The organism is Bacillus sp. FSL K6-1003, from assembly GCF_037964945.1.
Lineage (GTDB): Bacteria > Bacillota > Bacilli > Bacillales > Bacillaceae > Bacillus > Bacillus mojavensis.
On the sequence record NZ_CP150176.1, the window covers coordinates 926,797 to 1,157,482 of the forward strand.

Sequence of the window (230,686 nt, forward strand, 5' to 3'; positions counted from 1 at the left end):
TGATATTATTCAAGGAGGCGGCACGGCCAGTGACAAAACAACGTCATTGTTCACCATTATGGCGATCATGTTCGCCTTATTTTTAATTTTGCGCCCGCCAGTTGAATATTATCGCCAATATTTTGCCCAGTGGACAGCCAGTAAGGTACTCTATGATATAAGAGCCAAGCTGTTTGATCATATACAGAAGCTGAGTCTTCGTTTTTATGCGAATACTAGAACAGGGGAAGTCATTTCCCGAGTGATCAACGATGTGGAACAGACAAAGGACTTTGTGATCACAGGTCTGATGAATATATGGCTCGATATGCTGACGATTTTGATCGTGATCTCTATCATGCTGACACTGGACGTGAAATTAACGCTTATTTCTGTGGTTTTATTTCCATTATACGGAATATCAGTGAAGTATTTTTACGGCCGTTTAAGAAAGCTGACAAGAGAGCGGTCACAGGCACTTGCTCAGGTGCAGGGGCATTTGCATGAACGGATTCAAGGCATGCCGGTGATCAGAAGCTTTGCGATAGAAGACCATGAGCAGGCTAACTTTAACGAAAAAAACAGCCATTTCTTAGATAAAGCAATCAGTCATACGAATTGGAATGCCAAGACCTTTGCAGTTGTCAACACCATTACAGATCTGGCACCGCTCATCGTGATTGCATTTGCCGGATATTTTGTCATCAACGGACCGCTGACTGTCGGAACGATGGTTGCGTTTGTCGGATATATCGACAGAATGTATAACCCTGTCAGAAGGCTGATTAATTCATCTACAACCTTGACGCAGTCAATCGCTTCAATGGACAGGGTGTTTGAATTTATTGACGAGCCGTATGAGCTGACTGACAAACCAAATGCCATCAAAGCTGACCATATCCGCGGAGAAGTCGAATTTCAAAATGTATCGTTTCAATATGAAAAGGAAAAAGAAAACATCCTTCATGACGTGTCATTAAAAGTAATCAGAGGAGAAACTGTAGCTCTCGTTGGAATGAGCGGCGGAGGGAAATCCACGCTCGTCAGCCTGATTCCAAGGTTTTATGATGTATCAAGCGGCAGTCTATTGATTGACGGGACAGATATTCGGGATTATGAAGCAAGAAGTCTGCGCAATCAGGTTGGCATGGTGCTTCAGGATACCTTTTTATTCAGTGAAACGATTAGAGAAAATATCGCGATCGGAAAACCTAACGCCACGCTTGAAGACATTATGGAAGCCGCAAAAGCAGCTAATGCACATGATTTTATTATGAGTTTTCCGGAAGGGTATGAGACCCGTGTAGGAGAAAGAGGCGTTAAGCTCTCTGGGGGACAAAAACAGCGGATTTCCATTGCGCGTGTATTTCTGAAAAATCCGCCGCTGCTGATCTTGGATGAAGCCACTTCAGCTTTGGATCTTGAAAGTGAACACTACATTCAAGAAGCGATGGATAAACTGGCGAAGGACAGAACAACTTTTGTCGTGGCTCACCGCTTATCAACGATTACGCATGCGGATAAAATTGTCGTCATGGAAAACGGAACAATCATTGAAACCGGAACTCATGATGAACTGATGGATTATGACAGTCAATACAAGCACTTATTCACAATCCAAAACTTGAATTAAACTTCAATCTTATATCCTTTTATCAAGGATATAAGATTTTTTTGTATAAAAAAACCCGGCATATGAACCGGGCTACTCTTCTATTTCCATTTCGCAGTCTTTCGGATGGTACGTTTGAAAGCTTGTAATAAGTGTTTCTAAATGTTCAAGCTGCTCGCGGTATTCTACAGCGCTTGCCATAATATTAAGCATATTATAATCAAGAAGCTCATCATCTGAGTTGCGCTGGTTTTTAAGAAATGACTTTGTCAGCAGCTGTTTGTATTGGATGCCTTCTTCATCTGTATCATCATGCGGTTTAATTTTGCCGACAAACCTCATCAAAATCCGCTCGTGCCAATAAAGCAGGTAATCAAGTTCTTCAGTCAGTGTTTCCTGAAACTCTTCAGGCATATGATAAATCTCGTTTTCCAGGCGATGCAGCTTCTTCAGCGTGTCGAGCGCCCGGTTTGCGGTTATTATCGCCTGTCTGAACAGGACAAGTTTTCTTGATTTCACGTAAGTCGTTTTCTTAAAGTAGCTTCTTTCTTCTTTATATAGAAGATATGTCTGATCAAGCTTGAGCATTTTTTCTTTCAATTTTTCAATATCCTCTTTCAAAATCGAATGCTCTGTTGACTGGCGCATAATCAGCCTGATCCATTTCATGATTTCTTCAGTGTTTTCGACTGTGTTATGAATCAGCTTTGTCTCGTACTTAGGCGGCAGGAACACCAGGTTGACGATAAAGGAAGAAAGCACCCCTAAAATGACTGTGCTTGTTCTGATCAGCGCAAACATTAAAAAGTCGTCACCGGCAGATTCTAAAATCGCAATAACTGTAACAAGAGCAATGGAAATCGTATGTTCAATTTTAAGCTTCAGCATTATGGTAATAACAATCACTGCTGTCAATCCGATCATAATCGGACTGGGTCCGAAAATAAGACCGAATACTGTGGCAATAACAGCTCCGATAATATTTGCCTGAACCTGATCAATAATAATAAGAAAAGAGCGGTAAATTGATGGCTGGATCGCAAATATCGCTGCAATCCCAGCAAAAATCGGTGCGGGAAGTCCGATCCACGAAGCTAAATAAAGAGCCAGCGTAATCGCGATCCCTGTTTTGAAAATGCGGGCACCAAGTTTCATTGGTTTGTGCGTGCATTCCTTTCTATAATAAATTGTTTGACCTAGCAAATGGCTAATCATTAAAATTCCCTGTGAGTTTATTTGCTAAACAATTAAGTAATATACAGGGATCAATACAATTATTCAAGCTATTTCTCAAGAAAAAGACCAAAATCTTACACGCTTTTTAAAAGTACACAAAAACAGGAGCTTATAAGCTCCTGTCCGCCTGATGTGCAATATTACTTTTTAAGATGTTTAAAAGCATCCTCAACAGCAGCAAGCGTATCTTTAATGTCCTGCTCTGTATGTGCTGTTGTAATAAACCACGCTTCATATTTAGAAGGTGCGAGATTAATGCCGCGCTCCAGCATCAGCGTGAAAAACGTAGCGAATGTTTCACCGTCACTGCGTTCTGCCTGATCGTAATTTTCTACTTTCTCATCAGAGAAGTAAACCGTCAGTGCACCCTTTAAGCGATTGACTGTTATTGTGATGCCATGGGTTTCTGCGTGTGCCAAAATGCCTTCCTCAAGCATAGCGCCAAGACGGTCAAGCTTTTCATACACGCCTTCTTCTTTCAGCACTTCCAGGCAAGCAATGCCAGATAAAATAGAAGCGGGGTTTCCGGCCATTGTTCCTGCCTGATATGCAGGGCCGAGCGGTGCGACTTGCTCCATAATTTCTTGTTTCCCGCCATAGGCTCCAATTGGAAGTCCGCCGCCAATAATTTTTCCGAGTGCAGTTAAATCCGGTTTAACCTGTAAAAGATCCTGAGCACCACCATACATAAAGCGGAAAGCAGTAATGACTTCATCATAAATAACGAGGGCGCCCGCATTGTGTGTCAGTTCGTTTACTTGCTCTAAGAAACCTTCTTTCGGCTCAACGATACCGAAGTTGCCGACAATCGGTTCAACCAGAACCGCTGCGATTTCACTGCCCCATTTATCTAAGGCCGCTTTGTAGCTCTCAATATCATTAAATGGAACTGTAATGACCTCGTTTGCAATGCTTTTCGGTACACCGGCTGAGTCAGGTGTGCCCAGAGTAGACGGACCGGAGCCGGCCGCTACGAGCACAAGATCTGAATGGCCGTGATAACAGCCTGCAAATTTAATGATTTTGGTGCGGCCTGTGTAAGCACGAGCCACTCGGATGGTCGTCATCACAGCTTCTGTCCCTGAATTGACGAATCTTACTTTATCCATAGCAGGAATGGCTTCCTTCAGCATCTTTGCAAAAGTAACCTCATGTTTTGTCGGTGTTCCATATAATACACCGTTTTCTGCCGCTTTTTTAATCGCCTCTGTAATATGCGGGTGGGCATGTCCGGTAATGATCGGGCCGTAAGCCGCCAAATAATCAATGTATTTATTCCCGTCTACGTCCCAAAAATAAGCGCCATTTGCTTTCTCCATTGCAACAGGAGAACCCCCGCCAACTGCTTTATATGATCTTGAAGGGCTGTTTACACCGCCGACAATATGCTCTAATGCTTCACGGTGAAGTTCAACTGATTTTGTATACAAAAATAATAACCTCCTATATCTCCATGCGTCCCCTCTATTGTAGCATGCTTCGAGACAAGAACAACGGATTCAGGCTCAAGATTAGGGGCCATGGTTGTAATCTGGACAAGAATTGGATACGCTTAATACAAAAACATCCGGAGGTAATGAAATGACTATTGAAATCGGACAAAAAGCGCCTGATATAGAGTTGAAAGGTGATCATGGGGAAATAGTAAAATTATCGGATTATGAAGGGCAGTATATCGTCCTTTACTTTTATCCAAAAGACATGACACCGGGATGCACAACTGAAGCCTGCGATTTTCGTGACAGCCATGAAAACTTCGCTGAGCTGGATGCTGTGATTATCGGCGTTAGCCCGGACAGCGAGGAAAAACACGGGAAATTTAAAGAGAAGCACAATCTGCCGTTTTTGCTGCTTGTCGATGACGAACACAAGCTGGCGGAGGCATTTGATGTGTGGAAACTGAAGAAAAACTTCGGAAAAGAATATATGGGAATTGAACGCTCCACTTTTTTGATTGACAAAGATGGCCGGCTCGTTAAAGAATGGAGAAAGGTAAAAGTGAAAGACCATGTAGCCGAAGCGCTCCAGACGCTGAAAGATATGTCGGAAAAGTAAAATTGTCAGTCAGCTTTATAATAGATGCTGCAACTTTTACCCTAATATCAATTGACAAATTATCGTAAAAAGAGGTACACTAATTATAAACATTATAATGTAAGAATCTTTTTTAGAAGAGAGGTGCATGACGGATGGCTGCACATGAACTAAAAGAAGCCTTAGAAACGTTGAAGGAAACCGGAGTTCGCATTACTCCTCAACGTCATGCGATTCTGGAATATCTCGTTAACTCTATGGCTCATCCAACAGCGGACGATATATATAAAGCTCTGGAAGGGAAATTTCCTAACATGAGCGTAGCGACGGTATATAACAACTTGCGTGTGTTCCGGGAATCCGGCCTGGTAAAAGAGCTCACATATGGCGATGCTTCTAGCAGATTTGATTTTGTTACATCCGATCACTATCACGCCATTTGTGAAAGCTGCGGTAAAATTGTGGACTTCCACTATCCCGGCCTTGACGAAGTGGAGCAGCTCGCTGCACATGTGACCGGCTTTAAAGTAAGCCACCACCGTTTAGAAATTTACGGCGTCTGCCAAGAGTGTTCAAAAAAAGAAAACCATTAAAATAAGCTGACCGCAAAACGGTCAGCTTATTTATTTCGACATTTTCTTCTTATTATAAGACTCATCAAATTCTTTTCCTTCTAAGCTTTGATCTAAAGTCAGCGGCTCTCTGCAATGCATACACATATCTACTCTGCCTAAAACCTTGGTCTCTTTTTCACAGCCAGGGCAAATGACACGAACCGCTTTGGTCGAGAGCATGCCGATCCAAAAATAAACAACCGTACTGAGTCCGATGGATAAAAGCCCAAGTATCATAAACAAACTCGAAAGCAAAACGGACTCCTTAAAAAAAATCCCGATGTACATAATGATAAACCCAACGAAAACCAAACTTAACGCAAACGTTCTGATCTTATTAATTTTGCTGGAGTATTTCGCCATGTCCATCCCCCTCTGAATTAAATATAGCACAAACCCGATGGGATTTTCTTCATGTTTTCGTTTGAAATGGATTTTAAATATGGAGACTTGCTTTGAAATTGTTTATAATAGTTCAATGTGTTTAGAAAAAAGGAATTTCGATTTAACCATAGAATTGAATCAAATAGAGAATGAAAAAATTGAACAATTGCATTGGAGGAATAGTGATGGAAAATCTTCTCCGTCCAATTTATCAAGAAAGAGCAAGCCATCCTAATACATTGGCTGTTATTATGATTGAGAGAAGAAACAAAACATCTTCCCTGACAGATAACTTTGATGCCGCTTTACTTGTCATTGTAAAGCAGTCTGATAAACCTGTTTTTATAAAGCATTATGAATTTGATCACAAAACAGCCTCTTTACATGTGATAACTGATGCTCAGGTTCAAGAATGGATTTTGCTCGGCACAAATAGAAGAATAATAGATTGGATTGTAAACGGAAGAGTCATGTTTGACCGCAATGAGTATATTGCAGAGCTTATCGACAGGCTTAATACTTTTCCGTTTGCAGAACGCAAACTGAAGATCGGCCTTGAATACGGCAAGTTAATTAGAAGATACGTTGAAGGAAAAGCTTTCTTTGAAGCCAATCAATTTTTAGATGCCTACAATGCGGTAGTTCATGCCCTGCATCATCTCGCACGTATTGAAGTAATAGACAGAGGATTCCATCCCGAAACCACTGTGTGGAGTCAAGTGCGTCAAATAGAGCCTCAAGTGTACAAATTATATTCCGAGCTGATTGAAAGTCACGAAAGCTTGGAAAAAAGGCTTGAATTATTATTCTTAGCAAATGATTTTCTGATTCATTCTAAAGCTGAGATTGGTTCAGCACATCTTTTCGAAGTCATGAAAGAAAAGGACATATGGCAATTTAGCGAGCTTCTTCAGCATCCTGACTTAATCCATTTCACTCAAGACCTTGGCGTCATGCTTGATTACCTGACGGAAAAAGGTCTTATCAGCGTGTGCCGAATGGAAACCAAAGGACAGTCTGTCTTTCATCGAGGATATTCTTTTAAAAAAGATGTTGACTCTGATTCTTGAGCATGGTATATTATTAAACGTCGCTGATGCGCTTCTGAAAAAACAAGCTCACAGCGGCGGAGAAATAAAATAAAAAACATTTGACAAAACAAAGTCGAAATGTTATACTAATAAAGTCGCTTCTCCAAGAAGTGTTGATGATCTTTGAAAACTAAACAAGACAAAACGTACCTGTTAATTCAAGTTTTAAATAAATCGCACAGCGATGTGCGTAGTCAGTCAAACTACTTTATCGGAGAGTTTGATCCTGGCTCAGGACGAACGCTGGCGGCGTGCCTAATACATGCAAGTCGAGCGGACAGATGGGAGCTTGCTCCCTGATGTTAGCGGCGGACGGGTGAGTAACACGTGGGTAACCTGCCTGTAAGACTGGGATAACTCCGGGAAACCGGGGCTAATACCGGATGCTTGTTTGAACCGCATGGTTCAAACATAAAAGGTGGCTTCGGCTACCACTTACAGATGGACCCGCGGCGCATTAGCTAGTTGGTGAGGTAACGGCTCACCAAGGCAACGATGCGTAGCCGACCTGAGAGGGTGATCGGCCACACTGGGACTGAGACACGGCCCAGACTCCTACGGGAGGCAGCAGTAGGGAATCTTCCGCAATGGACGAAAGTCTGACGGAGCAACGCCGCGTGAGTGATGAAGGTTTTCGGATCGTAAAGCTCTGTTGTTAGGGAAGAACAAGTACCGTTCGAATAGGGCGGTACCTTGACGGTACCTAACCAGAAAGCCACGGCTAACTACGTGCCAGCAGCCGCGGTAATACGTAGGTGGCAAGCGTTGTCCGGAATTATTGGGCGTAAAGGGCTCGCAGGCGGTTCCTTAAGTCTGATGTGAAAGCCCCCGGCTCAACCGGGGAGGGTCATTGGAAACTGGGGAACTTGAGTGCAGAAGAGGAGAGTGGAATTCCACGTGTAGCGGTGAAATGCGTAGAGATGTGGAGGAACACCAGTGGCGAAGGCGACTCTCTGGTCTGTAACTGACGCTGAGGAGCGAAAGCGTGGGGAGCGAACAGGATTAGATACCCTGGTAGTCCACGCCGTAAACGATGAGTGCTAAGTGTTAGGGGGTTTCCGCCCCTTAGTGCTGCAGCTAACGCATTAAGCACTCCGCCTGGGGAGTACGGTCGCAAGACTGAAACTCAAAGGAATTGACGGGGGCCCGCACAAGCGGTGGAGCATGTGGTTTAATTCGAAGCAACGCGAAGAACCTTACCAGGTCTTGACATCCTCTGACAATCCTAGAGATAGGACGTCCCCTTCGGGGGCAGAGTGACAGGTGGTGCATGGTTGTCGTCAGCTCGTGTCGTGAGATGTTGGGTTAAGTCCCGCAACGAGCGCAACCCTTGATCTTAGTTGCCAGCATTCAGTTGGGCACTCTAAGGTGACTGCCGGTGACAAACCGGAGGAAGGTGGGGATGACGTCAAATCATCATGCCCCTTATGACCTGGGCTACACACGTGCTACAATGGACAGAACAAAGGGCAGCAAAACCGCGAGGTTAAGCCAATCCCACAAATCTGTTCTCAGTTCGGATCGCAGTCTGCAACTCGACTGCGTGAAGCTGGAATCGCTAGTAATCGCGGATCAGCATGCCGCGGTGAATACGTTCCCGGGCCTTGTACACACCGCCCGTCACACCACGAGAGTTTGTAACACCCGAAGTCGGTGAGGTAACCTTTATGGAGCCAGCCGCCGAAGGTGGGACAGATGATTGGGGTGAAGTCGTAACAAGGTAGCCGTATCGGAAGGTGCGGCTGGATCACCTCCTTTCTAAGGATATTTACGGAATATAAGACCTTGGGTCTTATAAACAGAACGTTCCCTGTCTTGTTTAGTTTTGAAGGATCATTCCTTCGAAACGTGTTCTTTGAAAACTAGATAACAGTAGACATCACATTCAATTAGTAACACAAGATATCACATAGTGATTCTTTTTAACGGTTAAGTTAGAAAGGGCGCACGGTGGATGCCTTGGCACTAGGAGCCGATGAAGGACGGGACGAACACCGATATGCTTCGGGGAGCTGTAAGCAAGCTTTGATCCGGAGATTTCCGAATGGGGAAACCCACCACTCGTAATGGAGTGGTATCCATATCTGAATTCATAGGATATGAGAAGGCAGACCCGGGGAACTGAAACATCTAAGTACCCGGAGGAAGAGAAAGCAAATGCGATTCCCTGAGTAGCGGCGAGCGAAACGGGATTAGCCCAAACCAAGAGGCTTGCCTCTTGGGGTTGTAGGACACTCTATACGGAGTTACAAAGGAACGAGGTAGATGAAGAGGTCTGGAAAGGCCCGCCATAGAAGGTAACAGCCCTGTAGTCAAAACTTCGTTCTCTCCAGAGTGGATCCTGAGTACGGCGGAACACGTGAAATTCCGTCGGAATCCGGGAGGACCATCTCCCAAGGCTAAATACTCCCTAGTGACCGATAGTGAACCAGTACCGTGAGGGAAAGGTGAAAAGCACCCCGGAAGGGGAGTGAAAGAGATCCTGAAACCGTGTGCCTACAAGTAGTCAGAGCCCGTTAACGGGTGATGGCGTGCCTTTTGTAGAATGAACCGGCGAGTTACGATCCCGTGCAAGGTTAAGCAGAAGATGCGGAGCCGCAGCGAAAGCGAGTCTGAATAGGGCGCATGAGTACGTGGTCGTAGACCCGAAACCAGGTGATCTACCCATGTCCAGGGTGAAGTTCAGGTAACACTGAATGGAGGCCCGAACCCACGCACGTTGAAAAGTGCGGGGATGAGGTGTGGGTAGGGGTGAAATGCCAATCGAACCTGGAGATAGCTGGTTCTCTCCGAAATAGCTTTAGGGCTAGCCTCAAGGTAAGAGTCTTGGAGGTAGAGCACTGATTGGACTAGGGGCCCCTACCGGGTTACCGAATTCAGTCAAACTCCGAATGCCAATGACTTATCCTTGGGAGTCAGACTGCGAGTGATAAGATCCGTAGTCGAAAGGGAAACAGCCCAGACCGCCAGCTAAGGTCCCAAAGTATACGTTAAGTGGAAAAGGATGTGGAGTTGCTTAGACAACCAGGATGTTGGCTTAGAAGCAGCCACCATTTAAAGAGTGCGTAATAGCTCACTGGTCGAGTGACTCTGCGCCGAAAATGTACCGGGGCTAAACGTATCACCGAAGCTGCGGACTGTTCTTCGAACAGTGGTAGGAGAGCGTTCTAAGGGCTGTGAAGCCAGACCGGAAGGACTGGTGGAGCGCTTAGAAGTGAGAATGCCGGTATGAGTAGCGAAAGAGGGGTGAGAATCCCCTCCACCGAATGCCTAAGGTTTCCTGAGGAAGGCTCGTCCGCTCAGGGTTAGTCGGGACCTAAGCCGAGGCCGAAAGGCGTAGGCGATGGACAACAGGTTGATATTCCTGTACCACCTCCTCACCATTTGAGCAATGGGGGGACGCAGGAGGATAGGGTAAGCGCGGTATTGGATATCCGCGTCCAAGCAGTTAGGCTGGGAAATAGGCAAATCCGTTTCCCATAAGGCTGAGCTGTGATGGCGAGCGAAATTTAGTAGCGAAGTTCCTGATTCCACACTGCCAAGAAAAGCCTCTAGCGAGGTGAGAGGTGCCCGTACCGCAAACCGACACAGGTAGGCGAGGAGAGAATCCTAAGGTGATCGAGAGAACTCTCGTTAAGGAACTCGGCAAAATGACCCCGTAACTTCGGGAGAAGGGGTGCTCTGTTAGGGTGCAAGCCCGAGAGAGCCGCAGTGAATAGGCCCAGGCGACTGTTTAGCAAAAACACAGGTCTCTGCGAAGCCGTAAGGCGAAGTATAGGGGCTGACGCCTGCCCGGTGCTGGAAGGTTAAGAGGAGCGCTTAGCGTAAGCGAAGGTGCGAATTGAAGCCCCAGTAAACGGCGGCCGTAACTATAACGGTCCTAAGGTAGCGAAATTCCTTGTCGGGTAAGTTCCGACCCGCACGAAAGGCGCAACGATCTGGGCACTGTCTCAACGAGAGACTCGGTGAAATTATAGTACCTGTGAAGATGCAGGTTACCCGCGACAGGACGGAAAGACCCCGTGGAGCTTTACTGCAGCCTGATATTGAATGTTGGTACAGCTTGTACAGGATAGGTAGGAGCCTTGGAAACCGGAGCGCCAGCTTCGGTGGAGGCATCGGTGGGATACTACCCTGGCTGTATTGACCTTCTAACCCGCCGCCCTTATCGGGCGGGGAGACAGTGTCAGGTGGGCAGTTTGACTGGGGCGGTCGCCTCCTAAAAGGTAACGGAGGCGCCCAAAGGTTCCCTCAGAATGGTTGGAAATCATTCGCAGAGTGTAAAGGCACAAGGGAGCTTGACTGCGAGACCTACAAGTCGAGCAGGGACGAAAGTCGGGCTTAGTGATCCGGTGGTTCCGCATGGAAGGGCCATCGCTCAACGGATAAAAGCTACCCCGGGGATAACAGGCTTATCTCCCCCAAGAGTCCACATCGACGGGGAGGTTTGGCACCTCGATGTCGGCTCATCGCATCCTGGGGCTGTAGTCGGTCCCAAGGGTTGGGCTGTTCGCCCATTAAAGCGGTACGCGAGCTGGGTTCAGAACGTCGTGAGACAGTTCGGTCCCTATCCGTCGCGGGCGCAGGAAATTTGAGAGGAGCTGTCCTTAGTACGAGAGGACCGGGATGGACGCACCGCTGGTGTACCAGTTGTTCTGCCAAGGGCATCGCTGGGTAGCTATGTGCGGACGGGATAAGTGCTGAAAGCATCTAAGCATGAAGCCCCCCTCAAGATGAGATTTCCCATTCCGCAAGGAAGTAAGATCCCTGAAAGATGATCAGGTTGATAGGTCTGAGGTGGAAGTGTGGCGACACATGGAGCTGACAGATACTAATCGATCGAGGACTTAACCTAATTTCTAATGATGTCACACCTGTTATCTAGTTTTGAGAGAACACTCTCAAAAAAACTCTTGACTTTTCAAGATATACATAGTATAATGTTAAATGTCACTGAAATTGTCTGGTGATGATGGCGAAGAGGTCACACCCGTTCCCATGCCGAACACGGAAGTTAAGCTCTTCAGCGCCGATGGTAGTCGGGGGTTTCCCCCTGTGAGAGTAGGACATCGCCAGGCAGACTTCATTCCGCAGTAGCTCAGTGGTAGAGCTATCGGCTGTTAACCGATCGGTCGTAGGTTCGAATCCTACCTGCGGAGCCATTATTGGAGAGCTGTCCGAGTGGTCGAAGGAGCACGATTGGAAATCGTGTAGGCGGTCAACTCCGTCTCAAGGGTTCGAATCCCTTGCTCTCCGCCACTGATATTTATACATAATCAAAATTGAAAGTCTGGGCCCGTTGGTCAAGCGGTTAAGACACCGCCCTTTCACGGCGGTAACACGGGTTCGAATCCCGTACGGGTCATTATATGATGGAGGATTAGCTCAGCTGGGAGAGCATCTGCCTTACAAGCAGAGGGTCGGCGGTTCGAGCCCGTCATCCTCCACCATTATCATCGCGGGGTGGAGCAGTTCGGTAGCTCGTCGGGCTCATAACCCGAAGGTCGCAGGTTCAAATCCTGCCCCCGCAACCAAAAAATATATCCTTTTAAATAAGGATCGCCCAAATGGTGCAAACAAATTTAATTGGTCCGGTAGTTCAGTTGGTTAGAATGCCTGCCTGTCACGCAGGAGGTCGCGGGTTCGAGTCCCGTCCGGACCGCCATTTAAATAATAAGGCTCGGTAGCTCAGTTGGTAGAGCAACGGACTGAAAATCCGTGTGTCGGCGGTTCGATTCCGTCCCGAGCCACCACCTATGCCGGTGTAGCTCAATTGGTAGAGCAACTGACTTGTAATCAGTAGGTTGGGGGTTCAAGTCCTCTTGCCGGCACTGTTTTTTCAAAACTTAATGTGGAGGGGTAGCGAAGTGGCTAAACGCGGCGGACTGTAAATCCGCTCCCTCAGGGTTCGGCAGTTCGAATCTGCCCCCCTCCACCATTTATAGGGGCATAGTTTAACGGTAGAACAGAGGTCTCCAAAACCTCCGGTGTGGGTTCGATTCCTACTGCCCCTGCCAAATTTATGACATCTTGAGATTATGGCGGTTGTGGCGAAGTGGTTAACGCACCAGATTGTGGCTCTGGCACTCGTGGGTTCGATTCCCATCAATCGCCCCATATTATCATTGGGCTATAGCCAAGCGGTAAGGCAACGGACTTTGACTCCGTCATGCGTTGGTTCGAATCCAGCTAGCCCAGTCTCACTTTTTATATTAATTGCATATAATGTATTAAGTCCCTTAAGATGCGGAAGTAGTTCAGTGGTAGAACACCACCTTGCCAAGGTGGGGGTCGCGGGTTCGAATCCCGTCTTCCGCTCCAATTACGGCGGCATAGCCAAGTGGTAAGGCAGAGGTCTGCAAAACCTTTATCCCCGGTTCGAATCCGGGTGTCGCCTTTCTTTTGCCGGGGTGGTGGAATTGGCAGACACACAGGACTTAAAATCCTGCGGTAGGTGACTACCGTGCCGGTTCAAGTCCGGCCCTCGGCACCAATTTTACTTACTTGATAAGTTAAATTGGTGTTTGTGCTTGAAAATATAATGAAGCTAATCATATCAATGATCTACTTGTGTAGATCATTTTTTTATTGTATGAATATGTCGATGTAAGCATTGGGCTGCATTTCATAGAAAATTGCTTTAGCTACTTATTATTATATTTCCAAAAAAACTTTTTTAAAATTCATTGACACTTTATCATATCCATGATATATTTATATTCGTCGGTTAGATACGACGTAAAACTTGCCGGTGTGGCGGAATTGGCAGACGCGCACGACTCAAAATCGTGTTCCTTCTGGAGTGTCGGTTCGACCCCGACCACCGGTATCCAATAGAACCCTGTTTCTTACATAAGTAAGAAACAGGGTTTTGTTTTTATTAAAAAAAGGAGCCTATGTTTATTATAGGCTCCTTTTTGTTATTTACTCAGCATATTGGTCGATGATCTCTTCTAATACCTCTTCAAGTTGTTCGATATCATCAAGCTCTGATTGTCTGAAACGGACACGTACGAGCTGCTCTCCGTCATTATACATCTCTTCCAGCCATCCTCGCAGGCCTCTTGCCCGGCGATCGACTTCGAAAATAATTTCTAAACCGTCTTCCTCTAAAAGAAAAATAAGCTCTAATTCATCAAGCATCTGACGGTAATAGCCTGATGTTGGAACAAACTCAAATTCTTGAACGAAAGGTAGGCGGCGCTGGAAATAAGATGCCTGTTCACAGTCTGCTTCGTTAAGACGGAAGCCAAGGTTTTCAATTGCTTCTAACACATTTTCAACCCAAGGATGTGCTTCTACGAAGATACGATCGTGATCTGATTTATCAATACCGCCTTGAATGTCAAGGTCTGTCACTACTGCGACTTCTACTTTTCCTACCGTAATCGGTGTATCAAGAGGCAGGATGAAGGAGAACGGAAATTGATGTTCTTCTCCAGGCTGAATGGTGAATGAACCAGTTACCCGAACAGAATGAATTGTTGCGTATTTCCGGTGCTCTTCATCGTCTTTTACAATGACATATTTTGTATTGAGCTGTAAGTCAATGTAACGGATGTCCTGGGCGATTTTTCCGCCTTTTACATGTACAGTTCCGCGGACTTCTTCTCCTGGACAATACGCATCTTTCTCCAAAATGGTATCGACTTTTGCTGCGCCGATGCCGGCACTTGCTGCAAGTTTCTTGAAAAATGACATGTTGATCTTCCCCTTTTTCTTTTTCTCAACAGTTATACGTGGGAAGAAGGAAAAAAGGTTCATTTATTTCAAAATAAATGAACCTTTTTTCCTATAATCGTTTATCTGAGGGACAGACTAAAATTGATGCTTGAGTAAAGGAGGAGACATGAATGAATAAAGAAACGATGGTCGCTGATGAATTACATAGAATGTTTTTAGCTGGTGAACTGCAAATCACAGTCGAGGAGGACATTAACAATCTTTCAGAAAGACTGAGAAGCGGCGAACTCAGATTAGACAGTTTGACCGGGGAAGATGCGTTTATAAAAGAAACAGTAAACGAAGCATTAAGAAGAGTGGAGCAATAAAATAAAAAGGCGGTTTCTCAAAATGAGAGACCGTCTTTTTTTATGGTTTCAGAAGCACTTTGATAGCTCCGTCTGTTTTCGTATCAAACACCTCATATCCGTGCTTTGCTTGATCTAACGGCAGAACATGTGTAATGATGTCGCCCGGATCTACTTTACCTGTAGCAATCAAATCATACAGGTACGGCATATAATGAATGACAGGGGCTTGCCCGGTTCTGATATTTACATTTCTTTGGAAGATGTCTCCGAATGGAAATGCATTGTATCTCATTCCATACACACCAGTCACTTGAATTGTGCCGCATTTTCTGACAGCCTGTGCCGCCGTTACTAATGCACCCATGGCTCCGCCGTGCATTTTAACACCGGTGGCGAGAAATTCAAGCGGGGACATTTTGCCGTCCATTCCCACGCAGTCGATGACGACATCTGCACCGCCCTGTGTGATTTCTTTCAAATATAATCCGGCGTTTTCTAAGTGTTCGAAATTAACGGTCTCTACATTGTTTGTTTTTTTGGCGTGCTGAAGGCGGTAGTCTACATAATCCACTGCAATGACTCTTTTGGCGCCTTTCATCCATGCGAATTTTTGCGCGAGCAGCCCGACTGGACCGCAGCCGAGAATAATGACGGTATCTCCCTCTTTTACTCCTGCGTTGTCAACGCTCCAATAGGCAGTCGACATAGCGTCTGAAAGCAATACTAATTTCTCATCTTCTATTTCACAGTCATCAGGCAGTTTAAAGGGAGTGAAGTTAGCATAGGGGACACGCATGTATTCAGCCTGGCCTCCGGGATAGCCGCCTGCTGATTCTGAATAGCCAAAATAAGCGCCGATTTCGCCGTTTGCGTTTGAATTGTCACATTGGCTTTCAAGCAGGTTTTTGCAAAAGAAACATTCGCCGCAGCTGACGTTAAACGGTATGATGACACGATCGCCTTTTTTGACCTTGTGAACGTCGGGGCCTGTTTCTTCCACAATGCCCATTGGTTCATGGCCGATGATATAATCTTCAGGGAAATTGGGAACCATGCCATGAATTAGGTGTAAGTCAGAGCCGCAGATTGCTGTGGTTGTCAGTTTGACGATGATATCATCAGGTTTTTTGATTTCTGGCGCTTTTACCTCTTTGACGCGGACGTCTTTAATGCCTTGATACGTAACAGCTTTCATTCATGATGTCTCCTTATTATTTAGTGATCGGGTGTTGCGAATGTTCCGAGACGGTTCGTGTTATCGGGGAATAGCTTTAGCGCAGCGATATCAACAGCTGTTTGTGCTGATTTCATATCGATTTGAAATTGTTTGTCCAAGTCAGAAGGGAAAAGCCAGCCTTTTTCCATCATGAGCTGTGATAGTTCGCCGTGCAGGTAAATAGCGGCGTCCAATTGATTGCGCAATGCTGTTCTGAGTTCTGGGCTTGCGGTTTCCGTAATGGCGACAGCATAATTTTTGATGCCGGTTTTTACGGAAATTAAGAAATCAAGGGCGAGTGCTGAATCAGCAAGGTCAGGCATGCCTTTTGCGTTTTTCGGGTCTAAGAAATCGTTCAATGATCGTCACCTCCTGTTATTGTCGGAGCCTTTTGATAGAGGCTCTGAAGTTCAGTTACGTCCCGTACAGACTGCTGTACATCCTTCTCCATAAGGGCTCTCAGTTCCTGATCGAACACCAGTCCCTGCATCATTTTTGATTTAAGTAAACATACGGTTTTGAAGTTGAGGATTTCGTGTAAATCAACTGTTTCGTGGTTTGCCAAACGGTCTTGTTCCATTTTTTCGGTCACCTCCTGGTTCAAAGGTATTTTTGCCTTGTCTCATGCTTTTATGCGAAAGTGCTATAATGGATAAAATATTTTTTGGGGGGAGTCGGATGATGAAACAGATTATTGCGATGGGCGGCGGGGGTTTTTCAATGGAACCAGATCATCTGATTCTTGATCAATTTATCATTAATCAGTCAAAGCAGCCCTCACCTCGCATTTGTTTTCTGCCAACGGCAAGCGGGGATGCTGAGAATTATGTCCAGCGGTTTTATCATGCTTTTCAACAGCTTGATTGTGACCCGTCTCATTTGTCTTTGTTTAAGCCGCCGACAACAGATTTAGCCTCCTTTATCTTGGAGAAAGATGTGATTTATGTCGGTGGAGGAAATACAAGAAATTTGCTTGTGCTGTGGAAGGAGTGGGGACTGGATCATATATTAAGAGAAGCCTGGGAGAACGGCACTATTTTGGCGGGACTAAGTGCCGGTGCGATCTGCTGGTTTGAAGAAGGAGTGACGGATTCTGCCGGACAGCTGACCGGCTTGAAAAGCTTAGGTTTTTTGCAAGGCAGTTTTTGTCCTCATTATAATGGGGAGAAGGATCGGAGACCTTCATATCATCGCCTGATATTAGAGAAAGCGTTGAGCAACGGTTATGCGGCGGATGATGGAGCAGCTCTTCACTTTATTGATGATCAGTTTTTTCAGGCTGTAAGTTCAAGATTTCATGCAAATGCGTATGAGGTGTTGCTTCATGAAAATGGTGTCTCTGAAACAGCATTGCCAATTACATATTTGTCTTGAATATGCTGAATATTTTATACATTCCTCTTTTTTTCAGTTTGTTTTTATGATAAGATGAGTGGGAAATTAATAGTTACTAGGGGTGCCCGCTGGCGGGCTGAGAGAGAAGATATGCTTCTTAACCCTTTGGACCTGATCTGGTTCGTACCAGCGTGGGGAAGTAGAGGAATTGTTTTTATTGTTGCCGTATACTGCAATAATATGTTTCTTTCTGACTGTAACCGGGTTCATTCAACTGAATCCGGTTTTTTGTGCTGGTTATGGGCTTGATTTTGTCCTTTCAAACAAAGAGAGGGGAAGGATAAGTAATGCAAAATCATTCAGTGCAGCAAGCCAACATTTCCATTATGTCGAGTTTTTCGGGGAGTAAAAAAGTATATGTAGAGGGTGCATCGCCGGATATTCAAGTGCCGATGAGAGAAATTGAACTTAGTCCGACGACAGGATCATTCGGCGAAGAGGAAAACGCACCAGTTCGTGTCTATGATACAAGCGGACCGTATACGGACCCCGATGTGAAGATTAATATTCAAGAAGGTTTAAAACCGCTCCGTCACAAGTGGATCACTGGGCGCGGCGATGTTGAGGAATACGATGGACGTGCTGTGAAGCCAGAAGACAACGGCTATAAAAAGGCTAACCCTAATGTAAGCTATCCCGGGTTAAAGCGGAAACCGCTGCGGGCGAAAGCGGGCCAAAATGTCACTCAAATGCATTATGCCAAAAAAGGAATTATTACACCTGAGATGGAGTTTATCGCAATTCGTGAGCATGTGTCTCCGGAATTTGTGAGAGATGAGGTAGCCAGCGGCCGGGCGATTATTCCAGCAAATATTAATCATCCAGAAAGTGAACCAATGATTATCGGCCGGAATTTTCATGTGAAAATTAACGCGAATATCGGAAATTCAGCGGTTACGTCTTCGATTGAAGAAGAAGTGGAAAAAATGACGTGGGCGATTCGCTGGGGAGCAGATACGATGATGGATCTTTCCACGGGGAAAGACATTCATACGACGCGTGAATGGATTATCAGAAATTGCCCGGTTCCGGTTGGCACCGTGCCGATCTATCAGGCGCTTGAAAAAGTAAACGGTGTAGCGGAGGATTTAACGTGGGAAATCTACCGTGACACGCTGATTGAGCAGGCTGAACAGGGTGTAGATTATTTCACGATTCATGCGGGTGTTTTGCTGCGATATGTACCGCTAACCGCCAAACGGACAACGGGAATTGTGTCACGCGGAGGAGCGATTATGGCACAGTGGTGTCTGGCTCATCATCAGGAAAGCTTTCTGTATACTCATTTTGAAGAAATCTGTGATATTATGAAAACGTATGATATTGCCTTTTCTCTTGGAGACGGGCTTCGCCCAGGGTCAATTGCCGATGCAAATGACGAAGCGCAGTTTGCTGAATTAGAGACGCTCGGAGAACTCACGCAAATTGCCTGGAAGCATGATGTTCAGGTGATGATTGAGGGGCCTGGTCATGTGCCGATGCATAAAATCAAGGAGAACGTCGATAAACAAATGGAAATCTGTAAAGAAGCGCCTTTTTACACGCTAGGGCCGCTGACGACGGATATTGCACCGGGCTATGACCATATTACATCAGCGATCGGAGCGGCGATGATCGGCTGGTATGGAACGGCCATGCTTTGTTATGTGACGCCGAAGGAGCATCTAGGGCTGCCAAACCGTGAAGATGTGCGTGAAGGGGTTATTACATACAAAATTGCGGCGCATGCGGCTGATCTTGCAAAAGGGCATCCGGGCGCGCAAATACGAGATGACGCTTTATCAAAAGCCCGCTTTGAATTCCGCTGGCGCGACCAATTTAACCTGTCGCTTGATCCGGAAAGAGCGCTTGAATATCATGATGAGACACTGCCTGCCGAAGGGGCGAAAACGGCTCATTTCTGTTCGATGTGCGGGCCGAAATTTTGCAGCATGAGAATTTCTCAGGATATCCGTGATTATGCCAAAGACAAAGAGCTCAATGAGTGGGATGCCATTCAAGAGGGTATGAAAGAAAAAGCTGAGGAATTTGTAAAACAAGGCAGCAAACTTTATAAGTAACAGTATACAAAAGCGATTGACAGGCCAAATTGAATACGTTTTAATATAGCTAATATACATTTCCAACATTTGCTGATCGGACCACCGAAGGCTCTTATCTCTTGAGATAAGGGCCTTTTTTATTTTTAAAGGAGGGAGAAATGATGGGAACCAAAAAAGAAAAAGGGAGAAGACACTTTAGAAAACGAAAAACATATGGCAATCAGATGCTGCCGCTGGCGCTTCTTATTGAACAGAACAAGCGGGAGATAATGAATAATGAAGAGTTAATGGAGAAAATTTATATGAAGATTGACGAGAAGCATACGGCAGTCCGTGAATCTATGTAAAAAACCCGCTGAATAAACAGCGGGTTTTTTCTATGCGATTAAACTTCTTTTTTAATCGGCAAACCTAAGCCTTCTGCCACACGTTTTCCGTATTCAGGATCAGCTTTATAAAAGTGCTCGATTTGGCGGAGTTTAATTTCTTCTTTTTCTACCGGTTTCATTGCATTTACGATATTTTCTACAAGGCGGGTGCGTTCCTCTTCGCTCATTAAACGGTAGAGATCGCCGGCTTGTGTGTAGTGATCATTGTGATCGTAGCTTACGCTGTCAGCCATTCCTTGTACTGGGTAAGCCGCTTGTTTATCCTCAGGTGACTCAGTCGGTCCGCCGAAGCTGTTTGGCTCGTAGTAGACGGATCCGCCGCCGTTATTGTCAAAGCGCATTTGTCCGTCACGCTGATAGTTTCTTACTTCGTTGCGTGCGCGATTGATCGGCAGGGCTTGGTGGTTTGCTCCGACACGGTAGCGATGCGCATCATGATACGCAAACAGACGCCCTTGAAGCATTTTATCCGGTGATACATCAATACCGGGGACCAGTGTTCCAGGTGAGAATGTTGCTTGTTCTACTTCGGCAAAGTAGTTTTCTGGATTTCTGTCAAGAACCATGCGGCCGACTTCAATGAGCGGATAGTCTTTTTGAGACCATACTTTTGTGACATCAAACGGATCGAAGCGATACGTATTTGCGTCTTCTAAAGGCATGATTTGCACATATAATTTCCATGCAGGGAAATCGCCGTTTTCGATTGCGTTGAACAGATCTTCTGTATGATAATCCGGGTTTTCACCGGCAATTTTTGCTGCTGTCTTCACATCAAGGTTCTTCACGCCTTGTTCTGTTTTAAAGTGGTACTTGATCCATACGCCTTCGCCTTCGGCATTTGTCCATTTGAATGTATGGCTTCCAAAACCATGCATGTGGCGAAGTGTAGCAGGAATTCCGCGGTCAGACATCAGGATCGTCACTTGGTGTAAAGATTCCGGTGAAAGTGACCAGAAATCCCATACAGCTGTAGGATTTTTCAAGTGTGTTTTTGGATCTCTTTTTTGTGTATGGATAAAATCAGGGAACTTAATCGCATCGCGGATGAAGAATACCGGCGTATTGTTACCTACGATGTCATAGTTTCCTTCTTCCGTATAAAACTTAACAGCAAATCCGCGCGGGTCGCGAACGGTGTCAGCAGAGCCAAGTTCACCGGCAACTGTTGAGAAACGGATGAACAAAGGTGTGCGTTTGCCGACTTCTGATAAGAAAGCAGCTTTTGTATATTTTGTTACATCGTTTGTCACTTCAAAATAACCGTGTGCACCTGCACCTTTAGCGTGAACGACACGCTCAGGAACACGCTCTCTGTTGAAATGGGCCAATTTTTCGAGTAAGTGTACATCTTGGATTAAAGTTGGTCCGCGAGAACCGGCAGTCATTGAATTTTGATTATCTCCAACTGGAGCGCCCCAGCTAGTTGTCAGTTTATTTGAACTCATGTCATCACCTCTTGGAATTGATAAGAACATAATATCATCTCTAAGTAAAAAGTCAATATTATTTTATAATCATTATAAAATAATCATTTATATAATGCGATAAAAACTATTAAATAAAGCAGAAAACCCTTGGCAGAACAGCTAAATAGATATGATATAGGCTTCAAAGAAAAAAGCGCTATTTGCGAATATGAAAAGTAAGTGATAAACATTAATACAAAAAATATTGGATAAAAAAGAGTTGACATATCGGAATAATTTGAATTAACATGATATTCAAACAAAAAACAATTGGGCAGCTGATCGGACCGCCGAAGGCTCTCATCTCTACAAAAAACAGAGATGGGGGCCTTTTTGTTTTTTTAGAAGGCGGGGTTGGCAGAAGGAGAGGGATAAAAGTGGCTGTGACCATCAGTATCAAGGAAAAAGCATTTGCTCAAGAAGGCCGCAAAACTGCGGTCTTGGAGAATATTCAATTATCAATTGCACCGGGTGAGTTTTTAACGATCATCGGACCGAGCGGATGCGGAAAAAGCACACTTTTAAAGATAATTGCAGGACTTGATTCTGATTTTAGCGGGAGTGTAGAAATTAACGGACGGCATGTGACTGCACCAGGTATTCAGCAAGGATTTATTTTTCAGGAACACCGTCTCTTTCCTTGGCTGACGGTTGAGCAGAATATTGCCGCCGATTTGAATTTGAAAGATCCAAAAGTCAAACAAAAGGTAGATGAACTGATCGAGATTGTCAGATTAAAAGGATCAGAGAAAGCATATCCGCGTGAGCTGTCGGGCGGTATGTCTCAAAGAGTGGCCATCGCACGAGCTCTTCTGCGGGAGCCGGAGGTGCTGCTTTTGGATGAACCGTTCGGTGCGTTAGACGCGTTTACTCGAAAACACCTTCAAGACGTGCTGCTGGATATATGGCGGAGGAAAAAGACAACGATGATACTCGTCACTCATGATATAGATGAAGCTGTTTATTTAGGGAATGAGATTGCGATCCTAAAAGCCAAACCGGGAAAAATTCATAAGCTGATGCCAATTCATCTGGCTTATCCCCGAAACAGGACGACGCCTGATTTCCAAGCGATCAGACAGAAGGTGCTGTCGGAATTCGAAAAAACAGAAGACGTTGAGTATGCAGAAGGATCAGGGATATAGAAGGGGCTGAAGCAGAGATGAAACAAGGAATCATTGTATTGGCATCTATTTTTTTTCTGCTGGCAGGATGCGGAGCAAATGGAGCCAGCGGTGACAAAAAACCATTGAAAGAAATTCGGATCGGAATACAGCAAAGCTTAAGCCCGCTTTTAATTGCCAAGGAAAAAGGCTGGTTTGAAGAGGCTTTTGAAAAAGAAGGCATCAAGGTGAAATGGGTGGAGTTTCAAAGCGGGCCGCCACAATTTGAAGGGCTTGCAGCAGATAAACTTGACTTTTCTCAAGTTGGCAATTCACCAGTAATCGCTGGGCAAGCGGCAGGCATTGATTTTAAAGAAATCGGCTTGTCTCAGGATGGATTAAAGGCGAACGGCATACTTGTGAATCCAGACAGCGGGATTAAGGAGGTCAAAGATTTAAAAGGAAAGAAAATTGCTGTAGCGAAAGGCAGCAGCGGCTTTGACTTTTTGTATAAAGCGCTTGATCAATCAGGTTTGTCAGCTGATGACGTGACGATTATTCAGCTGCAACCTGATGAAGCGGCTTCTGCGTTTGAAAACGGTTCGGTTGACGCTTGGTCCATCTGGGAGCCGTACCTATCCTTAGAAACAATCAAACACGGAGCAAAACTTCTTGTGAATGGTGAAAGCACCGATTTATATTCACCAGGGTTTACATTAGTGAGAACAACATTCTCTAAGGAACATCCAGACGAAGTGGTCCGTTTTCTGAAGGTTTTTCATCAGGCGGTTGTGTGGCAAAAGGAACATCCGGATGAAGCGGCTGACTTGTATGCAAAAATAAAAGATCTCGATAAAAAGGTCGTAGAAAATGTGCTGAAAAATACGGAGCCTCTGAATGAGGTTATTCGTGAAGACATTATAAAAGCGCAGCAGGAGACAGCGGATTTTCAATTTAAAACAAAAGCGATAGATAAGAAAATTGATGTGAGAGAAGTTGTTGATAATTCATTTATCAAAAAAGCGTTAAAGGAAAACGTCTCTGGAGGTGATCCATCATGAAAGCAGAGGCTGCAGGTTCACTGCCGAAAGCAAATGCTGAAGCGATACAAAGAAAGCCCCATAGAATCAAATACGGGTGGGCAAAGGGGCTTCTGCTGCCTGCTGTGCTCATAGCCATCTGGCAGGTGATCGGCAGTCTTGGCATCGTGTCGGCGACAGTGCTCCCTACTCCTGTTGCGATTTTGCTGACGTTTAAAGAGCTCATTTTGACAGGCGAGCTCTTTGGCCATCTGCAAATCAGTATATACCGCGCAGCGCTTGGTTTTGTACTTGGTGCGGGGCTTGGACTTTTGATCGGTATTTTGGCCGGATTCTCTAAACGGACGGAATTGTATCTTGACCCATCATTGCAAATGCTCAGAACCGTTCCGCATCTGGCTGTCACGCCGCTGTTTATTTTATGGTTCGGTTTTGATGAAATATCTAAAATTTTGCTGATTGCGCTCGGTGCTTTCTTCCCTGTGTATATCAATACATTTAACGGCATTCGCGGAGTTGACGCTAAGCTGTTCGAAGTTGCCCGGGTGCTTGAATTTAAATATCACCAGCAGATGACAAAAGTGATTGTGCCGGCATCCCTGCCCAATATATTGCTCGGCATTCGTTTATCGCTAGGTATTGCATGGCTTGGGCTTGTTGTAGCGGAGCTGATGGGTTCGAGTTCTGGGGTCGGTTACATGATCATGGATGCCAGACAATTCTCACAAACGAATAAAGTGTTTGCCGGGATTATCATTTTTGCGGTGGTTGGAAAGCTGACGGATTCTTTTGTCAGGCTGCTAGAACGAAAGCTATTAAAGTGGAGAAACAGTTATGAGGGAAAATAGACGAAAAGGAGAGAGTGATATGGACATTCTTTGGTTTATTCCGACGCATGGAGACGCAAGGTATTTAGGGTCGGAAAGCGATGGACGGACGGCAGATCATGAATACTTTAAACAAGTGGCGCAGGCCGCTGACAGGCTAGGGTATACAGGCGTCCTACTGCCGACGGGAAGATCGTGCGAGGACCCTTGGCTCACCGCCTCGGCGTTAGCGGGAGAAACAAAAGACTTAAAGTTTTTAGTCGCGGTACGGCCTGGGTTAATGCAGCCTTCTCTTGCAGCCAGAATGACCTCTACCTTAGATCACATTTCAGATGGACGGCTCTTGATTAATGTTGTGGCAGGGGGTGATCCGTACGAGCTAGCCGGGGACGGACTGTTTATCAGTCATGATGAGCGCTATGAAGCAACGGACGAATTTTTAACTGTTTGGCGGGGGCTTTTGCGCGGAGAAACGGTTACCTTTGAAGGAAAACATATAAAAGTGGAAAACAGCAATCTGCTATTCCCGCCGCGGCAAGCACCGCACCCGCCTATCTATTTCGGCGGATCCTCACAGGCTGGAATTGAAGTCGCGGCAAAGCATACAGATGTGTATTTAACGTGGGGCGAGCCTCCTGAGCAGGTAAAAGAAAAGATTGAGAGAGTCAAAAAACAAGCGGAAAAAGAGGGAAGAACTGTGCGGTTCGGCATCAGGCTGCATGTGATCGCACGTGAAAAAGAACATGAGGCGTGGGAAGCGGCGGAGCGTTTAATCAGCCATTTGGATGATGACACGATTGCCAAAGCACAGGACGCTTTGCGCCGTGCTGATTCTTCGGGTCAAAGGCGGATGGCGGAGCTTCATCGAGGCGATCGGACAAAGCTTGAAATCAGCCCGAATCTGTGGGCGGGTATCGGCCTGGTCAGAGGAGGGGCAGGCACGGCTCTTGTCGGAGATCCGCAGACCATTGCCGACCGTATTGCGGAGTACCAGGCCCTTGGCATTGAATCATTTATTTTTTCCGGCTACCCTCATTTAGAGGAAGCGTACTATTTTGCAGAGCTCGTCTTTCCGCTTTTGCCGTTCGAAAATGAGCGGACAAGGAAGCTACAGAAAAAAAGAGGAGAAGCCGTCGGAAACACTTATTTTGTCAAAGAGAATCAAGCTTCAGTTTAAGCGAAAACACAGCCTCCGAGCATGGTATGATAATCAAAAAAGGAGGCTGTTTTTATGAGAATACTTATTAGTGCCTTTTCTCTGATGGTTATGCTGTCTGCATGCGGAAATACGAAGCACATGGAAATCAAAGAGGCAGATGTTTCAGATATTGAAAAAAACAGAATGAAGATTGCGGCTCCACATTCATTCGCTGCGGAAGTGACTAATATCAACGAAAGCATTTCTGAGGCTGACATGTACATTGAACATTACCAAAACGGAAAACTTGTTGAAACGATAGGTCCGATAACTGTTGATTACACGGAAGAAAATCCCGATACATTACAATTTGTTTATTTTGAGAATGAGGAAGAGAAGAAAAAAATGAGTACCGTTCACTTTGGCATTGTTGATGAACAAGGGAGCAGCACGGCTGCTTCATCGTTTCAGCGTGACGTCAGCAGTATACAGGAAATGACTCAGAATATATCATCAGCGGAGCCGATTTCTTTCGGAAAACCTGTATTGATCGGCAGCAGTATAAAAGATTCTAACGGTACAATGAAAACCTCTGAAAACAAAAATGAACTGATCAAACATAAAGATGCTCTGCTTTATTATGTTGAATTGCATAAATAGAATGGACGGCTTAGACCGTCTGTTTTACCGAGCGATGTGCTTGCATTTTAGAATACAACATGATACATTTTAAATCGTAAACATTACGATTTAAAGGAGGTTTTTTCTTGGCTAAGAAATCAAAAGTGGCAAAAGAATTGAAACGCCAGAAGCTTGTTGAACAATATGCAGCTATTAGACAAGAGTTAAAGGCAAAAGGAGATTACGAAGCCCTCAGTCAGCTGCCGAGAGATTCAGCACCTGGAAGACTCCATAACCGCTGTATGGTAACGGGCCGCCCGAGAGGATATATGAGAAAATTTAAAATGTCCAGAATTGCTTTTAGGGAGCTGGCGCATAAAGGCCACATTCCCGGTGTGAAAAAAGCAAGCTGGTAAGAAAAAACTCCGGACGATTACATCGCGCCGGAGTTCTTTTCATTTTTCTTGAAGGTAATGACGTAGGATAGGTGCTGGATGATCATGATGATAAATACGACAATAATAGGGAAAAAGGGAATGTGTGATTGAAACAGCGGATAAAAAATGAGCAGGACAGCGGCAGCAGGCAGTGAAAAGTAGACGGCGATATATGACGCACGGCAGGCTTTTGCCGTCATCATCTGCTCTCTTTCATCCTGTTCCTCAAATTCATCTGGCAGCAGGAGATTTTTTGACGCAGGCCGGCTTTTCTTTTGTAAATACATATAAACCGCAGCTGCCGCAATAAAAAGAATAAACGGGGTGATGTTTATTTCAAACATCATCTGGCCGTTCTTTGTGCTGAAAAAGCCTCCAATGCCTTCCGAAGCTTCAAAGTATGCAACCAGTGTCCAGCATGCAAGGCCGAACAAAACGAGGTGAAATGCTGCTTTTGTTTTCATGCCCATATTAGTCTTCCTCCTCTAGCCAAAAGACATCCTCCATCTTCATGGAGAAGGCTTTGCAGATTTTTAATGCTAATAACAGTGAGGGAACATAGTCTCCTTTTTCAATTGCTGCTACCGTTTGTCTCGTAACGCCGACCGTTTCTCCGAGTTTTTCCTGAGAATAGCTGAAGCGCGCTCTGAGCTCTTTCACTTTATTTTTCATCATGACGTATGCCACCTTCATATTCTCACTTTCTTCCATTGTATAGTTTATTTAACATTATGTAAATGTAACTTAACAACATTGCAAAAATAAAAATTTTTTTCGACAAATTTTTTATATTCCCTTGACGAAAATTTAATAAACGTGTAACATAATAAAAGTCAAAGCGGTGCTGACACCGACAATCACAAATGCGGGTGTAGTTTAGTGGTAAAACCTCAGCCTTCCAAGCTGATGTCGTGAGTTCGATTCTCATCACCCGCTCCATACATACGTTATTAACGCAGTGTTTCGTTTCTCAGATAAACGAAGTATTGCGTTTTTTTATGTAAAAAAGAACACGAATCTCGTGTTCTTTTACGTAAGCCAATGTACTGTATGGCCGCCGCCGTGAATTTGTTCAAACATTTTCGTTAATGATGTTAAAAGGTTAACGGCGTTTTCTTTTTCAATCGATGGCGGGAAAAAGATGATTTGCAGCATGCTTTTTGTATCTGCTGTCACGGGTTTTTGATTGACGTTGTTTTTGAAATCGCCGAAAACACCGTTTTCATCAGAATAAATCAGTATGTTATCTTTTTCTCCTATTGAAATCCGGACTGGCTCCTGAAGCTTGCCGGCATCATAGATCATAATGGGAAGAGAATATTTTAACGCGAAAAAATGTATGGTATCATGGGCTGAATCCTCGCTTTCCATGAATTGTTCTTTGGATATCGGGATCAGCATTTGCTCCATCGGCGTTTTTTCTCCCTCGAATGAAGGGTCCAGCTGCTTAAAGATTGTCTGCCATTCTTTGACGAAAGGCTGGTCCGATATTCCGCCGTCCGCATAGTCAAAAAACAGAGACTCTTGAAATAAACGAAGTCTGCCTTTCAGCATTTGCGGAGAGGAGCCGACTTCAATATTTTCATATATCAAAGCGGCTGCATTTATTCCTGCCGCACGTTCAGTAATAACAGGATCAAGTTTGATATTCACATGTATTCACTCCAATTACGGGATATCAACCTATTATACAACGGCTTATTGTTTTATCACAAAGAAAGGAGGCTGTGCAAAACATGAACGTTTATCAGCTGAAAGAAGAATTAATTGAATACGCAAAAAGCATTGGCGTGGACAAGATTGGTTTTACGACCGCTGATACATTTGACAGTTTAAAAGACCGTTTGATTCTTCAGGAGTCACTCGGATATCTTTCCGGTTTTGAAGAGCCTGATATTGAAAAAAGAGTGACGCCAACGCTGCTTTTGCCGAAAGCGAAATCAATCGTGGCCATTGCGCTTGCTTATCCTTCGAGAATGAAGGATGCGCCAAGAAGCACGCGAACTGAGCGCAGAGGCATTTTTTGCAGAGCCTCCTGGGGAAAGGATTATCATGACGTCCTGCGGGAAAAGCTCGATCTTCTGGAGGATTTTCTGAGAAGCAAGCATGAGGATATCAGGACAAAATCAATGGTCGATACGGGTGAATTGTCTGATCGGGCAGTGGCGGAACGGGCCGGAATTGGGTTCAGCGCCAAAAACTGTATGATTACAACGCCGGAGTACGGGTCTTATGTGTATTTGGCGGAAATGATTACAAATATACCTTTCGAGCCGGATGTCCCGATTGAGGATATGTGCGGATCATGCACCAAATGTTTAGATGCTTGCCCGACGGGAGCGCTTGTGAACCCTGGGCAGCTTAACGCTCAGCGCTGTATATCTTTTCTGACCCAGACAAAAGGATTTTTGCCGGATGAATTCCGCACGAAAATCGGAAACCGCCTGTATGGATGCGATACGTGCCAAACGGTATGTCCAATCAATAAAGGGAAGGATTTTCATCTTCATCCTGAAATGGAACCGGATCCTGAGATTGCAAAACCGTTATTGAAGCCGCTTTTAACCATCAGCAACCGTGAATTTAAAGAGAAATTCGGACATGTTTCAGGCTCGTGGCGCGGAAAAAAACCGATTCAACGGAATGCGATTCTGGCGCTTGCCCACTTTAAAGACACCTCCGCACTGTCTGAACTGACGGAGCTTATGCATAAAGATCCGCGCCCGGTCATCAGGGGAACGGCTGCCTGGGCGATCGGGAAAATCGGAGACAACACATACGCGGAGGAGCTTGAAAAAGCACTGGAAAAAGAAAATGATGAAGAGGCAAAGCAGGAAATTGAAAAAGGAATTGAATTGCTAAAAGCCGGCATGACTAAATAAGTCTTGTCCTGACATACGTATAGAGCAGAAGGAAAAAACACTTGAGATGCAGCCAAGTGTTTTTTCTCTATAAAAAAGTATGTCGGGTGGGGTGAGCTTGAAGCACATATTAGAACAACTAGCGGAGGAGCGTCTTAGCTATCTGGTCAACGGGCATGATCTGAGACAGGAGCCTCAAGTCGGAGACCTGGAAGTCATGGAACGTAAGAAGAAGCTTCTGGAAAAACGTAAGATTGAGATGATAAAAGCGAAAGCGAAAGCTGTCATTGACAATGTGCAGGTTGAGGATGACGGAACCACCTGCATCAGGTATATCATACACTTCGAATATTTATACAAGGAGCAGGACGACACTCTGTATATGGAAGAGCATATAGAAGAAAGAGTCGCTTTTCTTTATGATCAAATTCTGATTAAGGATCAGGAAGTGAAAAAAAAACCGGCGGGATTTAGTGAAGGCCAAAGCATTATTGACTATTCCCAGGAAGAAAGGGAGGCGTTTGGCCGAGCTTTTCAATATGACCGGCTCGGAGCGGTACAATATGCCGAAAAATATTGGAACAAGCGTAATCCGGCTTATAAAAATTTCAGCGATAATTGCACGAATTTTATTTCTCAGTGTCTTCATGCAGGGGGAGCACCAATGCGAGGCCACCCGAACAGAGGATCTGGCTGGTGGATGAAACAAAGTTCTTGGAGCTATAGCTGGACGGTGGCTCACTCGATGAAAATGTATTTGACGAATTCAAAGGCTGGCCTTCGGGCGGTGCGTGTAAAATCAGCGGAAGAGCTGGTGCCGGGTGATGTGATTTGCTATGATTTTGAAGGAGACGGCCGGTTTAATCACACAACGATTGTGGTGGCGAAGGATAAAGGCAATATGCCGCTTGTCAACGCCCAGTCTTATGACAGCCGGATGAGGTATTGGTCTTACGAAGATTCAACAGCATACACACCGTCTATCCGATATGCCTTTTTTCATATCGTTGATGATACGACAAAAGAGTAATTAATGATATAATGATGAGCGGATAAGAAAAATTAGAGGTGAACACAGTGGCATTACATGTCGTTTTATATCAACCAGAAATTCCTGCTAATACAGGGAATATCGCACGTACTTGCGCAGCAACAGATACAACGCTCCACCTGATTCGTCCGCTCGGCTTTTCAACTGATGATAAAATGCTGAAGCGCGCCGGACTTGATTATTGGGAGTTTGTAAACGTAGTGTATCATGACTCGTTAGAAGAATTATTTGAGGCATATAAAAACGGGCAGTTTTTCCTCATCACGAAATTCGGCCAAAAGCCGCATACATCTTTTGACTACACGGATATTAACGAGGATTATTTCTTTGTGTTCGGAAGAGAAACAAGCGGTTTGCCAAAGGAATTAATTCAAAATAATATGGACCGATGCCTGCGTCTTCCGATGACAGAGCATGTCAGATCGCTAAATCTGTCCAATACCGCAGCGATTCTAGTGTATGAGGCGCTGCGTCAGCAAAATTACCGAGATTTAAAATAGTGAAAAACCCGCCCATGTGTATGGGCGGGTTTTTTTATAGAACTGTGTTTTGTTATTTTAGGCTTAACAACGTAACAGTGTTATGTTACAATGTATCCATCAAAGGAGCTGGACTTATGGAAGATCAATTAATCTCTAAAAAAGAATTGCTTGAAGAAACATCCATCTCATACGGTCAGCTGTATCGATGGAAACGGAAAAATTTAATCCCTGAGGAGTGGTTTATACGTAAATCCACATTTACAGGGCAAGAGACGTTTTTTCCTAGAGAGGATATTTTAAAGCGCATTTCAATCATTCAAAAGATGAAAGAAAATTTGTCTTTGGATGAGATGCGGGAGATGCTGTCACCGAAAATGAAGGATGTGAGCATGACGGCTGATGAATTGCTGACGAAAGGCTTGATATCAAAGCCGGCTCTCCATGTCTATTCAGAAGGCGGAGCAGACACGGTTTTTTCTTCTCGTAATCTGCTGTCGCTGTATGTGCTTGAAGGGCTTTTACAGTCCGGAAATGTCAGCCTGGAAGAAGCGAAAATGGCTGCTGACGTATTGAGGAAGCATGAAACAGCGGAGATCAAGAAACAGACGGAACTGATCATTTTGCGCAAGCTGGGTGTAACGACTTGTTTTATAGCGGCTGCCGCAGACAGCATCCTTTTTGAGTCGTCCGTTAAGATTGTGGAAAGAGTGGATTTAGCCAATGCTTCAGAGGAACTAAAGACAAAATATATGCAGGAGGGCCACCAATGGAAATAATGGATAATCTGGTGATAAACGGTACGGGGAGTTCGAAGGGCGGAAAATTTCAATCAGTTGAGATTAATGGCAGCGGAACTGTGGCCGGAGACGTGGAGTGTGACTCTTTTTCATTCAACGGCACCGGTAAAGCGGACGGGAGTGTCAAGGCAAAAACAGTAACCATCAGCGGCTCAGGCAAAATTCATGGGGATGTTGATGCAGAATCCATCCGCATGAATGGAACAGGTTTTATCCAAGGTGAGACCGCCGCTAAACAATTGAAGGTCGCGGGATCATCAACATTTGGCGGAGCAGTCAAGGCTGATGACATTGTGATCACCGGAAAGGCGGTCATGGAAGCCGATTGCGAAACGGAAACATTTCAGACTGAAGGGAAATGCAAAGTCAGCGGTCTCCTAAATGCTGATCAGGTGAATATCAAGCTTTCTTCCGGAGAGAGTTATGTGAGGGAGATCGGCTGCCGCCATCTTCAAGTGACAGGCAGAAAAGGGATGCTGACATTGCTGAAGCTGATGCCGCAGCCTGTGTTAACAGCTGAACTGATTGAGGGAGACGTGATTGAGCTGACACATACGAACGCCAAGATTGTGCGGGGAAACACAGTGAAAATCGGTCCGAACTGCCAGATTGAGACTGTGGAATACAGCGGCGATTACACTTGTGATCCGAACGCTTCGGTAGGCACATCCACAAGAATGTAAGGAGGATCATATGGAAACAGCAAAATTAGGACATTTAAAATTATATGGTGCCGGGCACGCTTCGGGAGGCGCCTATCACCATGTCAGCATCAAAGGTGAAGGTGTGATTGGAGGAGGGCTGTCCGCTGCAGGCTGCCGCATATACGGCACAGGCCGTTTTCTCGGGAACGCGGAGACTGAACGGCTGAAAGTACTCGGAGAAAGCGAGTTTGAAGGCGATTTGATTGCGGGCAAAATCAGCATATACGGGACAATGCAAATTAGTGGAGCTCTTCATGTTGGCCGATTGAAGCTGAAAGGTCTGACTGAGATCGACGGCAATATGGCAGGGGATTCGTGCGAAGCAAAAGGAAAGCTCAGCGTTAAAGGCGATTGTGAAATCGAATCGTTTCATATCACTGGCTGTGTGGACGTAACAGGTTTGCTGAATGCAGGCGAGATTGATATCGGATTGAGTCATGATGCCAGCCGGGTCCGTGAAATAGGCGGAACGTCAATTAAAGTAAAAAAACGTGCGCGCTTTTTTACGCGAAAAAAAGCGAGACTAACTGCGCAGCTGATTGAGGGAGATAAAATCTATTTGGAACATACCGAGGCGGCGGTGGTCAGAGGGAAAGAAGTTGTTATCGGGCCAGGCTGTAAAATCGGCACAATTGAATTTGAAAACAAATGCGAATGCGATCAGCATTCAAAAGTTATGAAAAGAATTAAGTTTTAAAACATTGTTCTGTTACACAGAGAAAGGGTGCTCTCAAGAGGGAGCACCCTTTTCTTTTTATTCTTTTCCCGGCTTACTATCGTATCCTGCGGTAAAAATTGATACTAAAAAAGTGACAATGACACCCATCATGATGATTGTTTTCACCGTCTCTCCCCCTCTTCAATTTTTCCTGCTGTCCGAGTCTGGATGATTCTGTATTTTCTTTATTATGAACGCACGCAGTCTGCCTTGTCAACGCTGCATAGGGTATCTTTATTTTTAAGAAACCAAAGCATGTATCACGGGCTGACGGCATAGATTGTATCAAAGTACCTTTTTTTGCACAGCGCATCAAACATGATAGAGGAGGTCCTTATGGATATATTAAAGAAAATTGAAAAGTACAGAGAGGAAGAGCAGCGTCTGAAATGGGAAGGAACATTCGCTGATTATTTGGAGATTATTAAAGAAAATCCAATGGTCGCGCAATCTGCTCATTCTCGTGTTTTTAATATGATAAAAGACAGCGGGATAGAGGAGATTGACGGACGGAAGAAGTACAGCTTTTTTGACCGCGAGCTGTTCGGGCTTGAAGAATCCCTCGAGCGCCTTGTGGAGGAATATTTTCATCCGGCCGCGAAAAGGCTTGATGTCAGAAAGCGGATTCTGCTTTTAATGGGCCCTGTGAGCGGCGGTAAATCAACGCTGGTCACAATGCTCAAAAAAGGTCTTGAAGCATACACGCTGACGGATAATGGTGCTGTATATGCGATTAAAGGCTGCCCGATGCACGAGGACCCCCTTCATTTAATCCCCCATCATTTGCGGGAGGATTTTTACAGAGAATACGGCATTAGAATAGAAGGAAGCCTTTCACCATTAAATGTGATGAGGTTGGAGGAAGAGTACGGAGGGCGAATTGAAGATGTGAGGGTGGAGCGGATCTTCTTTTCTGAGGATAAGCGTACGGGAATCGGCACCTTCAGTCCGTCTGATCCGAAATCTCAGGATATTGCCGATTTGACGGGAAGTATTGATTTCTCAACCATTGCTGAATACGGTTCTGAATCTGATCCGCGCGCCTACCGGTTTGACGGAGAGCTGAACAAGGCGAACCGAGGCATGATGGAGTTTCAGGAGATGCTGAAATGTGATGAGAAGTTCCTCTGGCATTTGCTCTCACTGACACAGGAAGGGAATTTTAAAGCCGGGCGATTTGCGTTAATTTCCGCTGATGAGCTGATCGTGGCTCACACGAATGAAACGGAGTATCGCTCATTTATTTCTAATAAGAAAAACGAAGCCCTGCACTCCAGAATCATTGTGATGCCTGTTCCTTATAACTTAAAAGTGTCTGAGGAAGAAAGAATTTATGAAAAAATGATCGCAGAAAGTGATGTATCGGATGTTCATATTGCTCCGCACACACTTAAGGTCGCCGCGATGTTTTCAATTCTTACGCGATTAAAAGAGCCGAAGCGGTCTGATATTGATCTGGTGAAGAAAATGAGACTATATGACGGAGAAAGTGTGGAAGGCTTTAATTCAGTGGACGTTGAGGACATGAAGAAAGAATATAATGATGAGGGCATGAGCGGAATTGACCCGCGCTACGTGATTAACCGCATTTCTTCTACTATTATCAGAAAAAATATGGAGTCGATCAATTCCCTTGATGTTCTCCGTTCTTTAAAAGAAGGACTTGATCAGCATCCGTCTATTTCAAACGAGGATCGGGAACGATACTTGAATCTTATTTCTGCAGCCCGTAAGGAATATGATGATATTGCGAAGAAGGAAGTCCAAAAAGCGTTTGTGTATTCATACGAAGAATCAGCCAAAACGCTGATGGATAATTACCTCGACAACGTAGAGGCTTATTGCAATAAAAATAAGCTGCGTGATCCTTTGACAGGAGAAGAAATGAATCCGGACGAAAAGCTGATGAGATCGATCGAAGAACAGATCGGCATTTCCGAAAACGCTAAAAAAGCGTTCCGCGAAGAAATTTTAATCCGCATCTCCGCGTATGCGAGAAAAGGAAAGCGGTTTGACTACAATTCCCACGAAAGACTGCGTGAAGCCATTCAGAAAAAATTGTTTGCTGACTTGAAGGATGTTGTTAAAATTACGACCTCAACGAAAACCCCTGATGAGCAGCAATTGAAGAAAGTAAATGAAGTCGTAGCCCGTTTAATTGATGAGCACGGCTACAACTCGACGAGTGCCAATGAGCTGCTGAAATACGTCGGCAGCCTGCTGAACCGATAAGCAAGTGACCCGTCCGGACAGGGCGGGTTGTTTTGTACCATTTTCTAAATAGTTTGTCAATTAACTGTACTTATGCGCATATGATGAATATAAATCTTTTCGAAAGACTTGTTTCATAATCTGGCACAAGCCGGAATAGGTATGTATCACGACCACAAATGGTTAAGGAGGGGAATTCATGTCCCAAAATGACAGCGGCCATTTTTTGATTTCTGAGGAAAACTGGTCCCTCCATCGCAAAGGCTTCGATGACCAGCAGCGCCACCAGAAAAAAGTACAGGAAGCCATCAAAAACAATCTGCCGGATCTCGTAACTGAGGAAAGCATTATTATGTCTAACGGCAAAGATGTAGTGAAAATTCCTATCCGCTCACTGGATGAGTATAAAATCCGCTATAACTACGATAAAAATAAACACGTAGGGCAAGGGGACGGCGACAGCCAGGTTGGAGATGTTGTAGCCCGGGACGGATCAGACAAAAAACAGGGGCCGGGTAAAGGTCAGGGAGCCGGAGATCAGGCGGGCGAGGACTATTATGAAGCAGAAGTTTCACTAATGGATTTAGAAGAAGCGCTCTTCAAAGAATTAGAGCTTCCGAATCTCCAGCAAAAAGAAAGAGATAATATCATTCACACGGATATCGAGTTTAACGATATCCGAAAAACAGGGTTAACCGGTAATATTGATAAGAAAAGAACAATGATGTCGGCTTTTAAACGCAACGCGATGACAGGGAAGCCGTCTTTCTATCCGATTTATCCGGAGGACTTAAAATATAAAACATGGAACGATGTCACGAAGCCTGAGTCAAAAGCTGTCGTGTTAGCAATGATGGATACGAGCGGCAGTATGGGCGTGTGGGAAAAGTATATGGCGAGAAGCTTCTTTTTCTGGATGACCCGCTTTTTACGGACGAAATATGAAACAGTTGAAATTGAATTTATTGCTCATCATACAGAAGCAAAAGTTGTGTCTGAGGAAGATTTCTTTTCAAAAGGAGAAAGCGGCGGAACAATCTGTTCTTCCGTATATCGAAAGTCACTTGAACTGATTGATGAAAAATACAGCCCCGCCCGTTATAATATTTACCCTTTTCACTTCTCTGACGGCGACAATCTGACATCTGATAATGCGCGTTGCGTGAAATTGGTGAATGATATTATGAAGAAAGCGAATTTGTTCTGCTATGGCGAGGTCAATCAATACAACAGACATTCGACGTTAATGTCGGCTTATAAAAATGTAAAAGACGAGAAATTCAAATACTATATTTTAAAACAAAAGTCAGATGTTTTTCAGGCGCTGAAGAACTTTTTTAGAAATGAAGAAGCTGGCATCAGCCATCAATTATCATAGTGAATAGCCCATTTCAGGGCTTTTTTTTATTTAAAAAAAGTAAGAAAGCGATTGCGAAAAAAATAAGAGGGAAAAAGAGATTTTTCCTTTGACAAATCTTCTTTCATTTATTAATATTTTATCTTGTGAACTATTATTGAGGAATGAGGTGAAAAGGAGTTGACTGAATCAGAACGTGCTTTGCTCACTTTTGAACAGCTCTTCGATACGTCTCGGGCTATCTATAAAAAACAGAAGAAGATATTGGAGATTGTGCTTGAGCCTTTTGATATTACAGTCCTTCAATATTTACTGATGTTTAAAATTCATCAAAGCGGAAGCACGCCGCTCAGCAAGCTGGCCATGTCTCTTGATCTTAAGCCTGCTTCTGTGACCCGGATGACCGATATCCTATATAACCGGCAATTGATGAATCGGTATGACAGTCCGGATGACCGCCGTATCGTAATGATTCAGTTAACCGAAGAGGGGGAAGAACTTTTACAAGAAGCCGCTGTGCAATACGCAAAAATGGGCGCGAGCCTGTATCAGAAGCTTGACACGTCTCAGCTTCAATATTTGCGTAAGCTTGCCGGAAGTTTATCAAAGCTTGCTGAAGGCTGTGCAGAAAAAAGCGGTAATTAAAAACATCCCACATATTTTCACCAGCTTTCCACAAAATGATAGAGGAAGAAACGAAAGGAGAAAAACAAAATGAACAGAGGACGTTTAATTCTGACCAACATTATCGGTTTGATTGTTGTTCTTGCAATTATAGGCGGAGGTGCTTACTACTATTATCAAAGCACAAACTACGTGAAAACAGATGAAGCAAAAGTAGCCGGCGATATGGCAGCTATTTCAGCTCCGGCAGCAGGTAAAGTATCCGACTGGGATCTTGAAGAAGGAAAAACAGTGAAAAAAGGCGACATAGTTGCAAAAATCAAAGGTGAACAAACTGTTGATGTAAAATCCATCATGGATGGAACAATTGTGAAAAACGAAGTGAAAAACGGACAAACCGTACAAGCTGGCACAACAATTGCGCAAACGATTGACATGGACAACCTTTATATCACAGCAAATATTAAAGAAACAGATATTGCAGATGTTGAAGTAGGAAATAGTGTAGACGTAGTAGTCGACGGAGATCCTGATACAACATTTGACGGTACTGTAGAAGAAATTGGCTATGCGACTAACTCAACTTTTGATATGCTTCCATCTACAAATTCAAGCGGAAACTACACAAAAGTAACTCAAAAAGTTCCAGTTAAAATTTCAATCAAAAACCCATCTGATAAGGTGCTTCCAGGTATGAATGCATCTGTTAAAATCTCTGAGTAAAACAGATCAGTCATCAAACCATGAAAGGAGGTTGTCTTAGATGGCTACAGGCAAAGAAAAAAATACAAAAAGCCCTATGACATTGCTGATTGTGCTAATGTCGGGTTTATTCTTGGCAATACTAAACCAAACATTGCTTAACGTCGCAATGCCGCACTTAATGACTGAATTTGGCGTAAGTGCAACGACGATTCAGTGGCTCACAACAGGTTACATGCTTGTTAACGGCGTATTAATTCCGTTATCTGCCTTCCTGATTACACGTTTTGGCCAACGGAGTCTCTTTCTCGTCGCCATGTTCTGTTTTACGCTCGGTACGTTAGTCTGCGGTATCGCACCTAACTTCTCTACAATGCTGATCGGCCGTTTGATCCAGGCCGTGGGCGGAGGTATCTTGCAGCCGCTTGTTATGACAACCATTCTGTTAATCTTCCCGCCTGAAAGCAGGGGGAAAGGAATGGGGATTTTCGGACTTGCGATGATGTTTGCTCCAGCGGTCGGCCCGACTCTTTCCGGGTGGATTATTGAGCATTACACATGGCGCATCATGTTTTACGGACTTGTGCCGGTCGGCGCAATTGTTATCATCGTGGCTTTCTTCATCTTTAAGAATTTGGTGGAGCCGCAAAAAATCAAACTCGACACTCTTGGAGCGATCCTCTCGATTGTCGGATTCGCATCCTTATTATACGGAGTCAGTGAAGCGGGTTCTGACGGCTGGACCGACCCGGTTGTACTGTCTACAGTTATAATCGGCGTCATTGCAATTATTGCTTTTGTTGTTCAGCAATTGCGTCATGATGATCCGATGCTTGATTTCAGAGTGTTTAAATACGACATTTTCTCACTCTCAAGTGTTATTAATATCATTATTACAGTGGCACTTTACACTGGTATGTTCCTGTTACCGATCTATCTGCAAAACCTGGTCGGATTTACGGCGCTTCAATCCGGTCTGCTTCTGCTTCCGGGTGCGATCGTGATGCTGATCATGTCACCGATCTCAGGTATTTTGTTTGATAAATTCGGCCCGAGACCGCTTGCGATTATCGGACTGGTCGTGACAGTGGTGACAACATTCCAATATACGCAATTAACTATTGATACACCGTATACACACATTATGCTTGTATACTCAATTCGCGCATTCGGTATGTCGCTCTTAATGATGCCTGTCATGACGGCTGGGATGAACCAGCTTCCTGCCCGTCTGAACAGTCACGGAACGGCGATGAGCAACACGCTCCGCCAAATCAGCGGATCGATTGGAACAAGTTTAATTACGACGATTTATACAAACCGTACGACATTCCATTATTCACAAATTGCAGATAAAACAAGCACGGCGGACCCGAACTTCCTCCATGCGTTCCAAAATGCAGTTTCGAATATAATGGTGAATATGAATGTACCCTATGAGACAGCGAAAACGTATGTTTACTCACATATTTACAAACACGCGTCACTCGATTCAAACGTCATGGGGATTAATGACGCCTTTATGTGGGCGACATTATTCTGTGTGGCAGGTGTGATTCTCAGTCTTTTCCTGCGTGATGTCAGAAAAGATAAATTGCGTGCGGAGAAAAAGAAAAAAGAGGAGCTTTCATTGCTTCCGGCTCCAAAAGAAGTGAAGGAATCTTAAACTGTACAGGGAGGTTTCCTAAATGAAAATTTATGTAGTGTATGACAGTGAAGGTGAACATACAAAGGTATTGGCAGAAGCGATTGCTGAAGGCGCTCGGGAAAACGACACGGCTGAAGTATTCATCGACCACGTAGATCAGGCGGATATCCGCAAGCTTAAAGACATGGACGCAATTATTTGGGGATGCCCAGGGCATTTCGGAACAATCAGTGCAGGTCTGAAAACTTGGATCGACAGACTCGGCTACTTGTGGGCTGAAGGCGAGCTGATCAACAAAGTCGGCGCAGTATTCTGCACAACGGCAACAACACACGGCGGTTTGGAAATGACAATGCACAACTTAATCACGCCAATGTTCCACCAAGGGATGATTGTTGTCGGTCTGCCTGGCAATGTGCCTGAAAACGCACTGTACGGTTCTTACTACGGAGCGGGCGTCACTTGTCCAGTAGACAGTGATGAGTTAATGTCTGAGGAAGGTATTCAGCTGGGCCGCGCATTAGGAAGACGTGTCAGCCAAGTCACAGGAAACTTAACAGCCGGACAGTAAGGAGAGGTTAAAATGGCCATTATAATAGCAATTATTGCTGCTGTCATTGTGATTGCGGGTCTTATCACGTATAATGTCCGCAACGCCTCTGCTGGACTCGAGAAGCGAGAAACAGCTGAAAAAATCGCCCCTCCAGAAGAGGAAAAAAACGAAGCAAAATACCCTGCTGAAGCACGGGCTGCTGAGCATGTCCCAGCCGTTGTAAAAACTGACTCTGGAAAAGAGAAAAGTGACTCAATTGGGGATGATTTCTACCGGCAGGCGCTTCAAAAGTTTAAGCATTCTGAGGAAGATCAGAAAGAAAAAGAGGTCACTAAAAAAAGTGACAAAATGCAGGACAGCAGTTATCGAGATGCGCTGCTCTCCATGAAAAACAAAAAGAAATAATATCAAAGGCAAATCCGTTTACTCATGGCGGGTTTGCTTTTTTTATGCTGTTTAAATGTATAAAACTTGGTTATTTATTAAATAAATCCATGGAATATGTTGTATTTTGGAAAGTCATAGTGTACTATTTGATTCATACACTTTATAAGTGTTTTTAGGGGGAAAAACAATGAAGCCGTTTTGGGGTTTAGTAAAAAAGGATCTGAGACTGTCAAAGATGCGGTTTTTTGCATGTCTCTGTGCAGTCATACTATTATCTGCCGGGAGCTTTTTATTCGAACGATTAGCTGAAGAACCTTTAGCTGTTTTTGGATGCTGGGTTGTGCTTGCCATTTTTCAAGTATTTATAGCTCCTTTGCTGGTCTACAATTGTCTTCGTGTAGAGGGGAAAAACCAGCTATGGTTATATAATCCGAACGGCGCAGCCACGCTTTTACTCTCGAAGCTGACTGCCGGTCTTGTCTATCAATTCATTTTTCAGTTTTTGATTTCAGTTTACGGAATCTCTCTTTATCAGTACCTTGACTCAAAAGCGCTCATTGCTGATCAAGTCCCGCTTGCAGGCACGATACTGGTCTTTAATCTTTATGGGCTGGTATTTACTGCTTATCTTTCCTGTGCGGTAATCCTGCTGTGGAATGTGTTTCATTCTTTAAAATCAAGTTCTTCCTTCATCAGACGGTTTCGCTGGTTCATTTGTATGTTACTGGGGGTAGGGTGGTTTTATGTAGAGGACCATTTGATCATACCTTGGCTGACACCGCTGGATAAACTGTATTATTTCACAACGTATGGAGATGTCGGTTTTACATACAAGGGATCCTTAGGGTGGCGTGTGGAATTAAACATCTTCCATCTTCCATATCCGTCCATTATTGTCATGCTGGTGTTGGCAGCTGTGTTTCTTTTTCTGGCTTCCAGGTTCCTGCAGCGAAAAGTTGAGGTGTAGAGAAAATGAAACAAGACTTTCAATCCTCTAAACCGATTTATATGCAGATTGCTGATCAAATTTTTTATAGGCTGGTCAGAAAGGAGCTTGTTCCCGGAGACAAGCTGCCGTCTGTCAGAGAAATGGCAATTCAAACAAAAGTAAATCCGAATACGATTCAAAGAACCTACAGTGAAATGGAAAGGCTGGGAATTGTGGAGACAAGAAGAGGGCAAGGGACATTTATCGCTGAAAAAGCTGAAATCGTGGATGAACTGAAAGAGAGGCTTACCCGTGAAGTGTTTGAAAGTTTTATTCATCAAATGGCAGAGCTGGGATTAACAAAAGAAGAAATGCTGGCAGGGATTAAAAAATACACGAAAGGAGGACAGGAATGAATATTGTATTTGACAATGTGTCTAAGAGATACGGCGGCCATACGGGGGTGAATAAAATATCCTTTACTTTATTCCCGGGAAAAATTTACGGGCTTTTAGGCTCGAATGGCAGCGGGAAATCGACGACCTTAAAATTAATCGCCGGACTGATGTTCCCTACTTCAGGTTCAGTGAAAGCAGGTGAACAGCCTGTAACAAGAGACATGATCAAGTACACGGCTTATCTAACAGAGCTAGACATGTTTTATCCCGGATTTACGGTGAAAGATATGCTCGATTTTTACGAATCACAGTTCCCTGACTTTCAAATGGAAAAAGCCTATCAGCTGCTTAAAGAAATGCAGCTGAAGCCTGAAAAAAAGATAAAGCAGCTTTCCAAGGGGAGTCGAGGCCGTCTTAAAATCGTGCTGGCACTATCAAGAAGAGCTTCCGTCATTCTGTTGGATGAGCCTTTTTCCGGTCTTGATCCGATGGTCAGGGATTCAATTGTCAACAGCCTCGTTTCTTATATTGATTTTGAGCAGCAAATCGTTGTCATAGCCACACACGAAATTGATGAAATTGAAACCCTGCTTGACGAGGTCATCGTACTCGCCGACGGAGAAAAAGTGGCACAGCGTAATGTGGAAGAGATTCGCGAGCAGGAAGGTATGTCCGTGCTGCAATGGTTTAAAACGAATATGGAAGTTTACTAGAAAGAGGAGGAATTTGATGAAAACAGTATTGGAATTAAAAAATGTGACAAAAAACATCAGAGGCCGGACGATCATTGATCAACTAAGTTTTACGATTCGCGAAGGCGAAGTATTTGGATTTCTGGGACCGAATGGAGCGGGGAAAACGACGACAATCAGAATGATGGTCGGTTTAATGAAGCTGTCACAAGGTGATGTGCTTATTTGCGGCCAATCAATCACGAAAGATTATGCCAAGGCAATCAAACATATCGGGGCTATTGTAGAGAATCCAGAGCTTTATAAATTTTTAAGCGGATATAAAAATCTCCAGCAATACGCAAGGATGGTAAAGGGTGTCACGAAGGAAAAAATTGATGAAGTGGTGGAACTAGTCGGCCTCAAAGATAGAATCCATGATAAAGTGAAAACCTACTCACTGGGGATGAGACAGCGTCTCGGCTTGGCACAATGCCTTCTGCACGATCCGAAAGTGCTGATTTTGGATGAACCGACAAACGGCCTTGATCCGGCGGGAATCAGAGAAATCAGAGACCATTTAAAGAAGCTGACGCGAGAAAGAGGAATGGCTGTCATCGTATCAAGTCATCTGCTGTCAGAAATGGAACTGATGTGTGACCGAATTGCGATTATCCAAAAAGGAAAGCTTATCGATATTCAGAATGTAAGAGATGAAATAACTGATGAAAAGGATACATATTTCTTCCAAGTGGAGCAGCCGAAGGAAACTGCTGCGATTCTAAGAGAATATGATTCGGTAATCAAGACAAACGGTTTGGAAATCAAACTGGCTAAAGAAGACGTCCCTGCAGTGATTGAATTGCTGGTCATGCAGCAAATCCGCATTTATGAAGTCAAAGTGATTACAAAATCATTAGAGGACCGTTTCTTAGAAATCACAGGCGAAGCAAAAGAGGAGGTTCAACATGCTTAATTTGATTTATAATGAGTGGATCAAAATTTTCAGCCGTGTCGGAACATGGGTGATGATCGGAATTCTTGCTTTGACAATGATCGGGTGGGCATTTTTAACAAACCACTTTTCAACCGATGAAGCAAATCCGAAGTGGAAAGAGACGCTTCAAGCACAAAATAGTGATTTGAAGAAGGCAATGAAAGAAGATCCTTCCCTCAAAGGACAATATGAAGAAACGATCACAATCAATAACTATCGCATTGAACATAATATCCCGAGTGACACTGGATATACCGTTTGGTCTTATGTAACGGATTCTGCCGGTTTTACAATCCTTACTGGACTGTTCACGATTATAATTGCAGCTGGCATCGTCGCAAACGAATTTAACTGGGGTACGGTTAAGCTGTTAATGATCCGGCCGCTCAGCCGTTTTCAAATTCTGCTTTCTAAATATATTACCGTTCTTTTATTTGGTCTCTTATTGCTGTTTATTTTATTTATAGGTTCAACTTTGCTGGGACTGGTCTTTTTCGGAACAGGCGGGGACACTGCCGCGAATGTTCATTTAATCTATAAGGATGGTCATGTATTGGAGCAAAATATGTTGGGATATTTGGCCAAAACGTATCTCTCAGAATCTGTTGCGGCACTAATGCTGGCTACGATGGCATTTATGCTGTCCGCAGTATTTAGAAACAGCTCTCTTGCTGTAGGGTTCTCCATCTTTTTATTGGTAACGGGCACGACAGCCACTGCGTTTATGGCGGTGAAGTTTGACTGGGCAAAGTATATTTTATTTGCGAATGTTAATCTGATGCAGTATGTAGAAGGAACACCGTTAGTGGAAGGGATGACAATGACATTCTCCATTGTGATGCTGGCGATTTATTTTGTTGTCTTCCTGTTGCTTGCTTTCGGAATCTTTATGAAACGGGATATTGCGAACTAATGAAAAAAAGCTGTTTTGCATAAGCAAAACAGCTTTTTCTTTAAAATAAGAACTGCAGGCTTGCACCTGCAGTTCTTATTATCAATTTATGCTTACGCTTCTTTAGTAACGTTAGCAGCTTGTGGTCCACGGTTTCCTTCAACGATTTCGAAAGAAACTGATTGGCCTTCTTCTAAAGTTTTGAAGCCTTCGCCTTGAATAGCAGAGAAATGAACGAATACATCGTCTTGACCTTCTACTTCGATGAATCCGAAACCTTTTTCAGAGTTGAACCATTTTACTTTACCTTCTAACATGAAATTTCCTCCTAAAGCGATCATAACGCTTAAATTCACTATTCTTGCTCTAAAACAAACTTCCAAGACGAAAACTCTTACAAAACTTTCTTCTTAAGATAGTTCGAACAAAAATAATTACCTTTACTCTACCAGTAATTTCGAGAAAAAACAACTGTTAAACGAAACTTTTTTCGGAAAATAACATATTATTTTTCATTTTGATATTTATTTGCCGAAATGTATCTGTTTTTTCGATACGTGATCATATGTTTGCAGGACTTTTTTTTTTGTTTCTCTTTACGGAAAGGTAGAGGTAATAGTAATTGACAACCCTATCTGATATGAGTAAGGTAAAGTTAACCAATGTTACAAATGACAACGTTTATCAACTAAGAGCGTCTGATTTTTATGTCTGATATTGCTTGCATGCTCTAATAAGATAGATAGGAGTATGGTGTCACAATGAAAAAGTGGCTTGTATGCAGTTTTGTTCTTGTTCTTATCGTTTCATTTACTGCATGCTCACGGTCAGCAGAACATGAAACGATAAAAATAGGAATTGCTGAGTCGGACGAAGCGATATGGAACTATATCGTAAAAAAGGCTGAAGCGGAAGGGCTTGATATTCAGCTGATTCTTTTCTCTGATTATGCAGAATCAGATATAGCGCTGGCAAACAAAGAGATTGATGCCAATGCTATTCAATCCATTTCATATTTTCAGTCGTTCTCAAAGAAATACAAACATAAACTGGCACCGCTTGGCACGACATACATAGCGCCTATGGGCATTTATTCAAAACGATATCGGCAAATCAAAGATATTCCGCGCGGTGCTGTTGTTGCTGTCCCGGATGAAGCGCTCGATTTTGGGCGGGCCCTTACACTCCTGCAGGAAGCGGGACTGCTTACTTTGAAGAACGGTTTTAATGGAACCGGTTCAATTGATGTGATAAAAGATAATCCGAAACACTTGAAATTGAAAACCGTACGCCAACAGGATACAATGAGCGGAGCTGATGTGTTTGTGATGAAAACAGCTGCCGCAAAAAAAGCGGGGCTGAACCCGCAGAAGCATACACTAAAGGGCGGCAGGCAAACCGTGAAGGAAGATATGAATGTAATTGTTGTCAGGGCTGAGGACAGAGATCGCGAAACATTGCAAACCATCCTTGAACTCTATCAATCAGATGATACAGCGGCATTTATTGAACAAGAGTATCAAGGGATGCTTGTTCCCGCTTTTTTGCCTTTACATCGTCTTTCAGATTGGAAGAATGAATTCAAATAATGAATTCATTCTTTTTTTATGGTAAACCATACTTTGTTTCGGCCGTTTTCTTTCGCTTTATACAGCATTTGATCAGCAAGAACAGGCAAGGTTTCCGGCTTATCTGTGTTTCGGGGGTAATGGGCTACTCCCAGTGAGGCCGTAACGGCAAGCTTTTCTCCGTTTGTTAATACAATCGGTGTATTACTGATCGAGTGCCTGATCCGTTCGGCGATTTGGACTGCTTTCTCGGGCGTGCAATTTGGCAAGAGGAGGGCAAATTCCTCGCCGCCGATCCGTGCGGCAGGATCAGTGTTGCGGATATTTTGTTTTAGTCGGGATCCCAGCTCTTTCAGAACCTGATCCCCCTCATGATGGCCGTATTGATCGTTAATGGTTTTAAAGTGATCGATATCCATATAAATAAGTGCAAATTGTAAAGATGGAGTGTGTGCAGCCTGTTGATACAGGTCTTGTGTGATTTCTTCAAACTTTCTGCGGTTATAAATACCTGTCAAAAAGTCATAGTGCGCCTGGAACTTATATTGTTTAAATAAAAGATGTGCATTGGTTTCATGCTCGATAATATATAGGCTGAGCATGCCGCCGATAATTGAAATCAGCCAAAAGTAAAAGTGCAGCTTAAGTGAATGGATATCAACAAATACATAGAAGAAAAAGGAGATGAACCCATTTGAAATGATTAAAAGTAATAGGACGTGTTTCAGCTGAACTTCTTCTCTCCTTGATGCAATAAGTGACAGCACAGCAGCGATACAAATTGTAATCATAGAATACAGCGCTGATTCATTCAAGCTGATCAGCATGCGGCCTGCTGCAATTATTATCAGGGCTGTCACCGTAGACACCCAGCCTCCATAAAGAGCGGCGATCATAATAGGGATATTTCTAAAATCTATGATTGAATGGTGATACGTCAAACCAAAATTCATAAGAATAACCCCGAGGAGACCGCAAGCAGCTCCTTTTACTAGCTGAAAGGAAAGGCGGTCTTTTTTATGTATTAACCTTTCTTTAAACAGGTGGGTGAACAGATAATTAAATGTGATTAAAATAGTCAAGTTTACGAACAGTTCTTTCAGCAATATTATCACCCTTTTATAAGTTACTAAAGAAAGGGGGGAATGAAAAGAACAAAAACGGTATTCATTGGTTTTTTTTATCCAAATATTGATGCTGGAATAATTCTTACTTGAACTATCGGAATTTGTGTAATATAGTATATAAGAAAAATTTTGAAGGGAGAGTTTGCCTCAATTGGAGACTTTGCTAGTCATTTTGCATGTATTTATTTTACTTTTACTCATTATTGGGCTCTTTGCCATGCAGAAGAAACATGTTTCTTTTTCAAAACGTGTGTTTACTGCGCTGGGGCTGGGAATCGTTTTTGGGTTTGCGCTTCAGCTGATATACGGTCCGACTTCAAACATTGTGGTTCAAACAGCCGACTGGTTTAATATTGCCGGGGGCGGATATGTCAAATTGCTTCAGATGATTGTCATGCCGCTTGTTTTTATTTCCATTCTAGGCGCTTTTACAAAGATGAAGCTGACAAAAAATCTCGGGAAAATCAGCGGTTTGATTATCGGGATTTTGGTTGCAACTACAGCTGTAGCCGCGGCGGTTGGTATTGTGTCCGCCCTTTCCTTTGATCTTCAGGCGATCCAGGTTGACCAAGGAAGTACAGAGCTTTCTCGGGGACAGGAGCTTGAACAGAAATCAGAGGAGATGACAGCGAAAACACTGCCGCAGCAAATGATTGAACTGCTTCCTGGAAATCCGTTTTTGGATTTTACAGGGGCTAGACCGACATCAACGATTGGAGTCGTTATTTTTGCCGCTTTTCTAGGCATTGCATTTCTAGGTGTGAGACGGAAACAGCCTGAACAGGCAGAAACGTTCAAAAAATTGATTGATGCTGTTTATGCCATTGTCATGCGGGTTGTTACTCTCATCTTGAGACTGACGCCTTACGGTGTGCTGGCCATTATGACAAAAACGATTGCGACAAGTGATATTGACAGCATTTTGAAACTTGGTATGTTTGTCATTGCTTCATATGCCGCGTTAATTGTAATGTTTATCATCCACTTGCTTCTGTTGACGATCAGCGGATTAAATCCGGTTGTTTATTTGAAAAAAGCACTACCTGTACTCGTGTTTGCATTTACGTCACGATCAAGCGCAGGCGCTTTGCCGCTGAACATTAAAACACAAAGGAGCTTGGGTGTGCCGGAAGGAATTGCGAACTTCGCCGGCTCGTTCGGGCTATCTATCGGCCAAAATGGCTGTGCCGGCATTTATCCGGCTATGCTGGCAATGATGATTGCTCCGACAATCGGCCAAAATCCGTTTGATCCAGCGTTTATCATCTCAGTTATCGCGGTTGTTGCCATCAGCTCGTTTGGTGTCGCCGGGGTTGGCGGCGGAGCTACATTTGCAGCGCTGCTCGTTTTATCAGCGTTAAATATGCCTGTCGCGCTCGCCGGTTTATTAATTTCTATCGAACCGTTGATTGACATGGGACGTACTGCGCTTAATGTCAGCGGAAGTATGACATCAGGCCTGATTACCAGCAAAGTCACGAAGGAAATAGATTCTGGTGTATTCCAAGATCGATCCAATGTGATCGAAGCGGAAGAAGCCTAGGCATAGTAAAACGTGTAATCCGTCAGAGGATTACACGTTTTTTTAACGGCCGGGTTCTAAGTCTTCCAGCATTTCCATTACAGTGTTGTCATCCATTACATTCATTGCGCTTTGATCGAAATGGATTGGCTCTGCATATTGCTGCTGTCTATTTCTGGTTGTTGTGTCCGTTTGACGATTTTGCTTAGACTGAGACTGATGCTGTTGAGGCTGGCTTTGCTGCTGGCCTGCATGCTGATGCTGACGGCCAGTTTGCTGACGATTTTGAGATTGATCTTGATTATTTCCGCCAAACGCCTGTTTCATCATATCTCCAACATTAGGAAGATCAAGCGACTTATGTTGAGCATTCCGGTTGTTCATTTGGCCTGTAATAAACCCGCTGATTTTTTGCCGGATCTGTGGTGATAAAGCAGCAACAAGCATAGTTGAACCGATAACTAAGGCTGTCGGACTGATTCCTTTTCGCTGTTTGAACAACGTGATCCCTCCTTTATAAGTGTATTGATATTTTCCCCGCTCATTAGACAAATTAACCGTTTTATTTCCCGGGAAAGCATTTCCGATATTTTTTCATGCATATTTAGAGCCAATTAGAAAAACCTATAAGTAAAGTGATAAAGGAGGAATTCACATGCTTGGAAAAAAACAAGTCCTTGCGTCCATGCTTCTTATCCCTTTGCTTATGACTGGCTGTGGTATGGCCAATCAGGGTGAGGGCAGACGTGATAATGCAGAGCCTGAAAATGTTAACTACCGCAATCCGGGAAATGATAACGGTACAAGAAATATCAACAATGCAAATGATACCCGTGACAACGTCGACAATAATATGACGAATAATGGTGATAACAATAACGGTAATGATAACCGTCAGTTGGAAGTTGCTGATGATGCTGCCGATAAAATTACCGAAATGAAAGAAGTGAAACACGCAAATGTAATTGTTGCCGGAAATCAAGCGTATGTTGCGGTTGTATTAACAAATGGAAAAGAAGAAGTTGGAAAAGATCTGAAAAAGAAGATCTCCGATAAAGTAAAAGATACTGATAAGAACATGGACAACGTGTATGTTTCTGCAAATCCAGACTTTGTTGATCGGATGCAGGGGTATGGCAAACGAATCCAAAATGGTGATCCGATTGCAGGATTCTTTGATGAATTTAGTCAAACAGTGCAACGTGTATTTCCGCAAGCTGAATAAAAGATAAAAAGCCGCATAACTTGTGCGGCTTTTTTCTTTGCAGAAATGACACGCTGTGAACTAAGGCTGCATAGAGTAAAAATAAAAAGGTACAAGACGGACCGGCTCAGGGAGGGAGACGTTTGCAGGGTGGCATAGGAAAGCGTGCGGCATCCGCTCTATTCCTGTGCGGAGTCCTTGTGATGCTGGCCATAAGCTCGGCCATCGTATCAAGCACGATGTATATTCTGTCTTTGCCAGGGCAGGCATCTGGGATAACGAAAGAACAAGTGACGAAGCACATGAAGAAAGAGTCATTTACACAGGCCGATGTTTATTACACTTCTAAGGAAAAATCCTTACTGCCATTAACGAAAGAAACGCTTGAATATGCGGTGAGTATTAATCAGGTCATGCTTGAATATTCGAATCACAAGCCTATTGATATCATTTTTTTTCCTAATGAAAAACAGATGGAGGCTTATTCCGGTTTAATGGATGTTGTCGGCTTTTATTCTGAGCGGGAGCAGCTGATCGGATTATTGCCTGAAGAGAAAAAGCAGCTTTTAGAAGGTGATGAGGTAGCGGTTTATCTGTATCAGAGATTATTGATTCATGAGTACACACACCATGCGTTTCATCAGAAATTACGGGAGCTCGAAGCAGATCCTGATGAGTTCCCTTTATGGTTCCATGAAGGATTAAGCGAGTGGATCGCGAACTATGAATTGCTCATAGATCCGATCACGTTTTCTGCAGTGCCGTTTGACCGTTTGCAGACAGATCAGGACTGGCAGGAAGCTCGATCGGAATATGAAACCGATGTTTATTTGCAAAGTTTTTATATGGTCAATGAGCTGACGGAAACATACGGGAAAGACATTATTTTGGAGATTATAAAGGAAACAGCGAAAAAAGGGGATTTTAAAAAAGGGTTTAAAGCAGCGACACAGGATAGTCTTGATCAATTTGAAGAAGATTTCACCAGATCGTTTGAAGAAAATGCGGCATTGGATAGAACCTATCCAATGCCTTTTTGAATTAATGAAGTCCTTGCTGGCCCATACCGCCTTGAGTTGCTTGAGTCGGAGGCATTTGTCCTTGTGCAGGGGCAAAGGAATTTCTCAGTTGTTCCATATCCTGCGCGTCAAGCTGCGGAACTTGGTAGTAACCATGTTTGTTTTGGTAAAGGAAAATCTCAAAAGCCATTTCGACATACTGCTGAATTTGCGCAGACAGTACACGTCTAACGGCCGGATTTGTCATTTCTAGAGAAGCCATCGTCAGCATAGATGCCTGTGCCTTAACAGCACAAAGCATTTGGCGGCTGATGATGCTGTCATCAATATCATTCATAGATTGAACTGGTTTCTTAGGCTGAGCCGGCTGCATGCCGTAAACAGTCTGGTTGTCTTCCTTCATCATATAAGTTGCCGTTTTTTGTGAAGGCTCGCTTCCTGTTTTGAAGCACTCTGCTGTTAAGTTATATTGAGATGTAATGAATTGATATTGGCGGTCAAGGATGTTTAATAATTCCTGATCCTTACAGAATTGTCTCAGCATCATAAACTGATCAAGCACAGTAAGCGTTCCGGAAAGCACCTCGTGCATATCAAATATTTCATGTCCGCCGTGATTCTGATGCGGTTTACCTGGTATCCCTTTGTTCTGTGATTGCTGCTGAAATTGCTGATCCAAACCGAATTCCTCCTTTTTTTTCAGATCAGCTGTATTTTGTGCCTGTCCGCTGTGTTTTATGCAGTGACTGACAGGAATTATATGCTGATTGTCGAAGTGATTAACAAATAAACGAATCATGCAAGATGTAAGGGAGGAAAACTGATGAGGCGTTTTTTGCATGTTGTTTTGATCATGCTTTTCATTTTCTTGAATGTCATGTCCGCTTATGAAGCTGTAAGGGCTGCTGAGCCGGCAGAAGTAATATCGGTTGAAAAAGCGATACAGCAAAAAGAGGGACAAGCTCTTGTCGAAGGATATACAATCGGCCAAGCCGTTTCATCTCAGCATTATAATCTGACGAGTCCTTTTTCAAATGATTATAACGTTGCTATAGCAGACAGCAAAAACGAGACATCACCCAATCACATTCTTCCCGTGCAAATACCCTCCGCGTTCAGAAGCCAATTCGGACTGCAAACGAACCCGCTGCTTCTTGGGAAAAAGATAGCTGTTCAAGGAGAGCTTGAACATTATTTTAATACGACAGGTCTTAAGAAGGTTCAGTCGATGGTCTTAAAGGATGACGCTGAATCTCCGCCGATAGAACAGCCTATTACAATACAGGAAGCGCGCGGCAGAATGAATCAGCATGTCACGATTAAAGGTGTTGTTACTGCCGATCAAAACGCAATCGGAGGCGGAAAGCTGTCGACCTTTATGCAGGATGACACAGGCGGCATCAACATTTATTCGGCAGCGCCAGAGAAGTTCCCTGAGTTAAAAGAAGGAATGGATATTACGGTAACAGGGAAAATAGCAACTTACCAAGGGCTTACTGAAATTGTTCCAAATACATCCGGCATCCGTATTACCCAATCCAATCGGCCTCTCCCTGTCCCTGAACCTTCAACGATCAATGAACTGGTCAATGGCAGCTTGGGTGATCAATATGAAGGGCGTCTTGTGACGGTCAAAGCTTATATTTCTTCCATTCCAAATTCTCAAGCGGGCGGCGGTTACAATGTAACAATGATTGATAACGATCACCACGCAATGACATTACGTGTTATGAATGAGACAGGTATCATTAATGGACTGACTGAGAATAAATGGTATGAAATCACAGGCGTGTTGAGCAGATATCAATCCCTTCAGCTTCTTCCGCGAAAATCAGCAGACATCAAGCCGCTTCAAGAGCAGCCTGCCCCGCCGTCTTCAGAAGGCGAATATGAAACTGTGGTTGATCGCGTTGTAGACGGTGACACCATTCATGTCAAAAAACCGATACTTGGTGCGACAAAAATTCGTTTTGTAAATGTAGACACGCCAGAAACGTACCACTCACCAAAAAATGAAGCAGATGAAAATCAATTAAGATTTGGAAAGAAAGCATCTGACTATTTAAAAACTGTTTTGTCTCCAGGAGATCACATTACTGTAAAAGTCGGCAGTGAAGCCAAGGACAGCTATGGCAGACTTCTTGGGCAGGTTGTGACTGAGACAGGGTCAAATGTAAATTTAGAACTCGTGAAAAATGGCTATGCTCCAACATATTTTATTTGGCCAGTTGAAAATGAAGAGGATTATCAGGAATTTCAGGCCGCAGTCGCCAATGCAAAAAAAGAGCAAAAAGGCATTTGGAATGAAGCGGATCCTCTTATGGAAATGCCGTTTGAATTTAGAGCCAGAGAGCAGGGAAAAGGGCTGACAAGGTATGTGGGAGACTCATCAAACAAGGCCTATGTTGCGCCAGCAGACTGGAAGCAGGTGGCTGTGGAAAACAGGATATTTTTTGCTTCAGAAGCTGAAGCAGAGAGTGCCGGTTACAAGAAAAAGCAAACCTCTCCCCAAGAAAATATACCACTTAGGATTTTAAGCATGAATGATTTGCATGGGAAAATCGATCAGCAATATCAGCTTGACCTTGATGGAGACGGCACTCGAGATGGCACATTCGGACGCATGGACTATGCAGCTGCTTATTTGAAAGAGAAAAAGGCAGAAAAGAAAAATACGCTCACTGTGCACGCCGGTGATATGATCGGAGGCAGTTCGCCTGTATCATCCCTTCTTCAAGACGAACCAACTGTCGAACTGATGGAGGATATCGGATTTGATGTTGGAACTGTGGGCAATCATGAGTTCGATGAAGGGACGGATGAACTCATGAGAATGTTAAAAGGGGGAGATCATCCGAAAGGCACTAGGGGCTATGACGGGCAAAATTTTCCCCTCGTGTGCGCCAATTGTAAAATGAAGTCTACCGGAGAACCCTTTTTGCCGGCTTATGACATCATAAATGTGGAGGGCATACCCGTTGCTTTTATTGGAGTTGTTACACAGTCGGCGGCCGGAATGGTAATGCCTGACGGAATAAAGGACATTGAGTTTACCGATGAAGTAAAAGCAGTAAATGCTGCTGCCGAAGAGCTGAAGAAAAAAGGCATCAGGGCAATTGCGGTGCTCGCACATATGTCTGCCGAACAAAACGGCAGCACAATAACAGGTGAGTCCGCTGACCTTGCAAACAAATCTGATTCTGAGATAGACATCATTTTTGCAGCGCATAATCATAAGGTCGTCAATGGTGAAGTGAACGGCAAGCTGATCGTTCAGGCGTTTGAATACGGAAAAGCGATAGGTGTCGTTGATCTTGAAATCAATAAACAGACAAGAGACATCGTCAAAAAGTCGGCTGAAATTGAATACGTCGATCAAAGCAAGAAAAAACCTGATGCCAGCGCCTCAGCTATTTTAAGTAAGTATCAGGCCCTTGCAGAACCGATTATCAGCGAAGTAGTCGGTGAAGCGGCTGTTGATATGGAAGGCGGTTATTCTAATGATGGCGACACGCCTCTTGGGAATTTGATTGCCGATGGCATGAGAGCGGCGATGAAAACTGATTTTGCGCTAATGAATGGCGGCGGGATACGGGAAGGACTGAAGAAAGGACCGATTACATGGGGGGATCTTTATAACATTCAGCCGTTCGGAAATGTGTTGACGAAGCTTGAGATTAAAGGAAAAGATTTACGGGAGATCATCAATGCGCAAATCTCACCGGTTTTCGGCCCTGACTACAGCATAAGCGGGTTTACGTATACGTGGGATAAAGATACAGGCAAAGCAGTTGAGATAAAGATGGCAGATGGAACCGAAATCCAGCCGGATGCCACATACACATTGACCGTTAATCATTTTATGGCGACGGCGACAGGAGCCAAATACCAGCCAATCGGATTGCTTGGGAAACATCCGGTTACAGGGCCTGAGGATTTAGAAGCGACTGTAGAGTATGTAAAAAGCTTTGAAAAGCCGATTTCATATACGAAAGAAGGCAGAATTAAACTGGCTGAAGACAGTCATGCTGAAGACCCAGTCACTAAAGACCCGGCAGACAGTCCGGGAACAGACGATCCAGGCAAGGTAAATCCGACACCTGGAGAAGAACAGCCTGATCTAAAAGAGACCCCGGGCATTGCTCCGATCCATCAACTCCCGCCTGCAGTCATTTCGACCTTTGAAGAATTTACAACAAAGACCAATCAGCCTGCTACTGCCGCCGGCCGTTTAAACACACTGCCTTTGCATAAAGAAGGTAAGGAAAGCGGCTCTGATCCTAAGCTCCCGGATACGTCAGCAGGATACTACAACTTTATTGTGATCGGTGCAGCGGTCTCACTGTCCGGAACGTATTTATATATCAGAAGGAAAAGGAGTGCCGCTACAACGTGAAAAAATATATTCCTCTTGTAATCATTGTGGTCGGTCTTGCGATCACTGGATACGGGGGCTTTAAATTGATTGATACTAGCATGAAAACTGAGCAAACATTAAAAGAAGCAAAAAAGGCGGCTGAACAGCCGCCGGCCATTGCAGGCACGAAGAAAAACGCTAATCAAGCCGAAAAAAAATCATCGTTTAAGCCGAAAACCGGTCAAGCGAGCGGCATACTGGAAATCCCAAAAATCAATGCGGAGCTTCCAATCGTGGAAGGAACCGATGCTGATGACTTAGAAAAAGGTGTGGGGCACTACAAGGACAGCTATTATCCAGATGAAAACGGACAAATTGTGCTGTCAGGACATCGTGATACTGTGTTTCGCCGGACGGGAGAGCTTGAAAAAGGTGACCGGCTCAACATCATCCTGTCATATGGTGATTTTACATATGAAATTGAAAAAACAAAAATTGTAGACAAGGATAATACGTCCATTATTACGCTGCAGCACGAAAAGGAAGAGCTCATACTGACCACCTGCTATCCTTTTTCATACGTCGGGAATGCCCCAAAACGTTATATTATTTACGGAAAACGTATTTCGTAAAAAAAGCCGCAGGTCAATCTCTGCGGCTTTTTTTCATGATAAATAAGTATGGCAAAGACTTTCAATATCAGCTGGAAGCGGTGCCTCGGCAACGACCAGTTCTCCGGTAATCGGATGAACAGCCTGTACCTTTTTGGCATGAAGCGCCTGCCTGTTAAGAAATTGGCTCCCGCCTCCGTAAAGTGTATCGCCCGTTAGCGGATGTCCGATGCTTGCCATATGCACACGGATTTGATGCGTTCTGCCCGTTTCTAGCTCTAATTCAGCAAGCGAGAGCTTTTCTCCCGCATTGACAGTAAGGGTACGGTAATGGGTGACGGCGGCTTGTCCGCCTGGTGAAACCCGCCGTCTTGTCGGGTGTGATCTGTCTCTTCCAATCGGCGAATCAATCTTGCCTTTTTTTGGCTTCAGCTTTCCTTCAACAATTGCGAGATATGTACGCTTCAGCGTCTTTTTCTCTAACTGCTGATCTAAGATGGCATGCGCCAAACGGTGCTTGGCGAATACGACAGCGCCCGATGTATCCTGATCAAGACGGTGGACATGGCGCACTTTGATTGTTTCGCCATTTACCTGAAAGTGGTATGCGATCAAATTGGCAAGCGTACCGGTCTGACCTTCTTCATTGGGATGAGTGGAAATACCGGCTGGTTTATTGACGATTAACATGTGGCGGTCTTCAAATAAAATATCAAGCTCTCCATACTCAGGTATGACAGAGGATTCTTCGTTTTCCTGAAGATCAATAAACAGGCGGTCATTCTTTTTTACGAGTATGTTGTTTTTGACAGCCTCATGATTGATTTTTATATTGTGATGAGTCATCCATTCTTGGATAACGGGTTTCGAAGCTTTGAGCTCTGTTTTCAGTACGGAAAATAGCCATTGTCCGTCCTGTTTTTCACTGATTATCAGCTCTAGCCCTTTGCCTTTTTCTTTCATGATCAAATGGCTCCTTTTTCGCGTGAAAGGCCGTTGATTCTCATAGGAAACACTTACCTTAACATTCGCGTTTTTTTCTGTGATATTCTTGAGAAAGACTTTGGATATTCGATGGCAAGAAAGGTGATAGACGTGAGAATTATGAACGCAGCAACTGAAGAACAGGAAAGCTTTATCAAGGAACTGTCAATGGAGCTTTTCCATCATGTATTTCCTCTTTATTTCTCCGAACTGGACATTCAGCGCTTTAAAAAGAAAGGCGTTCTGTCTTTAAATAACCAATATTACCAAGGAACATTAAAAGAAGCTTTTCAAATTATGGCTTGTCTGCAAATGATACATATTATCCTGACAAAGCCTTCACCGCACGATGACTTGAGTGATCAAGCCATTTTTAATAAAAACAGCAAGTTGCTGAATGATTGCGGAATATATTTCCCGTTTGCTTTATCTGATTTTCAAATGAAAACAAATAAAGCTTTATCCGGTCACAGAAGACTGATATAATCTCGCAGCAAGAGCTTTTCCGTTTCAAGAAAAGCTCTTTTTGCATCAGAGAAATCATACCACAAAACCTTTCCTGCAACTCCCTTTTTAATCATCCGGTGTCTGAACATACTAATGATTGAAAGGGGTGCTGACCAATGAGTTCAGTTAAACATTCAATGACAACGCAGGTAGCAACCGTTTCTCCGAATCAAACGATTCAGGAAGCGGCTTCTCTGATGAAACAGCATAACGTCGGGGCGATTCCCGTTGTAGAGCACGGTGTTTTAAAAGGAATGCTGACTGACCGTGACATTGCATTGAGAACCACAGCTCAGGGCCGAGATGGCCAGACACCCGTTTCAGAAGTGATGTCAACAGACCTCGTATCAGGAAACCCTAATATGAGTCTGGAAGACGCGTCGCAGCTGATGGCCCAGCACCAAATCCGCCGCCTTCCTATTGTAGATCAAAACAATCTAGTCGGGATCGTTGCGCTTGGAGACCTGGCTGTCAATCAGATGTCGAACGAGTCTGCTGGAGAAGCGCTGACAAACATTTCTCATCAAAACTTGCATTAATTAGAAAGAGCTTGCAGTGTGCAGGCTCTTTCTTCACATAGACCCTTACTTTTTGAAAGCAGAGACGTTTCGGGGTATAGTGTATACATACATATGTCTCAATTCGGGCCAAAGGAGTTGTACGCAGTGATAAAAGCGTTAATTTTTGATTTTGACGGGCTTATTCTTGATACAGAAACGCATGAATATGAAGTCCTTCAGGAAATTTTTGAGGAACATGGCTCAGTACTGCCACTATCCGTATGGGGAAAGGTTATCGGAACAGCGGCGGGATTTCGGCCATTTGAATACTTAGAAGAGCAGATAGGCAAAAAGCTGAACCATGAAGAGCTGACAAAACTGAGAAGAGACCGGTTTGCAAAACGCATGGAAACAGAAAAAGCGAGACCAGGTGTTGAAGCGTATCTGAATGCGGCAAAGGATTTAGGCTTAAAAGTAGGTCTGGCTTCCAGCTCAGATTATAAATGGGTATCCGGCCATTTGAAGCAACTGGGCCTGTTTGACGAATTCGAAGTGATTCAGACAGCTGATGATGTAGAAGAGGTCAAGCCCAATCCCGAGCTGTATTTGTTAGCGGCAAAGAATCTTGGAGTATCGCCGTCGGAATGTCTCGCATTCGAGGATTCCGTCAATGGTTCGATTGCTGCCAAGCGAGCGGGGATGAAGTGTGTTATCGTTCCGAATCAAGTAACTGGCACCCTGATGTTTGAAGAATATGATCACAGGCTCGAATCAATGGCGGAGATGGAACTCACCCTATTGCTTGATCATCTAAACGCACAAAAATAGAAAGGAGCGAGTAGATTGTCTGAGAAATTAGATTTGACCCGTTTTGAAAAGAAAATGGTCATACGTAATATCGAAGAGAAAGATATCGACAACATTATCGACCTTCAAAAGGACTGCTTTCCAGGCATGGAGCCGTGGAAGCGCGAGCATTTAATCAGCCATCTGGAGCATTTTCCCGAAGGGCAGTTTTGTGCAGAATTCGAAGGTGAAATCATCGGTTCGTGCTCAAGCCTCTTAATTAACTTTGATGAATATGATGACCGCCATACGTGGCAGGACATTACAGATGACGGATACATCACCAATCACAATCCGGATGGCTTAAACATGTACGGGATCGAGGTCATGGTGCATCCTGATTACAGACGGATGAAAATCGGCCATCGTTTGTATGAGGCAAGAAAGGATTTGGCAAGACGCTTAAATCTGAAAAGCATCATCATAGGCGGACGAATACCGAACTATCATAAATATGCTGATGAAATGACGGCGAGAGAGTATGTTGAACAGGTAACACGCCATCAAATTTACGATCCGGTCCTTTCGTTTCAGCTGATGAACGGTTTTACCCTGATGCGGATTAACCCGGATTATCTCCCGGATGATACAGCTTCAATCAAATATGCGACGCTGATGGAATGGAATAATGTCGATTATCTGCCGCAGCAGACAAAGCGTTATTATAAATCGGCCTTCCCTGTAAGAATTTGTGTCATCCAATACGAAATGAAAAAAATCTATTCCTTCGAGGAATTTGCGAATCAAGTAGAGTACTATGTCGATGTTGCGTCTGACGCGAGATCCGATTTTGCAGTGTTCCCGGAAATTTTCACAACCCAGCTGATGTCCTTCCTTGAGGAACGTTCACCAAGCTTGGCGGTACAGAGAATTACTGAGTATACTGAGGATTACATCAGTCTGTTTACAGACTTGGCAGTTAAATATAATGTCAACATCATCGGCGGATCTCATTTCGTAGAAGAGGAAGGGAAAATTTATAATATCGCCTACCTGTTCAGACGCGATGGAACAATTGAGAAGCAATATAAACTTCATATTACGCCGAATGAACGGAAATGGTGGGGAATCAGTGCGGGCGACCAGGTGCGTGTGTTTGATACGGACTGCGGAAAAATTGCGATCCAAATTTGCTATGACATTGAATTTCCTGAGCTTGCCCGCATTGCGGCCGATAAAGGCGCCAAAATTATTTTTACGCCATTTTGTACGGAAGACCGTCAAGGCTACTTGCGTGTCAGATACTGTTCACAGGCAAGAGCGGTCGAAAATCAAATTTATACCGTCATTTCCGGAACGGTTGGAAACCTGCCGCAAACGGAAAATATGGATATCCAATATGCTCAGTCCGGCATCTTTGCCCCTTCTGATTTTGAATTCGCAAGAGACGGCATCGTTGGGGAAACCAACCCGAATATTGAAATGGTCGTCATTGGCGATGTTGACTTAGAAATTCTCAGAAGACAGCGCCAAAACGGAACGGTGCGCCAGCTCAAAGACAGACGCCGTGATATATATCACATACACTATAAGAAATAATGAGAAGGCCCGCCTGAATTGGCGGGCTTTTTTTAAAAAAGCGGAATTGAAACGCTGCCGCGCTTTCTCTACAATAGAAATAAATATGTGTACATCGGAAAAGAAGGTGCCTTATGGAGTTTTTGCTTGTTTTAGTTCCTGTTTTCGGAATCTTCGCAATTGGTTATATCGGACAGAAAACACTCGGTTTTGATATACAGACACTGTCCAAAATGTCCTTATATTTAATGTCTCCTTTTTTGGCTTTTGATACGTTTTATTCAAACAAGCTGACGATGGACTATGTGTATCTGTCTATTTTTGTGCTGGGTCTATGCTTGGTTCTTGTGCTGTTGGTCTCCTTTTTATCCTTTTTTCATAAGTATTCGAACCAAGATCGTTGTGCCATGATTCTCTCATCAGCCTTTATGAATAACGGCAATTACGGCACGCCTGTCGTACTGCTTGTGTTTGGAACGGCGGGGCTGGATACAGCTGTTGTGTTAATGGTCTTGCAGCAGTTAATTATGAGTACCATCGGCATGTATTACGCTGCAAAGGGCGGTTCGGAGGAAGGCGGATGTAAAACGGTGATGACTCGGGTTATCCGTATGCCTGTAGTGTACGGAGCACTTTTAGGAACAATACTTCAGCTTATGCATATTTCAATTCCCAAAGAGTTAATGACAGGCATTGAACTGGTCGGAAATGCTACGGTACCGACGATCATGATTATTCTTGGCATGCAGCTTGCGTTGATCTCTTTCAGGAATATTGAATACAGAAAAATTTCTTATTCTCTGCTGCTGAAGCTGATGGTATCTCCGTTCATTGCGCTGGGTTTCACATTGATTTTGCCTGTGGATGACATGACGAAGCAAATTATGATTCTCGTAGCGGCCATGCCGACCGCTGCCAATACAACCTTAATGGCCGTTCAGTTTAATACAAGGCCTGAGGTCGTTTCCAGTGCCACTTTTGTCAGCACAATGCTGAGCATAGTCACTTTGCCGGTCCTGCTTTGGATGCTGCATCCTCTTTCTTCTTGATGAAAGAGGATGTTTTAATTACCCGGCGGTTTATTGACTCCTTTGTCGTCTGGCTTTATATTGAAGTCAGGGAAATCATCACCTAGACATCACATAAGAGAAGGTCTGTTTCAATTTATTGAACGCTAATGAAATGGAGATGATGGGGATGGAAAACATTCAGCAAAATCAGGGATTAAAGCAAAAGGATGAGCAATTCGTGTGGCATGCTATGAAGGGAGCGCATCAAGCGGACAGTCTGATTGCCCAAAAGGCGGAAGGAGCCTGGGTGACTGATATAGACGGACGCCGCTATCTTGATGCGATGTCCGGTTTATGGTGCGTTAATATTGGTTACGGCAGAAAAGAGCTTGCGGAGGCTGCCTATGAACAATTAAAGGAATTGCCGTATTACCCGTTAACGCAAAGTCACGCACCTGCGATTCAATTGGCGGAAAAGCTGAATGAGTGGCTTGGCGGCGATTATGTGATTTTCTTTTCCAACAGCGGATCGGAAGCGAATGAAACCGCTTTTAAGATCGCTCGCCAGTACCATCTGGAAAACGGCGACCACAGCCGTTATAAATTCATCTCTAGATATAGAGCCTATCATGGCAATACGTTGGGAGCGCTCTCTGCCACCGGTCAGGCACAGCGGAAATATAAATATGAACCGTTAAGCCAAGGATTCCTGCACGCCGCCCCGCCTGATGTCTACCGAAATCCTGAAGACGCCAATACGCTAGAGAGCGCAAATGAAATTGACCGTATCATGACATGGGAATTAAGCGAAACGATTGCCGGTGTCATTATGGAGCCCATTATTACAGGCGGAGGCATTTTAATGCCGCCGGACGGATATATGAAGAAAGTGGAGGAAATCTGCCGCCGTCACGGCGCCCTGCTGATTTGTGACGAAGTCATCTGCGGATTTGGGCGGACTGGCAAGCCGTTCGGATTTATGCACTACGGCGTGAAGCCCGATATCGTTACAATGGCGAAAGGAATTACAAGCGCGTATCTGCCATTGTCAGCGACCGCGGTTAAGCGGGAAATTTTTGAAGCCTACCAAGGAGAAGCTCCCTATGACCGTTTCCGCCACGTCAACACATTCGGCGGCAGCCCGGCAGCCTGCGCATTGGCTTTGAAAAACCTGCAAATTATGGAGGACGAACAGCTGATTCAGCGATCCCGCGATCTCGGAGCAGAGCTTTTAGGTGAGCTTCAGTCATTGAGAGAACACCCTGCAGTAGGGGATGTAAGGGGAAAAGGGCTGTTGGTCGGAATCGAGCTTGTCAAAAATAAACTGACTAAAGAGCCGGCTGGCGCTGACCAAGTGAACCAAGTGGTAGCGGCATGCAAAGAGAAAGGGCTGATCATCGGCAAAAACGGCGATACAGTCGCCGGATTCAACAATGTCATTCAGCTCGCCCCGCCATTTTGTCTGACAGAAGAGGACCTTGCATTTATCGTAAAAACAGTGAAGGAAAGCATACTTACGATTTGATACAAAAGTGATTTGTTAAAGGAGCACACTATGAGTTTTCACAACCAGCCTATTTTACCGGCTATTCGTAATATGAAGCAATTTGATGAGTTTTTAAACAGTTCGTTTTCATACGGCGTGATACTTGATATTCATCTCGGACAATTAAAGGGTGTGATCAGAGAGGCGCAAAAGCACGGGAAGAAGATGATGGTCCATGTTGATTTAATTCAAGGGATCAAACATGATGAATACGGAGCGGAATTTATCTGCCAGGATATAAAGCCGGCGGGGATCATCTCAACTAGATCAAACGTGATTGCAAAAGCGAAGCAGAAAAAAATTTATGCGATTCAGCGTTTGTTTCTGCTTGATACAAGCGCAATGGAAAAAAGCATGGAGTTTGTCGGCAAGCATAAGCCTGACTTCATTGAAGTGCTGCCGGGCATCGTGCCGTCACTTATTCAGGAAATTAAAGAGAAAACAGGTATCCCTATTTTTGCGGGAGGTTTCATCCGCACAGAACAGGATGTAGAACAGGCCCTGAAAGCTGGTGCCGTTGCTGTCACAACATCTAACACCAAATTGTGGAAAAAATATGAAAACTTTTTGACAGAAAGTGATTGACACCGCTTTCATCCACTGATACAATTGCACTAGGTTAATACAATGTGATGGAGAATCCGGAGACCACAGCAGCTCTTTACGGTAAAGGTTATACACCCGTAAAGCGGTTTGTTGTGGTTTTTTTATTCCCTATCATACTTCTTAATCGCAACCTTAGGAGGAATTATCTATGACAGCATTTTGGGGAGAACTAATCGGTACGATGCTGCTTGTTATTTTTGGCGCAGGTGTTTGTGCAGGAGTTAATTTAAAGAAATCGCTTTCATATCAATCTGGCTGGATTGTTATTGTATTTGGATGGGGATTGGGTGTTGCAATGGCCGCTTATGCGGTCGGCGGCATCAGCGGCGCCCATCTCAATCCCGCGTTAACAATAGCATTTGCTTTTATTGGTGATTTTCCGTGGAAAGAGGTTCCGGTATACATTGCGGCGCAGATGATCGGAGCAATGATCGGTGCGGTGGTTGTTTACCTTCATTACCTGCCGCATTGGAAGTCTACCGATGATCCCGCTGCCAAGCTGGGTGTTTTCTCAACCGGACCCAGCATTCCGCATACGTTTGCAAACGTTTTAAGTGAGGTTATTGGGACATTTGTCCTTGTGCTTGGAATTTTGGCGATTGGGGCAAATGAGTTTACAGAGGGACTTAACCCTTTAATCGTCGGTTTTCTCATTGTTGCTATCGGTATTTCTCTTGGAGGAACTACGGGATATGCAATTAATCCCGCCCGCGACTTAGGTCCGCGGATTGCCCACGCACTTCTGCCGATTCCGGGGAAAGGATCATCAAACTGGAAGTACGCATGGGTTCCTGTTGCCGGCCCGATTTTGGGCGGATCATTCGGCGGTGTATTTTACAACGCCGCGTTTCGGGGGCAGATCACGAGCAGTTTCTGGATTGTAAGCGTTGTATTAGTTGTGGTATTGTTAGGACTCTATGGCTATACGAAAAAACATGCAGCTAAAACACTATCAAATTCAAAATATATTTAGGCAAAGGGGAGACATCTTATGGAAACTTACATTTTATCCTTAGATCAAGGGACAACAAGTTCAAGAGCGATTCTGTTTGATAAAGAAGGCAAGATCGTTCACTCTGCTCAAAAGGAATTTACACAATACTTCCCGCATCCAGGATGGGTTGAGCATAATGCAAATGAAATTTGGGGCTCTGTCCTTGCTGTTATCGCATCAGTCATTTCAGAATCGGGAATCAGCGCCTCTCAAATTGCCGGAATCGGCATTACCAACCAAAGGGAAACAGCGGTTGTTTGGGATAAGGATACAGGAAAGCCTGTGTATAATGCGATCGTTTGGCAGTCACGACAGACGGCTGGAATCTGCGAGGAGCTTCGTGAAAAAGGATATAATGATACCTTCAGAGATAAAACAGGTCTTTTGATAGATCCATATTTTTCTGGCACGAAGGTGAAATGGATTTTAGACAATGTGGAAGGCGCCAGAGAAAAAGCGGAAAAAGGCGAGCTCTTGTTTGGAACGATTGATACATGGCTCATTTGGAAAATGTCAGGCGGAAAAGCGCACGTGACGGATTATTCCAATGCCTCAAGAACGCTGATGTTTAATATTTACGATTTGAAATGGGACGATGAGCTGCTTGAGATTTTAGGCGTGCCGAAATCAATGCTTCCTGAAGTCAAACCGTCCTCTCATGTGTATGCGGAGACAGTTGATTATCACTTCTTCGGAAAAAATATTCCGATTGCGGGAGCGGCAGGCGATCAGCAGTCCGCGCTGTTCGGCCAGGCGTGCTTTGAAGCAGGCATGGGGAAAAACACATACGGTACAGGATGTTTCATGCTGATGAATACAGGGGAAAAAGCAATTAAGTCGGAACACGGGCTGCTGACAACGATCGCCTGGGGCATTGACGGTAAAGTTGAATATGCTTTAGAAGGAAGTATTTTTGTCGCAGGCTCAGCCATCCAATGGCTTAGAGACGGAATGAGAATGTTCCAAGACTCTTCGCTTAGCGAATCATACGCGGAAAAGGTTGATTCAACTGACGGCGTATATGTCGTTCCGGCCTTTGTCGGCTTGGGAACGCCTTACTGGGACAGCGATGTGCGCGGGTCTGTTTTCGGCCTGACAAGAGGCACAACAAAAGAACATTTTATCCGTGCCACGCTGGAGTCATTGGCTTATCAGACGAAAGATGTGCTTGATGCAATGGAAGCGGATTCTAAGATTTCATTGAAAACGCTTCGTGTGGATGGCGGCGTTGTTAAAAATAACTTTTTGATGCAGTTTCAAGGGGATATTTTGGATGTGCCTGTGGAACGACCGGAAATCAATGAAACAACTGCGCTTGGCGCGGCATATTTGGCAGGTATCGCTGTGGGATTCTGGAAGGATCGTTCTGAAATTATCAACCAGTGGAAACTGGATAAGCGTTATGAACCTAAATTGGAAGAAGAAAAACGAAATGAGCTGTATACAGGCTGGCAAAAAGCCGTTAAAGCAGCTATGGCTTTTAAATAAGATAAGAGTATGTTATAATGGTGACAAGTTAATAAGAACGGTCCTGAGATGAGGAGAGACCACAGCACCAAAGTGTGAACATGCACTTTGGCTGTTGTGGTCTCTTTTTCTATTTACCGTGACAACAAGGAGGAAACGTAATAATGAAAAATCAATTTTCAAGTCTTGAGCGGGATCGCATGCTGACAGACATGACGAAAAAAACATATGATCTATTTATTATCGGAGGAGGAATTACAGGAGCAGGTACGGCTCTTGACGCGGCATCAAGGGGAATGAAGGTCGCACTCAGCGAAATGCAGGATTTCGCGGCTGGAACATCAAGCAGATCAACAAAATTGGTTCATGGCGGCTTGCGCTATTTAAAACAATTTGAAGTGAAAATGGTCGCTGAGGTAGGGAAAGAGCGGGCAATTGTCTATGAAAACGGCCCGCACGTCACCACACCGGAATGGATGCTGCTTCCGTTTCATAAAGGCGGCACATTCGGTTCTTTCACAACCTCTATCGGTTTAAGGGTTTATGACTTCTTAGCCGGCGTAAAAAAATCAGAACGCAGAAGTATGCTTTCAGCAAAAGAAACGCTGCAAAAAGAGCCTTTGGTGAAAAAAGACGGCTTAAAAGGCGGCGGCTACTATGTTGAATACCGCACTGACGATGCGAGACTGACAATCGAAGTCATGAAGGAAGCGGTCAAATTCGGGGCAGAGCCTGTGAATTATTCCAAAGTGAAAGAACTCCTTTATGAAAAAGGCAAAGCAGTCGGTGTATTAATTGAAGACGTTTTGACCAAAAAAGAATATAAAGTATATGCGAAAAAAATCGTCAATGCGACAGGCCCTTGGGTAGACCAGCTTAGAGAAAAAGACCATTCTAAAAACGGAAAGCACCTTCAGCATACAAAAGGTATTCACCTTGTATTTGACCAATCTGTCTTCCCTCTGAAACAGGCGGTATATTTCGATACACCGGACGGCCGCATGGTGTTTGCTATTCCTCGTGAAGGCAAAACATACGTCGGCACAACCGATACCGTTTACAAAGAGGCGCTGGAGCACCCGCGCATGACAACTGAGGATCGTGATTACGTCATCAATTCAATTAATTACATGTTCCCGGAACTGAATATTAAAGCGGATGATATCGAATCAAGCTGGGCTGGCCTGCGTCCGCTCATTCATGAAGAAGGAAAGGATCCTTCCGAGATTTCACGCAAAGATGAAATTTGGACGTCAGATTCAGGCTTGATCACTATTGCCGGCGGTAAGCTGACCGGGTACAGAAAAATGGCGGAGCACATTGTCGATCTTGTTCGTGATCGGTTAAAAGAGGAAGGCGAAAAGGACTTCGGCCCATGCAAAACAAAAAACATGCCGATTTCAGGCGGGCATGTCGGAGGATCTAAAAACCTTGCATCCTTTGTGACAGCGAAAACGAAAGAAGGCATTGCGGCCGGCTTATCAGAAAAAGATGCGAAACAGCTGGCTATCAGATACGGCTCCAACGTAGAGCGTGTCTTTAATCGAGTCGAGGCGTTGAAAGACGAGGCGGTGAAGCGAAATATACCGGTTCATATCCTTGCCGAAGCGGAATACAGCATTGAAGAAGAATTGACTGCAACGCCTGCTGACTTCTTTGTCCGCAGAACGGGACGTTTATTTTTTGATATTAATTGGGTAAAAACATATAAAGACGCCGTTATTGATTTTATGAGCGAGCGATTCCAGTGGGATGAGCAGACGCAAAACAAACATACAGAAAACCTCAACAAGCTATTACACGATGCGGTTGTGCCGATCGAGCAATAAAAAAACGGGCTTCTGCAGCCCGTTTTTTCTTTTATGAGCCAGAAAGCGCCGGATCTCAAGATATCAAGTGACAGAGGCGCTCTCTTCATATTAAAATAATGGCATATGGCTGATACATAGGAGGACGAATTATGACTTGGAGAAAGAGCTATGAACGTTGGAAACAGACAGAAAATTTAGATCCTGAATTAAAAAAGCTCCTCACTGAATTAGAGGGAAATGATCAGGCTCTTGAGGACTGCTTCTATAAAAACCTTGAATTCGGAACTGGGGGGATGCGTGGAGAAATTGGCGCCGGTACGAATCGGATGAATATTTACACGGTGCGCAAGGCATCAGCGGGATTCGCGGCATACATCTTGCAGCAGGGTGAGGAAGCAAAAAAACGGGGCGTTGTCATTGCGTATGATTCCCGCCATAAATCACCGGAGTTTGCGATGGAAGCGGCAAAAACACTTGCTACACAAGGCATCCAAACGTACGTGTTTGATGAGCTTCGCCCAACGCCAGAGTTGTCATTCGCTGTCAGACAATTGAACGCTTATGGCGGAATTGTTGTGACGGCGAGCCATAACCCGCCTGAATACAATGGGTACAAAGTGTACGGTGATGACGGCGGCCAGCTTCCTCCGCGGGAAGCAGACATCGTCATTGAGCAGGTAAACGCCATCGAAAATGAGCTGACAATTACAGTTGACGATGAAGAAGCGCTAAAAGAAAAAGGCTTAATCAAGATCATCGGTGAAGAAATTGATAAGGTCTATACTGAAAAACTGACGTCTATTTCGGTTCATCCTGAGTTATCCGGAGAAGTGGATGTGAAAGTGGTTTTCACTCCGCTGCATGGAACCGCAAACAAACCGGTCAGACGCGGACTCGAAGCTCTTGGTTATCAAAATGTCACGGTTGTGAAGGAACAGGAACGGCCAGATCCGGACTTTTCAACTGTAACATCTCCGAACCCGGAAGAGCATGCTGCATTTGAATACGCTATTAAGCTTGGCGAAGAACAAAATGCAGATATTCTTATCGCAACAGATCCAGATGCGGACCGCCTTGGCATTGCGGTGAAAAATGATGAAGGCGAATATACAGTGCTGACAGGAAACCAAACCGGCGCGCTGCTGCTTCATTATTTGCTTTCTGAAAAGAAAAAACAAGGAATCCTGCCTGAGAATGGCGTCGTTCTCAAAACAATCGTAACAAGTGAAATCGGACGCGATGTCGCATCTTCATTCGGACTCGATACGATTGATACACTGACAGGCTTTAAGTTTATCGGTGAAAAGATTAAAGAATACGAAGCCTCAGGCCAGTACACCTTCCAATTCGGCTATGAAGAAAGCTATGGTTATTTAATCGGTGATTTCGCCCGCGACAAGGATGCCATTCAGGCAGCGCTTTTGGCAGTTGAGGTTTGCGCGTTTTATAAGAAACAAGGAACGTCATTATATGTAGCGTTAATGAATATCTTCAAAGAATATGGTTTTTATCGTGAAGGACTGAAATCACTGACATTGAAAGGAAAACAGGGAGCGGAGCAGATTGAAGCGATTCTTGCTTCCTTCAGACAAAATCCGCCGAAAACAATGGCCGGTAAACAGGTTGTAACAGCTGAGGATTACGCTGTAAGCAAACGGATGGTTCTGACGGAAAATAAAGAAGAAGCCATCGACCTGCCAAAATCAAATGTGCTGAAATACTTCCTGGAAGACGGATCTTGGTTCTGCCTCCGTCCTTCTGGTACTGAGCCGAAGGTCAAATTTTATTTCGCTGTAAAAGGAACATCTCTACAAGACAGTGAACAGCGCCTTGCCGCTCTTTCTGACGATGTCATGAAGACAGTTGACGAAATTGTCGAAGCAACAGCAACATAATTCAAAAGAAGCTGGATCATGCAGTGTGATCCAGCTTTTTTCTATTCTCATCCAAAAGTCTGAAAGAAAATCATCCGTCATGCGAAGTAACAATATTCAAAAAACTGGTATAATCTTAGATAATAACCATAGCCGGAGTGAGAGACGTGACCAAACCGAGGATGGAAAAATTAAGAACGCTGAAAACCATTGCGGAGACTTTAAATCAAGGACACGATGTCAAAGCAACGCTGAATGAAGTTTTAAAAGAATTGCTGAGCTTAACGAATCTTCAGTCTGGATGGATCTTTCTCATTGATGAGGACGGTTCCTATACGTTAGCCGCAGACGCATACCTGCCGCCTGCTTTAAGCCGCAGGGAAAAAGTGCTGATGTGTGAAGGGGAGTGCTATTGCCTGACGAAATTCAATAACGGCGGACTTAGAAAAGCAGCCAATATTATGAACTGTAAACGCATAGAATCAGCTGAAGAGCTGCATTGTTTTGACACAGAAGGGATTACCCATCATGCGACCGTTCCCTTAGAAGATGGAGACAGACGGTTTGGTTTATTAAATGTGGCGGCGGCCGGAAAAACACTTTTTGATGAGGAGGAGCTTCATTTGCTGGAGGCCGTTGCTTTTCAGATCGGAACGGCAATACAGCGGATGAGGCTTGCTGAATACAAACAAAAAAACGCTCTTTTAATGGAGCGGAACCGTCTCGCTCAGGAGCTGCATGATTCAGTCAACCAGATGCTGTTTTCCGTCAGTTTAACTGCCAAAGCGGCAAAGACATTAACACAGGACGAGACCCTGCAGCAAATGATTGATTTTATTCAAACTTTATCGCAGGATGCTCTGGCTGAAATGAAGTCCTTAATCTGGCAGCTTCGCCCCGGAGGATTAGAAAAAGGGCTGGCTGAAGCCATTAAAAGCTACGGCACACTGATCGGATTGAATGTCGTCTTTACACAAAACGGATGTCCGGTCCTTCGTGATGAAGAGGAGCATATGCTGTGGCGTGTCGCGCAGGAAGCCCTCAATAATTGCAAAAAGCATGCCGGGACTGATACGGCATATGTCAGAATGGCTTCTTCTTCGTCCTATGCAGAACTGGATATTATCGATCATGGGATAGGGTTTTGTTATGAAGCGCACGCCGGACTGCCTTCACTTGGCATCAAAGGAATGAAAGAACGGGCAGAAAAAGCCGGCGCGGAATTTTCCATTGAATCAGAACTTGGAGCGGGCACGAAGCTGTCCGTCAGGCTTCCGCTTACCAATCAGAAAGGAAGGACAGTGCGATGAGAATTGTCATTGCGGATGATCACCATGTTGTCCGGAAGGGGCTTCGTTTTTTCTTTGCCACCAAGGACGACATTGACGTTGTCGGAGAAGCGGCAACCGGAATTGAGGCCCTCCGTGTCATTGAAGAAACAAAGCCGGATCTCGTGCTGATGGATCTGTCGATGCCGGAAATGGATGGAATAATGGCAACAAAAAAAGCAGTACAGCAATTTCCCGGCGTGCATATCATCATACTGACGAGCTACTCTGACCAGGAGCATGTCATCCCTGCGCTTCAGGCAGGAGCGAAGGCGTATCAGCTGAAGGATACAGAGCCGGAGGAATTGGTGAAAACATTGAGACAGGTCTATTCAGGTGAATACATGCTATCTTCAGCTATTATGCCCCATGTGCTGACACATATGAAAAAACAGAGTGAACCGGAAAAAGAAAAATATTATCAATTAACCCGGCGGGAAAGAGATGTGCTAAATGAAATTGCTTGCGGAAAAAGCAATAAAGAAATCGCGGCATCGTTGTTTATTTCAGAAAAAACAGTAAAAACTCATGTGTCTAATCTTTTAGCAAAGCTTGAGCTGGCGGACCGCACACAAGCAGCGCTATTTGCAGTGAAATACAACCTGAATGGAGAGATCACCAAATGAACATATTAGTCATGAGCGGCTCGCCGAGAAAACATGGCAGGACAAGAGTTGCGGCAGCCTTTATATCATCTCTGTATCACACGGATTTGATTGATTTAAGCGAATTTATATTGCCGTTATTTAACGGTGAAGCCGACCAGGCTGAACTTATGCGGGTACAGGAGCTAAAGCAGCGTGTCAGCGAAGCGGATGCGATTGTATTACTATCTCCTGAATATCACAGCGGAATGAGCGGCACCTTAAAAAATGCACTGGATTTTTTAAGCAACGAACAATTCAAATATAAGCCAGTAGCACTTTTGGCAGCAGCAGGCGGCGGAAAAGGCGGAATCAATGCGCTGAACAATATGAGAACCGTGATGCGGGGCTTATATGCCAATGTCATTCCGAGGCAGCTTGTGCTTGATCCGGTAACGATTGATGTGGAAAATGCATCAGTAACAGAACACATGGCGGTCAGCATAAAAGAGCTGATGGAAGAATTGCACATGTTCGCAAATACAGGAAACCCCGGCGTCTAACCCCGGGGTTTGTTTTATGTGAGAAGCGTTAATTGATCCTCATATGTCAGCTCAGTGGCATGGTCAATATAGCGGAGAAGAGAATACAGCACCTTTTCTAATACAGCATAATCCTGTTCAAAATGGTATGCATGCAAAAAGTGCTCAATTCGTTTTGATAACAAATCATCCTCTGTCCGCACCATTAAAATTAATAAGTTATCCCACTGGGAACGATGGGTGTAATACAGTGCTTTGTCATAATCAGCATAATCCATGTCAACCGCTTCTCCTTTCCTGTGTGAGAAGTTCAGGATTAGTTTATGCCGTATCAGCTGTTATTGACGGTGCAAAACTTGGTGTCTGCGTCAGAACTGGGGTAGCAATATGAGGGAGACATAAAATGAAAATGTCTGAATGAAGAAAGCGGTTTTGGAAAACCTAAGAGGAAAATAATCTGGGTACAGGAGACTGAACACATGAAATCTCTGCCGTATACGATTGCGCTTCTTTTTTGCGGACTAATCCTCGTATCAATGGCTGCAAAAGGGCATTCAGAAAACATGAACGAGTCTGTTCAAAAGTGGGAACAGCTCGCTTGGAGTAAAATTCAAGATGAATATAAAGGGGCTTCTTTTTCCGATTACGCCTATATGGGGCGGACCGAGGTGAATGACCAGCAGACAAAGGATGTTTTTCGGGTGACCGTCAGCCAGAATGACGAAACATTTTCCGTGCGAGCTGAAGTATATTTTCACCCTGTGACAAAACATATGATCAGCATCAATGTGTTTCGTCTTTAATAAAAAACTGTACAGCCGACAAAGGCCATACAGTTTCATTTTTAGAAATAACGCTTTGCACCGAGGTAGCGCTGTTTCCAGTATGAGTTGTTCATATTTGAAATGACAACCCCGGAGTCGTTGGCATTAATGAATTCCCCGTTTCCAAGGTAAATCCCGACGTGAGAAGGACCGGCTTTGTATGTCGAAAAGAAGACAAAGTCTCCGACTGCAGGCTGGCTGACAGATTTCATGGTATTCCAGTAGCCGGCCGCCGTTAATCTGGACACAGATGTGACTTTGTTTAGCGCATAGTAAATGAATCCGCTGCAGTCAAATCCGGCCGGTGTCGTTCCTCCCCAGCGATATGGAACGCCAAGCTGCTCCTTAGCGGCCGCGATCATTTTGTTAATCTTCGCGCTGGTTGAGATGGTGCTGCCTGAAGATCCGGAACTTGAAGAAGGGGATGAAGCTTTGCCTGTAATCGTGAGCTTCTGGCCGATTTGTAAAACATCGGTTTTCAAGTTGTTTTTCTCCCGAATCTGCTGGGCTGTCACATTGAACTTTTGAGCGATCACCCATAAGGAATCACCGCTCTTCACCGTATATGTAGTCGTCGTGGTGCCGGAGCTTGAATTTGACGAAGACGGTGATGTTGATGTGCCGGAAGATGATTTGCCGGTCAGCTTTAGCACTTGTCCAACGTACAGAACGTCTGATTTCAGATTGTTGCTGTTTCGGATTTGCTGTACAGTCAGGTTATATTTGTTTGCGATTTTCCAAAGTGAGTCTCCGCTTTTTACGGTGTACTTCGTTGTTGCTGACGCTGATTGATTCGATTTGGATGAATTGTCTTTGGATGACGAATGAGAACCCGCTGATTTTGTTTTTAACACTTGATTCACATAAATGGTATCTGATTTCAAGTTGTTCAATACCTTCAATTCAGCGATGGACATATTGACTTTGTTTGCGATTTTCCAAAGCGAATCACCGAGCTGCACTTTGTAAGTGCCAGTCTTAGCTGAAGAGCTTGAGCTCGATTTGGAGCTGCTTGAAGTGCCGGAACTTGTATGTGAAGAAACTTTTCCGGATACTTTTAATTTCTGGCCTGCACGAATCATGTCGCTGTTCAATCCGTTTAACTTTTTCAGTTCTTGTACCGACATCTTATACTCATTGGCAATCAGCCATAGTGAATCGCCATTTTTCACTGTGTAAACAGCATTTCCGCTCTTCTTTTTTGACCCTGAAGAAGATGATGAAGTGTCGGATTTGCTGCCTGGAATGGTAAGCGTCTGCCCAATTGACAGGACGGTCGTCGAAAGATGGTTGGCGGATGAAATGGCTGCTACACTTGTGTTATAGGTTTGCGCCAGCTTCCATAAGGAATCTCCGCTTTTGACTTTAATCGTTGCTGCTTCAGCGGGTGTAATCGCTAATGTTGAGCTGACAATCGCGGTTGCTGTCAGCCCTGCTGCTAATTTTTTTTTCATCTTAGCTCTCCTTTTTCCCCCAATGATTTTGAATATGCTGTTTCTTTTTTATATCGGCAGATTCATCTCATCGTTTTGCTTTTTTAAAAAATCAGTCACATTTTCTTAACAGAACGCATGAAAAAAGGCATAAAAAAAGAAGGAATCATCAATTATTCCTTCATTTTCAAAAGCTGCATAATCTCCTCTTTGTTTTTGACAAGGTCTCGCAGCGTGTATCTGTTTAGAACGGCAAGATAGGCCATAAGCGCTTCATTAAGCACGTGTTTTAAGCCGCACACCGGAGAAATAATACAGAGATTTCTATTCGCATCAAAACATTCAACAATATTAAAATCGTCTTCTGTTTTTCTGACGACCTCCCCGATATTAATGTCTTCAGGATCCATGCCTAAACGTATGCCGCCGCCTCGTCCGCGTATCGTTTCCACGTATCCGAGCTGACCGAGCCTATATATGACTTTCATGAGATGATTTTTTGAAATAGAATACGTTTCGGCGATCTGTTTTATATTTGAAAGTTCTCCGGGACGTTCTGCAGCCAGAAAAATCAAAACTCGTAATGAATAATCTGTATAATTTGTTAACTTCATATTAAGACCTCGGAATAAGACATTTTCTATATCTTATCACAATCTATTATAAAATGAAAAAAAAGGAATTTTCCTTTTAATAGAAGCTGAGCACACGCTTTTTTTTAGTGCATGTCATTCGGAGGATTTTGTTTTGAACGGTTTTTCGTAATCAACTTCATCTTTTGAATGTTGCGTTCAATGACACATTCGGCAAACAGGTTAGTGTGCCAGACACGTTTTTGTCAGGCAGAAATGTGACTTATCATCTTTTGTCAGGCGGGCTCATACATTATAGATAAGTCCAAGTAGGGGGGATTCGGTTGAACGCGGAGGAGAAAAAGGGATTACAGCGGGCGATTGAGGAAATTACTGAAGTAGCAAAAGGATTCGGCCTTGATTTCTATCCGATGAGGTATGAAATCTGCCCGGCTGAAATTATTTATACATTCGGCGCATACGGGATGCCGACGAGATTCAGTCACTGGAGCTTCGGGAAACAGTTTCACAAAATGAAACTGCATTACGACCTTGGATTAAGCAAAATTTATGAGCTTGTCATTAACTCAGACCCATGCTACGCCTTTTTGCTGGACAGCAATTCACTGATTCAAAATAAATTGATTGTCGCCCACGTTCTCGCCCACTGTGACTTTTTCAAAAACAACTGCCGCTTCCAAAACACGAAGCGTGACATGGTGGAAAGCATGGCAGCCACGGCGGAGCGGATTAAGCATTATGAACGCATTCATGGAATCCAGGAAGTAGAGGCCTTTTTAGACGCGATTCTTTCAATCCAGGAGCATATCGATCCGTCTTTGGTGCGTCCGAAGCTCCAGTGGAGTGTGGATGATGAGGAAGAAGAGTGTGAGGAAATGTCTACGCCGTACGATGATCTATGGAATTTAGATGAGAAGAAACCGAGAAAACAATTGAAAAAATCAAAAAAACCTTTCCCGCCTCGGCCCGAAAAAGATATTCTGCTTTTTATTGAGGAGCATTCAAGGGAACTTGAGCCGTGGCAGCGTGATATTTTGACGATGATGAGAGAAGAAATGCTTTATTTCTGGCCTCAGCTGGAAACGAAGATAATGAATGAAGGATGGGCTTCATACTGGCATCAAAGAATTATCCGGGAGCTTGATTTAACCTCTGATGAAGCGATAGAGTTCGCCAAGCTGAATGCCGGGGTTGTCCAGCCGTCAAAAACGGGAATCAACCCTTATTATTTGGGACTAAAGATTTTTGAAGATATTGAGGAACGGTATAACAATCCGACTGAGGAAATGAAGAAAATGGGCGTCAAGCCGAACGCGGGCCGGGAAAAAATGTTTGAAGTCAGAGAGATTGAATCAGATATCTCATTCATCCGCAATTATTTAACAAAAGATTTAGTGATGCGCGAGGACCTTTACTTGTTCCAAAAGCAGGGCAGAGACTACAAAATCGTCGATAAAGAGTGGGAGGCTGTGCGCGACCAGCTTGTGAGCATGCGGGTAAACGGTGGGTTTCCGTATTTGACTGTAGACGATGGGGATTATTTGAAAAATAACGAGCTCTTAATTAAGCATTGGTATGAGGGCATAGAACTGGATTTGAAATACTTGGAGAAAGTGCTTCCTTATTTATACCAGCTGTGGGGAAGAAGCGTGCATATCGAATCCGTGCTGGAGGATAAGCAAGTGATGTTTTCGTATGACGGAAAAGGGGTTCACCGCAGGTATTTATAAGAAAAAAGGATGCAGCGATCTGCATCCTTTTTATTTTCCTGTTTTCAAAATCCTAAATATGATTTTTGCCTGGTCGGTATTGTTGATCAGTCCGCTGAATTTCTCTTTTCCGGGGCCGTACGCGTATACCGGCACTTCTTCACCGGTATGATCGGTACTGGTCCAGCCGCTGTTAGAACGGGTGTTGAAAATCTTGATGATGGCTTTGTATGCGCCTTTGCTTTTGTCAGCTTGTGAAGCGGCTTCAACACTTTTGATTTCTTCACGTGTAAAATCCAGATCTGTATAGCGGGCCAGCACATCTTTGACAGGTTTGCCTTCACTGATTTTTTTAGCCATAAATTCAGGTGTTTTTTTCGCGGCCAATATAGGCGCCGCATGCCAATTTTTTTCACCGTTTGCCCCAATGGTAAATCCGCCTGTCGTATGATCAGCAGCTGCTATCACCAGCGTATGTTTATCTTTTTTCGCGAATTCAATGGCAGCTTTATACGCCTGTTCAAAATCTCTTACCTCGCTCATGGCTCCAACAGTATCATTGTCATGAGCGGCCCAGTCAATTTGGCTGCCTTCGACCATCAAGAAAAATCCTTTTTTATTTTGATTCAGCCGGTCAATTGCTGAAACAGTCATATCTTTCAGGGATGGGGTTTTGCTGTCGCGGTCGAGCGCTTTATCAAGCCCTCCGTCTGCAAAAAGCCCGAGCACCTGCTGATCTTTATTTTTCTTCAGCGCTTGTTTTGTTGTCACATAGCTGTAGCCCGCTTGTTTAAATTCTTTCGTTAAATTTCTGTCCTTGCGGGTAAAGTAGGATTTTCCGCCGCCAAGCAAAACGTCAATTTTTTGTTTGCCTTTTATTTTATCATCCATATAGCTGTTGGCGATCTGGTTCATGTTTTTCCGAGATTCATTGTGGGCGCCGTATGCTGCGGGTGTGGCGTGGTTAATTTCAGAAGTTGCGACAAGCCCTGTTGACTTGCCTTGCTGTTTGGCTTCTTCAAGTATTGATTTTACTTTTTTTCCGTTTTTATCGACGCCAATTGCATTGTTATATGTCTTAACGCCTGTCGCTAATGCTGTTCCGGCTGCTGCTGAATCTGTAATATTATAGTCAGGGTCATCCGGATGCGTCATCATCATACCTGTCAGGTTCCGGTCAAATTCAGTTAACGTCGGGTTGTTGGGTGTTTCACCGTTATTTTTCAAGGAACGGTAGGCATTTATGTATGATGCTCCCATGCCGTCACCAATCATCACAATGACATTTCTGATCTCATCTTTGTTTTGTTTTTTGGCGCTTGCTTTTTCGGTCTGCTGCAGCTCTGCACCGGCGAATATACCGGCTGTAAGCACGGAAACAGCTGCGACTGGCAGCAATTTTGATTTCATTTTTTGAAACAGGCTCATTTTCTTGCAGGCCTCCTTTAATTTGTTCTGCTTATTACGATAGGGAATGTTTGTAAAGTGCGGCAGTTGATCCTGTAAATATTCAGTAAAGGATTGTGATGAATATAAAATGGCTGTTCCGTTATCTTGCCTTTCTTTTATCAAAGCATTCATTTTTCCAGAAAAATCTTTACCACATGTTTGATGCGTGATATGGTTGTTTAAATAAAAAAACTGCGAATAAACGCAGTTTTTATCGAATGCTATCAGTCTCTCATTCTTCCGCTATGTTCTAAATACCTAAATCCCCTTCAATTATTTCCTAATTGTTGATAAAGCGCCCAAATAACATGACAAAAGCACTCGTTTTTTGTCACCTTTGAAACGAAAATGAAATATTTAATACCCTTAAAAACTTTTTTTGAAAACGAATAATTAAGAAATTTGTCACGTGAAGTCAAGACTATTTCTATTGGGAATACAACCTTATAATAGAAAACAAGATGATTAATTAAAAAAAGAGATAAACATAGATATACATATTTAGGGAGGAAAACATGAAAAAGCAAATCATTACAGCTACAACAGCGGTTGTTTTAGGATCGACTTTATTTGCAGGAGCGGCATCTGCACAAAGCGTCAAGGTAAAAAAAGGCGACACGTTATGGGATCTCTCAAGAAAATACGGCACGACAATAAGTAAAATTAAATCAGAAAACAAGCTTCATTCCGATATCATTTACGCAGGACAGACTTTATCCATTAACGGTAAATCGACAGCATCAAGTTCAAAAAGCAGTTCATCTTCTTCTACATACAAAGTAGTGAGCGGCGACAGCCTTTGGAAAATTTCTAAAAAATACGGCATGACGATCAATGAACTGAAAAAACTGAACGGCTTAAAATCAGATCTTCTCCGTATCGGACAAGTTCTGAAAGTGAAGGGCTCAAGCAGTTCAAGCAGTTCAAGCAGTTCAAGCTCATCAAACGTGTCTACGTCTGCAACTTCTACATACAAAGTAGTGAGCGGCGACAGTCTATCTAAAATCGCGAAAAAATACGGTACAACGGTTAGCAAATTAAAGAGTCTCAATGGCTTAAAATCAGATTTAATCTATGTCGGACAAGTATTGAAGGTGAAAGGAACAGGTTCAAAAACTGTAACTTCATCTAAGCCTTCATCTAGCTCAAGCAGCAAAGTATCATCTACATCACTTAACGTAAGCAAACTGGTCTCTGATGCAAAAGCGCTAACTGGAACGCCGTACAAATGGGGCGGAACAACAACTTCCGGTTTTGACTGCAGCGGATTCATTTGGTACGTATTAAACAAACAAACAAGTGTGGCAAGAACGAGCACTGCGGGATATTGGAGCTCCATGAAGAGCATTGCCAGCCCGTCTGTCGGTGATTTCGTATTCTTTACAACATATAAATCCGGCCCTTCTCACATGGGGATTTACGTTGGAAACAACAGTTTCGTTCATGCAGGATCTGACGGCGTACAAATCAGCAGCCTGAACAACAGCTACTGGAAGCCTCGCTACCTCGGTGCGAAAAGATTCTAATTTTACAAAGTAACCCGTTCATAGAACGGGTTTTTTTCATTAGACGGAGCATCTTTGTTTTGGTTACATCTAAAAATGAAAATGTGATAAAAAGTCCAAAAACTTTTTTTCCTTCTTATTTTCATAAAGGGCGATCGCATAAGCACCGGCATAGGGCAGCTGCACAGAATGGTAAGGGATTCTGATCATCTGTTTCTCCTCTAATTCGCGCTTTACTGTAGATAAGGGGAGGAATGAAACGCCAAGTCCTTCTTTTATAAACCGTTTCGTTATATGGGTTTGTGTGACTTTCATTGTCCTCACAAATGGAAGGGTCACTCTGACTTGACGGAGTAAGTCGTCCCAGTAGTCAGGATGATTGTGGGTCAAAAGCAGGTACTGCTCAAGCACCTCTTTGGCATCAATTTCTTCGTCTGCTGTGAAGCGCCGATCAGGAGGCGCAACGAGGACGACTGGGTCCTTATATAAACAGTGGCATGTTAAAGAAGAAGACTGGACTTTTAAACAGCTCAGTCCGATATCCGCCTCGCCAGATTTAATCAGAGACGAGATTTCTGCCGATTCAAAAATCTTCACTGCAATTTCTGTTTCAGTATTCATTGATGTGTATCGTTTCATAACAGATGGAAGCACAGTATCGGCAATAAGCGGCGAAACCGCGAGCTGTAAGGTTTGAGAGTAGCCTTGTCTTACTCTGTGGAGCTCTGCCATGCTGTTTTCATAGTCATCAAGCAGCCTCAGTGCAAACGGCAAATAAGCCCTGCCTTCATCGGTTAACTGAATCTGTCTGCCTTTTCGCTCGAACAGCTTGCAGCTGATTTCTTTTTCTAATTGCTTGATATGTACAGTTACAGTGGGCTGAGATAAAAAAAGCGTTTCCGCTGTTTTTCTGAAGTTTTCATATTTCGCAGCGGTCACAAAGGTGTGAAGCCATTTGAAATCCATTTCCATTCTCCCTCTGATTAATATTTTTAATTAATTCCCTTTAAAATATTCAATATTTTTTAAATATTATATTTACTATAATAACAGAAAAGGATAGGGGGAATACAAATGGTACATTACGGATTAAAGGGAATTACATGTGTGGACACATCAATCAGCCATATTGACGGCGAAAAAGGGCGTCTTATCTACAGAGGGCATCATGCAAAAGACATCGCGCTGCAACACAGCTTTGAAGAAGCCGCTTACTTGATTTTATTTGGAAAACTGCCGGCATCAGATGAATTACGGATATTTGAAGAAAAGCTGATCGCGGAGCGAAACCTGCCTGACCGCATCGAAAATTTGATTCAGTCGCTGCCTAATAACATGGACGACATGTCGGTGCTGAGAACGGTTGTTTCAGCATTAGGGGAAAATACGTACACGTTTTATCCAAAAATAGAAGAAGCGATTCGGCTGATTGCCATCACGCCGTCTATTATCGCTTACAGAAAACGCTGGGTGCGCGGCGAGCAAGCCATTGAGCCATCTTCCCAGTACGGACATGTTGAAAACTATTATTATATGCTCACAGGTGAACAGCCTTCAGAAGCAAAAAAGAAAGCGCTTGAAACATATATGATTCTGGCCATGGAGCATGGCATGAACGCATCAACTTTTTCGGCACGGGTTACTTTGTCTACAGAGAGTGATTTGGTATCGGCCATTACCGCGGCGCTTGGCACGATGAAAGGCCCGCTTCATGGAGGGGCTCCTTCTGCTGTAACAAAAATGCTTGAAGACATTGGAGAAAAAGCGAATGCTGCAGCGTATTTGACAGCAAAGCTTGAAAAAGGAGAACGCCTGATGGGATTTGGGCACCGCGTGTATAAGACGAAAGATCCGCGGGCAGAAGCTTTGAGACAGAAAGCTGAAGAGGTTGCAGGCGATGACCGTGATTTGGATCTGGCGCTGCATGTGGAGGCAGAAGCGATCCGTTTGCTGGACATCTACAAACCGGGCCGCAAGCTGTACACAAACGTTGAATTTTATGCAGCTGCTGTCATGAAGGCGATTGATTTTGATGATGACTTGTTTACACCGACGTTTTCAGCAAGCCGAATGGTAGGCTGGTGCGCACATGTGCTGGAGCAAGCAGAAAACAACGTGATTTTCCGTCCGTCAGCTAAATATACAGGGGCTATTCCTGAAGAAGTACTTTCATAACATATTTTGCAGTTTATTCGCTTCTGTGATGTGGTAAACATTCAATATCATCATGTCTAGGAGTGATCAATATGAACCCAATGGACAGACAAACAGAAGGACAAGATCCGCAGCGGCAGGACCGACAGCCGGGGATTGAATCTGAAATGAATCCTTTTCCTTTAACAGAAGACCATGATTATAAAGGAAGCGGAAAACTGAAAGGAAAAGTCGCGATCATTACAGGAGGCGACAGCGGAATCGGGAGAGCGGCAGCAATTGCGTATGCAAAAGAAGGGGCAGACGTCTCCATTCTTTATCTGGACGAACATTCTGACGCAGAGGAAACGCGAAAACAAGTTGAACAGGAAAACGTCCGCTGCCTGTTGATTCCTGGGGATATCGGAGATGAGAAGCATTGTGAACAGGCTGTACAGCAAACCGTAGACCATTTTGGAAAGCTGGATATTTTGGTTAACAACGCTGCTGAACAGCACCCGCAGGACAGTATTCTTGATATTTCAACAGAACAGCTTGAAAAGACCTTCCGCACGAACATTTTTGCCATGTTTCATATGACAAAGAAAGCGTTGCCTCACTTGAAAGAAGGGAGCGCAATCATTAATACGACATCGATTACCGCTTATGAAGGAGATACCGCATTAATTGATTATTCCAGTACAAAGGGTGCAATTGTCTCCTTTACACGATCAATGAGCAAATCTCTTGTGGATAAAGGCATCAGAGTAAATGCGGTGGCGCCCGGTCCGATTTGGACACCGCTGATCCCGGCGACATTCCCGGAAGAAAAAGTGAAACAGCATGGACTTGATACGCCGATGGGCAGACCGGGACAGCCGATAGAGCATGCAGGTGTATACGTTTTGCTTGCATCTGATGATTCTTCCTATATGACGGGACAGACGATTCACGTGAATGGCGGCCGTTTTATTTCAACATAATGTACAAAAAACCAGCAGAATGGCTGGTTTTTTTGTGCATGAAAATAGGCCAGTGCAGAAATTTGTCGAATTTTTTAAAAATTTAGTTTTCATTTTTAGATTTTTATATATAATATTGAGTAGGAGAAAGGAATGATTCATCACCAGTACAAATATAGTAGAAAAAAAGAAAAACGGTCATTGTTGCTCATGAATTCAGAAAATTCAAATAAAATATAAAGAAATCATCAGCTAGGAGTTGAAGGGGAATGAAAGGAAGCGTATTTAGGAAGAAAAGTATTCAGGATTTAATCGCTGCAACAAAAGGTGAAAAATCTTTAAAAAGAGAATTAGGGGCATTTGACTTAACACTGCTTGGGATTGGGGCCATTATAGGTACTGGGATATTTGTACTGACGGGGACAGGGGCAGTTACTGCCGGACCCGGACTGACCGTTTCATTTGTTGTCGCAGCGCTGGCTTGTTTATTCGCTGCATTGTCTTACGCTGAATTTGCTTCAAGTGTGCCTGTCTCAGGTTCGGTGTATACATTTACTTATGCTACAATGGGAGAACTTTTGGCCTTCATTATCGGGTGGGATTTAATTTTAGAGTATATGCTGGCGGTAAGTGCCGTTTCAGTCGGGTGGTCTGGGTATTTTCAATCATTTTTGTCCGGGCTTGGCATTCATCTTCCGGTGGCCTTAACGGCTGCTCCGGGGGCCGTAAAAGGAACCTTTACCATTTTTAATCTGCCTGCGTTTGTCATTGTTCTTGCTATTACGTATTTGCTTTATTTAGGCATCAGAGAATCTAAAAGAGTCAACAACATTATGGTAATTTTAAAAGTGCTGGTCGTTCTCTTATTTATTGCAGTGGCAGCTGTTTACGTGAAGCCGGATAACTGGCAGCCGTTTATGCCAATGGGCTTTGGCGGCGTATTCAGTGCAGCAGCACTCGTTTTCTTTGCTTTTATCGGATTTGACGCTGTATCCTCTGCCGCGGAAGAGACGAAAAACCCTGGGAAGGATCTGCCGAAAGGAATTATTTTCTCATTATTGGTTTGTACCATTTTATATGTTACTGTATCAGCCATCATGACAGGCGTTGTTCCATTTGCCCAGTTTGAAGGCATCGATCATCCGGTTTCTCTCGTTCTTCAAAGCGCGGGGCAAAACTGGGTGGCAGGCATTATCGATATCGGTGCGGTTTTGGGAATGACAACGGTTATGCTTGTGATGCTTTATGGACAGACACGTGTCATGTTTGCTATGTCTCGTGACGGCCTGGTTCCGGGATCGCTTTCTAAGGTTCATCCGAAGCATAAAACTCCTTATGTTGCGACTTGGTTTTTCGGCATAATGTCGGCGCTCCTCGGTTCACTTGTTCCGCTTGATGAGCTTGCCAAGTTGGTAAACATCGGAACGCTTTCAGCGTTTGTACTGATTTCTGTCGCGGTTATTGTATTAAGAAAGAAACAGCCTGATCTTCCGAGAGCCTTTAAATGTCCGGGGGTTCCGGTTATCCCGGGCTTAGCAATTCTATTCTGCCTGTTCTTAATTTTAAATCTCGGCTGGGTGACGATTGTCCGCTTCCTTGTATGGCTGTTAATTGGCATGGCGATCTATTTCTTATATTCAAGAAAGCATTCAAAATTAAATCAATAACTCTCAAAGAAGAGAGCGGCTTACACTGGCCGCTCTCTTTTCTATTCTCATCAAATGAATTTATAGAAATCAGCATGAAAATAAGAGATAATATAGGCTGGAAAGGAAGTGACATCATTGTCTGAGCAAAAACCAGTCCAATGGGCTTCAAAAATCGGTTTCGTCATGGCTGCCGCTGGATCAGCCATCGGCTTAGGCGCGATTTGGAAGTTCCCTTATGTAGCGGGGACGAATGGAGGAGGCGCCTTTTTCCTTATTTTTGTGCTATTTACCATTCTCTTGGGCTATCCGCTTTTAGTGGGAGAATTTATCTTTGGAAGACGGAACCAAACGAATGCCATTGATGCATATAAAAAAGAAGCGCCGCGAACAGCTTGGTTTCTCACAGGATGGGTCGGTGTAGCGGCTTGTTTCTTAGTTTTATCGTTTTACAGTGTTATCGGAGGATGGATTTTACTATATATAGTGAAAACAGCATCGGGTTCACTGTCCGGTCTCACCCAGGAGCAGTACGGTGCACTTTTTGGCTCTGTTATTCAAAACCCTGTGCAGACGCTCGCGGCTCAGCTTATCTTTATGGTACTGACTGTGCTGGTTGTCGCCAGAGGGGTTCAAAAAGGGATTGAACGCGTAAGCGCGGTGATGATGCCGATTTTGTTTATATTGTTTGTCCTGCTTGTTCTTCGGTCGCTCACGCTGGATCATGCGATGGAAGGCGTGAAATTTTTGCTTGTGCCCCATTTCGGCGATTTGACCCCGGAGTCTGTTTTGTTTGCGCTGGGACAGGCTTTCTTTACGTTAACACTGGGGGTTTCGGTCATGGTGACCTACAGCTCCTATCTGCCGAAAACGCAAAATATCCCGCGTTCTGCAGCGTCCATTGTCGTTATGAATATCATTGTGACACTTTTGGCAGGTTTGGCTATTTTTCCTGCCGTTTTCTCCTTCGGATTGGAGCCGAATGAAGGTCCGACTTTGCTGTTTACAGTGCTTCCGGCCGTTTTTGAACAGCTTCCGTTCGGTATCCTGTTTTTCATCGGCTTTCTAGTCGCATTTTTATTTGCCGCACTGACCTCTGCCTTTTCGATGGTGGAAATGATTGTAGCCATTATCGGCAAAGGGGACGAAACGAAGAGGAAAAAGCTGTCATGGACAAGCGGGTTTTTGATCTTCTTAGTCGGTATCCCATCTTGCTTATCCTATGGCGTGCTGAGCGATGTGCGCATATTTGATAAGACGTTTTTTGACGTTGTCGATTTTACCGTCAGCAATGTTTTGCTGCCGTTAGGCGCCCTGTTAATTTCTATTTTCATTCCGCTGAAAATATCGAAACAGGACCTATGGGCAGAGATGAGACAAGGATCACATCCCGGAAAAGCATTCTTTTATATATGGTTTTATTTGCTCCGTTTCGTTGTGCCGCTGGCTATTATTATCGTGTTCTTAAATTTAATTGGGATTATATCCTTTTAGAAAAACAGGCTCCGCTGGGGCCTGTTTTTTTGTTTATTATGATTTCATCAGCGGTTCCCAAGCGGTTTTCAGCTTTTTGATACCGAGCCGGATGTCCTCTTCAGAAAGCCCTCCATAACCGATTAAGACAGAAACAAACGGCGGCTGGCTCTTGTACGATGGAGAAACCGGATAGACATTCACTCTGTTTTTGGCAGCGGCTTTTATCACTTCATCCTCACTAGCTGAAAACATAAGCCGAAGGAGGATATGGAGCCCCGAGTTTTTTCCGAGAACCTCCACGCTGTCTCCCAGCTCAGTTCGTATCGCTTCGAGCAGAACAGCGTGTTTTTTTCGATATAAGGATCTCATCCTGTTCAAATGCTTTTGCCATTCGCCGTTTTCAATGAAATCTGCCAGTGCCAATTGATTATGGGAAGAGACCGTCTGTTTCATCAAAAGCGCATTTTTTCTTACGGGTTCAATAAGTGCAGCAGGAAGAATCATATAGCTGATCCGCAAGGAAGGGAGCAATGATTTTGAAAAAGTGCCGAGATAAATGACCCTGCCATTCGGGTCAAGGCCTTGCAGCGATGGAATGGGCTGCCCGCTGTAGCGAAATTCTCCATCATAATCATCCTCAATAATAAATGAATTTGCCTCTTTTGCCCAAGACAACAGCTCCTGTCTTCGGGCGATCGTCATTATGGTCCCGAGCGGGAATTGATGTGAGGGAGTCGTATAGACGAGATGCGGGCTCTCGTGTGTAAGGCTAGCCGGCAGGACTCCTTCTTCATCTGTGCAAATGGGAATCACGTTCATGTGATTGGCCTCAAACATTCGTCTTGAACGGTGAAATCCCGGTTCTTCAAAACCGATTTTTGTTCCCGGCTGAAGCGTAAGGCAAAGAATTTGCAGAAGGACGGTAGTGCCTGCTCCAATGATAATTTGGCTGGGATCACAATTGACACCGCGTGACAGTCTGACAAATTGGGCTATCATTTCTCTGAGTGCAGGTTCTCCTTGAGGATCGCCTGAAATGTGAAGTTGTTCAGAATACCGATCCAGACTTTTCACCATGCTTTTTCGCCACGCGTTAAAGGGAAAGTGGAGTAGATCGACATTTCCTTGATGAAAGTTAATAACAGATTCTACTTCTTTATGAGTGACCGGCTGTGGAGGAGGTTGATATGGTATTGGAGCATTCGGAAACTCAGGTTCAATGTCTGCTGCAAACCAGCCGATTTTAGGCTTGCTTTTGACATATCCTTCAGCGGTTAATTGCTCGTAGGCGCGTTCTACCGTTGCCGTGCTGACACCGAGCAAGCTGGAGAGCCTGCGTTTTGACGGAAGCCTCATTCCTTTGGTGATTCTGGCATGTGACATTTCTTGTTTGAAATAGGTGTAAAGCTGTTCATACAGAGGTGTTTTGCTTGTTTTGTCCAGAAACGGCGTGATATCCATTTTATCTCTCCTTTGCATCTGGCGTGGTCATTTTTTCTGGTTTTGGCTATTTGGCGAATGCCATAAATCGGATATCATCATTGTAACGAATGGAGAGGGGATTGATAAGATGCTTCATATCAAACAATTAACGACTAGAGAAGAATGGATGGAAGCATATCCGGTTATGCACGAATTAAGAACAGAGCTGGATGAAGAGACGTATTTACATAGGCTGGAGCGCTGTGTCCAAAAAGAGTCGTATATGCTGTTTGCCTTATATGAGGATAAAGCGATCAGGGCACTGTGCGGCGCGCTGCCAAGGGTTTCGCTTCATCAAGGAGAGTACGTATGGATAGCGGATCTTGTCAAAAGCGGGCCTCACAGGTCTAAGGGGTACGGCAAACTTCTTTTGGATTATGCGGCAAACTGGGCAAGAGATGCAGGCTACAGTTCTGTCAGTCTTTCATCAGGTCTTCAGCGCAAAGACGCCCACAGATTTTATACGGATAAAATGGGATTTACGATTGAAAGCTATTTATTCAGAAAACAGCTGTCATAAAAAAAGACGCCGTTTCAGGCGTCTTTTTTCTAAAAGCCAAACTGTAAGTTGGTATCCACAGACACAATAGTATACACACAGATAATCACAAAGAGATTAAGGACAACGCCGAGCAGGCCGGGACCCGTGCGTCCTCTTTTAATGAATAGCTCAATAATGCCAAACGGAACGGCGGCCATGGCAAACGGCAGCATTTGATAAGAATAAGAGGTCACATTGCTGATAATCGCCAAATTAAGCAAGAGCAAAGACAGAATCGCTGTCCCGACAGATATCCAGCCAAATACATTATGTTCTTTAAAAATTCTTACCAATTCCATAATTCCACCTCGCCGACATTTGCTGATTTTACTGATTTGTTTTTCAGCATGCGCTGGATTTCCTTGGTCGGTCCTGTAACGACAGAGCCGTATACATTAACACCATTTTTCTCTACATAATCCAAGCGGGAATCTACCTTTAAGTCTTTTCGTTTTGAAATGACCTGCGCCCATTTTTCGTGCTTCGATATGTAAGTTAAAGCATCGATAAATTGGTCACCGTTTGACTTCCCTTTTGTATTAAGCGCAGCCAGGAACTTTGAGTCTTTCCCTGGGTAGCCAAGCGGCTCTGCGTAAGCGGTATCCTTTGTACTGTTCTCTGTTTCAATCGCGTTCCACAAAAAGCTTACATCATAACCTCTGAATTTTTTATACACTTCTTTTGTCGGATATGCCCGGTCATAAGAAAGGTAGACCTCGGAAACAGTCCCTTCAGGCAAAGCTTTTAATGTTTTTTCCGCTTTTGCGGTTGTTTGTTCAGATCCGCTTGATGGGTGTGTAAAGTAATGGCCGGCTTTATGGATTTCTAAGTCATAGTAGTTGACGACCGGCGCTTTCACTCTGTCATAAAACATTTCCACCCGTTCATTCCCCACGGCGGCCGTTTTTGTGCCAATCTGTTTTTGCAGCGGGAATTCTGTATTCATGCCAAACAGCTTCACCTGGCTCTTCAGTCCAGAAGTATCGACAAGAACATTTGGCATAGTCAGGGCTACAGTGACTGCGGCAGTTTCCATAAATTCATTGCCGGTGCTGTGTTTTCCTCCCATTCCGTAATAGAGGTAGCTTCCCAGCGTACATAGCGGCAAAATCATTAATGTCGAAATGACGGCAAGCGCGGAAATACGCAAATAAGACTTCCGTTTGCCGTAGGCCAGAATGGCTTTTTGTTTTTCAGGACTGATGTCGACATCCCAATCATGATCGTCTGGCAGCTCACTATCAATCATTTCCTGATACACTTCGAGCTTCTCAAGTTCCTCTTCAAACGCGGTCATTTCCTGATCGCTCATTTCACCGTTTTTATATTGATCAAAACGCTTTTTAAATTCTTCATTCATCATTAACACCTCTATTATAAAGTGCTTTCAGCCGCTGTCTGGCACGAAACAAAACACTTTTAAAATTCGCCTCTGAAATATTCATAATATGGGATGCTTCTTTGTAATTTAATTCTTTTAAATAATATAGTGTTAACGCCTCCCGATAGTTATCGGGGAGCTCGGACATATAACCAGTCAGCACTTCCTTTATCTCTACCTGATGGGCAGGGCTCTGAACAGCAGTTTGAAAGAGACTTCCAATCAAATCATCAGAAATGGTGACTTCTTTCTTATGCTTTCTGACGTAATCAATGAAGGCGTTCCGCGCCACTTGAAAAAGCCAGGGCTTTACTTTGCTGTGATCATAGGAGTGAATGTGTATGTATGCCCGCATAAAGGTTTCCTGCAGCAAGTCTTCGGCAAGATGCTTGTCTTTTGTCATGGAGAGCAGGAACCTGTAAACATCATTCATGTACATTTGGTAAATTTCATCGATCGTCACTGCCTTTTCTCCCCTCTATGTTATACACGCATAAGAAAGGTTTAAAGTTGCACATTACATGCAAACGGCTTTTTAATACGTAATTAAACACCATTACTCTATAGTACCGAAAATTTGCCCTGAAAGATAGTGGTGAGAAATGTTTAACACTTTTTCCATCAGGGAAACCATAGTGAAAAAGTGAAGGAGTGGCACAATGGAATATACCAGTATCTCAGACACAGGAATAAAAGCCTCCCGAATTGGACTCGGCACATGGGCGATCGGCGGAACCATGTGGGGAGGCACTGATGAAAAAACATCGATCGAAACCATCCGCGCCGCTCTTGATAAGGGGATCACACTGATTGACACCGCGCCGGCATATGGCTTCGGACAGTCCGAAGAAATTGTCGGGAAGGCGATCAAGCAGCATGGGGCAAGAGATCAGGTTGTTCTTGCCACTAAAACGGCGCTGGATTGGAAAAACAATCAGCTGTTCCGCCATGCTAACAGAGCGAGAATTATACAGGAGGTCGAAGATTCCCTGCAACGTCTTCAGACGGATTATATCGATCTATATCAGGTGCACTGGCCTGATCCGCTTGTCCCGATAGAGGAAACAGCAGAAGTGATGAAGGAATTATATGATGCCGGGAAAATCCGCGCGATCGGCGTCAGTAATTTCTCGGTTGAACAAATGGATACATTTCGGGCTGTTGCTCCGCTTCATACAATCCAGCCTCCTTACAATCTGTTTGAAAGGGACATTGAAGAGAATGTGCTCCCGTATGCGAAAGACAAACAGTTGACAACACTATTATACGGCAGTTTATGCAGAGGGCTGTTAACGGGAAAAATGACAGAAGATCATTCGTTTGAGGGAGACGATCTTCGAAATCACGATCCGAAATTTCAGAAGCCGAGATTTAAAGAATATCTTTCTGCAGTCAATCAATTAGAAGACTTGGCGAAGACACGTTATGGAAAATCTGTGATGCATCTGGCCGTGAGATGGATTTTAGACCAGCCGGGAGCGGGAATCGCCCTTTGGGGGGCAAGACAACCTCAACAAATAGAGGCGGTATCAGAAATTACCGGCTGGACGCTGAGCAATGAAGATAAAAAAGACATTAATACCATTTTGAAAAATAAGATATCAAACCCGGTTGGACCGGAATTTATGGCGCCTCCGACAAGAGAGGGGTATATAACAAAAAGCTGAGGATGATTCCTCAGCTTTTTGACGTTAAGAAAAGAGAAATCTTAAAAATTAGTACCAGGTAATAAAAAATGTTGTTATAATAAGTAACAGAAAGAATCATTGATTACGACAAAGGAAGTGCGATATGTATAAGTTTTGTGCAAATGCTTTAAAAGTTATTCTTTCTCTTCGCGGAGGAGTGAAGGTATACAACAAAGAAAACCTTCCGGCCGATTCAGGTTTTGTCATCGCGTGTACACACTCTGGCTGGGTTGATGTGATCACACTCGGAGTCGGGATTCTTCCTTATCAAATACACTACATGGCGAAAAAAGAGCTTTTTCAAAATAAATGGATCGGTTCGTTTTTGAAGAAAATTCATGCCTTTCCGGTAGACCGGGAAAATCCTGGCCCAAGCAGCATTAAAACGCCGATTAAGCTGCTGAAAGAAGGAGAGATTGTCGGAATCTTCCCAAGCGGAACAAGAACTTCTGAGGATGTGCCTTTGAAGAGAGGCGCAGTGACAATTGCGCAAATGGGGAAAGCACCCCTTGTTCCGGCTGCTTATAAAGGACCTTCAAGCGGAAAGGCGTTGTTCAAAAAAGGAAAAATGAAGCTGATTATCGGTAAACCTTTGCAGCAGGCTGATTTTGCCCACCTTCCGTCTAAGGAAAGGCTGGCGGCTATGACAGAGGCTTTGAATCACAGCATTAAAGAGCTTGAAAAGAAGCTGGAACAACTGTAATTCATCAGTCATTGCACTCGCCAATATCCCGATTGTTTATAATTTCCTGGGCCATTAGCTATACTAAATGAGGAATTGATCATTGGGAAAGGTTATGGTTCATGAAAAAAATGATAATAGTCGGGGCTGGAATTTTGGGAGCATCAACAGCATATCAGCTAGCCAAAATGGGTGCAGAGGTTCTGGTTATAGATCGGAAAGATAAGGGCCAGGCCACCCATGCAGCGAAAGGCATTATCTGTCCATGGCTGTCTCCTCGTCGTGATCAGGCTTGGTACCGGCTGGCAAAGGACGGAGCACGCTTTTATCCTCGGTTCATAGAAGAACTTAGAAAAGAAGGCGAGACGGACATTGGTTATGCTCAAGTCGGTGCTCTCAGTATTCATCACGAGAAAGAAAAGATGGAAACGATCGAAAAACGTGTGCGGGAGCGTAAACAAGCTGCCTTGGAAATCGGTGAGATATCCTTTCTTCATGAAAAACAAACCGCAGATTTGTTTCCTCTGCTTGCTGAACGGTACCATTCTGTTCAAATAAGCGGAGCCGCCCGTGTGGATGGAGAAGTGCTGCGAGATACATTATTGAGATCTGCCCAAAGAAACGGCGCAGTCATTTTAAAAGGTGATGCTGCGCTTCGACATCATTCGAATCGTGTCACAGGCGTAACTGTCGGTAATGAAATCTATTCTTCTGATGAGGTTATTGTTTGTGCCGGTGTTTGGGCAGACCAATTGTTAGCGCCTTTAGGCATTCATTTCAAAGTAAGTGCGCAAAAAGCGCAAATTGTGTATGTGCAGGTGCCGAATGTAAATCATATTGACAGCTGGCCTGCTGTGATGCCGCCCTCTAAAGAGTATCTTTTAGCTTATCATGACAATAGAATAGCTATCGGCGCGACACGTGAAGATGAGATAGGCGGACGTGATGTAAGGATAACGGCTGGCGGGCTGCAGGAACTTCTAAACAAGGGATTAGAAATGGCTCCCGGCTTAGCAAACAGCACCTTTCAAGAGGCAAGAGTCGGTTTACGCCCCTTTACACCAGGTGATGTGCCGGTGATCGGATCTCTTCCCGGCTGGGATGGGGTGATAGTCGCAAACGGTCTTGGATCGTCTGGTTTAACAATGGGCCCCTATATGGGGGAGCAGTTGGCGAAGCTGGCCCTTAGAATGGATTTGGATATCAATTTAGATGATTATGATATAAAAAAAGCAGCAGGAGTTCGATGATCACCTGCTGCTTTTTTTTGTGGTGTTTATATTTTTGATAATGAGAGCTGATCCTCTGGCAGTGCTTTAAGAGAGCCGTCATTATTTAATACAGAGCGCCATGTATAACGCGGTTCATAGCCAAGGACCTTTTTGGCTTTATCGATTGCCATCAGCGTTTCATATCCTTTTATATCTCTCTTTAAAGATACATCGGGGAAAAATCGTTTTACTAAGTCTTCACTAGGCTCTTTCATGATGGTATCGGGTGCAGTAATATGGAAGACGTCATTTCCGAGATTGTTTTTTTCGAGTGCTAGAAGGCAAGCATGTGCAGCATCCCTGACATCACAATACGCCCATGCATTTTTCTTTTGAATATCCTTTTGCTGCTCGTTCCAGTGCATGCCTGGGATTTTTTCGTACTCATCAGGCTCATATATATTCGCAAAGCGGAGAGTGACAATTTGTGTATTGATCAGCTTTGAATACATATCTGAGAGGATTTCGGTCAGCCGTTTTGCCATCGCATAAGATGACTTTACGATCGTTGGATGCTCCTCGTCTACGGGAAGGTAACTGAGCTCGTCCGGCACAAATGGATATCCCAGCACCGTTTCACTTGAAGCCCACACAAGCTTACGTATTTTAAAATCTTTACAGGCTTCCAGGATATTAAAATTAACAAGCATATTATTTTCAAATATCGCCTGGGAGGTATTCCTGACATCTGTAGGGATATTCCCAAGATGAACTACAGCGTCGCAGCCCATGATTAGCTGACATACCTGGCCGTAATCCCGTAAATCTGCTTGAATAAATGTTTTCGATGCGGACTCTTCTTTTAATACTCTGTCTGATGCTGTCACATCATGGCCGGCCTCTAATAACGTTCTTACAGCCCAGCGTCCGATTTTACCTGCTGCTCCAGTTACGACAACTTTCATGTTTTCGCTCCTTTCTATAATGATGCGGAAATATTCGTTTTTCTCGCAGTTGCACTTTTTTAGAGTTCCCGCGGATGACCGATTTATTAGCAGCAGTTTTCAGAAGAGGGGTATGACAATGTCAAAAACGAACCAGAATAAAAAAGACACCTCAATAAAAGGTGTCTTTTTCAAAATTATGCTTCTTGTGACTCTCCAACTTCTATCAGTTCTTCTGCTGCGAGCTTTTTCACTTCAATATAAGCGACGTGGTGGCCGTCAATTTCATTAATAATAAATTCACAGCCTTCTTCGATAATAGAATCGTTCTTTTCCACATCGTATTTCTGAGTAAGGAACCAGCCGCCGATCGTATCGACTTCTTCATTCTCTAAATGAATGCCGAGCAGGTCGTTCACTTGGTCGATCAAGACTTTACCGTCCAGCATGTAATGGCCTTCGCCGATCTTGCGGATTTCGCTGATCTCATCAATATCAAACTCATCGCGGATTTCGCCAACGATCTCTTCAATAATGTCCTCTACCGTCACCAGTCCGGCAGTTCCGCCGTATTCATCTGACAGGATTGCCATGTGGACTCTTTCTTTTTGCATTTTGACAAGCAAATCATGGATTGGCGCAGATTCAATCACATGAATGATCGGATTCACGAATTGTGAGATGGTGGAATCAACAGAAACCTCGCCGCTGATGCAGGCCGTCAGCACTTCTTTAATATTAATAACCCCGATAATATTATCTTTATCGCCCTCTTCTACTGGGTAGCGGGTATATTTTTCAATTTGAATGATTTCCATCATTTCAGAAATCTTAATATCGTGCGGAAGGCTGACAATCTCGGTCCGCGGGATCATAATTTCTTTCGCGAGCCTGTCGTCAAATTCAAAGATTTTATTCACATATTTAAACTCTGACTGGTTAATTTCACCGCTTTTATAGCTTTCCGACAGAATGATTCTTAGCTCTTCTTCAGAGTGAGCCAATTCGTTTTCTGATACGGTCTCCAGGCCAAAAGCTTTTGTCAATAACCGTGCGGAATTGTTCAAAAGCCAGATGAACGGGAACATGATGCGGTAAAACCAAATCAGCGGTTTCGCAAACAGCATAGACACTGCTTCCGCCTTTTGGATGGCAACTGTCTTAGGTGCAAGTTCTCCGACAACAACGTGCAGGAACGTGATAATGGCATACGCCAAAATAAACGATATGATATGTGAAAGGGAACTTGGTACATCCAATTGTACGAAAAGCGGATGAACAAGCCTTTCAATCGTTGATTCCCCTAAAACCCCTAATCCAATGGAAGTCAATGTAATTCCAAGCTGACACGCAGATAGATACTCATCAAGATGCGTGGTCACTCTTTTTGCGGCAATTGCTGCTTTATTTCCTTCCGCGATCAGCTGATCAATCCGTGAGCCTCTGATTCTGATAATGGCAAACTCAGATGCTACGAAAAATGCCGTCAGGGCAATTAAAACAGCGACTAAAATCAAATTCACTATGTCCAATTAGAACCTTCACTCTACAATGAGAATGAAGGTAACACCTCCTGTTAGTAAAATGGTTTTAACTTAACAGCAGCATAAATGATTGGAACACGGCGAGCTTTTCGGGCGTAAGTTTGCTTTTCAGCTCGTCACGATCCTCAGGCTTCAGCCGTTCAAACCGATGCAAGATCCCGGAGATGTTTTGATTCATATAATCAATTTCAGATGCCAGATTTCCAATTTCATCATGATCTATGGCTGAAGAGGGAAACTGGTTCTCCAGTCGATCTTTAATATCGGACAGGGCCAATCGCTGCTGCTTGCAATCTACAATAAATATGAGTCGTTTAAGTGCGTTTTCATCGTAGTAACGATAATTTGAACAGGATCTGGCCGGCATCAGCAGACCAAGATTCGTATAATAATCAACTGTTCGTTTCGTTACTCCGGCAAGTGCCGCTAGTTCACTGATACGATAAGTCTCAGCCCCATCTAAATCCCTCCCAACCATCACGTTATAGTTATGAGAATAGTTTAATATATGAAGGGTGCCTTACACAAGTTTATTGTTTTTTCGGGAAGCCGGATATGGAAAAAGTGGCATCCGAATTCTGGTTGAAGTAACATAGATAGATAGAATGTTCAATTTATATGTGCAGAAGGGACAGATGAGATTGGCTGGTTTATCGCGGGAAATTGAAGAGAACCTAAATAAAGGATCGTGGATTCGAAAGCTGTTCGATGAAGGAGCGAGACTGAAGAAAGAGTTAGGAAATGACCAGGTGTTTGATTTCTCAATCGGCAACCCGGTCGTTGAACCGCCTGAAGCCTTTACGAGAGCATTAATAGAAGAAGCTGAAAAAGGAAATCACGGATACATACAAAATCAGGGCCTTCCTGAAGCTAGAGAAAAAGTCGCGCAATTTCTGGCCGACCGCTTTGCTGCCGAGTTTTCAGCTGAGCGTGTTGTCATGACAGTAGGTGCGGGCGGCGCATTGAATGTGGCGCTAAAAAGCATATTAAATCCGGGAGAAGAGGTCATCATTCTCGCTCCTTATTTTGCAGAATATAAATTGTATATTGAGAACTATGGGGGTAAGGCTGTCAGCTGCCCGCTGACAGCCCGGTTCGAGATTGATATTGAAGCGGTAAGGCAGGCGATTACCCCGCAGACGAAAGGACTCATTCTGAATACACCTCATAACCCGACGGGAACCGTACTCAGCCAGAAAAATATAGATGATCTAGGCGCTCTGTTAAAAGAGATTGAAGAGACAAACGGCCAAACCATCTATGTACTGTTTGATGAGCCGTACAGTCAGCTGATTTATGATGAAGTGCTGGCAAATCCGTTTCAATCGTATCATCGTGTCATTTTGGCGAGTTCATTCAGTAAGGACCTCGGCATAGCAGGGGAGCGGCTCGGTTATATCGGCTTAGACAGCAGCATGCCGGATGCCGACCTTTTGATAAATGCTTTTGTGTACTGCAATCGAACGCTTGGGTTTGTAAATGCACCTGTCATGATGCAGCGGGCTGTGGCGAGAATGGATGATTTAAGAATAGACGCAAGCGCTTATAAAGAACGCAGAGATGTCATGGTTGACATTTTAAAGGAAGCCGGCTTTGAATTTGAAATGCCAAAAGGCGGTTTCTTCGTTTTTCCGAAGTCGCCAATTGAAGATGAAGTTGCATTTTGTGTGCATGCAGCGCAAAAGTATAAATTGTTAATTGTGCCGAGCAGCGGTTTTGGGATGAAAGGGCACTTCCGTTTATCCTTCAGTGTGCCGCTGGAGCAAATCAAACAATCACGCGACATCTTTATCGCCTTATATAAAGATTTTTTATAAGCCATCTCGCACAAAAAGATAACAGCGATCCCGAGGCTGTTATCTTTTTTTATTTGCCGTATACCCCAGGCTTTGGCCCGTTTTTCAATTCCTGTCTCTCCCTCGAATAAATCGCCAAATTCAACCATAACAGCAGAGCCGGCCTGAAGATAGAAACCGTTTATAACGCAAACTGGTCGAGCCCATTCCTGGCCCTTGCCTGTGTTGTGTGACCAGACACATCTAGTAAGCATTTAAAAGCACACGTCACATGATCTTATCCTATGCACGCCGCCGAAGCAGATACGAGCGAATGAGCCGTACAAGCTTCAGCTTGAAAAACAGATATATGTCCGATATTTCAGTGAACAGCACCTTGCCCAATAATCTTAGCATCGTCTTAAAAGGCTATGCACGGATATCAAGAACCTGCTGGCCGGATGAATCAATGGGCTGTCCTATGATAGAAGTCTAAAAATTTAAAATCATTTTTGGAATGAGTTGTGTTACAATAAAATATACAATTTATAATCAAACTTTGACTTGGAGGTGGTATGATGGGGCCCTCTGCTTAGGCAACAATACACCGCGTACCTCAATGTTAAGGAAAAATGATTATATCAGGAGGTGACTCCTTATCCTTTAATGAGGGGATAAGGTTAAATGGACGATATTGACAGTCTGATTTTAATTGGTGTGCTCATTGCTTTAACTGCATTTTTCGTCGCAAGTGAGTTTGCGATTGTTAGAGTAAGGAGATCCAAAATTGATCAGCTTATAACAGAAGGAAACAAACGGGCGATACTCGCAAAGCGTGTCATTACAGATTTGGATGAATATTTATCTGCATCCCAGCTGGGCATTACAGTGACATCAATTGGACTCGGCGTGCTGGGGGAGCCGGCATTTGAACGGCTGCTGCATCCATTGTTTGAACCGCTCGGCCTGCCGGAATCGGTTTCTCATGCAGTCTCTTTTGCAGTCGCGTACGGCTTGATTACATTTCTGCATGTTGTTGTAGGTGAACTGGCCCCGAAAACGGTCGCGATTCAAAAGGCTGAACAGCTAACCTTGCTGATAGCGGGTCCGTTGCGACTATTCTATTTGCTTCTGTTTCCGTTTATTTGGATCCTGAATGGATCGGCGCGGCTTTTATGCGGCATGTTTGGTTTGAAGCCGGCGTCAGAACATGAGGGTTCTCATTCTGAAGAAGAACTCAGAATGCTGTTGTCTGAGAGTTTAAAAAACGGAGAGATTAATCCGTCTGAATATAAATATGTGAATAAGATTTTTGAATTTGATAACCGCATTGCCAAAGAAATTATGATACCGCGGAAGGAAATGGCCGCTGTATCAACGGATATGACAATGGCTGAGATGCTGGAGGTTATGCTGAAAGAAAAATACACCCGCTGGCCTGTCACAGATGGGGACAAAGACAGTGTCATCGGCTTGGTCAATACGAAGCATTTGTTTTCTGACTTGCTGTTTATGACAGAAGAGGAAAGAATGAAAATGACGATCCATCCGTATGTGCGGCCAGTGATCGAAGTCATTGAAACAATTCCGGTTCATGATCTGCTGATTAAAATGCAGCGTGAACGCATTCATATGGCGATTTTGTCGGATGAATATGGCGGAACCTCGGGACTTGTCACGACAGAGGACATTCTTGAAGAAATTGTCGGCGAGATCAGAGATGAATTTGATGAAGACGAACAGCCGCTGATTCAAAAGCTTGGCGACCGCCATTATGTTATGGATGGAAAGGTTCGCATGGATCAGGTGAACAGCCTTCTCGGCACGTCGATTCAAGAAGACGTGGACACCATCGGCGGGCTGATATTGAAAGAAAACATTGATATTGAGGCTGGCGAATCCATTCGCATCGAATCATATACAATAAAGGTGCTGAAGATGGATGGCCGTTTGATTAAGCAAATAGATATAAAAGAAGAAATCAGCCAGACATCCGGGATTACGGCCCACCATACGCTGCCGATGCCCGAGCCGGTCATGCTGAACAGTGCAACCTTGAGCGAGAAATAAGCTCAAGGTTTTTTTATGTCAGCAGCATCCAGCCGCACCAAAATGCCAAAAGGGACCCGCAAAGCGTTACACCGATGTATAGGATGCTTTCCTTTACACGCTTGGCCAGCAAGAGCTGAACACTTTCAACGCTGAAAGTGGAAAATGTGGTAAAGGCGCCAAAAAAGCCGGTGCCGATGATGAGTGCTGCAGATGAATTTGTCACATGAAGCCCTGTAAAAAGCCCAAGACCGAGGGCACCCAGTATATTAACGGTCAATATGCCGACTGGAAAACGAAGGCTTTGCGTTTTAGATGTTATGATGTTGCCAAGCCAAAAACGCAGCACAGCACCGAGTCCTCCCGCTGCGAAAATACCAGCCAGTGTCATCATTGCTTCCGCTCCTTTCCGATTTGAAATTGGGCTATTCGCTGTCCTGCCAAAACGCCGAAGAGCGCAAGCCCGATTCCTGATATGAATGAGACCGCCATATACAAAACAGCTAATGACGAATGCGATTGCAACAGCATGACCGTTTCTTTAGAAAACGTTGACATGGTTGTAAAGCCTCCGCAAAAACCGGTGCCTAAAAAAGCCGATAGCAAAGGCCGTTTCGCCCTAATCATAAAAAAACCGGTCAGAATGCCTAAAAAAAGGCTGCCTGCCGCGTTCTCCAGCCATGTTGCAGCCGGAAATATATTATGGTTTATGCCGATGTTACATCCGTATCGGAGACAAGCGCCAAGGGCGCCTCCAATAAAAACCGCACTATATCTATTCATGTTTTCCATCCTTTAATACGTAGTCCGGGTAGTCTGTGACAATCCCGTCGACGCCCATGGCCTGCAGTTTGGCTGCTGTTTTCTGATGCTTTACTGTCCATGCAAACACTTTTAATCCATTTTTATGGGCGGAAGCGATCATGAGACGATTGAGACGTGTGTATTTGATATTGATATAATTTGCGAAAGCTTTGCAGGCTTTCAGCTGATTTCTGGACAGCATGCCAAAATTCGGTCTTGTAATAACGGCTGTCGGAATCGATGGATAAAGCTCACGGAACCTTTGGATGGAACGGAAACCAAAGGATTGAACAATATTGTTAATAGAAAAAGAAAATTGTCCTAACAGCTGTCCCACTTCTTCTTCAATCCCGATTTGCGAAGGGTGACCCTTTAGTTCAATTAAAAGGCCGATTTTTTTGTGGTAGCGCTTGAGCACCGTCTCCAGAGTTGGGATTTTTTCTCCTTGAAAAGCGGGGCCGTACCAGCTTCCTGCATCAAGTGCCTGCAGCTCCTTCAGTGTAAAATCCTTAACAAAGCCTGAGCCGTTTGTTGTCCGGTCCACTCTGTCATCGTGTATAACGACAATCTGCCTGTCTTTTGTAAGCTGGACATCCAGCTCAATCATATCTGCATTCATTTCTGCCGCGAGATCAAATGCAGCAATTGTATTTTCGGGAGCGTAGCCGGATGCTCCGCGGTGGGCAATGGTGTACAAGCTTGTCAGCTCCTCATATGGGCATTTCTGTTATTGTATCAAATCCATATATGCGCCGCGATACCAACTTGTGAATTTTTTTCTGTCATAGTTGAATAGTCCAGGCTGACCGCAACGTATAACTGAAATAGGAACACCCATCGTATCCAAGCATACTTCTACAGAAAAATAGTGCTTTCGACATATTCACAAAATATTCTGTTACTTTATAATAGCAAAAAAGGAGGCGAGATCATGGGAAAAGGGAGAATCAGAGTGGAGGAAAGAATTAAGGCCGAAACAGATGCTGAAATGCAAAAAGCAACTCTCCTTGATCAGACACAAACGAAAAAAAGTAAGTGACTGTCCCTATTGAATCTGGCTGAATGGTTAAAATGAGAAATTGCCCCGGCGCTCCGCCGGGGTTTTGTATGTTATAAAGAAGACATTTAGGGGAGCATTTTGCCGAATGTTTTAGTATAATAAACATTCGATTGGGATAGAGGGGAGACTGCCATGCTAGATTATCTGCAGCAATATTTCACGCTTGATAAAATCATTCAAACCGGCATCAGTTTGGCAATTTTGCTGTTGTTTCTTATACTAAGAAAACTGTTTACAAGATATCTCTTTAATTTGCTTTTTAATATGACAAACAAACCGAAAACTGAAATTTTTAAACAGGTGGTTGTGGCATTCGATAAGCCTGCCAGATGGTTTTTTGTTGCCTTAGGGCTGTTTTTGGCGATCCGTTATTCACCGTTTTTAGATGAGCAGATGCCGCTGATCAGCAAAATTTATCGCTCCCTGATTGTAGCGCTGTTGTGCTGGGGGCTTTGTAATTTGACTGCTACATCATCTTTTATTTTTCATAAAGTGAATCAGCGCTTCGAACTGGATATGGATGACATTCTGGCGCCGTTTTTGTCTAAACTCCTCCGTTTTGTCATTATAGCGCTCAGTGTGAGCGTGATCGCCCAGGAATTTAATTATGACGTCAATGGGTTTGTGGCTGGTCTTGGGCTTGGCGGATTGGCTTTTGCGCTAGCTGCAAAAGACACGATCAGCAACTTCTTTGGCGGGATCATCATTATCACTGAAAAACCGTTTACAATCGGTGATTGGGTGGAAACGGCAACAGTGACGGGATCTGTAGAGGATATTACCTTCAGAAGCACAAGATTCAGAACAGCGCAGGGTGCGCTAGTAACGGTGCCAAATTCCACGCTGTCGATGGAAGCCATCACGAACTGGACGAGAATGACCAAGCGCCAGATTACGTTTTCCATTCATGTATCCTACGCTACGCCGATTGAGAACCTTGAACGCTCTATTCGTTCTCTCAGAACAATGCTCTTGGAGCATGAGGGCGTTCATAATGAAACGATCATGGTCAATTTTGATACGTTTGCCGACAGCTATTACAATTTATTTTTCAACTTCTATACAAAAACAACGGTTTGGGCTGAAAACCTCGATATTAGAGAGGACATCAACTATAAAATCATCGAAATCCTTGGCGCAGAGGGTGTCGAGTTTGCATATCCCGGCCAAATGGTTGTTGTAAAGCAAAAGCACCAAAACGATCCGTTCCAAGTGAATCTAAATAAAGAGGAAAAGGAACGGGCATAAAAAAGAAAGACTTCGTCTGCAAAGAGGCGAAGTCTTTTTCATGGTAAAATAAGAGAAAACATGACTGTAAGGCGGTGTTGAATTGGAAGCATTCAGAAACATGCTGAATGAAGCACAGCGAATTGTCGTGCTGACCGGAGCGGGAATGAGCACAGAATCAGGCATACCCGATTTCCGCTCAGCCGGTGGCATCTGGACTGAGGATGCCTCAAGGATGGAGGCGATGAGCCTCGATTATTTTTTAAGCCAACCGCGTCTGTTTTGGCCTAAGTTCAAAGAATTGTTTCAAATGAAGATGAGCGGGAGCTATGAACCGAATGAAGGGCATTTGCTTTTGGCTGAACTGGAGAAACAAGGGAAGCAGGTGGATATATTCACACAAAACATTGACGGCCTTCATAGAAAAGCCGGCAGCAGACATGTATACGAATTGCATGGCTCTATCCAAACAGCGAGCTGTCTCTCATGCGGCGCCCGATATGATCTCCCTCATTTGCTGAAGCATGATGTGCCGGAGTGTACTGCGGTCGGACATGACGGTGAGGTGTGCGGAACGGTATTAAAAACCGATGTCGTTCTGTTTGGCGATGCCGTTTTGCATTTTGACACGCTTTATGAAAAGCTGGATAAAGCCGACCTATTATTGGTAATCGGCACGTCTCTTGAAGTTGCTCCCGCCAGATTTGTGCCTGAGGATGCAAGCCGGATTCCAGGCATTAATAAAGCTATTATTAACCTGGAGCCGACGTACTGCGACAGTTTGTTTGATTTCGTCATCCATCAAAAAATCGGAGAGTTTGCCCGGAGCTTGGGCATAAAAAAGTGAGGCCGCAGATAAGCGCCTCACTTTTTTATTCGTGAACAGGAACCATTGTGTCTTTTAACACACCGAAGGAATAGCCCTTTTCTTTCAGTTTATGGATGAGCACCGGCAGTGCGTTTACTGTAGCAGGAAGATCGTGCATGAGAATCACATACGGCCGATTTGAGTGGCTGTGTTCCATATTGTCAAGCTGCTGCAGTACTTCTGCTACGTATGTTGAGTTGCGGTATTTCCAGTCCATGCTGTCAATCGTCCAATCCCAGTATACAAAACCGTCTTTTTCTAGATTGCGAATTTGTGAATCTGTAAGAGACGGCTTGCTCCCGTAGGGCGTTCTGACGAGATTGGTGCGATAGCCTGTAATGCTTTCCAGTGTGTCACGCGCCTGCTGCATTTCTTTTAGCGGCGATGTCGGCGTTTGATAAAACAATTTGTTATTATGCGTGACTCCGTGTAAGCCGAGTGCATGCCCTTCATTTTCGGCCCTTTTAACCGCGTGTTTGAATTCATTCATTCGCGGTGACAGCATAAAAAATGTCGCTTTTACATCGGCGCTTTTCAGTACGTCCAGCAAGCGGTTTGTATAGGCTGATGGGCCATCATCGAATGTTAAGTAAACCGTTTTGTCTCCCATATTCTGTTCGGTCTGCAAATGTTTTATCAGCAGGCCTGGGGAGTCGTCTTTCAGCTTCAGGCTTTCCTTCTCATCACGAAGCTGGCTGTTTGTTGTGACAGTGATTTCTTTTGCTTTCGAGGAGCTATTGGAATAACCTAAAATCACCATAAGCAAAAGCAGCACACATAAAACTGCTAAACTTGCAAATTTAAAAGCAAGCGAAACTGCAGAAGGAGAAGCGTCTCCTCTCGTTTGTCGCATATCAATCTCTCCAGTGGCATAAAATCTCTACATACCGCTGTATTGGCAACTCTGAAGGTGCCATTGTTTACAACCTATGTATTACGAGTCAAGTATACAGGAATAAAACTGGAAAGAACATAGAAAAAATGTCGAAATGTCAGATTTTAAGGAAAAAATAATCTCCTTCCCAGCTATCGAGCTCTTGATCTTTCTGTTTTTCAGCTGGTTTGATATGGTAGAATGAGTGACAATGACAGCTTGCTTAGACATCATGATAAATACGAAAAAGGGAGGGCTTATATGAAGATTTTAGTTAATGGCCAGCTGGTGGAGCGGAACGAGGCATCCATTGATGTGGAAGATCGCGGTTATCAGTTTGGAGACGGAATCTATGAGGTTATCAGGGTGTATAAAGGAGTATTATTCGGCTTACGCGAGCATGCGGAGCGTTTATTCAGAAGCGCGGCTGAGATCGGAATTTCACTGCCGTTCAGTTTAGAAGATTTAGAGTGGGACCTGCAAAAGCTTGTGCAGGAAAATGCGGTCAGCGACGGAGCGGTTTACATTCAAACCACCAGAGGGGTTGCTCCGCGAAAACACCAATATGAAGCGGGGCTTGAGCCGCAGACGACTGCCTATACATTTTCTGTTAAAAAGCCTGAACAGGAGCAGGCATATGGCGTTTCTGCCATCACGGATGAGGATCTTCGCTGGCTGAGATGCGATATTAAAAGTCTGAATTTACTGTATAATGTGATGGCAAAACAGAAAGCGTATGAAGCGGGAGCATTTGAAGGCATTTTAATAAGAGACGGAATTGTTACAGAAGGTACATCTTCTAATGTTTATGCCGTTTTAAACGGTACGGTGCGGACGCATCCGGCAAACCGAATGATTCTCAATGGGATTACACGAAAGAATATTTTGGATCTCATCGTAAAGAACGGCATAGAGCTTGATGAAAAGCCCGTTACTGAGGAAGAGCTGAGACAGGCGGACGAAATCTTTATTTCTTCCACGACGGCAGAAATTATTCCGGTTGTGACGCTTGATGGGAAATCAGTCGGAAGCGGAGTGCCCGGACCGGTGACAAAACAGCTGCAGGCGGCTTTTCAAGAATGCATTCAGCAGGCAGCCCGCGTATCATTTTAATGATAAAAAAGAGCCCGCTTTGCAAGCGGCGCTCTTTTTATTTTTTTACATATCCAACTAGAATCGAGATCATCGGGGATATATAGAGGAAGAATGCAAATGGGATATAATCAATGACGGGAACACCAAGCGCGGTTGCCATAAAAGCCCCGCTGACGCCCCAAGGGATCAATGGATTAATCAAGGTTCCGCCGTCCTCTAATGACCTTGATAAAAACTTCCGCTGAATGTTTTGTTTGTCATATAAAGACTTAAAAGATTGTCCTGGTATTAATATAGATAAGTACTGTTCGCCTGTTGCAAGATTGACACCGATACTTGAGCAGACAGTTGCTGCAATGAGACTGCCCTTTGAACGGATTCCTTTCATCACACCCTCCAATAGTGCGGAGATCAGGCCGATTTTCTCCATTAAACCGCCGAGTGCAAAAGCGATCATAATAAGAGAAACTGAGGCCATCATGGATTGCAGTCCGCCTCTGTTGATGATTTTAGCGGCTGCCTCATTGTCAGTTTCGAACATGGTGCCATTTTGCAGGGCTGACATAAAAGCCTGAATGCTGCTGTCGGGAACGAAAATGGCTGTCAAAATTCCCGAGGAAATAATACCCGCAGTCAGAACGGGAATAACGGACACGCGCTTAATCGCCAGCAAAACAACTAAGAGCGGAGAAAGAAGCGCCCACGGTGTGACATTTGCTGCATCTTTTATTCCGGCAATAACGTGTGCAATATCATCTGTTGAAGCAGCGTCCGCTGAGACTGATAAACCAAGAAAGTAAAAAAGGACAACAGTGATCAGCAAGGCGGGAATGGTTGTGCCCATCATGTGGCGAATGTGTTCAAAGATCGATATTTCGCCTATACCCGCAGCAAAATTTGTTGTATCCGACATCGGTGACATTTTATCACCAAAGCAGGCTCCGCAAATGACTGCCCCTGCCGTCCATTCGAGCGGAACGCCTGCCGCGCTTGCCACGCCGATCAGTGCCACGCCAATTGTACTTACTGTTGTCAGGCTTGAGCCGACAAGTGTGCTGATGATCATGCAGGAAAACAAAGCAGTCAAAAGAAGGTGGCTCGGTTCAATAAAGGACAATGCATAAACAGTAACGGACGGTATGGCGCCGCTGTACATCCAAGCGCCGATTAAGATACCGATCAGCGCCAGAACGATAATCGGCTGTACACCGTTTTTAATTCCGCTAACAATTCCTTTTTCAAGGCTGTTCCAGGAAAAACCGTACCATAAACCGGCTGCTGAAAGCAGGACAACGCATAGGAACAGCGGGATATGCGGTTCTGTATGAAGAAAAAATAAGCAGGAGATAATGACTCCTAACATGAATATAAATAAACCGACGGCTAACGGAAACGTCAGCTTTTTTTGAGAATCCAAAACAACACCCCATCATTTTCTTTAATGCTTTTGTGCTTTTGGGCACGAAAGCATCATATCAGAAAAAAACGAAAATCCGTGTTTTTTCACAATTATGAATTTAAAAAAGCGAGCACGTGGCGTGCTCACTTTACGATCAGAACCGGTATGTCTGATTTCGCCGAAAGTTTTTCACTTACACTTCCAAACAAAAGCTTCTTCAGTCTGTTTTGGTCTCTGCTTCCGGTTACAATCAGATCGGCTGAAACCCGGTTGGCATGCTCGATAATTGATTCAGCCGGGTCACCTTCTAATATATCGATATCTCCCTCTGTCAGCTGATCATTCAGCATCATTCTGGCTTCGGCGATGACTTCTTCCGTACGGTCTTCATAAATCATTGGCTCCGGTGGCGCAACATCTGATATCAGCGGATCAGGAACACTTGTCATGCCTCCGCCAATATAGCTTGCCCCTGCTGCGGGCCTCGGCGGGTCGATGATGGTCTGGTTGTTTTTCATATCATGTGAATGGGCGACTGTAATGGCTGCATTTACCGTTTTCGCAAGATCAATGGCTGTCTGAAGCGCTTTCTTACTGTTTTCACTTCCGTCAAACGCAACAATAATACGGTCAGCATGAAACATCATTCTCACCCTTTCAAAAACGTCGTACAATACAATACCCGAAATAAAATCTATTTAATCTTTTTCTCGGTAGTAATGATTGACAAAAAAAGGTTTTGTTTATATTATGAAAAAAGAGTGAAAAATCAGAATGAATGGAGGGTTTGCTATGCCAAGGAATGATATGTCTTACAGAACAGTTTCATATTGGCGCGGCAAACCCTTATTCTGTTTTTTTTGATTTGGGTTAATCCGCGCGCCGAAAAGCGCTCTGTACAGCATAATCGATAACAAAAGGCATGGAGCTGACGCTTCATGCCTTTTTTATATACAAAATCTTAAGAAAGACAGGTGTATCGGATGTGAAGACAAATACAGAGGCGAGGATTGGTTATGACAACCTGAACGAAAAGAGCTGCAAGGAAAAAATAGAAGGCGGCTGACGAGATAAAGGAGATGGGGATGGATGTTTTCAGTATTGAAAAAGCTGGGCTGGTTTTTTAAAGCCTACTGGCTGCGCTATACCATTGCGATTGTGCTTTTATTATGTGTAAATGTACTTGAGATGTTTCCGCCTAAACTGTTGGGGAACGCCATCGATGATATGAAATCGGGGGAGTTTACCTCAGGCGGGCTGCTGTTTTATGTCAGCGTATTTTTAGGTTTGACGGCGGTGGTGTATATCATGTCTTATTTTTGGATGCACCAGCTGTTCGGCGGAGCGAATGTGATGGAGAAAATTCTCCGCTCTAAGCTGATGGGTCATTTGCTGAAAATGGCGCCTCCGTTTTATGAAAAATACAGAACAGGAGATTTAATGGCGCGGGGGACAAATGATCTCCAGGCTGTCAGTTTAACGACGGGGTTTGGCATTCTGACATTAGTCGACTCCACGATGTTTATGATGACGATCTTTTTGACGATGGGATTTTTGATCAGCTGGAAGCTGACGCTTGCAGCCATACTACCGCTTCCCATTATGGCTGTTGCGATCAGCATATACGGAAGTAAAATTCATGAAAGGTTTACAGAGGCACAACATTCATTCGGAGCGCTGAATGACAGGGTGCTCGAATCGGTCTCGGGTGTGAGAGTGATTCGAGCTTATGTACAGGAAACGAATGATGAACGCCGTTTTAATGAAATGACGGCCGATGTGTACCGGAAGAATATGAAGGTAGCCTTTATCGATTCTCTGTTTGAGCCGACTGTTAAGCTGCTTGTCGGCGCCAGCTATCTGATTGGGCTGGGGTATGGAGCGTTTCTTGTTTTCCGCAATGAGCTGACGCTGGGCGAGCTTGTTTCCTTTAATGTCTATTTGGGCATGATGATTTGGCCGATGTTTGCGATCGGTGAATTAATTAATGTGATGCAGCGCGGCAACGCGTCCTTAGATCGGGTAAATGAAACCCTTTCTTATGAACCGGACGTGACAGATCCGAAGCGGCCGTCTGATCTAAAAGAGCCTGGAGACATCGTTTTCAGCCATGTCAGCTTTACATATCCAAGCTCAACAAATGTAAATATTCAGGATATTTCTTTTACCGTGCGAAAAGGGCAGACTGTCGGGATTGCCGGTAAAACTGGGAGCGGGAAAACGACGATCATTAAGCAGCTTTTGCGCCAGTATCCAGCCGGTGAAGGGAGCATCACATGTTCAGGTGTGCCGATTGAGCAGATTCCTCTTGATCGGCTCCGCGGGTGGATTGGATATGTGCCACAGGATCATTTACTGTTTTCCCGGTCTGTAAAAGAAAACATCTTGTACGGAAAGCTTGACGCAAGTGATGCTGAGGTAAAGAAGGCTGTTTCAGAAGCTCATTTTGAAAAAGACTTGCAAATGCTTCCGGCCGGTCTGGAGACAATGGTGGGTGAAAAAGGCGTCGCACTCTCTGGAGGGCAAAAACAAAGAATTTCAATCGCGAGGGCGCTGATGGCGAATCCGGAGATTTTAATCCTGGATGATTCTCTTTCCGCTGTAGATGCGAAAACAGAGGCGGCCATTATCAGCAATATCAGGAAAAACCGCCAAGAGAAAACGACATTTATTCTGACGCACCGTTTATCCGCTGTGGAGCATGCCGATCTCATCCTTGTGATGGACGGCGGCGTGATTTCTGAGAGAGGCACACATCAAGAGCTGATGGCCAATAACGGATGGTATCGGGAACAATACGAAAGGCAGCAGCTGTTCACTGCGGAAGAAGGGGGAGCAGGGGCATGAAGACAGGAAAAACCTTATGGAGATACGCACTCCTATATAAAAAATTGCTCATCACTGCCGTCCTGTTGCTTGCGATTGCAGTCGGGGCAGAGCTGACCGGACCGTTTATCGGCAAAAAAATGATTGACGACCACATTCTCGGCATTGAAAAAACATGGTATGAGGTCTCAGAAAAAGATAAAAATGCAGTTGAATTTAACGGCACTTCCTACGTCAGGGAGGACCGGATGCAGGGATCGGCTGCTAAAGAGAAAGAAGTGCATATTTATCAAGTGGGAATGGCGTTTTATTTCGTTGATCAGGCTGTCAGCTTTGACGGGAACAGAACGGTTTCTGACGGAAAGCTGACGATCACTAATGGGAACGAAAGCCGGACGTATCCTGCTGAACAGCTGACAAAGCAGGAGATTTTTCAGTTCTATAAGCCGGAAATAAAGGGGATGACGTTTCTCATTTTTCTGTATGCCGGTTTGCTTGTCTTCTCGGTATTTTTCCAATATGGGCAGCATTATTTATTGCAGATGAGTGCCAACCGCATTATTCAAAAGATGAGACAGGATGTGTTTTCCCGCATTCAGAAACTGCCGATCCGTTATTTTGATAATCTTCCCGCGGGCAAAGTAGTCGCAAGAATTACAAATGATACCGAGGCAATCAGAGATTTATATGTGACAGTGCTATCGACGTTTGTGACAAGCGGCATATATATGATCGGGATATTTACGGCGTTGTTCCTGCTGGATGTAAAGCTCGCGTTTTTATGCTTGGCGATTGTGCCGATCATCTGGCTGTGGTCGATTATCTACCGGAAATACGCTTCCTATTATAATCATCAAATCCGTTCGATCAATAGTGACATTAATGCAAAAATGAATGAGTCCATTCAAGGGATGCCGATCATTCAAGCTTTTCGCCATCAAAAAGAAACAATGAGAGAGTTTGAGGAATTAAATGAATCCCATTATTACTATCAGAACAGGATGCTGAATTTAAACTCCTTAATGTCACACAACCTTGTGAATGTGATCCGCAACCTTGCGTTTGTTTGTCTGATCTGGCATTTTGGCGGCGCAAGCCTAAACCCGGCAGGAATTGTTTCCATCGGTGTGCTGTACGCGTTTGTGGATTACTTAAACCGCTTATTCCAGCCGATTACAGGTATTGTCAATCAGTTTTCTAAACTGGAACTGGCGCGGGTGTCCGCCGGGCGTGTTTTTGAACTGCTTGAAGAAAAGGAAACGGAAGAAGCGGGTGAACCGGCGAAGGAGCGCGCGCTGGGGCGGGTTGAATTTCGAGACGTATCATTTGCTTACCAAGAAGGAGAAAATGTTTTGAAACACATCTCCTTTACAGCACAACAAAGCGAAACTGTAGCACTTGTCGGCCATACCGGATCAGGCAAGAGCTCGATTTTGAATATCCTCTTCCGCTTTTATGATTCGCAAAAAGGGGATGTGCTCATCGATGGGAGAAGCATTTACAGCATGTCAAGGCAGGAACTTAGATCCCATATGGGAATTGTGCTTCAGGACCCTTATTTATTTTCAGGAACAATTGGTTCTAACGTTAGTCTGGAGGATGAAAGAATTTCAGAAGAAGACATCATAGAAGCACTGCGGCAAGTCGGGGCTGAGTCGCTACTTGAAAAGCTTCCGAAAGGGATTAGTGAACCTGTCATTGAAAAAGGCAGCACGCTATCATCGGGAGAGCGGCAGCTTATTTCCTTTGCAAGAGCTCTGGCGTACGATCCCGCCATTTTGATTTTGGATGAAGCAACAGCGCATATTGATACTGAGACAGAGGCTCTGATCCAGAAGGCGCTGGATGTAGTGAAACAAGGGCGCACGACATTTGTCATTGCCCATCGGCTTTCAACCATCAGAAACGCGGATCAAATTTTAGTGCTTGAAAAAGGCGAAATTGTTGAGAAAGGGAATCATGAGGAACTAATGGCATTAAAAGGGCAATATTATCAAATGTATAAGCTGCAAAAAGGGCAGAAGCATTCCATTGCATAGCTTTCAAAAACCCAAGACATCCAATGTTTTGGGTTTTTGTACGCATTAATAAGCCAGTCCTACCCGGCAGCCGATATAGTCTCCTGTAAGAAGCTCGTGATACAGAAAAGCCGCTGTGTCGCCGACAGTGATCATTTTGCCTTCTACCGGCAAGACGTTGCGTTCTGCACGGTATTCACCTGCTGCTTCTCCGTCGGGAAGATATGTGGGGCAGATAATGGTCCAGTCTAAGGACGAAGCTCTGAGCATTTCATATACCTTTGCGTGCTCCTTGGCAGCGCGAGTCAGTTTTCGTTTTGATTCATTTGTTTCAAATCGATATTTTCCTGGTTCAATCCGTGAATTAAGAATGCCCGCGGTGCCGATCGTTATGACCCGTTGGATATGCTGTTCCTGCATAATGGCAAGAATATGTGTCATGGCAGCTGACAACGTATCATCACCATCTGTACCGAGACAGCTGATGACGATTTGAGCATCTTTCATGATTTCTTTCACATGTTCCCGGCAGCGAGCATTCCCGATAACGATCCGTTCTTTCGGCAGGCCAATTTTATTATTTGGTGACCTGAGCAAGGCGTAAATATCAAGTTGTTCATCGTTCCCTGCCAATTTTAAAAAGGCTTGTCCGACCCGGCCGCTTGCCCCAAATAAAGCAATTTTCATGAAAAACCCTCCTCGCCCCCATTATAAAAGGATGTACTCAGTTTGAACAGCGTGGGAAAGAATACCTGTACAAGAATGCAGAACGATGGGAAACATATTCGTTAATCATGGATATACTTACGAACTGCACCAGCTCCCAATTCACAATCGCGATGAATGGCACCCTGATTCCCTCCCTTTTTTTCTAGGATATGTGGAGCAGGAAAAAAGGGTGACAAATATAAAGAAGGCGCGGAAACCGCGCCTTCTGTCAGCCATTTATTGAATTGTTATTGTACGCGGCCGCCCATGTTCTGCTGAGCGAAAGATACTAAACGTTTTGTGATTTCTCCTCCGACAGAACCGTTAGCGCGGGAAGTCGTATCCGCTCCAAGGTTAACGCCGAATTCAGAAGCGATCTCAAGTTTCATTTGGTCGATAGCCTGAGCTGCGCCAGGTACTAGCAATTGATTTGAAGAGTTTTGGTTAGCCATGTGTAAAATCTCCTTTTTTATTTGATATGGTTGGGTTAACTGGAGTTGCACCAGTCTGTGGACCCGACTCGGGTGTCACTGCCGTCTCGGCGTAACCCAATGCTTTGCCGGCTTGTTACTACGTATTATGTTAGATTTGACTGAAACTCATGCGGGCATTTTAGTGGTAAATCTTGAGAAACATAAAAAAAGCTTAGCCGTTCAGGCTAAGCTAATCGTAAATATGAAAAAGCATCAATTCATGTACCTCGTTTTTGAGTGCAGGCTCATCAGCACGGGCGGGATACAAACCTCCCCATTCAATCTCGCCGTTTTTATGATAGATGCCTTCATAATGCGTGCCTTTATAGTAAAACGAAATGGTCCATCCGGGCAGTTTTTCTTTTTGAAACAAAGGTTTCCAGCTGAAATGAGAAATCATCAGGGGCCACGCTCCTTGAAGTTGATATCAATTGACATGGATACGGACGAATTATATTCATTGTATCATTGTTACAAAACATCATTGAAGGGACTTTATGATGTAACTTGTCCCAGCGATGAATAAACTTCAAGCCCGCTTTTACATAAAGCGGGCAGATTAGGATGGCCACAGCGATTCATGGGAGGTAATCGCCATCTTCGAAAGATATGACGCATATTCAAAGCTTCTTCGTTTTGTCAAAGAATCGACAGACTGCAGATTCGGATGAGAAAAAATACTGCGTCCCGGACGTGAATTCGCTTCAAACATCCATATCTTACCGTTTTGATCAATGCCAAAATCAAAACCAATCTCGCCAACGAACCCATCGATATGGTCATGAAGCACTTGGCTGGCGGTCAGCGCCGCCGCAGAAAGCTTTTTAATGACATGTATTCGTTCCGTCGGATCATCGTATACTTCGGCCAGTGTTTTCACTTCCCCGCCATTGGATAGGTGTGTTGTAATGCTGTTTTCTCCTGAAATTTTTACTGCGATGGCAGTTACAGTCCATTTCCCTTTCCCGTTTTTATTTGTATGAACGCGGAAATCGGCTGGTTTTCCCTCAAATTCAATTAAATGCACCCCTTGCTGAACGAGAAAGACAGCGGGATCATGCTGTTTTTGAAATTCATCCAAAAATGCGGAAGCATCGGGATAGTCGATTGAAGAAAAAGATTTAGCATCATTCGTATGTTTCACAGTCAAACCGGATTCCGTTTTGGCGAGCTGATAAATCCCGGTGCCGAGTGCTCCGTCCGCCGGTTTTATATAAACCTTGCCGAATGAATCACTCAGCTCTTCAATCTGCTCAACAGTAGGATGAAGGATTGATTTTGGTAAAAAAGGAGCCGTTCTTGGGTCTTTTTCCAGCAATTGATGAACATCCCATTTGTTGAAAAATGTTTTGTTGAACCATGGAATTTGATATTCATTGATCAGCCGGTTTTTTGTATTCTGCAAGACAATTGAATTCTCGATTTTTCTGTTTGGCAAACGGTCATACACGACGTTCGGCAGCGGGACAATGTGTTTCTCCCAGCCGTTTTCCCTGTATAGAAGCGCTTCAATCGTTCCTTCCTGCCAATTGATTTGGTGCGCGCCAAACACGAAGCAATAGCTTCCTGTTTGTTCATGCAAAGTGAGCAGTTTAGAAAAAAAGAGAGATCGATCCTTAAAAGGGCGCTCAAGTGAGGCGGTAAACCCCGCGGTGAAGATGCCGATTAACGGACCAATGTGCACCGAATGATCATGAATGAGAATATCAGCCCGGCTGCGGTGCGGTATCAACAGTTCGTGAAACAAATTTTCAGAGAGGAGCACTGTCTGTTCGAGATTTCGTCTGAAAGTAACATGGCATCTGACAACCTTCGTTCCAAATGAGGCAGACAAAAGGTCGTCTTGCTTCATTGCGGAGGGCAGAAATATAGTATTTTCACTGTTTTTGTCTATGCCGATCAAAAACCGATTACGATTCACGCGGAAGGACTCCTTTCTGGTTTTGCAGCGAAAATAGATATTTGCACCGCTTAAGAGGACAAGTAAATAGATGTTCTTTTTTCTCAGGGGAAACATGAAGTATTGATTTTCTGCCTGGTTTAGAATTGATATCCAGGATCCAGATTCTCCCGTCCTTCGCAAGGCATATATCCAGACCAAGTTCAAATAACGGCCCGTATCGCTCATCCAGATAATAAGGAACCGATTGGGTAATCGAGAATACGTCATCCAGTAGAACTACCTGCTGTTTTTTCGGAATATTTTCAAACCATGTATCAAATGTAAGCGTATCCGATCCGCCTGATAAATTGGCCAGCAGCCCATTTTTGTATCCGCGTCTCACTGCCTTTCCAACGGTATGCCATTCACCGTCCTCATTTTTTTGCATAAACAGCCGGATATCACACGGGTATTGCTCCTTATCTTGGATATTTAAATAAGGCTGTATCAAATATTGGTGCTGCAGCACTTTTTTGCACCAGGTTTTAAAAGAAGCTTGGTTAGAAAAGGATTTTGTCTGTTTATCCTTTCCGATATGGTAGGTGGCGGTTATGTTTTTTTTGCCGAGCTCCAGAAGTATAACGCCTCTGCCGCCAGCACCGAACGCCGGCTTTAAAATACAGGCTTTTTCTTTCAATAAATACGAATGGATTTGTTCAAATCGGCTCACCTTCATGGTTTCTGGAATGTAAGGATTGATCACAGAATGCTCCTGCAAATCTTGAAGCACCGTCCATTTATCAGGAAGACCCCGCCCGATAAATTCGGTTTTCGGATATTTTTTGAGCCATTCAACGATCGGCTTTGCTTTTTGGGATTGTGAATCCTTCCCATAAAAACAGCGGTCATAAATATAATCGGGAATCGCAAGTTCTGTTTCGTTCCAATTGCTGCTCGCTGGGTGATAAACGAGCGCTTTGACACGCAGGGTGTCGGGCAAAATGTCAAACGGTGTAAAGCGGATCAAACGTATGCCGAATTCGGGCGCTCTTACGGCCAATTCTGCGGAAAAATCCTGCTCATGCTGGCGGGTTAAGGACATAAAACCGAGTGTTATCATGGTGAGACTCCCCCTTTTATTAAAAAGCTGCCGGCGGGTGTCAGCAGCGTAACGCTTCAAAAAACATCAGGAACACAGCTGTCGGTAGTCTACTTTACAGATTACGATTCAGCATCTTGCCCTATTCCTGTTAAACAAGCTGATTTTATGGCACTGTGTTTTGTCTCCTTGTTTGCTAAGTGATCACACCAACCTCTATAATACAAATAGGTCATTCTAATTATGAAAAAGTAAAAGCACAGATGGAGGCAGATGAGCAGGAATGGGTATTGCAGGAACCTTTATATTTATGATCGTGATCGGCGCAGTTATCGGCGCGGTGACCAATCATTTAGCAATTCAAATGCTATTTAGGCCGTATAAGGCATATTATTTGTTTGGAAAACGAGTCCCTTTTACTCCGGGATTGATTCCAAGAAGACGTGATGAGCTTGCGAAACAAATGGGGCTGATGGTGGTAAACCATTTATTAACGCCTGAGGGTATTAAAAAGCGGCTTGTCTCAGATTCAGCCAAAAAGCAGGCGCTGCAAGTCGGAGAACAGCTGATTCAGAACCTGTCGTTATCTGAAATGACAGTAAAAGCAGCGCTTGAAAAAATCGGAGTAAAGCATCCGGGTGAAGCGGCAGATGCCTGGATCAGCCGCTGGACGGATGATAAATTGAATGAACTATTCCGCCGATATGAGCATCAAACGTTAAAAGAAGCACTGCCATTGGAAGTGCAGGAAAAGCTTGAAGAGAAGATACCGATGATTTCAGGCTATATTTTATCGCGAAGCATTCATTATTTTGAAAGTGAAGAGGGAAAAATCCGTCTCGGCAATATGATTGATGACTTCTTAAAAGAACGCGGTATGCTTGGAAGTATGGTGCAAATGTTTCTCGGCAATTCAAGCCTTGCTGATCGCGTGCTGCCGGAGCTTCTGAAGTTTTTGCGGAATGAGGAAACGAATAAGCTGCTTTCTGATCTTCTGAAAAACGAATGGGGCAAGCTGAAGGAGTATACATTTAATGAAGCGGACGAAAAATGGAATGCAAAAGTATTAATCTTTAGCTTGAAACGAAGAGTGCTGCAAGCATTTTCAACTGCTCCGTTTTTTGAAAATACGATTGGCTCGCTTACTGCCCGCTATGAAGATGATCTGAACCATCGTGTCCTGCCGGCGCTTTTAGACAAATTGCTTGAGGGGATTTCAACCAATCTCGAAAGTGTATTAAAACGAATGCGCCTTGAGGAAATTGTAAAGGAGCAGGTGGATCAGTTCCCGGTACAGCGTCTTGAAGAAATGGTGCTGTCGATTTCAAAAAAAGAATTTAAAATGATAACCTATTTGGGCGGCCTTCTCGGCGGAATCATAGGTGCGATTCAAGCTTTGTTTGTCATCCTTTTTTAAGAAGAAACGGGTTTCGATTAATGAAAGGAGCTCCATAGTCTGTTATAGTGGAGGGGTATGTCAATTGGCAATGATGAAAGGAGCTATGTACAATGGCTGTTAATTTTTATGATGTAGCGTATGATCTGGAAAATGCATTGCGCGGGAGCGAAGAGTTTACCCGTTTAAAAAACCTGTACGATGAAGTAAACGCAGACGAGTCTGCGAAACGGATGTTCGAAAACTTCCGTGATGTGCAGCTGAGACTTCAGCAAAAACAAATGGCTGGAGAAGAAATTACAGAAGACGAAGTGCAGCAGGCTCAAAAAACTGTTGCGCTTGTGCAGCAGCACGAAAAAATCTCTCAGCTGATGGAAGCGGAGCAGCGTATGAGTATGCTGATCGGCGAATTAAACAAAATCATTATGAAGCCTTTAGAAGAGCTTTACGGCAGTGTCGAAGGCTAATCTATCAAAATCCCTTCTGGATAAGAAGGGATTTTTTTATTCGTTCAGCAAATTTGAAAATCCAGCGACTTTTTGACCTCTCCATTAATGATCACTGATAATGTGTGAATTCCTTTGTAATGTTTTCTTGTAGATAAATCCTTAAATGATTGCGTTTTGGTATATGATTTTGTTTCGTTTTTTCCTATATTCGTTTCTGTTATTTTAAATACCTTTCGATGACGCTGGCCTCTGGCTTTTACGTAATCAATGGCGTACTCAATTCTTACTTTTTGATCCCTGTTTGAATGAATGTGAAAAGTAAACTTGAGGGTTTCACCAATAGAAATACGGCTGGACTCGCACGTTAAATCCTGCAGTTGAATCGAATCAGCATCATGATAGCCAAAAAGTGATAAAGCCTGTTTATCGCCCTTTTTTAACAAGGTCCGGTAAGCGTGTTTGATGATCCAGTCTGTATGAGGATGTGTTCCATACCATTGTTCAGCGACTTTTTTCAGCAAGTGAGGATGTGTTTTTGATATATCATTAAGGTTGTTGGCCACACTTTTTCTCACATACAAAGACTCGTCCTGCATCAGCTGCTCAAGGATCGGCAGCACGGGGGAGGGGTCCAATTTTAAAGCGGGTACCGATTTTCCCCATGGAAGGCGGGGCCTGCTTCCTTCACTCGCAAGTCTTCTCACGTGCTCATTTTCATGCTTAGACCATATCAGCAATTGCGCAATCATTTTTTCCTGATCTAAAAGCAAAAAAGGCCTCACAGCAAATTCTGAAGTAGAATAATGCGTAAAGTATTCTAACGCCTTCATTGAATCATCCCAATGCTCTAATCCGTACTGTTCCACATAGTCAGGAAAAATGATTCCGCTGAGTCCCTTAAAATGAGGAGATGCATCCCATAATACTGCAAGCGCTTCACCGTAATGTTTCGGCAATGTTTTGTATAAAGCAACGGTAATGCGGCGCATGCGTTCTTTTAAAGCGAGCGCAGGCCATTCTTCCTGCATTAAGAGTTCCTCGAATCTGTCTTTGTTGAACGCTGGATAGGTTTCTTTTACAGTATCTATTAATTGAGAGATCAGTTCTTGATTATAAATTTCTTTTAAACCAGTCATCGGACCACCGCTTTTCAGTTGATTGTTTCTATTATATGCGAATATATGTTCTTGTTCAAGTGGTGATATCCAATAATTAACATTCTACGCTACCTTAGTTACACAGATATTGGTTACTTTTTTTAGTTAAAAAAACCCTTGTCTTCTGCAGAGAAAACTGCGATAATAACATTGAAAGCGCCTACACTTACCTATTTCAAATGGATACGGTCGCATATCATGCCGTTATATAGAGGGGATAAGCAACAGAGAGTAAGTGTTCGGAGCGCATCATTGGTCAAATAAGGGGTTCCTAATACATGATTTTTCGTAAATCGAAATAACGATATTAGGGAGAATGGCTGCTTCGATCGTATCCTATCATGTTTGCATAAATAAAGCCTGCTGAGTCAGGCTTTTTTTGCTGTACAGAAAAGGTTGTTCTAAACACAGAGACAGGGTCATATCCTATACACAAGTACAGTCATCAAGGAGGGGGACATCTCTGTGTCAAAACAATTGCTTGCCTTAAACATAGATGGAGCGCTGCTTCGATCGAACGGGAAAATTCATCAGGCGACGAAAGATGCGATTGAATATGTTAAGAAAAAAGGGATTTACGTCACACTTGTCACCAACCGCCATTTTCGCTCAGCTCAGAAAATAGCAAAATCGCTGAAGCTTGATGCAAAGCTGATCACCCACAGCGGCGCCTATATCGCTGAGAAAATAGACGCGCCCTTTTTTGAAAAAAGAATTTCTGACGACCATACTTTTAATATCGTTCAAGTGCTTGAGAGCTATCAATGCAACATCAGGCTTCTTCACGAGAAATATTCGATTGGAAACAAGAAAAAGGTCAATTCAAATTTGCTTGGAAAAGCGCTGATCCACCCGTCAGATCCCATCTTTTACCCGGTTCAGTTTGTTGAATCGTTAAGCGATCTTCTGATGGATGAACCGGTGAGTGCGCCCGTCATCGAAGTGTATACAGAACACGATATTCAGCAAGACATTACAGAAACGATCACAAAAGCCTTCCCGGCGGTTGACGTGATTCGCGTAAACGATGAGAAAATGAACATTGTTCCAAAGGGAGTTTCGAAGGAAGCGGGCCTTGCACTTGTCGCTTCGGAACTGGGACTGGCGATGGAGGATGTAGTCGCTATCGGCCATCAGCAAGACGATCTTCCGATGATTGAGCTTGCCGGCCTTGGGGTAGCAATGGGGAACGCTGCACCGGAAATTAAGAGAAAGGCCGATTGGGTCACGAGATCAAATGACGAGCAAGGCGTCGCATATATGATGAAGGAATATTTCCGTATGCAGCAGCGAAAAGGGTTCCTCGATAAGTTCCACATGAAACGCGTATAAAAAAGCCGCTCGCGCCCAGACAGGTGCGGCGGCTTTTTTGCCGGATTGATTTTAGCTACTTATTTCTGTACACTTAAGAAAGTTTTGAATCTGATAAATTAGGTGATGAAGTTGCAAATGAAAATAGAAGGCATACACGATGACCGCCTTCATCGGCCACTGCAGAATATCGCAAATTTGTTTTATGAGGAATGCGATCTTGTCTACGGCGGAGAGGAGCCGGCGGATCTTGTCATCTCTTTAGCGTGCACGCAAACGGATGAGCATGTGACGGTTTCAGGAGAAGTGAAAGGAACCGGAATTAAGGAACACCATACGAAATCTTTTTCTCCTGATATGAATGAAAAAGAAGCTTTCAAACAAGTAAAAAACACAATTTCTTATGTTTACTTAAATCTTCTTCAAGCGCATACGGGCATGACGCAAAAGTGGGGAATCCTCACAGGAATCCGCCCGACGAAGCTGCTTCATAAAAAGCTGCAAAGCGGGATGCCGAAGGAACAGGCGCATGCAGAATTGAAAAAAGACTATTTAATTCATGATGAGAAAATCGAATTGATGCAGCAAATTGTCGACCGGCAGCTGGCGGCGGTGCCTGATTTGTATCAAGTAAAAGAAGAAGTCAGTATTTATATCGGTATTCCTTTCTGCCCGACCAAATGTGCGTATTGCACCTTCCCTGCATACGCCATCCAAGGACAAGCAGGCAGAGTCGGCTCATTTTTGTGGGGGCTGCATTACGAAATGCAGAAAATCGGCGAATGGCTGAAGGAGCATGACGTCAAGGTCACAACCATTTATTTTGGCGGCGGGACGCCTACCAGCATTACAGCGGAAGAGATGGATCTTCTGTATGAAGAAATGGTCCGCTCCTTCCCGGATGTGAAAAATATTCGTGAAATTACTGTGGAAGCCGGCCGCCCCGACACGATTACTGAAGAAAAACTTGCCGTGTTGAACAAATATGATATTGACCGGATCAGCATTAACCCGCAATCCTATGAAAACGAAACGCTCAAGGCGATCGGCCGTCATCATACGGTGGAAGAGACCATTGAAAAATATCATCTGTCACGCCGGCACGGCATGAATAATATCAATATGGATTTAATTATCGGATTGCCTGGAGAAGGCGTGAAGGAGTTCAGACACAGCCTTTCAGAAACCGGGAAACTGATGCCGGAATCGCTGACTGTTCACACCCTTTCCTTTAAGCGGGCGTCAGAAATGACAAGAAATAAACATAAATACAAAGTTGCCGGGAGAGAAGAGGTTTCTCAAATGATGGATGATGCGGTAGCTTGGACGAAAGAGCATGGATACGTGCCGTATTATTTATACCGCCAGAAAAATATTCTTGGAAATCTGGAAAACGTCGGGTATTCGATTCCGGGCCAGGAAAGCATCTACAACATTATGATTATGGAAGAAGTGCAGACGATTATCGGCATCGGCTGCGGTGCGGCAAGTAAATTTATTGATCCGGATACAGGGAAAATCACACACTTTGCCAATCCGAAAGACCCGAAATCATACAATGACCGATTTGAGCACTACACGGACGAAAAGATCAAATATTTAGAGCGGATTTTTGAGAGAACGACAAAGCAGCACTGATCACAGTGCTGCTTTTTTTTATCCCCGCTGTTTTTTCACAGGCTGAACGTCCGGCTTCCATTTAAACACCTTGTTCAGCTGGCGGTAAATCCATTTTGATTCTTTTGTTAATAATGGCCCCAAAATCGCCAGAATAAGGACATATAGTGCGGCGAATGGCTTTAATGTGGCTGACAGGCCGCCGGCTATGCCGAGATTGGCGACGATAATCGAAAACTCTCCCCGTGATACGATCGTAAGACCGATATTAGATGAGGCTTTATGAGAAAGCCCTGCGCGGCGTCCCGCCACCATTCCGGCGATAAAGTTTCCGAATATGGTCAGGATCACAGCTCCCAATGCCAGCCAAACCGCTTCACCAAGTGAAAAAGGGTCTATGCTGAGGCCGAAGCTGAAAAAGAACATCGCGCCGAAAAAGTCGCGAAACGGAACGACAAGGTGCTCAATCCGATCGGAATGCTCTGTTTCTGAAAAGACCAAACCGAGCAGCAGCGCGCCGATGGCTTCTGCCACATGAATTGTCTCTGAAAACCCGGCGATGAAAAAGAGCGCTGCAAAAATGACGATAATAAACACTTCATTCGAGCGAATGTCCAACAGCTTATTCAAAAGCGGCGGGAGCTTTCTGGCTGCGATAAAAAACAGCAGCATATAGCCAAATGCGATCAGAATGGACAAAAGCGCACTCCCGACTGATGTCGCGTCTCCAAGCACAAGGCCGGAAACAACAGACAAATACACGGCAAGGAAAATATCCTCAAACATAATAATGCCGAGAATCAGTTCGGTTTCCGGGTTGGCCGTTCTTTTTAAATCGACCAGCACTTTTGCGACGATCGCGCTTGAAGAAATGGTGATGACGCCTGCCAGCACGAGGACTTCCAGGAAAGAAAACCCGGTGATAAACCCATAAAGCAGTCCAAGGCTGAAGTTAATCAAGATATAAATTGATCCGCCAATTGCGATGGATTTTCCAGACTTGATCAGCTTTCCGACAGAGAATTCAAGTCCGAGATAGAAAAGGAGGAAAAGCACGCCCATCCGCCCGAAAAACTCAATGATTTCACTGCTCTCTATAAACGTGAGGTCAATAATCCCGACTTTAGGGGCATGAGGGCCTAGCAGCATCCCTAAAATAATGAGAAACGGGATAATTGAAAACTTAATTTTATTTGCGATGACACTGGCAATCGCCACAAGCACAAGCGCGGTTCCGACTTCAAACACAAGATGATCCATCCGCAGATCACACGCCCTCTCTAGAAAGAAAATCATGAGTCAGCTTCTTCAGATGCTTTCTTTCACCTGAGAGGACAAGTGTATCATCTTCTTCAATCACCGAGTCAGCACCCGGATTTAAAAACTTTTGCTGGTTGTGTTTAATGATGGCGATGACAGTGACATCATAGTTTTGGCGGACATCAAGTTCGCCAAGGGTGCGCCCGATTGACTTCGCGCCTTTTTCCACCTTAAACCACTCAATAATGAGGTCGCTAAACGCCATCTCAATGGACTCCAGCGCCTGCGGCTTATAGACCATGCCGCCTAAAATCGCGGCAATTTGCCTTGCTTCGGAATCATCCAATGAAATATTGGAAAGAAGCTCATCCGGATCCCGGTCATCAAACCGATAGATTTCTCTTCTTCCGTCATCATGAATAATAATCGTCATTTTTTCGCGGTTTCTTGTTTCAATTTCAAATTTTTTGCCGATTCCCGGCAGGTCGTTTTCTTTTATATTCAATGAGAATCCCTCCGAATGTAGTATTGGCATAATGACAGGGTACAAACAAAACGGTATCCATTCATATTCGGAGGTAGTTAGACTGGTATTTGATCGGGATGGCACAAACCCTTTCCAGCCTGTTGATGTGAGGATCATCAAGCGGTTTGGCAGATAACGTTCTGATAGACTGCGCCAATGGATTGTACTCTTTCATAAACTCCGCCAGATGCAGACTGCCCGGTGACGGCGTTTTGGCTGATTGTGATTCTTTTGGATATGAGGACATTGGCACATAGCTGTCAGTGCTTGCATCAAACTGGGAGGGCAGGACCACGTCAGAAGGGGGAAAGTACACCATAAATAAGCTTAATAGAAAGCTGATCAGCAATTTATCCATGTTACCTTCCCCCTTTCTCATTCGATATCCCTTCCATTTCACTATATAAAACTTTATGTTCCCATTCAAATGATATGCATTTTTCAGTATCTATTGACCTTGAAAAATAAAAAAAGGTTTCTTTAAGGACGGCGGGGAATGTATATGAGAAAGATAAAAGAAAGCGTATACATGGAGGTGTTTTATATGGATTATATTCAATATGAACTGAAGGGGCCTGTGGCAGAAATTGTGCTGAATCGCCCTGATGCTCATCACGCCTTGAATGAGCAAATGCTGTTTGAGCTGAAGGAGGCGTGTGAAAAGGTTTCTGAAAGCGAGGCGCTCATCGTCCTCCTGAGAGGTACCGGAAAAGGTTTTTCGGCAGGCGGTGATATACGGATGATGACTTCTGATCATGATCCTAATCAATTTAGCCAGCTGATGGATACGATCGAAGCCATTACTTTAACGTTATACGAAATGAAAAAAGTGACGATTGCCGCTGTCCATGGCGCTGCTGCGGGACTGGGTCTGAGTTTAGCACTTTGTGCTGACATTGTGCTTGCAGAGAAAAATGCCGTACTTGCAATGAACTTTATCGGCATCGGACTTATTCCTGATGGCGGGGGCCATTATTTGCTGAAAAAAAGGATTGGGGAAGCGAAAGCGAAAAAGCTGATTTGGAGCGGGAAAAAGCTATCCGCTGAAGAAGCGGCTGGCATGGGTCTCTTGGATGGTACATTTAACGGAGAGCCTGCGGAAGGTGCAAGACCTTATGTTGAAACACTTTTAGCCTCGCCCCTACTGGCAATGATTGAGACGAAAGCCATTTTTCAAAGCCTCCATATTGATGAATTGAAGAAGGTGCTGGCTCTTGAACGAAGTGCCCAGGAGAGAATGAGGAGGACAAAAGATCACCAGGAAGGAATCCGTGCGTTTTTAGAGAAACGGGAGCCAAAGTTTCAAGCGTAACAGATCAGCCGGGAAGCTGATCATCTCTGAAACAAAATCAGCTTTCCGGCTGCATTCACTAAACGATGGGTATGATGATGAAGCTCTTTTTCCTTTAACAGGGCTTCACCCTGCTTTTTTGCCGCATCTTCGTTTTCCGCCTCAAATCGCTCGTTTATCAGTGTTTCTCCCGAAGGATCAAAAGCCGTAAGAAAATACTCCGCCATCATATTTCGCCTCCAACTATATCAATTATCGTTCCTTCTCCATGTATATTCTAAAAAAGCAAACCAAAATCCTTTATTATGTTTTAACCATATATAGTATATAATGGGTCGAGGAAGGAGGAGATTCGGTGCTGACGATTGATCACGTAACGAAGACATTTGGAGATTATAAAGCGGTTGACGGATTGAATTTAGAAATCCCGGAACAGCAAATGTTTGGCCTCTTAGGCGCAAACGGAGCGGGAAAAACGACGACCTTTCGCATGATTCTCGGCTTATTAAGCATTACGAAGGGTACGATCAGCTGGAAAGGCCGCCCCGTCAACTACAGTATGAGCAACAAAATCGGGTATTTGCCGGAAGAGCGCGGACTTTATCCAAAAATGAAGGTAAAGGACCAGCTTGTCTATCTGGCAAGATTAAAAGGTATGGAGAAAGGTGAGGCTGTAAAAGAGCTCGGAACATGGCTTGAACGCTTCAATATAACAGAATACGAGAATAAAAAAGTAGATGAGCTTTCAAAAGGAAACCAGCAGAAAATCCAGTTTATTTCGTCGGTTTTGCATAAGCCTGAGCTGCTGATTCTCGATGAACCATTCAGCGGGCTGGACCCTGTCAATGTCGAGCTGTTGAAGGAGGCTGTTATCTCTTTGAAAAACAGCGGTGTCTCGATTTTATTTTCCAGCCATCGGATGGAGCATGTCGAGGAGCTGTGTGAGCACCTTTGTATTTTGCAAAAAGGAAAGCCTGTTGTGCAAGGCAGTCTGAAGGAAATTAAACGTTCATTTGGCAAAAAGAATGTGACCATACATTCCGATGACGATCTGCATTTTTTACAGGGGCACGAAGGCATTACGCAATGGAAGGAAACGGCCGGCGGCGTAAAGCTCCAAATTGCCAATGAAGACATCTCTCAAGAGATCTTCGCCATGCTCCAAGGTAAAGGTTTTATTCGAAAGTTTGAGCTTGAAGAGCCGTCACTCCATGACATTTTTATAGAAAAGGTGGGGGCCGTCTATGAATAAATTTTTGATCATGCTTTCTCATACATATAAAAATAAGATTATGGCAAAATCTTTTATTATTTCTACTGTCGTCACGGTTTTGCTTGTTTTGGCTGTCACTAACTTAGAATCGATCATTTCTATGTTTCAAGGAGAAGACACAAAAGAGAAAATTGCTGTTATTGATGAAACAAACGAATTATATCCGATTTTCTCAAAGCAGCTGAAAGCAGTCGATACCGACAGCGATCTTGATGTGAAGCAGTCTAAGCAACCAGAGGAAAAAGTTACAAAGCAGGTCAAAGATGAAACGCTTGACGGCATGCTCATTATCAAAAGAGATGAAAAAGGGACGATCTCAGGGACGTACAAAGGGTTAACGATTTCGGATGAAAGCACGGTTCAAACACTGCAGCAGGCGTTAACGCAAACAAAAACCGCTGTTGGAACAGAGGAGCTCGGCGTTTCGCAGGAAACCATCAGCAGCCTCTATGCGCCTGTCACTGTCGGGCAGGAGGCGCTGAAAGAGGGTGCAAAGTCTGAGGAAGAGCTGGGGCAGGCGATGGGGCTTGTTTACATTATGCTGTTTGTCATCTATTTCTCCGTTATTATGTATGCCAGCATGATTGCGATGGAGGTTGCGACCGAAAAATCTTCGCGTGTCATGGAAATCCTCATCTCAAGCATGCCGCCGATCCAGCAAATGTTTGCAAAGCTGTTAGGCATCGGGCTCGTCGGAATAACACAGCTTGCTGTCATTATTTCTGCCGGATATCTGTCGCTGAAGCTGAACAAAACGAGCGAAACGGCTTCATCTGTCGGCGGTTTTCTTAATCTGACCGACGTTCCCGTTTCCACCGTGATATATGCGGTTATTTTCTTTTTGCTCGGTTACTTTTTGTATGCGACACTGGCCGCGTTTCTTGGCAGCGTCGTCAGCAGAATAGAGGACGTGCAGCAAACGATCACACCGATGACGCTTTTGGTGGTTGCCGGTTTTATGATTGCCATGTTCGGACTAAACGCTCCTGAAGCAGGATTTATTACGGTCACATCGTTTATCCCGTTCTTTACGCCGATGATTATGTTCTTGCGCGTCGGCATGCTGGAAATTCCGTTTTGGCAGGCGGCTGCCGGCATCGGGATAACTCTGCTTACCATTATCATACTTGCCGTCATTGGCGCCAGAATTTATAAAGGCGGCGTCTTGATTTACGGCAACTCAAGCGCATTTAAAGCAATCAAACAAGCGCTGCGTTTGGCAAAAAACTGATTAAAAAACAGCCTGGGAATGCTCAGGCTGTTTTTTAATTGTATTCGTTCTGACAGAACGTGCATTCGTAAGAAATCGGTGCTAAAATAAGGGTACTTCATCCTGGAAAGGAGCAGAATGTTGACTGATCTAACCTTTATTCATGCGGCAGATCTTCATCTCGACAGCCCGTTTTACGGGATATCGCATCTGCCGGAACCCATTTTTGCCCGGATCAAAGAAAGCACGTTTTCAAGCGTGAGACATATCATAGACGCTGCAATCACAGAGAACGTTGATTTCGTTTTGCTGGCGGGGGATTTGTTTGATGAGGCCAATCGAAGTTTAAAGGCGCAGCTCTTTTTGAAAAAACAGTTCGATAGACTTAGAGAGTACGGGATTTCAGTCTATGTGATTTTTGGGAACCATGATCATCTCGGCGGAGAATGGACACCGATTGAATGGCCGGAGAATGTTCACATGTTTACATCCCCAGTCCCTGAAGAAAAATCGTTTTATAAGGATGGCAGGCGCGCAGCAAGCATTTACGGTTTCAGCTATCAGACCAGAGCCGTGACGGAAAATCTAGCCGCCCGCTACCGGAAATCAACTGACGCGCCCTTTCATATCGGGATGCTCCACGGCACGTTATCAGGGTCTGAAGGACACGATCCATATTGCCCGTTTACTCAGGATGATCTTGTGAAAAGCGGAATGGATTATTGGGCGCTTGGCCATATTCACAAACGCCAGGTTCTTGTTGCCGGGCACCCAGCCGCGATATATCCGGGAAATCCTCAAGCGCGCCATATGAAGGAGACAGGAGATAAAGGCTTTTATCTTGTTCGTGTGGAGCGCGGAGATATGTCCTATGAATTTAAGAAAGCGCATGACGTCCTATGGGAGAAAGCAGAAATTGATGTGTCAGCGGCAGAGAATATGACCGCGCTCTTTCAAATTGTCGAGGACACGTTTTCAAAACTGCGGAAAAAGGGGACTCCTGCATGTGTGAAGCTCGTATTACAGGGGACAGCGCCAGAATGGTTATTGGATGCGCCGAGAGGTTCATTGGACGAGCTGCTTGAAGCCTTTCAGGAGCAAGAGGCGGACGAGGAGAATTTTATATGGCCGCTTTCATTGGAAGATGAGATGGAAAATGAAGCAGAGCTTAACAGCCTTGATCCTTTTTTTGGCGGTTTATTGGAAGACATTGAACAGACTGATCTGGCAGGCGTGCTGGAAGGGCTTGAACGGCATCCGGTATATAGGAGACACGCAGACCGGTTTAGTCAAGAGGAGACAAGAGAAATAAAAGAGCAGGCACAGGTTCTATTGAAAAGACAGCTTAAGGTGCTTGAGACATGAGGCGGTGAAAGCTATGCGAATCATATCATTACATATCTACCAATACGGAAAATTTTCAAACCGGACCTTTCACTTTTCCGCCTCGCCTGTCCAATTAATCTATGGATTAAATGAGGCAGGAAAAACGACGATGATGTCATTTATAGAAAGCATGCTGTTTGGATTTCCGAAATCGAAAAAATATGAACCGAAATCAGGCGGTGTGTATGGCGGTGTTCTTGAGGCTGAGCACCCTGCATACGGCGTGATGAAGATTGAACGGACAAAAGGAGCCGCTGAGAAGGTAAGGGTGTACACAGAATCCGGGGAAGTAAAGCAGGAAGATTTTCTAAAGCAGCTGTTCCAGGGCACGGACAGGGCGCTGTACAAAGCCATTTACTCGTTTGATGTATTCGGATTGCAGGAAATTCACACCTTTAATCGGGACAAGATCGGGGAATTCCTGCTGTTTTCCAGCCTGTTTGGCGCTGAAGCCGTATCAAAGCTTGATTCAAGACTGATGAAGGAAAGCGAAAGGCTCTTTAAACCAAACGGCCGAAATCCTCATTTGAATCAGGAATTGGAAACGCTGAAGCAGCTGGCAGCAAAGCTGAAACAGGCTGAGACAGAGGAGGCTGGCTATCATCAGCTTCTTGAGGAGAAAAGAACGCTCGAATCCCGTCTTGCAGCCGCTGAAACAGAGCTGAAAGAGACTGCGGAACATATTCGAAGCATCGAAAGAGCCATTGAACTGAAACCGGTGCTAATCGAAAAAACTGCGCTGGAACAGGCGATTGAACAATATCCGGAGCATGCGGGGCAATTCCCTGCTGACGGATTACATCGTTTAGAAAAGTATGAATCCCATCTTCATCCGAAATCCGCACAGCTGGAGGCGCTTCGGGTAAAGCTTGCAGAGTTGGACAAACAGCTGCAAAAGCTTAACCCAAATGAGGCCATATTGAAGAATGAAGCACTTATCTCAGAGCTATCATCAGCGTATCATATGTACCAATCCTACGGGGAACAGCTTGCCGCCATCCAGGCTCAGCTGCGCCAGTCCTCTTCACAGGCAGCGGCCGGGCTGGAGCAGCTGAATAAAACAGATGAAAATGAACTGCTGAATATGAACACGTCCTATGACTATGAATGGCAGCTTCAGCAGACGGTGCGGCATTACGTGCAGGCGAGAGACAGAAAAAGACAGCTTGATGAAGTGTTTGAAGTGGCGAGGCGCGAGCTGGAAGACGCTGAAAGGGCAGTTCGTGACATATCTTCCGTCATCCTTGAAAACAGCCAAAGAAAAGAAAAAGAAGCCGTTCTTAAAGCATATGATGAAGCACAGGGACAGCATCAAGAGCAGATGAAACTGAGGGAACAGCTGAAGTTCTTCGAAAGGCAGCAGGCGAAACAAAAGAAGACCGTGATGGCAGCAGGCATTCTCTTCATGGTTCTCTTTCTGCTGCTGAAGCAATGGATTCCAACTATATGCATCGGCGCCGCACTCGTGCTGTATGCCTTTACAACTGGCAGAAAGCCGCTGTCTTCTGAAGAAGTAAGGGAGACGAAAGAGCCAGAGACGGATATTTCTCCGCGAGAAGCCGAAGCGATTAGAGAAGCATTATGGGAGGATGACCGCAATAAACAGCACCTTATATCGTTGCGGGCAGAGCTTCAGCAAAAAGAGGCAGCTTACGAAAGGATCATTGAGCAATTTGAACAGTGGGAGGCCGATATGGCTCCCTCCTTCAGCCAAGCTGAGCAATTCATGAATGAACTCGGATTTAAGGAAGACCCTTCCTTCTTATTGGATGCTTACAATGTAATGAAGGACGTACAAAAAGAAGTGAAGAAAAAACATGAGCTGACGATCGAAGCCGGGAGACTACAAAAGCTTCGGCGGACATTTGAGGAACGCGTCAGAATGCTGCATCCTGACAAAATCGATTCTCAAACCCCCGTGGCTGATGTCCTTCACGAACTGCGGAAAAACGCGGAACGCGAAAAAGAGATTGAGAAGCAAAAAAATGAAATGAATAAAGATATCCAATTTCACGAAGAGCAGGTGCTGGAGCTGGAGCAAGAAATACGTTATTTCCAAGCACAGATCGAACAATTATTCACTGAAGCGGGAGCAAAAGACAGAAATGAGTTTTTCGCCATAGCCGACATCCGCAAGAAATGGAAGGATATTGACACAAAGCTGTATAACGTAAATGCACAGCTTCAAGGTGTCAGCTCAGCAGAACTTAATCTGGCAGACTCCGGCACTCTTTCTGAATTGGAGCAAAAACGACTGCAGGAACATGAAAAAAAAGAACGGCTCGATGAGGAGCTGAAACAGCTGCGCGCTCAAATCGCATTGCTTTTGGTCAAACAGGAACAGTTAGAGGCTTCGGGATTGGTCTCTGATCTGAAATTGCAAACTGAAATGCAAAAAGAGCGTGTGAAAGAATCTGCAAAAAAATGGGCTTCGATTCAAATGGTCAGACATGTGATCAAAAATAAAATGGAGCGGCATAAAAAAGTCGGTCTGCCGCGTCTTTTGGAGACAGCCGAGAAATTCTTCCGTCCGCTGACTGACGGCAGCTATCAATCAATTTATTTTTCCGAAACAGATGATTCCATCCTGGTCATGAACAGTGCTGGAACGGTATTTCAGGCGGAAGAACTGTCTCAGGGCACGTGTGAACAGCTGTATACAGCAATTCGTTTCGCTCTGGCCGTTACTCGTCAGGATGGGGCTATGCTGCCCTTCCAGCTCGACGATAGCTTTGTCCATTTCGATCAGAAACGACTAAACCGCGTGCTGGAGATGCTTTCTGTATTATCAGGAGGGGAACGGCAGATTTTCTATTTTACATGCCATGAACATGTAAAAACCGCGTTTCAAAGTGATCAAATCACCCATTTAGTGTCATAAATGAGGTTATATAGCTGATAATCGGTATGTGATATACTGATATTATGTAAGATACGGAGGGAGCTTTAATAGTATGGCTAAAGGGATTATGCTACATGAGGTTGGCGAACAGGTTGACCAATATCTATTGATTAAATCCTTAACAAAAGGGATTGCAAGCAATGGAAAACCGTTTTTAACACTGATGCTTCAAGACCAGTCAGGTGATATTGAAGCCAAGCTGTGGGATGCCAAGCAAAGTGATGAAGTAACCTATGCGCCGCAGACGATCGTTAAGGTGGTGGGGGATGTCCACCATTACCGCGGACGCACCCAGCTGAAGCTGAGAAATATCAGACCGGTGAGCGAGAACGAAAACGTCAATATTGATGATTTTTTGGAAACTGCGCCGATTCCGAAAAATGAAATGCTGGATACCATCACTCAATATATATTTGAAATGAAAAATCCAAATATCCAGCGGATAACAAGATATTTGGTCAAAAAGCACGAAGCAGAATTTATGGATTACCCGGCGGCTACGAAAAATCATCACGAGTTTGTCTCAGGTTTAGCGTATCACGTCGTCTCTATGCTGAATCTGGCAAAAGCAATTGCTGATTTATATCCGTCTCTTGATCGTGATCTTCTGTACGCAGGAGTTATCCTTCACGATCTCGGAAAAGTAAAAGAGCTGTCGGGGCCAGTTGCCACTTCCTATACAGTAGAAGGCAATCTGCTAGGCCACATTTCGATCATGGTCACAGAGCTGTCAAAAGCGGCTGAGGAGCTTCAAATCGATTCTGAAGAGGTTTTGATCCTCCAGCATTTAATCCTGAGCCATCACGGCAAAGCAGAGTGGGGCAGCCCAAAACCGCCGATGGTAAAAGAAGCGGAAATTTTGCACTATATTGATAATCTGGATGCGAAAATGAATATGATGGACAGAGCGCTGGAACGCGTGAAGCCGGGCGAGTACACTGAACGTGTATTTGCACTTGAAAACCGTTCCTTTTATAAACCGACGTTTCATAAATAATCAATAATGAAAAAGGACTGATGCTGACATGTTCAGCTCAGTCCTTTTTTACATGCTTTTCCCGCTCATAACCTGTCTTATTCCTGCATAAGGTTAAAAATAAAGAATCTATGCAAAAGGGGGGGAAGCCCGTGTTGTTTTTTCCATGGTGGGTATATCTTTGTATTGTGGGCATCATTTTCAGTGCATATAAGCTGGTGTCAGCAGCTAAAGAGGAAGATAAGTTAGACCAGTCTTTTATTGAAAAAGAAGGTCAGATCTACATTGAGAGGATGGAAAAAGAAAAAGAACGCCGCACGTCCCAGCAGCGTGAGGAAGAAAACCAAAATCATTCCATCGCATAAAAAAAGCTGCGCAGCTCAGTGAGCCTGCACAGCTTTTTTTTATTTAGAATTGCTTGAAGAGCTGCTATTTGAAGAAGTGTTAAATGTATCCTTCAAATCTTTATCCTTCACATCGATGTCAGCTTTTTTCATTACTTTTTGAACGGCTGCCTGCACAGCTGTGTTGTCATTAAGTTTTTGGTCGAGAACATCAGATTTCAGCTCTTTTTTCATATCTTCATATTTTCCGCGTTCTTCAGTCTTTTTGATGATATGGTAGCCGAATTGTGTTTTCACAGGTTCGCTGACTTCGTTTGTTTTCAGTTTGAATGCAGCTTTTCTGAATGTAGAATCCAGTTGTTCGTTATCTTTTGAAATCCAGCCAAGTTCGCCACCGTTTGTAGCTGAGCCTGTGTCTGTAGAGTATTCCTTCGCAAGGGCATCAAATTTCTCGCCTTTTTTCAGTTTTTTCTCTACTTCCTCAGCTGTCTTTTTGTCAGCGACAAGGATGTGGCTTGCGCGAATTTGGCCTTTTAAGTTTTCCCAGTATTCTTTAATTTCGTCATCTGTAACTTTGATGTTATCTTTAGCTGCTTTTTGTGTAAGCAATTCATATTTAACTTGTTCTTTTAGGTAATCTTTTCCATATTGATCTTCTAACGCAGTATATTGATCACCGAGCTGTGTTTTGTATTCTTTCATCTTGTTGTCAATTTCTTTATCTGATACTTTGTATTTCTTGTCCAAAACTTTTTCTTGCACCAGCTGAGTCAGGACGCTCGCTCCAGCTTGCTTTTTCATGTTTGTGTAAAGTTCGCCTTTTGTTACATCGCCTGCGTCTGTTTTTGCGATGACTTCTTTGTCGCCGCTGCTGCAAGCACTGAGAGTGAGGATGCTTGTAGCAGTGATAGCTGCTATTGCGATTTTCTTCATTGTTTTCAAACACTCCTAATCATTCCAAATTGAATTGCCTATGCGTATCATAACATATTGTGGCTTTCTGTAAAAAGATTTTAAATAAAGGGCATTCGTCTAGTCAAACTTTTCCTGATGACATACAAATATATTGATCAAGAAAAGGAGGTATGTAACATGAGCGGAGGATATTCAAACGGTTTCGCTTTGCTTGTTGTACTGTTCATTTTGCTTATCATTGTAGGTGCAGCTTACATCTACTAAGCAGCAAAAGGGATCGCTTGTTGAAAAAGCGATCCTTTGCTTTCACAAGCGCCTAATCGTTTTATCAATTAACTGCATAAGATGTAATTGGAAAATAAAGCTTTTTACAGGAGGTGCTTTTTAAGATGGGTGAAGTATTTGCAGGCGGTTTCGCTTTATTGGTCGTCTTATTTATCTTGTTGATTATCATCGGCGCTTCTTGGCTTTACTAATCAATGTAAAAAAGCATAGCTGCCGGTTCTAACGAGGCCGGCAGCTATGCTTTCTTTACTTTCCTCATATTTAAACAGTAAAGGATATCTCCACAAATGAAGAGATCAGTAAAATTAATATACATACATTGATAAATCGAAATACCTTATCCTGGCGCTCTTCAGGAATCTCTCTGACAAGGCATAATGTATTGGTGAGCCTGTTTATAAAGTAAACAATAAACAAGGCAGCCACGATAAAATAGAATAAAATGATGGGAGATTCCCCCTCTCTCTGAACTGCTCCCATATTACATTACCAAATATTGATCAAAAAAGATAGAATGCAAACTGAAAAATCGGCACAGCGTCAAGCGTCAGCTACTTTTCGACCAAAATATCAAAGCCGTCTGCTTCCTGATCGATAAAGCATGCTTTCGGTGCTTGCATCAGCTTCAGAGCCAGCAAAAAGTCCGGCAGACAGTAGCCTGCATGAATGCCTGAAATCATGCAGAAGTAATGGGCGTGATTCGGAAACGCCAGTGCGGCGTAAAATAATACAGGTGTTATCAGCATAAAAGGGCTTAACAGTGAAATCAGCATCGTCGTTTTCGGTATCCGTTTCCACGTTCGCATACGCCATACGTAAATCTTTTTTTCTATTTTTCTTTTTTTGCAGATGATCGGCAGGACATGGATGACTTTATGTACAAATAAAATAACGACGAGCAAAACGCCGAACAGCGGTACATATTCATCACTCAAGCTTGTTTTAGGCCGCAAAAGCTCAAATGCTAAGAAGTTAGATATAAAAACCATAATCATGAAACACACAGCAATCAATATTATGCGAACGGCACCATAATCTTTCATCAGATTTATGGTTTTCCAGCAATTCATCAAAGTCATCCTTCCGTACATCTTGAGTAGAATCTCAAAATAATTTACTCCTCTCAAGAAAAAAAATCAATGCTTTTTTAAGAAAAAATATCTTTCAGCAGGTATTTTTTTGAAAGGGGCAAACAATCTATGAAATATGGGGTTAGAACTTTCTTCTCAGTGAATTATCAGCTAAAATAAGATTAAAGATAGAAAGAAGTGGTGTGGATGGATTCGATGGATCATCGCATTGAGCGATTGGAATATTACATACAATTATTAGTGAAAACAGTGGATATGGACAGGTACCCTTTCTATGCGCTGCTGATTGATAAAGGGCTGAGCAGAGAAGAAGGGGAAGAGGTTGTGCGCATATGCGGTGAGTTGTCAGAGGAGCTGGCAGCACAAAAAGCGCAAGGATTTGTAACCTTTGATAAGCTCCTTGCGCTTTTTGCCGGACAGCTGAATGAAAAACTAGATGTTCATGAAACGATTTTTGCCCTGTATGAGCAGGGGCTTTATAAAGAACTGATGGAGGTTTTTATAGACATTATCAGACACTTTGATTAACTGTTTACAGGTTCAAGTTCTTCGGCTGATTCATCCGCAGCAGTGTCCGTTGCTTTTTTCTTCAGTTTTCCGTTTACGCTTTCAAAGTCGTTGTCGATATTTGTGAGTGATGTTTCAAAGATTTCCATAAAATCATCGCCGTATATATGGCGGATCATACACATCATTTCTGCCACTTCAGGGAACTTTCCGAATAAATGATACAGAGGCTGTGACCCTTTAAAAACCGCGTTGCGCGTCGGATCAAATTCTTCAAGCAAGCTCCAGAATACCTCAGTTCCTTCCTCAGTCAGCTGAACATATGTGTTTCGTTTATCGTTCAGCCGTTTTGAAAACCTTAAATACCCGCGTTCTTCGAGCTTTTTTGAAAAGTTAAATGCCGTTGATACGTGCATGACCCCGAACTTTGCTATTTCAGAAATGGAAGCTCCATTCAGCTGATAAGCAATCCATAAAATATGGTGCTCATTAATATTCAGGTCATACGGTTTGAGCCATTGCTGCCAATCCTTCTCAATCGATTTCCAAAGAGCCTTGCTAAGCTGAGCCATTTTCTGGGTGAAGACCAGAGCCTCTTTCACATCATAAGGCGGTTCCACTTGATTCATTACGTCACCTGCTTCTCTTTATCTTTTTCTCTATTATGCCAATAAAATAAAGATTAATAAAGATGAAAATGTAAGAATTTTTTAATAAATTCTTGAGCCGTTGCTAGGAAAGGCTTTTGCGAATAAAAAAAGTGCAGGTCATGTTTTGACCCGCACTTTTTTCCTTTGAATAGGATATTAGTTTTGTAAGGTTTTCTCCAGCTGTTTGATTTTTTCTTCAATATCGGCGATTTCTTTTTGAAGATCCTGCTGATGAGGTTTGATCTCTTCCTGCCATTTTTTAATTGAGGTTTGCAGTTCACCGCTTACGTCTTTAATGACATCTGCACTTTCTTTTGCCGCTTTTACTAGCTGGTCCTTTAAGGTTACACCATCTGATTTTAAGCGCTTGATCGTTTCTTCAAAAGAATCGCAATTGGTTTTTATTTTTTCACGCAGCTGTTTACCTGAAGAAGGTGCTGATAGAAGAACTGCAGCACCTCCGATGATGCCGCCCACAAATAGTCCTGTTAATAGAGAACGTCCGTCCGCCATTAAAATCACCCCGTTTTTTTCTTGAAATATGATACATTCAGATTTTTCCATTTTGTTCGAAGAATGAACTTCTATACATAGCTTGCTTTATTTTAGCATATTTTTTAAGTGAAAAGGAGGGAGAAGGTTGTCTGTCTTTATGATTGTGTTATCCTGCATCACCCTTGCCTTTGCAACAGGCGCCATTTACTATATCAGACTTCTCAGCCAGGCTGCTTCTTATCCGCCGAAGAAAGTCATTCGGCAGAAAGCGCTTGTTTGTTCAACCGGAACCGCCTTTACACTATGTCTTATCTTTATCACAAAACTCATCGCTTAAAACATACTGACATGCTGCGGGCTCTTTTAAAGAAAAAACCTCTCCCGGAAGCGGAAGAGGTTTTGTGTCACATTTATTTTGCAGCTTCCATAAAACTTGAGCGTCTTAAAATGGTTTGCACGATCGGATACATCATGATCATGGCGATTGTATTCAATACAGCTGCCGGCAGAACGACTGCGGCGAATAATGCGGCGAAACCGCCAGGCAAACCGACGATACATAAAGCTGACGTTAAAAATACAGTTCCTGATAAGATGGTGCCGATGACTGTCAGAACTGCGACTACAGCTGTTTTCTGGCTCTTTCTCACCAGAAGGAACAGGAAGAAAAACAGAAACGCTGATACAGGTTTGTCAATGATATTTGGAATCTGTCCTGCAGGAAACGCGGTTGTAAGAGCTGAAATGATTCCGGTCACAATCCCGATAACGAGAACGTTTTGCACCCGCGGGAACAGTAGAATGCCCATAAACATCATGATCAGCATCATATCAGGTTTCATCCCGCCTAAAAAGGGCGGAATAATGGAATGGAGCGCTGCGCCGATTGCGGCAAACAGAGCCATAACGACTAACTCTTTTGTTTTCATATCTATGCTCTCCTCTGCTAAGCTTTCTGCCCTCCAATAATATGCTCATCATTTATTGCGAAGGCTTAAAGAATTTGTTATGCAAACAGTATACCAAACGAACGGTTTGCACAGCCAGACTTTTTACTCATTTTCCTGCTGGAATTTCTTCATGAAAGTAGCTAATGTTTCACAGTCTTCCAGTGATACCGCATTATAAATGGAAGCACGGCAGCCTCCTACTGAACGGTGTCCGCCAAGGCCTACCATTTTTGCTTCTTTCGCCTCCTGAACGAACTTTTTCGTTAAACTGTCATCACGGAGCGTAAAGGTAACGTTCATGCGTGAACGGCTGTCTTTTCTGGCATGGCCTTTATAGAAGCCATTGCTCTCGTCAATGCAGCTGTAAAGAAGCTGTGCTTTTTGTTCGTTGCGCTGTTCAGCAGCTTCAACTCCGCCGTTTTTCTTCAGCCACTCAAGGACGAGGCTCAGCATATAAATGGCAAATGTGGGCGGAGTGTTGTAAAGAGAATCCGCTTTGACATGTGTTGAATATTTAAGGATTTTCGGAACGTTGGCATTTTCATTTTGCAGCCATGATTTTTTCATTACGACAACGGTAACACCTGAAGGACCAAGGTTTTTTTGAGCACCGCCGTAAATGACGTCAAATTTGGATACATCGATTTTTCTGCTTAAAATATCGCTGGACATGTCAGCGACGAGAGGAATAGGAGAACTCGGGAATTCCTGCCACTGTGTGCCGAAAATCGTATTGTTAGACGTAATATGTAAATATGCGCCGTCTTTTACATCTGTAAGGTCAACCTCGGGAATGTAGCTGTAATTGTCTGATTCGCTTGTCGCCGTCACAGATGTGTTTCCGAACAGTTTCGCTTCAGCGAGCGCTTTTTCAGACCAAGCGCCTGTCATCACAAAATGAGCGGTTTTTTCAGGTGTTAAAAAGTTCATCGGAAGCATTGAGAATTGAAGGCTCGCCCCGCCTTGAAGAAACAGAATGTCATAGTCATCCGGGATGCCCATCAGTTCAATCAGCAAGCTTTTCGCTTTTTGATGCACCGCTTCATATTCTTTGCTGCGGTGGGAAAGCTCCATAACGGACATGCCGGATTCATTAAAATCAATAAACTCTTTCTGTGCTGTTTGCAGAACTTCTAATGGCAGCGCTGCAGGACCTGCGTTAAAATTCGTTGTACGTTCCATCATGATCTCTCCCTGTTTTCCACGTTAATGTAACAAATAATACAATTATCCTATCACAAAAATTCAGTTTTTTTGATAAAAATTTAGAATTATCAAAAGAAATTGCGAATTATTCACAATAAAAAAACCTCATCTTTATGATGAGGCTAAGCGTTTCGCAATGGATGAAGAAATGTCTTGCAGATCTTCCGGTTTGTAATCATCTGCATGTGTTTTCCACACTGCTCCGAATCCGTCGCCTTTTCCGTAGCGCGGGATAATATGCATGTGGTAATGGAAAACAGATTGTCCTGCTTTTTCGCCGTTGTTGTTTAACGTATTTAAGCCGATCGGTTCAAATTCATCCCTGATGGCGCGGGCAATTTTCGGAACGGCGTGAAAATACTGTTTCGCTAATTCGTCTGTGAATTCGTAAACATTTTCAATATGTGTTTTCGGGATAACGAGGGTGTGGCCTTTCGTCACTTGGCTGATATCGAGAAATGCCAGCACATGTTCATCTTCATAAACCTTTGCTGACGGAATTTCGCCGGCGATAATTTTACAAAAGATACAATTCTCTGCACTATGCATGAGGGTTCCTCCTTATGAAATTGTGTTTTTATGTATAAACTCATCGTACCACAGAAATGCAGAAAATAGAAAACAGGATGAACGGCGGAGCGTTCATCCTGAATGCAGAGGAATCAGCTTTATGAAGAAAATGTGATATGCCTTTGGTAAGCACCTCATTTGTCAATAAAATGAAGACTTGTTTAATGCCTAACGATTCCTGCGATAAACACCTCATTTGACAGTCAGCTTCAAAATTGAAGATTTATCAATTCAGTGAATGAGAAAAGGTTTGAGCATAGGACATGTTTATTTTCTATCCAACTGTGCCTAAGACGTCTTTGACAAACACCTCATTTTTCAGTTGATATGCTTTTTCCTCTACAACAATTATAATGTCCAGGAACCTGTCTCTTTATGACAGCAAATTCATCATTTGTTAAAAGGGAATTGTTTCAAATCAGGCTTTGTTTTGGTACTATGAAGAAAAACAATATAAGGGGAGAAACTATGTCTCTGCTATCGGTAAAAGACTTAACCGGCGGTTATACGAGAAATCCGGTTTTGAAAAACGTGTCATTCAGCCTTGAGCCGAACCAAATTGTCGGTTTAATCGGTTTAAATGGTGCAGGTAAAAGTACAACAATCAGACATATCATCGGGCTGATGGACCCGCACAAAGGATCTATTGAGTTAAATGGAAAAACCTTTGCCGAGGATCGGGAAGGCTATCGGTCCCAATTCACTTATATTCCTGAGACTCCCGTTTTATATGAAGAGCTGACGCTGATGGAGCACCTTGAATTGACGGCGATGGCCTACGGCCTTTCAAAAGAAACGATGGAAAAAAGATTGCCTCCGCTGTTAAAGGAATTCCGAATGGAAAAGAGGCTGAAGTGGTTCCCGGCGCATTTTTCTAAAGGGATGAAGCAGAAGGTCATGATCATGTGTGCGTTTTTGGCAGAGCCTGCGCTCTACATCATTGATGAGCCATTTCTGGGACTTGATCCGCTGGCCATCAATGCGCTGCTTGAGCGGATGAATGAAGCCAAGAAAAGCGGAGCGAGCGTGCTGATGTCAACACACATCCTAGCAACGGCGGAGCGCTACTGTGATTCGTTTATCATCTTACATAACGGCGAAGTGCGGGCGCGCGGCACGCTGTCAGAGCTCAGAGAGCAGTTTGGAATGAAGGACGCGGCGCTGGATGATTTGTATCTAGAGCTCACAAAGGAAGACGCTGGCCATGAATAACATGCTGGATATTTGGCAGTCACGGCTGCAGGAGCATATCAAAGAAACAAGAAGGTACATGAAATATATGCTCAACGATCACCTCGTTATCGTTTTGATCTTTTTTATCGCAGGTGCCGCGAACTGGTACAGCAAATGGGTACGGGACATTCCCGCCCACTTTCCGTCCTTTTGGGTGATGGCCGTGCTGTTTTCACTCGTTCTGACAGGGTCTTATGTGCGGACGCTTTTAAAGGAGGCAGACCTTGTCTTCTTATTGCCGCTTGAGGCTAAGATGGAGCCTTATTTGAGACAGGCGTTTGTTTACAGCTATGTATCCCAGCTGTTTCCGCTGATTGCACTGAGCCTCGTAGCAATGCCGCTTTATTTCGCTGTCACGCCGGGGGCCTCGCTCGTTTCGTATGCGGCGGTATTTGTACAGCTTCTGCTGCTGAAATCGTGGAATCAGGCCATAGAATGGCGTATGACGTTTCAAAATGACCGAAGCATGAAACAGATGAATCTAGTCATTCGTTTTGCCGCTAATACAGTCGTCCTGTATTTTGTTTTTCAATCGGTTTATGTGTATGCGCTTGTCATCTATATCATTATGGCGGCTCTTTATCTTTATGTGTCTTCCGCTGCAAAAGGAAAAACATTCAAATGGGAGAGCCATATTGAATACGAGTTGAGACGCAAGCAGCGTTTTTACCGGATTGCCAACCTGTTTACGGATGTGCCGCATTTAAAGAAACAAGCGAAACGGAGAGCGTATCTCGACTTTTTGCTGTGGTTTGTGCCGTTTGAACAGCGTAAAACGTTTGCTTACATGTTTGCCCGCGCGTTTTTGCGTTCAAGTGATTACTTAGGCATTCAAGTCAGATTAACCGTTATTTTTGCGCTGATCATTATGTATGCCTCTGCAAGCCCGATGATCGCAGGGATTTTGACTGTGTTTACCGTCTTTATCACAGGTATTCAGTTTCTGCCGCTATTTGGCCACTTTGACCATCTGGCGCTTCAAGAGCTATATCCTGTCAAAAAGGAAGCGGAGCTGAAAAGCTATTTCTCTCTATTAAAAGCTGCGCTTAGCGTGCAGGCTCTGCTCATGGCAGCGGCCTCTGCCTATGCTGCGGGCGCTGTAGGTTTTCTGTACGCGCTGATCGGCTCTGCCGTCTTGATCTTTGTTGTTCTGCCGTCCTACATGACCGCCAGATTAAAAAAACACGGAAAGCTGTGAGCTGAAAAAAGGGGTAGGTCAAATGAGCGAGAATCTGCTGATGCAGGAAGCTCTTCAATGGAAAATGCATTTTTTGCGAAAGGATTCCATGTTGGAACGCTTCTCAAAGCGTGTGCAAACAAAGGTGAATGAACGGATACCTGAAAAAATTCATGCAGCGGTAACTGAAAGCGTGAAAAAAATGGTGGAAGCCACGATGGCGGGATCTAATATCATCACCTATAAGAAGGATACAAGCACACTTTCACTCAGTGAAAAAAACGAGCTTGCCAAAAAAACGATCGCTTCTTATCAGAAAGTGGCGGCTGCTGAAGGAGTCGGCACCGGGGCGGGCAGCATCTTTTTAGGTATTGCTGATTTCCCGCTGCTGCTCTCCATTAAGATGAAATGTTTATTCACTTTGTCCTCAATATACGGCTTTGATGTGAAGAATGCAGAAGAAAGGATGTTTTTGCTGCTTGTATTTCAGCTTGCTTTTTCAAGTGATGACTGCCGCAAATCGCTTTTTTCTGTCATTGAAAACTGGGAGACGGAGAAAAAGGATATTGACTGGAGAGTATTTCAGCAGGAGTATCGCGATTATATTGATGTCGTCAAGCTTTTTCAGCTTTTACCAGGGGTAGGGGCCGCAGTCGGCGGAATTGCCAATTATAAACTGCTTGCTCAGCTTGGAGATACAGCAAGACATGTTTTTCATCTGAGAATATTAAAGTAAACAGCCGGAGAGTAAAACGCCGGCTGTTTTTTTATGATAAATGATAAGTGATTGCAGCCCCTGCAAGCACTTTGGCAGCAGTCAGCATTGCTTTTTCATTGATATCAAATTTCGGATGGTGGTGGGAATAGATACGCTCAGGCTGTTCAGGAGCGGCTCCGGTAAAGAAAAAGGTTCCTTTGACATGCTGTAAGTAATAAGAAAAATCTTCGCCGCCCATTTGCGGTTCACCTTTAAGAACCTGGTGAACGCCGTCTGTGTTTTTTGCGACGTTTACCAGATGGTCGGTCTCCGCGGGGTGATTGACTACCGCTGGGTATCCGCGTTCGTAGTTGTAGTCATAGGAAGCGCCGTGCATGCTGCACACTCCTTTTACAACGGCTTCAATTTCTTTTTCCAGAATGTCGCGGACATTGTCATTAAACGAACGGGCTGTGCCAATGAGTGTTGCATGGTCTGCAATCACATTAAAGGGATTATCAGCCATAAAAGAGCCTGTCGATATGACGGCGGAGTGAATCGGATTGACTTTGCGGCTGACAATATGCTGCAGCGAGGAAACGATTTGCGAGCCGATCAGGACGGCGTCTTTTGTATCATGGGGGTGAGCGCCATGGCCGCCCTTTCCGTGAATGCTGATTGTAAATCTGTCAGCTGCGGCCATTACGGCGCCGGAGCGGCAGAGAATGGTTCCAATCGGCTCAGTCGCCCAAAGATGGGTACCGAATATGACGTCTGCGTTTTCAAGACAGCCGTCCTCAATCATCGGTTTTGCACCTCCTGGCGCGTACTCTTCAGCGTGCTGGTGGATCATAATAAACGTTCCTTTGAGATCATGCCTGTTCTGATAAAGCACCTTTCCGACGGCAAGCAGAGCTGCTGTATGGCCGTCGTGGCCGCATGCGTGCATGACACCGGGCACTTTGGAAGCGTAAGGAACATCTTTTTCATCCTGGATGGGAAGGGCGTCAAAATCGGCCCGCAATGCGACAGCAGGACCGGGTTCGCTGCCTTCAATATAAGCGAGAACCCCGTTGCCGCCGACTTTGGTGCGGATCGGGACTCCTAACGATTCGTAATAGGAAGCAATAAAAGCGGCTGTTTTCTCTTCCTGATTGGAAAGTTCAGGGTACATATGGAAATGGCGCCTGATTTCCACCATTTCATTGAAACAGCTGTCGAGCTGTTTGTTTATCTCTTTTTGCAGCGTGTTGATGGACAAAGCCGCTTCCCCCTTTTCTAAGCTTTTCCATGATTGTATAGAAAAAGTCTGAATATTTCAACTGGTTGTGTTTCAAAGCATGATCATCGCTGCAATGGTGGTCACCGAAAGCCCGATGACTACGGGGAGGAAGTTCTTTCTGGCAAGCTCGAATGGATCGACCTTGCAAATGGCTGCAGCGGGAATGAGCGCCCATGGAATAAGCGTACCGCCGCCCACCCAGATGGCTGATATTTGCCCGAGTGCAGTCAGGACGGCTGGATCAGCATGAAGAGCAGATGAAAACAGCTTGGCGATGGAGCCGGCGAGGGAAATGCCTGAAAATCCTGAACCGTCGAGCCCGGTTACGGCTCCAGCGGCAGTCAAAGCTGCGGCCGCAAGCTCTTTGGACATAGGCATCGCGTGGGATAGGGCGATGCCGAGATCATTGACAATGCCGTGTGAATGTTTAGGAAGTTCAGTACCCAATATGCTCTCATAGCCGGAATCACCAAGATAAAAGAAAGCGGCAATCGGGATAACGGGACCGAAAACCTTAAAGCCGAATTGAAACCCCTCGATAAAATATCCAGTAATTTTTTCAAGCCCTTTCTGTTTATACACAAGGAAATGGACGATCAGCAGGATGCAAATGGAAGATCCGCCAATTAACGCGGTTGCATCATTTCCTTGAAGGTTGAATATGACCATACAGGCGATATCAGCTGCAAATACAAGAGGAATCAAAAGAGCCAGCAAAGACCGAAGCCGTTTCGGCAAATACATTGAAGTGTCATGTTCAGCTGACATCATCGGGGAAAAAGAAGCGGGCCGCATTTGTTTTTTGCGTTCACGCTGAATCAAAAAGAAAGCGGCAGTTGTTGTAGTCACGCCCATAATCAGAACGAGCGGAATGCTTGCTGAGACGACATCACCGACAGGGATGCCTGCTGCATCAGCTGTCAGTTTTGGCGCTGCCTGAATGACAAAGTCTCCTGAAAGGGCAAAGCCGTGCCCAAATAAATTCATTGCCATGGCGGCAGCGATAGGCGGCAGGCCGGCACGGGCGGCTGCCGGAAGCAGAACGGCGCCAATTAAAGCGACACCCGGCGAAGGCCAGAAGAAAAGAGAAATGGCAAACATCAGTCCGCCTATCAGCCAGTATGCCATCACAGGTCCTTTAACTAGTCGTACAAAGGGAGAAATCATCGCTTCATTTATCCCTGTTTTCGTTAACACATCACTCATAGATACGATAAAACAGATAATGAAAATCGTAGGCAGCAGCTCAGATGCCGCGTAGATGAAGCTGTGGAATAAACTGCTGACCGAAGCTGAAAGCGAATGGCTGGCCCATAACGAAATGATGAAAATCCCAAATAACGATATAAAGGTTGTATCTTTTCGCAGCAGCATAAAAAGAATGATTGCTCCAATAAAAAACACATAAAGAACATGAACAGACATAATCCCGATTTCCATCATTGATCACTCCTTCCGCTTCCTACAGATTATTCATAGGCGGGCGGAAGGTGCTGGGACAGAAGGTATCCGATAGCAGATATTACTTCAGATCAACAAGGATATGTTTTAGCTGCTCGACCAACTCATGCTTCAATCCCTTTTTAGCGCTGCTGCTGGTGCTGCGGGTAGCATTCGGGTGAAAAAATAACGGCACCGGCCGCAAGCCATTTTTTTCGGTAGGCGATTATGCTTTCCGAAGGTTCTAAGTAAGAGCCGTCCTCACTCGTCATTTCATAATCGTCGAATCCGAATTGGAAGCCGCAGCACAAGCAGATTTCATAGGAGTGATTCCCTCGGTCATCATATGCTGGTTCTGTCAGCCCTTTAAACCCGCAGACTGGGCAAATATATTTCAACTCACTTCCCTCCCTTTCGCCATAAAAAAAACTGCCGGACATTCCGGCAGCTATTCGACAGCAACATATGTGGTGACATACGAAGGCCGGGAGAAGATGGACGTTGTGTCAACTCCGGCAGACGTGCCGCGTTTTTTGTGGGCTTCTTTGTATGAGCCTGACTGCTGCCAGTCTTGGAAGGCTCTTTCTGTTTCCCACAAGGTGAGAATGACGTACGTATCGCTGTCAAGGGGACGCAGGACACGAATGGCTTCAAAACCGGGCTCGTTTTCGACTTTTCCCGCTCTGTTTTTAAATCTGTTTTCAAACAGCGGCCGCCCTTCCTGTGTGACGGCTATATTGTTCAATACTGCGAAACCAGGATGCTTCATGTCTCCGACTTGGTCAATGACTTCATAAGAATGGGGGGCCTGAAAAACCGTTTCTCCGTTTGTTTCGTGAATTAAAATCGCATTTTCCTGTCCCTGCATCAAAAGCATATTTTCCGAGGAATGTTTTTGCACGATGTTTTTCAAAAAATCGGCTGTCCCATATGTAATATATACCTTCATATCAGCCACCTCCTGCTTGCTAGTATATCAAAACAATGGTATAAGTTTCTATTGGCGACTGCTTCAAACATAAATCAAAACAATTTTTCCCATACTACCTTTAGAAAGGCGAGGTGAGTTCATGTTTAAGATAAAGAAAAAGAAACTTTTCATTCCCATCATTATTTTAGTGTTAACTGCTTTTCTCGCATTAATAGGATATATTTCAATCATTTTTCTCGGTCATTATGTCATAGATGAAAAGAAATTGGTCCTTCACGCATCTTCAAAAATTGTTGACCAAAACGGGGATGAGGTCGCAAGTCTGTATACAGAAAATCGTGAACCGGTCTCCATTAATGAAATTCCGAAAGAGGTCAGAGAAGCGTTTATCGCAGTGGAAGATAAGAGGTTTTACGAACACCACGGTATCGATGTGAAATCTGTTGGAAGAGCGGTGTACCGCGATATATTAGCAGGAGGAAAAGTAGAAGGCGGGAGCACGATCACCCAGCAGCTTGCCAAAAATATTTTTCTGACACATGACAAAACGTTTTTAAGAAAAACGAAAGAAGTGATCATAGCGATCAACCTTGAACGGGACTACAGCAAGGACAAGCTGCTGGAAATGTATCTGAACCAGCTATACTTCGGACACGGGGTTTATGGCATTCAAGCTGCGTCCCACTATTATTTTAATAAGGAAGTTAAAGATCTAAGCGTATCCGAAGGCGCGGTCTTGGCTGCTATTCCGAAGGCGCCTTCTACGTATTCTCCTGTTTTGCATCCTGATAAAAGTAAGGAGCGGCGGGATACGATTCTCGGGATGATGAATGACCAAGGCTATATCAGTGCGAAAGAGGCTGTCAGTGCGCAGGGGAGGACGCTCGGGCTGAACGTGAAGAAACAGTCAAAAACACCTTGGTTTGACAGCTATATTGACCTTGTAATCGAAGAAGCGGAGGATAAGTATTCCATTTCCGGAGAGCAGCTGCTTCAAGGCGGGTACACGATTAAGGTGCCGCTTGATTCAAAACTGCAAAAAACGGCTTATCAAGTCATGAAGGAAGGCAGCTATTATCCCGGAACAGATCAAGATGCGGAAGGAAGCGCAGTTTTTATCAACAATAAAACGGGCGGTGTGGAAGCGGCGATCGGCGGAAGAGATTACACGGCTAAAGGATATAATCGTGTGACAGCTGTGCGCCAGCCGGGATCAACGTTTAAGCCGCTGGCTGTATACGGACCGGCGATGCAGGAAAAGAAATTTAAGCCGTATTCTCTGTTAAAGGATGAATTACAATCGTACGGAGACTATACACCCAAAAATTATGACGGGCGTTATGAAGGGGAAGTCACGATGTCGGATGCCATCACTTACAGCAAAAATGCGCCGGCAGTGTGGACGCTGAATGAGATCGGTGTGGAAACGGGAAAATCTTATTTAAAGTCAAACGGTATTGATATACCGGATGAGGGGCTTGCTCTAGCTCTCGGCGGTTTAGAAAAAGGCGTGTCGCCCCTCCAGCTTGCCGGCGCTTTTCATACGTTTGCCGCAAATGGAACGTACACCGAGCCGTACTTTATTTCAAACATAACCGATGAGGACGGGGAAATAATAGCCGATCATAAAGAAGAAGGAAAACGAGTATTCAGCAAACAGACGTCTTGGAACATGACGAGAATGCTTCAGCAGGTGGTTAAGAAGGGAACGGCAACGTCCGGCGCCTTTCACGGCGATCTTGCTGGGAAAACCGGTTCTACCTCATATACTGGCGTTTCCGGCGCCACAAAGGATGCCTGGTTTGCAGGCTATACGCCGAACATAACGGGAGCTGTCTGGATGGGCTATGACAAAACAGATCACAACCATTACTTAAAAGGCGGAAGCGCATATCCAACCAGAATGTTTAAGGACATTTTGACACAGGCTGGCGAAACGGGTTCTGCGTTTACGAAGCCTAAAAAAGTAAAAGAACTTGAAAGCCCAATTGAGCTTGAGCCTGTTAAAACGCTGACGGCTGACTATACATTTAGGGCAGCGGGGCTGTTTACGATTGAATTAAAATGGGATGCGCAAGAGGATGATCGGGCAGTATACAGAATTTATGTAAATAAGGACGGCAAGGATACGCTTCTTGATTCTGTTGAAGGAAAGGGAAGCTATGAGATCCCATATGCCAATTTGTTTTCGGGTGCTTCCTATAAAGTGGTGCCTTATAATACACAGACAAAAAAAGAAGGAGAAGGAACCGATTACGTTCAGCCGAAGTTGTTTTCCTCTTAATGGAATTCGGCGATTTTTTGAACTTTGGGCCGGATTTCTATACCATTTGCCCAAAACGAGGTATAGTGTAATGGTCAAGGAACACGAACGTATGGTTGCAGTATGAAAGGTGGAAATCAAATGAGGAAACGAGAAACGTTTAACGAGACGTTTTTAAAAGCTGCGCGGGGAGAAAAAGCGGATCACACGCCTGTTTGGTACATGAGACAAGCCGGGCGCTCACAGCCGGAGTACCGTAAGCTGAAGGAAAAATACGGATTGTTCGAAATTACACATCAGCCCGAATTGTGTGCGTACGTCACAAGGCTTCCGGTCGAGCAATACGGAGTCGATGCTGCAATCCTTTATAAAGATATTATGACGCCGCTTCCGTCGATCGGTGTGGATGTTGAAATTAAAAATGGAATCGGGCCGGTGATTGATCAGCCGATTCGTTCTCTGCAGGACATTGAAAAGCTCGGAAAGCTTGAGCCGGAACAGGACGTGCCGTACGTGCTTGAAACGATCAAACTGCTTGTCAATGAACAGCTTGACGTCCCGCTAATCGGTTTCTCTGGTGCGCCTTTTACGCTTGCCAGCTATATGATCGAAGGCGGGCCTTCGAAAAACTACAATAAAACAAAAGCCTTTATGTACAGCATGCCGGATGCCTGGAACCTGCTGATGACAAAGCTTGCCGACATGATTATCGTGTATGCGAAAGCGCAAATAAAGGCGGGCGCAAAAGCCATTCAAATCTTTGATTCATGGGTTGGCGCCCTGAATCAAGCGGATTACAGAACGTACATCAAACCAGTGATGAACCGGATTTTTTCTGAGCTGGCGTCGGAAAATGTGCCGCTTATCATGTTTGGTGTAGGTGCCAGCCATTTAGCAACGGATTGGCATGACCTGCCTCTCGATGTTGTCGGGCTCGATTGGAGACTTAGCATTGATGAAGCCAGATCAAAAGGCATCACCAAAACAGTGCAAGGCAACCTGGACCCGTCCATTTTGCTTGCTCCGTGGGAAGTGATCGAGAAGAGAACGAAAGAAATTCTTGATCAAGGCTTACAATCGGATAGCTTCATTTTTAACCTCGGGCACGGCGTATTTCCTGATGTCAGTCCGGAAGTGCTGAAAAAGCTGACTGCATTTGTACATGAATATTCTCAATCAAAGAAAATAGGCCTATACTCCTGAGCATATTTTTTGGTATCAGGATAAAAGCCTGTCAAAATTGTTTTGTGATAGATCATCTAAAGAGGGTGTAAACAGTGGGTAAAAAGAAAATGGGGCTTCTCATTATGGCGTACGGCACGCCTTACAAAGAAGAAGATATAGAGCGTTATTATACACATATTAGAAGAGGCAGAAAGCCTGAGCCTGAAATGCTTCAGGATCTGAAAGACAGATATGAAGCAATCGGGGGCATTTCACCGCTTGCCAAAATCACAGAGGAACAGGCTTATAAACTTGAACAGCACTTAAACGAGATTCAGGATGAGATTACGTTTAAAGCGTATATCGGGCTGAAGCATATCGAGCCGTTTATTGAAGACGCTGTGGCAGAGATGCATAAGGACGGCATTACAGAGGCGGTCAGCCTTGTATTGGCACCGCACTTCTCCACATTCAGCGTGCAGTCCTACAACAAACGTGCGAAAGAAGAGGCTGAAAAACTCGGCGGGTTAACAATTACGTCTGTCGAAAGCTGGTACGATGAGCCGAAGTTTGTGAAATATTGGGTTGACCAAGTGAAGGACACGTACGCGTCAATGCCGAAGGAAGAAAGAGAAAACGCGATGCTCATTGTTTCCGCGCACAGCCTTCCGGAAAAAATTAAAGAGTACGGAGACCCATACCCGGATCAGCTTCATGAATCCGCGAAGTTGATCGCTGAAGGAGCAGGCGTATCTGAATACGCTGTCGGCTGGCAAAGTGAAGGCAACACGCCTGATCCGTGGCTTGGACCTGACGTGCAAGATCTGACACGTGATTTATTTGAACAAAAAGGCTATCAAGCATTCGTATATGTGCCTGTCGGATTTGTCGCGGACCATTTAGAAGTGCTTTATGACAACGATTATGAGTGCAAAGTGGTGACTGACGATATCGGCGCCAGCTATTACCGGCCGGAAATGCCAAACGCTAAACCGGCATTTATTGATGCTTTAGCAACAGTCGTTTTGAAAAAATTAGGACGTTAAAGAAGGCGATGAACATGAGTGACGGCAAAAAGCATGTAGTCATCATCGGCGGCGGCATTACCGGTTTAGCCGCCGCCTTCTACATGGAAAAAGAAATTAGAGACAAAAATTTGCCGCTTGAGCTGACGCTTATTGAGGCAAGCCCGAGAGTAGGCGGAAAAATCCAGACAGTCAAGAAGGAAGGCTATATCATCGAAAGAGGGCCTGACTCATTCCTGGAACGAAAAAAAAGCGCTCCGCAGCTTGTCAAAGACTTAGGTCTTGACCATCTGCTTGTGAACAATGCGACCGGACAATCCTACGTGCTTGTCAACCGCACTTTGCACCCGATGCCGAAGGGAGCTGTAATGGGAATACCAACCAAAATCGCGCCGTTCTTGTCAACGGGGCTGTTTTCTCTGTCAGGGAAGGCGAGAGCTGCCATGGATTTCATCCTGCCCGCAAGTAAATCAAAAGAGGATCAGTCACTGGGCGAATTTTTCCGCAGACGTGTCGGGGATGAAGTTGTCGAGAATTTAATCGAGCCGCTTTTATCAGGCATCTATGCAGGTGATATCGACAAACTCAGCCTGATGTCAACATTCCCGCAATTCTATCAGACGGAACAAAAGCACAGAAGCCTGATCCTGGGGATGAAAAAAACAAGACCTCAAGGCTCCGGCCAGCAGCTGACAGCCAAAAAACAAGGGCAGTTTCAGACGCTGACAACAGGCCTGCAGACGCTTGTCGAAGAGATCGAAAATCAACTAAAGCTGACAAAGGTATACAAAGGCACAAAGGTTACCAACATTAGCCGAGAGGGCACGGGCTATTCGCTTGATCTTGATAACGGCGTATCCCTTGATGCCGAATCAGTGATTGTAACAGCCCCGCATAAAGCTGCCGCGGGAATGCTTTCCGATTTGCCGGCTGTTGCAAACCTGAAAAACATGCATTCCACATCTGTGGCGAATGTCGCCTTAGGCTTTCCGGAAGGTACCGTCCAGATGGAGCATGAGGGCACGGGCTTTGTCATTTCAAGGAACAGTGATTTCGCGATCACAGCTTGTACGTGGACGAACAAAAAATGGCCGCACGCAGCGCCGGAAGGCAAAACACTGCTTCGGGCATATGTCGGAAAGGCCGGAGACGAATCCATCGTCGACCTCTCAGATAACGACATTATCAACATTGTGCTGGAAGACTTAAAGAAAGTAATGAAAATCAACGGCGAGCCGGAAATGACATGTGTCACACGCTGGCATGAAAGCATGCCTCAATACCATGTCGGCCATAAACGGCGTATCAATGAGCTCCGAGAAGCTCTGGCTTCCTCCTATCCTGGTGTGTACATGACTGGTGCATCCTTCGAGGGTGTTGGAATTCCGGACTGTATTGATCAAGGAAAAGCAGCTGTGTCAGATACGCTGAAATATTTATTCGACTAAACCTCCGTACCGGTACGGAGGTTTTTTGTGTCTAGGTGATGGCAATATTGTGTAAAAAATGTTTGAATTGTTCAGCATGGTATGATACATTTGCATATGTACTTATTGACTAAAATGTTCAAATGGTCAGTTTTGAGGTGATATAAATGTCAATAGATCGAAGAAATCTCATTTTGGAGGCTGCCACAAAGTCTTTCACACAGTTTGGCTATAAAGCGACGACAATGGATTTGGTGGCGAAGCTTGCGAACGTGGGAAAAGGAACCATCTATACGTTTTTCAAAAATAAAGAAGAGCTGTTTGACGATATTTTCTCTACGTTATTGAGAGAAATGAAGCAAAAAGCCGACGAAGCGATGGAGCCTGATCTCCCGTTCCATGAAAATGTCCACAGGGCGCTGTTTGCCATTCTGGAATTCAGGAAAACACATCAGCTGACGATTAAAATTTTTCAAGAAAATGCTGAGATTGGTACAATGGCAGTTCAGGACGTGATTCAGAAAATGGAGCGTTCCATTCTTTCTTATATTAAAAATAAGATAGAAGAGGGTGTCGAAAACGGAGATATCAAGCCATGTGATCCTGAGCTGACGGCTTTTGTCATGTTGAAGCTTTATATCGCGCTCATTTTTGATTGGGAAAAACAGCATCCTCCGCTTGATAAAGAAACGATTGCGGAACTGCTTGAGTTGTATGTTGTCAAAGGATTGTCAGCCAACTAGATAATCCTTTCTCTTTACAAGAAAATGACCATTTTTCATGATGAGTCAGTTTTAGAATGGAGGCATCAGGATGAACACAATACGAAGTCAATGGAAAGACATCGTAACGAGTAAAAAATTATTGATTCCCATCATCGCCATTTTGTTTGTCCCGCTTATTTACAGCGGTGTTTTCTTAAAGGCTTATTGGGACCCGTACGGCACAGTTGACCAGCTGCCTGTCGTTGTCGTTAACCAGGACAAAGGAACGACATATGAGGGAGAAAAGCTTCAAATCGGTGATGATCTGGTAAAAGAATTAAAGGATAATAAAAGCTTTGACTGGCATTTTTCCAATGATCTCGACCAATCATTAAAGGACTTATTAAATCAAAAATACTATTTAGTAGTCGAGATTCCAGAAGACTTCTCTAAAAACGCCAGCACTGTAATGGACAAAAATCCGAAAAAACTGGATTTGAAATACCATACGAATGCCGGTTCAAACTATGTAGGGGCAACGATCGGCGAAAAAGCGATTGATAAACTGAAAGCTTCTGTTTCTAAAGAAGTGACCGAGCAATATACGAAAGTTATTTTTGATAACTTTAAAGATATCGCAAAAGGTTTGAGCGACGCGAGCAGCGGCGCGAAAAAAATTGATGACGGCACAAAGGATGCGAAAAACGGAAGCGCCCAGCTGAAAGAAAACCTGGAGAAGCTGACAGAAAGCACTGCGACAATCAGCGACAAAACGGCGCAGCTTGCAGCAGGGGCAGCTAAAGTAACAAGCGGCATTCAATCGCTCGACAGCTCGCTCGGCAAATTCCAGGACAGCAGCAAAACCATTTATGAAAATTCAGGAAAAATTGCCGCGGGGTCAAGTGAGCTGACAGGCAAGCTGAATGAACTTCTTGCCGGCCAGCAGACATTGCAGCAGGGATTTCCAAAGATTACAAACGGGCTGGATCAGCTTAATACAAAGGCCGCAGAGGCTTCTCAGAAAGTAGAAAAAGCAGAGAAGGTCATAAACGCAGTCGATTTGACACAGCTTGAAACAGCTGTCAGCAACCTTGAAAAATCTGAAACTGCGATGAACGAATTTAAAAAGCAGCTGACAGAGTTTGAAAACAGCTTAAAAAACCGTGATCAGGCATTTAAAAATCTGATCAATTCAAGCGAGTTCTTAACAGCGGAGCAAAAAAGCCAGCTGATTCATTCTGTTGAGAAGAAGCTACCACAAGTGGATGCGCCTGATTTTGACCAAATCATAAGCCAGCTCCCTTCAGTGGATCAGCTTCCTGACATTTCAACGATTAAAGCCTCTCTGGAAGATGTAAAAGAGCAGGCGGCACAGCTGAAAGCTATGCCGGAAGCTACATCTAAGCTTTATAACGGTGCAAAAGCGACGCAAGATGCAATTGACAAATTAACTGAAGGAACCGAGAAGATATACAACGGTTCACAGCAGATCACAGATAGCCAAAATAAACTGACAGCCGGTATTGGAGAATACAATAAACAGTTTGGTAAAGCAAAAGCAGGCTCAGAACAATTGGTGACAGGCGGCAGCCAAGTGTCAGGCGGCTTACTGAAACTGTTAGACGGTTCTAAACAAATTCAAAATGGATCATCAAAACTCGCTGAGGGATCTGAATCGCTTGATACAGGTTTAGGCAAGCTTCTGGACGGCACAGGACAGCTGTCTAATAAGCTGAATGATGCGGCTGACCAAACAGGGGATATCAGCGCTGATGATGAAACATACGGTATGTTTGCAGATCCGGTGAAAACCAATGACGACGCCATACATTCCGTCCCTAACTACGGAACAGGACTGACGCCTTATATCCTGTCAATGGGCTTGTATGTCGGCGGCATTATGCTGACGGTCGTATTCCCGCTGAAAGAAGCATCGGGCCGTCCGAGAAATGGATTTGAGTGGTTCTTCAGTAAATTTAATGTCATGATGCTGGTGGGAATCATTCAATCGCTTATTGTGGCGACAGTTCTTCTTCTCGGAATCGGTCTCGAGGTGGAGAGCACATGGAGATTTTACGTGTTTACGATCATTACAAGTCTCGCTTTCCTTGCAATGATACAATTTTTGGCCACGACGATGGGCAATCCGGGACGGTTTATTGCAGTCATTATCTTAGTACTGCAGCTCGGGGCCAGCGGAGGAACCTTCCCGTTAGAATTGCTTCCGCATTTCTATCAGGTGATCCATGGCGCGCTGCCGATGACCTACAGCATAAACGGGTTCAGAGCAGTGATTTCAAACGGAGATTTCGGCTACATGTGGCAGATGGCCGGTGTCTTAATCGGCATTGCTCTTGTCATGATCGCGCTGAGCATTACCTACTTTACGATCTTAAGCCGGAAGGAAGACACTTCAGAAGAACAGCCGGCTTCCTAATGAAAAAGACCTTGTTTCTCAGGAAACAAGGTCTTTTTTTATTTAACATCCCATTTGACCAGAAGTCCGGTATACGTTAATCCTCCGCCAAATCCGAAAAGCATCAGGGTTTGGTCTTTTTTCAGCTTCCCGGCTTTCACTGCCAGATCAAGGGCCAAAACAATAGAGACTGAGGATGTATTTCCGTAGTATTCGACACTGGTGAGTGTTTGTTCAATCGGAAACGGTGTTTTTTCACAAATCGATTCGATCATGCGCAAGTTGGCGCTGTGGGGAACAAACCAATCAAGATCATCACGGCTGAGCCCTGCTTTGTGTAAAAGATGTTCAAATTCACGGGGAACGGTTCTTGCGGCCCACTTGTACACTTCGCGTCCGTTTTGGACCATTTTCCCTGAATCCGCAAGCGGCATGCCATTGAGTTCGCTCCGCAGTCCTGCCCGATACAAAATATCTGCACCTTTTCCAGATGTTCCTTGGACGGAGGCGAGGAATCCCGGTGCCTCTTCAGTTCGTTCAACCAATAGTGCGCCCGCAGCATCGCCGAACAGAACGCATGTCGTTCGATCTGTATAATCAGTCACTTTTGACAATGTTTCTCCGGCGATGACGAGAATTTTTTGATGAAGCCCGGATGTAATCAATCCGTTTGCCAAATGGAGACCGTATGTCAGTCCTGCGCATGTCGCATTGATATCTAACGCGCCGGTGTTCTCCCAGCCGAAATATTCCTGCACCCGGCAAGCCGTACTCGGAAAGGCATAATCTGCTGTTGTTGTGGCGACGAGAATCATATCCACATCTTCAAGTGTTCCGTCGTAACGGCTCTCGAGATCTTTCACTGCTTCAATGCAGAGGTCTGAAGTGAACTGCTGCTCATCGGCAATCCGCCGTTCTCTCATTCCTGTGCGCTGAACAATCCATTCATCAGACGTATCTACGATTTTTTCCAGATCCGTATTGGTTAAACGCCGGCTTGGCGCATAGGTGCCGATTGCTGTAATGTTTGCTTTTGACATCATAACAACTCCTTTTATTATCAGATTATAACACTAGATATTAGTATCTGGTACTAAAAAGAGGGTTTTTGATAAAAAAAGAGAAACTGTCAATAGAAAACCAGAAAAGGAGGGAAAAAATGGTCAGTCAAGGAGCGATAGCCTCTATGATCATTTCAGGGGCTATTGCGTTTTTGTTGCCGATCGGACTGATGATATGGTTTAGGCGAAAGTATCATGCTTCGCTTAAGGTGTTTTTTATTGGCGCTCTTACGTTTTTTGTCTTTGCTCAGCTGTTGGAGGGCGGCGTTCATGTTTATGTGCTGCAAATGAATGAAACAACAAAAGAAGTGATGAAGCATCCAGTGTGGTATGCCCTTTACGGATGCTTGATGGCCGGGATTTTTGAGGAGTGCGGAAGGTATATCATGATGCGTTTCTTTATGAAGCGCCGTCTTTCTTGGGCGGACGGTCTGGCCTTCGGAGCGGGCCACGGCGGTCTGGAGGCGATCCTAATAACCGGCTTGTCCAGCATTACGCTTATCGTGTACGCTTTTGCGATCAATAGCGGCACTTTTGAACAGCTTTTGATTCATCAAGATGTGAAGCAGGCGCTTATGCCGATTCAGGCGCAGCTGCTGAATACACCTTCGTATGAATGGCTGCTCGGCGGAATGGAAAGAATCAGCGCCATCTCTGTCCAAATCGGTCTGTCACTGCTTGTGCTATATGCGGTTAAAAGCCGCCGGCCGCTGTTTTTGCTGTATTCGATACTCTTACACGGGCTCTTTAATGTACCGGCGGTTTTATACCAAAAAGGAGTGATAGAACATGCGGCGGCTGTTGAACTCATCGTTGCTGTGATAGCCGCGGCATCAGTGGTTTGGATTGTAAAGGCAAAAAGGCTGTTTCAATAAAAAATCCAAGCAGCAGTAACAGCCCGCTTGGAAAAATATGAATGAAATATTCGTTTAGGCATGGGGTATCAGAATATTTCTGATTCAGTCCTTAGCAATGACAGCAAGAGTGGCAGCGTTTTTTGCAAGAGCAATTTCTTTTCTTTTTCTTCTTTTTCTCGCAAGGGTCATGGCATTCTTTCTCTTTCTTGCAATGGTCGTGGAAATCTTTATCGAACCACTCGTCAAAGAACCAAAAATCATCGAACCAATGGTGACAATGACATTTCTGTTCATGTGAATGACGACAGCACATAGATATCCCTCCTCTTCCCATGCTTACTACAGCATATGAAAGATTGATAGGAAAAGATTGGACGGGTCTATCAGGAAAAGAGTATATTTTAAATAGATAATAAAAGGAGGAATGTCCGATGACGTCCGTTCGGAAAACGATGGAGCTGATTAAAGAACTTGTGTCTATCCCAAGTCCGACAGGGAATACATATGAGGTGATCAAATACGTTGAACACCTTTTAAAAGAATGGAAGGTCGAAACGGTTCTGAACCATAAGGGGGGGTTGATTGCCACACTTCCGGGCCGCGATACATCCCGTCACAGAATGCTGACGGCGCACGTTGACACCTTGGGCGCAATGGTGAAAGAAATTAAGGCAGACGGCCGGCTGAAAATTGATTTGATCGGCGGTTTCCGCTACAACTCGATTGAAGGGGAGTATTGCCAAATTAAAACGGCCTCGGGTAAAACGTATACGGGGACCATTTTAATGCACCAAACGTCTGTTCACGTGTACAAAGACGCGGGAAAAGCGGAGCGCAATCAAGAGAACATGGAAATTCGCCTGGATGAGCCTGTGCACTGCCGTAAGGATACGGAAGAGCTTGGCATTGGCGTCGGGGATTTTGTTTCATTTGATCCCCGTGTCGAGATCACATCAAGCGGATTCATTAAATCACGCCATTTAGATGACAAAGCAAGCGTAGCCTTGTTGCTTCGCTTAATTCATCAAATTCAAACAGAAGACATTGAACTGCCGTATACGACTCATTTTCTGATTTCTAATAATGAAGAAATCGGATACGGCGGAAACTCCAATATTCCTGCTGAAACTGTTGAATACTTGGCGGTGGATATGGGCGCTATCGGTGACGGGCAGGCGACAGACGAATATTCGGTTTCGATTTGCGTGAAGGATTCGAGCGGTCCGTATCATTATCAGCTGAGAAAGCATTTGGTCGATTTAGCTGAAAAGCATCATATTGACTATAAGCTTGATATTTATCCATATTACGGGTCGGACGCCTCAGCAGCGATCAAATCAGGTCACGATATCGTGCACGGCCTGATCGGGCCGGGAATTGACGCTTCGCACGCTTTTGAGCGCACGCATAAGTCTTCCCTCCGTCATACAGCGAAGCTTCTGTATTATTATGTGCAATCACCGATGGTATAAGAGGGAGGAAACGAATGAAAATCCATGAGCTGAAAAGCACTTTTGGCTGGGAGGGCGATGAAGGTCTTGGAGAACAGCTGATCCAGCAAATCCTTGCTGGAGAAAAAACGGCCACCTGCGCGCCAAAGTCGTTATATACAAATGATGAACTGAGTGAGGTATATCAAACAGCGGGACAGCTTGTAACCGTTTATGATAAACATGATAACCCGAGATGCAATATAAAAGTGACAGATGTGTTTGAAACGACCTTTGGAGCGCCTGATATGAGATTAGTCAAAGGCGAGGGCAACGGAGACCGAATTGATGAATTTCAGGAGGACCATCGGAGAGCATGGGCGGAGCTGATCAAAAACGGCGAAATGGAGCTGAATGAGGAGACTGTTTTGATTACAGAACTGTTTGAGCTAGTTCAAGATTAAAAAAAAGCCTGCGGGGCGATAAGAACCCCGTAGGCTTTTTGATTAACCGGAAATGGTTGCGTTTTGATCTGCTTTAGATTGGGTCATGACAGCTTCTGCTTTTGCAGGATTAAACATGCCTTCCCATTTAGACATGACAACGGCAGCAAGTGCGTTACCAGTCAGGTTTACAACTGTACGTGCCATGTCCATAATACGGTCTACACCGGCAATAAAGGCAAGTCCTTCTGCCGGAACACCGATCGTGCCCAGTGTTGCAAGCAAGACGACAAAAGAAGTTCCCGGAACGGCAGCCATTCCTTTAGATGTCACCATCAAAACTAATACAAGCGTAATTTGGTGCCAAATCGTTAAATCAATGCCATATACCTGTGCCAGAAACAGCGCGGCAATAGACTGATAGAGAACGGAGCCGTCTAAGTTAAACGTATATCCAATTGGGATAACGAAAGATACAATACCTTTCGGACAGCCGATTTTCTCCATTTTTTCCATGATGCGCGGAAGAACGGTTTCAGAGCTGGACGTACTGAACGCCAATAAAATTTCGTCCTTCATATAAGCTAGGAATTTGAAGATGCTGATGCCGGCAATTTTTCCGACAATCCCAAAAACGACGATTAAGAAGAAAGCAAGCGCGACATATACCAACCCGACAAGCTTTCCGAGAGATAGAAGAGAACCGAGTCCGAATTTAGAGACAGTAACTCCGATTAGAGCGAAAACCCCGAACGGCGCTACTTTCATCACAAGATTTACCACATGGAACATCGAATGGGAAACGCCTTCAAAAAAGGCTAATACTGGCTTGCCTCTTTCACCGATTGCGGAAATTCCCAACGCAAATAGTACGGTAAAGAAGATGATGGCAAGAAGATCCCCTTCGACCAAGGATTGGAAGAAGTTTGTCGGCACAATGTGCAGGAATGTTTCTGCCACTGATTTATTGCTTTGTTCTTTTTCTGTTTCAACATATTGACTGATGTCTGTTTTTTGAGCTTCGTGTATATTAACTCCTGTACCCGGGTGGAAGATGTTTGCAAGGGCTAGTCCGAGAATGATGGCAAAGGTCGTAATAATCTCAAAGTACAGAATTGTTCTGAAGCCTAATTTACCAACTTGCTTTCCATTTCCGGCTCCGGCTACACCGATGATTAAACTGGAGACAACAATAGGAATCACTATCATTTTGATTAAGCGTAAAAAGAGATCCCCGATTGGCTGCAGATAAGTAGGCAGTGCTGGGTTGCCGTACCAAATAACGCCAACAATAACACCTAGAATAAGTCCAACGAATATTTGCGTGGCTAATCCAAACCTAATTCTTTTCATAGATTACCTCCCAAAAAACAAAGTATCAACATATATCATGAATAGACATATATTTAATCTCACTATTAGATCAAATTATAATAGATAAGAAATAGGTTCGTCTATAGTAAATTATATTTCGAAAATATAGAATATTCAAAAATAGAAAGTGAATCACCAGAATTATCTAAAAACAGGTGAGCTTTGACCCAACCCTAACTATTATTTCAATATAAAGAGAAGTTAGAAGAATGAAGAAAATCTCACACTATATGCGTGAGATTTTCGCCTCTTTACATATCGCTTACTTTTATACAGTCGTTGCAAATATTTCCATAACACTCATGCTGCTCATCTATCTTTTTTCCGCATTCCGTGCACTTTTTCGAAGGCAGGTTTCTAAAAAATTCAGTAATTTTCCCTAGCATAACCAATCCCTCTTTCCCCTTTGTAATGTCTTCATTGTAATATAACAGAAAGTAAAATTCAATATCTGTTTTGATACAATGTTTAAAACATGCTTTTTTTTAGAAAAATGGGTATATTGAAGGAGGATCAATTTTCTTTTAAAAAGAAGGAGGACATTATGAAAGTTACAGTTATCGGATGCTACGGCGGTTTTCCGGCCGCAAATGAAGCGACGTCGGGCTACTTGTTTCAATCGGGGGATTATTCATTGCTTGTGGATTGCGGAAGTGCCGTGTTATCTAAGCTGTTTGGATATGTCCCGGCGGAAAAGCTGAATGCTGTGGTTCTGTCTCATTATCACCATGACCATATTGCCGACATTGGGCCGCTGCAATTTGCCAAGCAAGTCGGATCGTTCCTCGGCAAAGGAGAGCACACGCTTCCGATTTACGGACATGATGCTGATATAGAACAGTTTCAAAAGCTTACATATAAAACGCATACGCAAGGGATTGCCTATCAGCCTGATCAGCCGCTGACTGTCGGTCCGTTTACGATTACCTTTTTAAAAACGGTTCACCCGGTGACTTGTTATGCGATGCGGATTACTGACAGCAGCCATACTGTTGTGTATACTGCTGATTCGAGCTATCAGGATTCATTTATTCCGTTTGCGACAAATGCTGATTTATTGATCTCAGAATGCAATTTTTATGCTGATCAAGACGGGACAAGCGCAGGCCATATGAACAGCTTGGAAGCAGGGCGAATTGCAGAAGAAGCGGGAGCGGGCGAGCTGCTGTTGACCCATTTGCCTCATTTCGGCGTGCATGACAATCTTCGCAAAGAAGCCAAGACCGTTTTTAACGGGGAAGTGAACATTGCGAAATCTGGTTTTGTGTGGGAAGGATAAAGGAGGAGCACCATGTTATTTATTGACAATCAACATATCAATGATCCGCGGATCAATCTGGCCATCGAGGAGTATTGCCTGAAATATTTAGACCCTGAACAGCCGTATTTGCTTTTTTACGTGAATCAGCCGTCTATCATCATCGGAAAAAACCAAAATACAATAGAAGAAATCAATACAAAGTATGTAGAGGAAAACGGAATTATCGTCGTCCGCCGTTTATCTGGCGGCGGGGCTGTGTATCATGATTTAGGGAATTTGAATTTCAGCTTTATCACGAAGGATGACGGTGACAGCTTTCATAATTTCAAAAAATTCACTGAGCCGGTGATTCAAGCGTTACATCAGCTTGGAGTGGAAGCGGAATTAAGCGGCCGGAATGATATTGTGGTAAATGGACGCAAAATATCAGGGAACGCCCAATTTGCCACAAGAGGCCGCATCTTCAGCCACGGCACCCTCATGTTTGATTCAGCCATTGATCATGTTGTGTCCGCTTTAAAAGTCAAAAAGGATAAAATTGAATCAAAGGGCATCAAATCAATCAGAAGCCGTGTGGCAAACATCAGTGAGTTTCTTGATGATAAAATGACAACCGACGAATTCCGCAGTCATTTGCTCAGACATATTTTCAATACAAATCACATTCAAGATGTGCCGGAGTATAAGCTGACTGAAAAAGATTGGGAAGTCATTCGCAAAATCTCGGAAGAACGCTATCAAAATTGGGACTGGAACTACGGCCGCTCACCCAAATTTAACCTGAACCATTCGAAGCGTTATCCGATCGGGTCCATAGATTTGCGTTTGGAAGTAAAAAAAGGGAAAATTGAAGACTGCAAAATTTTCGGTGATTTCTTCGGTGTGGGCGATGTATCGGAAATCGAAAACCTGCTGATTGGAAAGCAATATGAGCGCAGTGTGATTGCTGATGCCCTGGCTGATGTGAATCTGAAGCATTATTTTGGGAACATTACGAAAGAAGATTTTCTTGATCTGATTTATTAATGTGAAACACATTGTTTGAAAGGAAATTTGTGTTTTGAAATAATGGAGGCGGGAGGGATTCACATGAAAGTGTTTTTAATCGGAGCGAACGGACAAATCGGACAAAGACTTGTTTCTTTATTCAAAGAGAATGCTGATCATTCCGTCAGAGCGATGGTCAGAAAAGAAGAACAGAAAGCATCTTTGGAAGCGGCCGGCGCGGAAGCTGTGCTAGCAAATCTAGAAGGAAGCCCGGAAGAAATCGCAGCCGCGGCAAAAGGCTGTGATGCGATTATTTTTACGGCGGGTTCCGGGGGCAGCACAGGCTATGATAAAACGCTGCTGGTGGATCTTGACGGAGCGGCAAAAGCTATAGAGGCTGCGGAAATCGCGGGAATCAAACGTTTTATTATGGTCAGCGCCCTGCAGGCCCACCGCCGTGAAAATTGGAATGAGGCACTTAAACCTTATTACGTGGCCAAGCATTATGCTGATAAAATTTTGGAATCCAGCGGCTTAGCCTATACGATTATACGTCCGGGAGGCCTTCGCAATGAACCGGGAACAGGAACGGTTTCCGCAGCCGTAGATCTAGAGCGGGGTGATATATCACGTGATGACGTTGCGGCAGCAGTCATTGCCTCTTTAGATGAAACCAACACGGAAAATCGGGCTTTTGATCTCACTGAAGGAGATACACCGATTGCCGAAGCTTTGAAGAATCTATAACAGTACTGACACTCGGGGCTTTTTGCTCTTGAGTGTTTTTTTGTGTTTCTCTATAATGAAGAGGAAAGCTTATCTTCAATAATGAATGACTACTCATTCACTTTAAGGGGTGGGAGAATGAATCTGGTTTCGAAATTAGAAGAGACAGCATCTGAGAAGCCGGACAGCATCGCATGCAGGTTTAGGGATCAAGTGATTACTTACAAGGAACTGAATGACAATATTCAGCGTTTTGCGGATGGCCTTCAGGAAGCGGGCATGGAAAAAGGGGACCATCTTGCTTTGCTGCTTGGCAATTCGCCTGATTTTGTCATCGCATTTTTCGGCGCATTAAAGGCCGGTATTGTGGTGGTGCCGATCAATCCGACTTACACGCCGACAGAAATCGGCTATATGCTGACAAACGGTGATGTCAAAGCAATCGTAGGAGTAGATCAGCTTTTGCCGATTTATGAAAGCATGCATGAATCTTTGCCAAAGGTCGAACTCGTCATTTTATGCCGGACGGGAGAAAATGAGCAGGAAGCTTCAGATCCCGAGGTCAGAATGAAAATAACAACGTTTACAAAATTGTTGCAACCGACACACGGTGCTGCACGCCATCCAGAGCTTGTACCTGATGATACAGCGGTTATTTTATATACATCAGGAACAACGGGAAAACCGAAAGGCGCGATGCTGACCCACCAGAATTTGTTCAGCAATGCAAACGATGTCGCCGGGTATTTGGGAATGGATGAGAGAGACAATGTAGTCTGCGCTCTTCCGATGTTTCATGTTTTTTGCTTAACTGTCTGCATGAACGCTCCGCTGATGAGCGGCGCATGCGTGCTGATTGAACCGCAGTTCAGCCCTGCATCTGTCTTTAAACTTGTAAAGCAGCAGCAGGCAACCATTTTTGCCGGCGTGCCTACGATGTATAATTATTTATTCCAGTATGAAGAAGGCAAGGCAGATGATTTTTCTTCTATTCGCTTGTGCATCTCGGGTGGTGCGGCCATGCCGGTCGCGCTGCTTACGGCATTTGAAGAGAAATTCGGCGTCACCATTTTGGAGGGCTACGGGCTTTCGGAAGCATCGCCTGTCACATGCTTTAACCCGTTTGACAGAGGGAGAAAACCAGGCTCCATCGGGACAAGTATTTTGCATGTCGAAAACAAGGTCGTCGATCCGCTCGGCCGAGAGGTCCCTGATCACCAGGTGGGCGAATTGATCGTAAAAGGGCCCAATGTGATGAAGGGCTATTATAATATGCCGATGGAAACGAAGCACGCCTTAAAGGACGGGTGGCTCTATACGGGAGACCTGGCAAGGCGGGATGAGGATGGTTATTTTTACATTGTAGACCGGAAAAAAGACATGATTATTGTAGGCGGGTACAATGTGTATCCGCGTGAAGTGGAAGAGGTGCTGTACAGCCACCCGGACGTAAAGGAGGCTGTTGTCATCGGCGTGCCTGATGCTGAAAGCGGCGAAGCGGTAAAGGGGTATGTCGTACCGAAACGGTCTGGTGTCACAGAAGCAGAAATGATGGCGCATTGCGAAAAGCATCTGGCAAAATACAAACGGCCTGCCGCGATCATCTTTCTTGATGACATTCCGAAAAATGCAACAGGCAAAATGCTCAGACGGGCGCTGAAAGATATGTTGCCTCATTAATGTGAGAAAAGCGAAGCAGCGGGCTTCGCTTTTTCATTTTTAATCCTTTGCTTCTTTTTTAATGATGTTTTGCAGCGCTTTGGTATCGTTTCGCGTTAATTTGTAATACGTGCCGTCTTTCAAAAAAACGGCCTGCTGGCTGTCGTCAATCCATAATCTGAATGAGTCAAATCTGTCTTTATGAAATTTTACCGTGCCTTCATAATCAGGAGCTGATGTTTTCTCAGTTTTCAGCTGTTTTCCCTGATTCATAATGTCCAGCATATCTTTGACGTGCTGTCTTTTTTCGATTTCAATCTTTTCCCGCCCGTCTGAAGACAGGGTGATCAATTCCGCATCAACTGATTGATACACATCGCCTGACCGGCTGTAAAGGTAGAAAAATGCAATAAACACAAGACCGATAACCACGATAGCTGCTACTAATTTTTTCATCTGCATCACTCCAAACATTTGCTAGTTTCTCCAGCAGGGGGTGATTCCATGCGGAAAAGTCCGAAATCACAGCTTGGTTCTAAGAAATTGGATTTATGATTACAATAGAAGTAATGGGTCTAGATGTGAGGAGTGAGGCGTTATGCGCAAGTGGATTGCGGGTGCAGGGCTTGCATATGTGCTGTATGGGATTTTTTTCTATTGGTATTTCTTTATGTCCGGCGATTCCGCTGTGCCGGAGGCCGTGAAAGGAACACAGGCTGACCCGGCTTCTTTCATGAAGCCGTCTCAATTGGCTGTCGCCGAACAGTATTCTGACGTGAAGAACTTTTTATTTTTTATCAGTATTCCTCTTGATTGGTTTCTGTTTTTTGTATTGTTGGTCAGCGGTGTTTCAAAGAAAATCAAGCAATGGATGGAAGCGGCCGTGCCCTTTCGTTTTTTGCAGATGATTGGTTTTGTGTTTGTGCTTTCGCTGATCACAACGTTAGTGACGCTGCCTTTAGATTGGATAGGCTATCAGATATCGCTTGATTACCATATTTCGACGCAGACAGCCTCTAGCTGGGCTAAGGATCAGGTCATAGACTTTTGGATCAGTTTTCCGATCTTTACGCTCTGCGTTCTCGTGTTTTATTGGCTGATCAAAAAGCATGAAAAAAAATGGTGGTTTTACGCCTGGCTGTTAACAGTGCCGTTTTCGCTGTTTCTGTTTTTTATTCAGCCGGTAATTATTGATCCTTTATACAACGATTTTTATCCATTGAAAAACAAAGAGCTGGAAAGCAAAATCTTAGCACTGGCAGATGAAGCCGATATCCCGGCTGATCATGTGTATGAAGTGAATATGTCAGAAAAAACAAACGCGCTTAATGCCTATGTGACAGGAATTGGGGCCAATAAGCGGATTGTTCTGTGGGATACAACGCTGAATAAACTCGACGATTCGGAAATTCTCTTTATTATGGGGCACGAAATGGGCCATTATGTCATGAAGCACGTGTATATCGGATTGGCCGGCTATTTAATCGTGTCGCTAGCGGGATTTTATATGGTTGATAAGCTTTACAAGCGGGGGGTACGCTTTGCACGAAATCTGTTTCATGTAGAGGGCCGGCATGATCTTGCGGCATTGCCGCTGTTATTGCTTATCGTGTCTGTTTTGAGTTTTGCCGTTACGCCTTTTTCTAATGCCGTTTCCCGTTATCAGGAGAATAAGGCAGACCAATATGGAATTGAGCTGACAGGGGACTGCGAAGCCGCAGTCAGAACGTTTCAGGATTTGGCTGTTACGGGGCTGAGCCAGGTTGATCCGCCTTTTCTCGTGAAACTTTTCAGAGGGAGCCACCCTTCGATCATGGAGCGGATTCAACATGCGGAAACCGATGAAAATACGTCAGAACACCCAGCCTCAGAACAGGGGGCCGATTAATAAAAAAGAAGCAGGTATGGAGTGGCCTGCTTCTTTTTTATCTTATTGTGCAGCTGCTTGTACGTTGATTAACCCTTTTCCATAGTAGAAAGAGCTTCCAAGGTATGTTGCAGTGCTTTCTAAACGATCACGGACTTGCGCGTTTGTCCAAGTCGGGTGCTTAGAAAGAATTAACGCTGCTGCTCCGGCAACGTGAGGAGTCGCCATTGACGTTCCGTTGTAAGCGCCGTAAGTACCTCCAGGCAGTGTGCTTTGGATGGATACACCAGGAGCCATCACATCAAGCTCAGAACCTGCGCTTGAGAATGAAGCTCTTTGGTTGCTGCTGTTTACTGCGCCTACCGCAATAGTAGAAGGATATTTTGCAGGGTAGCCGACTGTGCTTGTGCTGCCTGAACTTCCTTCGTTTCCGGCTGCGGCAACAACGACGATACCGCTTGCAACCGCTTTATCGACTACTGTTTTCAACGCTGTAGACCCAGTAGGTCCGCCAAGGCTCATGTTGATGACATCCATGTTGTTAGAAATCGCCCATTCAATGCCGTTAATAATCCAGCTGTATTGGCCGCTTCCTGTAGAATCAAGCACTTTTACTGCATATAACGATGCGCTAGGCGCTACGCCCAGAACACCAATTGTGTTATTAAGAGCGGCAACAGTACCGGCTACATGTGTGCCGTGAGAACTGCCGTCTTGGTATGGGTTTGTTTCAGAAGGTACGAAGCTTGCCCCGCCTCGAACGTTTAAGTCAGGATGAGAAGAGTCAATTCCGCTGTCGATGACAGCTACTTTTACATTAGAGCCTGTGTAGCCTTGAGAGTGAAGAGCCGGCGCTTTAATTTGAGAAATGCCGTAAGGAACAGATTGCGCATATTCATGTGCAACATGATCTTCTTCCACATAAGCAACACTCGGATCTTTTTTCAGTTCTTTTACAGCTTTTTCATCCAATGTTGCCGCGGCTGCATTTACATACTTAAATTGCTTTTGAACTTTCCCGCCTTTTTCAGAAATAACATCTTTTTTCTTGGCGGCGCTCATAGCCCCCATTGTCTGTTTAAATCCGACAATGTACTTCTTTTCTTCACTGTTTTTTCCGGCAGCCTGTGCAGACATGTTGCTGAATGCCATCGTGAAGATTAGCGTGAACGCAAACAACAAACTGATCCACAATTTTTTGCTTCTCACTCTTTACCCTCTCCTTTTACAATTTCAGAGCAGCCTATTGATAGACTATTCTGTGAATTTATTGTAATAGATTGGATAATATTTTAGTAGACCCATTTTTTTGAGATTGTTTTATTTCTATTTAGGTATATCATCTCTCGCTATTTTTATAGTGGCTCGAAATAACTGTATACATACAGAAAAGAACGAAAATAGACATGAGTAAATAATCATTATGTTGAAATTTCATGTTTTTTCAGGTTAAATCCTCCCGCGACCAGAAAGAACCCTGTCGAATAAATCAGTTCCAATGACCTGCATGTTTTTCTTTGAGATCAATGGATATTATCGTGATATTTTTTCCATGCATGCTGAAAAAAGTATTCTGAACAATGTGGTTTACAGAAAATTCTATTAAATATAAAATGAAATTCTTAACAACATATAGAGAGAAGGAAAAGGGATGAACATTCGACAAGCTGAAACAGCAGATGCGGCAGCCGTTGCGCCGCTGTTTAATCAGTACCGGGAATTTTATAAGCAGGCGTCTGATCTGGAAGGAGCAGAGGCTTTTTTGAAAGCACGCCTGGAAAATAAAGAGTCTGCTATTTTTATCGCGGAAGAAAATGGGGAATTCATAGGTTTTACACAGCTTTACCCAGCCTTTTCTTCCGTGGCTATGAAAAGAATCTACATATTAAATGATTTATTTGTCGCTCCTTCTGTACGAAAAAAGGGAGTTGGCCGGCGGCTGCTTTCCGCTGCAAAGGATTACGCCTCGGAAAACGGAGCGAAATGTGTAAAGCTGCAGACGGAACATCACAACCGGACGGCAAGAAGTTTATATGAGCAAAACAGCTATGAAGAGGAAACGGCATTTGTGCATTACAGTCTTAATGTGCCGGAGAAGTGAAAATAGAGGCCTCATGATTTGGTTTTTTGGCTGATGTTCGGTTACGATAAAGATGAAAAGGAGTGTGCCGAATGTCAACGTTATTTCAAGCATTGCTGGCAGAAAAAAATGCAGATGATGTTTCAGTCAATGTCAAAACCATATCAACAGAGGATTTGCCGAAAGACGGCGTACTGATTAAAACAGCATATTCTGGCATCAACTACAAAGACGGTTTGGCCGGAAAAGCAGGCGGGAATATTGTTAGAGAATATCCGCTTATTTTAGGCATTGATGCCGCAGGTACGGTTGTCTCTTCAAATGATCCGCGTTTTGCCGAAGGAGATGAAGTCATTGCGACAAGCTATGAGCTTGGTGTCTCACGCCATGGCGGATTAAGCGAATATGTTTCAGTGCCTGGCGACTGGCTGGTGCCTTTGCCAAAGAACCTTTCGCTGCAGGAAGCGATGGCGTACGGAACGGCGGGGTTTACAGCGGCGTTATCTGTCCATCGTCTTGAACAGAACGGACTCTCTCCTGAAAAAGGGAGCGTGCTTGTCACCGGAGCAACCGGCGGTGTCGGCGGAATTGCAATATCGATGCTCAGCAAACGCGGCTACAATGTGGTCGCAAGCACAGGAAACCGGGAGGCGGCTGACTATTTGAAGCAGCTCGGTGCTGATGAAGTGATCAGCAGGGAAGATGTCTATGATGGAAAACGTAAGGCGCTGTCCAAGCAGCAATGGCAAGGAGCCGTTGATCCTGTCGGCGGGAAGCAGCTTGCCTCGCTTTTAAGCAAAATTCAATACGGCGGATCTGTCGCAGTCAGCGGTTTAACGGGCGGGGGAGAGGTTCCTGCAACGGTGTATCCGTTTATTCTTCGCGGAGTCAGTCTGCTGGGAATCGATTCAGTGTACTGTCCGATGGATATCAGAGCCGCTGTTTGGGAGCGCATGTCTTCTGATCTCAAGCCTGATCAGCTGCTGACCATCGTAGACAAGGAAGTCTCTTTAACAGAAGCACCTGATGCGTTAAATGATATTTTGCAAAATCACATTCAAGGAAGGGTCCTTGTAAAACTGTAAAATAAGAAGTTTCGGCTTGCAGAAAAAAAGATGCTATTTCTGCAAGCTTTTTTGTTTGTCTAGAATATACAAGTTCATTCATAGCTTCTGTATCACATGAAAGCATATCCGTTTTCAAACATTCCTCCCAATCGTCACCCCATTCCAAATGAAACTTTCTATTCTGATTTTCAATAATAATAGTGATAATGATTATCATCCCGTGTTATACTATCTTTTAGACACCTCAATTGAGATACAGGAGAGACTGGAATATTATGAAAAAAACACTGATTATTCTTACAGTTTTACTTCTTTCTGTCTTGACGGCGGCTTGTTCTTCTTCAGCCGGCAATCAAAACAGTGAAGAAAATAAAGTAGCGGTAACACATGATTTAGGGAAAACGAACGTGCCTGAGCATCCGAAGCGGGTCGTTGTGCTTGAGCTTGGCTTCATCGACACTTTGCTTGATCTCGGCATTACGCCTATTGGAGTGGCGGATGACAATAAAGCGAAACAGCTGATCAACAAGGATGTACTGAAAAAAATTGACGGCTACACATCTGTCGGCACACGATCACAGCCAAGCATGGAAAAAATTTCTTCGCTAAAACCCGATTTAATTATTGCAGACACGACTCGTCATAAGAAAGTATATGATCAGCTGAAAAACATCGCGCCGACGATCGCGCTTAATAATTTAAATGCTGATTATCAGGATACAATTGACGTTTCGCTTACCATTGCAAAAGCAGTCGGTAAAGAGAAGGATATGGAGAAAAAGCTGACAGCGCATGAAGAAAAACTGAATGACACAAAGAGAAAGATCAGTGCGAACAGCCAATCTGTGCTTTTGATTGGAAATACAAATGACACGATTATGGCCAGAGATGAAAATTTCTTCACATCGAGACTTTTAACACAAGTCGGCTATCAATATGCGATCAGCACGTCCGATAACAAAAAAACCGGTAATGGCGGCGACTCTGTGAACATGAAAATGACACTTGAGCAGCTGCTGAAAACAGACCCGGATGTAATCATCCTGATGACAGGAAAAACAGACGATATTGACGCGGACGGCAAACGCCCGATCGAAAAAAATGTTCTGTGGAAGAAGCTGAAGGCAGTGAAAAACGGACATGTGTACCATGTTGACCGTCAGGTATGGTCTCTGCGCCGCAGTGTGGATGGAGCGAATGCCATTTTAGATGAACTTCAAAATGATATGGCAGCGGAGAATAAATAAAAAGACAGGCAAACGCCTGTCTTTTTTTATTGAATAAAACCGGATAAGTGGCTATTGATGTTATAATCTTTAATTTTCCATTTTTCTTCTGCAAATTCAATGTTGCTGAGGCAGGCATTGACAAGGCGCGTATTTTGAAGCTCGGGATCACCGCCGGAAATCTCTGTCAGCAGTGCGTGAATCGCTGCGCCGTGCGCGACAATCAGTACCTTTTGATTTGGATATGCGTGATTTACTTTTACCAATCCGCCCATCAGCCTGTCCGTGAGCTCTTCCAGCGTTTCCATGTTTGGATAGTTCTTGTCCGGATAGCGCTTTGTCCGTTCTTCAAGCGGCATCCCCTCCGCTTCCCCGTAATCACGCTCCTTAAAGTCATCCATCTCGACGATAGGAAGATTGAGGTATTCATTAATAATGTCCGCGGTTCTTCTGGCTCTTTTCAGCGGGCTGGAGACAATGATATCCCAAGAGAAATCTTTTAAGTATTCTCCGGTTTCCTTTGCTTGGCGTTCGCCTGTCTCGTTCAGCGGGATGTCTGTTTTCCCTTGGCATTTTTGCTGCAGGTTCCAATCGGTTTCTCCGTGTCTTACTAAGCAAACGGCTGTCATAAAATCCCCTTCCTGACTTTGATCTTATCGTTATTATACTAAATTAGAGGCATGCATCCTATGAAAAAGCCTATGCCAACACCTCAAATAATAAAGCCAAACCGATTCCGCCGCCGCTTCCGATGGCAGCGACAGCATATTGACAGCCTGTCCGTCTTTGCGCTTCATAAAACAATCTGGTGACCAGTGCCGCCCCGGAAGCGCCGTAAGGATGGCCGAGAGCTAATGCGCCGCCCCGCACATTGATTTTTGAATAGGGAATACCCAGTTCTTGTGAGCAGACGCATATTTTAACGGCAAAGGCTTCGTTGATTTCGTATAAACCGATATCGTCAGTCGTCAGTGCGTTAGCAGCTAGAAGCTTTCTGATCGCTTCAACCGGAGCGGCGGACGGATAGTTGGGATGAATGCCGCTAACGGCGCTTCCGATATAGCGCAGCACAGGTTTATAGCCGAGGGATGCAGCTTTTTTCTCTTCCATGACAAGGAGTGCAGCCGCCCCATCTGATATGCCGCTGCTGTTGGCGGCTGTAACCGTTCCGGAGCTGGTGTCAAACACCGGCTTTGCACGAGAAATGATTGCTTCCATCGGCCGTCTTTTCAAGAAAGCTTCGTCTGATTCCAACTCCCCGAGAGGAACAATCTCTTCACGGTACAGCCCTTCGGTATGAGCACTCCAGCTGCGGTGATAGCTGTGAAGCGCGTATTCGTCCTGTATGCTTCTTGGGATGGCATAGCGTGCTGCTGTATATTCGGCCGCCATACCCATATCGGGATCACCAACAGTGTCTGGTGAAAAGCGGGCTCTTTCTGAAAAAGGAGATCGGCTGCTGCTTTCTGAGCCGCCTGCGATATAAATGTTTCCGGCACCCGTTTTGATAAGATTGCATGCGGAACGCACTGCTTCAAGCCCTGAGCCGCATTGTCTGTCAATTGTCATGCCGGGAACAGATAAAGGAAGTCCGGCTTGAAGTGCTGACAGCCGGGCGAGGTTGCCGCCTCTGCCAGTGGCGTTTCCCAAAATCACTTCATCGATTTGATCCTCTAACTTTCGGCCGAGACAGCTGATGAGAGGAGCGGCCAAATCCTCCGGCAAAAACTGCTTCAGCAGTCCGTTTTCTTTTCCGAAAATCGTTCGTTTTGCATCTGCAATCACCGCGTTCAATCCACCATACCCCGCAGCCATTTTTTTACGCTGGAACGGGCAATTTTGCCGCTGTTAGTTTCCGGAATACAGTCTGTAAACACCCATTTTTTCGGGATTTTGTAGGATGCCAGTTTGTGCCTGCACCAGGCTTTCAGTTTTTTGATGTCTGTATTCCCGCAAATGACGGCCGCGGCGATTTCTCCCCAATACTCGTCCGGAATGCCCGCCACAGCTGCTTTTTCAACCTCTGGGCAGGAGAGAAGCACACGCTCAACTTCTTCAGGGAATATATTTAATCCGCCATATACGATCATTCCGTTTTCTCGTCCTGCAATGTACAGAAATCCCTCTTCATCAACATAGCCCATGTCATCTACTGTCATCCATTCCGATTGATCTGGTGTGCGGCTGTTTACATAGCCTGAGAACTTCATCGGGCTTTTGACGAATATTTTCCCGATTTCCCCTGGCTGACAGAGGTCCCCGGCGGCGCTGCGAATCTCTATGCGGACATTATGAAAAGGGCGGCCCGCTGAATGAGGTTTTCGTTTGCTGTCTTCCGGTGAGAGATACGCCACAAAACTAAGCTCAGATGTGCCGTAAAAATCGTACAGCTTCAAATGAGGCCATTTGGCTGCGAGCTTCTCCTTGGATGCTGCCGGCCAGTCCGCTCCCGATGAAATGATTGTAACGGAGCTGTCAGAAAAAGCGTGAATGTTGGCGAGGGCATCTGTCATTGTCGGTACGGTATAGAGTACGCTGATGGATTTCTGTGTGAACCACTCCTTCGTTTGAGCGGGAATGAATTTTTTAAGCAAACAAACGGTTCCCCCGAGATACAGAGTGCTGACAGCGCCGTATAAAAAGTGAGAAGACATTAACGTTCCCGGAATCAGAACTTTGTCATTTGAGGAGACCGAAAAATCTGTTTCTGTACAATGAAAGCTTTCAACCCAAGAGCGGTGAGAGCGCGTAAATGCTTTCGGCTTGCCTGTTGAGCCGGACGTAAAGCCCATATAAAAGGGAAGCTCAGGGTCAACGGCTGGAGCCGGATCAGCGGATGCCTCAGCGATATGCGCCATACAGTCTTCCAGCCAAACAACAGGTGTCAGACTATCTGTCAGTTTGTTTTTAAAAAGAGATGAAGCCACCACAAAATCTGCACCGCTTACTGCCAGCCGCTCACCGCATTCAGCCGCACTCCAGCGTGTATCAATGGGAACGGCCGTACACCCGGCCGCGGCAGCTCCGGCAAACAGCTGTAAAAATGCAAGGCTGTTTGGGAGCAGGATGGCTACACGTTTTGGAACGTTTGGCTGTGTCCGCAGCCAATTGGCGGTTTGGGTGACCAGCCGATTCCAATCCCGATATGTAATATGTTCAGATTCAGTCTGGATTGCAATCCGGCTTGAATTTTTATCGGCAAAGGATCTATATGTATGTGTAATGGTCACAGAATGTCAGCCTCCTTTTGTATACATCGTATCAGAAAGAGACAAGGCTTGGGTGATTTTAATGGCAAGCAGCGCAGATGCTGCCGCTTTTAATAAATCGCCGGGCACAAATGAAAGACTTATAAAACCCGCCTGTAACAGATCCATATGCATGATAAAAGCCTGTACAGGAATCCCAAGCAGGTAAATGAAGGCGATGCCGAATACAATATGAATGAAAAAGAGACGGAATACCGTTACCTTACGCAGTCTGTGAACGGTTAGGCTGATCAGCCATGAGGCGAACGGATAAGCCATCAGAAAACCCGCGCTCGGTCCGAAAAAAACGCCAAACCCGCCACGGCCGCCGGGCAATAACGGTGCTCCAAAGGCAACGAGCAGCAAAAAGACAAGCTGGCTTAAAAAAGCGGCTTTAGGTCTGAGGATGCTGCCGGCCAGCATGACACCGAGCGTCTGCAGTGTAATGGGTACAGGTGTAAAGGATAAGAAAAGAGGGGGAATAAAACCAAGCACTGCCATCAGTGCAGTAAAGATTGCAATGTGCATCATGTCTATTAATTTCATATGAAACCCTCCACTAACGAATAAAATATGGTTCTACAATAAATGCAGACAGCTTCTATGTCAACTTAATATTAATAGAGGTTTACATAAGAAACGTAAAAAAACCGGCCCTGCGTTCGGCCGGTTTTTGATGATTATTCTTCTGTAAGTATGACAAGCGAATCAACAGAAGCAGCCACATGAGAAACGGCGCGGCTGACTTCCTGGAGCCCTCCGAGAAAGGCTTGCAGATCGACGTCAATTTTTCCGGATTGTTCTTTGCTGACTTTCATGCTGTGAACGATCTCATCGAATAAACGGTTAATTTGCGTCATTTTTTCTTTGCTTTCGCTGACAAGCCCGTTCACGTCTTTAATATGCTTCGACACGATGTTGATTTGTGTATTTGTATTGTTCACAAGCTCGGACACTGTAGAAACGGTTTTTTTCGTATCTTCAGACAGCTTCCGCACTTCATTGGCCACAACAGCAAAGCCTTTGCCGTGTTCGCCTGCACGGGCTGATTCAATAGATGCGTTTAGCGACAGAAGATTCGTTTGTTCGGCAATGCCTGTGACGATGCCAAAGATTTTTTCAATTTGCTGTGCGATTTCATCCAGCTTGACCATTTCTTTTTCGATTTGGACGAGGCTCGTATCGATTCGATTCATCTGTTTTTGCTGGATTTCAAGCTCTTTTTTCCCGCCGATCGACTTTTCTTCAACGGTGCTGGATGTGACTGTGCCGGCTTTGGATGCTTCGGAAATGCCTTCAGATTTGTCAACAAGCTCTTGAACGGATCTGCTCGTTTCTGAAAACAGATTTGCGATCGACCCGGAGGTTTCTTGGATTTTCTGATGCAGAAGATTTTTCTTTTCCTCTTGTTCATCGCGAGTTTGGTTGTACTCAGCTTGAAACGCTTCAAGAACAAGCTGCTGTTCTAAGTTTAAGATTTTGGTTGTCGCTTTGATTGCTTTCAGCAGTTCATGGTGATCTGAAATTGATTTTTCATAAATATCAATCATTGATAGAAGCAATTCCTGAAACGCCCCCATGTACCATTTTGGCAGAAGGCCGATTCGTAAATGGATAGAAGCAATTTTATTTCGTTTTTCAATGAATTCATCATCAATGACACCGGCAAACATTTCCTGAATATGCCGTTTTAACGTTTGTTTTAAGCGGTCAACTGAGCTGTGGTCGTTAATGATATCCATTAATGAGCTTTCATGGTCGAGGTTTTTATAGAATGCGTCCACGATGTAAACAATGTTTTCTTGGATTAAGGGTTGAAGCTCCTGCAGCACGTGCAGCTCTGGGTCTCCCAGTCTGACCATTTTGAGCTGTTTTTTCACATCTGAGAACTTGTTTGTGAGCTGAATGCGATTTTTTTGCTGGGCGTTTGAATCTGAAAAATAAGCTGTTTCTTTTTTTCTATCTTTTTTAAATAACAATACAGTGATCCCCCTTGGGAAAAATATAATTTTATCTTTTGGTTTTTTAAGCCTTTTCCTTTTTTATCGGTCAAGGGGAGCACGAATGAAGACGCCAGATAGAAATTATTTATAAAAAAACCGTTCAGTTCACTGAACGGTTTAATCAAGGTCAATTTGTTTTAATGGTTTGATGGCCGGTCCTTCAACTACCTCGCCGTTTGGTTTAAAGCGTGATCCGTGGCACGGACAATCCCATGTGTGCTCTCCATCGTTCCATTCCACTTCACAGCCTAAATGGGTGCAGGTTGTATCAACAAGATGCAGGCACCCTGTTTCATCTCTGAATGCCCCCGCGCGTCTCCCGTTAATGGTGACGGCTTTTCCTTCACCTGGCGCGATCTTTTCAAACTCGACGTCGGGTTTTTCAAGCTTTCCTTTAATGAAATGCTTGGCCACATCTGCATTATAGGAAATCACCTTTTGCAAGCCGGGATTCAGATGAAAACGCGACGGTGTAAAAATGCTCTCATATGGATTGTCTTTTTTCTCCACAAGGTCTGACAAAAGCTGAGCCGCGACAGCTGATGATGTCATGCCCCATTTTTTGAAGCCGGTCGCAACGAGAATATTGTCTTCGTTTTCAGACATAGGCCCGATGAATGGGATTTTGTCGATAGTCACGAGATCCTGTGTGGACCAGTAATAGGGAATGCTTTCAATTCCAATTGTGCTTTCTGCCAATTGTCTCAGCGTTTCGTAATGTGTCGACATGTCTTTTCCTTGGCCTGTTTTATGGCTTACTCCGCTGAATAGAATCAGCTTTTCTCCGTTGGCAATGGTGTAGCGAAGCGCAACTGACGGCTGGTCTATACTTACATACATGCCCTCAGGATAGTCGATCTTCGGCTTGACGGCGAGGACATAGGATCTGTCAGAATACATTCTTGCTGCATATAATCCGCCCCCGTCATAAAAAGGGAAATGGGAGCAGCATACGATAAATCGGCTTTTAATGGCGTGCCGGCTTTTTGTAACAACTTCAGGCATTTCCCCTTTTTTAATATCAAGCGCAACTGTCTCTTCAAAAATCCGTCCGCCTTTTTGCACGATCTGATCAAGGAGCGCGGTTAAAAAGTGAAGCGGGTGAAATTGGGCTTGATTCTTCATTACAAGCCCCAGCTTAGAGCCGACGGGAAGGGGAAGATCTTTTACGAGGTCTCTCTCAATCCCTAGTTTTGTATATGCCTCATGCTCAGTGCGGATTTTTTGTACAGCATCTTCACTTGTTGTGTAAAGGTAAGCATCTTGTTTGGTCCATTCGCAATCGATCTGATGTTCATCAATAATCCCTTTTATGTAATCAATTGCATTTTGGTTCGCTTCATAATAAAGCCTTGCGTGGTTCAACCCGAAGTTGCGGATAAATTCATCATAGATCATATCGTGCTGAGCTGTCACTTTTGCCGTTGTGTGGGCCGTTGTGCCATTGAGAACCTGATTCGCTTCAATCAGAACGACTCGGAAGCCTCTTTTGGACAGCTCATAGGCCGTCGTGATTCCTGTAATGCCTCCTCCAATAATGGTGACATCACATTCCGTATCCTCTTGCAGCGCCGGAAAAGAAGGCAAGTCCGCCGATGTTCTCCAATATGTCTCAGGAGCTTCTTTTGAAAAATGTTGATTAGCCAAGCCATTGTACCTCCAATATCATTTATTCTTAATTTTTCCACTTTCTATCTTTTCATACATAGGAAGCAGGCTTTATTCATAACATAATAGGGTTGAAAAGGAGTGATTGCATTGGCGAATGAGAAAAAGAAAACATTGCCGCCGCAGCATCAGGACCAGCAGCCGGGATTCGAATATCTGATGGATCCCCGTCCGGTATTTGATAAGCCGAAGAAGGCAAAAAAACTAGCGGGCAAAACGGCCATTATTACAGGTGGAGACAGCGGGATCGGACGCGCTGTATCGGTGTTATTCGCAAAAGAAGGGGCGAATGTGGTCATTGTGTATTTTAATGAACATCAGGACGCCGAAGAAACAAAGGAGTATGTAGAGAAAGAAGGGGTGAAGTGCCTGCTGATTGCAGGAGATGTCGGAGATGAAGCCTTTTGTAACGAGGTGGTAAGACAGGCCAGCCAGGCTTTTTCATCCATTGATATTTTGGTCAATAATGCCGCTGAGCAGCATGTGCAGCCGAGCATTGAAAAAATCACTAGCCACCAGCTGATCAGAACCTTCCAGACAAACATTTTCTCTATGTTTTATTTAACGAAGGCTGTGTTGCCTCACTTGAAAAAAGGAAGCAGTATTATCAATACAGCATCGATCACCGCGTACAAAGGCAATAAAACACTGATCGATTACTCAGCGACAAAAGGAGCCATTGTCACTTTTACAAGATCCCTTTCCCAATCGCTTGTCCAGCAGGGCATTCGAGTCAATGCGGTTGCGCCGGGGCCAATCTGGACACCGCTCATTCCGGCCAGCTTTGCCGCAAAAGATGTGGAAGTGTTTGGTTCGGATGTGCCGATGGAACGGCCAGGCCAGCCGGTGGAAGTGGCGCCGAGCTATTTATATCTTGCCAGCGATGATTCTACTTACGTCACCGGGCAGACAATTCATGTCAACGGGGGAACGATTGTAAATGGATAATTAAAAAAGCCAATCCTTAAGGATTGGCTTATTCGCTCTGTTTGAGCGCTGCATATTCTTTAGAGAGCGTAAGAAACGCATCTTTATCTTTTTCGTCCAAGGCTTTGTTGATTTGGTCAGTCAGCATGGTCAACCGACGCTTAAACAAGGATTCATCGAGCACCATTTGAATGTAAATATCCATCATTGTTACATCAAATTCTTTTGTTTTTTGCGTGTTGCGGGACTTCATGAGCTCAGTGTACGACTTTTTCTCTTTCATAAAGAATCCCCCCAATGCCTTTTTTATAGTATATGGATAACGGTCGAAAAAATCAATAAATTTTTATAATTTTTAGACAACTAATACTTGGCAATCTATCGACATATCCTGCGAAGTGCTGTGTTATGAGATCATATAGTAAAGTAAAATCGGTTTATTACTAGTAAAATAGAACTAAAAAATATAAATAAAAGATGATTTTAGTTCATTTGTTAAAAAATCCTGTCGTTTTATAAACACAGATGATAGATTATTAGTATAAAATTTGCAGAAAAAGGATGGAGGCCATAACATGAGTCAGAAAACTGACGCACCACTAGAATCGTATGAAGTAAACAGCGCAACAATTGCCGTGCTGCCAGAAGAAATCGACGGCAAAATCTGTTCAAAAATCATTGAAAAAGACTGTATGTTTTACGTCAGCATGAAGCCGCTGCAAATTGTCGACCGAAGCTGCCGATTTTTCGGATCAAGCTACGCGGGAAGAAAAGCGGGAACTTATGAAGTGACAAAAATTTCTCACAAACCGCCAATCATGGTGGACCCTTCGAACCAAATCTTTTTATTCCCTACACTTTCTTCGACTAGACCCCAATGCGGCTGGATTTCCCATGTGCATGTAAAAGAATTCAAACCGACTGAATTCGACGATACGGAAGTGACGTTTTCAAACGGAAAAACGTTGGAGCTGCCGGTCTCATGCAATTCGTTCGAGAATCAGGTATACCGGACAGCCTGGCTCAGAACCAAATTTCAGGACAGAATCGAACACCGTGTCCCGAAACGGCAGGAATTTATGCTGTATCCGAAGGAAGAGCGGACGAAGATGATTTATGATTTTATTTTGCGTGAGCTTGGGGAGCGGTATTAGAAAATAGAAAGGAGCTGACCAAACAGGGCAGGGCAGCTCCTTCTAAAAACGCTAGGCCGTCGGAATTCCGCCGGTGATGCCGTATATTTGAGATGTCACATAGCTTGAATTCTCTGAAGCTAAGAATACATAAACATCTGCCAGCTCCACCGGCTGGCCGGCGCGGTTTAATGGTGACGGCGGTGTACCTTTGCCGAATTTCGGAATGTTTTCAGTCGGCTGTCCGCCGGAAATTTGCAGCGGAGTCCAGATTGGCCCTGGCGCAACAGAGTTCACTCTGATGCCTTTGGGTGCAAGCTGTTTTCCGAGCGCAACGGTAAAGCCGATAATGGCGTTTTTCGTTGCCGCATAATCTAACAGCATCGGACTTGGATTGTAGCCTTCAACTGAAGTTGTGGTAATAATAGACGCACCCTCCGGCAAATACGGAAGCGCCGCTTTAACCACCCAATATAGGGAGAAGACGTTCACTTCAAACGTTTTATAGATTTGTTCGGTAGGAAGGTCTTCAATGTTTTGCACTGCTTGCTGTTTACCGGCAACGAGCGCTAACACATCCAGCCCGCCGAGTTCGTTATGCGCTTGTTTGACTAAATTCTGACAAAACGATTCGTCACTCAGATCACCTGGAATCAGGACTGCCTTGCGTCCTTCTGCTTCAATCAGTTCTTTTACTTCTTCTGCATCAGGCTGTTCCGCGGGCAAATAGTTGATTGCCACATCGGCGCCTTCCCGGGCATAAGCGATGGCGGCAGCGCGGCCAATACCGGAATCACCGCCGGTGACAAGAGCTTTTCGGCCATTTAGTTTGCCAGCTCCTTTATAGCTTTTTTCTCCGCAGTCCGGCACCGGCTTCATTTTTTGCTGCAAACCGGGCGGTTCTTGGTATTGTTCAGGAAATTCATCGTGAAAAAATGCTGTTAAAGGATTGTTTCGTTTTGTATCAGACATCATCAACGCTCCTTTTTGTGTGTGGTGTACATTCGTATGTGTACCCTTGAGCAAAGTGAGGAAAACATGTTTTGGCAGTTTGCATCTCTGCAAGACAAAGAAAGCCGAAAAAAATGCCGCTCCTTCCATATTTATCTTGTAAAATAGGATGAATTGAATTATGATAAAATCGCTATAAAACAACTAAATATTGGGTATGGGGGAGTATATTGTCATGAAAAAAGCCGCGGCGCTTTTGCTGTCACTCGGTCTCGTTTTCGGTTTTTCATACGGAGCTGACCATGTGGCGGAAGCCAAAACGAAGGTCAAGACGTATAAGAACTGCAAGGAATTAAACAAAGTGTACAAAGGCGGGGTAGCCCGTACGTCCAAAGTGAAAAATAAAGGCGGAAAAACGAAGTACAAGCCTTACGTATCAAAGGCGCTTTATGACGCCAATAAAAAGAGCGACCGTGATAAAGATTTTATCGCCTGCGAACGCTAAAGAAAAAAAGCAATCTGTTGTCCAGATTGCTTTTTTCTTGTTTAAGCGGCTTGATCAGCAGCAGCGTTTTTCGTTTTTCTTGTCATGAGACTGACCGCCATCATGACCGTAACATTCAGCAGCAAAGCGACAATGCCGACGTTTAAGTCTTTCGCTGCTTGTGGCAGCGCCGGAAATAACGTGCCGATTGTTGTTTCCGTAACCGTAATATAAGAAACGGCTCCGACACCGGTTATAATGCCGGCGAATGCTCCTTGTTTGGTCACGATATGATGCTTGAACAGGCTGAACAGCAGGGCCGGAAATAGCTGTGTGACAAGGCTGTAGCCCATCAGGAGAAGCGTAACGATTGTATTCCCGCCTTTGAATGTAAAGTACACAGCAATCAGCGCAATCACAGGCACTAAACATTTAGCCAATAATGACACTTGCTGTTCCGTCGTGTGGGGAGCAAACACTTGATAAACATTTTTGGCAAACAAAGTGGAGGCCGACATTAAAATCATAGACCCCGGCACAAGCGCCGTCAGCAGTCCGGCTGCTCCGATGATTCCGACAAACCAAGGATCAAAGGTTTGAAGAGACAGTCTCAAAAGTGATAAATCCGCGTCTGCGCCTTTCAGACCGGGAACTTGCAGGATAGCCGCAAAGCCGACAAAAAGGACGAATAGAAGGACCAGCTGATATAAGGGCATAATAATGGCGTTTTTCCGAAAGACTTTTGGGTTTTCTGCTGAATAGGAAGCGGAAAACGTATGGGGCCACATGTAAAAGCCCAGCGCCGTCAGCAGCACGGTTGAACTGAACCACGCAGCACTTTGCCCTGTTTCGGGCAGGGTAATAAAACCGGGATTTGCGTTTTCAATCTGCTGAAACATGTCTTGAAATCCGCCGTAGTAATGAATCGGCAAATATACGCCTAAGAATAAAACGACAGCCAAAATCATGATGTCTTTGACAACGGATATCCAGGCGGACCCGTGGATGCCGGATACCATAACGTAAACTGTGATTGAAATGACCCCGATCCAAATGGCAGCAGTGGGAGAAATGTTTCCGTAAGATGTTTCCGATACAATCAATCCAAGCCCTTTCAGTTGCAGCACAAGATAAGGAATAAGAGCGGCGATGCCGACCAGTGAGACGAGTACGCCAAGCAGCGGGCTGTTGTACTTTTTGATGAAAAAATCGGACTGCGACATCAGCTTATGCTGTTTCGCATAGGACCATATCGCAGGCAGGAGCCAATAAGAAAGGATGTAAGCCAGACAGCCGTAGGCGATGATGTAAAAGGCAGGTCCGCCTTTCCCGTAGGCCCAGCCGCTTCCGCCGAGAAACGTAAATGTGGTATAAATTTCGCCTGCCATCAATAAGAACACGAACAAGGTTCCGAAGCCGCGGCCTCCGACCGTCCACTGCTCAAGATTCATGTCTTTCCCTTTTTGGGCGCGTACGCCGAGAAACATGCTGAATAGCAAGACGCCGAAAATGATGATGAGAGCTGCGTTCATTCTGCTTCCTCCCTTTTATTTTCTTTGTCAAGGACATACACGATCGCCATCAGGACAGAGGTCAGCAAAGCCCACATGACGACATAGGCGAGAATGAATGGCATGCCAAACAGATAGGGTGTCACTTTGTTTGCAAAAGGGATGCCAAGCAAAAGTCCGATGAAGGGCAGAGCAGCAAGAATGTGAATCAGTTTCATAGAGTCCTCCTTTGATTAAAAGTTGGGCGGTGCGTGTCATGTGCAGGCTGCAAATCATGTCGTTAATTTGGCGGCACATGTCACTTTTTGGGGAGTAAAAGGCTGTGGTACGAATTATAAATAAATTTATTTTGTTTGTATAGTGTGAATTGTCAGAAATTTGTTGGTGAGGCGCCCGGAGAGTGGACGGGCGCAAGGAGGAGAGATCAGAATGATTCGAAAGACTCATGGCGAGTCCGGCGCAAATAAATAGAATGTTAACAAACTGCTTACTTGCTCACGGATTCGCGGGTTAAAATAGCGGTGTTTTTCTTCGTAGCCATCAATGACAAATAAATAAAGTGTAAAGGCTTCATCACGCTCAGCCTCATGGATGGCAATTTTTCTTTTCCTCAGCTCTTTTCTGACCTCAATCAGATCCTTTTGTGCTATTTTTAATGATTCGTTGATAAGTTGTATATAAGGGTGTTTTAATTTTAATGTGCTTTTTTCAATTCCGTTGAGATCACGGTTTAAAATGGTAATGACCATAGGCAAAAAAAGAGCCCGCTCTATCAATTCGTATCCTTCTGGCTGCAAATGAGGCATGTAACTCCTTCTTTCTTAAGGGAACGTTTGTTCTAATCGTATTCTATATCGGCTGGTGAAATATTTCAAGACAGAAAAAATCGCCAAAACTTTTTAGTTTTTCGCCGAGAATGTGTAGAATAAGGATAGACAAACCCGGTGAGGAGTATAAACGTTGGAGCAATTTTTATCCTATTTGACAGAGGATCGTTTAACTGAATTATTTCAAAGCTATAGGGCTTTCGGTCCGCTTATTGCTGTGCTGCTGCCTTTAGTTGAAGCATTTCTCCCGTTTTTGCCGCTTATCGTTTTTGTGGTGGCGAATACCAATTCGTTTGGATTGTGGGAAGGCTTCATCCTGTCATGGGCCGGATCAACAGCGGGGTCCATTCTCGTGTTTTTCATTGTCCGTCATTATGGACAAAGAAGAGCTCTTGGATTCATCCGCAGGCATCCGTCTGTCAGAAAGCTTATGTTATGGGTGGAAAGACACGGTTTTGGCCCGATGTTTCTTCTGCTTTGTTTTCCATTTACACCGTCTGCCGCGGTGAATGTTGTCGCCGGTTTGTCAAGGATCGGGACGCGGCCGTTTGTTTTGGCGGCAGCCTCGGGAAAGCTCGTCATGATTTTTATGATCAGCTTCATCGGATATGATCTTCACGCGCTGATCACGCAGCCGATTCGCACAGTTATTGCCGTTGTGGTGATTGCTGTCTTATGGTATGTCGGCAAAAGGGTGGAACGGCATCTGCATGTGAGAGCCAGCCAGCGTGAGCATGATGGAGGGAGACAGTAACATGAAAAAACGGTTTTGGTTTCTTGCCGGTGTTGTTTCCGTCGTTCTCGCCATTCAAGTCAAAAATGCCGTCTTTATTGATTACAAAGTAGAAGGCATAAGCATGAACCCGACTTTTCAGGAAGGGAACGAACTGTTGGTCAATAAATTTTCACATCGATTCAAAACCATCCATCGTTTTGATATTGTTTTGTTTAAAGGCCCTGATCAAAAAGTGCTGATAAAGCGAGTCATTGGGCTGCCCGGTGAATCGATCAAATATAAGGACGATCAGCTGTATGTGAACGGAAAACAGGTGGCTGAACCATTTTTGAAACCATTGAAATCTGTATCTGCCGGAAGCCATGTAACGGGAGATTTTTCTCTGAAAGAGACGACAGGGAAAAAGACGTTATCGAAGAGGCAATATTTTGTAATCGGAGATAACCGTATATATAGCTTTGACAGCCGGCATTTCGGTCCGATCAGGGAAAAAGACATTGTCGGAGTCATTTCGGATTAGGAAGCTGTACACTGAGAAAAAGGCGCCATTTGAAAGGCGTCTTTTTTGTGCTGATTGGAAAAATGTGTTGCAAGATCATTTGTCAGCCGATATAATCATTTTTGTTACGTGTGTAACGAAAATAAAAAATATGTTCTTTCGTGTCAATGTTTAACGGGGTTTTTATTAAGTTGCAAGTGAAACAAAAGGAGTGGAGTTCATGATGGATTACGAAACAGTCATTATCGGAGGCGGACCGGTTGGATTGATGCTGGCTTCTGAGCTGGCATTGGCAGGGGTAAAAACATGCGTGCTTGAGCGGCTTGAACAGCCAATGCCGTATTCGAAGGCGTTGACGCTGCATCCCCGCACGCTTGAGCTTTTTGAAATGAGAGGGGTGCTTGAGCGTTTTGCGTCTCGTGGGAAAAAGACATCTTCTGGACATTTTTCAATGCTCGATACCCGTCTTGATTTTTCCAGCCTAGATACGAGTTGTCCTTATACGCTATTGCTTCCTCAGACCGAGACTGAACAGCTGCTTGAGGAACGTGCGCGAAGCCTGGGGGCAGAGGTGTTGCGAGGGGCAGAGGCGCTAACGGTAACGCAAAACGAAGAGGGGGTGCAAACCATTTTCAAGGATCGGGAAGGCAGTGTGCGGACGTTGAGCAGCCTGTTTGCCGTTGGCGCTGACGGAGCAGGGAGCGTTGTTCGAAAACAGGCGGGAATTGCGTTTCCTGGAACAGACAGCACCGTCACCGCAGCTCTTGGTGATGTGAAGCTGCTTTCTCCGCCGCCATCAGGAGTCTTGTCGCTTTGTACGAAAGAGGGGGGAGTCATGATTGTTCCGCTTTCTCCTGACCGATACCGCGTTGTGTTGATCAGCCCTTACCGCACGCAGACGCCGAAAGATGCACCTGTCACAGAAGAGGAGCTGAAAACAGATCTCATCCGGATGTGCGGAACTGATTTTGGCTTAAACGAGCCTACGTGGATGTCCCGATTCGGGAATGCCTCCCGTCAAGCGAAGCAGTATCGGAGCGGCAGACTCTTTCTTGCGGGCGATGCAGCACATATTCATTTTCCTGCTGGCGGCCAAGGGCTGAATGTCGGTCTTCAGGATGCCGTGAACCTTGGATGGAAGCTTGCGGCGGCTGTCGGCGGCTCTGCACCTTCATGGCTTTTGGACAGCTATCACGCTGAGCGGCATCCGGTGGCGGAAGATCTTCTTCGGAACACAGAGGCGCAGACGCGGCTGATGGATTTCACGAAGGCCGGTCTCCATTTGCGAAGCATGGTGTCCGATATGCTTGCTTTTCCCGATGTAAATCGCTTTGTAGCGGGCCAAATTTCTGCAATCGATGTCGGGTATGAAGCTGACCAAAACATGCCGCCGCATCGGTTGAACGGCAAAAGACTTCCGGATGTGGAACTGCGGCTTCCTGATGGCAGTATGGAACGCCTCTATAACTGCCTGCATAACGGGGCATACGTTTTGCTGTCACTGAAACAAGGAGCTGATAATGACCATATCCCATTTAATGGATTACACACAGTGTGTGCTTCTCTTGCAGAGCCGCGTGAAGAGTGGAGAGACGTGCATACTGTATTGGTTCGGCCTGATGGTCATGCCGCCTGGGCAGTCGATGCCGCCGGGCCAGATGCGGCAGAAGTGATTCAATCGGGTATCAGACGCTGGCTCCCGATTGCCAGCCGTGTGTAACACAAATCGATTGTTTCATCTGTAACAAAACGTTATGATATAAGAAACAATTGATTAATAAAGGATGGAAGAGCCGTATGGATACAGAACATACTAAGCGATCACTTTTTGAATTATATACGGAACTCATTCATCAGCAGGAGAAATGGGAGGGGCTCATAAAAGCCTTTTTGGCTGATGAAATGAAGAAGCTGGATCAGGAGCACGGACAAAAATCTCAATTGACGATGACAGAAATTCATGTTCTTTCCTGTGTGGGGGAGGGTGAGCCGATCAATGTCACTTCGATTGCCGCCAAAATGAATACGACGAAAGCGACGGTGTCACGCATCAGCACAAAATTGCTTGGCGCCGGCTTCCTCCACAGAACACAGCTCAGCGATAATAAGAAGGAGGTCTACTTCCGTTTGACGCCGGCAGGGAAGAAGCTGCACAGCTTGCATCAATACTATCATCAAAAGGTCGAGCAGCGTTTTCTTTCCTTTTTTGACCGTTATACAGAGGAAGAGATTCTGTTTGCGGAAAGGCTGTTGCGAGATTTGGTGACAAAATGGTATCCATCCTCAGAAGAAATGGAAGAGGGGCTTCACAACGTTTTTAAATAAAAGACACGCACTGAGGTGCGTGTTTTTCACGTTTCTTCTTTCTTTTTCAAGATTGTAAGGTAAATCAGATTTCCTCCGGCTAAAATGATAAGCGGCAGTCCAGGGGAGCTGGATGTCACCAAATTATAAATCAGCCAGATTCCTAAACATATTCCATAATATAAGTGCATTGCTTTTTCGGGGTTGTCGCGCAGCAAACTCCCTTTAAAAATCTTTTTCATCATAACGCCCCTATTAATTTTATGATTTCTCCTTTAGTTTACATGCATCTTCGGTTCATCTCAAAATTTCTTTTGTTGCTTCGGATCATAAAACAATTCTGTAAATACCTTTGCTGCGTGACCTGAACGTATCTCTGACAGGTACAGAATCATCATCACTTCTATCTCCCTTGCTAAAACACTGTTTTCTCCTGATAAAAAAGAGGACATTAAGTCCTCTTCTTCCTTACGATATGATTTAATTTACACGTTTTTCACTGTGTCTTTGAAGCTTTGCTTTCAAGTGAAATAGGGTTATCTGTTTTAGTTCGCCTAATCTTTACAGAGATACCTACTAGAATGACCGCCATGGTTGTAAATATTCCCATGGTTAATAAGATTGTATCCTGATTTAAACTCCATCCAATTAAGAAAGAGATGATTGCTCCTCCGAAACTGGCCGAAGCAATAAATAAACTTGTAACTTCGTCCACGTACTTCTGAATAATGATGGATGCTAGTGTTAAAGCAATGGGAAATATGCCCGCTATACTTAAACCAATCAAAAATGTACCACCCAATTGAAGTATGGGGTGACTTATATAAGGGAAGGCAATCAACAAAACAATTAAACAACTACAACTGAATAGGAGGTACTTAGAAAAATCAAGCCTTCTGCTTACTAAACCAATCAGTATTCTTCCTATGATGATTCCTACCCAGAAAAAGGAGACACTGATAAGACTAATTTGTTCATTGCCTTGGTTTATCATGATGGAAGGTAAAAAGTTGGCGAAATTTGTTTCAATCCCGGCATATAGGAAAGCAAAAAATACAAAAAAGCCTAATTGCTTTGATTTCTTTCTATCTCCTATAAAGTATTGAAACGCTCCTACATCTGGCAAGGCCACTTGGTTAGCATTCTTGGCGTCCTTTCGGTTCTTGGATAAGAAAATGAGCCACCCTGCTAATAGGACGAACAAAAAGGTCAATATGCAGTAATACGGTAAATACCAGTTATTGATATCGATGAAGGAATTAATGAATAATGGAAAAGATAAAGCGCCTAATCCAAAGAGGACTTCCAGCTTACTCATTTTTTCTGCATTACTTTCGAAATTAGCAATAACAAAGGAACCAACTGTCGTTTCTAATGTACCTGCTCCATATCCTAAGAGAAAAGCCATTACAACAATATAATACCAATCCTTAGTGAGAAAAAAGATACTTAACGCTACAAGCATTATTGTCAAAGCTAAAGTAAGTGTTCTAAAGTGACTGTATTTCTTAATCATTAACGGTGCGATTAATACTCCGCTTAGGAATCCGCTAAACTGAAAGAAAATGATGACCGAAATATCATCTGTTGTCTTGTTAAAAGACTCTAGTAGAAATGGCGTCAAACTCCCTGTTGATATATGGATAATACCTACTGTGAAAAAGAAAGCATATCCAAATAAATATGTCCCTCTTACCATTCATTACACCCCTATATGAAAAAGCAGGAACATACATTCCTGCTTTTTCAGTAACTTATCTCTTCGAAATACTAGTTGACTGCTAAAACAGACATTTTTTGAGAGTTGCTATCTTTCTCAAAGAACATTTCTAATACTTCCTGTGATCTAAAACCATCGTTAAAAGAAGGGATCTCAACCCAATCTTTCTGAGTTGAAGCAATCCAATTGATTAACTCGCTTCTAAAAGAATCAGCCCAACCATAAAATTCGTTTGGCGGATCGTTTAAGAGACTTTGCGGCACTGGGCAGTCTACCACGTTCAAGCCATCTATGAGCTTGTAAACGTGAGGATTGCCTGTGTGGTATTTAAACTCTTTTTTGTGTCCAACTACCTCAATGCTAAAACCGCAGTCTTCAGGTACAGAACATTTTGATGTGATAATATTTACAAATACCTTGTTCTTCAGTTGTCCATAAATTTCTGCATAGTCATCTACAAGTACCTGTTTATCCTCTTTTGTTTTTACATTTGTGTTCATCTTTGCCATTACTGATTCTGTGATGAAATCACTCTCAAACAAATACCATACCATGTCGATAAGGTGAATACCCAGATCCCCCAATGATCCACTAGTCTTCTTACTATTAGCGTCATCTCTCCAAGTGAATTTCTTACGTCTAAGGGCACTATTTTTCTTGAAATGTACTTTTATGGACAGTATGTTACCTAGTTCATTATTGATAATTAAGCTTTTTAAGATGTTTACGTAAGACAAATATCTATAATTAAATCCCATACTAGCTCTTACGCCTAACCTTTGAGCAGTATCTTTCATTATGCTTGCTTCCTCAAGAGAAATAGCCATAGGCTTTTCGCACAATACATGCTTATGTTTTTCTAATGCTTGCAAAGCATGTTCTTTATGGCAAAAGTTAGGTGATGCTACAATTAAACCTTCAGAGACATCTATAAGTTCATCTACATTTTCATATGTCTTCCCACCGAAAGTTTTCACAAAGCTTTCCGCATTTTGTTGATTTATGTCATACACTCCTACTAACTCTGCATTTTTTATTGTAGATAAAGCAGTTGCGTGCGCTTTTGCAATACCGCCTGCACCTATGATACCAATCTTCTTCATATCTATTTCCTCCTCATTATCCAATTAATTTTTTTAAGGTATGAGTAATTCCTTTTGAGTACTCACTATCAGTTATCAATTGGTGCAGGTTTTTTGCTTCTTGTGTTGCATTTTTTAGTAGATATCCATTTCCTACTGCCTGTAACATCCGAACATCATTTCCACTATCTCCAAATGCGATAGCTTTTTCAGTATTTAGGTTGTATTTCTCTAACATAAACTTTACAATTTCATTCTTTCCTGTTCCCATGGGTATAAAATCGACATCATAGCTGTCTTCTGGATCACCCGCTAAGGGATTACACCGATTTATATTTACTGAAACTCCGTATTCCTTGCAGATTTTTTCAATTGCTAATAGGTTTTTCTTGTCGTTTATTTCATCTTGTTCCTGATAATAGAAATTATGCTTATACCGTGACGTTCCTAATTGAGTTTGAGGATTCAAAAGAATGTTATGATTTTCATGTAACTGTTTTACAAGTATCTCAATCTTTTCTTTACTAAACTCTTCATTTATACGACTGTTCCACTCATTATCTTGCTGTCCGAAGTTATGCTCTGAAAAGTACGTAATTTCAGTTCCAAGATCACTAGCTATAAAATGCGGGAAATATCTAAATTTTCCTCTTCCCATTTTATCGAGAATAGATTCTATACTACTCCCAGTAACCCATCCGATTAGTAGTTCCCCAGCTTTACTTTTTTGTTCTAGATAGTCTTCGAGTTCATATATGTCTTGTTGTTTTTGTTCATCGATTGTATGCGGAAAATACGTTTCATCAAAATCACAAAAAACAATATACTTAGGATGTTCAACCTTGGATAACGTTTTATACTCTGGCTTCTTGCTTAATAACATGAAACAGTCCCTCCATTACTCTGTCTTGTTCTTCTAAAGTAAATGACGGATATAATGGCAAATGCAGTACCTGACTATGAGCCTTTTCCGTATGAACCAATTGGAGTTTTGTATACTTGTCCTGTACTAATGGAGTTTTTTGCATATGAGACAGTATTGGATAATATACATCTGTTTGAACACCAAACTCTTCATTTAATTTAGTCATGATATCTGTCCTATCTTCTGTTCTTACCTTAATAGGAAACAGATGCCACACATGATCTTCGCTTAATTCTGGTAATTCAATAAGGCCTTTATTCTGTAATTCTGCTAATTGAGTAATGTATCTATCCGCCAAAAACAGTCTTTTGAAATTGTTTAATGAAAGATACTTCATTCTCTCTAAACCAATTGCTGCCTGTAAATTGTCCATTTTTGAATTTAATCCAAAATTGATGACTTTCTTATTTTTTACATTTACTTCAAAACCATGATAACTAAATTGAATGCATGTTTTAGCGAGTTCTTCATTATCAGTTGCTATTGCCCCAGCCTTACCGCATACACCAAAATTCTTATATGGATTAAAACTTAATGTAGTGATGTCTGCATCCTTTCCTAAGTCTGTCAGTCCAATTCCTTGGCAAGCATCTTCAATTACTTTCAATTGATAACGATTTGCTATTTGACGGATATGCTTCATTTCTGAATGTTTTCCGTACAAATGCACAGGTAGAATAAACTTTGTAGAAGGAGTTATTGCTTCCTCAATTTTGTTAGGATCGATGCAGAATGTTTGTGGGTTACTATCTACATAGATAGGAACGCCTCCCAAGGCTAACACAGCATTTTCAGTAGCTGAAAAGCTATTAGCTGGCATGATCACTTCGTCCCCTCGGTTTAACCCTAAAGCCAATAATCCTATCATAATAGCATCCGTTCCACTGCTAGTTGCAATTACGTACCTTTTATGTAAATATGTAGATAAAACTTTCTCGAATTGCTCTAAATAGGAACCACTCGTAAATTTTCCAGTTGGCAAAACTTTAGATAATGTATTTAAGATATCATCCACTTCATCATTGGTTATTAATCTGTCTACAGGCATAAAAGGGACTTTATTGATTTCGCGATTTTTTTGGTAGTTGAAAAGGTCATTTTCAATATCTGTATTTTCTTTTAATACTTGTCTCAATCGCTCGTTTACAATACTGTCTTCAATAACAAGTTCTTTTCCTTGTACGTCACCTTTTAAGTGTTTTAGCAGTAACATGTTTTCTTTACTTTTACCTGAAACTCTAACCTGTTTTTGCATGAACAGTACCTCCAATGATTTATAATCTGGAAAATTTGATACAAATTTATCCTAATTTCTGAAACCGATAACATGTCAATAACTTTTTTGAGGAAGGGAAAATATGCCTACAATTGATGAAATAGCAAGATTATGCAATGTGTCTAAAACCACAGTCTCAAGAGTGTTGAATAATCACCCTTATGTGTCGAAAGAAAAAAGAGATACGATCTTAAAGGCTATTAACGAACTTGACTACACTCCCAATTATTTGGCTCGTAATTTTAGGAGAAATAAGACACAAACGATAGCTTTATCGGTTCCGAGTATCGACCATCCATTTTTCGCTCGATTAATAAAAGGGGTTTCTCATGAAGCACTGTTTAAGAATTACAAGGTCATTGTATTTCAAACCTTTTATGACAAACAGACAGAGCTGGAGCTATTAGAGTTATTGAAACACAAAGAAGTGGATGGTATTATTCTTGGAACTCTAGAAAATGAATGGGATAAGATATCTCCTTTCTTAAAGTATGGTCCTATCTTATTATGTAATGAATATCATCACTCAGCGGACATCACGATCATTGGGTATGATGAATTTGAAGCGACATACATGGGGGTAGTACATTTAATTGAAAGAGGACATGAAAAAATTGGATTTTGTTTTGATACTCCATACAGCGAAGCTCAATGTCAGAGGAAAGAGGGTTACTTGAAAGCTTTACGAGATTACAATTTACATCATAGAAACGAATGGATATTTGGTGAATTGTTTAATATCGAGGATGGCTTTCGTGTTTTTCATAAGATAAAGGATCTAAAGGACAGACCCTCAGCAATATTTACAGGAAATGATCAAGTCGCCGCAGGGATTATTAAACAGGCGATAAAAAATGGCTTTGACGTTCCAGAAGACTTAGCTGTAATTGGTTTTGACAACCAATCGATTTGCCAAGTAGTGACTCCGACCATCACAACAATTGATATTCCCATAATAGAATTAGGGCAACAGGCTGTGTTGAAAATGATCGAGTATATTTCGGGTAACACTTCTTTAAACAGAAGAATTATTAAACTGCCAACAAAACTTATTATAAGAGAATCAACTTAACTATAGATTTTCACTTCCTTATCATTTTATAACTGTGTATAGAAAAAAGAGGTTATTCATATAATAACCTCTTTTTCAATCAGGAAATTTCACTTTCCTGCCCCATTTTGAAGTCTCCATACTCTGCAGAATAGAGTGACTCCCCCCTTTTATGCCTAAGTCTTTCTTTTTTTCAACTAGGCATTGCTGCCGCTTATCGAACTCTCTTTGCCTTTTTTTTCACCATGAAGATGGTGAAGCAGACGATAAAACGGCGGCAAGAGGGCAATGACAAGGATGACGCGTATGACCTGAACCGCAACGACAAAGGTGGAATCGGCATGCAATGTAACAGACGTCGTTGCCATTTCCGCGATGCCGCCGGGGGCAAATGCCAAAACAGAGGTGATCAGCGAAATTCCTGTCAGTTTGGAAACAATCACCGCGCTTAAAAGCATAGCGGCAATTAAGCCGACTGATGAAATGAAACCGACGATCATGATACGTGTAACGCCGGCAAACATGCTTTTGTACATCTTAGAACCGATTGTAGCCCCTAGAAATATCTGCGAAAGATGGTTTGCCTGTGACGGCCACCATGCAAGCATGTCATGGCCTGTTATTGAAGCGCCGCCTATGTGCACGGCCGCTACACCGAGCATACTGCCGAGCAGCCACGGAGCGGGAAATTTTAAATATTTTGCCGCTTTGCAAGCTCCCCAGGCAACGAAAATGAGAACGCCGGTCCACAGTACGGGAGCGAGCCCGATTTCTGTCGTGGCAGCGGATACCGTTTGGGTTGTGGCATTTGCGGGACCATCTTGTTTAGCGTAAATCAGGATAACCAAAAACGGAATAGACAGGACCACGAGCAGCACCCTCATCATTTGAACGAGACTGACAATAGCGGTATTGGCACCGACCTCCTGGGCAATACTCGGCATGGCGGACAGTCCGCCGGGAGCCGTGCCGACAAAGCTGGTCATCATATCTGTTTTGCTGAAACGCCAAAGCACATAGCCTGACAGCATGGCAAGGAGTATCGATAAAATCAGCATGATGCCGACCGAAAACCAATGATCTTTGAGGACAGACAGAACGGATAGGTTCAGCTTTTGGCCCAATTCAATGCCGAGGATCATCTGCCCGAGAGCGAGCCACCGGCGGTTAATTCCTTTTTGATCTGGCGCCATCATCAGCCAAGCCGGCCGTAGCATAGCGAGACAGCAGGCGACAATCAGCGTTCCGATCATCCATCCGATCGATATTCCGGTTAACGAAAGAATAAACCCCCCGGCTGCACTGATTGCGATAAACCATACATCTGTGAGGAGATTTTTGTCTTTCTTCAATATAAAACCCTTCTTCCTATTAACTTACAGCTCCAATTGTTCATGTAGTGAATGTATCATTACTATAGTATATTTTTGTTGATAATGAAATTATGAATTTTTTTCTGTCAGCCATTCACTTTTCTTATGACCTTATATTCACTCCTCTCCATGATATGAGACTGCAAGAAACCGGCGGCGAGAAGACAAGCGGAAAGACTGTAGAACATGATTTCTCCGCCAAACGAAGTCAGGATCAGTCCGCCGGCCAGCGGTCCGATTGACCGTGAAATATCCCAATGCAAGCCGTATATCGCATAGAAACGGCCGAGCATATGCGGCGGCGCCAGCCGGGAAATAAAGGTTTGAATATGAGTGAGTCCGATGCTTTCTCCAATCGTCATCACGGCAGCAGTCAGCATAAGCAGCGTCAATGATGTTGAGAATGCAAAGCCGGCGGCCGCAAGTGAGTAGCTGATATAGGTGATGAGAAGAATCGCTTTCATCGAAAACTTTTCTGTCCATTTTACTAGAGGAACTTGAAGAACAAAGCTTAATAACGCTTTTGCCGCTGAATAGATTGCCAGCATGGACAGGTAATCAGGAAACACACTTTTGCTGAACAGCCTGTATGTCGTTTCTGTTTGCGCGTATAACATGCTGATTGGGAGAGAAAGCAGCAAAAGGATCAAAACAGGCCGATATCTTGTGAAACGCTCGGATAATGCTGCGGGATGATCGGCTTTTAGCGGCTTTGTTTCTGGTAATTTAAAGGCGGCGATAAGAAAATAAACGAACAGGGCCGCGGCATCTAATGCAAATATCCAAACGGGATCTTGAGCGTACAGCAGCAGCCCAAGCAGCGGACCTGCCGTCAATCCTGCTGAGTAGATGGCATTGATGACGGCAAAAACTTCCGAACGTCTGCTTTCCGGCGTGCTTTCGGCGATCTGTGCGCGTGATGCAGGAATGTACAGGGATCTGCCGATGCCGTTGAGGATATAAAGGAATGCGAAAAAATATGCATCATGAGCAAAAACAAAACCCGCCATTGCAGCTGTTTGCAGAAGCAGGGCAGTAAGGATCGCTGTTCGCCGTCCGAGCTGATCTGTCACACGTCCCGCTATGAGTGTCAGGCAAATATCAGCGAAGGGCTGAAGACTGATGATAAGCATGGGAAGCATCACGCTTCCGTTTAATTGCTCATGCAGATACAGCACCATAAACGGCCCCATCATGGCACCTGTCAGGCTTGTCAGCATTTCGCCGAAAAACCGGAGCCAAACGGGTGCTGTGTAGCGGGATTTCATTGATTGGAAGAGGAGAAACATGTGATTTCCGCCTTTCGATGTTTGATATAGTAGTAGTGTATAAAAGGGGCGGCGGGCCAAAAAGAGAAGAAAATTAGTGAAAAAAATTCCCCTTTGTTGTCAGGAGGTGCAGGGATTGAAGCTGATTGACCATTATGTGGCGCTCGCAAAAGCTGAGAGCGGCGAACCGGGACAGATGAAGGAAATGCCGCTCAGTGAGATTGCGGCTTGTTTATATTGTACAGAGAGAAATGTGAAGCTGATTTTACATAAGATGGAGAGCAAAAAATGGATCATTCGCGAGAGCGGATCGGGGCGCGGCCATAAATCAAAAATCGCTTTTCTCCGTCAGCCGGAAGATTTGCTGCTTCAAACTGCCAAGGAATATACAACAGCCGGAAAGCTTAAAAAAGCAAAAGAACTGCTTGAATATTATCAGCCGGTGTTTCCTGGGATTCAAAATGTGTATGACATGTGGTTTTCTGAGGTGTTCGGTTTTGTAACAGAAACCGGACAGGATGGTGAACAGGATGTGCTGCGCTTGTTTATAGCCCCAGCAGCGGTAAGCAGTTTTGATCCGTGCAGGATTTTTCTGCGGTCAGAGGGCCATTTTGTCAAGCAGATTTATGATACACTGGTCCGATTTGATCGGGAAAAGAGAGAGCCGCAGCCGCATTTAATCCACGGATGGAATAAGGCGGGGAAAAAACGGTGGAGATTTTTTCTTCGGAAAGGCGTTTCTTTTCATAATGGAAAGCCATTGACGTCAAGGGATGTTGTATTTACGTTTCAGCGTTTTATGGATCATGATGAAAATCCATATAAATGGCTGCTGAAAGGTGTTGAACGGATTTCAGAGAAAGGGCCTTTTTGTGTGGACATTGAGCTCGATCAGCCAAATGAGCTTTTGCCATATATTCTTTGTGATGAACGGCTGTCTATCCTGCCGGCAGAAATGAACGGCGAGGTGAATGGAACAGGACCTTTTTGCCTTGTTCAGCATGACGAACACATGCTCATTCTTCAAGCCAACGAGCGTTACTTTAAGGGCCGGGCATTCTTAGATCGTATTGAGTTTGTGTTTTCTGAGCAAGCAGATGATATGTACGGTTTTACCCTTCGAGAAAAACAGAAACCTCCTGAGCGGCAAACTGTTTTTGAAGAACGGCATGTTCAATACTTGTCACTAAACCTCAGAAAGAAAGGGCCGCTTCAGCATCCAAGCTTGAGAAAAGCCCTTCGGCTGCTGATTTCATCTGAACAGCTCGTTCGTGAGGCGGGAGGACACAGAAGCATTCCTGTATCATCTTTTTTCCACCGGGCGCCTTTTGATTGGGGAGATGCTTCACCTGCGGAATTAATGAAAAAAAGCGGATATGCGGGAGAGACGTTGTCACTATTCACTTTTTCTGAAACGGATCATCGCGAGGACGCAGCATGGATTCAAGAGATTTGTGAACGGAGCGGCATTAGGCTTAATCTGGAATTTTGTACTGCTGCCGATTTGCGCCGACCGGAAATCGTACAAATGGCTGATATCATTCATGACAGCGCAACGTTTTATGAAGAAGGTGAGTTTGGTTTTTTACATTTGCTGCTTTCGGAGAACAGCTTTTTGCATCAGCATCTTTCAGGTGACCAGAAACAGACATTTTCAGAAATGATAGAACGGTTTTTCTCATTACCCGACCGGTCTTCCAGAATGAATATAGTAAAACAAATTGACCGTCAGCTTATAGGGAGCTTCAGCGCGATACCGCTGTATCAAAATGTGCTTGAGGTAGCATCGAGTGAGACTGTTGAGGATCTCATGCTGGATGAAGAGGGGTGGATTGATTTTTACTCTGTATGGCTGTCAAAGGAGTGAAGAGGGCTCTCATTTGACCCCTCTCATGCTTCTGTTACGCAGCCATGCTGCGGCAGAGCTCAGCGCAGGCAAAGCAAGACTTCGCACACGCTTGGCAATGATCATGATCATGCTTTTCGCATTCAGTGCCGCAGGCTTCACAAATATCGGCGCAAAGTGCGCAAATTTCTTTCATAAAGGGGCTGTCCGTTTGCATGGCTTTCACTGCCAGCGCGCAAATATCCGCACATTCCCTGTCAAGCCGGATGCAGCCGCTCAGATCGTGGTGTGCACTTTCTGCCAAACATTTTGTGAAACAATGGTTGCAAGCTTCCATACATGTGATACAAGCTTCAATGGTTTGCTGCATGCTTGATTCCTCCTCATATGTTCGTGTATGATTTTATGTTTCCCGGCTGATGGTAAGAAAAACAGTGGAGTGTGTTTTCGGGGAAGGGGTATGTATATGTACCCTGATTGGGTAAATCTAACGTTCATCAGATAGTATAGAAACCAAACATCGTGATTTTGTTCATCCCGTGCGGCGCGCGTAAAGATACCCTTTGCCTTTATATTTGAGGTTCCTCAGCTGCGTGTAAGGAAAAGTCAATGGTTTCCTGATCATCTTTAAAAGCGGCATCAAGTCCTCTTGTAAAAGTGTCCACGCATTCCTCTGTTTGTTTCGGCATGATATGTTTGCGTAATGGCTCCGTATATTACGTAGATGTCGGATCTCAACGCGCCTGATTTCTTCAATTTGTTTTCTGTCCTAAGCAGGGTGGGCCAGTTCAGCAAGCCTGAGGTAGCAATGAACCGCGCTGAATTCTCCGTTGATGGCCTTCTGAGATTTTAAATGAAAACAGGGTCTTCCCGAGATTGCGCTGGATAAGGAAAATAGCTGTAATACAAGAGGGTTCAACTTCATTCTTAAGATATTGGGCTTCTGTAAAAGTATATGTGAGGCCAGGACACATGGGCGGAGAAAATCAGCTTCTTATAAGTGAAAAGGCCGTTTTTACCAATAGATCAGATTGGTCATTTTCGTCAATGTTCGATAAAATATAAACAGATAAAAAGAGAGGGGTCTTCTAATTTGGGAGCAGAGTTTTTAGTAGGCAGGTCCGGGAGTGGAAAAACGAAGCTGATCATCGACAGCATTCAAGATGAACTGCGCCGGGCTCCATTCGGGAAACCGATCATTTTTCTAGTCCCGGATCAAATGACGTTTTTAATGGAATACGAGCTTGCTAAAACGCCTGATACGGGCGGCATGATTCGTGCTCAAGTCTTCAGCTTTTCACGACTGGCCTGGCGCGTCCTCCAGCATACGGGAGGAATGAGCAGGCCGTTTCTTACGAGCACGGGCGTACAGATGCTCCTGCGGAAGCTCATTGAAGAGCATAAACAGGAGTTTAGAGTCTATCAAAAAGCAAGTGACAAAAGCGGTTTTACCGCACAGGTGGAACGGATGCTGACTGAGTTTAAGAGATACTGTCTGGAACCGGAAGATATTCGCCGGATGGCGGATAGCGGAACAGCTTCCGAGTATCGAGGGGAACGTGTTTTATCTGAAAAGCTTCATGATTTATCGATCCTATACCAGCAGATGGAAAAAAGCCTTGAAGGTCAGTATCTTCATTCTGAGGATTATTTGACACTATTGGCAGAGCATATCCCGCAGGCGGAAGATTTGAAAGGGGCACATGTCTATGTAGACGGCTTTTATCAGTTTACACCGCAGGAATTCAGGGTGTTAGAGCAGCTTATGCTTCAGGCAGAGCATATCACGTTTTCACTCACAGCGGACAAGCCGTCACATGAGGGGGAGCCGCAGGAACTTGATTTGTTCAGAATGACGGGAAAAACGTATTATCGCCTGCACCAGACGGCAAAGGAACTGAATCTGGACATCACCTATAAAGAGCTTGATGAATTAAAGCGGCACAAGCGCGTACCGGAATTAGCCCATTTGGAAGCACAGTATGAAGCGCGTCCGGTTATTCCGTTTGCTGAGAAACAAGAGGCTTTTACCGTGATGCAGGCCGCAAACAGACGGGCAGAGCTGGAAGGTATTGCCCGGGAAATCCATAGTCTTGTCAGAGAGAAGGGCTACCGTTACAAGGATGTGGCGATTTTAGCGCGTCAGCCGGAAGACTACAAGGATATGGTCAAGGAAGTATTTGCAGATTACGAGATTCCTTATTTTATTGACGGGAAAACGTCTATGCTGAACCACCCGTTAGTGGAGTTTATCCGGTCAAGCCTTGACGTATTAAAGGGGAATTGGCGTTATGAAGCAGTGTTCCGCTGCGTGAAAACCGAACTGTTATTCCCGCTTAACGAGCCGAAGGCCAAGGTAAGAGAGCAGGTTGATCAGCTGGAGAATTACTGTATCGCTTACGGCATCAAAGGCGATCGCTGGACAAAGGGCGACCGTTTCCACTACAGACGTTTTGTGTCGCTAGATGATGAATTTGCGCAGACCGATCAAGAAATTGAAATGGAAAACATGCTGAATGACACGCGCGATTGGATTGTTCCGCCGCTGTTCCAGCTGCAGAAACGAATGAAAAAAGCAAAAACGGTTCAAGAGAAGGCGGAGGCGCTTTACCGTTATTTAGAAGAGACGGATGTGCCGCTGAAGCTGGATCAGGAAAGACAGCGGGCTGAGGAAGACGGCAGAATCATTGAAGCACAGCAGCATCAGCAGGCATGGGACGCTGTCATTCAGCTGCTTGAGGAGTTTGTGGAAATGATGGGCGAAGATGAAATTTCTCTTGATTTGTTTCAGCAGATGATGGAAACCGGTGCAGAGTCGCTGACATTCTCTCTCATTCCTCCGGCGCTTGATCAGGTGTTTGTCGGCAATATGGATTTGTCCAGAATATACGGTACCTCATGTACTTTTGTGGTTGGGGCAAACGACGGCGTCCTGCCGGCTCGCCCTGATGAAAATGGCGTGCTGTCGGATGATGATCGTGAGTGGCTGAAGACGATAGGTATTGAGCTTTCCTCCGGCGGGCGGGAGCGTCTGCTTGATGAGCATTTCCTGATCTATATGGCGCTTTCTAGCCCATCTGACCGCCTTTATGTGACGTATCCGATTGCTGATGCGGAAGGAAAAACGCTTTTGCCGTCGATTGTCATCAAGCGGCTGGAAGAACTGTTTCCGCAGCATCGCGAGCGTCTATTGACAAATGAACCGGAGCAGGTCAGCGATGAGGAACAGCTTATGTATCTTGTCAATAAAAGCGTGGCGCAATCATACACCGCTAGCCAGCTCAGATTATGGACGAGGGAATATGAGATCAGCGACGTCTGGTGGAGCGCGTACAATGCGCTGATGAATGAACCTGACAGGCTGGAGTCGAAAAAGCTTTTCTCAAGCCTGTTTTTCCGCAATGAAGTCAAGCAGCTTGAACGTTCTGTATCGAGACAGCTCTATGGTGAACGTATTCAAGGGAGCGTGTCGAGGATGGAAACCTTTAACGCTTGTCCGTTCTCCCATTTTGCGTCTCACGGGCTGCATCTGAAGGAACGTCAATTTTTCAAGCTTGAAGCACCGGATATCGGGCAGCTCTTTCATTCCAGTTTAAAACTGATCTCAGACCGGCTGCGCGAGCAAAAATTAGATTGGCGCGACCTAACGAAGGAGCAGTGCGAGCTGTTTTCTTATGACGCGGTCGAGCGGCTGGCGCCGAAGCTGCAAAAAGAAATTCTGCTCAGTTCAAACCGGCATTATTACGTGAAGGAAAAACTGCAGAAAATTGTGACACGCGTGTCCGGCATTTTAAGCGAGCATGCGAAAGCGAGCGGATTCGTGCCGATCGGCCTTGAATTGGGCTTTGGCGGAAAGGGCCCGCTCCCGCCGCTTACCTTTAAGCTGAAAAACGGCTGTACGATGGAGCTCGTCGGGCGGATTGACCGCGTGGATAAAGCGGAAAGCTCTAAAGGCCTGCTCCTCCGGATTCTCGATTATAAATCCAGTGATAAAGGCCTTGACTTGGCGGAAGTGTATTACGGACTTGCGCTGCAAATGCTGACGTATCTGGATTTATCGATTACACATTCGTTAGACTGGCTAGGAATGAAAGCCACGCCGGCCGGGGTTCTGTACTTCCATATTCATGACCCGATGATACAATCGAATCTTCCGCTTGGACTTGATGAGATTGAACAGGAAATTTTTAAGAAATTTAAGATGAAGGGCCTCCTCCTCGGTGATCAGGAGGCAATTCGCCTCATGGATACAACCCTTCAAGAAGGAAGATCAAATATCATCAATGCGGGCTTGAAGAAAGACGGCTCTCTCAGATCGGATTCAGCAGCAGTCGGTGAAAAAGAATTTGAGCTGTTGACGAAGCATGTGCGCCGCACCTTCCAAGAAGCAGGCGAGCAAATCACTGACGGGCGCGTATCCATTGAGCCGTATAAAATGAAGAACAAGACACCTTGCACATACTGTGCGTTTAAATCAGTATGCCAATTTGATGAATCATTAGAAGAAAACGAGTATCGTCAGTTAAAGGCCGAAAAGGACAAGACGGTACTTGATTGGATAAAGAAGGAGGCTGATGGCAATGAACATTCCTAAACCGGCAGACAGCACATGGACAGATGACCAGTGGAATGCCATCGTCTCAACCGGCCAGGATATCCTTGTGGCAGCGGCGGCAGGATCTGGTAAAACGGCTGTTCTTGTGGAAAGAATGATCCGAAAAATCACGGCGGAAGAACATCCGATTGATGTAGACCGGCTTCTTGTTGTCACCTTTACAAACGCCTCAGCTGCAGAGATGAAACACCGGATTGCGGATGCACTGGAAAAAGAGCTGGTAAAACGCCCAGGTTCGCTGCATATCCGACGCCAGCTGTCTCTATTAAACCGGGCCAGCATTTCAACGCTTCATTCGTTTTGCCTGCAGGTGCTGAAAAAATATTACTACCTGATTGATCTTGATCCGGGCTTTCGGATTGCTGATCAGACAGAAGGCGAACTTCTCGGGGACGAGGTGCTTGATGAGCTGTTTGAGGATGAATATGCAAAGGGCGATAAGGCGTTTTTTGAGCTTGTCGACCGATACACAACTGACCGGCATGACTTAGATCTGCAATATCTCGTGAAACAGGTGTATGAGTATTCCCGTTCCCACCCAGATCCGGAAACATGGCTGAAAAGCTTTGTTCATTTGTATGATGTAACAGAAAAGAGCGCGATCGAGGAACTGCCGTTTTATCCATATGTCAAAGAAGATATTGCGATGGTGCTGGACGGAGCAAAGGAAAAGCTTCAGCGTGCTTTTGAGCTGACAAAAGCGCCGGGCGGACCTGCGCCACGCGCTGAAAATTTTCTCGATGATCTCGCGCAGATTGATGACCTGATTCAGCATCAGGATGACTTCAATGAACTTTATAAGCGCGTGCCCGCTGTCTCCTTTAAGCGTGCAAAAGCGGTGAAAGGGGATGAGTTTGACCCCGTCTTGCTTGATGAAGCGACAGACTTGAGAAATGGCGCCAAAAAACTCCTTGAAAAACTCAAAACCGATTACTTCACCAGAAGCCCGGAGCAGCATTTGAAAAGTTTGGCTGACATGAAGCCTGTCATTGAAACACTCGTACAGCTTGTCATCAGCTACGGGAAACGGTTTGAAGCCGCAAAGCAGGAGAAATCGCTCATTGATTTTTCTGATTTGGAGCATTATTGCCTGTCCATCTTGACCGCTGTGAACGAAAAAGGTGAACGTGAACCAAGTGAGGCGGCAAGATTTTATCAGGAGCAGTTTCATGAGGTGCTCGTCGATGAATATCAGGATACCAACCTGGTGCAGGAATCCATTCTTCAGCTCGTCACAAGCGGGCCGGAAGAGACAGGAAACCTGTTTATGGTAGGAGATGTCAAGCAGTCGATTTATCGATTCAGGCTTGCGGAGCCGCTCCTTTTTCTGTCCAAGTACAAACGGTTTACAGAGAGCGGAGAAGGTACGGGCCGGAAAATCGACTTGAACAAAAACTTTCGAAGCAGGGCTGATATTTTAGACAGCACAAACTTTTTGTTCAAACAGCTGATGGGCGGCAAAATCGGCGAGGTCGATTATGATGAACAGGCTGAACTGAAACTCGGCGCGGCGTATCCGGAAAACAATGAAACGGAAACCGAACTGCTGCTGATTGACAAGTCCGAGGAGACGGACGCAGGAGAGGAAGCGGAAGAGCTGGAAACGGTACAGTTCGAGGCAAAAGCGATCGCCAAGGAAATACGTAAGCTGATCTCATCGCCATTTAAGGTATATGACGGGAAAACGAAGACACACCGCAATATTCAATACCGCGATATTGTGATTTTGCTGCGATCCATGCCGTGGGCGCCGCAAATCATGGAAGAGCTGAGAGCTCAGGGCATACCGGTTTACGCCAATTTAACATCAGGCTACTTTGATGCGGTGGAAGTGTCTGTGGTGCTTTCTGTCCTGAAGGTGATTGATAACCCGTATCAGGATATTCCGCTTGCTTCCGTTCTGCGTTCACCGATTGTCGGTGCTGACGAGAACGAACTGTCTTTGATCCGGCTTGAAAACAAAAAGGCTCCGTACTATGAAGCAATGAAAGACTATCTGGCAGCCAGCGACCGAAACGATGAGCTTTATCAAAAGCTGCAAACGTTTTACGGACATTTGCAAAAATGGCGCGCATTTTCGAAAAACCATTCGGTGTCCGAGCTGATCTGGGAAGTGTACCGCGACACAAAGTATATGGATTATGTTGGCGGAATGCCGGGCGGCAAACAGCGGCAGGCTAACTTGCGCGTCCTCTATGACCGGGCACGCCAATATGAATCGACGGCATTTCGCGGCCTGTTTCGTTTCTTGAGGTTTATCGAACGCATGCAGGAACGCGGCGATGACCTGGGAACGGCGAGAGCGTTAAGCGAACAGGAAGATGTTGTCCGCTTAATGACCATTCACAGCAGCAAAGGGCTCGAATTTCCAGTCGTCTTCACAGTGGGACTTGGCCGGAATTTCAACATGATGGATCTCAACAAATCCTATCTGCTGGACAAGGAGCTTGGGTTTGGCACGAAATTTATCCATCCTGAATGGCGCATCAGCTATCCGACGCTTCCGCTCATCGCGATGAAGAAAAAAATGCGCAGGGAGCTGCTGTCTGAGGAATTGCGTGTGCTCTATGTTGCTTTAACGCGGGCAAAGGAGAAGCTGTTTCTTGTCGGCTCATGCAAGGATCACCAGAAACAGCTGGCAAAATGGCAGGCATCGGCATCCCAAGCTGACTGGCTCCTGCCGGAATTTGATCGCTATCAGGCGAAAACGTATTTGGATTTCATTGGACCTGCTCTTGTCAGACACAGAGACTTGGAGTCTTTGGCTGAGGGCGGTGCGGCAGCGGCTTCTGATATATCAGGCCATCCGGCCCGCTTTGCTATTCAAATGATCCATTCATATGATCTGCTTGATGATGAGCTGGAAGAGAGACTGGAAGAAAAAAGCGAGCGTCTTGAAGCGATCCGCCGTGGTGAACCGGTTCCCGGCCCGTTTGCATATGAGGAAAAAGCTCGCGAGCGGCTGGCCTGGAAGTATTCGCATCACGAGGTGACACAAATTCGCACGAAGCAGTCTGTGTCTGAGATTAAGAGAAGAAGAGAGTACGAGGACGAATACAGCGGACGGGCCCCCGTTACACCGGCTGATGGAAGCATTCTGTACAGACGCCCGGCTTTCATGATGAAAAAAGGCCTGACAGCAGCAGAGAAAGGAACAGCTATGCATACGGTCATGCAGCATATTCCGCTGACACATGTGCCGACGACAGAAGAAGCAGAGCGGACAGTGCAGCATCTTTATGAAAAAGAGCTGCTCACCGAAGAACAGCAATCCGCTATCGATATTGAGGAAATCGTTCAATTTTTCCATACGGAAATTGGCGGAAAACTGATCTGCGCTAAATGGAAGGACCGTGAAGTTCCATTCAGTTTGGCGCTTCCGGCAAAAGAGATTTATCCTGATGCGAAAGAGGCGGATGAGCCGCTATTGGTGCAGGGGATTATCGATTGTCTCTACGAAACAGAGGACGGCTTATATTTGCTGGACTATAAAACAGACCGGATTGAGGGGAAATTCCAGCACGGCTTTGAAGGAGCAGCCCCGATCCTGAAAAAGAGATATGAAACGCAAATTCAGCTGTACACAAGGGCCGTTGAACAAATTGCTCAAACGAAGGTAAAAGGGTGTGCGCTTTATTTCTTTGACGGAGGGCATATTCTGACTTTATAACGAGATCCATAGGCTCCGGGGATTCAGGCGGAGCGGATCTCGTTTTCTATACAAAAGAGAGGTGAACACATTTGCGGATTTTACATACGGCTGACTGGCATCTTGGAAAAACCCTTGAAGGAAGAAGCAGGCTGAGTGAACAGGCGGATGTATTGGATGAACTGAATACAATCGTAAAGGAAGAGCAGATTGACGCCATTGTGATGGCGGGTGACGCGTTTGATACCGTGAACCCGCCGGCTTTAGCCGAGCAGTTATTCTATGAAAGCCTGTCCGCTCTCAGTGACAGAGGAAAGCGCCCGATCGTTGTCATTGCCGGAAACCATGATAATCCTGACAGGTTGTCCGCTGCTTCACCACTGACACATGAGAACGGCATTTATTTAATCGGCTATCCGACAACTGAACCGCTTCATATAGAAGTGCCCTCAGCAGGGGAGCTTTTGGCTGTCGGAGCGCTGGCATACCCGTCTGAGGCAAGGTTAAATGAAGTTCTTTCCGATACATTTGAGGAGAAACTTCTCCGTGATCACTATGATGTGAAAATAAGGCAGGCATTTGAGCAGATCACAAGCCGCTTCCGAAAAGACGCCATAAAGATTGCCGCCAGCCATATTTATGTTGCGGGCGGCAACCAAACGGACTCGGAGCGGCCAATTGAAGTCGGCGGCGCTTATACGGTGGCCGCTGAAAGCCTACCGGCGGAGGCCGCTTACGTGGCGCTCGGCCATTTGCATCGCCCGCAAACAATCAAACGGGCGAGGACGCTCGCGCGGTATTCTGGATCTCCGCTGGCCTATAGCTTCTCTGAGGCAGGCTACGCCAAATCGGTGACCATTGTAGACGCAAAGCCGGGCGAAGAAGCCTCTTGGCATGAGGTTTTATTATCAAGCGGCAAGTCTCTTGTAAAATGGAAAGCGGAAAATGGTTTAAGCGAGGTATACAGCTGGCTCGATGAAGGCAGGGATCAGAATGCCTGGATTGATCTTGAAATCAGTGTAACGGACCAGCTGTCACTTGAAGACATTCACAGGCTCAGAAAAGCACATCCGGGTTTTGTCCATATCAGGCCGGTCTTTGAAGAACAAAACATTGAGCGCGAACGGATCGAGGTTAAGCATGTGTCCATCGAAGACCGTTTTAAGAAATTTTATGAAAAACAGACAGGCGGCGCAGTGCCGGATGCTGAAATGGTAAAGCTGTTTTTAGAGCTTGCATCAGGCGCAGAAGATGAGGAGGAAGCAAGATGAAGCCGATCGCCTTAACGATAAAAGGGCTCCACAGCTTTAGGGAGGAGCAGACGATAGATTTTGACAGCCTTTCCGGTGCAGGTGTCTTCGGCATTTTCGGGCCGACAGGAAGCGGTAAATCCTCGATCCTTGACGCGATGACCCTTGCTTTATACGGAAAGGTAGAGCGGGCGGCGAACAATACGCACGGGATCTTAAACCATGCGGAAGATGCGCTGACTGTTTCCTTTACCTTTGCGCTTCAGACGAATCATCAAACCTCTTACAAAGTCGAGCGTGTGTTTAAGAGAACGGATGAAATGAAGGTGAAAACAGCGCTTTGCCGTTTTATCGAGATCAAGGATGAACAAACCGTGCTTGCTGATAAGGCCAATGAAGTGAACAAAAGAGTCGAGGAGCTCTTGGGGCTGACCATCGATGACTTTACAAGAGCGGTTGTGCTGCCGCAAGGGAAGTTTGCTGAATTTCTGTCTTTAAAAGGGGCGGAACGCAGGCATATGCTTCAGCGTTTATTCAATTTGGAGCAGTATGGAGACCGCCTTGTGAAAAAGCTGAGACGGCAGGCGCAGGAAGCCAATGCGAGAAAGAACGAAATGCTTGCAGAGCAATCGGGTCTCGGCGAGGCGAGTTCAGAAGCGGTTGAACAAGCTGAACAAGCGCTTGAACAAGCGGAAGCCAAACTGGAATCAGTGCGGAAGAATCGTGATCTAGTAAAAGACCGGTTTGCTGAGCATCAAGAGATTTGGAATGACCAAAAGGAAAAAAACGTTTATGAAGCAGAGAAAAAGCGGCTTGAAGAGGAAAAGCCGCATGTCGACAGCATGCAAAAACGCTTGGCGGAAGCGGAAACAGCAGCCGCTCTAAAGCCGTATGCGGACCGGTACTTGGAAGCGGTACAGCATGAGGAGAAGGCTGCGAGGGAAGAAGTGCTTGCCCAAAAGGATTTAACAGAGCGCACCGCTTTCTTTCAGCAAAAGAATGAAGAATATGAAGCGTGGCGCCGGCATAAAAGCGAGAAAGAGCCAGAGCGTTTAGCTGAGCAGGAACAGCTCTTCCGCTTGCAGGAGATCGAAATTAAATGGAGAGAGGCCCAGCAGGAGGCAGAGCGCAAACAGGCTGAACTTCAGCAGAAGGCCGAAAATCTTCAATCTGTCATGAAGGAATTAGAAACTGTAACTGACCGTCTTACAAGGGGACAAAACAGACAGACGGAATTAAAGCAGCAGCTCAAAACCTTGCAGGTAACCACTGATGAGCGGAAAAGATGCCAGCAGGCCGCTGAAATGGCTTTGCGGATCAGACAGACTGAGGAGCAGCTGGCAAAAGAGAAAAAACGCATGGATGCATTGAACCTTGTATTACAGAAGATGAACGAGGAAAAGAATACACTCGTACAAAAGGCTGAAGCGGAAGAAAATAAAATCATACAGGCATATGAGGCTGTTCAAGCCGTGTATCATATGGTCTGTGAGACGGAACGATCACTCACGCGAACTGCTGATCAGGCAAAACAGAGACAACACACACTTCACACTCAGCGTGAGAAAGCAAGAATGGCGGCACTTACCAAGGAGTTATCGGAAAAACTGATGGCCGGAAAACCTTGCCCAGTCTGCGGTTCAACTGAACATGATCCGTCAGCCTCAGCACATGGGACATATGAGCCGGATCACAATGTTGAAGCAGAAATCAAACAGACAGAAGATTTGCTGTCAGCAGCGGCGGCGCTCAGTCAGGAGATTCTTTCTGCCAAAATCACACTTGAAGAGCAGTCCGCCCGCTTTCTCGAGCAGTGTCCGTTTTTGAAATCGATTCAAGCGCCGACCCTTGAGGCAGCTGCTTCCTACGAGAATCAGCCGGTGCAGGAAGCATTTCATGCCGCAAAAATAGAATGGAAGCAAATCAAACAGGACATCCTGTCAGTCAAAACAAGAATGACCCAAATGATCGGCACATATCAGGAATCATTAAAAAAAGCCGAGCAGCTAAACGAAAGAATGAGTTATGAAAAAAGAGAGGCTGACCGTATTGGCAGCATAATAGCAGAGCTTCAGTCCTCGATGGACAGCCAGCAGAAGATGCTTCATGAATCATTTGAAGGCCAATCTCTGGATGAAGCGGAAAAATGGCAGCAAGACATTGAAGAAAAGGACCGGGCTGCGGAAGAATGCGAGAAACGAATTGAACGAAGCATCGCTTTTCTTTCTGAGCATGAGTCACAGAAGGAAAAGCTGCGGGAATCGAGCCATCAGCTTGAAAGGGAAAAATTGGAGCTTCACTATGCCGCAGAACGGGCGAAGAGCGCCATAGCAGATTATAAGAAGGAGCTCGGGGACTATATAAAAGAGGATTCCATCCAAACGAAGCTCCGCTCAGTTCAGCAGGACCTGAAGTGTTTAAAAGAAAAAGAGCAATCTCTATATGAAGAGCTGCAAAGCGCCCAAATGATGCTCAATCAGGCAAAAAGCCGCGCTTCAGCAAGTGAGCATACGCTTAAGGAAGCGGAAGAAAGGTTGAAAAAAGCGGAAGCGGATTGGCTTGAACATGCGAAAAGCAGCCGCTTTGTCCGGGCTGACGAGGTAGAATACAGCCTCATCCCAGCCGATGAGCTTGAAAAGATCAAAGACAGTATTGACCAGTTTTTGGATAAATGTAAGCAAAATGCCGCAAACTTAAAACGTGTATCTGATAAGCTCGCCGGCAGATCCTTATCCGAGAGTGAATGGAACGAAACCGTCACGTCATTAAAAGAAGCCGAGGAGGCATTTGGGACTGCACTGGAAGAAAAAGGGGCAGCGGCTAAAGCACTGGCTGTGATCCGCGACCAACACAAACGTTTCAATGAAATTGAGGCTGAGCTGAAGAAATGGCAGACCCATATCGACAGGCTGGACAAGCTTCAAGCAGTGTTTAAAGGCAACACGTTCGTCGAATTTTTAGCTGAGGAACAGCTTGAAAGTGTTGCAAGGGATGCGTCAACACGGCTCGGCGTGCTGACAAGACAGCGTTATGCCATTGAAGTGGATTCAGAAGGCGGATTTGTGATGCGGGATGATGCCAATGGAGGCGTCAAGCGCCCGGTATCAAGCTTGTCGGGAGGGGAGACCTTCCTTACCTCGCTTGCTCTTGCTCTCGCACTTTCTGCGCAGATCCAGCTCCGCGGTGAATATCCGCTGCAGTTCTTTTTCTTGGATGAAGGGTTTGGAACGCTTGACCAAGATCTGCTAGATACGGTTGTCACTGCCTTGGAAAAACTGCAGTCAGACAATCTGTCTGTCGGCGTGATCAGCCATGTGCAGGAACTGCGGGCACGGCTTCCGAAAAAGCTGATCGTACATCCGGCTGAACCTAGCGGACGCGGCACAAGGGTAACACTCGAGATGATGTAAGGGGGACGCGGATGTGGCAAAACAGACTGTCGGGATATGTGAGCTATGCGGCCGGAGCGATGTCCAGCTGACAGAGCACCATCTCACACCGAAGGAAGAAGGCGGTACGTTCCTGCCGACTGCGATGCTTTGCATCCCTTGCCATAAACAGATCCATGCCTTGTATACAAATCAGGAACTGGCAGTTCGACTGTCCGGTATAGAAGAGCTCAGAAGCGATCCAAAGCTTGCCCGGTTTGTCAAATGGATCAGAAAACAGCCGCCTGAAAAGCTGATTAAAACAAAGAAGTCCAATGAACGGAAAAAGAAAAAATAAAAAGCAGCCCTCTCCTTGCAGAGCGGCTGCTTTTTATCCGTTTCCAACCATATCCTGATCGCTGACATCGGGGTCTATATAATTTGTCGCGTTGACTGCGTTGTTTAAAAGAAGGAAATCTCCCGTGTTTCCTGCTCCCGAACCGAGCGCAGATTTTGAAGAGCTTTTCGGAGAAAGGTAAAAAGAATCACCAAAGTTCACGACTCCGCCCGATATGGAATTGATAGCTATAGGCCCGACAATTGCTGGCATAGACGACACCCTTTATAGAAGTCTCTGTTTATTATATGCCCGTGCCGGACGATTGTGAGTTTGGAGGAATAATCTGGCGGATATGTTTAATCCGCGCGTCGCCGCGTACGACCGAAGCTGAGCCTGCATGAAAAACGGAAGAGGATGAGACCCCTTGAATTTTGATGTTGCGGACATGAATGACAGGCACCTCATGGCAAAAAGCGGTTTGCACGCCCGTTTCCGGAAGAAGCTTCACAGCGTGCTGCTCAAAAATAGGATAATCCTTTCTATTAAATGAGCCTTCATTTTCATAAAACGTTGAGAGAGAGCGCTGAACAGCGAGCACTTTTATTTTCATATCGATTTCGTTTGTGTCGCCTGCTTGAAATACGCTTGCTATACCGAGAGAGTTAAATTTAATCTGTCTGATGTGGGATAGACGCTTAAGCATGATTCGACGGCAGCGGAGCAAACGGACCGATAATAAGAGATTCAGGCGGCGTATCGAAAATGGAAGATAAATAGATGGATTCTGCGTCTCCAATGTGGAAAACAGAGGAACTGGATACACCATTCATTCGGATATCTCCGACTTCAAGGCTGCGGTTGACGACGGTAAAGATCATGCTTGCTCATCTCCTTTCATCTCGGAGGGGATATGTTCGAGAAAATGTTCCACAGCACGGATCACATCACGCTTCACATGCTCAGCGATATGCTCCGCATATTGTTTGGGCGGCGTGTTTTCTTCTTTTTTAATATGGGACATATAATAGTGAATCCGGCTGTCTATTTGTTTTCTGATGTCCTCAATGACATGATGCCGATTTGTATCGTCAAGCCTGCTGTCATATTGGTTTTCTAGCTGCTCCAAAACAGCCGGGATTTCCTCGGTTAAGTACATGTCGACGTTCTGCCGGATTTGCTGCATGAGCTGGGCGCTCTCTTCCTGCTGCATCATTCCGATTTCCGGTGTAGTCTGGCTCACTTCAAAGTTTTGAACGCTGTTTGGGTCTGTCGGATTTAAACCGATATTCAGCGTGCCGTCGAGCCGTTCGATTTTTAGCTGATCAAATTTATATTCCACACGCTCAATAGTTGTGGCCGGCCGCTGTTTCATGGTATTCATTTCAGTTTGCATCTCTTTCAGCTGCCGTTCGAGCTGCTGAATATGCAGCGCCTGCTGCTGAACGAAGGAATTCAAGTTTTGCAAGTAAGAGGAAACAGATTGATCATACATGTCTTTCACCTCTTTCATATGATTAACGGCCAGGAGGCTGGAGCGGAACCAATGAACCTGTATCGGGCTCCTGTAATTCGACTGGCTGCCCCTGAGCGGAAACCTCGGGAGCCGCTTCTACATAGCTGCCTGTATTGTACAGGTTAGAAAGCGATTTAATAGACCCGGCGCTTCCGATTTGCAGAATGGAGGAGTTGCTGATGGATTCCAGCCGGAGATAGTTAATTTGAATGGTTTGATTGATATAAAAATTCATGAAGCATCACTCCTTTACGCATTGCCTGCGATCGGCTGATCAACCACATCATTGTCGTACACATTCGTTGCGTTTTTATAATTCATCACCTTAAGGCTGTCACCGGTATTAAAGCTGCCTGCCCCGGCAAACGTTCTGACCTCAGCTTGAGGAGAAATGGTAATGCAGTCTCCGATGTGAACGACTCCGCTCGTACCGACCGCATTAATTTTAAACGCTCCGACAATTGCCGGCATACGAGCACATCCTTTGTTGTTAAATTGAAAAAAGGCAGGTGAAATAAGGACAAGATTTGTTTCTGCTGGGCTATTCACGATAGCTTATGACAAACGCACATTTGTGTGAGAGAAAATTAAATGGGGACATGTCGGAGAGATTGATAAAAAAATCTGTTTATTTTTTTCAGGTGAAGGCTTAAACAATTCAGAAGCTGGTTATTGTATAGGGCCAAGCGGAAATGCGGCGATGGTGCCGCTGTCCGCCTGCGTGATTGTATATTGTTTTGCGATGGTGTATGGGCAATAGAGGTACAGGAAATGTCTTTCGGAGTAATTCGTGTTGCTGGAGTGTTATCTGCCGTGATGTTTCATGCTGATCCAGAAAGGATCTGCTGAATTGTTCAAAATCTGTTTTCAGGCGGCAAATTCTCGCCCAGAGGCATGTCTCAGGATGTTGCTCAGCAATATGCGGCGGGTGATGCAGGAAGCCTTTGAATACATATCATATGATCACACACGGGCGTTTTGCCCCCAAGAGGTGATTTCTTCTTTAATTCGAATATTGAGCAGGTTGTCGAGCTCTTGGCTGCATTGAATTGTTTCTTTTGAATTCATACCGTATTTTTGTGCTGTTTTAATTAGCATAACTCTCAGTTCTTCAATTTTTCTGTTCATGAAACAATCTCCAATTCTAGATTTTTATTGTGGTGCATACAGGATATAGATAGTATAACCTATTTTGGCTGAAAAGGTTGCCTTTCGTCAATTTGACTAAAAAAGCGACAATTTTTGCTGCGGTCTTTTTGACTTGCTTTGGTTGAGAAAGGACTATAGTCTTGCCAGATGTACTTGTAAAAAGTCCTGCCGCTCTTCGATTTCGCGCAGGATATTTGCTTGTTCCTTTTCTAACTGTAAGGGGCTTTTTTTTATGTGAGGATCATCGCCTGCTCTTTGACAAATGTCAAAATGCCAGTCTCTGATAAACGGAGACAGACGGTCGATCGTAAATTCCCGGCTCAGCACATTTTTCATGAGTGTGTGATATTGTGCTCGGAAAGCTGGAATGGAGAGAAGTCTTGACGCAAGTGTACGGCCGTTTGTCAATAGAGGGTCCTCTTCAGTAAATCTGTAAGCGGCAAGCGCTTTTGTTTCCATGGGAGTGATGTGAAAGCGGCCGGACTCGTTCAAACAAAAGCCGTAATAAAAGGCTTGGCGGGTGCAGACGCTGCCGATCAGCCACAGAAAGAACAGCTTTACATCAAGATACATTTTAATTCGTTCGGCGAATTCTTCATCCTCCGCTGTGCAGATCAGCGTGAGAAATTCATGTAAGTATGAGGTCCGTTGTCTGTTTTCAATGGAAGCTTCGTGTTTGAAAACAGACAGCGGAACCCTCGGATCGGTATCCTTCACTTCATATATGGCTCCTTTAGGAAGCCGGCGATTCATATCGAGCGCATCAATTTTTAAATAAATGCCTTCTCTTTGACCATTGATGATCAAGAAGATGTAGGAAGCATCCTGGGAAGCGACGCCAAGTTGATGAAAAAAACAATAAGCAAGCCTGCGCCGCATCAGTGAAGGATCATCTTGTTCTGCATTCAGATAAAACTTTTTTTCGCTGAGCGGCGACTGTTCACAGTTTATTTCATAGGACGCCTTTTGCAGGGTATCACGCTGTGTGAGAAGAATGGGAGAAACGGTTCTGTCTGTCAACATCAGTCCCTTGGCAGTCCCCGTTCTGTTAAGCTGCTGCCGACGAAAAAATAAATGTATGTTTTCCATATTCTTTCCTCCTCTTCAGACGCCATTTGTATGATATGTACAGCGAGCCAGTCCCGAAACGGGAATGAAAACACGCATTTGATAAAAAGGAATTTCAGCATTCGACAGAGAATAACTGAAGTAGAACTCTGATTTAAAAGATGATGGAGGAATAACATGAAATTTGCGACAGGGGAACTTTACAACCGAATGTTTGTCGGCCTGATCATTGAAGATGATAAAATTATGGATTTGCAAAGGGCTGAAAAAAAACTGTTTGAACTTGAGACAATTCCGGGATCGCTGATTGAATGTATCGCAGAAGGGGATAAATTTGTTGCGCATGCAAGGCAGCTGGCAGAGTGGGCGAAGAAACCGAATGATGAGCTTGGATCATTTATTTACTCATTATCTGACGTGAAGCTCCATGCACCTATTCCTAAGCCGTCAAAAAATATCATGTGCATCGGCAAAAACTATAGGGATCACGCAATTGAAATGGGCAGTGAGGCTGACATTCCGGAGCATCCAATGGTATTTACCAAATCGCCTGTAACAATCACAGGCCATGGTGATACGGTGAACAGCCATGAAGAAATCACATCTCAGCTTGATTATGAAGGAGAGCTTGCTGTCGTCATCGGAAAAAGCGGCACCCGCATATCAAAAGCAGACGCATATGACCATATTTTCGGATATACGATTGTGAATGACATCACGGCGCGGGATCTGCAAAAAAGGCATAAGCAGTTTTTTATCGGAAAAAGTTTGGATACGACATGTCCGATGGGACCTGTGCTTGTACATAAATCGTTAATTCCCGATCCGGAACGCCTTAAGGTTGAAACGAGGGTCAACGGCGAGCTGCGCCAATCCGGCTCGGCAAGCGATATGATTTTCTCTGTCGCGGAATTAATTGAAACCCTTTCAATGGGGATGACGCTTGAAGCGGGAGACATCATTGCGACCGGCACGCCGTCTGGTGTAGGAAAAGGCTTTACACCGCCGAAATTTCTGCGGCGAGGCGATCAAATCGACATCACGATTGAACCCATCGGAACGCTGTCAAATCAAATCGGCTAATTATAAGGAGGGCGGCACAGGAACCGCCCGCTTTTTCTGTGGATCATCTTTGTGGCAAGGGACAAGTTCATGGTACTATAAGTGGGGTAATTTATCTGATAGGGGGAACCTGTATGACACATCTACATATTACGACATGGGTGGTGGCGCTGATACTGCTTTTCGTCAGCTACTCGCTCTATTCGTCAGGAAGTGCGAAGGGCGCAAAAATCACTCATATGATTCTGCGGCTATTCTATATCCTAATTATTTTGACAGGAGCTGAGCTGTTTGTCCGTTTCGCCAACTGGAACGGAGAATACGCCGGGAAAATGATTCTTGGCATTATCACCATCGGCCTGATGGAAATGCTCCTCATCCGCAAGAAAAAAGAAAAATCAACTGGCGGCCTATGGATCGGCTTTATCATTGTCCTTGTGCTGACAGTGCTGCTCGGTCTTCATCTGCCGATTGGATTCCGATTATTTTAATAGAAAAAGCTTGAACCCGGTTCTAAGAGAGTCGGGTTTTTTTTGTATGGTTCCCCCTGATATTCCAAATCATTTAAAATAACCTTAAAATTCCCTGTAAGCGGTATCTCGGCCTATGAAATTATGATACATTTCAAAAAGATTCATTATTTTACAGGAGGGATAACATGAAACGAAGAAAATTCAACTCTTTTTTGGCGACAGTGCTAATTTTCGCACTGATCTTCAGCCTTTTTTCTCCAGGCACCAAAGCAGCAGCTGCCGGAACCATTGATGTAGCCGGTGTGCTGGAAAAAGGCAAGGAACAAACAGGAACCATGAAGGAGCCGGAACAGGCGAAATGGTATCAAGTGAATCCGGGAAAGGCAGATATTCAGAAAGACTCTCATATGGCATTGACTGTTAAGAGTGATGCTGTTCTGAATGTATCTGTCTACCCAAGCAAGGAAAAAGCGCTTAAGGATGAGACGTTTGACATGTACCGTTCCTACACAGCTGAGGATGGTAAAAGTGAAATTGTTTTTCCATACGCGTGGAGCGGTCCTTACTATGTGAAAGTTGAATACCTCGGAGAAGAAGAACCAGAGGACGGCGGAACGGCCGAAGCAGCTGAGGAAGCCAAATATACGATTGGATATACAGGCACCAAAAAACAGCCGTCAGATTTAGAGCAGGAAGAAGCTTGTCCGGTGGAAATGAGTGTCGATCAGAAAAAATCGGGAAAAAGCATCCTGGACAAGCTGAGAGCGATTCGTGATGAGCAGCTGAGCCAAACAGCAGAAGGCAAAGAACTGACAAGCCTTTACTACAAAGCGGCGCCGTTTATCGTGGCAAAGCTAGCACTCAATAAAACAGCGAGAAATGAAATCTATCAGGACCTTGTGACATTAAAGCCGCTGTTTGAGGATGTGTCAGAAAACGGAGCTTCTTCTTCATATAAGATGACTGAAAAGGATCAAAAAGCGATTAATCGGCTTTACGATACAGCTTTACAATCAGTCCCGTCTTTCCTTAAAGAGGAGATAAAGAAACAGGCGGAACGATTAAATATCAAGCAGCTGCAAGGCAAAACAGCAGGAGCAATTTTAACAGAAAACAAGATTGCGGCAAAAAGCGAAGTTCAGACAACAAAGGTCATTTTCAAGGTGAAGAACAATAAAAGCCTCTCATCCGTACATAACGAAATGAAGGGCTTTACTGCCAGCGCGCAATCGAAAAAAGACATTTCTAATGTGAAAAAGGCAAAGAAACTGTTTGACAACCTGTACTCTTTTGAACTGCCGAAGGATCAAAAGCAAAGCGGGACATATACGGCAAGCGCAAAACGCGTGAAAAGCGCTGCTGCGACATTATCCAAGATGTCTAACGTAGAGTTTGCGGAACCGGTTCAGGAATACAAAAGCCTGTCTAACGACGTTCAGTACTCTTACCAGTGGCCGCTTAGAAACAGTGGTGAAAACGGCGGCATCAAAAATGCAGATGTCAAATACGAGCCTGCCAGCACATTGTTGTCCAAGCGCAAGCTGAACGATACATTGATTGCGGTTGTGGACACAGGTGTAGACAGTACGCTTGCTGATTTAAAAGGAAAAGTAAGAACCGATCTCGGGCATAATTTTGTCGGACGGAATAACAATGCAATGGATGATCAGGGGCATGGGACACATGTCGCCGGCATTATTGCCGCCCAAAGCGATAACGGCTATTCCATGACTGGCCTGAACGCCAAAGCGAAAATTATACCGGTTAAGGTGCTTGATTCAACAGGCTCCGGAGATACTGAACAAATTGCCCTCGGCATCAAATACGCAGTTGACAAAGGAGCAAAGGTCATTAACTTAAGCTTAGGCGGAGGCTACAGCCGCGTGCTTGAATTTGCTTTGAAATACGCGGCTGACAAAAACGTCCTGGTTGCGGCAGCCAGCGGAAACGATGGAGCCAATTCCTTATCTTACCCAGCTTCCTCTAAATATGCCATGTCAGTCGGAGCGACGAACCGTATGGATATGACAGCAGACTTCTCTAACTACGGGAAAGGTCTCGACATCAGTGCGCCGGGTTCTGATATCCCGAGCTTGGTGCCGAACGGAAATGTGACGTACATGAGCGGAACGTCCATGGCGACACCTTATGCGGCGGCTGCGGCAGGACTGCTGTTTGCACAAAATCCGAAGCTTAAAAGAACAGAAGTGGAGGATATTCTGAAAAAGACAGCGGATGATATTTCCTTTGAAAGCGCCGACGGCGGAGAAGAGGAAATGTATGACGATAATGGCGATCCAATTGAAATTCCCCGCATCCCAGGAGTTGACTGGCATTCCGGATACGGCCGGCTGAATGTGATGCAGGCTGTCAGTGCTGTTGATTTACAAGTAAAGGTCAATAAGCTGGAAAGCACGCAAACAGCCGTCAGAGGAAAAGCGAAGGAAGGCACGCTGATCGAGGTGATGAGCGGCAAGAAAAAACTCGGGAGTGCCAAAGCGGGAAAAGACGGTGCATTCAAAGTCAGCATCCCGACTCAGAAACAAGATAAAGTCCTGCATGTGAAAGCCTCTAAAGGCGATGCAAAAACATCCTTACAAGTGGTTGTCGTGAAAGGAAAACCATCCGGCACACCAAAAGTAAAGGCTGTCAAAACGAAAGACACAGCAGTAAAAGGCACGGCGAACAGCAAAGCGGTGATCAAAGTGAAAGACAAATCGAAAAAAGTGATCGCTTCTGGTAAAGCTGACGCCAAAGGGGCCTTTACGGTAAAAATCAAAAAACAAAAAGCCGGGACGGTGCTGTACGTCACGGCAGCTGATACGGATAAAAAAGAAAGCAAGGCTGTAAAGGTTGTTGTAGAAAAATAAAGAAAAAGCGGTGCCAAAGCACCGCTTTTTTATTTGCGTCCCCGCTGGACCGCTGAATACATAATGGAGCGCTTTCCATCGGAAGCTGTCCATTCGAACCGGTCGCCAGCCGCTCCTTTGCTGTAATGGTGCTGCAGCGCGCATTGGGCCGTGTCGTTTGAGAAGTGATAAAAGGAAACACCCTGCTCCTCTAAGATATCTGAAAAGACCTCTTTATTATAAGAAAACACGCAATCGAATACCGATAAACCAAAGCTGTGCAAATGCTGCAAAAAAGCGAGAAAGGTTTCATCATCCAGCGAATCCAGAAGCGCCATGAGCGGACGTTTTACCGATTTTTCATAGCGTATGCATTCTCCGCCGGAAAGGGAGATGTCCTCTCCGCAGCATGTCAGAACCAATTTGTTCTGGAAGCCGGCCTGCGCCCACTTCCCTTCACGCTGAATCCAGATCGGTCTGTTTTGAAGACTTTCCGCCAGCAGCACATCACCTTCCTCGTTTTCAATTAAACATATGTCGTCTTCGATCAGTATGGTGCCGTATTCCCATTTCTGTTCATCTTTATATAGAAATTGTTTTCGTTTCATAAATGAAGTGCTCTCCTTTTTTCTTCGTTCCTCTCTTTTCTTTCCAATACAAGCCTGTCCCATACAACTCTTTTGTGGACAAATCAACTATCTGTCTATAGATGCATAAACTTACTAAGGTGCTGAAAGAAACGAATTTGATACCGATAGAAACGGGATTGGAGCTGATATCACATGTGTGGAATTACGGGTTGGGTCGACTTTAAAAAGCAGCTCGTCCAAGAAAAACAAACGATGAACAGAATGACAGACACTCTTTCCAAACGGGGGCCTGATGATTCTAACGTTTGGGGAGAGCACCATGTTTTATTCGGACATAAAAGGCTTGCGGTTGTCGATATTGAAGGCGGACGCCAGCCGATGGCATGCACCTATAAAGGGGATACGTACACAATTATTTACAATGGTGAGCTGTATAACACGGAAGATCTGCGCAAAGAGCTGCGGGCGCGGGGTCATCAGTTCGAGCGGACGTCTGATACCGAGGTATTACTGCACAGCTACATTGAATGGCAGGAGGATTGTGTAGATCGCTTGAACGGCATTTTCGCCTTCGCCGTGTGGGATGAAAAGCGTGATTTGCTGTTTGCGGCGAGGGACCGTCTTGGCGTGAAGCCGTTTTTTTATACGGAGCAAGGCTCTTCTTTTCTCTTCGGATCGGAACTCAAAGCCATCCTCGCACACCCCGAGGTGAAAGCGCGGGTGGACAGAACGGGTCTCTCGGAAATTTTCGGGCTTGGACCGTCCAGAACTCCGGGTACAGGTGTGTTTAAAGGCATAAAAGAAGTCCGGCCGGCCCACGCGCTGACGTTTTCTAAAGACGGTCTGAACATATGGCGTTATTGGAATGTCAAAAGCGAGAAACATACGGACAGCTTTGAAGACAGTGTGGCCAATGTGAGATCATTGTTTCAGGATGCGGTGACGCGGCAGCTTGTGTCGGATGTTCCGGTTTGTACGTTCTTATCCGGAGGACTTGATTCGAGTGCCATTACCGCCATTGCCGCAGGTCATTTTGAAAAGGAAGGAAAAGCCCCTCTTCATACTTATTCGATTGATTACGAAGAAAACGATAAATTTTTTCAGGCGAGCGCCTTTCAGCCGAATGACGACGGGCCGTGGATTGAAAAAATGACAGAGGCCTTCGGCACGACGCACCATAAATGTGTCATCAGCCAAAAAGATCTCGTCGATCATTTGGAGGAAGCCGTTCTGGTCAAAGACCTACCGGGAATGGCTGATGTCGACTCGTCTCTATTGTGGTTTTGCCGTGAAATCAAAAAGGACTTTGTCGTCAGCCTGTCAGGAGAATGCGCGGATGAGATTTTCGGCGGTTATCCCTGGTTCCATACAGCAGACGTTGAGTCCGGTTTTCCGTGGATGAGATCGACAGAAGAGCGGATGAAGCTGCTCTCCGATTCGTGGCAGAAAAAATTGAATTTGAAAGAATACGTATATGCAAAATACGAAGAAACCTTGGTCGAAACGCCGTTATTAGACGGTGAAACAGGTGAGGATAAAGCGAGAAGGCAGCTGTTCTATTTGAATATGCTATGGTTTATGACCAATCTTTTGGATCGTAAGGATCGCATGAGCATGGGGGCGAGCCTTGAGGTGCGGGTGCCGTTTGCTGATCATCGGCTCGTTGAATACGTCTGGAATATCCCATGGGAAATGAAAATGCATGACAACCGGGAAAAAGGCATTTTGCGAAAAGCACTTGAAGGCATTTTGCCTGATGACATCTTATATCGTAAAAAAAGCCCGTATCCGAAAACCCACCATCCCGAATATACAAAAGGAGTCAGCGAGTGGCTGAAAGCGATCAGGAGCCAAAAGGACTCCGTGCTCCATACCCTGCTGGACAGAAAACAATTGGATCAGCTTTTAGAGACGGAAGGCTCCTCCTTTCAGGTCCCATGGTACGGACAGCTGATGAAAGGACCGCAGCTGATCGCCCATCTTGCCCAAATTCATACATGGTTTGAGGCGTATCGAATTGATATTGAAGAAGCATAAAAGAGAGGCCGATTCTGCAAAAAGGAATCGGCCTTTCTTCATATACATTTGCGAAAAAACATAATAGACTTGAAGAAGTGAATACATAGGAGTGAATAGGAATGAAAGAAATAAAAGAAGCTTATCAGCAATGCGGACAGATTGTCAGCGAATACGCGCCAGCCTGTTTTAAGGCATTCTCTTTTCTCCCGCTGAAGCAAAGACAAGCTGTTTGGGCAGTGTTGGCATTTTGTCATACGACAGCCAGTGCGGACGAGGAGGCGTTACCTGTATTCGAAGCTGAGGTTGAACATGTTTTTCAAAGAACAAGTAACGGGAAACACGATTTGTGGAAGGCGTTTGATCATGCGTATCAGACATTTAGATTAGACAGCGAGCCTTTTCGGGAATTCCTTGCCGCAAAGAAAGAAGAACCGAAGACGCATGAAACCCTTGATGAACTGCTCATGGGCGCATATCAGACGGGCGGAAACGCGGGGTTAATGCTGCTGCCGATGCTGACGCGCCGAAATCAAGATCAGCTCAAACAAGCAGCCGTCTCTCTCGGCTTGGCCATACAGCTGATTCAAATTTTAAACAATCTTGGCACGGATCAGCACCAAAAAAACTGCATTCCCCGCCAGGTGATGCAGCAATTCGGCTATACAGAGGCCGATCTTCAAAAAGGCACCGTCAATAAAGCGTTCACGATGACGTGGGAGTACATCGCTTTTGAAGCGGAGGCTTACCTTGAAGAGTGCCTGGATGCCCTGCCGCTTTTCCCTCAGTATTCTCAAAAAGCGGTAAAAGCTGCAGCCCAGCTGTACCGAGCCATTCTGGAAAAAGTCCGAGCGGAGCAGTACAACGTTTTTGAACAAAAGCACGCCTTAACAGACAGCGAAGTAAAACTGATTCTGTCCAAACTGTAAAAAAACACCCGGCTTGTTCTGCCCGGGTGTTACGCCATACCTTTTTGAATCCAGATCCGTGAGCGCCATCTTCTGTACATGAGGATTCCCCGGACCCATTCATCAGCGATAAAAGAAATCCATACGCCGGCAAGCCCGAAGCCGAGATGAATGCCCAATAGATAAGCAAGCGGAAGGCCGATGCCCCACATGGAAATCATGGCCATGTAGACTGGGAATTTCGCATCCCCCGCGGCGCGCAGGGAGTTAATGATAATCACATTAAACGAGCGGCCCGGTTCAAGGATGATGGTCATCGCAATCAAAAGGCTTGCAGTGGCAATAATATCAGGGCTTTGTGTAAAGATGCCGATAAGGTCTTTTGAAAAGATGGTCATCAAAACAGATGTGGCCGCAGCGATTCCAAGCGCCCAATACAAGCTTTTCATGCAGCGCTCATATGCGGCGTCAAACTGTTTGCCGCCGATATAGCGGCCGATTAAAATTTGTGTGCCTTGGCTGATCGCAGTCCCGAAGAGCAGAATAAACATCGTAATATTTTGCGTATACACTTTGGTTGTTAAAGCCTGCGCACCCATGATGGCAATAAAATAAGTGACAATCATTTGCGAAAGGTTATAAGAAAGCTGTTCGCCTGCTGAAGGAATGCCGATTTTCAGCAGCTTGCGCAAATGGTCTTTATGCATATGAAATACTTTTTTCAACGACATCTTCAGCTGAATGCGTTTGTTTACAATGACAATCATCGCGATTAATCCGATGACACGTGCGATAGATGTGGACATGGCAACACCGGCAACGCCGAGAACAGGAAAGCCGAACAGACCGAAAATGACAACAAAGTTTCCGGCAATGTTTAAAATGTTCATGCCGATTGTGACAAACATTGTATCCTTTGTGTGGCCGTAGCTTTTTAAGATCGCGCTGAATGTCATGATTAAAGCCTGAATAAAGGACAGACCTCCGACAACTTGTAAAAAGACTTTAGCGTCAGGCATCAGCTCATTTGATAATCCCATCATTTGAAGCAGAGGAACTGCCGCAAAAAAGATGAGAGCGCTGATGGCAAGGCTGATGAAGAAGTTGGCTGCGATTGACACATAAGCGACTTCCATAGCTTCTTTCTTTTGCCGGGATCCTAAAAATTGCGAGATGACAACAGTTGTACCTGTTGCGATAAAGCTGAACATCACGATAATTAAATTCAAAATCTGGTTGCTGACGCCGACTGCCGCCACACTGTTATCTGAGTATTGGCTGAGCATCAGTGTATCAGCATTACCCATAAACATATATAATGAGACCTCAATAAAGATCGGCCAAGTAAGCGAAAATAATGAGAACGATTTGTCAGCGGGTTTTTTCAAAGCAGTTGATTTGAAGACAGCTTGTTTCATAGTGTCTAACCCCTTTCGTAAATAAAATCAACGTTTTAAAGTGTACCTCCATTTCCTTATAATAAAAAGGGAGAGAAACGATACTTCTTGCAAAAATCCGACTTAAAAAGGAGGATGATCAAATTGCCTCGCATCCTGTTTACAGTCCCGCCTTTTCCGGTGTTTATTGCAGCCGGAGAAGGTGTTTTTAAAAAAGGAGAAACCCATGTCAAACGTGTTTTCTCTGTATTTGATCTGATATACGTCAAGCAGGGGACGTTATATATCACTGAAAATGAAAAATCGTTCTCCGTTGAAGGGGGCGAATATATCTTGCTTTCTCCCGGTCTTGAACACTATGGGACAAAGGGCAGTGATGAAGCGACCTCCTATTATTGGCTTCACTTTGATGAACATAGATACGAATTTACCGCAAAAGGGGGCAGCAATTGGGCAGAGCTTCAGCAGGAAAAGGGGAGCTTCGAGGAACCGGCCCGCTACGGACTTGCATTGCCGAGAAAAGGCAAGGTGCAGCGCCCGCAATTTATGGCGCAGCAATTTGAAAGACTTATTGATTATTCTGCAGAAAACTCCGATTTGCCGCTCAGAAAACAAATTTTGTTTGAGGAGCTGATGCTGCACCTGCAAAAAGAGGCGTTCCAAATTCCATCTGCAAAAGAGCGGGTGGCATGGGAGGCGGCCCGATACTTACAGGAGCATTATAAGGAGAAAACGACAATCAAGGATCTGTCACTCGCCCTGCACTATAATCAGGATTATGTGACCCGCTGCATGCAGCAAGTGCTTGGTGTTACGCCGGGCCAATACACAAATCGGGTGAGAATGACCGAGGCCAAGCGCCTTTTATCCTCGACAAATGATAAAATGGGCATCATCGCTGAAACGATTGGAATGGAGGACCCGACATACTTTTCAAAGCTCTTTAAGCAAATCGAAGGCATTTCACCAATTGAATACCGGAAAATTGTCAGCCGGAAAGTTCAATAAGCAGACGAGGGATGAAGATGAAAACGACAATTTACGATGTGGCGAGAAAGGCGGGTGTCTCGATCACGACCGTTTCGCGCGTCATTAACCATACGGGCCGTATCAGCGACAAAACAAGGCAAAGGGTCATGAATGTAATGAAGGAAATGGAGTACACGCCCAATGTCCACGCCGCTGCTTTAACGGGAAAGCGAACCAATATTATCGGCCTTGTGACGCCTGATATTTCAAATCCGTTTTACGGCGAGCTCGCGAAAAGCATAGAGGAAAGAGCGGATGAGCTTGGTTTTCAGATAATCATTTGCAGTACCGATTACGATCCGAAAAAAGAAACGAAATATTTTTCTGTCTTAAAGCAAAAAAACGTAGACGGCATCATTTTTGCGACAGGAATTGAGAATCATGACAGCATGGCCGCTTTAGAGGAAATCATTAACGAACATATCCCGCTCGCCATGATTTCTCAGGATAAGCCTCTTCTTCCGATGGATATTGTCGTGATGGATGATGTGCTCGGCGGGTATGAGGCTGCCAAGCATCTTCTATCACTGGGCCACACAAAGATCGCCTGCATTGTGGGTGATGGGTCAACGACAGGTGAAAAAGACAGAATCAAAGGATTTCGGCAGGCGATGGAGGAAGCGAATGTGCCGGTCGATGAGTCGCTGATCATTCCGACACGCTTCTCTTTGGAAAGCGGAAAAGAACAGGCTGGAAGATTGCTGGACAGGGATAAGCCTACGGCTATTTTCGCTTTTAACGATGTATTGGCCTGTGCCGCCATTCAGGCGGCGAGAATAAGAGGCATGAAAGTCCCGGATGACCTGTCCATCATTGGTTTTGATAACACCATACTCGCTGAAATGGTCGATCCGCCCCTGACTACAATAGCCCAGCCGATTAAAGAAATGGGGCAGCGCGTCATTGAACTGCTGGCGGAAGAAATCGAAGGAAAACGAAAGACAAAACAAAAAATAGTGTTATCACCTGAGCTAGTGATCAGACATTCTACATCACCGTTCAAGAAAAGAATCCGATAATACAGCGGGTTCTTTTCTTTTTGACAGAGAAGACGAAAAAGATATTGCATGGGAACAAAGGACATTGTAAAATGAAATCACCTTTTGAGAAAGCGCTTGCGCAATAAATATCAGCCAAATAGTGGGTAAACCGCTATTTTTTTAAAGCATTTTGGTGAAGCGCTTTCATTAGGCGGTAAAAAAGGAGTATGAGGAGATGAGGACATGGGGAATCGAGTAAGATGCGCGGTATTAGGGTTAGGGAGACTGGGACACTATCATGCAAGAAACCTTATGACCAGTGTTCCGGGAGCTGAGCTTGTCAGTGTCGGTGATCCGATGAAAGGGAAAGCCGAGCAGGTCGCTAAAGAATTCGGGCTTGAAAAATGGTCGGAGGATCCGCATGAGATTTTAGCAGATCCCGAGATTGATGCAGTGGTCATCGTAACGCCGACAAGCACACATGGGGAAATGATCATCAAAGCGGCGGAAAACGGCAAGCAGATTTTCGTTGAAAAACCGCTGACATTAAGCCTTGAGGAATCAAAGGCGGTTTCTGAAAAAATAAAAGAAACAGGTGTCATCTGCCAAGTCGGTTTTATGAGGCGTTTTGATCCTGCATATGCGGATGCGAAACGGCGGATAGATGCGGGTGAGATCGGCAAACCCATTTATTATAAAGGCTTTACACGCGACCAGGGAGCGCCTCCCGCTGAGTTTATCAAACATAGCGGAGGGATCTTTATCGACTGTTCCATCCATGACTACGATATTGCCCGTTATTTGCTCGGAGCGGAGATTACTTCTGTTTCCGGACACGGCCGGATCTTAAACAACCCATTTATGGAACAATACGGCGATGTTGATCAGGCGCTGACGTATTTAGAATTTGATTCCGGCGCAGCTGGGGACGTTGAGGCAAGCAGAACTTCTCCATACGGACATGACATCCGTGCAGAAATTATCGGGACAGAAGGCAGTATTTTCATAGGGACATTGAGAAATCAACATGTGACCATCTTGACCGCTAAAGGGAGCAGCTATGAGATTATCCCAGACTTTCAAACTCGTTTTCATGAAGCCTACTGCTTGGAGCTTCAGCATTTTGCCGAGTGTGTCCGGAGTGGTAAAGCGCCGATTGTGACAGATATCGATGCGACGATCAATTTAGAAGTCGGCATCGCCGCAACCCATTCGTATCGAAGCGGCAGGCCTGTACAGTTGGATGAGAAGAGTGCTTACACTAGTTTGTCAACCTTATCATGATACCTATAGCTTCCGTATTCCTGCAAATTCATATCAAAAAAGCAAGGACAATTTAGCCCTTGCTTTCTGTCTTTTCATATAGATAATAGACATAATCGGTTGGTACACCTGTATGGCCAAGCTGCCTTAGCATTGCGGTCACGTTCCCTCTGTGATACGTGCCATGGTTGACGACATGCAGGATGACGTCTGCATAAGTTGTCTCTAGTGTTCCATGTGTCGGATGCTGAAATGAGACTTGCTGTTCAAAGTCCGTCTGGCGGCTGAAGAAATCATGATACTGTGCCTCCAGTTCAGCTACATGCTCTTTAATCGCTGCCATATTACGATGTGCAGCCTCGAATTTGCCGACACTGTCTATCACCTCTTTGTAGGTTGCTCCTGAAAGAGTTTTCAGCCATATGTAGTCAGCCCTGCACATATGAAGCAGCACGTCGCTGACAGAAGGGAATACGCTCTTTACTTCTTGATAAGCCGTTTCCTCCGGCAGGTTTTCGATATGGTTCAATACTCGCTTGTTCGCCCAGCAATGGTAGTCATAAAACTGTCTTGCATCAGTCACAAACATCGCCCCCTTTTCTAAATAGAATTCGATGTTTAGGCTGTGTTTTCCTTTAGTTAACGAAAGATCGAGAACAAGAAATAGACGGCGGCAGCCCACATTACCACCGCAGAACATTTGTTTACGATTAGCATAAGCCTGCCGCTTGTATCCATCGTCTGAAACAGCCGGCCCGCTAGCGCAAGACTGATAAACCAAATCCAAGACACAGCGATGCAGGCGGTCATAAAGAGCCATTTCTCAAGCCCTGAATATTGGAGCGAGCTCGTGCCGATGATGCCGATCGTGTCCAGAATAGCGTGTGGGTTTAAAAGAGAAACGGCGGCCGCAAACGCAGCTTGTTTTTTAGCTGTGAACGTATGTTTCTCATTTTGGTTTGCTTTCGGACGGCTGTTCCAAGTCACCCAGCCCATATAGAGAAGAAACAAAAATCCGCCGGTCATGATGACGGTTTCAAACATAGGCAGCTGTTGCACGATGACAGATACGCCTGCGACAGCTAAAACAATTAACAGAGTATCGCAGACAGAAGCGCTAATGATGGCGGGGAGTGCCCGCCAAATATGCCTTTGCCACGCTCCCTGCTGAAAAATAAACACATTCTGCGCCCCCAGCGGCAAAATTAAGCCGAAGGCCAGCACGATTCCGTGAATCATTGCATTCATGCTGGAAAAACTCCCTTCACATCTGTTTTTCTCATGATAATAGAGAAGATTTTACATGTCTCCGGCCATTTGGTTGGTTTTGAAACCATCCAAATGTATAATGATGAAAAAAAGGGGGCGTAACGTTGTCACATTGGCAGCCGAGCCGTGAATCGGACATTCCGCTTCATCGGCAAATCGAGCAATATATAAAAGAAAAAATTCTCCATGGCGAGTGGGCTGTAGGGACGAAAATTCCGTCGCAAAGAACGCTGGCGGATATGTTTCAGGTTAACCGGAGCACAGTGACAGCGGCGATTGATGAACTCGCGTCTCAAGGTCTGTTAGAGGGGAGAAGAGGCGGCGGCACGAAGGTAGTAAACAGAACATGGAGCGTGCTTGCGTCAGCTCCGCCGCTTGATTGGAGCACCTATGTCCGCTCAGGGATTCATCATCCCAATTCTTCTATCATTCAGTATATTAATAAAAACGAGGTGCGAGCGGATATCATTCGGCTGGGAACGGGAGAGCTTTCACCAGAGCTGCTGCCGGCTGAAACGATGAGCAGGATGTTTCAGCAAATCAATCCGCCTGCCCTGTCTTTAGGATACGAACAGCCGAAAGGAAATATAAACCTGCGGGAGGCGGTGGCTGAGCATTTAAAAACAAAGCATATCAATGTGTCACCTTCCGCCATTTTAATTGTATCCGGCGCACTGCAGGCGCTCCAGCTCATTTCGATTGGGCTTTTAAAGCGGGATTCAGTCATTTTAACAGAAAAACCATCCTATCTTCACTCTTTACATGTGTTTCAATCCGCAGGGATGCGGCTTCGCGGCGTGCCTATGGATGAAGAAGGAATGCAGCCGGGACTGATTTCAGCTTACCGGAAGCAATACGGGGGCCAGCTGCTTTACACGATCCCGTCGTTTCATAATCCGACTGGCATCGTCATGTCAGAGAGGAGAAGGGAAGAGGTTGTCAATTTGTCAAAAAAAGAGCAGCTGCCGGTCATTGAGGATAATGCGTACGGTGATTTGTGGTTGGAAGAACAGCCGCCGCTGCCGTTAAAGTCGATGGATCAGGAAGGCAATGTCCTGTATCTCGGCACGTTTTCGAAAACAGTAAGCCCCGGTCTTCGAATCGGCTGGCTGGTCGGCCCGGAACCAGTTATTGAAAGGCTGGCTGACATTAAAATGCAGACGGATTACGGATCAAGCGGCCTCTCTCAATGGGCAGCGGCGCAATGGCTGTCACAAGGTTATTATGATGAACACCTCGCTTGGGTAAGAGTGGAACTGAAGAAAAGGAGAGACGCGGCACTTCAGTTTCTTCAGCAGTATGCAGGGGATATAGCCGAGTGGCGCATTCCAGCCGGCGGCTTTTATATATGGGTCACATTCCACAAACAACTGCCTGTTAGGCAGCTGTTTCTTGAATTATTGAAACAGCATGTGCTGGTGAACCCCGGTTCCGTTTATGACGGCGAAGACCGGCGCAGCATCCGGCTGTCGTATTCCTATGCGTCTCTTCAGGAACTGAAAACCGGCATTAAGGCGGCTGCAGAGACAGCCCGCCGCCTGATGACACAGGCTTAAGCTAGACGATGACAGCCCCCAGCGCTCTCGCAAAGGCCATTGCGTGCTCCGGAGCAATTTTGCAGCCTTTTAATTTGTCTAGTGAAACATGGATCTGTTCAAACCTGCAGGAGCTGATGTCCACGTTTTGAAGTGACGTACCGGTAAAGTTGGCGCCCTCCAGTTCGCATGCATCAAAGTGTGTCTGCTGGAGCGCCATGCTGCTGCATTCACTTTGCAGTAGGACACAATGATGAAACAGAACGTGTTTCATGTTCGAATAATAAAATGAACTGAATTGTCCATGACATTCCTCGAACGACACATTCCGCAGCGTTGAGTCCGCCAGGTTCATCCCGACCATCTTCGATTGCTTAAATAAAGTTCTGTGAAGAACAGCCCCGCTGAAATCAGCGTTCGATACATCACATTTTTCGAAAA

221 protein-coding genes, 17 tRNA genes, 3 rRNA genes, 5 pseudogenes and 1 riboswitch (2 of these 247 running past the window's edge) are annotated in these 230,686 nt (G+C 44.6%); of the genes and pseudogenes, 151 read left to right on the forward strand and 95 right to left on the reverse strand.

Annotated elements, in window-relative coordinates:
• Positions 1–1,612 carry the 3' portion of an ABC transporter ATP-binding protein gene (locus NSU16_RS04645; protein WP_168747248.1) on the forward strand. The gene continues 131 nt to the left of window position 1, outside the view, so the window shows 1,612 of its 1,743 coding nt (coding positions 132–1,743); its start codon lies beyond the left edge, outside the window; its stop codon occupies positions 1,610–1,612.
• Positions 1,613–1,684: 72 nt separating this feature from the next.
• Here NSU16_RS04645 and NSU16_RS04650 read toward each other — a convergent pair whose 3' ends face one another.
• Both NSU16_RS04650 and NSU16_RS04655 read right to left on the reverse strand, forming a co-directional pair.
• On the reverse strand, positions 1,685–2,746 hold the full coding sequence (locus tag NSU16_RS04650; protein ID WP_101863566.1) for an aromatic acid exporter family protein: 1,062 nt from the start codon (positions 2,744–2,746) through the stop codon (positions 1,685–1,687).
• Positions 2,747–2,967: 221 nt separating this feature from the next.
• Positions 2,968–4,257 carry a glutamate-1-semialdehyde 2,1-aminomutase gene (locus tag NSU16_RS04655; RefSeq protein ID WP_339192216.1) on the reverse strand — a complete coding sequence of 430 codons (1,290 nt, stop codon included), beginning with the start codon at positions 4,255–4,257 and terminating at the stop codon, positions 2,968–2,970.
• A 151-nt stretch (positions 4,258–4,408) separates the two neighbouring features.
• Between NSU16_RS04655 and bcp the strand changes: the two genes are divergently transcribed.
• Positions 4,409–4,882, forward strand: a complete 474-nt coding sequence (bcp, locus tag NSU16_RS04660; RefSeq protein WP_010333471.1) for a thioredoxin-dependent thiol peroxidase — start codon at positions 4,409–4,411, stop codon at positions 4,880–4,882.
• Positions 4,883–5,016: 134 nt separating this feature from the next.
• Positions 5,017–5,454 carry a peroxide-responsive transcriptional repressor PerR gene (gene perR / locus NSU16_RS04665; protein ID WP_010333472.1) on the forward strand — a complete coding sequence of 146 codons (438 nt, stop codon included), beginning with the start codon at positions 5,017–5,019 and terminating at the stop codon, positions 5,452–5,454.
• A gap of 30 nt (positions 5,455–5,484) precedes the next feature.
• Here perR and NSU16_RS04670 read toward each other — a convergent pair whose 3' ends face one another.
• Positions 5,485–5,838, reverse strand: coding sequence for a YgzB family protein (locus NSU16_RS04670; protein WP_010333473.1), 354 nt, complete (start codon positions 5,836–5,838; stop codon positions 5,485–5,487).
• A gap of 206 nt (positions 5,839–6,044) precedes the next feature.
• Between NSU16_RS04670 and NSU16_RS04675 the strand changes: the two genes are divergently transcribed.
• The 20 genes from NSU16_RS04675 (at position 6,045) to NSU16_RS04770 (ending at position 13,779) form a co-directional block, all read left to right on the forward strand.
• A complete protein-coding gene (locus NSU16_RS04675) occupies positions 6,045–6,929 on the forward strand; it encodes a nucleotidyltransferase-like protein (protein WP_168747251.1) in 885 nt (294 codons plus the stop codon).
• Between the two features lie 229 nt (positions 6,930–7,158).
• Positions 7,159–8,708 (forward strand): 16S ribosomal RNA (locus NSU16_RS04680).
• A 169-nt stretch (positions 8,709–8,877) separates the two neighbouring features.
• Positions 8,878–11,805, forward strand: a 23S ribosomal RNA gene (locus NSU16_RS04685).
• A 107-nt stretch (positions 11,806–11,912) separates the two neighbouring features.
• Positions 11,913–12,028 (forward strand): 5S ribosomal RNA (gene rrf / locus NSU16_RS04690).
• Together the 16S, 23S and 5S rRNA genes with 16 tRNA genes alongside form the textbook arrangement of a ribosomal RNA operon.
• 9 nt (positions 12,029–12,037) lie before the next feature.
• Positions 12,038–12,112, forward strand: a tRNA-Asn gene (locus tag NSU16_RS04695).
• 5 nt (positions 12,113–12,117) lie between these two features.
• Positions 12,118–12,209, forward strand: a tRNA-Ser gene (locus tag NSU16_RS04700).
• 34 nt (positions 12,210–12,243) lie between these two features.
• Positions 12,244–12,315 (forward strand) — tRNA-Glu (locus tag NSU16_RS04705).
• Between the two features lie 9 nt (positions 12,316–12,324).
• Positions 12,325–12,400 (forward strand) — tRNA-Val (locus NSU16_RS04710).
• 7 nt (positions 12,401–12,407) lie between these two features.
• A tRNA-Met gene (locus NSU16_RS04715) sits at positions 12,408–12,484 on the forward strand.
• A gap of 54 nt (positions 12,485–12,538) precedes the next feature.
• Positions 12,539–12,615, forward strand: a tRNA-Asp gene (locus NSU16_RS04720).
• Positions 12,616–12,627: 12 nt separating this feature from the next.
• A tRNA-Phe gene (locus tag NSU16_RS04725) sits at positions 12,628–12,703 on the forward strand.
• Between the two features lie 5 nt (positions 12,704–12,708).
• A tRNA-Thr gene (locus NSU16_RS04730) sits at positions 12,709–12,781 on the forward strand.
• 22 nt (positions 12,782–12,803) lie between these two features.
• A tRNA-Tyr gene (locus NSU16_RS04735) sits at positions 12,804–12,888 on the forward strand.
• 5 nt (positions 12,889–12,893) lie between these two features.
• A tRNA-Trp gene (locus NSU16_RS04740) sits at positions 12,894–12,967 on the forward strand.
• 24 nt (positions 12,968–12,991) lie between these two features.
• Positions 12,992–13,067: transfer RNA gene (locus NSU16_RS04745), tRNA-His, on the forward strand.
• A gap of 9 nt (positions 13,068–13,076) precedes the next feature.
• Positions 13,077–13,148, forward strand: a tRNA-Gln gene (locus NSU16_RS04750).
• A 48-nt stretch (positions 13,149–13,196) separates the two neighbouring features.
• Positions 13,197–13,271: transfer RNA gene (locus NSU16_RS04755), tRNA-Gly, on the forward strand.
• Between the two features lie 5 nt (positions 13,272–13,276).
• Positions 13,277–13,347: transfer RNA gene (locus NSU16_RS04760), tRNA-Cys, on the forward strand.
• Between the two features lie 7 nt (positions 13,348–13,354).
• A tRNA-Leu gene (locus NSU16_RS04765) sits at positions 13,355–13,443 on the forward strand.
• A 254-nt stretch (positions 13,444–13,697) separates the two neighbouring features.
• A tRNA-Leu gene (locus NSU16_RS04770) sits at positions 13,698–13,779 on the forward strand.
• 95 nt (positions 13,780–13,874) lie between these two features.
• On the opposite strand, the gene spo0M is transcribed toward NSU16_RS04770, so the two are convergent.
• A complete protein-coding gene (gene spo0M / locus NSU16_RS04775) occupies positions 13,875–14,651 on the reverse strand; it encodes a sporulation control protein Spo0M (protein ID WP_168747258.1) in 777 nt (258 codons plus the stop codon).
• A gap of 152 nt (positions 14,652–14,803) precedes the next feature.
• Here spo0M and NSU16_RS04780 point away from each other — a divergent pair, with 152 nt between their 5' ends.
• Positions 14,804–15,001 carry a hypothetical protein gene (locus tag NSU16_RS04780; RefSeq protein WP_010333477.1) on the forward strand — a complete coding sequence of 66 codons (198 nt, stop codon included), beginning with the start codon at positions 14,804–14,806 and terminating at the stop codon, positions 14,999–15,001.
• Positions 15,002–15,041: 40 nt separating this feature from the next.
• On the opposite strand, the gene NSU16_RS04785 is transcribed toward NSU16_RS04780, so the two are convergent.
• Genes NSU16_RS04785 through NSU16_RS04795 form a run of 3 tightly spaced genes read right to left on the reverse strand, consistent with a single transcriptional unit; the run spans position 15,042 to position 16,779 of the window.
• Complete coding sequence (locus NSU16_RS04785) at positions 15,042–16,178, reverse strand: zinc-dependent alcohol dehydrogenase (RefSeq protein ID WP_010333478.1); 1,137 nt, start codon at positions 16,176–16,178, stop codon at positions 15,042–15,044.
• 20 nt (positions 16,179–16,198) lie between these two features.
• A complete protein-coding gene (locus NSU16_RS04790) occupies positions 16,199–16,558 on the reverse strand; it encodes a spore coat protein (RefSeq protein WP_286058833.1) in 360 nt (119 codons plus the stop codon).
• Complete coding sequence (locus tag NSU16_RS04795; RefSeq protein WP_010333480.1) at positions 16,555–16,779, reverse strand: hypothetical protein; 225 nt, start codon at positions 16,777–16,779, stop codon at positions 16,555–16,557. The genes NSU16_RS04790 and NSU16_RS04795 overlap by 4 nt, the downstream gene beginning before the upstream one ends.
• 101 nt (positions 16,780–16,880) lie before the next feature.
• Between NSU16_RS04795 and NSU16_RS04800 the strand changes: the two genes are divergently transcribed.
• The 3 genes from NSU16_RS04800 (at position 16,881) to NSU16_RS04810 (ending at position 19,983) form a co-directional block, all read left to right on the forward strand.
• The gene (locus NSU16_RS04800; RefSeq protein WP_339192641.1) at positions 16,881–17,573 is read left to right on the forward strand and encodes a Type 1 glutamine amidotransferase-like domain-containing protein; all 693 of its coding nucleotides are present in this window, start codon (positions 16,881–16,883) and stop codon (positions 17,571–17,573) included.
• A gap of 68 nt (positions 17,574–17,641) precedes the next feature.
• A riboswitch (TPP riboswitch) is annotated at positions 17,642–17,749 on the forward strand.
• Between the two features lie 132 nt (positions 17,750–17,881).
• Positions 17,882–19,654, forward strand: coding sequence for a phosphomethylpyrimidine synthase ThiC (gene thiC, locus NSU16_RS04805; RefSeq protein ID WP_339192218.1), 1,773 nt, complete (start codon positions 17,882–17,884; stop codon positions 19,652–19,654).
• A 143-nt stretch (positions 19,655–19,797) separates the two neighbouring features.
• Positions 19,798–19,983, forward strand: coding sequence for an FbpB family small basic protein (locus tag NSU16_RS04810; protein ID WP_168747263.1), 186 nt, complete (start codon positions 19,798–19,800; stop codon positions 19,981–19,983).
• A 38-nt stretch (positions 19,984–20,021) separates the two neighbouring features.
• Here NSU16_RS04810 and katA read toward each other — a convergent pair whose 3' ends face one another.
• A complete protein-coding gene (katA, locus tag NSU16_RS04815) occupies positions 20,022–21,473 on the reverse strand; it encodes a catalase KatA (RefSeq protein WP_010333483.1) in 1,452 nt (483 codons plus the stop codon).
• Positions 21,474–21,871: 398 nt separating this feature from the next.
• On the opposite strand from katA, the gene NSU16_RS04820 reads away from it, so the two are divergent.
• The 6 genes from NSU16_RS04820 to rpsN all read left to right on the forward strand — a co-directional run bounded on the left by NSU16_RS04820 (position 21,872) and on the right by rpsN (position 26,639).
• Entirely contained in the window at positions 21,872–22,639 is a 768-nt protein-coding gene (locus NSU16_RS04820; protein ID WP_339192642.1) for an ABC transporter ATP-binding protein, read from the forward strand.
• A gap of 17 nt (positions 22,640–22,656) precedes the next feature.
• On the forward strand, positions 22,657–23,658 hold the full coding sequence (locus NSU16_RS04825; RefSeq protein ID WP_339192219.1) for an aliphatic sulfonate ABC transporter substrate-binding protein: 1,002 nt from the start codon (positions 22,657–22,659) through the stop codon (positions 23,656–23,658).
• On the forward strand, positions 23,652–24,485 hold the full coding sequence (locus tag NSU16_RS04830) for an ABC transporter permease (RefSeq protein WP_339192643.1): 834 nt from the start codon (positions 23,652–23,654) through the stop codon (positions 24,483–24,485). Before NSU16_RS04825 ends, NSU16_RS04830 begins: the two co-directional genes overlap by 7 nt.
• A gap of 19 nt (positions 24,486–24,504) precedes the next feature.
• Entirely contained in the window at positions 24,505–25,641 is a 1,137-nt protein-coding gene (gene ssuD / locus NSU16_RS04835) for an FMNH2-dependent alkanesulfonate monooxygenase (protein ID WP_339192220.1), read from the forward strand.
• Between the two features lie 90 nt (positions 25,642–25,731).
• Complete coding sequence (locus NSU16_RS04840; protein ID WP_339192644.1) at positions 25,732–26,262, forward strand: hypothetical protein; 531 nt, start codon at positions 25,732–25,734, stop codon at positions 26,260–26,262.
• A gap of 107 nt (positions 26,263–26,369) precedes the next feature.
• A complete protein-coding gene (gene rpsN, locus NSU16_RS04845) occupies positions 26,370–26,639 on the forward strand; it encodes a 30S ribosomal protein S14 (protein ID WP_168747266.1) in 270 nt (89 codons plus the stop codon).
• A 17-nt stretch (positions 26,640–26,656) separates the two neighbouring features.
• Here the strand turns inward: rpsN and NSU16_RS04850 are convergent, their stop codons facing one another.
• Positions 26,657–27,130: a hypothetical protein gene (locus NSU16_RS04850; RefSeq protein ID WP_339192221.1), complete on the reverse strand. Its 474-nt coding sequence runs from the start codon at positions 27,128–27,130 to the stop codon at positions 26,657–26,659.
• 1 nt (position 27,131) lies between these two features.
• The gene (locus NSU16_RS04855) at positions 27,132–27,332 is read right to left on the reverse strand and encodes a helix-turn-helix transcriptional regulator (RefSeq protein WP_010333491.1); all 201 of its coding nucleotides are present in this window, start codon (positions 27,330–27,332) and stop codon (positions 27,132–27,134) included.
• Positions 27,333–27,525: 193 nt separating this feature from the next.
• On the opposite strand from NSU16_RS04855, the gene NSU16_RS04860 reads away from it, so the two are divergent.
• Positions 27,526–27,599, forward strand: a tRNA-Gly gene (locus NSU16_RS04860).
• Between the two features lie 90 nt (positions 27,600–27,689).
• Here the strand turns inward: NSU16_RS04860 and NSU16_RS04865 are convergent.
• Positions 27,690–28,313, reverse strand: coding sequence for a hypothetical protein (locus tag NSU16_RS04865; RefSeq protein WP_339192223.1), 624 nt, complete (start codon positions 28,311–28,313; stop codon positions 27,690–27,692).
• Between the two features lie 83 nt (positions 28,314–28,396).
• On the opposite strand from NSU16_RS04865, the gene queG reads away from it, so the two are divergent.
• From queG to NSU16_RS04955, 18 genes and pseudogenes are all read left to right on the forward strand, one after another.
• On the forward strand, positions 28,397–29,542 hold the full coding sequence (queG, locus tag NSU16_RS04870; RefSeq protein ID WP_029441191.1) for a tRNA epoxyqueuosine(34) reductase QueG: 1,146 nt from the start codon (positions 28,397–28,399) through the stop codon (positions 29,540–29,542).
• Between the two features lie 79 nt (positions 29,543–29,621).
• Positions 29,622–30,551 carry an amidase domain-containing protein gene (locus tag NSU16_RS04875; RefSeq protein ID WP_339192224.1) on the forward strand — a complete coding sequence of 310 codons (930 nt, stop codon included), beginning with the start codon at positions 29,622–29,624 and terminating at the stop codon, positions 30,549–30,551.
• A gap of 38 nt (positions 30,552–30,589) precedes the next feature.
• Positions 30,590–31,072 (forward strand): tRNA (uridine(34)/cytosine(34)/5-carboxymethylaminomethyluridine(34)-2'-O)-methyltransferase TrmL, encoded by a 483-nt coding sequence (trmL, locus tag NSU16_RS04880; protein WP_326197352.1) that lies wholly within the window; start codon positions 30,590–30,592, stop codon positions 31,070–31,072.
• 116 nt (positions 31,073–31,188) lie between these two features.
• A complete protein-coding gene (locus NSU16_RS04885) occupies positions 31,189–31,830 on the forward strand; it encodes a YhbD family protein (protein WP_010333495.1) in 642 nt (213 codons plus the stop codon).
• Positions 31,821–32,534 carry a polymer-forming cytoskeletal protein gene (locus NSU16_RS04890; protein WP_339192226.1) on the forward strand — a complete coding sequence of 238 codons (714 nt, stop codon included), beginning with the start codon at positions 31,821–31,823 and terminating at the stop codon, positions 32,532–32,534. Before NSU16_RS04885 ends, NSU16_RS04890 begins: the two co-directional genes overlap by 10 nt.
• 10 nt (positions 32,535–32,544) lie before the next feature.
• Positions 32,545–33,252, forward strand: coding sequence for a hypothetical protein (locus NSU16_RS04895; RefSeq protein WP_339192227.1), 708 nt, complete (start codon positions 32,545–32,547; stop codon positions 33,250–33,252).
• A 357-nt stretch (positions 33,253–33,609) separates the two neighbouring features.
• On the forward strand, positions 33,610–35,505 hold the full coding sequence (gene prkA / locus NSU16_RS04900) for a serine/threonine protein kinase PrkA (protein WP_010333499.1): 1,896 nt from the start codon (positions 33,610–33,612) through the stop codon (positions 35,503–35,505).
• 178 nt (positions 35,506–35,683) lie between these two features.
• The gene (gene yhbH / locus NSU16_RS04905; RefSeq protein WP_010333500.1) at positions 35,684–36,862 is read left to right on the forward strand and encodes a sporulation protein YhbH; all 1,179 of its coding nucleotides are present in this window, start codon (positions 35,684–35,686) and stop codon (positions 36,860–36,862) included.
• Positions 36,863–37,021: 159 nt separating this feature from the next.
• Positions 37,022–37,486 carry a MarR family transcriptional regulator gene (locus NSU16_RS04910; RefSeq protein WP_010333501.1) on the forward strand — a complete coding sequence of 155 codons (465 nt, stop codon included), beginning with the start codon at positions 37,022–37,024 and terminating at the stop codon, positions 37,484–37,486.
• Between the two features lie 35 nt (positions 37,487–37,521).
• Positions 37,522–38,188: pseudogene (locus tag NSU16_RS04915) on the forward strand (HlyD family efflux transporter periplasmic adaptor subunit).
• Positions 38,189–38,228: 40 nt separating this feature from the next.
• Positions 38,229–39,833, forward strand: coding sequence for an MFS transporter (locus tag NSU16_RS04920; RefSeq protein WP_010333503.1), 1,605 nt, complete (start codon positions 38,229–38,231; stop codon positions 39,831–39,833).
• Positions 39,834–39,855: 22 nt separating this feature from the next.
• Complete coding sequence (locus NSU16_RS04925) at positions 39,856–40,386, forward strand: NAD(P)H-dependent oxidoreductase (protein ID WP_010333504.1); 531 nt, start codon at positions 39,856–39,858, stop codon at positions 40,384–40,386.
• Between the two features lie 12 nt (positions 40,387–40,398).
• Positions 40,399–40,773 (forward strand): hypothetical protein, encoded by a 375-nt coding sequence (locus NSU16_RS04930; RefSeq protein WP_326197349.1) that lies wholly within the window; start codon positions 40,399–40,401, stop codon positions 40,771–40,773.
• Positions 40,774–40,942: 169 nt separating this feature from the next.
• Positions 40,943–41,722, forward strand: a complete 780-nt coding sequence (locus NSU16_RS04935; protein WP_339192228.1) for a hypothetical protein — start codon at positions 40,943–40,945, stop codon at positions 41,720–41,722.
• Between the two features lie 5 nt (positions 41,723–41,727).
• Entirely contained in the window at positions 41,728–42,099 is a 372-nt protein-coding gene (locus NSU16_RS04940) for a GntR family transcriptional regulator (protein WP_010333507.1), read from the forward strand.
• Entirely contained in the window at positions 42,096–42,794 is a 699-nt protein-coding gene (locus NSU16_RS04945; RefSeq protein WP_339180416.1) for an ABC transporter ATP-binding protein, read from the forward strand. The genes NSU16_RS04940 and NSU16_RS04945 overlap by 4 nt, the downstream gene beginning before the upstream one ends.
• Before the next feature lie 16 nt (positions 42,795–42,810).
• The gene (locus NSU16_RS04950; RefSeq protein ID WP_010333509.1) at positions 42,811–43,728 is read left to right on the forward strand and encodes an ABC transporter ATP-binding protein; all 918 of its coding nucleotides are present in this window, start codon (positions 42,811–42,813) and stop codon (positions 43,726–43,728) included.
• Positions 43,721–44,662 carry an ABC transporter permease gene (locus NSU16_RS04955; RefSeq protein WP_010333510.1) on the forward strand — a complete coding sequence of 314 codons (942 nt, stop codon included), beginning with the start codon at positions 43,721–43,723 and terminating at the stop codon, positions 44,660–44,662. The genes NSU16_RS04950 and NSU16_RS04955 overlap by 8 nt, the downstream gene beginning before the upstream one ends.
• Positions 44,663–44,754: 92 nt before the next feature.
• Here NSU16_RS04955 and cspB read toward each other — a convergent pair whose 3' ends face one another.
• Complete coding sequence (gene cspB, locus NSU16_RS04960; protein ID WP_010333511.1) at positions 44,755–44,958, reverse strand: cold shock-like protein CspB; 204 nt, start codon at positions 44,956–44,958, stop codon at positions 44,755–44,757.
• Between the two features lie 444 nt (positions 44,959–45,402).
• Here cspB and NSU16_RS04965 point away from each other — a divergent pair, with 444 nt between their 5' ends.
• The gene (locus NSU16_RS04965) at positions 45,403–46,230 is read left to right on the forward strand and encodes a MetQ/NlpA family ABC transporter substrate-binding protein (RefSeq protein WP_339192229.1); all 828 of its coding nucleotides are present in this window, start codon (positions 45,403–45,405) and stop codon (positions 46,228–46,230) included.
• 5 nt (positions 46,231–46,235) lie between these two features.
• On the opposite strand, the gene NSU16_RS04970 is transcribed toward NSU16_RS04965, so the two are convergent.
• Positions 46,236–47,315: a diguanylate cyclase gene (locus NSU16_RS04970; RefSeq protein ID WP_339192230.1), complete on the reverse strand. Its 1,080-nt coding sequence runs from the start codon at positions 47,313–47,315 to the stop codon at positions 46,236–46,238.
• A 172-nt stretch (positions 47,316–47,487) separates the two neighbouring features.
• Here NSU16_RS04970 and NSU16_RS04975 point away from each other — a divergent pair, with 172 nt between their 5' ends.
• A complete protein-coding gene (locus NSU16_RS04975) occupies positions 47,488–48,879 on the forward strand; it encodes an L-cystine transporter (protein ID WP_168747278.1) in 1,392 nt (463 codons plus the stop codon).
• A gap of 42 nt (positions 48,880–48,921) precedes the next feature.
• Here NSU16_RS04975 and NSU16_RS04980 read toward each other — a convergent pair whose 3' ends face one another.
• Positions 48,922–49,359 (reverse strand): hypothetical protein, encoded by a 438-nt coding sequence (locus NSU16_RS04980; protein ID WP_339192231.1) that lies wholly within the window; start codon positions 49,357–49,359, stop codon positions 48,922–48,924.
• Positions 49,360–49,513: 154 nt separating this feature from the next.
• On the opposite strand from NSU16_RS04980, the gene NSU16_RS04985 reads away from it, so the two are divergent.
• Both NSU16_RS04985 and NSU16_RS04990 read left to right on the forward strand, forming a co-directional pair.
• Positions 49,514–50,083, forward strand: a complete 570-nt coding sequence (locus NSU16_RS04985; protein WP_010333516.1) for a YhcN/YlaJ family sporulation lipoprotein — start codon at positions 49,514–49,516, stop codon at positions 50,081–50,083.
• Between the two features lie 122 nt (positions 50,084–50,205).
• Positions 50,206–51,178: pseudogene (locus NSU16_RS04990) on the forward strand (hypothetical protein); the annotation flags it as partial.
• On the opposite strand, the gene NSU16_RS04995 reads toward NSU16_RS04990, so the two are convergent.
• Positions 51,104–51,760: a spore coat protein gene (locus tag NSU16_RS04995; protein ID WP_339192645.1), complete on the reverse strand. Its 657-nt coding sequence runs from the start codon at positions 51,758–51,760 to the stop codon at positions 51,104–51,106. The pseudogene NSU16_RS04990 and the gene NSU16_RS04995 sit on opposite strands and share 75 nt — an antisense overlap.
• 141 nt (positions 51,761–51,901) lie before the next feature.
• On the opposite strand from NSU16_RS04995, the gene NSU16_RS05000 reads away from it, so the two are divergent.
• Both NSU16_RS05000 and srtA read left to right on the forward strand, forming a co-directional pair.
• Entirely contained in the window at positions 51,902–55,477 is a 3,576-nt protein-coding gene (locus NSU16_RS05000; protein WP_339192646.1) for a 5'-nucleotidase C-terminal domain-containing protein, read from the forward strand.
• Entirely contained in the window at positions 55,474–56,070 is a 597-nt protein-coding gene (srtA, locus tag NSU16_RS05005) for a sortase SrtA (RefSeq protein WP_339192232.1), read from the forward strand. The genes NSU16_RS05000 and srtA overlap by 4 nt, the downstream gene beginning before the upstream one ends.
• A 33-nt stretch (positions 56,071–56,103) precedes the next feature.
• On the opposite strand, the gene NSU16_RS05010 is transcribed toward srtA, so the two are convergent.
• A complete protein-coding gene (locus tag NSU16_RS05010; protein ID WP_010333521.1) occupies positions 56,104–57,012 on the reverse strand; it encodes an RluA family pseudouridine synthase in 909 nt (302 codons plus the stop codon).
• Positions 57,013–57,123: 111 nt separating this feature from the next.
• Here NSU16_RS05010 and NSU16_RS05015 point away from each other — a divergent pair, with 111 nt between their 5' ends.
• The 14 genes from NSU16_RS05015 (at position 57,124) to NSU16_RS05080 (ending at position 72,187) form a co-directional block, all read left to right on the forward strand.
• Entirely contained in the window at positions 57,124–57,519 is a 396-nt protein-coding gene (locus NSU16_RS05015; RefSeq protein ID WP_339180488.1) for a YhcU family protein, read from the forward strand.
• Between the two features lie 137 nt (positions 57,520–57,656).
• Entirely contained in the window at positions 57,657–58,079 is a 423-nt protein-coding gene (locus tag NSU16_RS05020) for a CBS domain-containing protein (RefSeq protein ID WP_229147610.1), read from the forward strand.
• A 126-nt stretch (positions 58,080–58,205) separates the two neighbouring features.
• The gene (locus tag NSU16_RS05025) at positions 58,206–58,868 is read left to right on the forward strand and encodes an HAD family hydrolase (RefSeq protein WP_010333524.1); all 663 of its coding nucleotides are present in this window, start codon (positions 58,206–58,208) and stop codon (positions 58,866–58,868) included.
• A gap of 15 nt (positions 58,869–58,883) precedes the next feature.
• Positions 58,884–60,425: a bifunctional GNAT family N-acetyltransferase/carbon-nitrogen hydrolase family protein gene (locus NSU16_RS05030; RefSeq protein ID WP_024120710.1), complete on the forward strand. Its 1,542-nt coding sequence runs from the start codon at positions 58,884–58,886 to the stop codon at positions 60,423–60,425.
• Between the two features lie 113 nt (positions 60,426–60,538).
• Complete coding sequence (locus NSU16_RS05035) at positions 60,539–61,453, forward strand: AEC family transporter (protein WP_339192234.1); 915 nt, start codon at positions 60,539–60,541, stop codon at positions 61,451–61,453.
• 133 nt (positions 61,454–61,586) lie between these two features.
• A complete protein-coding gene (locus NSU16_RS05040; protein ID WP_339192647.1) occupies positions 61,587–62,939 on the forward strand; it encodes an aspartate aminotransferase family protein in 1,353 nt (450 codons plus the stop codon).
• Positions 62,940–62,969: 30 nt separating this feature from the next.
• A complete protein-coding gene (gene glpP, locus NSU16_RS05045; RefSeq protein ID WP_029441192.1) occupies positions 62,970–63,545 on the forward strand; it encodes a glycerol uptake operon antiterminator GlpP in 576 nt (191 codons plus the stop codon).
• Between the two features lie 169 nt (positions 63,546–63,714).
• Complete coding sequence (locus tag NSU16_RS05050; RefSeq protein ID WP_010333528.1) at positions 63,715–64,539, forward strand: MIP/aquaporin family protein; 825 nt, start codon at positions 63,715–63,717, stop codon at positions 64,537–64,539.
• Positions 64,540–64,557: 18 nt separating this feature from the next.
• The gene (gene glpK, locus NSU16_RS05055) at positions 64,558–66,048 is read left to right on the forward strand and encodes a glycerol kinase GlpK (protein ID WP_010333529.1); all 1,491 of its coding nucleotides are present in this window, start codon (positions 64,558–64,560) and stop codon (positions 66,046–66,048) included.
• A 140-nt stretch (positions 66,049–66,188) separates the two neighbouring features.
• Positions 66,189–67,856, forward strand: a complete 1,668-nt coding sequence (gene glpD / locus NSU16_RS05060) for a glycerol-3-phosphate dehydrogenase (protein ID WP_029441193.1) — start codon at positions 66,189–66,191, stop codon at positions 67,854–67,856.
• A gap of 131 nt (positions 67,857–67,987) precedes the next feature.
• Positions 67,988–69,733 (forward strand): phospho-sugar mutase, encoded by a 1,746-nt coding sequence (locus NSU16_RS05065; RefSeq protein ID WP_339192235.1) that lies wholly within the window; start codon positions 67,988–67,990, stop codon positions 69,731–69,733.
• 146 nt (positions 69,734–69,879) lie between these two features.
• Complete coding sequence (locus NSU16_RS05070) at positions 69,880–71,022, forward strand: GAF domain-containing sensor histidine kinase (protein WP_339192236.1); 1,143 nt, start codon at positions 69,880–69,882, stop codon at positions 71,020–71,022.
• Positions 71,019–71,666, forward strand: a complete 648-nt coding sequence (locus NSU16_RS05075) for a response regulator transcription factor (RefSeq protein WP_010333532.1) — start codon at positions 71,019–71,021, stop codon at positions 71,664–71,666. The genes NSU16_RS05070 and NSU16_RS05075 overlap by 4 nt, the downstream gene beginning before the upstream one ends.
• Positions 71,663–72,187, forward strand: a complete 525-nt coding sequence (locus NSU16_RS05080) for an NADPH-dependent FMN reductase (protein WP_268446611.1) — start codon at positions 71,663–71,665, stop codon at positions 72,185–72,187. Before NSU16_RS05075 ends, NSU16_RS05080 begins: the two co-directional genes overlap by 4 nt.
• Positions 72,188–72,201: 14 nt before the next feature.
• Here NSU16_RS05080 and NSU16_RS05085 read toward each other — a convergent pair whose 3' ends face one another.
• Positions 72,202–72,444 (reverse strand): YhdB family protein, encoded by a 243-nt coding sequence (locus NSU16_RS05085; RefSeq protein WP_010333534.1) that lies wholly within the window; start codon positions 72,442–72,444, stop codon positions 72,202–72,204.
• Between the two features lie 201 nt (positions 72,445–72,645).
• Here NSU16_RS05085 and NSU16_RS05090 point away from each other — a divergent pair, with 201 nt between their 5' ends.
• On the forward strand, positions 72,646–72,969 hold the full coding sequence (locus NSU16_RS05090; RefSeq protein ID WP_229147617.1) for a YqzG/YhdC family protein: 324 nt from the start codon (positions 72,646–72,648) through the stop codon (positions 72,967–72,969).
• A 41-nt stretch (positions 72,970–73,010) separates the two neighbouring features.
• Here the strand turns inward: NSU16_RS05090 and NSU16_RS05095 are convergent, their stop codons facing one another.
• Together NSU16_RS05095 and nsrR are read right to left on the reverse strand one after the other, a co-directional pair.
• Positions 73,011–74,444: a LysM peptidoglycan-binding domain-containing protein gene (locus NSU16_RS05095; RefSeq protein ID WP_339192237.1), complete on the reverse strand. Its 1,434-nt coding sequence runs from the start codon at positions 74,442–74,444 to the stop codon at positions 73,011–73,013.
• 152 nt (positions 74,445–74,596) lie between these two features.
• Entirely contained in the window at positions 74,597–75,037 is a 441-nt protein-coding gene (gene nsrR, locus NSU16_RS05100; protein WP_229147619.1) for a nitric oxide-sensing transcriptional repressor NsrR, read from the reverse strand.
• Positions 75,038–75,339: 302 nt separating this feature from the next.
• Between nsrR and spoVR the strand changes: the two genes are divergently transcribed.
• Positions 75,340–76,746 carry a stage V sporulation protein SpoVR gene (gene spoVR, locus NSU16_RS05105; protein ID WP_268504775.1) on the forward strand — a complete coding sequence of 469 codons (1,407 nt, stop codon included), beginning with the start codon at positions 75,340–75,342 and terminating at the stop codon, positions 76,744–76,746.
• Between the two features lie 30 nt (positions 76,747–76,776).
• Here spoVR and NSU16_RS05110 read toward each other — a convergent pair whose 3' ends face one another.
• Entirely contained in the window at positions 76,777–78,153 is a 1,377-nt protein-coding gene (locus NSU16_RS05110; RefSeq protein WP_339192648.1) for an alkaline phosphatase, read from the reverse strand.
• A 536-nt stretch (positions 78,154–78,689) separates the two neighbouring features.
• Between NSU16_RS05110 and NSU16_RS05115 the strand changes: the two genes are divergently transcribed.
• Positions 78,690–79,700 carry a peptidoglycan endopeptidase gene (locus tag NSU16_RS05115; RefSeq protein ID WP_268504777.1) on the forward strand — a complete coding sequence of 337 codons (1,011 nt, stop codon included), beginning with the start codon at positions 78,690–78,692 and terminating at the stop codon, positions 79,698–79,700.
• A 69-nt stretch (positions 79,701–79,769) separates the two neighbouring features.
• Here NSU16_RS05115 and citR read toward each other — a convergent pair whose 3' ends face one another.
• Positions 79,770–80,645: a transcriptional regulator CitR gene (gene citR, locus NSU16_RS05120; RefSeq protein WP_168747296.1), complete on the reverse strand. Its 876-nt coding sequence runs from the start codon at positions 80,643–80,645 to the stop codon at positions 79,770–79,772.
• A gap of 108 nt (positions 80,646–80,753) precedes the next feature.
• Here citR and citA point away from each other — a divergent pair, with 108 nt between their 5' ends.
• From citA to NSU16_RS05140, 4 genes are all read left to right on the forward strand, one after another.
• The gene (gene citA / locus NSU16_RS05125; protein ID WP_168747297.1) at positions 80,754–81,854 is read left to right on the forward strand and encodes a citrate synthase CitA; all 1,101 of its coding nucleotides are present in this window, start codon (positions 80,754–80,756) and stop codon (positions 81,852–81,854) included.
• Between the two features lie 71 nt (positions 81,855–81,925).
• Positions 81,926–82,795: an SDR family oxidoreductase gene (locus NSU16_RS05130; protein WP_339192238.1), complete on the forward strand. Its 870-nt coding sequence runs from the start codon at positions 81,926–81,928 to the stop codon at positions 82,793–82,795.
• Between the two features lie 248 nt (positions 82,796–83,043).
• Positions 83,044–84,441, forward strand: a complete 1,398-nt coding sequence (gene bcaP / locus NSU16_RS05135) for a branched-chain amino acid transporter BcaP (RefSeq protein ID WP_168747299.1) — start codon at positions 83,044–83,046, stop codon at positions 84,439–84,441.
• 117 nt (positions 84,442–84,558) lie between these two features.
• Positions 84,559–85,914, forward strand: a complete 1,356-nt coding sequence (locus NSU16_RS05140) for a sodium-dependent transporter (protein WP_010333544.1) — start codon at positions 84,559–84,561, stop codon at positions 85,912–85,914.
• A gap of 36 nt (positions 85,915–85,950) precedes the next feature.
• On the opposite strand, the gene NSU16_RS05145 is transcribed toward NSU16_RS05140, so the two are convergent.
• Positions 85,951–87,357: a PLP-dependent aminotransferase family protein gene (locus NSU16_RS05145; protein ID WP_339192240.1), complete on the reverse strand. Its 1,407-nt coding sequence runs from the start codon at positions 87,355–87,357 to the stop codon at positions 85,951–85,953.
• Positions 87,358–87,466: 109 nt separating this feature from the next.
• On the opposite strand from NSU16_RS05145, the gene NSU16_RS05150 reads away from it, so the two are divergent.
• Positions 87,467–87,898: a GNAT family N-acetyltransferase gene (locus NSU16_RS05150; RefSeq protein ID WP_339192241.1), complete on the forward strand. Its 432-nt coding sequence runs from the start codon at positions 87,467–87,469 to the stop codon at positions 87,896–87,898.
• A gap of 29 nt (positions 87,899–87,927) precedes the next feature.
• On the opposite strand, the gene NSU16_RS05155 is transcribed toward NSU16_RS05150, so the two are convergent.
• The 3 genes from NSU16_RS05155 to sigM are packed head-to-tail and all read right to left on the reverse strand — an operon-like array spanning position 87,928 to position 89,763.
• Complete coding sequence (locus NSU16_RS05155) at positions 87,928–88,218, reverse strand: hypothetical protein (RefSeq protein ID WP_010333547.1); 291 nt, start codon at positions 88,216–88,218, stop codon at positions 87,928–87,930.
• Positions 88,206–89,282, reverse strand: coding sequence for an anti-sigma factor (locus NSU16_RS05160; protein WP_339192242.1), 1,077 nt, complete (start codon positions 89,280–89,282; stop codon positions 88,206–88,208). The genes NSU16_RS05155 and NSU16_RS05160 overlap by 13 nt, the downstream gene beginning before the upstream one ends.
• The gene (sigM, locus tag NSU16_RS05165; RefSeq protein ID WP_024120735.1) at positions 89,272–89,763 is read right to left on the reverse strand and encodes an RNA polymerase sigma factor SigM; all 492 of its coding nucleotides are present in this window, start codon (positions 89,761–89,763) and stop codon (positions 89,272–89,274) included. The genes NSU16_RS05160 and sigM overlap by 11 nt, the downstream gene beginning before the upstream one ends.
• A 196-nt stretch (positions 89,764–89,959) precedes the next feature.
• On the opposite strand from sigM, the gene NSU16_RS05170 reads away from it, so the two are divergent.
• The 3 genes from NSU16_RS05170 to NSU16_RS05180 all read left to right on the forward strand — a co-directional run bounded on the left by NSU16_RS05170 (position 89,960) and on the right by NSU16_RS05180 (position 92,920).
• Positions 89,960–90,967 carry an aldo/keto reductase gene (locus NSU16_RS05170; RefSeq protein ID WP_339192243.1) on the forward strand — a complete coding sequence of 336 codons (1,008 nt, stop codon included), beginning with the start codon at positions 89,960–89,962 and terminating at the stop codon, positions 90,965–90,967.
• 124 nt (positions 90,968–91,091) lie between these two features.
• A complete protein-coding gene (locus NSU16_RS05175) occupies positions 91,092–91,691 on the forward strand; it encodes a 1-acylglycerol-3-phosphate O-acyltransferase (protein ID WP_010333551.1) in 600 nt (199 codons plus the stop codon).
• Positions 91,692–91,792: 101 nt separating this feature from the next.
• Positions 91,793–92,920, forward strand: a complete 1,128-nt coding sequence (locus tag NSU16_RS05180) for an FAD-dependent oxidoreductase (protein WP_339192244.1) — start codon at positions 91,793–91,795, stop codon at positions 92,918–92,920.
• 26 nt (positions 92,921–92,946) lie between these two features.
• Here NSU16_RS05180 and NSU16_RS05185 read toward each other — a convergent pair whose 3' ends face one another.
• The 3 genes from NSU16_RS05185 to NSU16_RS05195 all read right to left on the reverse strand — a co-directional run bounded on the left by NSU16_RS05185 (position 92,947) and on the right by NSU16_RS05195 (position 95,847).
• On the reverse strand, positions 92,947–93,846 hold the full coding sequence (locus tag NSU16_RS05185) for an NAD(P)-dependent oxidoreductase (protein WP_010333553.1): 900 nt from the start codon (positions 93,844–93,846) through the stop codon (positions 92,947–92,949).
• Between the two features lie 176 nt (positions 93,847–94,022).
• The gene (locus NSU16_RS05190; RefSeq protein ID WP_010333554.1) at positions 94,023–95,357 is read right to left on the reverse strand and encodes a hemolysin family protein; all 1,335 of its coding nucleotides are present in this window, start codon (positions 95,355–95,357) and stop codon (positions 94,023–94,025) included.
• A 58-nt stretch (positions 95,358–95,415) separates the two neighbouring features.
• The gene (locus tag NSU16_RS05195) at positions 95,416–95,847 is read right to left on the reverse strand and encodes a MerR family transcriptional regulator (RefSeq protein ID WP_268446813.1); all 432 of its coding nucleotides are present in this window, start codon (positions 95,845–95,847) and stop codon (positions 95,416–95,418) included.
• A 157-nt stretch (positions 95,848–96,004) separates the two neighbouring features.
• Here NSU16_RS05195 and NSU16_RS05200 point away from each other — a divergent pair, with 157 nt between their 5' ends.
• The gene (locus tag NSU16_RS05200; protein WP_339192649.1) at positions 96,005–97,186 is read left to right on the forward strand and encodes a pyridoxal phosphate-dependent aminotransferase; all 1,182 of its coding nucleotides are present in this window, start codon (positions 96,005–96,007) and stop codon (positions 97,184–97,186) included.
• 642 nt (positions 97,187–97,828) lie between these two features.
• Positions 97,829–99,214 carry a hemolysin family protein gene (locus NSU16_RS05205; RefSeq protein ID WP_339192246.1) on the forward strand — a complete coding sequence of 462 codons (1,386 nt, stop codon included), beginning with the start codon at positions 97,829–97,831 and terminating at the stop codon, positions 99,212–99,214.
• A 13-nt stretch (positions 99,215–99,227) separates the two neighbouring features.
• Here NSU16_RS05205 and crcB read toward each other — a convergent pair whose 3' ends face one another.
• From crcB to NSU16_RS05220, 3 genes are read right to left on the reverse strand one after another with little or no spacing between them, the layout of a single operon-like run.
• Positions 99,228–99,584: a fluoride efflux transporter CrcB gene (crcB, locus tag NSU16_RS05210; protein ID WP_010333558.1), complete on the reverse strand. Its 357-nt coding sequence runs from the start codon at positions 99,582–99,584 to the stop codon at positions 99,228–99,230.
• Positions 99,584–99,976, reverse strand: coding sequence for a CrcB family protein (locus NSU16_RS05215; RefSeq protein WP_268504786.1), 393 nt, complete (start codon positions 99,974–99,976; stop codon positions 99,584–99,586). The genes crcB and NSU16_RS05215 overlap by 1 nt, the downstream gene beginning before the upstream one ends.
• Positions 99,969–100,694, reverse strand: coding sequence for a glycerophosphodiester phosphodiesterase family protein (locus NSU16_RS05220; protein ID WP_229147652.1), 726 nt, complete (start codon positions 100,692–100,694; stop codon positions 99,969–99,971). Before NSU16_RS05220 ends, NSU16_RS05215 begins: the two co-directional genes overlap by 8 nt.
• 234 nt (positions 100,695–100,928) lie before the next feature.
• On the opposite strand from NSU16_RS05220, the gene NSU16_RS05225 reads away from it, so the two are divergent.
• The 3 genes from NSU16_RS05225 to NSU16_RS05235 all read left to right on the forward strand — a co-directional run bounded on the left by NSU16_RS05225 (position 100,929) and on the right by NSU16_RS05235 (position 103,131).
• Complete coding sequence (locus NSU16_RS05225) at positions 100,929–101,036, forward strand: YhdX family protein (protein ID WP_003224203.1); 108 nt, start codon at positions 100,929–100,931, stop codon at positions 101,034–101,036.
• 153 nt (positions 101,037–101,189) lie between these two features.
• Positions 101,190–102,305 (forward strand): small-conductance mechanosensitive channel protein MscY, encoded by a 1,116-nt coding sequence (gene mscY / locus NSU16_RS05230; protein WP_010333561.1) that lies wholly within the window; start codon positions 101,190–101,192, stop codon positions 102,303–102,305.
• Positions 102,306–102,387: 82 nt separating this feature from the next.
• On the forward strand, positions 102,388–103,131 hold the full coding sequence (locus NSU16_RS05235; protein WP_268446626.1) for an NAD-dependent protein deacylase: 744 nt from the start codon (positions 102,388–102,390) through the stop codon (positions 103,129–103,131).
• Positions 103,132–103,156: 25 nt separating this feature from the next.
• Here the strand turns inward: NSU16_RS05235 and NSU16_RS05240 are convergent, their stop codons facing one another.
• Positions 103,157–104,005 (reverse strand): polysaccharide deacetylase family protein, encoded by an 849-nt coding sequence (locus NSU16_RS05240; protein WP_268470902.1) that lies wholly within the window; start codon positions 104,003–104,005, stop codon positions 103,157–103,159.
• Between the two features lie 282 nt (positions 104,006–104,287).
• Here NSU16_RS05240 and dat point away from each other — a divergent pair, with 282 nt between their 5' ends.
• Positions 104,288–105,139, forward strand: coding sequence for a D-amino-acid transaminase (dat, locus tag NSU16_RS05245; RefSeq protein ID WP_268504788.1), 852 nt, complete (start codon positions 104,288–104,290; stop codon positions 105,137–105,139).
• Between the two features lie 37 nt (positions 105,140–105,176).
• Here the strand turns inward: dat and nhaC are convergent, their stop codons facing one another.
• Positions 105,177–106,538: a Na+/H+ antiporter NhaC gene (gene nhaC, locus NSU16_RS05250; RefSeq protein WP_339192247.1), complete on the reverse strand. Its 1,362-nt coding sequence runs from the start codon at positions 106,536–106,538 to the stop codon at positions 105,177–105,179.
• Between the two features lie 125 nt (positions 106,539–106,663).
• Positions 106,664–107,164 carry a universal stress protein gene (locus tag NSU16_RS05255; protein WP_339192650.1) on the reverse strand — a complete coding sequence of 167 codons (501 nt, stop codon included), beginning with the start codon at positions 107,162–107,164 and terminating at the stop codon, positions 106,664–106,666.
• 278 nt (positions 107,165–107,442) lie between these two features.
• On the opposite strand from NSU16_RS05255, the gene NSU16_RS05260 reads away from it, so the two are divergent.
• From NSU16_RS05260 to NSU16_RS05270, 3 genes are read left to right on the forward strand one after another with little or no spacing between them, the layout of a single operon-like run.
• Positions 107,443–107,586, forward strand: coding sequence for a hypothetical protein (locus tag NSU16_RS05260; protein WP_024120754.1), 144 nt, complete (start codon positions 107,443–107,445; stop codon positions 107,584–107,586).
• Between the two features lie 23 nt (positions 107,587–107,609).
• Positions 107,610–109,367 (forward strand): ABC transporter ATP-binding protein, encoded by a 1,758-nt coding sequence (locus NSU16_RS05265; RefSeq protein ID WP_268504789.1) that lies wholly within the window; start codon positions 107,610–107,612, stop codon positions 109,365–109,367.
• Positions 109,364–111,385 (forward strand): ABC transporter ATP-binding protein, encoded by a 2,022-nt coding sequence (locus tag NSU16_RS05270; protein ID WP_339192248.1) that lies wholly within the window; start codon positions 109,364–109,366, stop codon positions 111,383–111,385. Before NSU16_RS05265 ends, NSU16_RS05270 begins: the two co-directional genes overlap by 4 nt.
• Positions 111,386–111,430: 45 nt before the next feature.
• On the opposite strand, the gene NSU16_RS05275 is transcribed toward NSU16_RS05270, so the two are convergent.
• The 6 genes from NSU16_RS05275 to NSU16_RS05300 all read right to left on the reverse strand — a co-directional run bounded on the left by NSU16_RS05275 (position 111,431) and on the right by NSU16_RS05300 (position 115,547).
• The gene (locus NSU16_RS05275) at positions 111,431–112,051 is read right to left on the reverse strand and encodes an NAD(P)H-binding protein (protein ID WP_339192249.1); all 621 of its coding nucleotides are present in this window, start codon (positions 112,049–112,051) and stop codon (positions 111,431–111,433) included.
• Between the two features lie 37 nt (positions 112,052–112,088).
• Positions 112,089–112,214 carry a hypothetical protein gene (locus NSU16_RS05280; protein WP_081720765.1) on the reverse strand — a complete coding sequence of 42 codons (126 nt, stop codon included), beginning with the start codon at positions 112,212–112,214 and terminating at the stop codon, positions 112,089–112,091.
• Between the two features lie 106 nt (positions 112,215–112,320).
• Positions 112,321–112,524, reverse strand: a complete 204-nt coding sequence (gene sspB / locus NSU16_RS05285) for a beta type acid-soluble spore protein SspB (protein ID WP_010333571.1) — start codon at positions 112,522–112,524, stop codon at positions 112,321–112,323.
• A gap of 211 nt (positions 112,525–112,735) precedes the next feature.
• Entirely contained in the window at positions 112,736–112,945 is a 210-nt protein-coding gene (locus NSU16_RS05290; protein WP_010333572.1) for a YheE family protein, read from the reverse strand.
• Positions 112,946–113,104: 159 nt separating this feature from the next.
• Positions 113,105–114,466: a YheC/YheD family protein gene (locus NSU16_RS05295; RefSeq protein WP_339192251.1), complete on the reverse strand. Its 1,362-nt coding sequence runs from the start codon at positions 114,464–114,466 to the stop codon at positions 113,105–113,107.
• The gene (locus NSU16_RS05300) at positions 114,456–115,547 is read right to left on the reverse strand and encodes a YheC/YheD family protein (RefSeq protein ID WP_010333574.1); all 1,092 of its coding nucleotides are present in this window, start codon (positions 115,545–115,547) and stop codon (positions 114,456–114,458) included. The genes NSU16_RS05295 and NSU16_RS05300 overlap by 11 nt, the downstream gene beginning before the upstream one ends.
• 262 nt (positions 115,548–115,809) lie before the next feature.
• On the opposite strand from NSU16_RS05300, the gene NSU16_RS05305 reads away from it, so the two are divergent.
• Both NSU16_RS05305 and NSU16_RS05310 read left to right on the forward strand, forming a co-directional pair.
• On the forward strand, positions 115,810–116,943 hold the full coding sequence (locus tag NSU16_RS05305; RefSeq protein WP_339192252.1) for a DUF445 domain-containing protein: 1,134 nt from the start codon (positions 115,810–115,812) through the stop codon (positions 116,941–116,943).
• 92 nt (positions 116,944–117,035) lie between these two features.
• Positions 117,036–117,389 (forward strand): YlbF family regulator, encoded by a 354-nt coding sequence (locus tag NSU16_RS05310; RefSeq protein WP_010333576.1) that lies wholly within the window; start codon positions 117,036–117,038, stop codon positions 117,387–117,389.
• Between the two features lie 44 nt (positions 117,390–117,433).
• Here the strand turns inward: NSU16_RS05310 and NSU16_RS05315 are convergent, their stop codons facing one another.
• Positions 117,434–118,507: a DNA alkylation repair protein gene (locus NSU16_RS05315; protein ID WP_339192253.1), complete on the reverse strand. Its 1,074-nt coding sequence runs from the start codon at positions 118,505–118,507 to the stop codon at positions 117,434–117,436.
• A gap of 486 nt (positions 118,508–118,993) precedes the next feature.
• On the opposite strand from NSU16_RS05315, the gene NSU16_RS05320 reads away from it, so the two are divergent.
• Together NSU16_RS05320 and NSU16_RS05325 are read left to right on the forward strand one after the other, a co-directional pair.
• A complete protein-coding gene (locus NSU16_RS05320) occupies positions 118,994–119,860 on the forward strand; it encodes a Cof-type HAD-IIB family hydrolase (RefSeq protein ID WP_010333578.1) in 867 nt (288 codons plus the stop codon).
• A gap of 111 nt (positions 119,861–119,971) precedes the next feature.
• On the forward strand, positions 119,972–121,477 hold the full coding sequence (locus tag NSU16_RS05325) for a coproporphyrinogen III oxidase (RefSeq protein ID WP_339192651.1): 1,506 nt from the start codon (positions 119,972–119,974) through the stop codon (positions 121,475–121,477).
• A gap of 18 nt (positions 121,478–121,495) precedes the next feature.
• Here NSU16_RS05325 and khtU read toward each other — a convergent pair whose 3' ends face one another.
• The 3 genes from khtU to NSU16_RS05340 form a co-directional block, all read right to left on the reverse strand.
• Positions 121,496–122,716, reverse strand: coding sequence for a K(+)/H(+) antiporter subunit KhtU (gene khtU / locus NSU16_RS05330; RefSeq protein WP_010333580.1), 1,221 nt, complete (start codon positions 122,714–122,716; stop codon positions 121,496–121,498).
• Positions 122,717–122,723: 7 nt separating this feature from the next.
• Positions 122,724–123,221 (reverse strand): K(+)/H(+) antiporter subunit KhtT, encoded by a 498-nt coding sequence (khtT, locus tag NSU16_RS05335; protein ID WP_010333581.1) that lies wholly within the window; start codon positions 123,219–123,221, stop codon positions 122,724–122,726.
• 61 nt (positions 123,222–123,282) lie between these two features.
• Entirely contained in the window at positions 123,283–123,621 is a 339-nt protein-coding gene (locus NSU16_RS05340) for a hypothetical protein (protein ID WP_333513055.1), read from the reverse strand.
• 165 nt (positions 123,622–123,786) lie between these two features.
• On the opposite strand from NSU16_RS05340, the gene NSU16_RS05345 reads away from it, so the two are divergent.
• Entirely contained in the window at positions 123,787–124,554 is a 768-nt protein-coding gene (locus NSU16_RS05345; protein WP_339192254.1) for an enoyl-CoA hydratase, read from the forward strand.
• Between the two features lie 20 nt (positions 124,555–124,574).
• On the opposite strand, the gene NSU16_RS05350 is transcribed toward NSU16_RS05345, so the two are convergent.
• Entirely contained in the window at positions 124,575–124,760 is a 186-nt protein-coding gene (locus tag NSU16_RS05350; protein ID WP_010333584.1) for a YhzD family protein, read from the reverse strand.
• Between the two features lie 128 nt (positions 124,761–124,888).
• On the opposite strand from NSU16_RS05350, the gene NSU16_RS05355 reads away from it, so the two are divergent.
• The 6 genes from NSU16_RS05355 to NSU16_RS05380 all read left to right on the forward strand — a co-directional run bounded on the left by NSU16_RS05355 (position 124,889) and on the right by NSU16_RS05380 (position 132,645).
• Positions 124,889–125,785 (forward strand): ABC transporter ATP-binding protein, encoded by an 897-nt coding sequence (locus NSU16_RS05355; RefSeq protein ID WP_010333585.1) that lies wholly within the window; start codon positions 124,889–124,891, stop codon positions 125,783–125,785.
• Positions 125,778–127,037 (forward strand): ABC transporter permease, encoded by a 1,260-nt coding sequence (locus tag NSU16_RS05360; RefSeq protein ID WP_339192255.1) that lies wholly within the window; start codon positions 125,778–125,780, stop codon positions 127,035–127,037. Before NSU16_RS05355 ends, NSU16_RS05360 begins: the two co-directional genes overlap by 8 nt.
• A gap of 117 nt (positions 127,038–127,154) precedes the next feature.
• Positions 127,155–128,381: a DNA repair exonuclease gene (locus NSU16_RS05365; RefSeq protein ID WP_339192256.1), complete on the forward strand. Its 1,227-nt coding sequence runs from the start codon at positions 127,155–127,157 to the stop codon at positions 128,379–128,381.
• A gap of 4 nt (positions 128,382–128,385) precedes the next feature.
• On the forward strand, positions 128,386–131,283 hold the full coding sequence (locus tag NSU16_RS05370) for an AAA family ATPase (protein WP_339192257.1): 2,898 nt from the start codon (positions 128,386–128,388) through the stop codon (positions 131,281–131,283).
• 73 nt (positions 131,284–131,356) lie between these two features.
• Complete coding sequence (yhaM, locus tag NSU16_RS05375) at positions 131,357–132,301, forward strand: 3'-5' exoribonuclease YhaM (RefSeq protein WP_168747325.1); 945 nt, start codon at positions 131,357–131,359, stop codon at positions 132,299–132,301.
• 131 nt (positions 132,302–132,432) lie between these two features.
• Positions 132,433–132,645: a sporulation YhaL family protein gene (locus NSU16_RS05380; RefSeq protein ID WP_010333590.1), complete on the forward strand. Its 213-nt coding sequence runs from the start codon at positions 132,433–132,435 to the stop codon at positions 132,643–132,645.
• A gap of 39 nt (positions 132,646–132,684) precedes the next feature.
• Here NSU16_RS05380 and NSU16_RS05385 read toward each other — a convergent pair whose 3' ends face one another.
• The gene (locus NSU16_RS05385) at positions 132,685–133,557 is read right to left on the reverse strand and encodes a peptidylprolyl isomerase (RefSeq protein WP_168747326.1); all 873 of its coding nucleotides are present in this window, start codon (positions 133,555–133,557) and stop codon (positions 132,685–132,687) included.
• Positions 133,558–133,716: 159 nt separating this feature from the next.
• Here NSU16_RS05385 and yhzE1 point away from each other — a divergent pair, with 159 nt between their 5' ends.
• Entirely contained in the window at positions 133,717–133,803 is an 87-nt protein-coding gene (gene yhzE1 / locus NSU16_RS05390) for a sporulation protein YhzE1 (RefSeq protein WP_003327753.1), read from the forward strand.
• Between the two features lie 125 nt (positions 133,804–133,928).
• Positions 133,929–134,015: a sporulation protein YhzE2 gene (gene yhzE2 / locus NSU16_RS05395; protein ID WP_003155248.1), complete on the forward strand. Its 87-nt coding sequence runs from the start codon at positions 133,929–133,931 to the stop codon at positions 134,013–134,015.
• A gap of 70 nt (positions 134,016–134,085) precedes the next feature.
• Here the strand turns inward: yhzE2 and NSU16_RS05400 are convergent, their stop codons facing one another.
• A complete protein-coding gene (locus NSU16_RS05400; RefSeq protein WP_081720768.1) occupies positions 134,086–134,304 on the reverse strand; it encodes a hypothetical protein in 219 nt (72 codons plus the stop codon).
• Between the two features lie 71 nt (positions 134,305–134,375).
• A complete protein-coding gene (locus NSU16_RS05405; RefSeq protein WP_029441201.1) occupies positions 134,376–134,894 on the reverse strand; it encodes a DUF3267 domain-containing protein in 519 nt (172 codons plus the stop codon).
• 207 nt (positions 134,895–135,101) lie between these two features.
• Between NSU16_RS05405 and NSU16_RS05410 the strand changes: the two genes are divergently transcribed.
• A complete protein-coding gene (locus NSU16_RS05410; RefSeq protein ID WP_024120776.1) occupies positions 135,102–135,443 on the forward strand; it encodes a YhaI family protein in 342 nt (113 codons plus the stop codon).
• Here NSU16_RS05410 and NSU16_RS05415 read toward each other — a convergent pair.
• Together NSU16_RS05415 and NSU16_RS05420 are read right to left on the reverse strand one after the other, a co-directional pair.
• Positions 135,440–136,051, reverse strand: a complete 612-nt coding sequence (locus NSU16_RS05415) for an HTH-type transcriptional regulator Hpr (protein ID WP_024120777.1) — start codon at positions 136,049–136,051, stop codon at positions 135,440–135,442. The two genes, NSU16_RS05410 and NSU16_RS05415, sit on opposite strands and share 4 nt — an antisense overlap.
• Before the next feature lie 177 nt (positions 136,052–136,228).
• On the reverse strand, positions 136,229–136,585 hold the full coding sequence (locus NSU16_RS05420) for a YtxH domain-containing protein (RefSeq protein WP_010333594.1): 357 nt from the start codon (positions 136,583–136,585) through the stop codon (positions 136,229–136,231).
• 127 nt (positions 136,586–136,712) lie between these two features.
• Here NSU16_RS05420 and NSU16_RS05425 point away from each other — a divergent pair, with 127 nt between their 5' ends.
• Positions 136,713–136,904 (forward strand): hypothetical protein, encoded by a 192-nt coding sequence (locus NSU16_RS05425; protein ID WP_010333595.1) that lies wholly within the window; start codon positions 136,713–136,715, stop codon positions 136,902–136,904.
• Positions 136,905–136,977: 73 nt separating this feature from the next.
• Here the strand turns inward: NSU16_RS05425 and NSU16_RS05430 are convergent, their stop codons facing one another.
• The 3 genes from NSU16_RS05430 to NSU16_RS05440 form a co-directional block, all read right to left on the reverse strand.
• Entirely contained in the window at positions 136,978–137,496 is a 519-nt protein-coding gene (locus NSU16_RS05430; protein WP_010333596.1) for a tryptophan transporter, read from the reverse strand.
• A gap of 123 nt (positions 137,497–137,619) precedes the next feature.
• The gene (gene serC, locus NSU16_RS05435) at positions 137,620–138,699 is read right to left on the reverse strand and encodes a 3-phosphoserine/phosphohydroxythreonine transaminase (protein WP_326330480.1); all 1,080 of its coding nucleotides are present in this window, start codon (positions 138,697–138,699) and stop codon (positions 137,620–137,622) included.
• 135 nt (positions 138,700–138,834) lie between these two features.
• Entirely contained in the window at positions 138,835–139,272 is a 438-nt protein-coding gene (locus NSU16_RS05440; protein ID WP_003327743.1) for an HIT family protein, read from the reverse strand.
• A 489-nt stretch (positions 139,273–139,761) separates the two neighbouring features.
• Here NSU16_RS05440 and ecsA point away from each other — a divergent pair, with 489 nt between their 5' ends.
• From ecsA to NSU16_RS05455, 3 genes are read left to right on the forward strand one after another with little or no spacing between them, the layout of a single operon-like run.
• Positions 139,762–140,505 (forward strand): ABC transporter ATP-binding protein EcsA, encoded by a 744-nt coding sequence (gene ecsA / locus NSU16_RS05445; protein WP_010333599.1) that lies wholly within the window; start codon positions 139,762–139,764, stop codon positions 140,503–140,505.
• Positions 140,498–141,724, forward strand: a complete 1,227-nt coding sequence (locus NSU16_RS05450) for an ABC transporter permease (protein ID WP_339192258.1) — start codon at positions 140,498–140,500, stop codon at positions 141,722–141,724. Before ecsA ends, NSU16_RS05450 begins: the two co-directional genes overlap by 8 nt.
• Positions 141,725–141,746: 22 nt before the next feature.
• On the forward strand, positions 141,747–142,439 hold the full coding sequence (locus NSU16_RS05455) for an EcsC family protein (RefSeq protein WP_339192259.1): 693 nt from the start codon (positions 141,747–141,749) through the stop codon (positions 142,437–142,439).
• Positions 142,440–142,470: 31 nt separating this feature from the next.
• Here the strand turns inward: NSU16_RS05455 and NSU16_RS05460 are convergent, their stop codons facing one another.
• The 4 genes and pseudogenes from NSU16_RS05460 to hmoB all read right to left on the reverse strand — a co-directional run bounded on the left by NSU16_RS05460 (position 142,471) and on the right by hmoB (position 146,071).
• A complete protein-coding gene (locus tag NSU16_RS05460; RefSeq protein ID WP_010333602.1) occupies positions 142,471–143,661 on the reverse strand; it encodes a M20 family metallopeptidase in 1,191 nt (396 codons plus the stop codon).
• A 72-nt stretch (positions 143,662–143,733) separates the two neighbouring features.
• Complete coding sequence (locus NSU16_RS05465) at positions 143,734–145,125, reverse strand: hypothetical protein (protein ID WP_326192540.1); 1,392 nt, start codon at positions 145,123–145,125, stop codon at positions 143,734–143,736.
• 79 nt (positions 145,126–145,204) lie between these two features.
• Positions 145,205–145,520: pseudogene (locus tag NSU16_RS05470) on the reverse strand (hypothetical protein).
• 50 nt (positions 145,521–145,570) lie between these two features.
• Positions 145,571–146,071 (reverse strand): heme-degrading oxygenase HmoB, encoded by a 501-nt coding sequence (hmoB, locus tag NSU16_RS05475; RefSeq protein WP_044156545.1) that lies wholly within the window; start codon positions 146,069–146,071, stop codon positions 145,571–145,573.
• A 121-nt stretch (positions 146,072–146,192) separates the two neighbouring features.
• Here hmoB and NSU16_RS05480 point away from each other — a divergent pair, with 121 nt between their 5' ends.
• The 6 genes from NSU16_RS05480 to NSU16_RS05505 all read left to right on the forward strand — a co-directional run bounded on the left by NSU16_RS05480 (position 146,193) and on the right by NSU16_RS05505 (position 155,073).
• On the forward strand, positions 146,193–148,337 hold the full coding sequence (locus NSU16_RS05480) for a transglycosylase domain-containing protein (protein WP_339192261.1): 2,145 nt from the start codon (positions 146,193–146,195) through the stop codon (positions 148,335–148,337).
• A gap of 120 nt (positions 148,338–148,457) precedes the next feature.
• Positions 148,458–149,519 (forward strand): uroporphyrinogen decarboxylase, encoded by a 1,062-nt coding sequence (gene hemE, locus NSU16_RS05485; RefSeq protein WP_010333608.1) that lies wholly within the window; start codon positions 148,458–148,460, stop codon positions 149,517–149,519.
• Between the two features lie 74 nt (positions 149,520–149,593).
• A complete protein-coding gene (gene hemH, locus NSU16_RS05490) occupies positions 149,594–150,526 on the forward strand; it encodes a ferrochelatase (protein WP_010333609.1) in 933 nt (310 codons plus the stop codon).
• Between the two features lie 14 nt (positions 150,527–150,540).
• On the forward strand, positions 150,541–151,953 hold the full coding sequence (gene hemY, locus NSU16_RS05495) for a protoporphyrinogen oxidase (RefSeq protein ID WP_339192262.1): 1,413 nt from the start codon (positions 150,541–150,543) through the stop codon (positions 151,951–151,953).
• A 146-nt stretch (positions 151,954–152,099) separates the two neighbouring features.
• Positions 152,100–152,675 carry a TetR/AcrR family transcriptional regulator gene (locus NSU16_RS05500; RefSeq protein ID WP_339192263.1) on the forward strand — a complete coding sequence of 192 codons (576 nt, stop codon included), beginning with the start codon at positions 152,100–152,102 and terminating at the stop codon, positions 152,673–152,675.
• A gap of 70 nt (positions 152,676–152,745) precedes the next feature.
• Positions 152,746–155,073: a YhgE/Pip domain-containing protein gene (locus NSU16_RS05505; protein WP_339192264.1), complete on the forward strand. Its 2,328-nt coding sequence runs from the start codon at positions 152,746–152,748 to the stop codon at positions 155,071–155,073.
• A gap of 38 nt (positions 155,074–155,111) precedes the next feature.
• On the opposite strand, the gene fabHB is transcribed toward NSU16_RS05505, so the two are convergent.
• Entirely contained in the window at positions 155,112–156,092 is a 981-nt protein-coding gene (fabHB, locus tag NSU16_RS05510; protein ID WP_339192652.1) for a beta-ketoacyl-ACP synthase III FabHB, read from the reverse strand.
• 119 nt (positions 156,093–156,211) lie between these two features.
• Here fabHB and NSU16_RS05515 point away from each other — a divergent pair, with 119 nt between their 5' ends.
• The 4 genes from NSU16_RS05515 to NSU16_RS05530 all read left to right on the forward strand — a co-directional run bounded on the left by NSU16_RS05515 (position 156,212) and on the right by NSU16_RS05530 (position 158,864).
• On the forward strand, positions 156,212–156,988 hold the full coding sequence (locus NSU16_RS05515; RefSeq protein ID WP_268504810.1) for a YhfC family glutamic-type intramembrane protease: 777 nt from the start codon (positions 156,212–156,214) through the stop codon (positions 156,986–156,988).
• Positions 156,989–157,085: 97 nt separating this feature from the next.
• Complete coding sequence (locus tag NSU16_RS05520) at positions 157,086–157,268, forward strand: hypothetical protein (protein WP_238933070.1); 183 nt, start codon at positions 157,086–157,088, stop codon at positions 157,266–157,268.
• A 133-nt stretch (positions 157,269–157,401) separates the two neighbouring features.
• Positions 157,402–158,442 carry a M42 family metallopeptidase gene (locus tag NSU16_RS05525; RefSeq protein WP_339192265.1) on the forward strand — a complete coding sequence of 347 codons (1,041 nt, stop codon included), beginning with the start codon at positions 157,402–157,404 and terminating at the stop codon, positions 158,440–158,442.
• Between the two features lie 14 nt (positions 158,443–158,456).
• The gene (locus tag NSU16_RS05530; protein WP_326192550.1) at positions 158,457–158,864 is read left to right on the forward strand and encodes an ASCH domain-containing protein; all 408 of its coding nucleotides are present in this window, start codon (positions 158,457–158,459) and stop codon (positions 158,862–158,864) included.
• Positions 158,865–158,906: 42 nt separating this feature from the next.
• Here the strand turns inward: NSU16_RS05530 and gltT are convergent, their stop codons facing one another.
• Both gltT and yhfH read right to left on the reverse strand, forming a co-directional pair.
• The gene (gltT, locus tag NSU16_RS05535; protein ID WP_010333617.1) at positions 158,907–160,196 is read right to left on the reverse strand and encodes a glutamate/proton symporter GltT; all 1,290 of its coding nucleotides are present in this window, start codon (positions 160,194–160,196) and stop codon (positions 158,907–158,909) included.
• Between the two features lie 272 nt (positions 160,197–160,468).
• Positions 160,469–160,603, reverse strand: a complete 135-nt coding sequence (gene yhfH, locus NSU16_RS05540) for a protein YhfH (RefSeq protein WP_010333618.1) — start codon at positions 160,601–160,603, stop codon at positions 160,469–160,471.
• Between the two features lie 158 nt (positions 160,604–160,761).
• On the opposite strand from yhfH, the gene NSU16_RS05545 reads away from it, so the two are divergent.
• The 4 genes from NSU16_RS05545 (at position 160,762) to NSU16_RS05560 (ending at position 164,871) form a co-directional block, all read left to right on the forward strand.
• Entirely contained in the window at positions 160,762–161,496 is a 735-nt protein-coding gene (locus tag NSU16_RS05545; RefSeq protein WP_339192266.1) for an MBL fold metallo-hydrolase, read from the forward strand.
• Between the two features lie 12 nt (positions 161,497–161,508).
• Positions 161,509–162,504 carry a lipoate--protein ligase LplJ gene (lplJ, locus tag NSU16_RS05550; protein WP_168747339.1) on the forward strand — a complete coding sequence of 332 codons (996 nt, stop codon included), beginning with the start codon at positions 161,509–161,511 and terminating at the stop codon, positions 162,502–162,504.
• A gap of 63 nt (positions 162,505–162,567) precedes the next feature.
• Positions 162,568–163,212, forward strand: coding sequence for an SDR family oxidoreductase (locus NSU16_RS05555; RefSeq protein ID WP_326226835.1), 645 nt, complete (start codon positions 162,568–162,570; stop codon positions 163,210–163,212).
• Between the two features lie 117 nt (positions 163,213–163,329).
• Positions 163,330–164,871: a fatty acid--CoA ligase family protein gene (locus tag NSU16_RS05560; RefSeq protein ID WP_339192267.1), complete on the forward strand. Its 1,542-nt coding sequence runs from the start codon at positions 163,330–163,332 to the stop codon at positions 164,869–164,871.
• A gap of 39 nt (positions 164,872–164,910) precedes the next feature.
• Here the strand turns inward: NSU16_RS05560 and NSU16_RS05565 are convergent, their stop codons facing one another.
• Positions 164,911–165,306, reverse strand: a complete 396-nt coding sequence (locus NSU16_RS05565; protein ID WP_010333623.1) for a hypothetical protein — start codon at positions 165,304–165,306, stop codon at positions 164,911–164,913.
• Between the two features lie 142 nt (positions 165,307–165,448).
• On the opposite strand from NSU16_RS05565, the gene NSU16_RS05570 reads away from it, so the two are divergent.
• Entirely contained in the window at positions 165,449–166,738 is a 1,290-nt protein-coding gene (locus NSU16_RS05570) for a M48 family metallopeptidase (protein ID WP_339192268.1), read from the forward strand.
• 42 nt (positions 166,739–166,780) lie between these two features.
• On the opposite strand, the gene aprE is transcribed toward NSU16_RS05570, so the two are convergent.
• Positions 166,781–167,926: a subtilisin AprE gene (gene aprE, locus NSU16_RS05575; RefSeq protein WP_339192269.1), complete on the reverse strand. Its 1,146-nt coding sequence runs from the start codon at positions 167,924–167,926 to the stop codon at positions 166,781–166,783.
• Positions 167,927–168,368: 442 nt separating this feature from the next.
• Here aprE and NSU16_RS05580 point away from each other — a divergent pair, with 442 nt between their 5' ends.
• The 3 genes from NSU16_RS05580 (at position 168,369) to NSU16_RS05590 (ending at position 171,111) form a co-directional block, all read left to right on the forward strand.
• Positions 168,369–168,818 (forward strand): GNAT family N-acetyltransferase, encoded by a 450-nt coding sequence (locus tag NSU16_RS05580; protein WP_339192270.1) that lies wholly within the window; start codon positions 168,369–168,371, stop codon positions 168,816–168,818.
• Positions 168,819–168,889: 71 nt separating this feature from the next.
• The gene (locus tag NSU16_RS05585) at positions 168,890–169,882 is read left to right on the forward strand and encodes an acryloyl-CoA reductase (protein ID WP_339192271.1); all 993 of its coding nucleotides are present in this window, start codon (positions 168,890–168,892) and stop codon (positions 169,880–169,882) included.
• Between the two features lie 257 nt (positions 169,883–170,139).
• The gene (locus NSU16_RS05590; protein ID WP_268504820.1) at positions 170,140–171,111 is read left to right on the forward strand and encodes an ABC transporter substrate-binding protein; all 972 of its coding nucleotides are present in this window, start codon (positions 170,140–170,142) and stop codon (positions 171,109–171,111) included.
• A gap of 26 nt (positions 171,112–171,137) precedes the next feature.
• Here the strand turns inward: NSU16_RS05590 and NSU16_RS05595 are convergent, their stop codons facing one another.
• The 6 genes from NSU16_RS05595 to NSU16_RS05620 form a co-directional block, all read right to left on the reverse strand.
• Positions 171,138–171,719, reverse strand: coding sequence for a histidine phosphatase family protein (locus NSU16_RS05595; protein ID WP_339192272.1), 582 nt, complete (start codon positions 171,717–171,719; stop codon positions 171,138–171,140).
• Between the two features lie 70 nt (positions 171,720–171,789).
• Positions 171,790–172,884, reverse strand: a complete 1,095-nt coding sequence (locus NSU16_RS05600; protein WP_339192653.1) for an acetyl-CoA C-acyltransferase — start codon at positions 172,882–172,884, stop codon at positions 171,790–171,792.
• A complete protein-coding gene (locus tag NSU16_RS05605; protein ID WP_339192273.1) occupies positions 172,881–174,320 on the reverse strand; it encodes an acyl-CoA synthetase in 1,440 nt (479 codons plus the stop codon). Before NSU16_RS05605 ends, NSU16_RS05600 begins: the two co-directional genes overlap by 4 nt.
• Positions 174,321–174,326: 6 nt before the next feature.
• On the reverse strand, positions 174,327–174,884 hold the full coding sequence (locus NSU16_RS05610) for a biotin transporter BioY (RefSeq protein ID WP_010333633.1): 558 nt from the start codon (positions 174,882–174,884) through the stop codon (positions 174,327–174,329).
• Positions 174,885–175,018: 134 nt separating this feature from the next.
• Positions 175,019–176,317 carry a heme-based aerotactic transducer HemAT gene (gene hemAT / locus NSU16_RS05615; RefSeq protein ID WP_268447668.1) on the reverse strand — a complete coding sequence of 433 codons (1,299 nt, stop codon included), beginning with the start codon at positions 176,315–176,317 and terminating at the stop codon, positions 175,019–175,021.
• 141 nt (positions 176,318–176,458) lie between these two features.
• On the reverse strand, positions 176,459–177,988 hold the full coding sequence (locus tag NSU16_RS05620; RefSeq protein ID WP_268447669.1) for an FAD-dependent oxidoreductase: 1,530 nt from the start codon (positions 177,986–177,988) through the stop codon (positions 176,459–176,461).
• 111 nt (positions 177,989–178,099) lie between these two features.
• Here NSU16_RS05620 and NSU16_RS05625 point away from each other — a divergent pair, with 111 nt between their 5' ends.
• A complete protein-coding gene (locus tag NSU16_RS05625; protein WP_010333636.1) occupies positions 178,100–178,957 on the forward strand; it encodes an SDR family oxidoreductase in 858 nt (285 codons plus the stop codon).
• Positions 178,958–178,985: 28 nt separating this feature from the next.
• Here NSU16_RS05625 and NSU16_RS05630 read toward each other — a convergent pair whose 3' ends face one another.
• Positions 178,986–179,219, reverse strand: coding sequence for an IDEAL domain-containing protein (locus NSU16_RS05630; RefSeq protein WP_010333637.1), 234 nt, complete (start codon positions 179,217–179,219; stop codon positions 178,986–178,988).
• A gap of 292 nt (positions 179,220–179,511) precedes the next feature.
• On the opposite strand from NSU16_RS05630, the gene comK reads away from it, so the two are divergent.
• Positions 179,512–180,090, forward strand: a complete 579-nt coding sequence (gene comK, locus NSU16_RS05635) for a competence transcription factor ComK (RefSeq protein ID WP_010333638.1) — start codon at positions 179,512–179,514, stop codon at positions 180,088–180,090.
• A 51-nt stretch (positions 180,091–180,141) separates the two neighbouring features.
• Here comK and NSU16_RS05640 read toward each other — a convergent pair whose 3' ends face one another.
• The gene (locus tag NSU16_RS05640) at positions 180,142–181,041 is read right to left on the reverse strand and encodes an SDR family oxidoreductase (protein WP_339192654.1); all 900 of its coding nucleotides are present in this window, start codon (positions 181,039–181,041) and stop codon (positions 180,142–180,144) included.
• Positions 181,042–181,255: 214 nt separating this feature from the next.
• Here NSU16_RS05640 and NSU16_RS05645 point away from each other — a divergent pair, with 214 nt between their 5' ends.
• On the forward strand, positions 181,256–181,525 hold the full coding sequence (locus tag NSU16_RS05645; protein WP_010333640.1) for an excalibur calcium-binding domain-containing protein: 270 nt from the start codon (positions 181,256–181,258) through the stop codon (positions 181,523–181,525).
• Between the two features lie 41 nt (positions 181,526–181,566).
• Here the strand turns inward: NSU16_RS05645 and NSU16_RS05650 are convergent, their stop codons facing one another.
• From NSU16_RS05650 to NSU16_RS05660, 3 genes are all read right to left on the reverse strand, one after another.
• A complete protein-coding gene (locus tag NSU16_RS05650) occupies positions 181,567–183,036 on the reverse strand; it encodes a sodium:solute symporter (RefSeq protein WP_326226844.1) in 1,470 nt (489 codons plus the stop codon).
• Positions 183,033–183,233: a DUF3311 domain-containing protein gene (locus tag NSU16_RS05655; protein ID WP_010333642.1), complete on the reverse strand. Its 201-nt coding sequence runs from the start codon at positions 183,231–183,233 to the stop codon at positions 183,033–183,035. The genes NSU16_RS05650 and NSU16_RS05655 overlap by 4 nt, the downstream gene beginning before the upstream one ends.
• A 225-nt stretch (positions 183,234–183,458) precedes the next feature.
• Positions 183,459–183,821: a hypothetical protein gene (locus NSU16_RS05660; protein ID WP_268447671.1), complete on the reverse strand. Its 363-nt coding sequence runs from the start codon at positions 183,819–183,821 to the stop codon at positions 183,459–183,461.
• Between the two features lie 154 nt (positions 183,822–183,975).
• Between NSU16_RS05660 and NSU16_RS05665 the strand changes: the two genes are divergently transcribed.
• From NSU16_RS05665 to NSU16_RS05680, 4 genes are all read left to right on the forward strand, one after another.
• Positions 183,976–184,596, forward strand: a complete 621-nt coding sequence (locus NSU16_RS05665; RefSeq protein WP_010333644.1) for a TVP38/TMEM64 family protein — start codon at positions 183,976–183,978, stop codon at positions 184,594–184,596.
• Position 184,597: 1 nt separating this feature from the next.
• Positions 184,598–185,098: a signal peptidase I gene (gene lepB, locus NSU16_RS05670; protein ID WP_010333645.1), complete on the forward strand. Its 501-nt coding sequence runs from the start codon at positions 184,598–184,600 to the stop codon at positions 185,096–185,098.
• 199 nt (positions 185,099–185,297) lie between these two features.
• Positions 185,298–186,797 (forward strand): monooxygenase, encoded by a 1,500-nt coding sequence (locus NSU16_RS05675; protein ID WP_268447672.1) that lies wholly within the window; start codon positions 185,298–185,300, stop codon positions 186,795–186,797.
• Positions 186,798–186,874: 77 nt separating this feature from the next.
• On the forward strand, positions 186,875–187,402 hold the full coding sequence (locus NSU16_RS05680; RefSeq protein WP_010333647.1) for a MarR family transcriptional regulator: 528 nt from the start codon (positions 186,875–186,877) through the stop codon (positions 187,400–187,402).
• Between the two features lie 26 nt (positions 187,403–187,428).
• Here the strand turns inward: NSU16_RS05680 and NSU16_RS05685 are convergent, their stop codons facing one another.
• From NSU16_RS05685 to NSU16_RS05705, 5 genes are all read right to left on the reverse strand, one after another.
• Positions 187,429–187,626, reverse strand: coding sequence for a hypothetical protein (locus NSU16_RS05685; protein ID WP_032731040.1), 198 nt, complete (start codon positions 187,624–187,626; stop codon positions 187,429–187,431).
• Positions 187,627–187,877: 251 nt separating this feature from the next.
• The gene (gene glcP / locus NSU16_RS05690) at positions 187,878–189,080 is read right to left on the reverse strand and encodes a glucose/mannose transporter GlcP (protein ID WP_268447673.1); all 1,203 of its coding nucleotides are present in this window, start codon (positions 189,078–189,080) and stop codon (positions 187,878–187,880) included.
• 71 nt (positions 189,081–189,151) lie between these two features.
• Positions 189,152–190,204, reverse strand: coding sequence for a glucose-6-phosphate 3-dehydrogenase NdtC (gene ntdC / locus NSU16_RS05695; RefSeq protein WP_268447674.1), 1,053 nt, complete (start codon positions 190,202–190,204; stop codon positions 189,152–189,154).
• Positions 190,205–190,220: 16 nt separating this feature from the next.
• On the reverse strand, positions 190,221–191,066 hold the full coding sequence (locus tag NSU16_RS05700; protein WP_268447675.1) for an HAD-IIB family hydrolase: 846 nt from the start codon (positions 191,064–191,066) through the stop codon (positions 190,221–190,223).
• On the reverse strand, positions 191,038–192,363 hold the full coding sequence (locus tag NSU16_RS05705; RefSeq protein ID WP_339192274.1) for a DegT/DnrJ/EryC1/StrS family aminotransferase: 1,326 nt from the start codon (positions 192,361–192,363) through the stop codon (positions 191,038–191,040). Before NSU16_RS05705 ends, NSU16_RS05700 begins: the two co-directional genes overlap by 29 nt.
• 103 nt (positions 192,364–192,466) lie before the next feature.
• On the opposite strand from NSU16_RS05705, the gene ntdR reads away from it, so the two are divergent.
• Positions 192,467–193,456 (forward strand): NTD biosynthesis operon transcriptional regulator NtdR, encoded by a 990-nt coding sequence (gene ntdR / locus NSU16_RS05710; protein WP_326328296.1) that lies wholly within the window; start codon positions 192,467–192,469, stop codon positions 193,454–193,456.
• A gap of 176 nt (positions 193,457–193,632) precedes the next feature.
• Here the strand turns inward: ntdR and NSU16_RS05715 are convergent, their stop codons facing one another.
• The gene (locus NSU16_RS05715; protein ID WP_326130645.1) at positions 193,633–194,787 is read right to left on the reverse strand and encodes an AbrB family transcriptional regulator; all 1,155 of its coding nucleotides are present in this window, start codon (positions 194,785–194,787) and stop codon (positions 193,633–193,635) included.
• A gap of 107 nt (positions 194,788–194,894) precedes the next feature.
• Positions 194,895–196,097: an MFS transporter gene (locus tag NSU16_RS05720; protein WP_339192275.1), complete on the reverse strand. Its 1,203-nt coding sequence runs from the start codon at positions 196,095–196,097 to the stop codon at positions 194,895–194,897.
• A gap of 115 nt (positions 196,098–196,212) precedes the next feature.
• On the opposite strand from NSU16_RS05720, the gene NSU16_RS05725 reads away from it, so the two are divergent.
• The gene (locus NSU16_RS05725) at positions 196,213–197,943 is read left to right on the forward strand and encodes an ABC transporter substrate-binding protein (protein ID WP_339192276.1); all 1,731 of its coding nucleotides are present in this window, start codon (positions 196,213–196,215) and stop codon (positions 197,941–197,943) included.
• Between the two features lie 34 nt (positions 197,944–197,977).
• Here NSU16_RS05725 and NSU16_RS05730 read toward each other — a convergent pair whose 3' ends face one another.
• Both NSU16_RS05730 and NSU16_RS05735 read right to left on the reverse strand, forming a co-directional pair.
• Entirely contained in the window at positions 197,978–198,292 is a 315-nt protein-coding gene (locus tag NSU16_RS05730; protein WP_010333659.1) for a four-helix bundle copper-binding protein, read from the reverse strand.
• 125 nt (positions 198,293–198,417) lie between these two features.
• Positions 198,418–198,831, reverse strand: a pseudogene (locus tag NSU16_RS05735) (rubrerythrin family protein); the annotation flags it as partial.
• Between the two features lie 184 nt (positions 198,832–199,015).
• Here NSU16_RS05735 and addB point away from each other — a divergent pair.
• The 5 genes from addB to hlpB all read left to right on the forward strand — a co-directional run bounded on the left by addB (position 199,016) and on the right by hlpB (position 211,162).
• Positions 199,016–202,516, forward strand: coding sequence for a helicase-exonuclease AddAB subunit AddB (gene addB, locus NSU16_RS05740; protein WP_339192277.1), 3,501 nt, complete (start codon positions 199,016–199,018; stop codon positions 202,514–202,516).
• On the forward strand, positions 202,503–206,207 hold the full coding sequence (addA, locus tag NSU16_RS05745; RefSeq protein WP_339192278.1) for a helicase-exonuclease AddAB subunit AddA: 3,705 nt from the start codon (positions 202,503–202,505) through the stop codon (positions 206,205–206,207). Before addB ends, addA begins: the two co-directional genes overlap by 14 nt.
• Positions 206,208–206,278: 71 nt before the next feature.
• Positions 206,279–207,457 carry an exonuclease subunit SbcD gene (sbcD, locus tag NSU16_RS05750; RefSeq protein WP_339180680.1) on the forward strand — a complete coding sequence of 393 codons (1,179 nt, stop codon included), beginning with the start codon at positions 206,279–206,281 and terminating at the stop codon, positions 207,455–207,457.
• Entirely contained in the window at positions 207,454–210,846 is a 3,393-nt protein-coding gene (sbcC, locus tag NSU16_RS05755; protein ID WP_339192279.1) for an exonuclease subunit SbcC, read from the forward strand. The genes sbcD and sbcC overlap by 4 nt, the downstream gene beginning before the upstream one ends.
• 13 nt (positions 210,847–210,859) lie before the next feature.
• Positions 210,860–211,162 (forward strand): HNH nuclease-like protein HlpB, encoded by a 303-nt coding sequence (hlpB, locus tag NSU16_RS05760; RefSeq protein ID WP_229147779.1) that lies wholly within the window; start codon positions 210,860–210,862, stop codon positions 211,160–211,162.
• Positions 211,163–211,195: 33 nt separating this feature from the next.
• Here the strand turns inward: hlpB and NSU16_RS05765 are convergent, their stop codons facing one another.
• The 8 genes from NSU16_RS05765 to NSU16_RS05800 form a co-directional block, all read right to left on the reverse strand.
• On the reverse strand, positions 211,196–211,414 hold the full coding sequence (locus tag NSU16_RS05765; RefSeq protein ID WP_010333667.1) for a spore germination protein: 219 nt from the start codon (positions 211,412–211,414) through the stop codon (positions 211,196–211,198).
• 31 nt (positions 211,415–211,445) lie between these two features.
• Positions 211,446–211,847, reverse strand: coding sequence for a spore germination protein GerPE (locus tag NSU16_RS05770; RefSeq protein ID WP_268447685.1), 402 nt, complete (start codon positions 211,845–211,847; stop codon positions 211,446–211,448).
• Positions 211,840–212,022: a spore germination protein GerPD gene (gene gerPD, locus NSU16_RS05775; protein WP_010333669.1), complete on the reverse strand. Its 183-nt coding sequence runs from the start codon at positions 212,020–212,022 to the stop codon at positions 211,840–211,842. The genes NSU16_RS05770 and gerPD overlap by 8 nt, the downstream gene beginning before the upstream one ends.
• Positions 212,019–212,636, reverse strand: a complete 618-nt coding sequence (locus tag NSU16_RS05780) for a spore germination protein GerPC (protein WP_168747371.1) — start codon at positions 212,634–212,636, stop codon at positions 212,019–212,021. Before NSU16_RS05780 ends, gerPD begins: the two co-directional genes overlap by 4 nt.
• A 22-nt stretch (positions 212,637–212,658) precedes the next feature.
• On the reverse strand, positions 212,659–212,892 hold the full coding sequence (locus NSU16_RS05785; RefSeq protein WP_003224438.1) for a spore germination protein GerPB: 234 nt from the start codon (positions 212,890–212,892) through the stop codon (positions 212,659–212,661).
• A 14-nt stretch (positions 212,893–212,906) separates the two neighbouring features.
• Positions 212,907–213,128, reverse strand: a complete 222-nt coding sequence (locus NSU16_RS05790; RefSeq protein ID WP_010333672.1) for a spore germination protein — start codon at positions 213,126–213,128, stop codon at positions 212,907–212,909.
• A gap of 492 nt (positions 213,129–213,620) precedes the next feature.
• Positions 213,621–213,785 (reverse strand): aspartyl-phosphate phosphatase Spo0E family protein, encoded by a 165-nt coding sequence (locus tag NSU16_RS05795; RefSeq protein WP_229147781.1) that lies wholly within the window; start codon positions 213,783–213,785, stop codon positions 213,621–213,623.
• 153 nt (positions 213,786–213,938) lie between these two features.
• Positions 213,939–214,895, reverse strand: coding sequence for a CotH kinase family protein (locus NSU16_RS05800; RefSeq protein ID WP_339192281.1), 957 nt, complete (start codon positions 214,893–214,895; stop codon positions 213,939–213,941).
• A 156-nt stretch (positions 214,896–215,051) separates the two neighbouring features.
• Between NSU16_RS05800 and NSU16_RS05805 the strand changes: the two genes are divergently transcribed.
• The 3 genes from NSU16_RS05805 to NSU16_RS05815 all read left to right on the forward strand — a co-directional run bounded on the left by NSU16_RS05805 (position 215,052) and on the right by NSU16_RS05815 (position 219,279).
• Positions 215,052–215,957, forward strand: a complete 906-nt coding sequence (locus NSU16_RS05805; protein WP_010333675.1) for a fumarylacetoacetate hydrolase family protein — start codon at positions 215,052–215,054, stop codon at positions 215,955–215,957.
• Between the two features lie 113 nt (positions 215,958–216,070).
• Positions 216,071–216,427: a YisL family protein gene (locus NSU16_RS05810; protein ID WP_010333676.1), complete on the forward strand. Its 357-nt coding sequence runs from the start codon at positions 216,071–216,073 to the stop codon at positions 216,425–216,427.
• 167 nt (positions 216,428–216,594) lie between these two features.
• Positions 216,595–219,279 carry a peptidase S8 gene (locus NSU16_RS05815; RefSeq protein WP_339192282.1) on the forward strand — a complete coding sequence of 895 codons (2,685 nt, stop codon included), beginning with the start codon at positions 216,595–216,597 and terminating at the stop codon, positions 219,277–219,279.
• Positions 219,280–219,308: 29 nt separating this feature from the next.
• On the opposite strand, the gene NSU16_RS05820 is transcribed toward NSU16_RS05815, so the two are convergent.
• Positions 219,309–219,866 carry a DUF2777 domain-containing protein gene (locus NSU16_RS05820; RefSeq protein ID WP_010333678.1) on the reverse strand — a complete coding sequence of 186 codons (558 nt, stop codon included), beginning with the start codon at positions 219,864–219,866 and terminating at the stop codon, positions 219,309–219,311.
• Between the two features lie 174 nt (positions 219,867–220,040).
• On the opposite strand from NSU16_RS05820, the gene asnB reads away from it, so the two are divergent.
• Entirely contained in the window at positions 220,041–221,885 is a 1,845-nt protein-coding gene (gene asnB, locus NSU16_RS05825; RefSeq protein WP_339192283.1) for an asparagine synthase (glutamine-hydrolyzing), read from the forward strand.
• An 81-nt stretch (positions 221,886–221,966) separates the two neighbouring features.
• Positions 221,967–222,793, forward strand: a pseudogene (locus NSU16_RS05830) (phytoene/squalene synthase family protein).
• A gap of 29 nt (positions 222,794–222,822) precedes the next feature.
• On the opposite strand, the gene NSU16_RS05835 reads toward NSU16_RS05830, so the two are convergent.
• Complete coding sequence (locus NSU16_RS05835) at positions 222,823–224,190, reverse strand: MATE family efflux transporter (RefSeq protein ID WP_326197281.1); 1,368 nt, start codon at positions 224,188–224,190, stop codon at positions 222,823–222,825.
• A gap of 123 nt (positions 224,191–224,313) precedes the next feature.
• On the opposite strand from NSU16_RS05835, the gene NSU16_RS05840 reads away from it, so the two are divergent.
• The 3 genes from NSU16_RS05840 (at position 224,314) to NSU16_RS05850 (ending at position 227,462) form a co-directional block, all read left to right on the forward strand.
• Positions 224,314–225,177 carry an AraC family transcriptional regulator gene (locus tag NSU16_RS05840; RefSeq protein ID WP_339192655.1) on the forward strand — a complete coding sequence of 288 codons (864 nt, stop codon included), beginning with the start codon at positions 224,314–224,316 and terminating at the stop codon, positions 225,175–225,177.
• A 17-nt stretch (positions 225,178–225,194) separates the two neighbouring features.
• On the forward strand, positions 225,195–226,217 hold the full coding sequence (locus NSU16_RS05845; protein ID WP_339192285.1) for a LacI family DNA-binding transcriptional regulator: 1,023 nt from the start codon (positions 225,195–225,197) through the stop codon (positions 226,215–226,217).
• Positions 226,218–226,421: 204 nt separating this feature from the next.
• Positions 226,422–227,462, forward strand: coding sequence for a Gfo/Idh/MocA family oxidoreductase (locus tag NSU16_RS05850; protein WP_010333684.1), 1,041 nt, complete (start codon positions 226,422–226,424; stop codon positions 227,460–227,462).
• A gap of 52 nt (positions 227,463–227,514) precedes the next feature.
• Here the strand turns inward: NSU16_RS05850 and NSU16_RS05855 are convergent, their stop codons facing one another.
• Positions 227,515–228,024 (reverse strand): DinB family protein, encoded by a 510-nt coding sequence (locus NSU16_RS05855; RefSeq protein ID WP_339192286.1) that lies wholly within the window; start codon positions 228,022–228,024, stop codon positions 227,515–227,517.
• A gap of 56 nt (positions 228,025–228,080) precedes the next feature.
• Positions 228,081–228,689, reverse strand: coding sequence for a LysE/ArgO family amino acid transporter (locus NSU16_RS05860; RefSeq protein WP_268446726.1), 609 nt, complete (start codon positions 228,687–228,689; stop codon positions 228,081–228,083).
• 125 nt (positions 228,690–228,814) lie between these two features.
• On the opposite strand from NSU16_RS05860, the gene NSU16_RS05865 reads away from it, so the two are divergent.
• On the forward strand, positions 228,815–230,266 hold the full coding sequence (locus tag NSU16_RS05865) for a PLP-dependent aminotransferase family protein (RefSeq protein WP_339192287.1): 1,452 nt from the start codon (positions 228,815–228,817) through the stop codon (positions 230,264–230,266).
• A 1-nt stretch (position 230,267) separates the two neighbouring features.
• Here NSU16_RS05865 and NSU16_RS05870 read toward each other — a convergent pair whose 3' ends face one another.
• Positions 230,268–230,686, reverse strand: the 3' portion of a protein-coding gene (locus tag NSU16_RS05870; protein WP_168747384.1) for a pentapeptide repeat-containing protein. It continues 220 nt past the right edge of the window; 419 of the gene's 639 nt are visible here — the last part of the coding sequence; the start codon falls outside the window, past its right edge; the stop codon is at positions 230,268–230,270.

Coding starts and splice junctions, on each gene's coding strand:
- NSU16_RS04650 (WP_101863566.1), bottom strand. CDS start 2,746: ATGAAACTTGGTGCCCGCATTTTCAAAACAGGGATCGCGATTACGCTG.
- bcp (WP_010333471.1), top strand. CDS start 4,409: ATGACTATTGAAATCGGACAAAAAGCGCCTGATATAGAGTTGAAAGGT.
- perR (WP_010333472.1), top strand. CDS start 5,017: ATGGCTGCACATGAACTAAAAGAAGCCTTAGAAACGTTGAAGGAAACC.
- NSU16_RS04670 (WP_010333473.1), bottom strand. CDS start 5,838: ATGGCGAAATACTCCAGCAAAATTAATAAGATCAGAACGTTTGCGTTA.
- NSU16_RS04675 (WP_168747251.1), top strand. CDS start 6,045: ATGGAAAATCTTCTCCGTCCAATTTATCAAGAAAGAGCAAGCCATCCT.
- spo0M (WP_168747258.1), bottom strand. CDS start 14,651: ATGTCATTTTTCAAGAAACTTGCAGCAAGTGCCGGCATCGGCGCAGCA.
- NSU16_RS04780 (WP_010333477.1), top strand. CDS start 14,804: ATGAATAAAGAAACGATGGTCGCTGATGAATTACATAGAATGTTTTTA.
- NSU16_RS04785 (WP_010333478.1), bottom strand. CDS start 16,178: ATGAAAGCTGTTACGTATCAAGGCATTAAAGACGTCCGCGTCAAAGAG.
- NSU16_RS04795 (WP_010333480.1), bottom strand. CDS start 16,779: ATGGAACAAGACCGTTTGGCAAACCACGAAACAGTTGATTTACACGAA.
- NSU16_RS04800 (WP_339192641.1), top strand. CDS start 16,881: ATGAAACAGATTATTGCGATGGGCGGCGGGGGTTTTTCAATGGAACCA.
- thiC (WP_339192218.1), top strand. CDS start 17,882: ATGCAAAATCATTCAGTGCAGCAAGCCAACATTTCCATTATGTCGAGT.
- NSU16_RS04810 (WP_168747263.1), top strand. CDS start 19,798: ATGGGAACCAAAAAAGAAAAAGGGAGAAGACACTTTAGAAAACGAAAA.
- katA (WP_010333483.1), bottom strand. CDS start 21,473: ATGAGTTCAAATAAACTGACAACTAGCTGGGGCGCTCCAGTTGGAGAT.
- NSU16_RS04825 (WP_339192219.1), top strand. CDS start 22,657: ATGAAACAAGGAATCATTGTATTGGCATCTATTTTTTTTCTGCTGGCA.
- ssuD (WP_339192220.1), top strand. CDS start 24,505: ATGGACATTCTTTGGTTTATTCCGACGCATGGAGACGCAAGGTATTTA.
- NSU16_RS04840 (WP_339192644.1), top strand. CDS start 25,732: ATGCTGTCTGCATGCGGAAATACGAAGCACATGGAAATCAAAGAGGCA.
- NSU16_RS04850 (WP_339192221.1), bottom strand. CDS start 27,130: ATGGGCATGAAAACAAAAGCAGCATTTCACCTCGTTTTGTTCGGCCTT.
- NSU16_RS04855 (WP_010333491.1), bottom strand. CDS start 27,332: ATGAAAAATAAAGTGAAAGAGCTCAGAGCGCGCTTCAGCTATTCTCAG.
- queG (WP_029441191.1), top strand. CDS start 28,397: ATGAACGTTTATCAGCTGAAAGAAGAATTAATTGAATACGCAAAAAGC.
- NSU16_RS04875 (WP_339192224.1), top strand. CDS start 29,622: ATGTCGGGTGGGGTGAGCTTGAAGCACATATTAGAACAACTAGCGGAG.
- NSU16_RS04885 (WP_010333495.1), top strand. CDS start 31,189: ATGGAAGATCAATTAATCTCTAAAAAAGAATTGCTTGAAGAAACATCC.
- NSU16_RS04890 (WP_339192226.1), top strand. CDS start 31,821: ATGGAAATAATGGATAATCTGGTGATAAACGGTACGGGGAGTTCGAAG.
- NSU16_RS04895 (WP_339192227.1), top strand. CDS start 32,545: ATGGAAACAGCAAAATTAGGACATTTAAAATTATATGGTGCCGGGCAC.
- prkA (WP_010333499.1), top strand. CDS start 33,610: ATGGATATATTAAAGAAAATTGAAAAGTACAGAGAGGAAGAGCAGCGT.
- yhbH (WP_010333500.1), top strand. CDS start 35,684: ATGTCCCAAAATGACAGCGGCCATTTTTTGATTTCTGAGGAAAACTGG.
- NSU16_RS04920 (WP_010333503.1), top strand. CDS start 38,229: ATGGCTACAGGCAAAGAAAAAAATACAAAAAGCCCTATGACATTGCTG.
- NSU16_RS04925 (WP_010333504.1), top strand. CDS start 39,856: ATGAAAATTTATGTAGTGTATGACAGTGAAGGTGAACATACAAAGGTA.
- NSU16_RS04930 (WP_326197349.1), top strand. CDS start 40,399: ATGGCCATTATAATAGCAATTATTGCTGCTGTCATTGTGATTGCGGGT.
- NSU16_RS04935 (WP_339192228.1), top strand. CDS start 40,943: ATGAAGCCGTTTTGGGGTTTAGTAAAAAAGGATCTGAGACTGTCAAAG.
- NSU16_RS04940 (WP_010333507.1), top strand. CDS start 41,728: ATGAAACAAGACTTTCAATCCTCTAAACCGATTTATATGCAGATTGCT.
- NSU16_RS04945 (WP_339180416.1), top strand. CDS start 42,096: ATGAATATTGTATTTGACAATGTGTCTAAGAGATACGGCGGCCATACG.
- NSU16_RS04950 (WP_010333509.1), top strand. CDS start 42,811: ATGAAAACAGTATTGGAATTAAAAAATGTGACAAAAAACATCAGAGGC.
- NSU16_RS04955 (WP_010333510.1), top strand. CDS start 43,721: ATGCTTAATTTGATTTATAATGAGTGGATCAAAATTTTCAGCCGTGTC.
- cspB (WP_010333511.1), bottom strand. CDS start 44,958: ATGTTAGAAGGTAAAGTAAAATGGTTCAACTCTGAAAAAGGTTTCGGA.
- NSU16_RS04965 (WP_339192229.1), top strand. CDS start 45,403: ATGAAAAAGTGGCTTGTATGCAGTTTTGTTCTTGTTCTTATCGTTTCA.
- NSU16_RS04985 (WP_010333516.1), top strand. CDS start 49,514: ATGCTTGGAAAAAAACAAGTCCTTGCGTCCATGCTTCTTATCCCTTTG.
- NSU16_RS05010 (WP_010333521.1), bottom strand. CDS start 57,012: ATGAAAGAAAAAGGCAAAGGGCTAGAGCTGATAATCAGTGAAAAACAG.
- NSU16_RS05015 (WP_339180488.1), top strand. CDS start 57,124: ATGGCAAGAAAGGTGATAGACGTGAGAATTATGAACGCAGCAACTGAA.
- NSU16_RS05020 (WP_229147610.1), top strand. CDS start 57,657: ATGAGTTCAGTTAAACATTCAATGACAACGCAGGTAGCAACCGTTTCT.
- NSU16_RS05035 (WP_339192234.1), top strand. CDS start 60,539: ATGGAGTTTTTGCTTGTTTTAGTTCCTGTTTTCGGAATCTTCGCAATT.
- NSU16_RS05040 (WP_339192647.1), top strand. CDS start 61,587: ATGGAGATGATGGGGATGGAAAACATTCAGCAAAATCAGGGATTAAAG.
- glpP (WP_029441192.1), top strand. CDS start 62,970: ATGAGTTTTCACAACCAGCCTATTTTACCGGCTATTCGTAATATGAAG.
- NSU16_RS05050 (WP_010333528.1), top strand. CDS start 63,715: ATGACAGCATTTTGGGGAGAACTAATCGGTACGATGCTGCTTGTTATT.
- glpK (WP_010333529.1), top strand. CDS start 64,558: ATGGAAACTTACATTTTATCCTTAGATCAAGGGACAACAAGTTCAAGA.
- NSU16_RS05065 (WP_339192235.1), top strand. CDS start 67,988: ATGACTTGGAGAAAGAGCTATGAACGTTGGAAACAGACAGAAAATTTA.
- NSU16_RS05075 (WP_010333532.1), top strand. CDS start 71,019: ATGAGAATTGTCATTGCGGATGATCACCATGTTGTCCGGAAGGGGCTT.
- NSU16_RS05080 (WP_268446611.1), top strand. CDS start 71,663: ATGAACATATTAGTCATGAGCGGCTCGCCGAGAAAACATGGCAGGACA.
- NSU16_RS05085 (WP_010333534.1), bottom strand. CDS start 72,444: ATGGATTATGCTGATTATGACAAAGCACTGTATTACACCCATCGTTCC.
- NSU16_RS05090 (WP_229147617.1), top strand. CDS start 72,646: ATGAAATCTCTGCCGTATACGATTGCGCTTCTTTTTTGCGGACTAATC.
- NSU16_RS05095 (WP_339192237.1), bottom strand. CDS start 74,444: ATGAAAAAAAAATTAGCAGCAGGGCTGACAGCAACCGCGATTGTCAGC.
- nsrR (WP_229147619.1), bottom strand. CDS start 75,037: ATGAAGTTAACAAATTATACAGATTATTCATTACGAGTTTTGATTTTT.
- NSU16_RS05110 (WP_339192648.1), bottom strand. CDS start 78,153: ATGAGCCTGTTTCAAAAAATGAAATCAAAATTGCTGCCAGTCGCAGCT.
- NSU16_RS05115 (WP_268504777.1), top strand. CDS start 78,690: ATGAAAAAGCAAATCATTACAGCTACAACAGCGGTTGTTTTAGGATCG.
- citR (WP_168747296.1), bottom strand. CDS start 80,645: ATGGATTTCAAATGGCTTCACACCTTTGTGACCGCTGCGAAATATGAA.
- citA (WP_168747297.1), top strand. CDS start 80,754: ATGGTACATTACGGATTAAAGGGAATTACATGTGTGGACACATCAATC.
- NSU16_RS05130 (WP_339192238.1), top strand. CDS start 81,926: ATGAACCCAATGGACAGACAAACAGAAGGACAAGATCCGCAGCGGCAG.
- bcaP (WP_168747299.1), top strand. CDS start 83,044: ATGAAAGGAAGCGTATTTAGGAAGAAAAGTATTCAGGATTTAATCGCT.
- NSU16_RS05145 (WP_339192240.1), bottom strand. CDS start 87,357: ATGGATATCACGCCGTTTCTGGACAAAACAAGCAAAACACCTCTGTAT.
- NSU16_RS05150 (WP_339192241.1), top strand. CDS start 87,467: ATGCTTCATATCAAACAATTAACGACTAGAGAAGAATGGATGGAAGCA.
- NSU16_RS05155 (WP_010333547.1), bottom strand. CDS start 88,218: ATGGAATTGGTAAGAATTTTTAAAGAACATAATGTATTTGGCTGGATA.
- NSU16_RS05160 (WP_339192242.1), bottom strand. CDS start 89,282: ATGATGAATGAAGAATTTAAAAAGCGTTTTGATCAATATAAAAACGGT.
- NSU16_RS05170 (WP_339192243.1), top strand. CDS start 89,960: ATGGAATATACCAGTATCTCAGACACAGGAATAAAAGCCTCCCGAATT.
- NSU16_RS05175 (WP_010333551.1), top strand. CDS start 91,092: ATGTATAAGTTTTGTGCAAATGCTTTAAAAGTTATTCTTTCTCTTCGC.
- NSU16_RS05180 (WP_339192244.1), top strand. CDS start 91,793: ATGAAAAAAATGATAATAGTCGGGGCTGGAATTTTGGGAGCATCAACA.
- NSU16_RS05185 (WP_010333553.1), bottom strand. CDS start 93,846: ATGAAAGTTGTCGTAACTGGAGCAGCAGGTAAAATCGGACGCTGGGCT.
- NSU16_RS05195 (WP_268446813.1), bottom strand. CDS start 95,847: ATGGTTGGGAGGGATTTAGATGGGGCTGAGACTTATCGTATCAGTGAA.
- NSU16_RS05200 (WP_339192649.1), top strand. CDS start 96,005: ATGAGATTGGCTGGTTTATCGCGGGAAATTGAAGAGAACCTAAATAAA.
- NSU16_RS05205 (WP_339192246.1), top strand. CDS start 97,829: ATGGACGATATTGACAGTCTGATTTTAATTGGTGTGCTCATTGCTTTA.
- crcB (WP_010333558.1), bottom strand. CDS start 99,584: ATGACACTGGCTGGTATTTTCGCAGCGGGAGGACTCGGTGCTGTGCTG.
- NSU16_RS05215 (WP_268504786.1), bottom strand. CDS start 99,976: ATGAATAGATATAGTGCGGTTTTTATTGGAGGCGCCCTTGGCGCTTGT.
- NSU16_RS05225 (WP_003224203.1), top strand. CDS start 100,929: ATGGGAAAAGGGAGAATCAGAGTGGAGGAAAGAATTAAGGCCGAAACA.
- mscY (WP_010333561.1), top strand. CDS start 101,190: ATGCTAGATTATCTGCAGCAATATTTCACGCTTGATAAAATCATTCAA.
- NSU16_RS05240 (WP_268470902.1), bottom strand. CDS start 104,005: ATGCGACAAACGAGAGGAGACGCTTCTCCTTCTGCAGTTTCGCTTGCT.
- dat (WP_268504788.1), top strand. CDS start 104,288: ATGAAGATTTTAGTTAATGGCCAGCTGGTGGAGCGGAACGAGGCATCC.
- NSU16_RS05255 (WP_339192650.1), bottom strand. CDS start 107,164: ATGTTTCATGCTGACCGTATTATTGTTGCGTTTGACGGAAGTGAAAAC.
- NSU16_RS05260 (WP_024120754.1), top strand. CDS start 107,443: ATGGAGCTGACGCTTCATGCCTTTTTTATATACAAAATCTTAAGAAAG.
- NSU16_RS05265 (WP_268504789.1), top strand. CDS start 107,610: ATGTTTTCAGTATTGAAAAAGCTGGGCTGGTTTTTTAAAGCCTACTGG.
- NSU16_RS05270 (WP_339192248.1), top strand. CDS start 109,364: ATGAAGACAGGAAAAACCTTATGGAGATACGCACTCCTATATAAAAAA.
- NSU16_RS05275 (WP_339192249.1), bottom strand. CDS start 112,051: ATGAAAATTGCTTTATTTGGGGCAAGCGGCCGGGTCGGACAAGCCTTT.
- sspB (WP_010333571.1), bottom strand. CDS start 112,524: ATGGCTAACCAAAACTCTTCAAATCAATTGCTAGTACCTGGCGCAGCT.
- NSU16_RS05290 (WP_010333572.1), bottom strand. CDS start 112,945: ATGATTTCTCATTTCAGCTGGAAACCTTTGTTTCAAAAAGAAAAACTG.
- NSU16_RS05300 (WP_010333574.1), bottom strand. CDS start 115,547: ATGATAACACTCGGTTTTATGTCCTTAACCCGCCAGCATGAGCAGGAT.
- NSU16_RS05305 (WP_339192252.1), top strand. CDS start 115,810: ATGGGTATTGCAGGAACCTTTATATTTATGATCGTGATCGGCGCAGTT.
- NSU16_RS05310 (WP_010333576.1), top strand. CDS start 117,036: ATGGCTGTTAATTTTTATGATGTAGCGTATGATCTGGAAAATGCATTG.
- NSU16_RS05315 (WP_339192253.1), bottom strand. CDS start 118,507: ATGACTGGTTTAAAAGAAATTTATAATCAAGAACTGATCTCTCAATTA.
- khtU (WP_010333580.1), bottom strand. CDS start 122,716: ATGGATCATCTTGTGTTTGAAGTCGGAACCGCGCTTGTGCTTGTGGCG.
- NSU16_RS05340 (WP_333513055.1), bottom strand. CDS start 123,621: ATGAGAAAGGGGGAAGGTAACATGGATAAATTGCTGATCAGCTTTCTA.
- NSU16_RS05345 (WP_339192254.1), top strand. CDS start 123,787: ATGGATTATATTCAATATGAACTGAAGGGGCCTGTGGCAGAAATTGTG.
- NSU16_RS05350 (WP_010333584.1), bottom strand. CDS start 124,760: ATGGCGGAGTATTTTCTTACGGCTTTTGATCCTTCGGGAGAAACACTG.
- NSU16_RS05360 (WP_339192255.1), top strand. CDS start 125,778: ATGAATAAATTTTTGATCATGCTTTCTCATACATATAAAAATAAGATT.
- NSU16_RS05365 (WP_339192256.1), top strand. CDS start 127,155: ATGTTGACTGATCTAACCTTTATTCATGCGGCAGATCTTCATCTCGAC.
- yhaM (WP_168747325.1), top strand. CDS start 131,357: ATGGCTAAAGGGATTATGCTACATGAGGTTGGCGAACAGGTTGACCAA.
- NSU16_RS05385 (WP_168747326.1), bottom strand. CDS start 133,557: ATGAAGAAAATCGCAATAGCAGCTATCACTGCTACAAGCATCCTCACT.
- yhzE1 (WP_003327753.1), top strand. CDS start 133,717: ATGAGCGGAGGATATTCAAACGGTTTCGCTTTGCTTGTTGTACTGTTC.
- yhzE2 (WP_003155248.1), top strand. CDS start 133,929: ATGGGTGAAGTATTTGCAGGCGGTTTCGCTTTATTGGTCGTCTTATTT.
- NSU16_RS05400 (WP_081720768.1), bottom strand. CDS start 134,304: ATGGGAGCAGTTCAGAGAGAGGGGGAATCTCCCATCATTTTATTCTAT.
- NSU16_RS05405 (WP_029441201.1), bottom strand. CDS start 134,894: ATGAATTGCTGGAAAACCATAAATCTGATGAAAGATTATGGTGCCGTT.
- NSU16_RS05410 (WP_024120776.1), top strand. CDS start 135,102: ATGGATTCGATGGATCATCGCATTGAGCGATTGGAATATTACATACAA.
- NSU16_RS05415 (WP_024120777.1), bottom strand. CDS start 136,051: ATGAATCAAGTGGAACCGCCTTATGATGTGAAAGAGGCTCTGGTCTTC.
- NSU16_RS05420 (WP_010333594.1), bottom strand. CDS start 136,585: ATGGCGGACGGACGTTCTCTATTAACAGGACTATTTGTGGGCGGCATC.
- NSU16_RS05430 (WP_010333596.1), bottom strand. CDS start 137,496: ATGAAAACAAAAGAGTTAGTCGTTATGGCTCTGTTTGCCGCAATCGGC.
- serC (WP_326330480.1), bottom strand. CDS start 138,699: ATGGAACGTACAACGAATTTTAACGCAGGTCCTGCAGCGCTGCCATTA.
- NSU16_RS05440 (WP_003327743.1), bottom strand. CDS start 139,272: ATGCATAGTGCAGAGAATTGTATCTTTTGTAAAATTATCGCCGGCGAA.
- ecsA (WP_010333599.1), top strand. CDS start 139,762: ATGTCTCTGCTATCGGTAAAAGACTTAACCGGCGGTTATACGAGAAAT.
- NSU16_RS05450 (WP_339192258.1), top strand. CDS start 140,498: ATGAATAACATGCTGGATATTTGGCAGTCACGGCTGCAGGAGCATATC.
- NSU16_RS05455 (WP_339192259.1), top strand. CDS start 141,747: ATGAGCGAGAATCTGCTGATGCAGGAAGCTCTTCAATGGAAAATGCAT.
- NSU16_RS05465 (WP_326192540.1), bottom strand. CDS start 145,125: ATGATGGAAATCGGGATTATGTCTGTTCATGTTCTTTATGTGTTTTTT.
- hmoB (WP_044156545.1), bottom strand. CDS start 146,071: ATGAAGGTATATATTACATATGGGACAGCCGATTTTTTGAAAAACATC.
- NSU16_RS05480 (WP_339192261.1), top strand. CDS start 146,193: ATGTTTAAGATAAAGAAAAAGAAACTTTTCATTCCCATCATTATTTTA.
- hemE (WP_010333608.1), top strand. CDS start 148,458: ATGAGGAAACGAGAAACGTTTAACGAGACGTTTTTAAAAGCTGCGCGG.
- hemY (WP_339192262.1), top strand. CDS start 150,541: ATGAGTGACGGCAAAAAGCATGTAGTCATCATCGGCGGCGGCATTACC.
- NSU16_RS05500 (WP_339192263.1), top strand. CDS start 152,100: ATGTCAATAGATCGAAGAAATCTCATTTTGGAGGCTGCCACAAAGTCT.
- NSU16_RS05505 (WP_339192264.1), top strand. CDS start 152,746: ATGAACACAATACGAAGTCAATGGAAAGACATCGTAACGAGTAAAAAA.
- fabHB (WP_339192652.1), bottom strand. CDS start 156,092: ATGTCAAAAGCAAACATTACAGCAATCGGCACCTATGCGCCAAGCCGG.
- NSU16_RS05515 (WP_268504810.1), top strand. CDS start 156,212: ATGGTCAGTCAAGGAGCGATAGCCTCTATGATCATTTCAGGGGCTATT.
- NSU16_RS05520 (WP_238933070.1), top strand. CDS start 157,086: ATGACAGCAAGAGTGGCAGCGTTTTTTGCAAGAGCAATTTCTTTTCTT.
- NSU16_RS05525 (WP_339192265.1), top strand. CDS start 157,402: ATGACGTCCGTTCGGAAAACGATGGAGCTGATTAAAGAACTTGTGTCT.
- NSU16_RS05530 (WP_326192550.1), top strand. CDS start 158,457: ATGAAAATCCATGAGCTGAAAAGCACTTTTGGCTGGGAGGGCGATGAA.
- gltT (WP_010333617.1), bottom strand. CDS start 160,196: ATGAAAAGAATTAGGTTTGGATTAGCCACGCAAATATTCGTTGGACTT.
- yhfH (WP_010333618.1), bottom strand. CDS start 160,603: ATGCTAGGGAAAATTACTGAATTTTTTAGAAACCTGCCTTCGAAAAAG.
- NSU16_RS05545 (WP_339192266.1), top strand. CDS start 160,762: ATGAAAGTTACAGTTATCGGATGCTACGGCGGTTTTCCGGCCGCAAAT.
- lplJ (WP_168747339.1), top strand. CDS start 161,509: ATGTTATTTATTGACAATCAACATATCAATGATCCGCGGATCAATCTG.
- NSU16_RS05555 (WP_326226835.1), top strand. CDS start 162,568: ATGAAAGTGTTTTTAATCGGAGCGAACGGACAAATCGGACAAAGACTT.
- NSU16_RS05560 (WP_339192267.1), top strand. CDS start 163,330: ATGAATCTGGTTTCGAAATTAGAAGAGACAGCATCTGAGAAGCCGGAC.
- NSU16_RS05565 (WP_010333623.1), bottom strand. CDS start 165,306: ATGAAAAAATTAGTAGCAGCTATCGTGGTTATCGGTCTTGTGTTTATT.
- NSU16_RS05570 (WP_339192268.1), top strand. CDS start 165,449: ATGCGCAAGTGGATTGCGGGTGCAGGGCTTGCATATGTGCTGTATGGG.
- NSU16_RS05580 (WP_339192270.1), top strand. CDS start 168,369: ATGAACATTCGACAAGCTGAAACAGCAGATGCGGCAGCCGTTGCGCCG.
- NSU16_RS05585 (WP_339192271.1), top strand. CDS start 168,890: ATGTCAACGTTATTTCAAGCATTGCTGGCAGAAAAAAATGCAGATGAT.
- NSU16_RS05590 (WP_268504820.1), top strand. CDS start 170,140: ATGAAAAAAACACTGATTATTCTTACAGTTTTACTTCTTTCTGTCTTG.
- NSU16_RS05595 (WP_339192272.1), bottom strand. CDS start 171,719: ATGACAGCCGTTTGCTTAGTAAGACACGGAGAAACCGATTGGAACCTG.
- NSU16_RS05610 (WP_010333633.1), bottom strand. CDS start 174,884: ATGAAATTAATAGACATGATGCACATTGCAATCTTTACTGCACTGATG.
- NSU16_RS05630 (WP_010333637.1), bottom strand. CDS start 179,219: ATGAAAGAGAAAAAGTCGTACACTGAGCTCATGAAGTCCCGCAACACG.
- comK (WP_010333638.1), top strand. CDS start 179,512: ATGAGTCAGAAAACTGACGCACCACTAGAATCGTATGAAGTAAACAGC.
- NSU16_RS05640 (WP_339192654.1), bottom strand. CDS start 181,041: ATGTCTGATACAAAACGAAACAATCCTTTAACAGCATTTTTTCACGAT.
- NSU16_RS05645 (WP_010333640.1), top strand. CDS start 181,256: ATGAAAAAAGCCGCGGCGCTTTTGCTGTCACTCGGTCTCGTTTTCGGT.
- NSU16_RS05650 (WP_326226844.1), bottom strand. CDS start 183,036: ATGAACGCAGCTCTCATCATCATTTTCGGCGTCTTGCTATTCAGCATG.
- NSU16_RS05655 (WP_010333642.1), bottom strand. CDS start 183,233: ATGAAACTGATTCACATTCTTGCTGCTCTGCCCTTCATCGGACTTTTG.
- NSU16_RS05660 (WP_268447671.1), bottom strand. CDS start 183,821: ATGCCTCATTTGCAGCCAGAAGGATACGAATTGATAGAGCGGGCTCTT.
- lepB (WP_010333645.1), top strand. CDS start 184,598: ATGAAAAAACGGTTTTGGTTTCTTGCCGGTGTTGTTTCCGTCGTTCTC.
- NSU16_RS05675 (WP_268447672.1), top strand. CDS start 185,298: ATGATGGATTACGAAACAGTCATTATCGGAGGCGGACCGGTTGGATTG.
- NSU16_RS05680 (WP_010333647.1), top strand. CDS start 186,875: ATGGATACAGAACATACTAAGCGATCACTTTTTGAATTATATACGGAA.
- NSU16_RS05685 (WP_032731040.1), bottom strand. CDS start 187,626: ATGATGAAAAAGATTTTTAAAGGGAGTTTGCTGCGCGACAACCCCGAA.
- glcP (WP_268447673.1), bottom strand. CDS start 189,080: ATGGTAAGAGGGACATATTTATTTGGATATGCTTTCTTTTTCACAGTA.
- ntdC (WP_268447674.1), bottom strand. CDS start 190,204: ATGAAGAAGATTGGTATCATAGGTGCAGGCGGTATTGCAAAAGCGCAC.
- NSU16_RS05700 (WP_268447675.1), bottom strand. CDS start 191,066: ATGTTATTAAGCAAGAAGCCAGAGTATAAAACGTTATCCAAGGTTGAA.
- NSU16_RS05705 (WP_339192274.1), bottom strand. CDS start 192,363: ATGCAAAAACAGGTTAGAGTTTCAGGTAAAAGTAAAGAAAACATGTTA.
- ntdR (WP_326328296.1), top strand. CDS start 192,467: ATGCCTACAATTGATGAAATAGCAAGATTATGCAATGTGTCTAAAACC.
- NSU16_RS05720 (WP_339192275.1), bottom strand. CDS start 196,097: ATGTTTCTCCTCTTCCAATCAATGAAATCCCGCTACACAGCACCCGTT.
- NSU16_RS05730 (WP_010333659.1), bottom strand. CDS start 198,292: ATGCAGCAAACCATTGAAGCTTGTATCACATGTATGGAAGCTTGCAAC.
- addA (WP_339192278.1), top strand. CDS start 202,503: ATGAACATTCCTAAACCGGCAGACAGCACATGGACAGATGACCAGTGG.
- sbcC (WP_339192279.1), top strand. CDS start 207,454: ATGAAGCCGATCGCCTTAACGATAAAAGGGCTCCACAGCTTTAGGGAG.
- NSU16_RS05765 (WP_010333667.1), bottom strand. CDS start 211,414: ATGCCAGCAATTGTCGGGCCTATAGCTATCAATTCCATATCGGGCGGA.
- NSU16_RS05770 (WP_268447685.1), bottom strand. CDS start 211,847: ATGCTTAAGCGTCTATCCCACATCAGACAGATTAAATTTAACTCTCTC.
- gerPD (WP_010333669.1), bottom strand. CDS start 212,022: ATGATCTTTACCGTCGTCAACCGCAGCCTTGAAGTCGGAGATATCCGA.
- NSU16_RS05780 (WP_168747371.1), bottom strand. CDS start 212,636: ATGTATGATCAATCTGTTTCCTCTTACTTGCAAAACTTGAATTCCTTC.
- NSU16_RS05785 (WP_003224438.1), bottom strand. CDS start 212,892: ATGAATTTTTATATCAATCAAACCATTCAAATTAACTATCTCCGGCTG.
- NSU16_RS05790 (WP_010333672.1), bottom strand. CDS start 213,128: ATGCCGGCAATTGTCGGAGCGTTTAAAATTAATGCGGTCGGTACGAGC.
- NSU16_RS05795 (WP_229147781.1), bottom strand. CDS start 213,785: ATGAACAGAAAAATTGAAGAACTGAGAGTTATGCTAATTAAAACAGCA.
- NSU16_RS05800 (WP_339192281.1), bottom strand. CDS start 214,895: ATGGAAAACATACATTTATTTTTTCGTCGGCAGCAGCTTAACAGAACG.
- NSU16_RS05805 (WP_010333675.1), top strand. CDS start 215,052: ATGAAATTTGCGACAGGGGAACTTTACAACCGAATGTTTGTCGGCCTG.
- NSU16_RS05810 (WP_010333676.1), top strand. CDS start 216,071: ATGACACATCTACATATTACGACATGGGTGGTGGCGCTGATACTGCTT.
- NSU16_RS05815 (WP_339192282.1), top strand. CDS start 216,595: ATGAAACGAAGAAAATTCAACTCTTTTTTGGCGACAGTGCTAATTTTC.
- NSU16_RS05820 (WP_010333678.1), bottom strand. CDS start 219,866: ATGAAACGAAAACAATTTCTATATAAAGATGAACAGAAATGGGAATAC.
- asnB (WP_339192283.1), top strand. CDS start 220,041: ATGTGTGGAATTACGGGTTGGGTCGACTTTAAAAAGCAGCTCGTCCAA.
- NSU16_RS05835 (WP_326197281.1), bottom strand. CDS start 224,190: ATGAAACAAGCTGTCTTCAAATCAACTGCTTTGAAAAAACCCGCTGAC.
- NSU16_RS05845 (WP_339192285.1), top strand. CDS start 225,195: ATGAAAACGACAATTTACGATGTGGCGAGAAAGGCGGGTGTCTCGATC.
- NSU16_RS05850 (WP_010333684.1), top strand. CDS start 226,422: ATGGGGAATCGAGTAAGATGCGCGGTATTAGGGTTAGGGAGACTGGGA.
- NSU16_RS05860 (WP_268446726.1), bottom strand. CDS start 228,689: ATGAATGCAATGATTCACGGAATCGTGCTGGCCTTCGGCTTAATTTTG.